At 30.9% G+C, this 230,686-nt stretch carries 203 protein-coding genes and 1 tRNA gene (1 of these 204 only partly in view); 123 read left to right on the top strand and 81 right to left on the bottom strand.

Going from position 1 to position 230,686, the window contains the following annotated elements; genetic code table 11:
• Positions 1–188 precede the first annotated feature (188 nt).
• Entirely contained in the window at positions 189–455 is a 267-nt protein-coding gene (locus tag GYM72_RS06105; protein ID WP_220263787.1) for a hypothetical protein, read from the bottom strand.
• Between the two features lie 470 nt (positions 456–925).
• Here GYM72_RS06105 and GYM72_RS06100 point away from each other — a divergent pair, with 470 nt between their 5' ends.
• Positions 926–1,273 carry a hypothetical protein gene (locus tag GYM72_RS06100; RefSeq protein ID WP_160543339.1) on the top strand — a complete coding sequence of 116 codons (348 nt, stop codon included), beginning with the start codon at positions 926–928 and terminating at the stop codon, positions 1,271–1,273.
• Positions 1,274–1,339: 66 nt separating this feature from the next.
• On the opposite strand, the gene GYM72_RS06095 is transcribed toward GYM72_RS06100, so the two are convergent.
• The 4 genes from GYM72_RS06095 to GYM72_RS06080 all read right to left on the bottom strand — a co-directional run bounded on the left by GYM72_RS06095 (position 1,340) and on the right by GYM72_RS06080 (position 3,833).
• Positions 1,340–2,017, bottom strand: a complete 678-nt coding sequence (locus tag GYM72_RS06095; protein WP_160563936.1) for an OmpA family protein — start codon at positions 2,015–2,017, stop codon at positions 1,340–1,342.
• 31 nt (positions 2,018–2,048) lie between these two features.
• Positions 2,049–2,525, bottom strand: a complete 477-nt coding sequence (locus GYM72_RS06090; RefSeq protein WP_220263786.1) for a lipocalin family protein — start codon at positions 2,523–2,525, stop codon at positions 2,049–2,051.
• A gap of 58 nt (positions 2,526–2,583) precedes the next feature.
• Positions 2,584–3,057, bottom strand: a complete 474-nt coding sequence (locus tag GYM72_RS06085) for a DUF6702 family protein (RefSeq protein WP_146105600.1) — start codon at positions 3,055–3,057, stop codon at positions 2,584–2,586.
• 62 nt (positions 3,058–3,119) lie between these two features.
• A complete protein-coding gene (locus GYM72_RS06080) occupies positions 3,120–3,833 on the bottom strand; it encodes a TIGR00730 family Rossman fold protein (RefSeq protein ID WP_160557261.1) in 714 nt (237 codons plus the stop codon).
• A gap of 264 nt (positions 3,834–4,097) precedes the next feature.
• Here GYM72_RS06080 and pdxS point away from each other — a divergent pair, with 264 nt between their 5' ends.
• The 10 genes from pdxS (at position 4,098) to GYM72_RS06030 (ending at position 12,419) form a co-directional block, all read left to right on the top strand.
• Complete coding sequence (pdxS, locus tag GYM72_RS06075; RefSeq protein ID WP_160543342.1) at positions 4,098–4,973, top strand: pyridoxal 5'-phosphate synthase lyase subunit PdxS; 876 nt, start codon at positions 4,098–4,100, stop codon at positions 4,971–4,973.
• An 88-nt stretch (positions 4,974–5,061) separates the two neighbouring features.
• The gene (gene pdxT / locus GYM72_RS06070; protein WP_220263785.1) at positions 5,062–5,631 is read left to right on the top strand and encodes a pyridoxal 5'-phosphate synthase glutaminase subunit PdxT; all 570 of its coding nucleotides are present in this window, start codon (positions 5,062–5,064) and stop codon (positions 5,629–5,631) included.
• 125 nt (positions 5,632–5,756) lie between these two features.
• Entirely contained in the window at positions 5,757–6,578 is an 822-nt protein-coding gene (locus GYM72_RS06065; RefSeq protein ID WP_220263784.1) for an AraC family transcriptional regulator, read from the top strand.
• 112 nt (positions 6,579–6,690) lie between these two features.
• Positions 6,691–7,425, top strand: coding sequence for an SDR family oxidoreductase (locus GYM72_RS06060; RefSeq protein WP_220263783.1), 735 nt, complete (start codon positions 6,691–6,693; stop codon positions 7,423–7,425).
• 282 nt (positions 7,426–7,707) lie between these two features.
• Complete coding sequence (locus tag GYM72_RS06055) at positions 7,708–8,145, top strand: cupin domain-containing protein (RefSeq protein ID WP_220263782.1); 438 nt, start codon at positions 7,708–7,710, stop codon at positions 8,143–8,145.
• A gap of 37 nt (positions 8,146–8,182) precedes the next feature.
• Positions 8,183–9,040 (top strand): aldo/keto reductase, encoded by an 858-nt coding sequence (locus GYM72_RS06050; protein WP_160563924.1) that lies wholly within the window; start codon positions 8,183–8,185, stop codon positions 9,038–9,040.
• Between the two features lie 35 nt (positions 9,041–9,075).
• Entirely contained in the window at positions 9,076–9,834 is a 759-nt protein-coding gene (locus GYM72_RS06045) for a carboxymuconolactone decarboxylase family protein (RefSeq protein WP_220263781.1), read from the top strand.
• A gap of 555 nt (positions 9,835–10,389) precedes the next feature.
• Positions 10,390–11,361, top strand: a complete 972-nt coding sequence (locus GYM72_RS06040) for a Gfo/Idh/MocA family protein (protein WP_220263780.1) — start codon at positions 10,390–10,392, stop codon at positions 11,359–11,361.
• A 96-nt stretch (positions 11,362–11,457) separates the two neighbouring features.
• Complete coding sequence (locus GYM72_RS06035; RefSeq protein WP_166006014.1) at positions 11,458–11,760, top strand: CD225/dispanin family protein; 303 nt, start codon at positions 11,458–11,460, stop codon at positions 11,758–11,760.
• Positions 11,761–11,822: 62 nt separating this feature from the next.
• A complete protein-coding gene (locus tag GYM72_RS06030) occupies positions 11,823–12,419 on the top strand; it encodes a hypothetical protein (protein WP_220263779.1) in 597 nt (198 codons plus the stop codon).
• Between the two features lies 1 nt (position 12,420).
• Here GYM72_RS06030 and GYM72_RS06025 read toward each other — a convergent pair whose 3' ends face one another.
• The 6 genes from GYM72_RS06025 to GYM72_RS06000 form a co-directional block, all read right to left on the bottom strand.
• Positions 12,421–12,912 carry a dihydrofolate reductase gene (locus GYM72_RS06025; RefSeq protein ID WP_220263778.1) on the bottom strand — a complete coding sequence of 164 codons (492 nt, stop codon included), beginning with the start codon at positions 12,910–12,912 and terminating at the stop codon, positions 12,421–12,423.
• Positions 12,913–13,003: 91 nt separating this feature from the next.
• Positions 13,004–15,478, bottom strand: coding sequence for a M1 family metallopeptidase (locus GYM72_RS06020; RefSeq protein ID WP_220263777.1), 2,475 nt, complete (start codon positions 15,476–15,478; stop codon positions 13,004–13,006).
• 351 nt (positions 15,479–15,829) lie between these two features.
• Positions 15,830–16,123: a DUF721 domain-containing protein gene (locus GYM72_RS06015; protein ID WP_160563912.1), complete on the bottom strand. Its 294-nt coding sequence runs from the start codon at positions 16,121–16,123 to the stop codon at positions 15,830–15,832.
• Positions 16,124–16,149: 26 nt separating this feature from the next.
• Positions 16,150–17,229, bottom strand: coding sequence for a DNA replication/repair protein RecF (locus GYM72_RS06010; protein WP_220263776.1), 1,080 nt, complete (start codon positions 17,227–17,229; stop codon positions 16,150–16,152).
• Positions 17,230–17,236: 7 nt separating this feature from the next.
• Complete coding sequence (locus GYM72_RS06005; protein ID WP_220264960.1) at positions 17,237–19,687, bottom strand: thiamine pyrophosphate-dependent enzyme; 2,451 nt, start codon at positions 19,685–19,687, stop codon at positions 17,237–17,239.
• Between the two features lie 403 nt (positions 19,688–20,090).
• Positions 20,091–20,519 carry a hypothetical protein gene (locus GYM72_RS06000; protein ID WP_160563908.1) on the bottom strand — a complete coding sequence of 143 codons (429 nt, stop codon included), beginning with the start codon at positions 20,517–20,519 and terminating at the stop codon, positions 20,091–20,093.
• Between the two features lie 429 nt (positions 20,520–20,948).
• Between GYM72_RS06000 and eco the strand changes: the two genes are divergently transcribed.
• A complete protein-coding gene (gene eco / locus GYM72_RS05995; protein WP_220263775.1) occupies positions 20,949–21,458 on the top strand; it encodes a serine protease inhibitor ecotin in 510 nt (169 codons plus the stop codon).
• A gap of 116 nt (positions 21,459–21,574) precedes the next feature.
• On the opposite strand, the gene GYM72_RS05990 is transcribed toward eco, so the two are convergent.
• On the bottom strand, positions 21,575–22,876 hold the full coding sequence (locus GYM72_RS05990; protein WP_220263774.1) for a hypothetical protein: 1,302 nt from the start codon (positions 22,874–22,876) through the stop codon (positions 21,575–21,577).
• A gap of 494 nt (positions 22,877–23,370) precedes the next feature.
• On the opposite strand from GYM72_RS05990, the gene GYM72_RS05985 reads away from it, so the two are divergent.
• From GYM72_RS05985 to purB, 6 genes are all read left to right on the top strand, one after another.
• The gene (locus GYM72_RS05985; protein ID WP_220263773.1) at positions 23,371–24,657 is read left to right on the top strand and encodes a TolC family protein; all 1,287 of its coding nucleotides are present in this window, start codon (positions 23,371–23,373) and stop codon (positions 24,655–24,657) included.
• A gap of 5 nt (positions 24,658–24,662) precedes the next feature.
• Complete coding sequence (locus GYM72_RS05980; protein ID WP_220263772.1) at positions 24,663–25,745, top strand: efflux RND transporter periplasmic adaptor subunit; 1,083 nt, start codon at positions 24,663–24,665, stop codon at positions 25,743–25,745.
• A gap of 6 nt (positions 25,746–25,751) precedes the next feature.
• Positions 25,752–28,850, top strand: a complete 3,099-nt coding sequence (locus tag GYM72_RS05975) for an efflux RND transporter permease subunit (RefSeq protein ID WP_220263771.1) — start codon at positions 25,752–25,754, stop codon at positions 28,848–28,850.
• 31 nt (positions 28,851–28,881) lie between these two features.
• A complete protein-coding gene (locus tag GYM72_RS05970; RefSeq protein WP_160557280.1) occupies positions 28,882–29,571 on the top strand; it encodes a response regulator transcription factor in 690 nt (229 codons plus the stop codon).
• Positions 29,571–30,935: a HAMP domain-containing sensor histidine kinase gene (locus GYM72_RS05965; protein ID WP_160563898.1), complete on the top strand. Its 1,365-nt coding sequence runs from the start codon at positions 29,571–29,573 to the stop codon at positions 30,933–30,935. Before GYM72_RS05970 ends, GYM72_RS05965 begins: the two co-directional genes overlap by 1 nt.
• A gap of 265 nt (positions 30,936–31,200) precedes the next feature.
• Positions 31,201–32,628: an adenylosuccinate lyase gene (gene purB, locus GYM72_RS05960; protein ID WP_220263770.1), complete on the top strand. Its 1,428-nt coding sequence runs from the start codon at positions 31,201–31,203 to the stop codon at positions 32,626–32,628.
• 162 nt (positions 32,629–32,790) lie between these two features.
• Here purB and GYM72_RS05955 read toward each other — a convergent pair whose 3' ends face one another.
• From GYM72_RS05955 to thiL, 5 genes are all read right to left on the bottom strand, one after another.
• Entirely contained in the window at positions 32,791–33,438 is a 648-nt protein-coding gene (locus tag GYM72_RS05955; RefSeq protein ID WP_220263769.1) for an HD domain-containing protein, read from the bottom strand.
• Between the two features lie 210 nt (positions 33,439–33,648).
• Entirely contained in the window at positions 33,649–34,602 is a 954-nt protein-coding gene (locus tag GYM72_RS05950; RefSeq protein ID WP_160557284.1) for an acetyl-CoA carboxylase carboxyltransferase subunit alpha, read from the bottom strand.
• A 108-nt stretch (positions 34,603–34,710) separates the two neighbouring features.
• Entirely contained in the window at positions 34,711–35,229 is a 519-nt protein-coding gene (rimM, locus tag GYM72_RS05945) for a ribosome maturation factor RimM (RefSeq protein WP_160543366.1), read from the bottom strand.
• An 8-nt stretch (positions 35,230–35,237) separates the two neighbouring features.
• Positions 35,238–35,795, bottom strand: a complete 558-nt coding sequence (locus GYM72_RS05940) for a 30S ribosomal protein S16 (RefSeq protein WP_105297868.1) — start codon at positions 35,793–35,795, stop codon at positions 35,238–35,240.
• Between the two features lie 106 nt (positions 35,796–35,901).
• Positions 35,902–36,957 carry a thiamine-phosphate kinase gene (gene thiL, locus GYM72_RS05935; RefSeq protein ID WP_160543367.1) on the bottom strand — a complete coding sequence of 352 codons (1,056 nt, stop codon included), beginning with the start codon at positions 36,955–36,957 and terminating at the stop codon, positions 35,902–35,904.
• A 607-nt stretch (positions 36,958–37,564) separates the two neighbouring features.
• Between thiL and GYM72_RS05930 the strand changes: the two genes are divergently transcribed.
• The 13 genes from GYM72_RS05930 to GYM72_RS05870 all read left to right on the top strand — a co-directional run bounded on the left by GYM72_RS05930 (position 37,565) and on the right by GYM72_RS05870 (position 56,554).
• Positions 37,565–41,812, top strand: a complete 4,248-nt coding sequence (locus GYM72_RS05930) for a PAAR-like protein (RefSeq protein WP_220263768.1) — start codon at positions 37,565–37,567, stop codon at positions 41,810–41,812.
• A gap of 9 nt (positions 41,813–41,821) precedes the next feature.
• Positions 41,822–43,087, top strand: coding sequence for a hypothetical protein (locus GYM72_RS05925; protein ID WP_220263767.1), 1,266 nt, complete (start codon positions 41,822–41,824; stop codon positions 43,085–43,087).
• A gap of 193 nt (positions 43,088–43,280) precedes the next feature.
• Positions 43,281–44,498 carry a peptidoglycan amidohydrolase family protein gene (locus tag GYM72_RS05920; protein ID WP_220263766.1) on the top strand — a complete coding sequence of 406 codons (1,218 nt, stop codon included), beginning with the start codon at positions 43,281–43,283 and terminating at the stop codon, positions 44,496–44,498.
• A 17-nt stretch (positions 44,499–44,515) separates the two neighbouring features.
• On the top strand, positions 44,516–45,793 hold the full coding sequence (locus GYM72_RS05915; protein WP_220263765.1) for a hypothetical protein: 1,278 nt from the start codon (positions 44,516–44,518) through the stop codon (positions 45,791–45,793).
• Positions 45,794–45,858: 65 nt separating this feature from the next.
• Positions 45,859–47,013, top strand: a complete 1,155-nt coding sequence (locus tag GYM72_RS05910) for a hypothetical protein (protein ID WP_220263764.1) — start codon at positions 45,859–45,861, stop codon at positions 47,011–47,013.
• 15 nt (positions 47,014–47,028) lie between these two features.
• The gene (locus GYM72_RS05905) at positions 47,029–48,291 is read left to right on the top strand and encodes a hypothetical protein (protein WP_220263763.1); all 1,263 of its coding nucleotides are present in this window, start codon (positions 47,029–47,031) and stop codon (positions 48,289–48,291) included.
• Positions 48,292–48,634: 343 nt separating this feature from the next.
• On the top strand, positions 48,635–49,693 hold the full coding sequence (locus GYM72_RS05900; protein ID WP_220263762.1) for a peptidoglycan amidohydrolase family protein: 1,059 nt from the start codon (positions 48,635–48,637) through the stop codon (positions 49,691–49,693).
• A 17-nt stretch (positions 49,694–49,710) separates the two neighbouring features.
• Positions 49,711–50,976: a hypothetical protein gene (locus GYM72_RS05895; protein ID WP_220263761.1), complete on the top strand. Its 1,266-nt coding sequence runs from the start codon at positions 49,711–49,713 to the stop codon at positions 50,974–50,976.
• 66 nt (positions 50,977–51,042) lie between these two features.
• Positions 51,043–52,281, top strand: coding sequence for a hypothetical protein (locus GYM72_RS05890; RefSeq protein WP_220263760.1), 1,239 nt, complete (start codon positions 51,043–51,045; stop codon positions 52,279–52,281).
• 7 nt (positions 52,282–52,288) lie between these two features.
• On the top strand, positions 52,289–53,551 hold the full coding sequence (locus GYM72_RS05885) for a hypothetical protein (protein WP_220263759.1): 1,263 nt from the start codon (positions 52,289–52,291) through the stop codon (positions 53,549–53,551).
• A 125-nt stretch (positions 53,552–53,676) separates the two neighbouring features.
• Complete coding sequence (locus GYM72_RS05880; RefSeq protein WP_220263758.1) at positions 53,677–54,831, top strand: hypothetical protein; 1,155 nt, start codon at positions 53,677–53,679, stop codon at positions 54,829–54,831.
• Positions 54,832–54,841: 10 nt separating this feature from the next.
• A complete protein-coding gene (locus GYM72_RS05875) occupies positions 54,842–56,143 on the top strand; it encodes a hypothetical protein (RefSeq protein ID WP_220263757.1) in 1,302 nt (433 codons plus the stop codon).
• A 99-nt stretch (positions 56,144–56,242) separates the two neighbouring features.
• A complete protein-coding gene (locus GYM72_RS05870) occupies positions 56,243–56,554 on the top strand; it encodes a hypothetical protein (protein ID WP_220263756.1) in 312 nt (103 codons plus the stop codon).
• 353 nt (positions 56,555–56,907) lie between these two features.
• Here GYM72_RS05870 and GYM72_RS05865 read toward each other — a convergent pair whose 3' ends face one another.
• Positions 56,908–57,348 (bottom strand): hypothetical protein, encoded by a 441-nt coding sequence (locus tag GYM72_RS05865; RefSeq protein ID WP_220263755.1) that lies wholly within the window; start codon positions 57,346–57,348, stop codon positions 56,908–56,910.
• A gap of 102 nt (positions 57,349–57,450) precedes the next feature.
• Between GYM72_RS05865 and greA the strand changes: the two genes are divergently transcribed.
• From greA to GYM72_RS05845, 4 genes are all read left to right on the top strand, one after another.
• On the top strand, positions 57,451–57,921 hold the full coding sequence (greA, locus tag GYM72_RS05860) for a transcription elongation factor GreA (protein ID WP_220233277.1): 471 nt from the start codon (positions 57,451–57,453) through the stop codon (positions 57,919–57,921).
• Between the two features lie 19 nt (positions 57,922–57,940).
• On the top strand, positions 57,941–58,330 hold the full coding sequence (locus tag GYM72_RS05855) for an HIT family protein (protein WP_160564843.1): 390 nt from the start codon (positions 57,941–57,943) through the stop codon (positions 58,328–58,330).
• Between the two features lie 67 nt (positions 58,331–58,397).
• Positions 58,398–59,057: an ATP-dependent Clp endopeptidase proteolytic subunit ClpP gene (clpP, locus tag GYM72_RS05850; protein WP_105297863.1), complete on the top strand. Its 660-nt coding sequence runs from the start codon at positions 58,398–58,400 to the stop codon at positions 59,055–59,057.
• Between the two features lie 109 nt (positions 59,058–59,166).
• The gene (locus GYM72_RS05845) at positions 59,167–62,070 is read left to right on the top strand and encodes a DUF5686 family protein (protein ID WP_220263754.1); all 2,904 of its coding nucleotides are present in this window, start codon (positions 59,167–59,169) and stop codon (positions 62,068–62,070) included.
• Positions 62,071–62,141: 71 nt separating this feature from the next.
• On the opposite strand, the gene GYM72_RS05840 is transcribed toward GYM72_RS05845, so the two are convergent.
• Positions 62,142–62,756 (bottom strand): NUDIX hydrolase, encoded by a 615-nt coding sequence (locus GYM72_RS05840; RefSeq protein WP_160564847.1) that lies wholly within the window; start codon positions 62,754–62,756, stop codon positions 62,142–62,144.
• Between the two features lie 29 nt (positions 62,757–62,785).
• On the opposite strand from GYM72_RS05840, the gene GYM72_RS05835 reads away from it, so the two are divergent.
• Complete coding sequence (locus tag GYM72_RS05835) at positions 62,786–63,178, top strand: SRPBCC family protein (protein ID WP_220263753.1); 393 nt, start codon at positions 62,786–62,788, stop codon at positions 63,176–63,178.
• A 70-nt stretch (positions 63,179–63,248) separates the two neighbouring features.
• Here GYM72_RS05835 and GYM72_RS05830 read toward each other — a convergent pair whose 3' ends face one another.
• The 3 genes from GYM72_RS05830 to GYM72_RS05820 all read right to left on the bottom strand — a co-directional run bounded on the left by GYM72_RS05830 (position 63,249) and on the right by GYM72_RS05820 (position 67,717).
• On the bottom strand, positions 63,249–64,943 hold the full coding sequence (locus GYM72_RS05830; RefSeq protein ID WP_220263752.1) for a S8 family peptidase: 1,695 nt from the start codon (positions 64,941–64,943) through the stop codon (positions 63,249–63,251).
• A gap of 14 nt (positions 64,944–64,957) precedes the next feature.
• A complete protein-coding gene (locus tag GYM72_RS05825) occupies positions 64,958–65,557 on the bottom strand; it encodes a WbqC family protein (protein ID WP_220263751.1) in 600 nt (199 codons plus the stop codon).
• Between the two features lie 120 nt (positions 65,558–65,677).
• Positions 65,678–67,717, bottom strand: a complete 2,040-nt coding sequence (locus GYM72_RS05820) for a TonB-dependent siderophore receptor (protein WP_220263750.1) — start codon at positions 67,715–67,717, stop codon at positions 65,678–65,680.
• A gap of 124 nt (positions 67,718–67,841) precedes the next feature.
• Between GYM72_RS05820 and GYM72_RS05815 the strand changes: the two genes are divergently transcribed.
• Both GYM72_RS05815 and GYM72_RS05810 read left to right on the top strand, forming a co-directional pair.
• The gene (locus tag GYM72_RS05815) at positions 67,842–68,507 is read left to right on the top strand and encodes a metal-dependent transcriptional regulator (protein ID WP_220263749.1); all 666 of its coding nucleotides are present in this window, start codon (positions 67,842–67,844) and stop codon (positions 68,505–68,507) included.
• Between the two features lie 86 nt (positions 68,508–68,593).
• Complete coding sequence (locus tag GYM72_RS05810; protein WP_220263748.1) at positions 68,594–69,850, top strand: DUF763 domain-containing protein; 1,257 nt, start codon at positions 68,594–68,596, stop codon at positions 69,848–69,850.
• Between the two features lie 14 nt (positions 69,851–69,864).
• Here GYM72_RS05810 and GYM72_RS05805 read toward each other — a convergent pair whose 3' ends face one another.
• The gene (locus tag GYM72_RS05805) at positions 69,865–70,872 is read right to left on the bottom strand and encodes a chorismate-binding protein (RefSeq protein WP_220263747.1); all 1,008 of its coding nucleotides are present in this window, start codon (positions 70,870–70,872) and stop codon (positions 69,865–69,867) included.
• Positions 70,872–71,309 carry a hotdog fold thioesterase gene (locus tag GYM72_RS05800; protein ID WP_220263746.1) on the bottom strand — a complete coding sequence of 146 codons (438 nt, stop codon included), beginning with the start codon at positions 71,307–71,309 and terminating at the stop codon, positions 70,872–70,874. The genes GYM72_RS05805 and GYM72_RS05800 overlap by 1 nt, the downstream gene beginning before the upstream one ends.
• Before the next feature lie 163 nt (positions 71,310–71,472).
• Here GYM72_RS05800 and GYM72_RS05795 point away from each other — a divergent pair, with 163 nt between their 5' ends.
• The gene (locus GYM72_RS05795; protein ID WP_220263745.1) at positions 71,473–73,458 is read left to right on the top strand and encodes a heavy metal translocating P-type ATPase; all 1,986 of its coding nucleotides are present in this window, start codon (positions 71,473–71,475) and stop codon (positions 73,456–73,458) included.
• A 137-nt stretch (positions 73,459–73,595) separates the two neighbouring features.
• Here GYM72_RS05795 and GYM72_RS05790 read toward each other — a convergent pair whose 3' ends face one another.
• The gene (locus GYM72_RS05790) at positions 73,596–74,594 is read right to left on the bottom strand and encodes a tyrosine-protein phosphatase (RefSeq protein WP_160556804.1); all 999 of its coding nucleotides are present in this window, start codon (positions 74,592–74,594) and stop codon (positions 73,596–73,598) included.
• A 294-nt stretch (positions 74,595–74,888) separates the two neighbouring features.
• On the opposite strand from GYM72_RS05790, the gene pnuC reads away from it, so the two are divergent.
• Together pnuC and GYM72_RS05780 are read left to right on the top strand one after the other, a co-directional pair.
• Positions 74,889–75,506, top strand: a complete 618-nt coding sequence (pnuC, locus tag GYM72_RS05785) for a nicotinamide riboside transporter PnuC (RefSeq protein WP_160556803.1) — start codon at positions 74,889–74,891, stop codon at positions 75,504–75,506.
• Between the two features lie 11 nt (positions 75,507–75,517).
• Positions 75,518–75,757 (top strand): GlsB/YeaQ/YmgE family stress response membrane protein, encoded by a 240-nt coding sequence (locus GYM72_RS05780; protein ID WP_160556802.1) that lies wholly within the window; start codon positions 75,518–75,520, stop codon positions 75,755–75,757.
• A 46-nt stretch (positions 75,758–75,803) separates the two neighbouring features.
• On the opposite strand, the gene GYM72_RS05775 is transcribed toward GYM72_RS05780, so the two are convergent.
• The 7 genes from GYM72_RS05775 to GYM72_RS05745 all read right to left on the bottom strand — a co-directional run bounded on the left by GYM72_RS05775 (position 75,804) and on the right by GYM72_RS05745 (position 84,362).
• Positions 75,804–76,406 (bottom strand): superoxide dismutase, encoded by a 603-nt coding sequence (locus tag GYM72_RS05775; protein ID WP_160556801.1) that lies wholly within the window; start codon positions 76,404–76,406, stop codon positions 75,804–75,806.
• Between the two features lie 167 nt (positions 76,407–76,573).
• Positions 76,574–79,171 (bottom strand): DNA gyrase/topoisomerase IV subunit A, encoded by a 2,598-nt coding sequence (locus GYM72_RS05770; RefSeq protein WP_220263744.1) that lies wholly within the window; start codon positions 79,169–79,171, stop codon positions 76,574–76,576.
• A 42-nt stretch (positions 79,172–79,213) separates the two neighbouring features.
• On the bottom strand, positions 79,214–79,699 hold the full coding sequence (locus GYM72_RS05765) for a hypothetical protein (RefSeq protein ID WP_160556799.1): 486 nt from the start codon (positions 79,697–79,699) through the stop codon (positions 79,214–79,216).
• Positions 79,700–79,753: 54 nt separating this feature from the next.
• Positions 79,754–81,592, bottom strand: a complete 1,839-nt coding sequence (locus tag GYM72_RS05760; protein WP_220263743.1) for a DNA topoisomerase IV subunit B — start codon at positions 81,590–81,592, stop codon at positions 79,754–79,756.
• A 130-nt stretch (positions 81,593–81,722) separates the two neighbouring features.
• Complete coding sequence (locus GYM72_RS05755; RefSeq protein ID WP_160564870.1) at positions 81,723–82,415, bottom strand: hypothetical protein; 693 nt, start codon at positions 82,413–82,415, stop codon at positions 81,723–81,725.
• Positions 82,405–82,905 (bottom strand): RNA polymerase sigma factor, encoded by a 501-nt coding sequence (locus GYM72_RS05750; RefSeq protein ID WP_105297843.1) that lies wholly within the window; start codon positions 82,903–82,905, stop codon positions 82,405–82,407. Before GYM72_RS05750 ends, GYM72_RS05755 begins: the two co-directional genes overlap by 11 nt.
• A gap of 68 nt (positions 82,906–82,973) precedes the next feature.
• Positions 82,974–84,362, bottom strand: a complete 1,389-nt coding sequence (locus tag GYM72_RS05745) for an FAD-binding oxidoreductase (RefSeq protein ID WP_220263742.1) — start codon at positions 84,360–84,362, stop codon at positions 82,974–82,976.
• Positions 84,363–84,455: 93 nt separating this feature from the next.
• On the opposite strand from GYM72_RS05745, the gene GYM72_RS05740 reads away from it, so the two are divergent.
• Together GYM72_RS05740 and GYM72_RS05735 are read left to right on the top strand one after the other, a co-directional pair.
• The gene (locus GYM72_RS05740; protein WP_220263741.1) at positions 84,456–85,445 is read left to right on the top strand and encodes an iron ABC transporter permease; all 990 of its coding nucleotides are present in this window, start codon (positions 84,456–84,458) and stop codon (positions 85,443–85,445) included.
• Positions 85,446–85,449: 4 nt separating this feature from the next.
• Positions 85,450–86,439: an ABC transporter ATP-binding protein gene (locus GYM72_RS05735; RefSeq protein ID WP_220263740.1), complete on the top strand. Its 990-nt coding sequence runs from the start codon at positions 85,450–85,452 to the stop codon at positions 86,437–86,439.
• A 13-nt stretch (positions 86,440–86,452) separates the two neighbouring features.
• Here the strand turns inward: GYM72_RS05735 and GYM72_RS05730 are convergent, their stop codons facing one another.
• Both GYM72_RS05730 and GYM72_RS05725 read right to left on the bottom strand, forming a co-directional pair.
• The gene (locus GYM72_RS05730) at positions 86,453–87,988 is read right to left on the bottom strand and encodes an anaerobic C4-dicarboxylate transporter (RefSeq protein ID WP_220263739.1); all 1,536 of its coding nucleotides are present in this window, start codon (positions 87,986–87,988) and stop codon (positions 86,453–86,455) included.
• A gap of 179 nt (positions 87,989–88,167) precedes the next feature.
• Complete coding sequence (locus GYM72_RS05725) at positions 88,168–89,343, bottom strand: MalY/PatB family protein (protein WP_220263738.1); 1,176 nt, start codon at positions 89,341–89,343, stop codon at positions 88,168–88,170.
• 256 nt (positions 89,344–89,599) lie between these two features.
• On the opposite strand from GYM72_RS05725, the gene GYM72_RS05720 reads away from it, so the two are divergent.
• The gene (locus tag GYM72_RS05720; RefSeq protein WP_220263737.1) at positions 89,600–90,022 is read left to right on the top strand and encodes a DUF4359 domain-containing protein; all 423 of its coding nucleotides are present in this window, start codon (positions 89,600–89,602) and stop codon (positions 90,020–90,022) included.
• A gap of 164 nt (positions 90,023–90,186) precedes the next feature.
• On the opposite strand, the gene surE is transcribed toward GYM72_RS05720, so the two are convergent.
• The gene (surE, locus tag GYM72_RS05715) at positions 90,187–90,963 is read right to left on the bottom strand and encodes a 5'/3'-nucleotidase SurE (RefSeq protein ID WP_220263736.1); all 777 of its coding nucleotides are present in this window, start codon (positions 90,961–90,963) and stop codon (positions 90,187–90,189) included.
• A gap of 108 nt (positions 90,964–91,071) precedes the next feature.
• On the opposite strand from surE, the gene GYM72_RS05710 reads away from it, so the two are divergent.
• From GYM72_RS05710 to GYM72_RS05680, 7 genes are all read left to right on the top strand, one after another.
• A complete protein-coding gene (locus GYM72_RS05710) occupies positions 91,072–93,216 on the top strand; it encodes a carboxy terminal-processing peptidase (protein ID WP_220263735.1) in 2,145 nt (714 codons plus the stop codon).
• 106 nt (positions 93,217–93,322) lie between these two features.
• Positions 93,323–95,380 (top strand): polyphosphate kinase 1, encoded by a 2,058-nt coding sequence (ppk1, locus tag GYM72_RS05705; protein WP_220263734.1) that lies wholly within the window; start codon positions 93,323–93,325, stop codon positions 95,378–95,380.
• Positions 95,377–96,276, top strand: a complete 900-nt coding sequence (locus GYM72_RS05700) for an exopolyphosphatase (RefSeq protein ID WP_220263733.1) — start codon at positions 95,377–95,379, stop codon at positions 96,274–96,276. The genes ppk1 and GYM72_RS05700 overlap by 4 nt, the downstream gene beginning before the upstream one ends.
• Positions 96,277–96,614: 338 nt before the next feature.
• Complete coding sequence (locus GYM72_RS05695) at positions 96,615–97,400, top strand: polysaccharide biosynthesis/export family protein (protein ID WP_220263732.1); 786 nt, start codon at positions 96,615–96,617, stop codon at positions 97,398–97,400.
• Positions 97,401–97,422: 22 nt separating this feature from the next.
• A complete protein-coding gene (locus GYM72_RS05690) occupies positions 97,423–99,831 on the top strand; it encodes a GumC family protein (RefSeq protein ID WP_220263731.1) in 2,409 nt (802 codons plus the stop codon).
• Between the two features lie 106 nt (positions 99,832–99,937).
• Positions 99,938–101,488, top strand: coding sequence for a lipopolysaccharide biosynthesis protein (locus GYM72_RS05685; RefSeq protein WP_220263730.1), 1,551 nt, complete (start codon positions 99,938–99,940; stop codon positions 101,486–101,488).
• A 13-nt stretch (positions 101,489–101,501) separates the two neighbouring features.
• Positions 101,502–102,827 (top strand): sugar transferase, encoded by a 1,326-nt coding sequence (locus GYM72_RS05680; protein ID WP_220263729.1) that lies wholly within the window; start codon positions 101,502–101,504, stop codon positions 102,825–102,827.
• 66 nt (positions 102,828–102,893) lie between these two features.
• Here the strand turns inward: GYM72_RS05680 and GYM72_RS05675 are convergent, their stop codons facing one another.
• Together GYM72_RS05675 and rseP are read right to left on the bottom strand one after the other, a co-directional pair.
• On the bottom strand, positions 102,894–104,120 hold the full coding sequence (locus GYM72_RS05675; RefSeq protein ID WP_220263728.1) for an OmpA family protein: 1,227 nt from the start codon (positions 104,118–104,120) through the stop codon (positions 102,894–102,896).
• Positions 104,121–104,420: 300 nt separating this feature from the next.
• The gene (gene rseP, locus GYM72_RS05670; RefSeq protein ID WP_220263727.1) at positions 104,421–105,749 is read right to left on the bottom strand and encodes an RIP metalloprotease RseP; all 1,329 of its coding nucleotides are present in this window, start codon (positions 105,747–105,749) and stop codon (positions 104,421–104,423) included.
• A 110-nt stretch (positions 105,750–105,859) separates the two neighbouring features.
• On the opposite strand from rseP, the gene GYM72_RS05665 reads away from it, so the two are divergent.
• The 4 genes from GYM72_RS05665 to obgE all read left to right on the top strand — a co-directional run bounded on the left by GYM72_RS05665 (position 105,860) and on the right by obgE (position 108,623).
• Positions 105,860–106,318 carry a universal stress protein gene (locus GYM72_RS05665; protein ID WP_166006058.1) on the top strand — a complete coding sequence of 153 codons (459 nt, stop codon included), beginning with the start codon at positions 105,860–105,862 and terminating at the stop codon, positions 106,316–106,318.
• A 103-nt stretch (positions 106,319–106,421) separates the two neighbouring features.
• Positions 106,422–106,964, top strand: a complete 543-nt coding sequence (hpt, locus tag GYM72_RS05660; protein WP_160564895.1) for a hypoxanthine phosphoribosyltransferase — start codon at positions 106,422–106,424, stop codon at positions 106,962–106,964.
• A 14-nt stretch (positions 106,965–106,978) separates the two neighbouring features.
• Positions 106,979–107,557, top strand: a complete 579-nt coding sequence (locus GYM72_RS05655) for an adenylate kinase (RefSeq protein WP_160543157.1) — start codon at positions 106,979–106,981, stop codon at positions 107,555–107,557.
• Between the two features lie 79 nt (positions 107,558–107,636).
• The gene (gene obgE / locus GYM72_RS05650) at positions 107,637–108,623 is read left to right on the top strand and encodes a GTPase ObgE (RefSeq protein WP_220263726.1); all 987 of its coding nucleotides are present in this window, start codon (positions 107,637–107,639) and stop codon (positions 108,621–108,623) included.
• 109 nt (positions 108,624–108,732) lie between these two features.
• On the opposite strand, the gene GYM72_RS05645 is transcribed toward obgE, so the two are convergent.
• On the bottom strand, positions 108,733–110,283 hold the full coding sequence (locus tag GYM72_RS05645; protein ID WP_220263725.1) for a Do family serine endopeptidase: 1,551 nt from the start codon (positions 110,281–110,283) through the stop codon (positions 108,733–108,735).
• A 230-nt stretch (positions 110,284–110,513) separates the two neighbouring features.
• Here GYM72_RS05645 and pdxY point away from each other — a divergent pair, with 230 nt between their 5' ends.
• Positions 110,514–111,374: a pyridoxal kinase PdxY gene (pdxY, locus tag GYM72_RS05640; RefSeq protein WP_220263724.1), complete on the top strand. Its 861-nt coding sequence runs from the start codon at positions 110,514–110,516 to the stop codon at positions 111,372–111,374.
• A 121-nt stretch (positions 111,375–111,495) separates the two neighbouring features.
• On the opposite strand, the gene GYM72_RS05635 is transcribed toward pdxY, so the two are convergent.
• Positions 111,496–111,945, bottom strand: coding sequence for a MarR family winged helix-turn-helix transcriptional regulator (locus tag GYM72_RS05635; protein WP_220263723.1), 450 nt, complete (start codon positions 111,943–111,945; stop codon positions 111,496–111,498).
• 147 nt (positions 111,946–112,092) lie between these two features.
• The gene (locus tag GYM72_RS05630; RefSeq protein WP_160543152.1) at positions 112,093–112,305 is read right to left on the bottom strand and encodes a heavy-metal-associated domain-containing protein; all 213 of its coding nucleotides are present in this window, start codon (positions 112,303–112,305) and stop codon (positions 112,093–112,095) included.
• 259 nt (positions 112,306–112,564) lie between these two features.
• Between GYM72_RS05630 and GYM72_RS05625 the strand changes: the two genes are divergently transcribed.
• Both GYM72_RS05625 and GYM72_RS05620 read left to right on the top strand, forming a co-directional pair.
• Entirely contained in the window at positions 112,565–113,383 is an 819-nt protein-coding gene (locus GYM72_RS05625; protein WP_220263722.1) for an AraC family transcriptional regulator, read from the top strand.
• 50 nt (positions 113,384–113,433) lie between these two features.
• Positions 113,434–114,279, top strand: coding sequence for a carboxymuconolactone decarboxylase family protein (locus GYM72_RS05620; RefSeq protein ID WP_255571449.1), 846 nt, complete (start codon positions 113,434–113,436; stop codon positions 114,277–114,279).
• A 333-nt stretch (positions 114,280–114,612) separates the two neighbouring features.
• On the opposite strand, the gene GYM72_RS05615 is transcribed toward GYM72_RS05620, so the two are convergent.
• A complete protein-coding gene (locus GYM72_RS05615; protein ID WP_220263721.1) occupies positions 114,613–119,661 on the bottom strand; it encodes a T9SS type B sorting domain-containing protein in 5,049 nt (1,682 codons plus the stop codon).
• 411 nt (positions 119,662–120,072) lie between these two features.
• Between GYM72_RS05615 and GYM72_RS05610 the strand changes: the two genes are divergently transcribed.
• Positions 120,073–121,272, top strand: coding sequence for a DegT/DnrJ/EryC1/StrS aminotransferase family protein (locus tag GYM72_RS05610; protein ID WP_220263720.1), 1,200 nt, complete (start codon positions 120,073–120,075; stop codon positions 121,270–121,272).
• Positions 121,273–121,357: 85 nt separating this feature from the next.
• Here GYM72_RS05610 and GYM72_RS05605 read toward each other — a convergent pair whose 3' ends face one another.
• The gene (locus GYM72_RS05605; protein ID WP_220263719.1) at positions 121,358–121,672 is read right to left on the bottom strand and encodes a hypothetical protein; all 315 of its coding nucleotides are present in this window, start codon (positions 121,670–121,672) and stop codon (positions 121,358–121,360) included.
• Between the two features lie 3 nt (positions 121,673–121,675).
• Positions 121,676–122,671, bottom strand: coding sequence for a cation diffusion facilitator family transporter (locus GYM72_RS05600; RefSeq protein WP_220233236.1), 996 nt, complete (start codon positions 122,669–122,671; stop codon positions 121,676–121,678).
• Positions 122,672–122,917: 246 nt separating this feature from the next.
• On the opposite strand from GYM72_RS05600, the gene GYM72_RS05595 reads away from it, so the two are divergent.
• Both GYM72_RS05595 and GYM72_RS05590 read left to right on the top strand, forming a co-directional pair.
• Positions 122,918–124,264, top strand: coding sequence for an MATE family efflux transporter (locus tag GYM72_RS05595; protein WP_160556771.1), 1,347 nt, complete (start codon positions 122,918–122,920; stop codon positions 124,262–124,264).
• Positions 124,261–124,548 (top strand): hypothetical protein, encoded by a 288-nt coding sequence (locus GYM72_RS05590; protein WP_160543145.1) that lies wholly within the window; start codon positions 124,261–124,263, stop codon positions 124,546–124,548. The genes GYM72_RS05595 and GYM72_RS05590 overlap by 4 nt, the downstream gene beginning before the upstream one ends.
• Here the strand turns inward: GYM72_RS05590 and GYM72_RS05585 are convergent.
• Entirely contained in the window at positions 124,497–124,850 is a 354-nt protein-coding gene (locus GYM72_RS05585; RefSeq protein WP_220263718.1) for a hypothetical protein, read from the bottom strand. The genes GYM72_RS05590 and GYM72_RS05585 overlap by 52 nt on opposite strands.
• A gap of 793 nt (positions 124,851–125,643) precedes the next feature.
• On the opposite strand from GYM72_RS05585, the gene GYM72_RS09985 reads away from it, so the two are divergent.
• Genes GYM72_RS09985 through GYM72_RS05570 form a run of 4 tightly spaced genes read left to right on the top strand, consistent with a single transcriptional unit; the run spans position 125,644 to position 131,445 of the window.
• Positions 125,644–125,877 (top strand): type I restriction enzyme HsdR N-terminal domain-containing protein, encoded by a 234-nt coding sequence (locus tag GYM72_RS09985; protein ID WP_370626001.1) that lies wholly within the window; start codon positions 125,644–125,646, stop codon positions 125,875–125,877.
• Positions 125,844–127,994, top strand: coding sequence for an N-6 DNA methylase (locus tag GYM72_RS05580; protein ID WP_370626056.1), 2,151 nt, complete (start codon positions 125,844–125,846; stop codon positions 127,992–127,994). Before GYM72_RS09985 ends, GYM72_RS05580 begins: the two co-directional genes overlap by 34 nt.
• Complete coding sequence (locus GYM72_RS05575) at positions 127,984–129,321, top strand: restriction endonuclease subunit S (protein WP_220263717.1); 1,338 nt, start codon at positions 127,984–127,986, stop codon at positions 129,319–129,321. The genes GYM72_RS05580 and GYM72_RS05575 overlap by 11 nt, the downstream gene beginning before the upstream one ends.
• Positions 129,322–129,336: 15 nt before the next feature.
• Positions 129,337–131,445, top strand: a complete 2,109-nt coding sequence (locus GYM72_RS05570; protein ID WP_220263716.1) for a DUF4357 domain-containing protein — start codon at positions 129,337–129,339, stop codon at positions 131,443–131,445.
• Between the two features lie 28 nt (positions 131,446–131,473).
• Here GYM72_RS05570 and GYM72_RS05565 read toward each other — a convergent pair whose 3' ends face one another.
• Positions 131,474–131,665 (bottom strand): hypothetical protein, encoded by a 192-nt coding sequence (locus tag GYM72_RS05565; protein WP_220263715.1) that lies wholly within the window; start codon positions 131,663–131,665, stop codon positions 131,474–131,476.
• Positions 131,666–131,810: 145 nt separating this feature from the next.
• On the opposite strand from GYM72_RS05565, the gene GYM72_RS05560 reads away from it, so the two are divergent.
• Positions 131,811–132,218, top strand: a complete 408-nt coding sequence (locus tag GYM72_RS05560; protein ID WP_220263714.1) for a helix-turn-helix domain-containing protein — start codon at positions 131,811–131,813, stop codon at positions 132,216–132,218.
• 29 nt (positions 132,219–132,247) lie between these two features.
• Here the strand turns inward: GYM72_RS05560 and GYM72_RS05555 are convergent, their stop codons facing one another.
• Positions 132,248–132,430, bottom strand: a complete 183-nt coding sequence (locus GYM72_RS05555) for a hypothetical protein (RefSeq protein ID WP_220263713.1) — start codon at positions 132,428–132,430, stop codon at positions 132,248–132,250.
• A 401-nt stretch (positions 132,431–132,831) separates the two neighbouring features.
• On the opposite strand from GYM72_RS05555, the gene GYM72_RS05550 reads away from it, so the two are divergent.
• The 5 genes from GYM72_RS05550 (at position 132,832) to GYM72_RS09910 (ending at position 134,526) form a co-directional block, all read left to right on the top strand.
• Positions 132,832–133,218 carry a hypothetical protein gene (locus GYM72_RS05550; protein WP_166003981.1) on the top strand — a complete coding sequence of 129 codons (387 nt, stop codon included), beginning with the start codon at positions 132,832–132,834 and terminating at the stop codon, positions 133,216–133,218.
• A gap of 152 nt (positions 133,219–133,370) precedes the next feature.
• Positions 133,371–133,526: a YjzC family protein gene (locus GYM72_RS05545; RefSeq protein ID WP_166003980.1), complete on the top strand. Its 156-nt coding sequence runs from the start codon at positions 133,371–133,373 to the stop codon at positions 133,524–133,526.
• 85 nt (positions 133,527–133,611) lie between these two features.
• Positions 133,612–133,839: a hypothetical protein gene (locus GYM72_RS05540; RefSeq protein ID WP_166003978.1), complete on the top strand. Its 228-nt coding sequence runs from the start codon at positions 133,612–133,614 to the stop codon at positions 133,837–133,839.
• A gap of 58 nt (positions 133,840–133,897) precedes the next feature.
• On the top strand, positions 133,898–134,392 hold the full coding sequence (locus tag GYM72_RS05535; protein ID WP_220263712.1) for a hypothetical protein: 495 nt from the start codon (positions 133,898–133,900) through the stop codon (positions 134,390–134,392).
• A gap of 5 nt (positions 134,393–134,397) precedes the next feature.
• Positions 134,398–134,526 carry a hypothetical protein gene (locus tag GYM72_RS09910; protein WP_255490400.1) on the top strand — a complete coding sequence of 43 codons (129 nt, stop codon included), beginning with the start codon at positions 134,398–134,400 and terminating at the stop codon, positions 134,524–134,526.
• Positions 134,527–134,835: 309 nt separating this feature from the next.
• Here the strand turns inward: GYM72_RS09910 and GYM72_RS05530 are convergent.
• From GYM72_RS05530 to GYM72_RS05510, 5 genes are all read right to left on the bottom strand, one after another.
• Positions 134,836–134,911 (bottom strand) — tRNA-Met (locus GYM72_RS05530).
• Positions 134,912–135,307: 396 nt separating this feature from the next.
• Positions 135,308–135,988: a hypothetical protein gene (locus tag GYM72_RS05525; RefSeq protein ID WP_220263711.1), complete on the bottom strand. Its 681-nt coding sequence runs from the start codon at positions 135,986–135,988 to the stop codon at positions 135,308–135,310.
• 93 nt (positions 135,989–136,081) lie between these two features.
• Positions 136,082–137,098, bottom strand: a complete 1,017-nt coding sequence (gene lpxK / locus GYM72_RS05520) for a tetraacyldisaccharide 4'-kinase (RefSeq protein ID WP_220263710.1) — start codon at positions 137,096–137,098, stop codon at positions 136,082–136,084.
• Between the two features lie 28 nt (positions 137,099–137,126).
• Complete coding sequence (murB, locus tag GYM72_RS05515) at positions 137,127–138,152, bottom strand: UDP-N-acetylmuramate dehydrogenase (RefSeq protein ID WP_220263709.1); 1,026 nt, start codon at positions 138,150–138,152, stop codon at positions 137,127–137,129.
• Positions 138,149–139,348, bottom strand: a complete 1,200-nt coding sequence (locus tag GYM72_RS05510) for a pyridoxal phosphate-dependent aminotransferase (RefSeq protein ID WP_220263708.1) — start codon at positions 139,346–139,348, stop codon at positions 138,149–138,151. Before GYM72_RS05510 ends, murB begins: the two co-directional genes overlap by 4 nt.
• 234 nt (positions 139,349–139,582) lie before the next feature.
• Here GYM72_RS05510 and GYM72_RS05505 point away from each other — a divergent pair, with 234 nt between their 5' ends.
• From GYM72_RS05505 to GYM72_RS05495, 3 genes are all read left to right on the top strand, one after another.
• Complete coding sequence (locus GYM72_RS05505; protein WP_220263707.1) at positions 139,583–139,864, top strand: YtxH domain-containing protein; 282 nt, start codon at positions 139,583–139,585, stop codon at positions 139,862–139,864.
• A 69-nt stretch (positions 139,865–139,933) separates the two neighbouring features.
• On the top strand, positions 139,934–140,272 hold the full coding sequence (locus GYM72_RS05500) for a phage holin family protein (protein ID WP_160543133.1): 339 nt from the start codon (positions 139,934–139,936) through the stop codon (positions 140,270–140,272).
• On the top strand, positions 140,259–140,654 hold the full coding sequence (locus tag GYM72_RS05495) for a hypothetical protein (protein WP_220263706.1): 396 nt from the start codon (positions 140,259–140,261) through the stop codon (positions 140,652–140,654). The genes GYM72_RS05500 and GYM72_RS05495 overlap by 14 nt, the downstream gene beginning before the upstream one ends.
• A 105-nt stretch (positions 140,655–140,759) precedes the next feature.
• Here the strand turns inward: GYM72_RS05495 and GYM72_RS05490 are convergent, their stop codons facing one another.
• From GYM72_RS05490 to GYM72_RS05470, 5 genes are all read right to left on the bottom strand, one after another.
• Positions 140,760–141,032 (bottom strand): HU family DNA-binding protein, encoded by a 273-nt coding sequence (locus GYM72_RS05490; protein WP_160543131.1) that lies wholly within the window; start codon positions 141,030–141,032, stop codon positions 140,760–140,762.
• Positions 141,033–141,185: 153 nt separating this feature from the next.
• A complete protein-coding gene (locus GYM72_RS05485) occupies positions 141,186–142,241 on the bottom strand; it encodes a diphosphomevalonate/mevalonate 3,5-bisphosphate decarboxylase family protein (protein ID WP_220263705.1) in 1,056 nt (351 codons plus the stop codon).
• Entirely contained in the window at positions 142,234–143,247 is a 1,014-nt protein-coding gene (locus GYM72_RS05480; RefSeq protein ID WP_220263704.1) for an SDR family oxidoreductase, read from the bottom strand. The genes GYM72_RS05485 and GYM72_RS05480 overlap by 8 nt, the downstream gene beginning before the upstream one ends.
• Before the next feature lie 235 nt (positions 143,248–143,482).
• Positions 143,483–144,487: an acyltransferase family protein gene (locus GYM72_RS05475; protein ID WP_220263703.1), complete on the bottom strand. Its 1,005-nt coding sequence runs from the start codon at positions 144,485–144,487 to the stop codon at positions 143,483–143,485.
• Between the two features lie 248 nt (positions 144,488–144,735).
• Positions 144,736–145,296, bottom strand: coding sequence for an AraC family transcriptional regulator (locus GYM72_RS05470; protein WP_166006077.1), 561 nt, complete (start codon positions 145,294–145,296; stop codon positions 144,736–144,738).
• 131 nt (positions 145,297–145,427) lie between these two features.
• Between GYM72_RS05470 and rpe the strand changes: the two genes are divergently transcribed.
• The 7 genes from rpe to murC all read left to right on the top strand — a co-directional run bounded on the left by rpe (position 145,428) and on the right by murC (position 155,289).
• Positions 145,428–146,081 carry a ribulose-phosphate 3-epimerase gene (rpe, locus tag GYM72_RS05465; RefSeq protein ID WP_220263702.1) on the top strand — a complete coding sequence of 218 codons (654 nt, stop codon included), beginning with the start codon at positions 145,428–145,430 and terminating at the stop codon, positions 146,079–146,081.
• 17 nt (positions 146,082–146,098) lie between these two features.
• Positions 146,099–146,977 (top strand): diacylglycerol kinase family protein, encoded by an 879-nt coding sequence (locus tag GYM72_RS05460; RefSeq protein WP_160556755.1) that lies wholly within the window; start codon positions 146,099–146,101, stop codon positions 146,975–146,977.
• 316 nt (positions 146,978–147,293) lie between these two features.
• The gene (locus GYM72_RS05455; RefSeq protein ID WP_220263701.1) at positions 147,294–150,056 is read left to right on the top strand and encodes a 2-oxoglutarate dehydrogenase E1 component; all 2,763 of its coding nucleotides are present in this window, start codon (positions 147,294–147,296) and stop codon (positions 150,054–150,056) included.
• A 28-nt stretch (positions 150,057–150,084) separates the two neighbouring features.
• Positions 150,085–151,305: a 2-oxoglutarate dehydrogenase complex dihydrolipoyllysine-residue succinyltransferase gene (gene odhB, locus GYM72_RS05450; RefSeq protein WP_220263700.1), complete on the top strand. Its 1,221-nt coding sequence runs from the start codon at positions 150,085–150,087 to the stop codon at positions 151,303–151,305.
• Between the two features lie 97 nt (positions 151,306–151,402).
• Entirely contained in the window at positions 151,403–152,713 is a 1,311-nt protein-coding gene (locus GYM72_RS05445) for a S28 family serine protease (RefSeq protein WP_220263699.1), read from the top strand.
• 318 nt (positions 152,714–153,031) lie between these two features.
• Entirely contained in the window at positions 153,032–153,856 is an 825-nt protein-coding gene (locus GYM72_RS05440; RefSeq protein WP_160543121.1) for a 1-acyl-sn-glycerol-3-phosphate acyltransferase, read from the top strand.
• An 86-nt stretch (positions 153,857–153,942) separates the two neighbouring features.
• A complete protein-coding gene (gene murC / locus GYM72_RS05435) occupies positions 153,943–155,289 on the top strand; it encodes a UDP-N-acetylmuramate--L-alanine ligase (RefSeq protein WP_220263698.1) in 1,347 nt (448 codons plus the stop codon).
• A 63-nt stretch (positions 155,290–155,352) separates the two neighbouring features.
• Here murC and GYM72_RS05430 read toward each other — a convergent pair whose 3' ends face one another.
• From GYM72_RS05430 to GYM72_RS05395, 8 genes are all read right to left on the bottom strand, one after another.
• On the bottom strand, positions 155,353–155,874 hold the full coding sequence (locus GYM72_RS05430) for an NAD(P)H-dependent oxidoreductase (RefSeq protein WP_160543119.1): 522 nt from the start codon (positions 155,872–155,874) through the stop codon (positions 155,353–155,355).
• 304 nt (positions 155,875–156,178) lie between these two features.
• Entirely contained in the window at positions 156,179–157,831 is a 1,653-nt protein-coding gene (gene recN / locus GYM72_RS05425) for a DNA repair protein RecN (protein WP_220263697.1), read from the bottom strand.
• A gap of 6 nt (positions 157,832–157,837) precedes the next feature.
• Entirely contained in the window at positions 157,838–158,746 is a 909-nt protein-coding gene (locus tag GYM72_RS05420; protein ID WP_220263696.1) for a DUF4835 family protein, read from the bottom strand.
• A gap of 3 nt (positions 158,747–158,749) precedes the next feature.
• On the bottom strand, positions 158,750–159,958 hold the full coding sequence (gene coaBC / locus GYM72_RS05415) for a bifunctional phosphopantothenoylcysteine decarboxylase/phosphopantothenate--cysteine ligase CoaBC (RefSeq protein WP_220263695.1): 1,209 nt from the start codon (positions 159,956–159,958) through the stop codon (positions 158,750–158,752).
• 15 nt (positions 159,959–159,973) lie between these two features.
• The gene (locus tag GYM72_RS05410) at positions 159,974–160,291 is read right to left on the bottom strand and encodes a DNA-directed RNA polymerase subunit omega (RefSeq protein WP_160543115.1); all 318 of its coding nucleotides are present in this window, start codon (positions 160,289–160,291) and stop codon (positions 159,974–159,976) included.
• Positions 160,292–160,312: 21 nt separating this feature from the next.
• The gene (locus GYM72_RS05405) at positions 160,313–161,194 is read right to left on the bottom strand and encodes an outer membrane protein assembly factor BamD (RefSeq protein ID WP_105297779.1); all 882 of its coding nucleotides are present in this window, start codon (positions 161,192–161,194) and stop codon (positions 160,313–160,315) included.
• Positions 161,195–161,314: 120 nt separating this feature from the next.
• Positions 161,315–162,202, bottom strand: a complete 888-nt coding sequence (gene dapA / locus GYM72_RS05400) for a 4-hydroxy-tetrahydrodipicolinate synthase (protein WP_220263694.1) — start codon at positions 162,200–162,202, stop codon at positions 161,315–161,317.
• Between the two features lie 114 nt (positions 162,203–162,316).
• Positions 162,317–163,351, bottom strand: a complete 1,035-nt coding sequence (locus GYM72_RS05395) for an acyl-CoA reductase (RefSeq protein ID WP_220263693.1) — start codon at positions 163,349–163,351, stop codon at positions 162,317–162,319.
• A 65-nt stretch (positions 163,352–163,416) separates the two neighbouring features.
• On the opposite strand from GYM72_RS05395, the gene GYM72_RS05390 reads away from it, so the two are divergent.
• From GYM72_RS05390 to GYM72_RS05375, 4 genes are all read left to right on the top strand, one after another.
• A complete protein-coding gene (locus tag GYM72_RS05390; RefSeq protein WP_220263692.1) occupies positions 163,417–163,767 on the top strand; it encodes a 4Fe-4S dicluster domain-containing protein in 351 nt (116 codons plus the stop codon).
• 61 nt (positions 163,768–163,828) lie between these two features.
• Complete coding sequence (serC, locus tag GYM72_RS05385) at positions 163,829–164,893, top strand: 3-phosphoserine/phosphohydroxythreonine transaminase (protein ID WP_220263691.1); 1,065 nt, start codon at positions 163,829–163,831, stop codon at positions 164,891–164,893.
• Positions 164,894–164,915: 22 nt separating this feature from the next.
• Positions 164,916–165,869 (top strand): D-2-hydroxyacid dehydrogenase, encoded by a 954-nt coding sequence (locus GYM72_RS05380; protein WP_220263690.1) that lies wholly within the window; start codon positions 164,916–164,918, stop codon positions 165,867–165,869.
• Between the two features lie 63 nt (positions 165,870–165,932).
• The gene (locus GYM72_RS05375) at positions 165,933–167,183 is read left to right on the top strand and encodes a DUF1015 domain-containing protein (protein ID WP_220263689.1); all 1,251 of its coding nucleotides are present in this window, start codon (positions 165,933–165,935) and stop codon (positions 167,181–167,183) included.
• Positions 167,184–167,257: 74 nt separating this feature from the next.
• On the opposite strand, the gene GYM72_RS05370 is transcribed toward GYM72_RS05375, so the two are convergent.
• The 3 genes from GYM72_RS05370 to GYM72_RS05360 form a co-directional block, all read right to left on the bottom strand.
• A complete protein-coding gene (locus GYM72_RS05370) occupies positions 167,258–167,878 on the bottom strand; it encodes a DUF4230 domain-containing protein (protein ID WP_220263688.1) in 621 nt (206 codons plus the stop codon).
• A gap of 133 nt (positions 167,879–168,011) precedes the next feature.
• On the bottom strand, positions 168,012–168,569 hold the full coding sequence (locus GYM72_RS05365) for a hypothetical protein (RefSeq protein WP_220263687.1): 558 nt from the start codon (positions 168,567–168,569) through the stop codon (positions 168,012–168,014).
• Positions 168,570–168,843: 274 nt separating this feature from the next.
• Positions 168,844–170,388 (bottom strand): bifunctional response regulator/alkaline phosphatase family protein, encoded by a 1,545-nt coding sequence (locus GYM72_RS05360; RefSeq protein WP_220263686.1) that lies wholly within the window; start codon positions 170,386–170,388, stop codon positions 168,844–168,846.
• Between the two features lie 57 nt (positions 170,389–170,445).
• Here GYM72_RS05360 and GYM72_RS05355 point away from each other — a divergent pair, with 57 nt between their 5' ends.
• From GYM72_RS05355 to prmC, 11 genes are all read left to right on the top strand, one after another.
• Positions 170,446–171,675 carry an HD domain-containing protein gene (locus GYM72_RS05355; protein WP_220263685.1) on the top strand — a complete coding sequence of 410 codons (1,230 nt, stop codon included), beginning with the start codon at positions 170,446–170,448 and terminating at the stop codon, positions 171,673–171,675.
• 41 nt (positions 171,676–171,716) lie between these two features.
• Entirely contained in the window at positions 171,717–172,736 is a 1,020-nt protein-coding gene (gene lpxD / locus GYM72_RS05350) for a UDP-3-O-(3-hydroxymyristoyl)glucosamine N-acyltransferase (RefSeq protein ID WP_220263684.1), read from the top strand.
• A gap of 25 nt (positions 172,737–172,761) precedes the next feature.
• Positions 172,762–174,165 (top strand): bifunctional UDP-3-O-[3-hydroxymyristoyl] N-acetylglucosamine deacetylase/3-hydroxyacyl-ACP dehydratase, encoded by a 1,404-nt coding sequence (locus GYM72_RS05345; RefSeq protein ID WP_220263683.1) that lies wholly within the window; start codon positions 172,762–172,764, stop codon positions 174,163–174,165.
• A 4-nt stretch (positions 174,166–174,169) separates the two neighbouring features.
• Positions 174,170–174,958 carry an acyl-ACP--UDP-N-acetylglucosamine O-acyltransferase gene (lpxA, locus tag GYM72_RS05340; protein ID WP_105297766.1) on the top strand — a complete coding sequence of 263 codons (789 nt, stop codon included), beginning with the start codon at positions 174,170–174,172 and terminating at the stop codon, positions 174,956–174,958.
• A 33-nt stretch (positions 174,959–174,991) separates the two neighbouring features.
• Positions 174,992–175,561, top strand: coding sequence for an elongation factor P (gene efp / locus GYM72_RS05335; RefSeq protein ID WP_220263682.1), 570 nt, complete (start codon positions 174,992–174,994; stop codon positions 175,559–175,561).
• A 49-nt stretch (positions 175,562–175,610) separates the two neighbouring features.
• Entirely contained in the window at positions 175,611–176,522 is a 912-nt protein-coding gene (locus GYM72_RS05330) for a UDP-3-O-(3-hydroxymyristoyl)glucosamine N-acyltransferase (protein WP_105297764.1), read from the top strand.
• 35 nt (positions 176,523–176,557) lie between these two features.
• The gene (sucD, locus tag GYM72_RS05325; RefSeq protein WP_220233205.1) at positions 176,558–177,430 is read left to right on the top strand and encodes a succinate--CoA ligase subunit alpha; all 873 of its coding nucleotides are present in this window, start codon (positions 176,558–176,560) and stop codon (positions 177,428–177,430) included.
• A gap of 40 nt (positions 177,431–177,470) precedes the next feature.
• Positions 177,471–178,052: a porin family protein gene (locus GYM72_RS05320; protein WP_160543102.1), complete on the top strand. Its 582-nt coding sequence runs from the start codon at positions 177,471–177,473 to the stop codon at positions 178,050–178,052.
• Positions 178,053–178,582: 530 nt separating this feature from the next.
• Complete coding sequence (locus GYM72_RS05315) at positions 178,583–178,804, top strand: DUF2795 domain-containing protein (protein WP_055424695.1); 222 nt, start codon at positions 178,583–178,585, stop codon at positions 178,802–178,804.
• A gap of 97 nt (positions 178,805–178,901) precedes the next feature.
• On the top strand, positions 178,902–182,234 hold the full coding sequence (secA, locus tag GYM72_RS05310; protein WP_220263681.1) for a preprotein translocase subunit SecA: 3,333 nt from the start codon (positions 178,902–178,904) through the stop codon (positions 182,232–182,234).
• Between the two features lie 94 nt (positions 182,235–182,328).
• Positions 182,329–183,198 (top strand): peptide chain release factor N(5)-glutamine methyltransferase, encoded by an 870-nt coding sequence (gene prmC, locus GYM72_RS05305; protein WP_220263680.1) that lies wholly within the window; start codon positions 182,329–182,331, stop codon positions 183,196–183,198.
• A gap of 77 nt (positions 183,199–183,275) precedes the next feature.
• Here prmC and GYM72_RS05300 read toward each other — a convergent pair whose 3' ends face one another.
• The 4 genes from GYM72_RS05300 to GYM72_RS05285 all read right to left on the bottom strand — a co-directional run bounded on the left by GYM72_RS05300 (position 183,276) and on the right by GYM72_RS05285 (position 186,888).
• A complete protein-coding gene (locus GYM72_RS05300) occupies positions 183,276–183,695 on the bottom strand; it encodes a hypothetical protein (RefSeq protein WP_220263679.1) in 420 nt (139 codons plus the stop codon).
• Between the two features lie 970 nt (positions 183,696–184,665).
• Positions 184,666–184,998 carry a hypothetical protein gene (locus tag GYM72_RS05295; RefSeq protein WP_220263678.1) on the bottom strand — a complete coding sequence of 111 codons (333 nt, stop codon included), beginning with the start codon at positions 184,996–184,998 and terminating at the stop codon, positions 184,666–184,668.
• A gap of 354 nt (positions 184,999–185,352) precedes the next feature.
• On the bottom strand, positions 185,353–185,907 hold the full coding sequence (locus tag GYM72_RS05290; RefSeq protein WP_220215186.1) for a hypothetical protein: 555 nt from the start codon (positions 185,905–185,907) through the stop codon (positions 185,353–185,355).
• Positions 185,908–185,910: 3 nt separating this feature from the next.
• Positions 185,911–186,888, bottom strand: coding sequence for an RHS repeat-associated core domain-containing protein (locus tag GYM72_RS05285; protein WP_220263677.1), 978 nt, complete (start codon positions 186,886–186,888; stop codon positions 185,911–185,913).
• A gap of 317 nt (positions 186,889–187,205) precedes the next feature.
• On the opposite strand from GYM72_RS05285, the gene GYM72_RS05280 reads away from it, so the two are divergent.
• Entirely contained in the window at positions 187,206–187,523 is a 318-nt protein-coding gene (locus tag GYM72_RS05280) for a hypothetical protein (protein WP_220263676.1), read from the top strand.
• Positions 187,524–187,570: 47 nt separating this feature from the next.
• On the opposite strand, the gene GYM72_RS05275 is transcribed toward GYM72_RS05280, so the two are convergent.
• The 4 genes from GYM72_RS05275 to GYM72_RS05260 are packed head-to-tail and all read right to left on the bottom strand — an operon-like array spanning position 187,571 to position 195,647.
• Entirely contained in the window at positions 187,571–187,870 is a 300-nt protein-coding gene (locus GYM72_RS05275; protein WP_220263675.1) for a hypothetical protein, read from the bottom strand.
• A complete protein-coding gene (locus GYM72_RS05270) occupies positions 187,870–192,147 on the bottom strand; it encodes a DUF6531 domain-containing protein (protein ID WP_220263674.1) in 4,278 nt (1,425 codons plus the stop codon). The genes GYM72_RS05275 and GYM72_RS05270 overlap by 1 nt, the downstream gene beginning before the upstream one ends.
• A 19-nt stretch (positions 192,148–192,166) precedes the next feature.
• On the bottom strand, positions 192,167–193,486 hold the full coding sequence (locus GYM72_RS05265) for a hypothetical protein (protein WP_220263673.1): 1,320 nt from the start codon (positions 193,484–193,486) through the stop codon (positions 192,167–192,169).
• Between the two features lie 22 nt (positions 193,487–193,508).
• Positions 193,509–195,647 (bottom strand): type VI secretion system Vgr family protein, encoded by a 2,139-nt coding sequence (locus GYM72_RS05260; RefSeq protein WP_220263672.1) that lies wholly within the window; start codon positions 195,645–195,647, stop codon positions 193,509–193,511.
• 513 nt (positions 195,648–196,160) lie between these two features.
• Between GYM72_RS05260 and bshC the strand changes: the two genes are divergently transcribed.
• The 9 genes from bshC (at position 196,161) to GYM72_RS05215 (ending at position 208,367) form a co-directional block, all read left to right on the top strand.
• Positions 196,161–197,759, top strand: coding sequence for a bacillithiol biosynthesis cysteine-adding enzyme BshC (gene bshC, locus GYM72_RS05255; protein ID WP_220263671.1), 1,599 nt, complete (start codon positions 196,161–196,163; stop codon positions 197,757–197,759).
• A 36-nt stretch (positions 197,760–197,795) separates the two neighbouring features.
• Positions 197,796–199,529: a LysM peptidoglycan-binding domain-containing protein gene (locus GYM72_RS05250; RefSeq protein ID WP_220263670.1), complete on the top strand. Its 1,734-nt coding sequence runs from the start codon at positions 197,796–197,798 to the stop codon at positions 199,527–199,529.
• Between the two features lie 56 nt (positions 199,530–199,585).
• Positions 199,586–200,473, top strand: a complete 888-nt coding sequence (gene fabD / locus GYM72_RS05245) for an ACP S-malonyltransferase (protein WP_220263669.1) — start codon at positions 199,586–199,588, stop codon at positions 200,471–200,473.
• Positions 200,474–200,843: 370 nt separating this feature from the next.
• Positions 200,844–201,539: an ABC transporter ATP-binding protein gene (locus tag GYM72_RS05240; RefSeq protein ID WP_105297756.1), complete on the top strand. Its 696-nt coding sequence runs from the start codon at positions 200,844–200,846 to the stop codon at positions 201,537–201,539.
• A 10-nt stretch (positions 201,540–201,549) separates the two neighbouring features.
• Entirely contained in the window at positions 201,550–202,779 is a 1,230-nt protein-coding gene (locus GYM72_RS05235) for an ABC transporter permease (protein ID WP_220263668.1), read from the top strand.
• A gap of 31 nt (positions 202,780–202,810) precedes the next feature.
• Entirely contained in the window at positions 202,811–204,061 is a 1,251-nt protein-coding gene (locus tag GYM72_RS05230) for an ABC transporter permease (protein ID WP_160556719.1), read from the top strand.
• Positions 204,062–204,254: 193 nt separating this feature from the next.
• The gene (locus tag GYM72_RS05225; protein ID WP_220263667.1) at positions 204,255–206,879 is read left to right on the top strand and encodes a valine--tRNA ligase; all 2,625 of its coding nucleotides are present in this window, start codon (positions 204,255–204,257) and stop codon (positions 206,877–206,879) included.
• Positions 206,880–206,997: 118 nt separating this feature from the next.
• The gene (locus GYM72_RS05220; protein WP_220263666.1) at positions 206,998–207,891 is read left to right on the top strand and encodes a hypothetical protein; all 894 of its coding nucleotides are present in this window, start codon (positions 206,998–207,000) and stop codon (positions 207,889–207,891) included.
• Positions 207,892–208,229: 338 nt separating this feature from the next.
• Positions 208,230–208,367 (top strand): hypothetical protein, encoded by a 138-nt coding sequence (locus tag GYM72_RS05215; protein ID WP_220263665.1) that lies wholly within the window; start codon positions 208,230–208,232, stop codon positions 208,365–208,367.
• A 472-nt stretch (positions 208,368–208,839) separates the two neighbouring features.
• Here GYM72_RS05215 and hemN read toward each other — a convergent pair whose 3' ends face one another.
• The 5 genes from hemN to GYM72_RS05190 all read right to left on the bottom strand — a co-directional run bounded on the left by hemN (position 208,840) and on the right by GYM72_RS05190 (position 214,749).
• A complete protein-coding gene (gene hemN, locus GYM72_RS05210; RefSeq protein WP_220263664.1) occupies positions 208,840–210,204 on the bottom strand; it encodes an oxygen-independent coproporphyrinogen III oxidase in 1,365 nt (454 codons plus the stop codon).
• Between the two features lie 235 nt (positions 210,205–210,439).
• Positions 210,440–211,258, bottom strand: coding sequence for a 3-deoxy-8-phosphooctulonate synthase (gene kdsA, locus GYM72_RS05205; protein WP_105297749.1), 819 nt, complete (start codon positions 211,256–211,258; stop codon positions 210,440–210,442).
• 34 nt (positions 211,259–211,292) lie between these two features.
• Complete coding sequence (locus tag GYM72_RS05200) at positions 211,293–212,663, bottom strand: hypothetical protein (RefSeq protein ID WP_220263663.1); 1,371 nt, start codon at positions 212,661–212,663, stop codon at positions 211,293–211,295.
• Positions 212,664–212,682: 19 nt separating this feature from the next.
• The gene (locus GYM72_RS05195; protein ID WP_220263662.1) at positions 212,683–213,726 is read right to left on the bottom strand and encodes an RluA family pseudouridine synthase; all 1,044 of its coding nucleotides are present in this window, start codon (positions 213,724–213,726) and stop codon (positions 212,683–212,685) included.
• A 27-nt stretch (positions 213,727–213,753) separates the two neighbouring features.
• Positions 213,754–214,749, bottom strand: coding sequence for a PASTA domain-containing protein (locus GYM72_RS05190; RefSeq protein ID WP_220263661.1), 996 nt, complete (start codon positions 214,747–214,749; stop codon positions 213,754–213,756).
• 137 nt (positions 214,750–214,886) lie between these two features.
• Here GYM72_RS05190 and GYM72_RS05185 point away from each other — a divergent pair, with 137 nt between their 5' ends.
• The 9 genes from GYM72_RS05185 (at position 214,887) to GYM72_RS05145 (ending at position 223,196) form a co-directional block, all read left to right on the top strand.
• Positions 214,887–215,867 carry a D-alanine--D-alanine ligase gene (locus GYM72_RS05185; RefSeq protein ID WP_220264958.1) on the top strand — a complete coding sequence of 327 codons (981 nt, stop codon included), beginning with the start codon at positions 214,887–214,889 and terminating at the stop codon, positions 215,865–215,867.
• 2 nt (positions 215,868–215,869) lie between these two features.
• Entirely contained in the window at positions 215,870–216,331 is a 462-nt protein-coding gene (gene coaD, locus GYM72_RS05180) for a pantetheine-phosphate adenylyltransferase (protein ID WP_105297745.1), read from the top strand.
• Positions 216,332–216,541: 210 nt separating this feature from the next.
• On the top strand, positions 216,542–217,357 hold the full coding sequence (locus GYM72_RS05175; RefSeq protein WP_160543221.1) for a MotA/TolQ/ExbB proton channel family protein: 816 nt from the start codon (positions 216,542–216,544) through the stop codon (positions 217,355–217,357).
• A gap of 81 nt (positions 217,358–217,438) precedes the next feature.
• Complete coding sequence (locus GYM72_RS05170; RefSeq protein WP_105297743.1) at positions 217,439–218,050, top strand: biopolymer transporter ExbD; 612 nt, start codon at positions 217,439–217,441, stop codon at positions 218,048–218,050.
• 36 nt (positions 218,051–218,086) lie between these two features.
• The gene (locus tag GYM72_RS05165) at positions 218,087–218,623 is read left to right on the top strand and encodes a biopolymer transporter ExbD (protein ID WP_160543222.1); all 537 of its coding nucleotides are present in this window, start codon (positions 218,087–218,089) and stop codon (positions 218,621–218,623) included.
• A 15-nt stretch (positions 218,624–218,638) separates the two neighbouring features.
• Entirely contained in the window at positions 218,639–219,481 is an 843-nt protein-coding gene (locus GYM72_RS05160) for an energy transducer TonB (protein ID WP_160543223.1), read from the top strand.
• Positions 219,482–219,673: 192 nt separating this feature from the next.
• Positions 219,674–220,360 carry a succinate dehydrogenase cytochrome b subunit gene (locus GYM72_RS05155; RefSeq protein ID WP_160543224.1) on the top strand — a complete coding sequence of 229 codons (687 nt, stop codon included), beginning with the start codon at positions 219,674–219,676 and terminating at the stop codon, positions 220,358–220,360.
• Between the two features lie 22 nt (positions 220,361–220,382).
• Positions 220,383–222,398, top strand: a complete 2,016-nt coding sequence (locus GYM72_RS05150) for a fumarate reductase/succinate dehydrogenase flavoprotein subunit (RefSeq protein WP_220263660.1) — start codon at positions 220,383–220,385, stop codon at positions 222,396–222,398.
• A gap of 21 nt (positions 222,399–222,419) precedes the next feature.
• A complete protein-coding gene (locus tag GYM72_RS05145) occupies positions 222,420–223,196 on the top strand; it encodes a succinate dehydrogenase/fumarate reductase iron-sulfur subunit (RefSeq protein ID WP_105297739.1) in 777 nt (258 codons plus the stop codon).
• Positions 223,197–223,436: 240 nt separating this feature from the next.
• Here the strand turns inward: GYM72_RS05145 and GYM72_RS05140 are convergent, their stop codons facing one another.
• On the bottom strand, positions 223,437–224,561 hold the full coding sequence (locus GYM72_RS05140; RefSeq protein ID WP_220263659.1) for a GNAT family N-acetyltransferase: 1,125 nt from the start codon (positions 224,559–224,561) through the stop codon (positions 223,437–223,439).
• A gap of 126 nt (positions 224,562–224,687) precedes the next feature.
• Between GYM72_RS05140 and GYM72_RS05135 the strand changes: the two genes are divergently transcribed.
• From GYM72_RS05135 to epsC, 8 genes are all read left to right on the top strand, one after another.
• Positions 224,688–225,392: a zinc metallopeptidase gene (locus GYM72_RS05135; RefSeq protein ID WP_220263658.1), complete on the top strand. Its 705-nt coding sequence runs from the start codon at positions 224,688–224,690 to the stop codon at positions 225,390–225,392.
• Positions 225,393–225,416: 24 nt separating this feature from the next.
• Positions 225,417–226,466: a 3-dehydroquinate synthase gene (gene aroB, locus GYM72_RS05130; RefSeq protein ID WP_220263657.1), complete on the top strand. Its 1,050-nt coding sequence runs from the start codon at positions 225,417–225,419 to the stop codon at positions 226,464–226,466.
• Between the two features lie 166 nt (positions 226,467–226,632).
• Positions 226,633–226,974, top strand: a complete 342-nt coding sequence (gene rpsF / locus GYM72_RS05125) for a 30S ribosomal protein S6 (RefSeq protein WP_105297735.1) — start codon at positions 226,633–226,635, stop codon at positions 226,972–226,974.
• Positions 226,975–226,977: 3 nt separating this feature from the next.
• Positions 226,978–227,283, top strand: coding sequence for a 30S ribosomal protein S18 (gene rpsR, locus GYM72_RS05120; protein WP_055425972.1), 306 nt, complete (start codon positions 226,978–226,980; stop codon positions 227,281–227,283).
• A gap of 20 nt (positions 227,284–227,303) precedes the next feature.
• Positions 227,304–227,768 (top strand): 50S ribosomal protein L9, encoded by a 465-nt coding sequence (gene rplI, locus GYM72_RS05115; protein WP_105297734.1) that lies wholly within the window; start codon positions 227,304–227,306, stop codon positions 227,766–227,768.
• A 125-nt stretch (positions 227,769–227,893) separates the two neighbouring features.
• Entirely contained in the window at positions 227,894–228,994 is a 1,101-nt protein-coding gene (locus GYM72_RS05110; RefSeq protein WP_220263656.1) for a Nif3-like dinuclear metal center hexameric protein, read from the top strand.
• A 307-nt stretch (positions 228,995–229,301) separates the two neighbouring features.
• Entirely contained in the window at positions 229,302–230,078 is a 777-nt protein-coding gene (locus GYM72_RS05105; RefSeq protein ID WP_105298147.1) for a zinc ribbon domain-containing protein, read from the top strand.
• 321 nt (positions 230,079–230,399) lie between these two features.
• Positions 230,400–230,686 carry the 5' portion of a serine O-acetyltransferase EpsC gene (epsC, locus tag GYM72_RS05100; RefSeq protein ID WP_160543229.1) on the top strand. Its footprint extends 535 nt past the window's final position, so the window shows 287 of its 822 coding nt (coding positions 1–287); its start codon is at positions 230,400–230,402; its stop codon lies beyond the right edge, outside the window.

Genomic DNA, 230,686 nt, shown 5'->3' with positions numbered 1-230,686 from the left:
ATCTCTATACTTGTAAAAATACTATTGAATATTTTTTATACTTTATAACTAACTTGAACTTTTATTTAAACCTTTACCATAATTTCGCTTATAACAATAAAAAATTTACATTCAAATCCTAAAATCAGAAATCTATATAAAACTTATTATTTTAATAATGCAATATATTTTCCATTCATAATAATTTATTATTTTTCAAGTATTTTATTTATAGCATTTCTTTTCTCTATATTAGTTAAATATTCCTGCATCAATTTATACAAATCATATTTTCCTAAAGATCCTCCATTTAAATTTAAAACTTCAGTAAATATTAAAACAGCATTATTAATATCATTGATATCTAAAAACTCAAAATCTCTAGAAAATTTTTGGTCTTTGAATTTTTTAAATCCTTTATTATAGATTTTATTTAATATATCAATTAATTGACAATGGTTATTAAAATTATTCATAATTTACTATATTTTTTTGTTATTTATTTATTTTTATTTTTTCAATATGTTGTAGAATATTATTCTTTTTCAATTACATTTATTAATATAACTTTATATTGAATTATTTTATTATTTATACTGATTTTTAAACAATTTATAGACGAATATTTTATTTTAAAATATTAAAATTATATAATTAAATACAAAGACGAGTAAATCATTTATTAATAATGTTCTATTAAAAAATTATTGGAATTATTAAGAAATAGTAAGTATTAGCTTATATTTATTAATAGAATTCATATATCCAAAAAAGAGTTATTTATTATATTTAAAGGAATTGTTTATACTTAATCTAAGAATTGATTAAAAAAGAATTATTAAACAATAACACTTTTGCTATTGAATCTTTAATTAATTTAAAGAATATATTAAATATATAAATACATTTTATTATAAATTTACGTGAATAAAAATTTGACTTGAAAATGAACGAGGCCCAACTTTGGAGTAAAATTGAACAATTTTTCAAAGAGAAGTTTGCACATGAGGATATTCCCGATTTAAATACGATGATATTTTTAATTGGTTTGCAAGAATTAGGATTAGGATATAAAAAGTATAAAAAAGACGAAAAAATGAACCTGATACATATAGCCGTATGCAGGTTATTGGAACCTTTCGGATATTATAAACTCGATGGATATGATAAAGACAATTGGCCGCATTATAAATTAATTGAAAAGCTGCCCGATTTAAAGCCCAATGAGCAAACTTTGCTTATGAAAAAAGCGATCATCCAATATTTCATGGATGAACAATTACTGGATATTTAAAATAAAAAAAGACAAACTTTCGTCTGTCTTTCTATTCAAAATTATATAAAGTATAAAATATATTAATTAGTTGGATTCAGCTTTTGCATCTCGAATCATTTTTTCGTTGGCAGTAATAGAAAATTCAACTCTTCTATTTAAAGCTCTACCGGCTTCAGTGCTGTTATCTCCAATTGGATCCGCTTTACCAAAACCTTTAATAGTAAATCGGCTGGAGCTGATACCGTTACTGGATAAATAATTAGCAACACTTTTTGCTCTGTTTTCAGATAAATTTAAATTATATTGATCTGCACCTTTTGCGTCAGTATATCCGAAAATACCAATATTAGTATCCGGGTATTGTTTAAAAACAGATACTATTTTATCTAAATTTTGTTGAGCAGTTGGAGTTAAAGTAGCTTTATCAAAATCAAAACGAATAGCATTTTCATTAAGTACAACTTTAATTCCTTCCCCTACACGTTCAACAGAAGCACCCGGTACACTTTCCTGTATTTGACGTGCTTGTTGATCCATTTTGTGTCCAATTAAACCTCCGGTGGTTCCACCCACGGCAGCACCGATAACGGCTCCTAAAGCAGCATTGTTTTTATTACCTACATTATTTCCAATTACAGCACCTAAAACACCTCCTGCAACAGCTCCTAATCCGGCACCTTTTTGGGTATCGTTGGTGTTACAAGACATTAGAATACTAACAGATAATAAGATTAAAGTTAATCTTTTAAATATTGATTTCATAATTATAATTATATAGTGTATTTCAAGTTATTTATTTTAATTTACCGGATGATAATTTACTGAAATGATAAGTAATAGTAACCCCGCTGATAACTTGACTTAATTTAAATTCATTTTCAGAAAGAATTTCATATAAATACGTAGTTCCTGTAGTTACTTTTCTTGCTTTATCACCTTCATTAAGCAATTTTAAAACAAGCATGTTTTGCTTATCGATATACCAAGTAAAGTTTTGAGTTAAAGCCGGACAAGTATTGCCACCTTGCAAAGTAAAATTACCTCTGTTATTATTAGCGATAAAGTACCACACACTGTTTTTTAAACATTGAGCATCATATTCATCAAAAGCTTTAACCTTTACCATGTTTTCAGAATATGAAACGCGGTCAAGATTCCATGTACCTCTTACATCTCTTTGAGAAGATCTGTCAAGAGCAACAGAATTTGAAGAAGAGCAAGAATAAAAAATAAACATGCTCATAATTCCTAAAATTATTAATTTTTTCATAAAAAGAAATTTATTTTAATTTATAATTATCATTTAAAAACGTAGTTAAATCAAACGATTAAAACGTTAACTTTCCGCTTTCAGAACCTTTTTTACACACTAAAGATTTCTTTTGGCCATTGACGATAAAATTTATAAAATTCTGCTGATCAGGAAATTTATCCAATAACAAAGAATTCTTTATAGTGATTGATGAAACCGAATTGATACCCGATACCTCATAATAAATCCAAACTACATTTCCATCCGGATTTTTAGAAGAAAAAGTAAAATTCACAGGAGTATCATCTATACTTATTTTAACGTTATTTTGAAGATATTTATTAAGTGCAATATCAAAATCGTTGGAATTTACTTTTTTACCAATGGTTTGTTCAATATGTTCAAGGTTAACTTTTGAAGAAACTTTTAATGTTTTGCTGCTGGAAACATATTCCACTTTAGTTATCGAAGTAAAAAAATCCGAAGAATAAAAATTATAGAAACCTAAACATATAAAAGATAAAACAAAAAAAAGAATAAACTTTTTCATTATGGGTTGAATTATATTATCGCTCATTCTGCAACTGCAAACAAATTTAATGCCAAATAGTTTTAAAAATTTTGTTTAATACTGTATTTGTTATAAAAAGCATGAATGTGTCCTACAGCTTCATCAGCAGTATCAACAAGTCGGAACAAACTAAAATCAATTTCCTTAATATAATTATCTTCAAGCATAGACTTTCGCATCCATTCCAATAATCCGGTCCAATAGTCCGTACCAACCAATACAATCGGGAATTTACTTGTTTTTTTTGTTTGAATTAAAGTTAACGCTTCAAACAGCTCATCCATAGTACCCAAACCTCCGGGCATAACAATAAAACCTTGCGAATATTTGAGAAACATAACTTTCCTGACAAAAAAATAATTGAAATTCATACTTAATTTATGATCAACATACGGATTACTTCCTGTTTCAAAAGGTAATTCAATATTTAAACCAATTGATTTTCCTCCCGCAGCCTGTGCTCCTTTATTTCCCGCTTCCATAATTCCGGGTCCTCCTCCCGTAATAATACCAAAACCTATTTTAGTAAGCTTATAAGAAATTTCTTCCGTTAATTGGTAATATTTATTATCAGGATTAGTTCGAGCAGAACCGAATATGGATACACAAGGGCCTATTTTAGTCATTGTTTCAAAACCATTGGTAAACTCAGCCATAAGTTTAAAAAGCATCCAACTGTCTCGCGTTTTTATTTCATTCCAATTTTTTTGATTAAAATTCTGAGCTATAAACTCTTTATTTTCTGAATTATGCATTTTTTAATATTTTAATAACATGTACAGCAAAATTACTGTTTATTACGATTTCTGCGTCATAAAATTGTTAATCATTTTATTAAAATTTTACTATTTTCACGAGGAAGTATCATTTTTTTTAGCAAAATATTTGAGATTTTTTAAAATAAGAAAATAATATATCAATTTCTTGAAAAAAAAGGGTAGAAAATAAAAAAGGAAACTTAGGGAATGTAACCGTATATTATGCTATTTTTGTACGTATAATTAAGATAAAATTTGAGTATGGAAAACAACAGATACGAATTAAATAAAAATTTAGCGCAAATGCTTAAAGGAGGAGTCATTATGGATGTTTCCACTCCGGAACAAGCAGAAATAGCTGAAGCAGCAGGAGCTGTTGCAGTAATGGCCTTGGAGAGGATTCCTGCAGATATACGCGCTGTAGGAGGTGTTTCTCGGATGAGTGATCCCAAAATGATTAAAGGAATACAATCGGCAGTAAGTATACCGGTTATGGCTAAAATCAGAATAGGACATTTTGTAGAAGCACAAATACTGGAAGCCTTAGAAATCGATTATATTGATGAAAGTGAAGTTTTAACACCCGCCGATGATACCTATCATGTAAATAAAACCAAATTTAAAGTTCCTTTTGTATGCGGGGCTAAGAATTTAGGTGAAGCCCTGCGAAGAATCCAAGAAGGGGCATCCATGATTCGCTCCAAAGGCGAACCGGGAACCGGTGATGTAGTTCAAGCCGTAAGACATTTACGCGCAATGAATGAAGCCATACGTAAGATACAAGGTATGCAGGAAGATGAGCTTTTCAACGAGGCAAAGGAGCTTCGAGTACCTTATGAATTAGTAAAATACGTACACGAAAACGGAAAATTACCGGTAGTGAATTTTGCAGCCGGAGGTGTGGCAACTCCTGCCGATGCGGCATTAATGATGCAATTGGGAGCAGAAGGAGTTTTTGTAGGATCAGGTATTTTCAAATCCGGTGATCCGATAAAGAGAGCTCAGGCCATTGTTAAAGCAGTTACTAATTTTAACGATCCAACTATTTTATTGGAAGTATCTGAAGACTTAGGAGAAGCGATGGTTGGAATAAATGAAGCAGAAATTGAATTACTAATGGCAGAAAGAGGAAAATAATTTTTTTATAAAAAAACAAACGAATATAAGGTCATTTGGAGAGTGTAAACTTTCCAAATGACTTTTTTAATTCTAAATATAGAGTATTATGAAAATAGGGGTATTAGCAGTACAAGGAGCATTTATAGAGCATATTTGGAAACTACGAGAACTAAAGGTAGAAACCTTTGAAATAAGGCAGAAAAAAGACATGGATGAATCTATGGATGGATTAATCATTCCGGGAGGAGAGAGTACGGCCATAGGTAAACTTTTGAGAGATTTAAACTTACTCGATATAATCAGAAACAAAATACAAACAGGATTACCGGTATTCGGAACGTGTGCCGGATTAATTTTACTGGCTAAACGGGTGGAAGAAGGTACAGTACATCTGGGAGTTATGGATATTACTGCAAAAAGAAATGCATATGGCCGTCAGTTGGGCAGCTTTTCAATTGAAGAAAATTTTGAAGGAATCGGTACTATTCCCATGACATTTATACGAGCGCCCTATATAACCGAAGTAGGAGAAAATGTTAAAATTTTATCCCGTGTGAACGGTCACATAGTTGCAGCTCAAGAAAAAAACATGCTAGTTACATCTTTTCATCCGGAATTAACGGATTCTGTTAAAGTTCATCACTATTTTATAGAAGAATTATGTAACAAGAAATGATAAATTAATCTTATTTATCTTATGGCTTAAGATTGATCAATAATTGTATGAATTAAATTAAGATAACTAATAACTAAAACATAAGAAAATTCTTAACTTGTCTGTCTTAAAATGAATATCCAACTATGGACACTTCGAAAACTATAAATTATTCAGGAATTTTTCTAACCTATTATGCCAATAACAATACCAGTTGTGTACATTCTGCTCAAGACCACTGTTTGATCTATATATATTCAGGGAAATTAATCATTGAAGAAAAAGGAAAAAAAGAAAAAGTATTAAAAGCAGGAACTTGTGCATTTGTACGGAGAAATCATAATATAAAAATGACTAAATTTTATTCCGGCGATCAGCAATATAAAGGAATAACCATGACGTTGAAACGTTCATTTTTAAGAGATTTTTATTATAAAAAGGTAAGTAAAGAGAAACCCGAAGAGGTTAGTCTCCCCAAAGAAAATATTTTTACTTTACCTTTACGTCCTGAAATTGTAAGTCTTTTTCAATCCTTAAATCCCTATTTCGATACAAAGCTACAACCTTCTGATGAAATCATTAAATTAAAAGAACAAGAAGCCGTACTAGCATTGTTAAACATCAATAAGAATTTTTATTCAATACTTTTCGATTTTACAGAACCTTGGAAAATCGACATTCTAGATTTTCTCAATGAAAATTATATGTATGACCTTTCCATGAATGAAATAGCTGCTTATACCGGAAGAAGTTTAGCAACTTTCAAACGAGACTTTGCAAAAATCAGCGATATACCTCCCCAAAAATGGTTAATACGTAAACGACTCGAAGTTGCCTTTGAAATGCTCAAAGACAGAAAAAAGTGGAAAGTAAAAGATGTTTGTTGGGAAGTAGGTTTTAAAAACATATCTCATTTTTATACAGCTTTTAAAAAATTATACGGATTTTCTCCTTCGGAAGAACTGTGACCGTTCCTCAGAACAAAAAAAATTGATCTTCCCGACAAAAGCCCAATATTGAACTGGCATTAACTTTGTTTATAAATGACTATAAACTTAAAAAATCTTAATTTAAAAAGTTATGAAAGAAAAAGTAATAGTTGTGATGGGTGCTTCCAGTGGAATTGGTGAAGCTACCGTAAGGAAAATTGCTGAAAGGGGAGCTAAATTGGTTATTTCTGCCAGAAGAGAAGAAAAATTAAAAGCAATTAAAGATTCTCTTCCAAATGCTCAAATTAAGTATAAAGTAGCCGATGTTGCCAAATTCGAGGAAGTAAAAGCGGTAGTAGATTTAGCTATAAGCAAGTATGGAAAAATAGATGTTATCTACAATAATGCCGGAACCATGCCTTCATCCTATCTTATAGATTGTAAACTTCAAGATTGGCATGATATGCTGCATGTAAATGTATTGGGCGTTTTACATGGAATAGCCGCGGTTCTTCCTCATTTTGTAAAACAAAAATCTGGTCATATCATCACTACCGATTCCGTTGCAGGACATTATGTATATCCGGGATCTGTAGTATATTGTGCTACCAAATCAGCCATCCGTGCAGTAATGGAGGGACTACGACAAGAGCAGAGAGAAAATAACATAAAATCTTCCATGGTTTCTCCGGGTGCTGTTCGTACAGACCTATACAAAACAATGAAAGATGAAAAATTATTAGAAGATCAACGTAAAATGCAGGATACAGAGGGTTACGGTTTGAATCCGGAAGATATAGCAGAAGCAGTAGTTTATGCGATAAATACTCCACAACATGTATCTGTAAGTGAAGTTATTGTTCGTCCTACTAAGCAATCTCTCTAATTTATTGTAATAAAAAATTTCAGAGAAAATATAAAAATTTAATTTTTTAAACTATTTATCCGACAAAAGATTCTAGTTTATTGCAAATTTTATAAAATTTAAATAAAAATTATTTTTTAGTTAATCATTTGTCGGATAATTAGTTCTATATAAAAGAATTATAGTAGTTCATTATCCAAATTAAAACTTACTAATTTCTACACGCTAAATGGAGTACGAGCATGTTTGATTTTCAGCGAATAAGCCAATAAATTAATATTTAAAAAAATAACTAGTTAACAAATGAATAATTCAGAAATACCTAAAATCAGTGAATTTCCAATTGGAAATGAAAATAAAGAATATGAACAATATTTTTCCGGAAAATCATGGCTGCAACCTCTTACCAACCATAAGGAATTAAATGTTCCCTTATTCAACGTTACATTTGAACCCGGTTGTAGAAACAATTGGCATACGCACTCCGGGGGACAGATACTAATTGCTGTAGGTGGGGTTGGATTATATCAGGAAGAAGGCAAAAAAGCCATACGAATGAAACCGGGAGATGTTATTGAAATAGACTCTAATGTTAAGCATTGGCACGGTGCAGCACCTAATGAATGGTTTTCTCATTTAGCTATTACCTGTAATCCTCAAACCAATGAAAATACTTGGTTGGAGCCGGTATCAGACGAAGACTATTATACGGCCTCTGAACAAGCAATTAATCTGAAATAAATAACAACTTTATATATAAATAAAAAATCATATTCAAATGGATTATATTAAATTAAACAACGGAAATGAAATGCCAATCTTAGGGTTTGGAGTTTATCAAATACCCCCTCAAGATTGCGAACGAGTGGTGTCAGAAGCCATAGAGGTGGGGTATCGCTCCATAGATACAGCACAAGCCTATTATAACGAGGAAGAAGTGGGTAAGGCGGTAAAATCAAGTAATATAGATCGCTCTAAATTTTTTATAACCACAAAAATTTGGGTTTCAAATGCAGGATATGAAAGAGCTAAAAAATCATTTGAAGAATCATTGAAAAAATTGCAAACCGAATATGTGGACCTTTTGTTAATACATCAACCTTTTGGAGATTATTACGGTACGTATCGAGCCCTGGAAGAAATGTACAAATCGGGAAAAGCAAAAGCTATCGGAGTGAGTAATTTTTATCCGGATAGATTGGTAGACCTTTGCGAACATGTAGAAATAAAACCGGCAGTAAATCAGGTTGAAACCCATATTTTCAATCAACAGAAAATAGCTAAAGAAGTAATGAAAGAATACGGCACTCAAATTGAATCCTGGGGTCCGTTCGCAGAAGGAAAAAATAATTTCTTTACGAATGAAACTTTAGTTTCTATAAGTAAAAAATACAATAAAACACCCGCTCAAATTGCACTCAGATTTTTAATACAACAACAGGTAATTGTAATTCCAAAATCTACACATAAAGAACGCATGATTGAAAATTTTAATGTTTTTGATTTTAAACTTTCAGAGGAAGATATCCATTCGTTAGAATCGTTAGATCAAGAAAAATCCTTGTTCTTTTCACATAACGACCATGAAACCGTACGATTTATTTTAGATTTTAAAAAGAAACATCATCTATCCTAAGATGTTAAGGCAATTGATAAGTAAAAATCAATCATATGAATAGAACAGAGATTTGTAAAGATAACTTTAAAAAGCTGTTTAAAGGAAATGCCTTAAATGGAGAAGGTAATGATCCCGAAATGATGGAAATTCTTCAAAAATTCATTTTTGGTCAAGTTTTTACGGTTGGAAAATTAAGTATAAAAACCCGAGAATTGATAACTTGTGTAGTTCTTGCCTCGTTGCAGCAATTGCCTCAATTAAAATCTCATGTACATGCCGCATTGAACGTTCAGGTAACACCGATAGAATTAAGAGAAGCTATTTATCAATGTGCTCCGATTATTGGTTTTCCAAAAACTCTAAATGCTATTGCTAGTATGAATGAAGCTTTTACCGAAAATAATATCTCTCTCCCTTTAGAAAAACAAAGTACCGTACAAGAGGAAACCAGATTCGAAGAAGGACAAAAAATTCAGATTCCTCTATATGGAAATCATATAAAAGAGTTAATGTCTGCTTTGCCAGATGGTATGGGTGAAGAGGTTGCCAAATTTCTTACTGAAGTTTATTTTGGAGATTTTTATACAAGAAAAGGACTTGACCTTGCCATACGTGAGTTATTAAGTTATTGCGTGTTAGTTTCACTGGGAGCGGAAGATCAACTTACTTCTCATTACTTTGCAAATCTTAAACAAGGCAATAATAAAGAACTGATTGTAGCAGCTATCATTCAGACATTGCCTTATATTGGATTTCCACTTGCAATTAATGCATTGAAAATCATCAGGGATTTGCCTGAGAAATGGCAATAATATCTTTTTTAAAGATCTTTAAAAGCTTATTAAAAACGATTAAATAAAATTGATTTTCCGGCATTTTTGCTTACATCTTAGAAAGGTTATAGTCAATCAATAGGAATTAATAGTTAAAATGCCGAATAACGTTCAATAAAGATAAATTAAGTTGCATGATGAATCTATTAATATAATCGCCTGTTTTCTCCCCTGTTTTTTCATAAAAAATTATTTCCGATTTTTTTAGATAATTAGTCTTTGATTTACAAATAATGGTCGATTCTATCATTAAAATACACTACATTTGTTAAGTAAATATGATAAAGATTACAATTACAGCTAAGTTTTCTTAACTAAAAACTTTAAAATAATTGTAGTTGTTCCATCATTTGATTTTCCAATAGGAAACTAAAAAAAAGAATAGATTGTTGAAACTAAACAACAACGATGTATCAATTTTACTATTGTAAATTAATATGACGGATTCTTACCTATCATCTGATGAATTGATTTAATAAGTTATCCGTAAATAATGTTGGAAAAAAGAAATAGATAATTTAATACGAAGATATTATGCTAAAAGCAGGTTTAGTCGGAGCCGGACATTTAGGAAAAATACATTTAAGATTATTACAGCAGTCTGAAAAATATAATCTGATCGGTTTCTATGATACAGATGAAGAAAACGGGAAAAAATTAGAGAAAGAATTTGGTTATAAATTTTTCACAAATTTTGATGAATTATTACATCAGATTGATTTATTGGATATAGTAACCCCAACCTTTGCACATTTTGAATATGCTAAAAAAGCCATACAAGCAGGTAAGCATTTTTTTATTGAAAAACCTATCGCAGGGACATTACAAGAAGCAGATGAAATAATTCGGTTATCCCAAGAACATAACGTACAGGGGCAAGTTGGACACGTGGAACGTTTTAATCCAGCTTTCACAGCGGCTAAACCCTATATAGTAAATCCCATGTTTTTGGAGATACATCGCTTGGCAGAGTTTAATCCGAGGGGTACAGATGTTCCGGTAGTATTAGACTTAATGATCCATGACTTAGATATTGTTTTATCCATAGTTGAATCAAAAGTAAAAGAGATTCATGCCAGCGGAGTTGCTGTGGTCAGTAATACACCGGATATTGCCAATGCTCGGATTGAATTTGAAAATGGTTGTGTAGCCAATGTTACAACCAGCAGAATTTCCATGAAAAATATGAGGAAAAGTAGGTTTTTCCAGAAAGATGCCTACATTTCAATAGATTTTTTAGAGAAAAAATCCGAAATCATAAGAATCAAGGAAGTACCGGAAAAAATACAACCTTTTGATATGATTATTGAAAATGCTGAAGGCGAAAAAAAACAAATTATATTTCAATATCCTGAAATTGAAAGCAATAATTCTATTTTGGATGAATTAGAATCTTTAGCCGATTCCATTGAAAATAAACAACCGATCAAGGTAACTTTAATGCAAGGTAGAGAGGCTTTACGAGTAGCTTTGGAAGTGATGAGACAAATAGAAGGTAAAAAATAGAATTAGAATTAATTTGAATGAAAAAATTTTGGGCATAGAAAAGGGAGAATTAAATTTTTTTTACACGATTATTCTATATGCCAAAATTAATAGGTTATGAGTAATGAAACCATAGACCAAGAAGAGGATGAAGTTTTAAAAGAGGATGCTCCGGATAACTATCTGGCATTTGCTATTATTTGTACTGTAGCTTGTTTTGCCCCGGTGGGTATATTTGCCTTATTTTATTCTTTACGAGTTAATCAATATTGGGAACAAAAAATGTATGATAAAGCAAGACGATCATCCATAATTACACGCATTCTTTGTATTTGGACAATTATTGCGGGTATAGTCTTTTGGCTCGGTATCTTATCGGGGGCTATTTATAATATCTTTGGACAAAAATTCCAACATTGACATAAGCTAACTGTGAAATGCATGATTTTTGATTGATTATTCATTTTATTGTTAAAATCAGTATGAATACCACGTATATTAATTTAAAAAATTTATTATGGAAAGCTGCTTTCCTTTTTATAATAAGTTTGAGTTTTACGGCTTGTGGAGATAAAGCAAGCTTATCAGAAGATGTCGCTTTAAATTCAATTGAAGCCTATTTAAAATCCAATCCCATTTATGAAACAGTGGAGATTAACATAGGTGAAGTAAAATTTAGTCTTAAAAAAGATAAAAACGATCTTAAGGCCTATAAAGAATTAGAAGAGAAAGGATATGTAAACCTGAATTTGGTTAAACAAAAAAAGAAATTTCTCAGTAAAGACAGTGTTTTTACCTATGAAGTGAAGCTTACCGAAAAAGCTCGTCCTTTTGTGCTAAAACAAAAAAAAGAAACAGTTGAAGTAAAGTCTTTGGAATATCAATTAGGAGACAAAGAACAAGCTCGAATCGAATTGACCGGTAAAAAAACAGCTAAAGCTGTACTTACCCTTAAAAAGGTAGTTAATGACTTTTCCATATTGGGATATGATAAAAATCCTCATACCGATTTTATAGTGAAAACGTTTAATTTAAATTATAAAAAAGATAAAGGTTGGATAGTTACTAAAAGTAAATAACTTATATTTTCCTTTGGTAAGTTACAAAGCGGAAATCATACAGGTGTTTATCATCTTTTGGATGAAATTCATCAAAAGTTTTATTCCATTCTGAAAAATCTATATCAGGAAAATAAGTATCGGCCTTATCTATTTGTGTATGTACTAACGTAAGTTTTAACGTATCGGCATATTTTAAAGCTTGTGAATAGATCGTTCCTCCTCCAATAATATACGGATTGGAATCTTTACTACGTGCAGCTTCGATGGCTTCAGGTAAAGAAGAAAACAAATATACGTTATCCGGAACCTGGTAATCTGCTTTAGAAGATATTACCATATTTTGACGATTGGGAAGAGGCCGTCCTAACGATTCAAAAGTCTTCCTACCCATAAGGATCACATGATTTTGTGTGAGTGATTTAAATCTTTTTAAATCCAAGGGAAGATGCCAAAGTAATTGATTGTTATTTCCTATCGCGTTATTTTCATCTAGAGCTGCAATAATTGTCATGTAAATGGATGTTAAATGAAATTTAAATATATAAAAAAAAGAGTAAAGGTGAAATCTTTACTCTTTTTTCATGCAACTTTAAAATGGTTGTTTATTTCATTTTATTCAATCCATTGGTAATATAGTTTACTTGATCTTTAAGACTTTTATTAAGGGGTGATGCATTCGAAGCCTGTTGTTTCATTTGTAAAGAACCTTGCATAATTTGAAGCATCACTTCACCAAAGCTGTATTTTTTAGCTTGCGGGTAAATTTTTAAAATAGAATCAACAATAGTTTGTGTTTCATTAGGATAATCTCCCATCATAATAGTTTGCAGACCTTCAAAATAAGTGTCTGCTTCATCTTGAGACTCAGCCGAAAGCAGAAGATTCAGGAAATTTTTTGAAATAACGGATAATTTAGAATTATCTTTTGTTACAATTGCTGTTTTAGCAATAGCTATGGATAAATCACTGCCCGGGTTTTTGTCATCTATTTTAGAAACCAACTCAGATGCCGCATTTTTATCCACTTTTAAAACTCCAAGTATGGAGGCCGCTTTTACACTGTAGGAGGGACTATTAAAAGATTTTATAAATAAGTCCTTATATTTTGAAGCATCAATTGTTGCTAACTGTTTAATAGCTTTAACCTGAACCAATGTCTTTGCATCTGAAGTTGCAATTTTTTCCAGTACTGATGCCGACTTTTGCTTAACCGTTGGATTAGTCTCATCCAATTTTGAAATAGCAAATGTTCGCAATCCTTCAAATTTATCAGAAGAAGCCGCTTTCAATAATGTTTCCAACGCTTCAGCATTTGAAGTTTGAGCATCCGCTAATTTACTTACAGCTTCTTTTCTTGAACTGTATTCTGGAGCATATTTATATTGAATTATATATTGTTCAGTAGTTTTATCGTCATTCAATTCGCAAAGTAGAATTTTATCAGGATTTATATTTACCAATTGAGGTTTAGATTTATAAGGAAGCTCAAAAGAATTAGTTTCGGCAGCTTTTGCCCAAACATGATGCCTGGTAGGTTTCCCGTTTTCATAAACATCAATATCCAAAGGAAACTGAAATTTCGGTTCTTGACTTTGAGTTAAAGTTACAGTTACAGTTTTTTTAGCTTCATTGTACGCATAGGCTGCTTTTAATTTAGGATGTCCATTGCCAAAAAACCATTGGTTGAAAAACCAGTTAAGATCTTTTCCGCTAACTTCTTCCCATGCCAAACGGAGTTGATGGGCTTCGGTTGCCTTGTATTCATTGTTTTTAAGATATAAGCTCATACCGGCAAAAAATGCATCATCGCCCAAATAATTTCTCAGCATATGTAAAATTAATCCTCCTTTGTTATAACTTACGGCATCCATCATATCTTCTCGATCTTTATATTTAAAGCGAATTAAATCCTTGTCAAAATTTTCACCACCATACATATACCCGTCTCTTTCATTATCCCTGTGTTCTTCCGCATAATCTTTTCCGTATTTATGTTCCAGCCATAAATATTCCGAATAATTCGCAAAGGATTCATTTACCGGAAGGTTAGACCAACTTTCCGTAGTAGCCAAATCTCCAAACCAATGATGAAATAATTCGTGGGCGATAACCGGTTCCCAGATGTTTTTATCCACAAGCTGTCCGGGTTTTTGTAAGGCACTTTCCTCATGAAGTGTACAAGTGGTATTTTCCATGGCACCGCTTATATAATCTCTTGCCACCATTTGACTGTATTTTTCCCACGGATACGGATATTGTAACAGGGTTGAAAAATATTCAATCATCGAAGGAGTATCTCCAAAAATTTGCTTTGCATAGGGCTCATATTCCTTATCTACATAATAGTCTACCGGTATATTTTTCCATTTGTCTTTAACAATAGAAAATTCTCCAATACCCATAAAAAATAAATAAGGGGCATGTTTTTTATCAAATTTCCAATAATCGGTACGAGTACCGTCATTATTTTTGGTTTGATTTTTTAAAGTTCCATTGGATAAAGTCACGTATTTATCAGGAACCGTAATATATATTTCTTCTGAAGTTTTCTGATTGGGTTTATCTATAGTCGGAAACCAACAGCTGTTGGATTCAGTTTCACCTTGTGTCCAAATTTGTGTGGGCTTGTCTTTGTTTTCTCCTCGCGGATTAATAAAATACAGACCTCTGGCATCTTGAATTGCTTCACTTCCTTTTTGTTTAATAGAACCGGGAATGGCTACGTATTTAATGTAAACCGTGTAATTTTCATTTTTAGTGTAACTTTTGTCTAATTTTATTTTTAACTGATCGTTAGTATACGTATACTTTAACGCTTTAGTTCCATTTAAAGTTAGCGAGGAAATTTCCATACCCTTTGCATCTAAAGTCAAAGAGTCGGTAGGGTAGAAGTGAGGTTTTAAAGTTATCCATGCTTCACCGAATAGCTTTTCGTTGGGAATGTCAAAACCCACTTTAAGCTTAGTATGAACTAAATCATTAACCATAGTAGCAGAAGGATGATACGCTGAATAATCCTGAGCTCTAGTATAACCAATGGTTAGAATGGAAATCAGAATAATAATGCCTTTTTTCATTAAAATTTATTTAAATTAATTATATATTAAGAAAACATACAGTATTTTTATTCGAACCCTATGTTTCTATCCCATTAAAGGAGTTTTATAAGTATGATAAAAAATACTATCGGCTAATTTAACTAATTATCTTAATAAGTTAAGTTAAGAAAGTATTAATACTTATCAATTAAGTACGTTGGTAAAATTTTATATGTTCTTAAAAAAAGTGAAGGTTGGAACTTTAAGATTTTCTACAATAACTACTAACCACTTGTTAATTTTTAAATAAAGATCCCTTATAATCTTACTTCTAAAAAATTAAAAAGTTTGTGTAGATGCTTGTTATAGTTGAAAAATAAGATAAAAAGACTAGATAAATTTAATTTTAGTAAAAAAAGTTTGTGAACAATCTTTAGTTAGTTCAGAAAGAATTTTGTTTTGACTGTAATTTAATTCATGACGTAAAGCAGACGAGTCCAGTTGTATGTATAAAGTTTCATTGTCTATAAAAATTCGTTGAGTATGCTTAGCGATAGGGTTACCCATCATCGTTCTCCATTTTTCTTCCATTTCAAGAATAAGAAGTTTTTCTTCCATTCCTAATTTTTTTATGAGGTTTTTAATGGCAGAATTGCTCGTTTGCTCTTTTCTTCTAAGACTCATATATATAGGATTGTTGGTTAGAAAAATTACAGTTCAAAAATCAGATAATCCGAGCTGATTTGTCGGACTATTTTTTCCGTTCGGTCTTTATGCGTATCGGAAAGAAATATTTGTCCAAATTGTTCTTCATGAGCCAATTTTACCAATTGCGCCACTCGATGATCATCCAATTTATCGAATATGTCATCCATTAATAAAACCGGACTTTTAGACGAATATTCTTTGATAGTTTTTAATTGTGCTAATTTTAATGCAACTAAAAAAGATTTTTGCTGCCCTTGAGATCCAAATTTTTTTATAGGGTATTGAAACAATTTAAAAATGAGGTCATCTTTGTGTATCCCTCGAGTAGTATAAGCAGCAGCTCGATCTTTGTCTAAATTTTCTTTTAAGAGATTGCTAAGTTCTTTTTGTTCTAAATCCGATATATAGTCAATGGTTACATCCTCTTCACCTTGGGAAAGTGCAGAGTAAAAACTACAAAATTTAGGCACATAAGACGAGATAAATTCTTTTCTGATTTGATGTATTTTTGTTCCGTGTTCAATCATTTCGGAATCATACATTTCTAAGCTGATAGCATCAAAATAATTGTTCGTTGAAAACAATTTCAATAAAGCATTTCTTTGGGCTAGAGCTTTTTGATACCTAAGAATCAGATGGAGATAATCAGGGTTAATTTGACTGATCATTCCATCCATAAATTTTCGTCTAAACTCACTGCCTTCACTAATTAAGTTTCGATCATAGGGGGAAATCATCACACAAGGATATTTACCAATATGATCGGAAAGCTTTTCGTACGTCTTAGAATTCCTTTTAATAACTTTTTTTTGTCCCGCTTGAACTACAATCCTGATCGAATCTTCTGTTTTTTCATCCGAAAAATTGCCCTCCACCGAAAAAAAGTTTTCATGAAAACGTATATTGTTTTGATCAGAATAATTTAAGTAACTTTTAGTCAATGAAAGATAATGAATTGCGTCTAATACATTCGTTTTTCCAACTCCGTTATTTCCTACAAAACAATTTATTTTTTCGGAAAAAGTGAAATTTTTTTCAGAAAAGTTTTTAAAATTAAATAATCTAAGATTTTTAAGATACATGTACGGGTTAACTTATTTTCGGATATTCGGTGGGATTTACTTCATGCATAACCTCATATATTTTTTCAACCACATCATCCACAGAAGGTTTTGAAAAATAATCTCCGTCAGAACCGTAAGCCGGTCGATGATCCTTAGCCGTGATAGTTTTAGGAGCTGAGTCCAAATATTGAAAACCGTTTTGTTCTTCAATTATTTTTTGCAAAATATACGAACTTGCCCCTCCGGAAACGTCTTCATCAGCAATAACCAAACGGTTGGTTTTTTTAAGACTTTCCACAATTTCATGACTTAGGTCAAACGGTATTAAAGATTGAATATCAATAATTTCAATATCTATGCCTAATGTCTGTAATTCTTTGGCAGCTTCTGAAACAATTTTCCATGTTGCTCCATAAGTCACCACAGTGATATCTTTACCTTCTCGGGTAATTTCAATCTTTCCGACCGGAGTTGTAAATTCACCTAAATTAATCGGCAAGTTTTCTTTCAGTCGGTAACCGTTTAAACATTCAATAATCAGGCACGGTTCATCAGCTTGTAGCATGGTGTTGTAAAATCCGGCTGCCTGCACAAAATTTCTGGGAACCAAAACATAAATACCCCGTATATAATTAATGATTCCGCCCATAGGAGATCCCGAATGCCAAATGCCTTCTAATCTGTGTCCTCGAGTACGGATAATTAACGGAGCTTTTTGCCTTCCTTTCGTACGATAACTTAAAGAAGCCAGATCATCGCTTAAAGTTTGAATACCATACAACACATAATCCAGATATTGAATTTCAGCAATAGGACGCAGTCCTCTCATAGCCATTCCCAATCCTTGACCTATAATGGTACTTTCTCGTATTCCGGTATCGGATATTCGGTAGGATCCGTATTTATCTTGCAATCCTTCAAATCCTTGATTCACATCGCCAATCTTTCCTACATCTTCACCAAAGGCTATTATTTCAGGATATTTTTCAAAAAGTTTATCAAAATTGTCTCTAATTACTATTCTTCCATCCACTGATTCCGGATTTTCACCATAAACAGGGGCAATATACGGAACATGAAGTGCTGAATATCGGGTATCTGTATATAATTTGGAATTGTAATTAAGGCTTTCATTATCAGAAATTTGACTATACCAAGTAAGCAAATTCGTTTTGGCCTGTGTATTTTCTTCTCTGACAATTCGAAGAACTTTACGTATAAAATGGAAAATATCTTTTTTATAAGGAAGAGACAGCTGTTGAAAGTTTTCTTTTTTCAAATTTATAAAAGCCTTTTTAACACTTTCATCAGCTAGGGCAGAGATTAAAGAAACCGTTTGATTACTTAGAGCATCCATATCTGCACGGAATTTATTCCATTCATTTTTTTGATGTTCCTTAACCAATTGTTTAATTTCTTTTTCTAAACTCAATAATTCTTCTTCGGTTGCAACTTGTATTTTTTGATTGTTCGTTTGGTCGTACGCTTCATAATCAATGATCCATTCTCTGAATTTCTTAATACAATCGTGTTCTTTTTCCCATTCCAAACGTTCGGCAGATTTATATCTTTCATGAGACCCCGAACTGGAATGTCCTTGAGGTTGAGTAAGTTCACTTACATGTATAATAACGGGGATATGTTTTTCACGGGCTATTTTTTCTGCAAGCGCATAGGCTTCAATTAATTCGGCATAATCCCATCCTCGCGCCGTAATGATTTCACATCCTCTGGAATTTTTTTCCTTGGTTCTTTTAAATCCTTCCAAAAGCTCAGAAAAATCGTCTTTGGCTCTCTGTTTAGACGATTCAACGGAGATGCCATAACCGTCATCCCAGATGGAAAGAACCATAGGGATTTGCAAAGCACAAGCAGCATTTAATGCTTCCCAAAAATGTCCTTCTGATGTACTCGCATCCCCGATAGTACCAAAGGCTATTTCATTGCCTTGATGGGAAAATTGTATTTTATCTTCAAGTCCGGGACAATTTCTGTAAATTTTGGAAGCGTAAGCTAATCCGAATAAACGTGGAATTTGCCCGGCTGTGGGAGATAAATCTGCAGCATTATTTTTTTGTTCCGTAAGAACTTTCCAATTACCTTCTTCATCAATTAAATGAGTAGCATAGTGACAATTCATCATTCTTCCGCCTGATTCCGGTTCTCTTTGGTCATCGGTATCAGCATATAATTGTGCAAAATAATTTTCAATAGTAATTTCACCTACTGCAAATGCTAGGGTTTGATCGCGATAATACCCGGAACGAAAATCTCCATTTTTAAAAACTTTAGACATGGCTAGTTGCGGAAGTTCTTTTCCGTCTCCTAAAATGGCAAATTTTGCTTTTCCCGAAAGAACTTCCTTTCTTGCCAATAAACTGGAATAACGGCTGATTAAGCACAATCTATAATCATTTAATACTTCTTTTTTAAATTCCTGGAAGCTTAAATTAGCATCTGAGATAGTAGAATTTATATCTTTAATCACTCCTATAAATATTTTTAGCAGAAACAAAGTTACAGATTTTATTCGAACATAAACCTATTGAAAAAAGCAATGTATTTAAAAGTTTAAGTTATAAAATTACTTGCCTTTTAACAGATATAATTTCAAGTATTTATAAAATTAAATGGAATGAAATGGTTTTATTTTAGGGTCATGGAGAGATTTCATTACATACATATTTTCGAAAAATAGCTATCTATCAAAGCATTTTAAATAAAAAAATAGCTATCAAATAAAATAAAACACTTAATCAATGTAAAGTTAAATTTTTGTAGCCTAAGTATATAATTTTCAATCGAAATAGATAGCGGATTAAAATATTTAATATAATTGTTAAATATTAGGAAGAATAGTTAGTCATTTATAAATATAATTATTCGTTGACTTGAACTGATTTTTGATAAGGAGTTACAAGAAAGTATAAATTAGAAGCAATCCAACCGATCCAAAATAAATAACCACCTAAATGAAAACGTTCTTTCATGATTTTATGTTCATAAACCGTAGAAAAATCATGATATGTATAGGCAAGTCCTAAACAACCGAGTAATAAAAATAAAAAAAAGAAAAGCCGAGAGACCGTCAAATGGCATATACGCTTGATGAGGTATTGAACAAGCATTAGTATGAATAAAATACTAAAAACTAGAAGAGCGGTTTTCCACCATATTTTTAATATTTTATATTCACCTCGAAATAAATTAATTCCCATTCGACCAATCCAAGACATTTTAGACATTAATATGCCAATCGAAACGGATACTATCGCTTCGAAAAGTACTAATAAAGATAATCTTTTCATTACATAAAATTTTATAAAGAGGAAATATAATTTAAATCCAACAAAGTAAAAATACTAAGAAATCATGAAATAATAAAGCAGATATATTGAAGGAATCTAAAAATTTAAAGAGGTTTTAAAATGATTGAATTTTAATATAACAGAAATATAAATATCTAATTTTGAGAAAGCAACCTAAAATTTACTATTTAATAAATTTATTAAATTTAATATAACAATGTTTTCTAAAAACTTAACTTAAAATTGTAGATTGAAATAGTATTTGAAGCTACATTTTTTTATTTTATATACGATTGAATACTATTTTATATAAGTATAAAGTGCTTAAATTTTAATTAGATAATATATAAAAAAAAAATTTAAATTTTTTATGGAAAAATAGTAAGAAAAACATCTATAAGAATAAATCAAAAATTGAAAAGTAATATAATGAAAACAATTAAAAAATTTTTAACAGGAATTATTTTAGGCAGTATTTTAGTATCTTTTACTCAATTAAGTGGAGAATCAATGCATCAAAAAGAAGTAAAAAATGATCCCGGAAAAGAATTAGTAAATTTTCCAGAGGCAAAACCAGGCATGATACGTCATGTGATTATTTTAGATAAGAAAAATAATGAAGAATTTTATAAAGTAGAACTTATTCCCGGAAAAATAATGAAAGTAGATTGCAATAAACATACTTTACTGGGAAAAATAGAAGAAAAAGAGTTAGAGGGTTGGGGATATAGCTTTTACGAGTTTTCTTCAGAAGGAAAGACTATTTCTACACGAATGGCTTGTCCACAGATAGTAAAAAAAGAAAAATTTATCTCTTCTGAATCAATCATTATTACATATAACAGTAAACTTCCCCTAGTGATCTATACTCCCCAAGGGTATGTAATCAAATACAAAATTTGGGAAGCCGGAAAAGAAAAAACTGCTTCAGTGAAATAATTAATAGGGTTAAAAAAAGGGAATTCTTTTCAATTTGAAAAGAATTCCCTACTATATAAAAGTTTAACTTTTAAATATCTTTAGTAAAAAAATATTAGTAATTCAACATATACGATTTAATATAATCTTTGAATTGAAATATAAAATCTTCTTAGGTTATCTGAATAATCAATAGTATTCATATTATCTATAAATCCAAAAAAATAAACTTTATACCATTTATCATCCAGAGAAACATCTACGGTTATTATCTCAGTCTGATCATATGAAGGCTTATTATTAATATCATTTGCATTAGCCATGACATTATTATCACCCACATTACACCAAATACCATCATCTAAACTTACAAACCCTCCATTGGCAGGTAAAATCAAGTTAGCATCACCTTTATACGTTGCACTAGCTCTAGCTCCATACCATAATTTAACAGGGGAAGTAGTAATGTTTACTAATCTGGGATTATAGGAAATCCCCGCTGGTGAATTTGCCCCATTTAATAAATAAGCATCTAATCTTAGTTTACCTCCTAAAATGGGTAGATCTTTAACGTATTGGCTTAACCAATACTCTTTACTATTACCACTCCAAAAACTAGTTGATGAATCACCAAAACCGGCATCAATATACGGAGATCGATAGTAAACATGTTCCCCGGGTGCAATCCCTATACCCGCACCAATTGCAGCTTCACAGTTTTTCGAGGCTACGGTAATCGGAAATGTTGTTATCTGAGGACTTGAAACCGATGGAGTTCCTTCTACCACATAACGTAAAGCACCGTTTCCAACATTAAATTGTCCGGCATCAAGTGTTGCTGTAAGACCGTTTACAGGTCCGATTTTTTGAGCAGGATAGGTTCCACCGTCACCACCGGTATAAGGTACCGTCATAATACCACTATACGTTTGGCCGGCAGTATAAAAACTTGGAATTGCCATAACTGCATTACAGGTCAAATTTTGAATTGTTCCCGGAATAATGGGACGACCATCTAATGTCTTCCATTGATTTCCATTCCAAAAAACATATCCATTAAAAACGAAGTTGGGATTATTTCCCAAATTATATACTAATAATCCTACAGCGGGATCCGTAATTGTGAGAGTGTCTATATTTGATGTTAAAGATACACGTGGGCCTAAAAAACCTTTTTTACTGCCGGAATTAAGTCCGTCTACATTTAGTTCCAAGATGGAAGAAGCATCGGGAGAAGTGGTACCAACACCCACACTACCATCTGAAGTAACAATAAAATCGTTCGCATCTTGAAACGGGGTAGAGGAACCAGTGTCTGGATTATCTTTCGCACCATCAACATGAAAGATTCCTTGTGGATTATTAGTATTTACGCCAACTTGGCTTAATGCTAGTATGGGAATTGATAACATCCCTAAAAAAATAAATTTAGTTTTCATAAATAAGATTCATTTAATGATTTGTGTTTTTATTAATATGTATTTAAAAGGTATTTAAAAGTATATTAAGTATTTAATTAAATAATTTCAAGCTTTAAAATTTTTTCGATAGTATGTTGTCAAAAACGCTTACATAAGTTTTTTAGTGAAAGTAGTATCTCTGTGTTATAATAATATTGAATACAAATGTAAATATTTATTTTATATTTATCATTATAATTTTAATAATTATATAATTTTTTGAAATAATTGATGGTTATTATAATTTACTATATTTCTATAGTCGAAATTCACACCCTTTCTATTTATAAAATAGTATGACCTATAGATTATGATATATACCTCTAATTAGATTATAAAATATACTATTTGAAGATGTACAGTTTTTCTAATATAATTCTAATGTCTCTTTAATATAAAAATAACGCAGGTCAAATTTCAATCTAATATTTGGTAAATAAATTTGTCTTAAGACAAAAAATAATGCTTATATAATGCGTAAATACGTTTTTTTACTGGTTTGTACCTTCCTTACAAGTCTGGTTTTTGCACAAAAAGCAGAAGTAATTCAATTAACCAAGGAACAAGCAGAAGGTTTGTTTCTCAAACAAAATTTACAGTTGTTGGCAGAAAAAATGAATATAGATGCTGCCGAAGCTGCTGTTGTACAAGCAAAACTATGGGACAATCCTAACTTTTCGTTAGGTGATGTTAATTTATGGAGTACGAAATCTCAACGAGAACAAGAGCAAATTCCGGCACTCTTTGGAAAGTTTGCTAAAAATACAGAGTTTACGATGGAACTTAGCCAAATGGTTAAAACAGCTAGAAAAAGAGGTAAACTAATAAATAGAGAAAAGGTTTCGAAAGAAATCGCTGTTCAGGAGTTTGAGGAGACATTACGGGGCTTAAAACTAGAAGTACGAAAATCGCTGCAAGAACTCATCTATTTACAATCCTATCAAAAAATATTAAATCACCAGCAAGAAGCGCTTTTAAAGCTTATTGCGGCTTATAAAAATCAAGTTGCCGAAGGAAATATAGCAAAAAAAGATTTAATTCGTTTGCAATCCTCGCAACTAGAGCTTAGTGGAGAAATATATGAGGTTAAAAATAATTATAACGAACAGCAGAAAATTATAAAATCTTTATTGAATATTCCTCCCCTGAATACGGTTGAAATACTCGAAGGAGACAATGAAGTAAAAAATCCGGATGATATCTTATTACCAAAAATTTTAGAAGAAGCATCTGAAAGCAGACCTGATATTAAAATTGCTAACCTTCAAATTGATTATTTTGATAAAGATTTATTATATGAAAAAGCACAAAAAGTACCCGATTTAACCTTTGCTGTCAATTATGATCGTATAAGTGCCCCATGGAAAGATTTTATAGGGTTCGGCGTAAGCTTTGATTTACCCTTTTTCAATAGAAATCAAGGAAATATAAAGTTAGCCCAAGTTAACAAAGAGCAAAGCAAATATCAAGCAAAACAAGTAGTAACTACCGCACAGCATGAAATTACTGAAGCTTATACTAACTATTCCGACACCTACCACCTGTTTAAAGATATACAAAAAGAAAATATTTCCGAAGATTTGGACTATATGTTAGATGCTTATACCAGAAACCTGATGAAAAGAAACATAAGCATGTTGGAATTTATAGATTTCATGGATGCCTATAAAACCAATAAAGAAACCCTATTAAATACCCAAAAAAATCTTAATACACAATTTGAAGAGTTACAATATACTGTTGGAAAAGAAATAAGATAAATCCCATGAAAAAAAATATATACATACTTTCCGTTCTGGCACTTGCCCTATCCTGCACCCATGTAAAAGATAACCAATCAAAAACTCAGGAAGAAGCTGCAATAAACCGGTCGTTTTTTAAACATGTAAAAACCATAAAAGCGGAATTAAAGCCACAAGAAGAAGAGTTAACACTTACAGGTAAAGTAGAATATGATCCGGATAAGATCGTTAATTATGTTCCATTAATTAATGGGGTGGTAACAAAAACCTATTTTTCATTAGGAGACCAAGTAAAACAAGGACAAGTATTGGCAAATGTTCGAAGTTTAGAAGTAAACTCTTTACATTCCGAAAAATCCGGGTTACAATCTGAATTGGAAGTCGCTAGAAGAGAACTAAAAAGTGCGGAATCCATGTATAAAGACAACATGCTATCCGAAAGCGAATTGGTTGAAGCAAGAGCTAAAGTAAAACAAGCTGAGGCCTCTTTAGCAAGGGTACATACGGATATGTCTGTGGTAGGATCCAATGGAAGCGGCAATTCTTCCATCGTTTCTCCTATGACCGGGTATATTATAAACAAAAATATAACATCAGGCAGTACCATATCTCCGGATGCTGAGCCTATATTTACGGTTGCAGACCTAAGTAAAGTATGGGTGATAGCCAATGTATACGCGAGTAATTTACAATTTGTAAAAGTAGGAATGCCCGTAGAAATGAGTTCTTTATCCTATCCGGGTGAAATATTTCACGGAACCATACAATCCATTTCTCAAGTTTTTGATTCTGAAGAAAGAGTTTTGAAAGCAAGAATAGTTATGGAAAATGCAGATTTGAAATTTAAGCCCGAAATGTCCATGACCATCAAACTAAAAAACAATACAGAAAATACCCATGTGTCAATTCCGGTAAACGCACTCATTTTCGATGACGATAAATACTATGTAATCGTTGAAGAATCCAAAGAAAAATTCAAAGTTAAAGAAGTTCAACTTCAAGGTCACAACGAAGAAACCGCATATATCCTATCCGGTCTTTCCGAAGGAGAAAATGTTGTAGTTAACAATCAATTACTAATTTATTCAGCTTTAAAAAACAAATAACAAAACATGCATAAGTTTGTTGAAAAATGTATTGCCTTTTCATTAAGGAATCACATACTAATACTATTTCTTAGCGTACTCTTATTTATCGGCGGAATTGTATGTTATCTAAACACACCTATTGAGGCCTATCCCGACGTAACTAACACAAGAGTACGAATTATAACCCAATGGCCGGGAAGAAGTGCAGAAGAAATTGAAAAATTTGTTACACTTCCTATAATGAAGGAAATGAATACCATTCCCAGAAAAACGGAGGTACGTTCTACTTCTCTTTTTGGTCTTTCGGTGGTAACCGTAATTTTTGAAGATGGAGTAGATGATTTCTTTGCTCAGCAATATGCTTCAAATCGTATGCAGGATATGGATCTTCCGGAAGGAGCCGATCCATCGATAGAACCGCCTTCCGGTGCTACCGGTGAAATATACCGTTATACTATTAAAAGTGATCTTCCTGTTCGCGAAATATCTGCTCTTAACGAATGGGTAGTAGAGCGTGAGCTCTTATCAGTTCCCGGAGTAGCCAGTATTGTAAGTTTCGGTGGAGAAGAAAAATGCTATGAAATAAAAGTAAATCCTACAGAATTAGCTAATTACGGACTTTCGCCTTTGGAGGTTTACGAAGCTATTTCAAAAAGTAATATAAATGTAGGAGGAGATGTCATACAAAAAGGAAGTCAAGCCTATGTAGTACGCGGAGTTGGCTTACTGGACAATATCAAAGACATTGAAAATATACTTATTGAAGTAAAAGGGAGCACTCCTATACGAGTAAAACAAGTTGCCAACGTTTCTGTTTCTTCAAAACCACGTTTGGGACAAGTAGGGTTAGATGATAGAGATGATGTTGTACAGGGAATTGTGGTAATGCTGAGAGGACAAAATCCGGGAGACGTGATTAAAAATTTAAAAGTTAAAATAGCCGATTTAAATGATCGTATATTACCAGAAAACGTAAAAATCGTACCTTTTTTAGATCGAACAACCTTAGTAGATGCTACTGTCCATACCGTAATGAAAAACCTGATCGAGGGTATTGTGTTGGTTTCCATTGTAGTATTTATTTTCCTGTTTAACTGGAGAACCACCTTGATTGTGGCTACGGTTATCCCGCTTTCTTTCTTATTTGCCATTATTATGCTTCGAATACAAGGACTTCCGGCGAACCTTATTTCAATGGGAGCGCTAGACTTTGGATTGTTGCTCGAGGGAACATTGGTTATCGTTGAAATCATATTTGTCTCGATGGTAAAGAGAACGGAAGAGTTGGGAGGAGAACGATTTATAAAATCGTCTAAAGGGGGATTAATTAAAAAAAGTGCCGGAGGAGTTGCTTCTCACATATTTTTTGCTCAGATTATTTTGGTCGTTGCCTTATTTCCTATCTTTTCATTTCAAAAAGTGGAAGGTAAAATGTTTTCCCCGTTGGCATTTACTTTAGGATATGCATTAATGGGATCATTAATTTTATCTCTTACCTATGTGCCGGTTATGTGTAAAATTTTGCTTACCAAACCGGTTAAAGAAAAATCAAATGCAATCAGCAGATTCTTTTCCTCCCATTTATATAAAATTTTTCTATTTGCATCCCGACATCGTAAAGGAAGTATTATAACCTTCTTTATACTGTTAGTGCTTTGCATCGCAAGATTTAGTTTTTGGGGTACGGAATTTATACCTAGTATGAACGAAGGAGCAATATATATACGTGCTACCTTACCCAACAGTATTAATTTGGACGAATCAGTAAAAATCACTCAACAAATGAAAAAGAAGTTGAGGAGTTTTGATGAAGTACAATTTGTCTTGTCACAGACTGGACGTCCGAATGACGGAACAGATCCAACCGGGTTTTTTAACATAGAATTCCATGCCCAGTTGAAGCCGGAAAATCAATGGAAGAAAAAAGTTAAAAAAGAAGAGCTTATCCGAGAAATGAAAGATTCTTTAGACATTTATCCTGGAACAGTTTTCGGCTTTAGCCAACCCATACAAGATAATGTAGAAGAATATGTAGCAGGAGTAAAAAGTTCCTTAGTAATTAAAATATACGGAGATGATCTACAAAAGTTGGAACAAATGGCAGATCATGCAGCTTCTATCATACAAAAAGTGAAAGGAGTAGAAGATGTGAATGTGTTCCGAAGTATCGGTTTACCTGAATTACAAATCCGTTTATCCGAAGATCGTATGGCCCGTTATGCGGTGTCCATGGCAGATGCTCAAGCAGTAGTGGAAATGGCAATAGGAGGTAAAGCTGCCACCCAGTTTTATGAAGGCGAAAAAATATTTGATGTCAGAGTACGATTTCAAAAAGAATTCAGAGATAATGAAGATAAGATCGGGGAAATTTTAATACCAACCATGGATGGAAAACATGTTCCGTTAAAAGAAATTGCCGATATCAAATTTGTAACCGGTCCGACGTTTATCTATCGAGATGGAAGCAGCAGGTACATCGGAGTTGGGTTTAGTGTTCGCGACCGTGATTTAGGTTCTACTATCAAAGAAGCCCAAGAAAAAGTAAATAAAGAGGTCAAACTAGGTCGAGGAAATCGCATGGTTTGGGCAGGAGAATTTGAAAGCCAACAAAGAGCAACACAACGATTGATGATTATTGTTCCTTGCGCCTTATTGTTGATCTTATTTTTACTCTATATGAATTTCAGAACCATCAAAGACACTTTAATTGCAGCAAGTGCCATGCCTTATGCCTTTATTGGTGGTTTTATTTCCCTGTGGATAACCGGTACCACTTTTGGAATTTCTGCAGGAATAGGATTTATTATACTCTTTGGAATTACCGCTATTGACAGCATTTTGTTGATTGCTTTGATGAAGAAAAAGATGAATTCAACCGGAAATTTAAGATTAGCCATAGATAGTGCAGTTAAAAGCAGGATACGTCCGGTGCTGATGATAGCCCTTATGGGATCGATGGGATTATTACCGGCCGCCATGTCCAATGGAATGGGTTCTGAAGTTCAAAAGCCTTTGGCAATTATGATTGTAGGGGGTATAATCACCTGTATGCTTTTATCATTTACTATTTTACCGCAAGTTTTTTATTTTGCTTACCGCAAGAAAAGAAAAATTAAATCATAAAATAGTAACTTTATAAAGCAAAAAGTAAAATATGGAGTTGTTATTGGTTGAAGATAATAAAAAAATCAGTGAGTTCATGATCAAAGGATTAGAAGAAAGCGGTTTTTCAGTCACTTTGGTTGAGAACGGTGTGGATGCGAGAAGTCGTTTAAATGATACCAATTGGAATATGATCTTATTGGATATTATGCTTCCTGATATTGACGGAATGGAGTTGTTGCAGTATATCCGCTATAAAAAAATAACCACTCCTGTTTTAGTAATCAGTGCTTTAGGAGATCCCGATGATAAAGTAAAAGCCCTTAGTTACGGTGCAGATGATTATCTGACCAAGCCTTTTCATTTTAAAGAATTGGTAGCACGAATTCATGCATTGGACAGAAGAAGGAAAATGAATTATGATTCTTCTTCCAATGTATTGGTATGCGGAGATTTAAAAATGTATTTGGATGAGCATAAAATTCTAAGAGGAGATACAGAAATAGTTCTAACCCATCTTGAATTTAAATTATTAAAATTCTTAATGGAAAATAAAAATAAAGTTGTTTCAAGAACCCAAATTCTAACCAGTGTTTGGGGAATTAACCATGATATAAACACCAATATAGTAGAAGTATATATTTCTTATTTACGAAATAAAATTGATGGCGAGTTTGAAACAAAAATCATAGAAACCATAAAAGGAAGGGGATATCGTATTAAATCTTTATTAGCTGAATAATGAAAATACAGACAAGATTAAGTTTACTAAGCTCCGGTTTTTGGGGAATTGTCTTTATTGCCGTAGCGCTTCTGATATTCAGCTTCTACAAAAGGAGCATTGAAAACTCCGTTTACAGGAATTTACAAAAGACCGCTCAAATTATCGGCTATTACTTTTTTGAAGAAGATGAAATAAGCGCAAAAGAATTTCAAAAAATAAAAAAGCAATACGAAAAAATAAACAATCCCTACTTTGAAATTTACGACGATCTGAATCAATTAAAATATGGAAATATACAAGATGTTCCCGAATCGGTAATTAATGAAATACGCTATCAAAAGAAATTGTCCTTTACCACCGATAACTTTTTATGTTATGGAATGTATTATAATGACAACGAAGGTAATTTCGTAATCATTGCTAAGGAAAATAAACAGGATGTGTATCAATACATCAATCCCCTTATAGGAATATTAGTATCCGCCTTTATTTTCGGGTTATTGGCTACCATATTGCTAAACCGTTGGATAGCCCATATAGCCTATCGTCCCATAAGAGAAGCCATTAACCAAGTAAAACAAATGACTCCGGGCGATTCCATGGAATTGAAGACGAGCCGAAATACAGTTAAAGACGAATTGTACGATCTTACTGAAACCTTTAATGAATTGCTAAAAAAAATTTCCGATTCAATTAAAATACAACAAAATTTTGTGAGCTATGTTTCTCACGAATTCAAAACACCTTTGGCGGCAATTCAAGGAAATTTGGAGGTATTTTCCATGAAAAACCGTTCACACGAAGAATATCAAGCCTTATCCCAAACATTGATGGAGGAAATAGAACGGCTTCAAGAAATATTAGATATTTTGCTCATTGTTTCCGATTTGCGAAAAAATACAGACATATCAGAACAAATACGTATTGACGAACTCATATTTGAAATTATTAAACGGGTTTCAGATAAATATTCCGACTGCAGTGAGATCATAGATTATACTTTAGATGTTACTTCGGAAAATATAGAGTTGCTTTACATTAATATAGATAAAACGCAATTATTTATAGCCTTATTCAATTTAATTGAAAATGCCGTTAAATTCTCACAAAGAAAATTAGTACGCATTCAACTGTATGAACGTGAAGGAAAATTACATCTTTTGATACAAGATCATGGGATTGGAATTCCCAAAATGCAATTAAGCCAAATAAGTCGTCCGTTTTATCGAGCCCCAAATGCTGAAAAAGTATCTGGATCGGGGATAGGGCTTTCCATTGCCCTTCGTATTTTAGAAAAAAACCATATAGAATATACCATAGAATCCGAAGAAAATAAAGGAACTAAAATTACCTTAACTTTTTTCGGCATGAATCAGGAGTAAATTTACACTCATATTTGTTTTAGCTGTTTATTGTTAAGTAAAATTAGTATCAATTAAATACTAATTCACTTAGCTGGAAAAGGTGAATTTTAAGTAATTCACCTTTTCATTTTTTAACAATAGAATCTTTCCAAAAAAGATATTTTTAATAATTACAAAAAACAATGTGAGTTAGTAAACTTTTATAATTTAAAATTTTTAAAGGAGCATCTTAATTAAATCCTTATTTTTGAGCTGATTTAATCCATATAACCAAGAAGATAAAATGAATACGTATCAAAATCCGTTGGAAAGCCGCTATTGCAGTGATGAAATGTTGTACAATTTTTCTCCTGAAAAAAAATTTACTACTTGGAGAAAATTATGGTTAGCCCTGGCAGAAATACAAAAAGAGCTTGGTTTAGATATTTCGGATGAGCAAATAAAAGAGCTTAGAGAGCAAGTATCGAAAATAGATTTTAAGAAAGCAGACGAATACGAAAAAAAATTTCGTCATGATGTTATGGCCCATGTACATGCATATGGAGATGCAGCACCGGCAGCACGTCCCATTATTCATTTAGGGGCAACTTCTGCCTTTGTAGGGGATAATACGGATCTTATCCAAATACGTGACGGTTTCGAACTGGTGAAGAAAAAATTGATTAATGTTATTAAAGGATTGAATTCGTTTGCACTCAAGTATAAAGACCATCCTACCTTAGGGTTTACTCATTTTCAACCGGCACAATTAACAACGATTGGTAAACGAGCTACTCTTTGGCTGCAATCGGTTTTATTAGATTTGGAAGATTTAGAATATCGTTTGGAAACGTTGCGCTTCAGAGGAGTTAAAGGTACTACCGGAACGGCTGCCAGTTTTAAAGAATTGTTTGACGGGGACTTTTCAAAAGTCAAGGAATTGGACCGGAAATTATCAGAACGTTTCGGCTTTAAAAAAGTTTTTAAAGTAAGTGGACAAACTTATGACCGAAAGATAGATGCTCAGGCACTAGAAGTACTTTCCAATATTGCACAATCTGCACACAAGTTTACGAATGATTTGCGCTTGTTGCAAAGCTTAAAAGAAATAGAAGAACCGTTTGAAAAGAATCAGATAGGTTCCAGCGCCATGGCTTATAAGCGTAATCCGATGCGATCTGAAAGAATTGCCTCATTAGCTAAATTCGTAATCTCTTTAGCAACTTCTCCTGCAATGGTTGCGTCCACTCAATGGTTTGAAAGAACATTAGACGATTCCGCAAATAAAAGATTGAGCATACCTCAGGCATTTTTAGCCATAGATGCTATCTTATTAATCTGGAATAATATTTTGGACGGATTGGTCGTATATCCTAAAATGATTGAAAAGCATATTAATGAAGAACTGCCCTTTATGGCAACCGAATACATCATTATGGAAGGAGTTAAAAACGGAGGAGACCGACAGGAACTTCATGAAATCATTCGTCAACATTCTATGGAAGCAGCCAAAAAAGTAAAAATGGAAGGAAAGCCTAATGATTTAATCGAACGAATTATCAAAGATGAAAAAATAAATATAGACAAAGAAAAATTGATGAAATTGATTAATCCATCCAATTTCATCGGATTTGCTCCGGAACAAACAGAAGAGTTTTTAGATCAGGAAGTAAATCCTATTTTACTAAAATATGAACATCTAATGGGAATAAATTCCGATCTTAGAGTCTAAAAATATATATACTGAAATAACCACTGTGGCAGTTCTGATTGTTTAAACTAATTTAAACTAAACATAAACTAAATATTTATTCGATTTGCCGATTATATGGCAAAGTAACGATCTTCGTGCCCGGTGGTTTTCAGTATAGAGTTTATTTTTAATTCGGTTTTTTTATCTAGGGTATCCGATTTCTTTATAAAATTCTTCCAAAAATTTCAGCATAAATAAATGCCTTTCTTCAGCCATTTCTTTAGCAATATTGGTATTCATCAAATCTTTCAGCTTCAATAGCTTTTCATAAAAATGATTGATCGTACACGAAGTGCTTTTTTGATAGCAAGCACTTTCCGTATATTCGGTCGGTTTTTCGCTCGGATCAAACAATTCTCGACCTTTGGTGCCTCCATAAGCAAATGCTCGAGCTATTCCTACAGCACCTATCGCATCCAATCGATCGGCATCCTGAACAATTTTTGCTTCAAGTGAAGTAGGAGGGGGATTATGTCCGCCCTTATACGAAACTTCGTTAATAATCTTAATGATATCTTCAATGAAACTTTTCGGATATGATAAAGAAGACAGTAATGGAAATACGAGTTCTTCAGTACGATCCGTTCCATTATGGAGTTTATAATCTCCGACATCGTGAAGCCAGGCTGCCAATAAAACTTTAGAATGATCAGCCTTTTCGTGAAGGAGAATATTTTGGGCGTTGGTTACTACTCGCTCAATATGCCAATAATCATGTCCACTTTTATCCGAAGAATGTTTATTTTTTATATAATCCCGAATGATTGATATTGCTTGGTCTAATTCCATGCTTAAATATAGAATTTTAATAAGAATTATAGGTAAATATAAGTTCAATAATTTAAAAACCCTTTTATTATATTAAAGGGGTATAAAGATATTGAATAGGACTTTTCAACTTCAATTGAAAGTATTGAAATGAAAAATAAAAAAGAAAAAGCCCCTTTATAAAAAACAGGGGCTTATATTATATTTAATATGGTAAATGTAAGTAGATAACTATTCGCTATATACACCCATATTTATAAATTTATTTTGTCTGTGTTCCACCAACTCATCAGGAGACATTTTAGAAAGCTCATTATAGGCCTCTAAAACTTGATTTTTTAAAGACATAAAGGCTCCTTCCGGGTTGTAATGAGCGCCGCCAAGCGGCTCCTTAATTATTCCGTCAATAATGCCTAATTCCAAAGAATTTTTAGGAGTTAAACGAAGATTTTCGGCAGCAACTTCTTTGTATTCCCAGCTTCTGAATAAGATTGAGGAACAACTTTCCGGAGAAATTACGGAATACCAAGTATTTTCCATCATGTAAACCTTATTTCCTACACCGATTCCCAACGCACCGCCACTGGCACCTTCACCAATAACTACGCAAATAATCGGAACTTTAATTTGGCACATCTGAGCGATATTATACGCGATGGCTTCTCCTTGTCCTCTTTCTTCGGCATCAAGTCCAGGATAGGCTCCCGGAGTGTCTATTAAGGTTAGAATAGGAATGTTAAATTTTTCAGCAACCCTCATCAAACGTAACGCTTTTCGGTAGCCGTCAGGATTGGGCATACCAAAACGACGGTATTGTCTTTCTTTGGTATTTTTACCTTTTTGTTGACCGATAATCATAAAAGTTTTACCGTCAATTCTTCCCAATCCTCCAATCATGGCTTTGTCATCGCCATAGTTGCGGTCTCCGTGTAATTCAATAAATGTATTATCAGTGATGGCACTGCAATAGTCTAACGAATAAGGACGAGAGGGATGTCTGGATAATTGTACGGTTTGCCAAGGGGTAAGGTTATCGTATATTTGATGTTTGGTTTGTTCGATTTTCTTTTCGATTTCTTTGCAAGTAGAATTGATATCTACTCCACTTTCATTACCAAGCTCGATCCATTTTTTAAGCTGGTCTTCTAATTCTTTTATAGGCAATTCAAAATCTAAATATTCCATTTTATGAGTATTAGTGACTAAATATACTAACTTTTAAATAAATCAAATTAAATTCTCATTTTTGAAACTACTTAGAAATGGTATTTTCAAAAATAAATTTCCAATGAATTATAAATCCAAAATTCCTTCAGGTAAAGTCATTGAAATGTAATGATCATTTCTGTTTACTTCAATAATCCAATCATTAATAATAGGAATGTAAATAAATTTATCATTTTTCGATAGTTTTATAATAAAAAGAGCTTGTGCGCTGTTATCGTTTATTTCAGTAATTTCTCCAATCTTTTGTAGGTTTTCGTCCACTAAAGAAAAGTGTATAACTTCATGATAATAAAATTGTTTTCCTTTTAATTTAGGTAATGTATTTAAAGGAAGGTACAGCTGCGTTCCTATTAAGTCTTGTGAATTGATAGAAGTATCTTCAAATTTTACACGTAATGAATCTTTATTATAGAGTTGACATTCATTTAGAAAAAAAGGAACCGGCATTTCATTGATATTAATAAATACCGATTCCAAATTATTGTAAGCCTCCGGTTCATCTGTGTCTAGCTTAACAATCAGATGACCTTTCAGACCATGAGTTTTAGTGATTGTGCCTAGGTAGTAACAATCTTCCAATTGCATGAATCTAATTAGGCTTTAGGTTCTTCATTAGTTTCAGCCTGAGCATCAGTAGCTGCTTCATCTTCTGCGATGATTGCTTCTACTACTTCTTCTGCATCATTAGCTTCTGCTTCTTCTGCTTTTTGTTGAGCAGCGATACGGCTTTCATTTACTTTTCTTTCAGCTTCAAGCTTTTCTTTTTTCGCTTGTTGCTTAGAAGAAGCCAATTTGTCTTTTTTCGCTTGAATAGCTTTTTCTTTGTCTTCCAACCAAGCTTGGAATTTTTTCTCTGCTTCTTCAGCCGAAAAAGCTCCTTTTTTAACCCCTCCGTTCAAATGCTTTTTTAATAAAGCACCTTTGTAAGAAAGGATAGATTTTGCTGTATCTGATGGTTGAGCTCCTTTTTCTAACCAGCTCACTGCTCTGTCAACATTTAATTCAATGGTTGCAGGGTTGGTGGTAGGAACGTAAATTCCTAATTTTTCGATGTTTTTACCATCTCTTTTAGCTCTAGAATCTGCTACAACAATGTGAAAAACCGGTTTTCCTTTTTTACCGTGTCTTTGTAATCTAATTTTTACTGCCATAATTTTTTATTTTGGGATCCCGTCCCGTTATTAGTTAAGTTTGCAAATATACTACTTGTTTTACTATTGCTGCAAATTTTTGCGTACAAATTATCGTTTTATACTCTTAGTTTTTCTTGGAAAAATGAGCATCCCAGCCTTGAGCATTCAACGGAATGCGCTGTGTATTTCCTTTAGTTATCAAAACATTTTCAACCGTTTCGGTAGCATGACCGATAATGGTGAAGTTAGGATTATGTTTGATCTTATCATGATCTTCAATAGGGATGGTAAATAAAATTTCATAATCTTCTCCCCCGTTTAGTACCCCTGTTACGGGATTGATACCGAATTCTTCTGCCGTAGTAATTACCTGGCTGTCCATCGGGATTTTTTCTTCATAAATGGAGAAGCCAACGTTACTTTGTTGAGAAAGATGAATGATTTCAGAGGCCAACCCGTCGGAAATATCAATCATAGAAGTAGGATGTACGTCCATTTCTTTAAGTAAGGCTTTAATTTCCGTACGTGCTTCAGGTTTTAATTGCCTTTCCAAAATATAAGTATACCCCGATAAATCCGGTTGAAGGTTTGGGTTAACTTTAAAAACAGAATTTTCACGTTCCAATACTTGTAATCCGAAGTAAGCACCGCCTAAATCACCGCTGACAACCAAAAGGTCATTGGGTTTTGCTCCTTTTCGGTAGACAATCTCGTCTTTATGAGCATATCCCACGGTAGAAATATTTATTACCAATCCCAGGTTGGATGAAGTGGTATCTCCTCCGACTAAATCTATAGAATAGTGTTTACACGCCAGGTGAATTCCGGTATATATTTCTTCCAATGCTTCTACCGGAAAACGATTAGAAACGGCTATGGAAATCAGTATTTGTTCCGGAACGGCGTTCATGGCAACCAAATCGCTGAGTCCGATAACTACTGACTTATAACCTAGATGTTTTAAAGGGGTATAAGCCAAATTGAAATGAATATTTTCCAATAGCATATCGGTAGAAACTAACACCTTTTTATCTTTTGGATCCAACACGGCGGCATCGTCTCCAACTCCTTGTAGAGTAGAGGGATGTTTAGGTTTGAAATTTTGAGTAAGATGTTCGATCAGTCCAAATTCACCATATTCTGAAATTGAAGTTTTATATGGGTTCTTATTATCAAGCATACTGCGGATATCTATTAATTTATTTTGAATTCGATTTTCGAATTTACGGCTTTTTCGGGTATATGCCTTATTATTTGTATTGCGATCCGTAATTTTTTCGATTTTTTGCTAAATAGTAGGAGTGTAATTAAAATATTTTACAAGGATTGAATAATATAAAGTTTTTTTTTAGAAAAAAAAATCCATACAGATTCAAAGAGTAATTTTTAAGGCTTTTACCCATAACAAAAACAACACTCCAACACTGTAATTGCATAAACTACAAACAGATAGCCCATACATATTTTCAAAGAAACCCTGAAACCAACCCATAACTTTGTTCAGACAACCCAACAGCATCTTTGTGATGATCAACAAGTTAAAGTAAAAATAACCGTAAAAGTTATAAATTCTGATAAAAAAATCTTTATCTTAGCCGAATAATTTTCACAAAGCCTAACTTATGAATATAACGTCTCGTTGTTTCGTGTATAGTTTATTTAGTGTAAATAGGAATCTAATTCTTATGGAATTTTTCCGCTTGTAAACCCGTAAAAATAAAAAAGTAAAGAGAATTTTTTTTAATTCCTTTACTCCCACTAACTCAACCTTAAAAAAAACTAACTCCATGCCCGATAAAAAACCCGATCATTTAGCCTTAGTAGTAGAAGGAGCTTGCGTAAGCTGCAACCGAGGAAGCCTTCCCGAATGTATTTTAAAAGTAAAGCATAAGGACGATGACAAGTACCTGGCCAACCAAAAGAAAATAGCCACCTGGCTGGAAGATGACCAAGACCATATGAATTTTGGATTGTGTAACCGAAGCAGTCCCCAGCCGGCCTGCACCCCTCAAATTTCATGGAAAGATTATTATCAAAACGCCGAATTCGGCAAACAAAAACCACTGACGGAAGCTTCCTACGGGGAGTGTAAGTATAAGGGGAAAATCACCATTAAAAACCACGGCCAAAAGGTCAAGCTATCGGCTAAAATTTTTAAAAAACACCTCAGGGAATCGTATGATATTTTTATGATAAGTCCGAAGGTTGCGGCTTCATTAGGAAATACCATTCCCTCGGTAAGCAAAATAGATTTGGTTTCTTCTAGCGTTCCCAAGCAAACAATCCCCTCCCACCGAGAAGTGTGCTTTGAAATAGGCGGAGCGGTTAAAACAATCACCCTTCAGGCTACGGTAAGGGAAAAAGACGATGCCAGTCTGGTCAATTGGGCCTACTACAAAGAAGATACTCAAAAAGACCGAATAAAAACTTATCTGGAATACGGAAGCACACACCAAGTAAACCTGGAAGAGTTACCTGAAGGCAAGACCACCATCTTCGGATACGGAAAGGTTCCCATAGGAGATTCTACCAAAATAATCATCCATCGCAAAGCAAACAAACTCGAGGAAATTGTTGTCAACGCAAAGCAGGTTTCCAAAGAGAAAATCGTGGAACTTCCCAAAAATACCCCCGCCTATTTTACCCCTCGCTATACCTTTCCCGATTCGCTAAAAACCAAGTTCTTTATATTGCAAGGCATGCGATGGCGCATCAAAGATTTGAACGGGACGATCTTATATACGAATGCTCCGGGATTTTCTGCCGATCATAAAAACAGCCCTTTGGGAGCGCAAATTCTCTCGGGAAGCCTGATGGCTTCTTTTCGCAACAGCGGCTCTTATGTTATAGAGTTGGAAGACCATAATTATGTTCCGATGGGAATGTTGCCTAATCGGCGCATGTTGACCGTAAAAATAAAAAACCGATCGGCAGAAAATATAGTAAACCTGGGAAGCGACAAGATACGAAAAGACGGCATTTTTCATCTGAAAGTCTCGAAAATCAAGTATAATTACGAAGGAATGATCGGATTAGGGAATCGGGTTTTTTGGATTGTTCAAAAAGACGGGGGGAAAGTCATACGGTTAGGACTTAAAGAAGAGTTAAAGATCAGTGTTGCAGCGCTTATCGAAGAATTCAAAAAACAAGGGCAGCCTGTAACCGACCTTTACGGGATTTATAAATTTCGAGCCTTCGGGGAAGATAAAGACTCGGCAGCTGTTTTGGGAAAAGGTCCGGATACGGCATGGATTGAAGTGGGCAAGAACCGTTTGGAAAGCATCAGCGGTCCTGAAAAAATACCCGTGGGAGCAGAAGCTGTCTATAAGATCCAACCCTTGATGCCTCTGCAAGCGGGAGAAACGCCGCAATGGACCCTTCCGCATTCTGTCGAGTTGAAATGGAGTCTGTCCTCCGACCGTCAACAAGCGGTTTTACGAATGGACAGGAAAGAAAAAGTTACTTTTTCGGCCCAACTGCAGGGAGAGGAAGTAAGTCGCCGTTCGGCAGAAAAAACCGTACAAGCGGAAGAGGTTTTTCTGGAAAGAGCCTTGTGGTGTTACAAAAACGGAACCAGAAGGACCGAGACGGGCTGGGAGGAAGAAAATTATTTCTACCTTAGTTTAAAAGGATTGGACAGCGTTGGAATCAAAGTAACGATTTGGGCAGAACATCCCAACTTTGAACCGTTGGAAACCTTCCGCCGACAAGAATGTTTGATAAAAGAACTGGATGCCGCCTTGGATGAAAAAGGAAGTTGTCAACTTTCCTTTATTGTGGACCGGGAAAGTAAAGAAAAGATACAAACCATCAATCCCGACCCTAAAGTACAGACCCAACTTTTTTTTACGGTGGAATTTACCTCAAAAGAACCGTTGGATCTTTCTCGCATATCCTTGATTCATACGGCAGACGGTCAAGAGGTGGAAACGGTGCATATAGACGGGAAAACGTTATATTTGGTATTGGATCGCAGAGAATATTTGAAAGTCCCTGCTCCTGCGCGCATTACTTCTTTGTGTTTTTCTAATGAGGCAGCGGATGATGTTCAGATAAAGACTACTGAGTACGGCATAAAGCATACGGTTTGGGTACATACCGTGGGTATGGCTAAGGAAAAACTGACGGTGATTGTGTATAAAAAATTGGGGGCGGATGATTGGGCGGATTCTTATAACGAAAAGCAAAAGTCCTTTATGGTGGCAACACAGGCAAAGAGATATGAGGCAGAAGTGGTGGGGACCGACGGCTTACTGTCGCTGGATTTTACCCCGGAGAGGGACTCGAACGTTCCGAGCCCTCAGGTGTTCTATATCGCCGTTTTTAAGGAGGAAAAGGATGCAAACGATGCAACGGTTTGGGTGGAATTGGAATCTCAGCTGAAGACGGTAAACAGGGATTCGTATGAAAAGGTTTTTAATGAGGAGTATTCGCAGGTGGGCATTGCCATGCCCACTTTGGAGGAAGGGCAAACTCCTACCGCGGAACAATTAAAAAAGGTGGAATCTGGTTTTTTCCATTTTTTTAATCCGCTCTATGTTTCTGATCTGGGAAATCTTGAAGATTTATCTTCTGTTTCTTTGGTTACTGTGGCCAGGGGGAAGAATTTGATGAAAAAACGTAATTGTTATTGTCATCGAGATTTTACCGAAGAAGAAATGGAACAATTGCTGATCCATATGAACGGGAATACGAAACTGTGGACCGACGGATTGATTAATGACAACAGCGTAAAAAGTTTAACTAGGGAATTAAACCAAATGTTTCGCAGATATGGTATTAATACTTGCATACAAAAAATTACTTTTTTGGCTCAAGTAAATGCAGAGACGGGATTTTTTAAATTATCGCAAGAAAAACCGAGTAAATATAAATCCAGTACTTCCTTTTATAAAGGGAGAGGATTGATTCAACTTACCGGTAATTTAAATAAGGATAAAACTGCTTACGATGATCCCGGACCTTATAAAAAATATGGAAAATATTTAGCAGACAATGGGTATCTGAAAAAAGAAGAGGAAGGAATATTTATCAACGATCCTGATTTGATATCCAAAGATCTACATTATGCCATAGACAGTGCCGGTTGGGAATGGGAGGTTTTTAAAAGGGTTTCAACATGGAAATATGATTCAAGAGATTCTAATCAAATAAAAGAAGTTAAAGCATGGAAAAGGGAGCGTTTTAGTAAAGGATTAGATCAAAGTTTAAACCGATTGGCTTTGGTTATGGAAGAAAGCGGAGAAGAGGAAAATTATTTTTGGCTGCAGTCTAAAATACTTAACGGATATTCGCCCGGTCATAAAGATAAACCTGATCCGCATGGTTGGGAAAAACGCAAAGAAGGGCTTAGAAAGTTAAAAACGTGGTTTAAATACGATAAGGCTGTTTGTAGAGGAGAGAAAGAGTTGGAGTTTATAAACACTAAAGGGAGAGCGCCGTGGATGGAACTTGCAGAAAATATAGCTAAAGAAATGAAAGGTTGTAAAGAAGGTAAAGAGCCCATGTACTCAAATGCTAAAAAGTATTTACAATATTGTGGACTTAAGACTAAACCCACAGATGGGGAAAAGGGTCCTTGGTGTGCCGCCTTTATGAATTGGGTAATAGGACAGACTATAAATCCTAAGACAAATATGCCATATAACCATGCAAAATCAGCAGCCTCTTTAGCTCCTACAAAAGATGCAACAAAAAATAATTATAAGCAAATATCTGAACCTATTTATGGTTGTTTGGTTGTATACAAACATTCCAATGGCTCTAATGGGCATACGGGATTTTTAATGGGCAAAACGAAAGATGGAAGATATATTTTATTAGGTGGAAATCAAGATGATACAATACGTTTTGATGCTTATGGAGAATATACAAGCAAAAGTAAAATAAAAAAATTATATGGATTTTATGTTCCTAAAGACTATGAGATAAAAGATCAAGATAAATTAACGGATAACGATATATATGAAAGTGCAGACGCATTAAATATAAAATTTGGAATTATAGCAGAACCATCAACAGGAAAAACAAATTAATTATAACTTATGAAAAAACAGATAATAAATATACTATTTCTACTGGGAAATATTTTAACTATTTCTTGTCAGGAAACCCCGAAAAACGAAACCGTACAAAAAAACAAAAAAGAAATTCAATCTATTGATACCCTTACTTTAAAAAAATCGGATACTATGTTGAATATAGAAGAAATTAAAAAGCATATAGAATTACAAAAAAGATTAGAAACAGCTGAGTTAGAGTTTGATGACCCTTATGAATATACCGAAAAAGACTTAGAATTAGCCTTAAAAGTTATACATATAGGATTACTGAACAATGGTTTTAAAGATATAACAGATAATGATTTCAAATTAAAGATGCAAAAAATATTTAATTATGAAAGGAAATATAGTGATAAATGTGCTTATAATTGGTATTATTTAAATGATAATAATTATAATTATATATTATATGGATTATCATATAAATTGGATAATGAAATACTAACAGCTGAACGACTTAAATTTGGATCTTTTATAGAAATAGGAAACTATTTTTTTAGCAAAGATTATCATTTTGTGACAATTATACCGTATCTAAAAGATTTAATCCAAATTAATCCCGATAATTCGTATAAAATAAAATTACCACAAGAATTAATCTCCCGAAACAAATACTTATTTACTGACGATAAAAGCCAGTTTCCATGGCTGGTTACGCAAGATGAGTTCTTTATGCGTAGTTTGGTAACAGACTTTGGATATACGGAAGATAAAAAACTATTGAAGTGGGCACTAGAAAATACCCATCTTCCACTCTTTTATACCTATGCTAAAGACAATGATTTGGAGGAATTGGGGAAATTATTATGGACTAAAGATTGTAATGGAGAAATACGAGTTCATCAAAATACCTTAGATCTTCTAAAAGAAATGTCAACACCGGATGAAAATTTATATATTATGTATGTAGCTGAATATCTTACAAATTTAGAACACCTAAATGCTAACAAAGAATTAAGTGATGCACAAAAAGCCAAAATAGCAGCTCATTTGATGTATTGGGGAGAACAATATAAATACGATAAACACTATGATTATAATCAAATGTTTATGGGGCATTTTTGGCATTATAAGGATGATGGAACTTATGAAAAGGAATTTAAAAAGAACAATTATTACGGTTTATCCAAATTTAAAGAGTGGTATGAAGCAGCAAAAAAAGAAGAAAATCTATTTTTAGATGATGAGTCTATACCCGATTCCCCACAACCATTAGATTATGAATTTAAAGCGAGACCAATAAAATAATAATCCCTTTTTAAATAAACTTTAAAATAAAGACAACTTTAACTAAGACACTTGTGCTCGAAAAGCACATTTTTTTGCACAATCTCGGGAAGAATCAGGCTTAGATTTAAAAGGAGCCTTAGAAGGTGAAAGTTTAAATTATGCTGCGCAAGATTTACCCAAACATTTTAAAGCTTTTCGGGCCAATCCGGCCTTGAATGAAAAAAGCCCTCCTAATGAATTAGCCTATCAATATGGAAGGACGGCTCAGCACCCGGCCAATCAAAGAAAAATAGCAGAAATAGCTTACGGCAATCGTAAGGAATTAGGAAATAAAGGAGGAGAAGACGGCTGGAGATTTAAAGGTCGGGGATTGCTTCAGATAACCGGAAGAGAAAATTACGGTAAAATTCAAAAGCAAATAGATCAACAAGCGCCCGATAGTGGTTTTAATGTATTTACCTCCGCAATTAATGAAAAAGGCTATACCCCGTATCAGGCAGCCCTAACGGGAATGGCCGACTGGTATAAAGATAAAATGTATTTGCAGGCAGATGAAACTGGGAATCTTTCCGATGATAAGGTAGTGGATCTGATAATAAATATATTAAATAATAATACAGACTCACGTCCTAAAAGAAAAGTATGGTACAGAGGAGGAAAAGAAGGGAAATTATCCGTAGCCGTTGAAAACTCAACTAAAGTCCTATTTAAGGTAGCAGAATGTGAAAGGGTAGACAAGCCGTTAGACTATATTGATGGCGATTTAAAGATACAACAGGGAATAGACTGGTTATTAACCAAAGCCATAAGCCAGGAAGAAGCAAAAGCAGGAAAACCGTATAAAGTAAGATATGCCAACGATCAAAACCGAGTAGAAGAATCGGGAGAAAATACGATGGATTGTTCGGAATTAGTGTGCCGATATTTACAAAAAATAGAATGGAGTAAAAAGGTAATGGCAGGAAATACAAGGATACTGCACGACTTTGGGGAAACCTATTCGGAATATTTACTGAAACATGATGATATAAATTACAAACCTCAAAAGGGAGATATATTTATATGGAAAAATAAAAGCGGAGGAATGGGTCATACCGGAGTAATTATCGATTACGAAGAAAAAAAGATAAAAAAGAAAAATGAAGAAGGAAAAGATGTTGAAGAAACCCTGGAAATAGTTACCACCATTGAGGCGATCAGTTCTTCTAAAACACCCTATGGGATGGATAAAACTTTAGATATGAAGGGAGTTATTAAACTCAAATGGTTAAGAAATTCTTACCATTTAATCGGTCATCCTCTAAAAAATGGTAAAGGGCATGAGGTCTCACCTTGCCGTTTTTATACTCCTAAAGTTCATTTTAGTAAGGCAGATAAAAAAATACGGTGGAAAGATCAAGGGTACACCTTTGAAATAAATAAAAAATAATAAAAAAATAAAGAATTATGAGAAAGATATTAATCTCATGTATACAAGTATTGGTTTTATTTTCTTGTCAAGGCCAAGAAAATAAAACGGCAATACAACTTAATAATGAAAATAAAGAAGCAACAACAAAACCTATTGAAAAATCGACAGAAAATAAGCCCGTTATGAATAATGATATAGATTTAAAAAAAATAGCCGAGCATATTGAACTACAAAAACGGGTTTTTGTCATGGATCATATTCCGGATAATGAGTATGTTGCCACCCGGGAAGATTTAGACTTACAACAACCCTTAATTGAAAAAACGCTGTTTAACAGCGGATATAAATTTCCGGAGTATGTCGAATTCAGAGAACGTGTAAAATATCTTTTTGGAGTAGACTTGGATAAAAGTACAGAAACAATAATTACTTTATATGGTGATGAACCTCTTTATTATAAAGATAAAAATTTTACAGATAAAGAAATAAAATATATACTTTCCCAAACAACGAATCTAACCTTTGATAAGTATAAATATTCTTTTGCCAGGTTTGGCAGGAATTTATTTATAGACAAGGAAAGAAAAATAATAACCCCCATGGTTTTTTTGGAGGATTTAATAAAAATAAATAGTATCGATAAAAAGGAGTATTCGGTTAAACAAAATTTATCGATAGTAAGTTTAAATAAATATTTAATGTATGGAGATAAAGCCGGTTTGATATATTTACTTTCAAGGGAAAAAGAAATGGCCCATGACTTATTATTAAAGTTTAATTATGATAAGGAAGATAAAATTAATAAAAGTGTTATGGATAGCTTGTATTCTAAAAATAAAAAATTCAATACTACCTATGAATTTGGTGACAATTTAGTTGATTTAATTTTAATATCGAACTACCAAACGGATAATAAATTATATATCAGAGAAGGAATATTAAAAACGATAGAACATATAACTAATGAAAATGAAGGCACTTATGCAATAAGTTTAATTGACAGCACATTGGATTTATTAAGAGAATTAGATAAAAGTGATTTAACTAAAGCGCAAAAAGGATATAGTTATAAAATAATAGGGTATTTAGCCAATACCTGTGATCCGCTATTTAGGAAATATCATTTATCAAAAACAGTAAAATGGCGCAGGGGAAATATCTTAGGTGCATATCACGCCTCATTAGGAGAAGATTTGGAGCCTTGGTATGATTTAAAAAACACCTTTATAGAAAACAATTACTATAATTTACCCCATTTAGAAGAAATGGTAGCTTATGCGGAAGAATTTACTGATAAGGAGACTCCGGAATAATTCAAGCAAGGTACACGTAAAGGCTCAGATATAATATAAATACTTGCATACAAAAGATTACTTTTTTGGCTCAAGTAAATGCAGAGACAGGATTTTTTAAATTATCGCAAGAAAAACCGAGTAAATATAAATCCGGTACTTCCTTTTATAAAGGGAGAGGATTGATTCAACTTACCGGTAATTTAAATAAGGATGGAACCGCTTATAGTGTTCCCGGACCTTATGAAAAGTATGGAAAATATTTAGCAGACAATGGTTATCTGAAAAAAGAAGAGGAAGGAATATTTATCAGCGATCCTGATTTGATATCCAAAGATCTACATTATGCCATAGACAGTGCCGGTTGGGAATGGTGTATTGAAAAAAAGGCACTTTCATATATAAGAGATTATGGTGATAAAGAAAAAAATGAGTACGCTAAATGGAAACGAGATACATTTCCAAAAGGAGTGGGAAAATCATTAAATGATATTGCATTAGCCTATGAAGAAACTATAGAGGAAGAAAAATACTTTTGGTTTCAATCTAAGATATTAAATGGGTATCCGCTTACACATAAAGATAAACCCGATCCGCATGGTTGGGAAAAGCGTAAAGAAGGACTTAGAAAGTTAAAAACATGGTTTAAATACGATAAGGCTGTTTGTAGAGGAGAGAAAGAAATCAACTATAATAAAATATTAGATAATCCAATGCTTAATTATGTAAAAGTAGCTGGAAGCTTTATAGGAATAGAAGAAGGTAATAATTCAATAATAGCAAACTTTTTTACTGAAATAGGACATAAGGGATATACAGATAAAACTGCCTGGTGTGCAGCTTTTGTTAATTATTGCTTGAAAATAGGTAATCCAGAAATACCAAGAAAAGATGCTTTAAATGCTGTTTCTTTTTCATATTCTGGTTATGAGGAAGTAGATATACCATTTTATGGATCTTTTATGGTTTGGGCTAAAAATGGAACCTTTTATAAAGTTGGAAGCCAAGGTCACGTTGCTATAGTAGTAGGTAAAGTAGAAAATGCTTACGCACAATTAGGAGGAAATCAGGCAAAACCAGGAAAACAAGAAGGAACTACTGTGAATGTAGTTTTAAGACAAAGAGATCCAAAAGTAAAATATTTCCATCCAAAACAAGTTCCAAAAATAGAATTGGGAGAACCATTATTTACTCCAGCAACTAAAACAGCTGGTAAAGAATCATTGAATTCAACAAGATAATTAAAAAGTAAAATTATGAGAAAAATAACAAACTATTTGTTTAGTCTAATTTTAAGCATACAAGGATGTTCACAAAATAAGCAAAGTCAAACAAATATTAATATAGAAAATGATAATATGGTAAAAGAAACGTTAATATCTCAATTAAAGGATGGTGATAGTACCCCATTAGGTGATGAATATGAATCCCACAATTATTCTCAAAAAGATTTAGATGCCACAATTAATATAATAAATAAAATTTTAGTATCTCAAGGCTATACATTTCCAACACAACTTGAATTTAACCATAAAATTAAATTAATATTAAATAGGATAATAGATAACAAGTCAGATAAAAAATATTTATATGTAGATTTATATGATAAATGTAATAGAGATGAAGTTTATAGTAGAAATCCTATTTACAATGGTATTTTTATAGTAAAAAATAATTATTTCATTACTAGTCTATATGCAATACCAGAACTTATAGATTATCAAAAAGAATATCCTGAAACAAAATCAATTGAAGATAAAAAAATTATAAAATCAGATTCATATTGGACCAAGGAATTAGAAATTCCTCATTGGAAAGATATAAAAAATTTATCCCAACGAAGGTATTTTAATAAACAGCGTTTAATTTCTCGTAACAAATACATCCTTACTGACGATAAAAGCCAATTTCCATGGTTGGTTACGCATGATAAATCTTTTATGCGTAGTTTGGTAACAGACTTTGGTTATACCGAGGATAAAAGACTATTGAAATGGGTGATTGAAAATACGGATTTACCACTATTTTCAAAGTTTGCCGAAACAAAACATTTGAAAGAATTGGGAAAATTATTATGGACTAAAGATTGTAATGGAGAAATACGAGTTCATCAAAATACCTTAGATCTTCTAAAAGAAATGTCTACTCCAAATGAAAATTTATATATTATGTATGTGGCTGAATATCTCACAAATATAGAACACCTAAATGCTAACAAAGAATTAAATGATGCACAAATAGCAAAAATAGCAGCCTATCTATTAACTTGGGGAGAACAATATAAATACGATAAACATTACGATTATAATCAAATGTTTATGGGGTATTTTTGGAATTTTATGGATGATGGAACTTATGATAAGGAATTTAAAAAGAATAATTATTATGGTTTACCCAAATTTAAAGAGTGGTATGAAGCAGCGAAAAAAGAAGAAAATATATTTGAAGGTTATGAAAATTATTTAAATGATGAACCACAACCATTAGATTATGAATTTAAAGCGAGACCAATAAAATAATTATTTTTTAAATAAAATTTAAAATAAAGACAACTTTAACTAAGACACTTGTGCTCGAAAAGCACATTTTTTTGCACAATCTCGGGAAGAATCGGGCTTAGATTTAAAAGGAGCCCTAGAAGGAGAAAGTTTAAATTATGCTGCGCAAGATTTACCCAAACATTTCATTAACTTCAGCAGCACAGGAAAATTAGAGGGGCCTCCTAATGAATTAGCCTATCAATATGGAAGGACGGCTCAGCACCCGGCCAATCAAAGAAAAATAGCAGAAATAGCTTACGGCAATCGTAAGGAATTAGGAAATAAAGGAGGAGAAGACGGTTGGAGATTTAAAGGTCGGGGATTGCTTCAGATAACCGGAAGAGAAAATTACGGTAAAATTCAAGAGCAAATAGATCAACAAGCGCCCGAAAGTGGTTTTAATGTATTTACCTCGGCAATTAATGAAAAAGGCTATACCCCGTATCAAGCTGCCCTAACCGGAATGGCCGACTGGTATAAAGATAAAATGTATTTGGAAGCAGATAAGACCGGTCAATCCTCCGATGATGCGGTAGTGGATATGATAATAAATATATTAAATAATAATACAAACTCACGCCCTAAAAGAAAAGTATGGTACAGAGGAGGAAAAGAAGGGAAATTATCCGTAGCCGTTGAAAACTCAACCAAGGTCCTATTTAAAGTAGCAGAATGTGAAAAGGTAGACAAGCCGTTAGACTATATTGATGGCGATTTAAAGATACAACAGGGAATAGACTGGTTATTAACCAAAGCCATAAGCCAGGAAGAAGCAGACGCAGGAAAATCGTATAAAGTAAGATATGCCAACGATCAAAACCGAGTAGAAGAATCGGGAGAAAATACGATGGATTGTTCGGAATTAGTGTGCCGATATTTACAAAAAATAGAATGGAGTAAAAAGGTAATGGCAGGAAATACAAGGATACTGCACGACTTTGGGGAAACCTATTCGGAATATTTACTGAAACATGATGATATAAATTACAAACCTCAAAAAGGAGATATATTTATATGGAAAAATAAAAGCGGAGGAATGGGCCATACCGGAGTAATTATCGATTATGAAGAAAAAAAGATAAAAAAGAAAAATGAAGAAGGAAAAGAAGTTGAAGAAACCCTGGAAATAGTCACCACCATTGAAGCAATCAGTTCTTCTGAAACTCCTTATGGGATGAGTTCGAAATTATTTATGAAAGGGGTTATTAAACTCAAATGGTTAAGAAATTCTTACCATTTAATCGGTCATCCTCTAAAAAATGGTAAAGGGCATGAGGTCTCACCTTGCCGTTTTTATACTCCTAAAGTTCATTTTAGTAAGGCAGATAAAAAAATACGGTGGAAAGATCAAGGGTACACCTTTGAAATAAATAAAAAATAATAAAAAAATAAAGAATTATGAGAAAGATATTGGTCTCATGTATACAAGTATTGGTTTTATTTTCTTGTCAAGGCCAAGAAAATAAAACGGCAATACAAATTAATAATGAAAATAAAGAAACAACAACAAAACCTATTGAAAAACCGACAGAAAATAAGCCCGTTATGAATAATGAAATAGATTTAAAAAAAATAGCCGAGCATATTGAACTACAAAAACGGGTTTTTGTCATGGATCATATTCCGGATAATGAGTATGTTGCCACCCGGGAAGATTTAGACTTGCAACAACCCTTAATTGAAAAAATGCTGTTAAACAGCGGATATAAATTTCCGGAGTATGCCGAATTCAAAGAACGTGTAAAATATCTTTTTGGAATCGATCTGGATAAAAGTAAAGAAACGATAGTTACCTTATATCCACTTCGTTTTGCCAATCATAGGGGGGTAGCTTATACGGATGAGGAGATAAAAGGTAATGTCAGTAAAACCATGACTTTTGATCAGTATAAATACACGTTTGCATACTATGAATGGAACTTATTTATTGATAAAGAAAGAAAAATAATAACCCCCATGGTTTTTTTGGAGGATTTAATAAAAATAAATAGTATCGATAAAAAAGAGTATGCGATTAAACAAAACTTGAAAGTAATAACCTTAAATAAATACTTAATGTATGGAGATAAAGCCGGTTTGATATATTTACTTTCAAGGGAAAAAGAATTGGCCCATGACTTATTATTAAATTTCAATTATGATAAGGAAGATAAAATTAATAAAAGTGTTTTAGATAGTTTGTATAATCGATGTAATCCAAGAAGTTATGAGTTTGGGCAAGAGGTTAGAAGTTTAATTTTTGTAGATAATTTTAAAACGGATGATAAATTATATATCAGAGAAGGAATATTAAAAACGATAGAACATATAACTAATGAGAATGAAGGCACCTATGCGATAGAATTAATTGACAGCACATTATATCTATTAAGAGAATTAGATAAAAGTGATTTAACAAAAGCGCAAAAAGGATATAGTTATAAAAAAATAGGGTATTTAGCCAATACCTGTGATCCGCTATTTAGGAAATATCATTTATCAAGAACTGTAAGGTGGGGAAACGGAAATATCTTAGGTGCATATCACGCCTCATTAATAGATGATTTGGAACCTTGGTATGATTTAAAAAACACCTTTATAGAAAACAACTACTATAATTTACCCCATTTAGAAGAAATGGTAGAATATGCAGAAGAATTTACTGATAAGGAGACTCCGGAATAATTTAAGCAAGGTACACGTAAAGGTTCAGATATAATATAAATATTGGTATTCAAAAAGATTACTTTTTTGGCTCAAGTAAATGCAGAGACGGGATTTTTTAAATTATCGCAAGAAAAACAGAGTAAATATAAATCCGGTACTTCCTTTTATAAAGGGAGAGGATTGATACAACTTACCGGTAATTTAAATAAGGATGGAACTGCTTACGATGATCCCGGACCTTATGAAGATTATGGAAAATATTTAGCAGACCATGGTTATCTGGAAAAAGGAAAGGAAGGAATATTTATCACCAATCCTGATTTGATATCCAAAGATCTACATTATGCCATAGACATTGCCGGTTGGGAATGGGAGGTTTTTAAAAGGGTTTCAAAATGGGAAGATAAAGACTATGATTCGGCTAAAATAAGAGAAGTTAAGGCATGGAAAAGGGAGCGTTTTAGTAAAGGATTAGATCAAAGTTTAAACCGATTGGCTTTGGTTATGGAAGAAAGCGGAGAAGAGGAAAATTATTTTTGGTTGCAGTCTAAAATACTTAACGGTTATTCGCCAGGTCATAAAGATAAACCCGATCCGCATGGTTGGGAAAAACGCAAAGAAGGACTTAGAAAGTTAAAAACATGGTTTAAGTACGATAAGGCTGTTTGCAAAGGAGAGAAAGAGTTGGAATTTATAAGCGCCAAAGGCAGGGCGCCATGGATGGAAACCGCTATTCAAGAGATAATTAACTACGGCGGTAAACATGAGGAAAAAATTGATAAAAGAATAAGAGAATATCACAAAGCAGGAGGAACTTCAGGTAGTGATAGTGGAGTACCTTGGTGTGCCTCATTTGTATCCTGGTGCTTGGAGAATTCAACGCCTAAATTTAAATCACCTCATTCTGCCAGTTCGAGTATGTTTTTCAATCACAACACATTAGAACCTTGTGAGGCGTTCTTTGGTGCCATAGCCGTATTTTCAGATTGTTATTCAAATGGAAAAATGAAAGGATCAGGACATATAACCTTAGTATATGGAAGATTATTAGATAAAAACACCTATATTGGTTTAGGGGGAAATCAAGGAAACATGATAACCCTTTCACCTAATTATAAATTTGATGGTAGCACATTCTATTCTTATACCGAAAAAGGAGTAAAAATATATAAAAAACTTAGAGGTTTTTTTAAGCCTAAAGGATACGTTATTAAAGAAGAAGATAAATTGAATAAAAATGATGAATATGCCACTATCAATGAAGCAAATAAAAAATTAAACCAAAAAACTCAAGATACCAGTAAAGGAGAAAGTTCAAGATAAAAAATATATGAAAACCAAATTATTGTTAATAAACACAATCACCCTTTTTGCAATAATGAATTGTCAAGAAAAAAAAGAAGTGAGTCTGACAAACAAAAATATAGAGGAAAAAAAAATGGAAACATCTAAAATAAAAGACGTACTGATAAAACAAATTAAAGAAGGTGCTAGTCCAGAATATTGGGGGGAAACATATGGAAAGGAAGATTTAGATGCTTTAGTACAAATTGAAGACACTATTTTAAAAAACAATGGATATAAAACCCCTGAAATAGATGTTTTTAATCAAAAAATAAAAAAGATTTTTGGAAGGATAATCGACAATCAATCAGAAAATTCATATTTAAAAATAGACAGATATTATAAATGCAATAAGGATTTAGAATATTATCCAACCTATATGGGGTTTAATTATATATATGTAGCAAAAAAATATAATTTTATTACACAGTTTGAACCTCTTCCAGTAGTATTAGATTATCAGAAAATATATCCTGAAGTATTAAAATATGAAGAAAATTCATATATGATTGATACTGCCGATGGTGAAATAGAGGTATTGATGTGGAAAGATGTAAATAATTTATTGCAAAAAAGAAATTTCAATAAACAGCGTTTAATCTCCCGAAACAAATACTTATTTACTGACGATAAAAGCCAGTTTCCATGGTTGGTTACGCAAGATGAATTTTTTATGCGCAGTTTAGTAACAGACTTTGGTTATACGGAAGATAAAAAACTATTACAATGGGCACTAGAAAATACCCATCTTCCATTTTTTTATACTTATGCTAAAGACGATGATTTGGAGGAGTTGGGAAAATTATTATGGACTAAAGATTGTAATGGAGAAATACGAGTTCATCAAAATACCTTAGATATTCTAAAAGAAATGTCTACACCGGATGAAAATTTATATATTATGTATGTAGCTGAATATCTTACAAATTTAGAACACCTAAATGCTAACAAAGAATTAAGTGATGCGCAAAAAGCAAAAATAGCTGCTCATTTGATGTATTGGGGAGAGCAATATAAATACGATAAATACTATGATTATAATCAAATGTTTATGGGGCATTTTTGGCATTATATGGATGATGGCACATATGATAAGGAATTTAAAAAGAATAATTATTACGGTTTACCCAAATTTAAAGAATGGTATGAAGCAGCAAAAAAAGAAAAAGATTTATTTTTAGATGATCAGACTATACCCGATTCACCACAACCTTTAGATTATGAATTTAAAGCAGAACCAATAAAATAATAATCCCTTTTTAAATAAAATTTAAAATAAAGATAAATTTAACTTAGACACTTGTGCTCGAAAAGCACATTTTTTTGCACAATCTCGAGAAGAATCAGGCTTAGATTTGAAAGGAGCCTTAGAAGGTGAAAGTTTATATATCGTGCATTTATAATTCCAGTAAATCTAAGTATAAAGAAAGAGGTTTCCATCAGTTAATAGGAAAACAAGATGATATCGGATTATATAATGAACCCGGACCTTATGAAAAATATGCGGAATTTGTAGGAAATAAAAAAATAGTAGAACAACCGGATATAGTTTGTACCCAAATTCACTATGCTATAGATAGCGCAGGGTGGTTTTGGACTAATAAAGAAAGCGGAAAAACTGTACCTAATTGGTCTTCATCGTCCCAAAAAGAATATGTAAAATTCCGTGCAGAGCATTTTTCAAAAGCATTAGGTAAACCTTTAAATGAAGTATCTCATTTAGTGGAAGAAGATGAAAAATATTATTGGCTTCAAGCTAAGTTACTTAATGGATATCCAAAAGGACAAAAACTTGAAACAAATCCTATAGGATGGAACATTCGGGAAAAAGCATTTAAAATACTCAAAAATGAGGTTTTTGAGTTTGATAAACTTTGCAAAGGAGATAAAGAACTAGAATTTAGTATAAAAGTAAGAGCCCCGTGGATGGATACAGTCGTTAATGAAGCAAAAGTTTATGGAGGAAAGAAACAATCATTAATTCAAGAAAGAGTATCATTATATCACAGAAAAGGAGCTAACTACAATGGTGTCAAAGACGCATGGTGTTCATCTTTTGCCTGTTGGTGTCTAGAAAACACCACACCACCATTTCAAACACCACATTCAGCAGCCTCCTCAACATTTATTAATCACAAGACTGTAGAAAGATGTGAAGCTTTCTTTGGTGCAATCGCTACTTTTTCAGATTGTGATAAAAATGGCAATATAGAAAGTACAGGGCATGTTACTTTTGTTTATGGAAAATTGCCAGGCTCTAAAATATATGCTGTATTAGGAGGAAATCAAAATAATATGATAAAAGTATCAATTTACGATTGTAGTGGTAATGTATTTTATAGCCATTATAGTGTAAAAAGAAAAAAACATGTATATAAAAAATTTAGAGGTTTCTTTAAACCAAAAAATTATGTTATTAAGTCTGAAGAACTATTAACAGATTCAGATAATTATAATACGGTTGATGATGCAAATAAAAAAATCGGATTAGGTTTAATTAAAACTTCAACTGGTGAAAAAGATGATTAAAAAAATTAAAATGAAATACAAAATATTGTTTATCGGTTTATTTTTCTCTTCCTTATCATTATATAATTGTCAAGATAAAGAAAATAAATCATTTTTTGAAAAAAAGCAAATTAATATGAATATAGAAAATATATTTCCAATATTGGTAAAACAAATTGAAGCTGGAAATGATCAAAAATATAGTTGTTATAGCGAATATGGTAAAGAAGATTTAGACGCTTTAATATCTATTGAAGATACCTTATTAAAAAACAATGGGTATAAAATTCCTAAAAAAGAGATTTTTAATGATAAAATAAAAAATATTTTTGGAAGAATTATCGATAATAATTCTGAAAATCAATATTTAAAAATTGATACAAATGAAGAATTAATATGTAATAAAGAGTTAAAGTTTTACCCCTATTCAGTAGATGCACAATATCTATATGTTGATAAAAAACATTATTTTATTACTTATTTTTACGCTCTACCTCAAATTTTAGATTATATTAAGTTATATCCTGATATTAAAATATATGAGGAAGAAGATATAATAATAAAAGATGAAATTGAAAAAGTTCAGGTAAAAGCTTCTCAGTGGAAAGATGATAATGATTTACATAAAAATAGAAATTTTAATAAGCAATTATTAATTTCTAGAAACAAATATTTATTTAATGATGATAAAAGCCATTTTCCATGGCTGGTTACCCATGATGAATATTTTATGGAATCTTTAGTAACCGTTTTCGGCTATACAGAGGATAAAAGATTACTAGAATGGGCTTTTAAAAAACAAGGCTTTAAATATGTGAAATATCCATCAGATAAAATCTTGGAAAATTTCGGGAAATTTTTATGGACAAAACAATGTAATGGTGAAATTAAAATTCATGATACAACATTAAACCTAATAAAAGAATTATTAGTACCTTCTTCCCAATCAGGAAATGAAGTTAATATATTGTATTTAGCAGAATATATAAATTATTTGTCTAATGAAGATAAAGATATTCCTCTTGATTTTTCGCAAAAAGCAAAACTAATAGCCACATTATTAGCCTTTGGAGAACAATATAAGTATAACAAAGAATATGGTTATAATCAAATGTTTTTAGGTAAGTTCATACATTATCAAGATATCGAAAAAAAATATAAAAAAGAATTTGAGAAAAACAATTACTACAACATACCTAATCTAAAAAAATGGTTTTTAGAAGCAGAGCAGGAAAAAGATATGTTTGAAAATGATCAAACCTTATCAGATGATCCTCAACCTATGGATTATCTATACAAAGCTACATATAAGAAAGGGCCTTTTTCAAAATAGTTTAAAAAATTTAATATTCTCCAGTATAAATTAAAGGATGAATATAAAATTTAAAAGAAAAAAGGTTGTTATTGTCATCGAGATTTTACCGAAGAAGAAATGGAACAATTGCTGATCCATATGAACGGGAATACGAAACTGTGGACCGATGGATTGATTAATGACAACAGCGTGAAAAGCTTGACTAGGGAATTAAACCAAATGTTTCGCAGGTATGGAATTAATTCTTGCATACAAAAGATAACTTTCTTGGCTCAAGTAAATGCAGAGACGGGATTTTTTAAATTATCGCAAGAAAAACCGAGTAAATATAAATCCGGTACTTCCTTTTATAAAGGGAGAGGATTGATACAACTTACAGGTGATTTATACGAGAAAGAAGAAACCTCTAATTGGTTTAGAAAAGCTTAATTGAAAAAAAATTCATAACTAAATGAAAAATTAGTAACATTAAATTCTTACTATGAAATAATTTATAATCAATAAAATTTGAAAACAATTCACAACAAGCTTCTGATTACTATCAAAAAATAAAATTTATATTATATTAATATAGTATCAGAATATAAGAATCATTATCTTAAATTTATTTATAATTTATACCTTCAGTATCCTTACATTATTAGTATAATTGAAAAAAAGGCGTGAATAAGTAGTTAAATAAATTTGAAAACAATTCACAGCTGCTCAGGCAATGCATTAATTTTTATATACTATACAAGTATATTATTATAACTGAAAAGTATTAAAAATATTATATAAAATTAATACGATATTATAACCGTATTTCCAACCAATTGCGTAGGATAAATTTTAGGTGCTCGGTCAGCTATTTCTAACGGTTGACCGGAGGTTAGAGACCATTTTGCTCCATCTTCAGGACAATAGATATAAAAATCGTCCTTTACTTCCAATTGGGTATTAGGACCAGGGCAAATATGCGGTGCATTTCTGTCGTATGCTAAAAACTTATTAGCATCTATTCTAACCAATATTAAGCCCTTAGTACCTGTTAAAGGACCCGCTTCAATATAAGCATAACCATTAATACCGGATAATTTTTGGAACTGAGGTAAATTAAGATCGGCTGAATAACTTATAGAAGAATTAGGAAAACAACTAATTGTTTTATTTCCATTTTCGCATTGGATGAAGAAGAATAACTGTGAAATTAATAATATATAAAGAATTAATTTTTTAATCATAATAAATTTGCTAAATTTGCATACGGATAATCCGACCGTGAAGAGTCGGGTTATTTTTTTTATGTTTATAAATTACAACGCAAAATTACAAAAAATAGTATCATGAATTATGTAACGAAAGAAGGTCTAGATAAATTACGTAAGGAACTTGATCAATTGGAACAAGTTGAAAGACCTAAAATCACACAGCAAATTGCTGAAGCTAGGGATAAGGGTGATTTATCTGAAAATGCGGAATACGATGCGGCTAAAGAAGCACAAGGTCTGCTTGAAATGCGTATAGCTAAGCTTAAAGATATAATTTCTAATTCTAAAATAATAGATCAATCGCAAGTTGATACTTCTAAAGTAGCTATATTATGTTCTGTTAAAATAAAGAATACTGCCAATGGACAGGAGATGAAGTATACCTTGGTTCCGGATACGGAAACCGATTTAAAAACCGGAAAAATATCTGTTAATACACCCATTGCTAAAGGACTTTTAGGAAAGGAAGTTGGAGAAACTGCCGAAATAAATTTACCGAACGGTAATCGAATTAATTTTGAGATTTTAGAAATTTCATTAGATTAATAAGCTAAATTTACAACCTATGGCAAGTATATTTTCAAAAATCGTAGCAGGAGAAATTCCCTGTTATAAAGTTGCAGAAAGCGAAAAACACCTTGCTTTTTTAGATGCATTTCCGGTAGTTATAGGACATGTCTTAGTAATTCCTAAAAAAGAAACCGATAAACTGTTTGATTTGCCCAAAGAAGAATATGATGAATTAATGGATTTTACCTATAGGGTTGCTCAGGCAGTAGGGAAAGCTATTCCATGTTTACGGGTAGGAATGTCTGTACAAGGATTGGAAGTTCCCCATGTTCATGTTCATCTGATCCCATTAAACGCTATCGGAGATATGAATTTTGGTAACAAATTGACACTGAGTTCGGAAGAATTTACTGAAATTGCTGACAAAATAAAGTCTTATCTATAGGGACTCTTGTTTGGTATAGTTTTAGTGAGAAAATTAAGTAAAAAATTTTAGAAAAAGATTAATAAAAATGGATTTAGGAAAAGAGTTCCATAAATATGCAGTAAAACACCAGGGAATTAATAGTCTGGCGGTAGATCAATACGTAAATTCAATGACTCCATATATTACTGAAGAACGAAAATTAAATGTAGCACAAATGGATGTGTTCTCTCGGTTGATGATGGATAGAATTATATTCCTGGGAACTGGTATAGACGATCAAATAGCCAATATTGTAACTGCTCAATTATTGTTCTTGGAAAGTACAGATGCCAATAAAGATATTCAAATATATATTAATTCTCCCGGAGGAGGAGTGTATGCCGGACTAGGTATATACGATACCATGCAAATTATTAAGCCCGATGTGGCTACTATTTGTACCGGTATGGCTGCTTCTATGGGAGCCGTATTATTGACTGCCGGTGCTGCCGGAAAAAGATCAGCATTAAAACATTCTCGAATTATGATTCATCAGCCATTGGGAGGAGCTCAAGGGCAAGCCTCCGATATGGAAATTACATTAAAGGAGATCTTGAAGCTGAAAAAAGAATTATATGAAATTTTGGCAGAGCATTCCGGTCAACCTTTTGAAAAAATTGAGAAGGATTCAGATAGGGACTATTGGATGATTGCTTCAGAAGCTAAAGAATATGGACTTATTGATGAAGTTCTTGAAAAACGGTAAAGCTTTGTTTTGTTGAGAACCACATACATATAATATAATATTTATACTAAGACTTTCGTTTGTTCGATATCTACAAACGAAAGTTTTTTGTTTTTTTAAATAACGTTCAATGAGTAATAAATTACTTTTTTTGTTTGCATTTTTATTTAGTTTATCTTATAATGCACAAATCAAAATTACGGGGGTAATTATAAATCAGGACACCCAGCGTCCTATTGAAGGAGCAAAAATATCTTTTCCTGAAGCTCCCGAAATTTCAACCCTTTCAAATAATATTGGATATTTTTCACTCGAATCTAAAAATAACTTTGATTCTATCGTTGTTCAGATTGTAAATTATAAGAAAAAGTCATTTCCTGTCAATAAAAAACAAAACTTAAATTTAATTATTAAATTCTCTGAAAAAGATAAGATTGGTACATCCTCAATTCCTCCATCAATTATCAATCAAACTAAAATTGATACGGATAGTATATCACCATCTTCAAACCAGCAAGTTAATTACGTTAGAGTTTCCGGTCAATTGTTAGATGAAGATACAGAGAAGCCAATTCCGGATGCTGATATTTTTCTTAAAAATACTCAGGTTTACGCCATTACAGACAGTGACGGTAATTTTGAATTACAATCCAATAAATTCATTGACACGTTACAAATTATTACAGATAAATACCCGACAAAATATATACCTTTACAAAGGGGAGATAATCTAGGCTTAATTGTAAATCTCAAATTAAAGAGCAAAAATAGTAGCCAATCAACCGATAAAGGAACCGTAAGCAAAGAAAAGGAAATAGACGAGGTAGTAGTTACCGGCTTTCCGAAAAAGCGTTTACCTAAAAAAGAAAATCCAGCATACCGCATACTGCGTGAATTATGGAAGAGAAGAAGAACCAACGGTTTGACTAATTTTAAGAATTATCAATATAAAGAATATGAGAAAATCGAATTTGATTTAAATAATGTTGATAGCGCTTTTATAAGTAAAAAAATCTTTAAAAAATTAAACATTTCAGCCAAAGACATAGATACATTAGATATCTCAGGAAAAACGTACATTCCCGTTTTTCTTAACGAATCCCTTTCCGATATAGTTGGACAAAATACGCCTTCCAAACGGGAAAAATCCTTTTTAAGAGGAAATAAAGCTTCCGGAATTCCTAATAATGATATTGTAGCCAATACGGTTAAAAATTTGTATAAAGATGTTAACATATACGATAATGTGTTAAACTTTTTTAATAAAGGATTCACCAGTCCGGTAGCTACTATTGGATTTTCCGTATACGATTATTTATTAGCTGATACGGTTTCCGTAGATGGAGTTGATTGTTATTATATTAAATACAGACCTCGAAGAGAAAATGAGCTTACTTTTAAAGGAGATTTATATATTACTAAAGATACCTATGCAGTAAAGCAAGTAACCTTACAATCCACTTCGGGTATTAATGTAAACTTCGTTAAAGACATATATATGGAATTGAATTATGACAATGTCAATGATTCAATTTTTATTCCATTACGAAACTACACGGTTCTGGATATGTCTCTAATAACTAAAAAAGAAGGAGGAAAAGGTATGTTTGCAAAACGTACCATAACTTATAATGATTATAAATTCGATGAGCCGCAAGGTACTGTTGAAAAACTCTTAGATCAACAATGGGAACCTATTTCTGAAGGAGCTTACAATAGGAAAGATGATTTTTGGGCAGACAATCGTCCGGATCGTCTCAATGAAGATGATAAAAAGGCATATGAAATGGTAGACAAGGTATCTAAAACCCGCTTATTTAGAAATATTGTAGATGCCGTACAAATTCTTTCTTCAGGTTATGTCAATGTGGGTAATGCCATTGATATTGGAAATCTGTATCAAACACTAGGATATAACGATGTTGAAGGAACCAGAATTCGTTTAGGAGCCAGGACATTTTTCTCTCCCAATGATATGTGGAGAGTGGAAGGATATACGGCATACGGATTTAAAGACGATCAATTTAAATACGGTTTTGAAGGGCGCTTGATGTTAAACAAATACAATCGTTTTACGATAGGTGCGGGAACAAAAAGGGATATAACTCAGTTAGGGACTTCGCTTACAGAAAATGAGGGAATTATGACCCGTTCTTTTGCGTCATCTTCCATCATATCCCGAGGAAGTAATGAATATTTGAGTTCTGTCAATCAAACCAATGCATTTTTATCTATTGAACCGTGGAAAAATGTACAATTGCGATTAGATGGAACTTATCAATACATAAAATCGGCGAATCCTTTCAAATTTAATATCGGGTATTACAACAAAAAAGGAGATATTAAAAACGATTTGTATGATTCTCATTTAACATTTAGTATTCAAGCGAGACCGGGAGCTAAATATTCTCGTTTTGGATTAGACAGATATGAGCATACGACTTTATCTCCAACCTTAATTTTAAAATATATAAAAGGATTCAATGGAGTATTGGATGGTGATTTTAACTATGATAAAATACAATTTTTATACAATCATCCGATCCTTTGGGGACCGATTGGTAAATCGAATGTTACTTTTGAATTCGGTAAATCGTTTAATAAATTGCCCTTATCCTTGTTAGGAATTATACCGGGTAACCAGTCTTACGGTATCGTAAATAATACCTTTGCATTGCTGGATTATTATGATTTCGTAACAGATATTTATACGGCATTGCATGTTGAACATCACTTCAACGGAAGGATATTTTCCTATATTCCTTTATTGAAAAAATTACAATTAAGAGAAGTAGCGATTTTCAGAGGTGTTTGGGGAGATATATCCGAAGGCTCCAAGAATATGAATGCTTCTAATATCAGATATGTAGCGCCTAATAAAGATATCTATTATGAATATGGATTTGGTATCGAAAATATAGGGTTTGGAAATTTAAGAATCTTTAGAGTAGATTTTAACTGGAGAGGGAATTACTTACATATGCCGGATGTTAATAAATTCGGAGTTAAATTTGGAATGCAATTTACATTCTAAAAATCATACGATTTAAAAAGAAAAAAAAGGAGTAATTATAGTACTCCTTTTTTTATTGAATTTTATATTAATTATTTTTTAATTCGAGAATTAGTTAAAACATAAGTGCCGACTAATTCCCTGATATTTACATAGGTTTTCTTCATAAGTTTAGGGATATCCTTTTTTCTAATCCATTGGGCTTTATCAATTCCTTCATTTTTTTGAGGTTTAGGTTTTTCATTTCCATCATACTTCATTTCAAACCATTGAACTATTTTTAAAAAGTATTTTTTTTCAGATTGATACACATGATAAGTTGTCGTTAGGTATTTTTTTAATTTTAGATTAGAAATAGAACATTCTTCTTCTACTTCCCGTTTGGCAGCTTTTTTAAAAGTTTCATTTTCTTCCACATGACCTTTCGGTAAATCCCAATAACTGTTTCTTTTAATAAATATATAACTGTCTTTACTATTATTAACTAATCCTCCCGCTGCATACACTGGTGTAGCTATTTTTTGTAATTTTTTCCAAACTTTTTTGGTTTCAGATGAGTAAACATGAATGGAATTTACTTTCGTATGGTACAAAATATCCAGAGCGTATACCAAAGTTTTCGAATTTTCGTATGGAAGGTTAATGACACCTTTTCTCTTATTTTTACCAAGGGTAAGAAATCTTTCGTTTACAGAAATTTTGTACATTTGTGTTTGTTTTTACCAAAATTACAAAAATGAATATTAAAGGAGAAAAAATACTGGTTAATAAATCGGCAGAAGATATTTACACGTTAGCATCTCAGCCTTCTGAATTTAAAAAGTTCATGCCTGAAACCATTGATAAGTTTGAGGCAGATGAAGATGGATTTGTTTTTGCATTAAAAGGAATGCCTGAAATTGCCTTGAAAATGAAAGAAAGAATTCCTTATTCAAAAATTGTATTAAGTTCGGCTAAAGAAACTTTGAATTTTGACCTAAGTTTATTGATAGATCAGGTTACAGATAGTTCAAGTGAAGTTCAATTTACTTTCGATGGTAAATTTAATATGTTTATTTCTGCCATGGTTGAAAAACCTTTAAAAAATTTAATTAAAGCTTTAACGGAAGGAATTACTAAAATTTCATAATGTTAAATTTGAAACATAAAAAAAGCTATTTTATTTAAAAATAGCTTTTTTTATATAAAGAATATTCAACTTATTTTTTTCCTTTTTTTCTTCCTTTTTCAGGGTTGAAATTATCATACGCATATTTCACGGCTCTAAAAACATCTACAACACCACCGGTCGCTGAAAGTTGATCAAAAGTTGTTTTAATCATAGGACTGTTTTCACTCTCGCCACCTGCTGTTACTTCTATAGTAGATTTATTTGCTGTTATGAATAATATATTTTTCACTTGTTCAGCAGTTAACTGAGGAAAATAAGACCATAAAAGGGCAGCACATCCCGCAACAACCGGAGAAGCCATACTGGTACCTTGTAAAAATTTATATTTTCCTTTGGTAACGGTAGAGTAAATTTCTAATCCGGGTGCAAAAATATCAACTTTTTCTTTTCCGTAGTTAGAAAAAGACGCCTTCAATGCATTATTATATCGAGTACTGGCTCCTACGGTAATCCAATTGTTTACAAAAGATTTATGCTCATTATCCTTAAAATTGGTTGGATAATTATACTCAGTATCTACATTTTTATTATCATTACCGGCAGCATGAACCATTAATACACCCTTTTTTTCCGCGTATTTCATAGCTTCCCATACTCTCTCTTTATTAGGAGAAAAAGGCTTACCAAAACTCATATTGATGACTTTAGCGCCATTATCAACTGCATAATATATGGCATTGGCAATATCTTTATCTCTTTCATCACCATCCGGAACGGCTCGAACTACTAAGATTTTTGCAACATCCCCGGCTATACCGTCCATACCTATATTATTATTTCTAACTGCTGCAATTATACCGGAAACATGAGTTCCATGTAATGCATCCGGGCCTTCCACTTCATTGTTACCGTAATGTTTTTCCTTAATATCTGTATAATCATCACCTACAATGTAGCGAGGATCATAACTTTTATTAAGCATGTAATCTACTTTACCGGAATAATACTTAACTGCTTCACCCATTTCACTATCTGCCAACATATTGATTTGAGTTGCATTTTTTCCTTCCAAATCGCTATTATTTGCAATCATCTGAAGGAAAGCTTGTTTATATTGAGGAACAGTAAAAGTTGCCTCATTTACATTTTCAAGAGTCAAAGGTTTGTCACCCAGAGCATTTTGTAATTCAGTGGTCATTTGTCTTATCAAAGCTTTTTGCTCATCAATATTAGATAGGGCATCTTTAGCTTCACCTAAATCTTTATCATATATAAATTTAGCTCTTTGATATTCTTTGAATTCGTTCGGATACTTTTCCCGATTTTTTTCATTCGTTTTCAGATCACCGGTTTCGAATAGTTTTTCATATAAAGAAACAATACGGGTTGATTCCATAGTATCGTGGTCTACATCTTTTCCATCTTTTCCACCGATAAAATCCCATCCATGAACATCGTCAGCATATCCATTACCGTCGTCATCTTTACCGTTATTAGCGATTTCTTTTGGATTATTCCAAATATTATTTTTCAAATCCGGATGATCAATTTGTACACCACTATCAATTACTCCAACGATAATAGGAGAGGGCTTGAGTCCTTTAGACTTTAAAAATTCAATAGCATCATTAGTCCCTACACCATAAATACCGGTTTTTTCATAACTTTGATGATACCAATTTTTTAAAGCAAGGGAATCAACTGCCGGAACGTTATTTTGAGCAAATGCATTGGCAGTAAAGAATGCAAAAGCGAAGCTTAGGCTTAATAGTTTTATCTTCATTTAAAATTATTTATTTATTCGACATTAGTAAGGTAATTAGCAGATTTCGGGCCAAGATTGCATATAAGATCTAGTATGGAAAGATCATTCATAAACTCGAAACGGTCTGAAAATACCTGAATATATTTTTTATTTTTATAAGGACTTTCTTTTTTAGCATTGAATGCTTCTCGCGCATCGGTAAACGGAGGGTTTTTTACATATTCATCCGTGAGTTCGTAAGAACATTCCAACTTTAGGATAGAACATGCCCATTCTATTGTGTTTAGATTTAAATCTAATAAAAAGGTTTCTTTTTTTTCCAATAATTGGATTAGCTTATCTTCGTAATATTCAAAGTAAGGAGAACTTTGATATGCTGATTGCAATGATTTACTATGTAATTTTTGCCATGAAGACGCATAGGAAATCTTAATATCTTTTATAATTCTGGCTCCTGAATGTTCGATAGGAACAATAAGAGGCAATTTTCCATTAGCTCCTTGAACAATGCAACGATTACGATAAGTTTGTTTAGGAAAATTTTCCCACTGTTCCAAATAGATCTTTTCCGAATGGAACCATTTTTCAAAATAAGAAACAGGAGGAAAATAAAAACAAGGTAAGACGATCATAGTTATTTTTTATGAAAGTGCTAATTTACCATAAAAATAAATATGATCTTCTTATTTTAACAAAATATGTAAGCGATCTATTTTATATGAAATTTACTTTTTTTCTGTCTTTAAAATTAATTAGAAAAAATTATATCGTATACCCATAAATCCTCTTAATTTTTGCAAGGACGCATAATTATAAGAAGTATCAAAAGTGTACCCGTTAGGATTGGTAATCGGATTATCAACCTCTTTATTGAATGGGTCAAAAGGACGCATGATCGGGTTTTTGGGTGTAAAATTAAATAGGTTTTTAATTCCTCCGTAAATTTCCATTCCATTGTGGAATTTCTTGGTTACTTGTATATTTGCAATGCAATACCACGGGGAATATTCACTTCTAAAATCATTGGGCTCGATAGGCAACCTCATTTTTCCGTTCCATTGTCCGGAAAAGTCCAATATATAATTTTTAGGAAATGTGTAAGTCATAACAAATGTTCCGGACCATTTAGGTGCATAAAGCTGATCTGTTCTAAGATAAGAACCCTTGTCATCTTTTTCTTTGGTGTAAACATCCATATAAGTAACACCCGCCATAATTTTAAAAGGAATTAAAAAAGACCATTCCGTATTTAAAGATATACCTTGCGAAACAGCATGTCCGTCTAAGTTATCATAAATGATTTTAGTAGGATCGGAATCGAAGTCACCAATAATTTTATTAGTGAAATAAGAATAAAAACCGGTGATATCCAGATTTACATTAAGATCATCGAACATCATTTTTTTAACATAGTTCAAATTTCCGTTAAATGAACGTTCAGGCTTTAAAGAATTCAAGATGACTACATCTCTGGCTCCCGTAAGAGCAGAATGATCTTCCGTAAAGATATTTACAACTCTAAAACCGGTTCCAAAACTGGCTCGGAAGGTATTCGTATAATTGGGTGAAAACTTATAGGCAATTCTGGGAGAATGTACATTTCCATGATGTTTATCGTTATCGTATCTATACCCAAGTAAAAGTTTATTTTTAGTATTTATAGACCATTCATCTTGTAAAAATAATCCCGGTAACGGAGTTTCTGAAGGTCTGTTTTTGAAGCCGTCAGGAGAAGCGGTTGCAGGTGTATTGTCATCGTAGTAAGTATATCTAAAAGAAGCTCCTGCTAAAAAGTTATGATTTTTTATGGTTTTATCCCAATAACTTTGGATAAAAGCTACTTGTTGAGTTGCCATATACGGAGTATTCCCATACCATGAGTTTTGATCATGCCAATTATATGAAAATTGGGTGTATATTTTTTCATGTAGAGGTAATTGGTAAAGTCCGATCACTTCGGCACGTTTCGTATATATACTTTCTCCGTAAACCTCGTCACTTCCTCGATATTTTTTACTCCAGTTCATTTCTCCACCCCAGCGATCTTCATTGACCCATCGCAGCCCTAAACTGGCAACTCTGTTTTCTTTTCGTTTAAAACTCCATTTATTAAAAACCGATATTCTGTTTTGTAAAGTTAAATCGGTAAATCCGTCGTGATTGGCATCGATAGGATTATCATAATAAAAATGATTGATACCCAGTAAACTGGTTACTTTTTTACCGGCTTTAAATTTAAAGGATAAATCCGTACTTAATTCTCCCCAGCTTGTACTGAAAATATCCGCTGCAAATTTGGGTGCTTTTTGTGGGTTTTTAGTTATTACGTTTATAATTCCACCCATAGCTTCTGAGCCGTATAAAGAAGAGGCGGGACCTTTAACTACCTCAATTCTTTCTACCAAACTATTGGGAATCCCACTTAAACCATAAACAGTAGCTAATCCGCTAACGATAGGCATCCCGTCAATTAATATCATAGTATAAGGACCTTCCATACCGTTTATGTGAATATCTCCCGTATTACAAACGCTGCAATTTATTTGAGGTTTAACTCCGTTAATCATTCCAACGGCATCGAAAAGACTGGGAGTAGGATTTTTTTTGAATAGTTTTGGTGTAATAATTTCAACAGGCACCGGGCTGTCAGATTTTCTAACTTCCTTCAAGGTTCCTGTCACGACAATATCGTCAATCGATTTTTCTTTAGAGTTTTTAATCGAATCTTTAACTTCTTGGGAATATAGTGTGCAAAGGGATAATGCAAAAAGTACAGTCAATCCTCTTTTCATAATTATTAATTTTAGACTAGCAAATATATAAAATTAGATTAGTCTAACAAATTTATTTTACGATTGTATTTTTGAAAAATAAATTATTTGATCTTGAAAAATTAATATTTTAATATATTTGTAAATGTTCTCATCTATAGAAGAAAATTATCTAAAAGCCTTATATAATCTGTCTGACGAAAAGGGAGAAGTATCTACTTTGGCGTTAAGCCAATCCTTAGATATCAAAATGCCTACTGTGAACAGCATGATGAAAAAATTCTTGAAAAAAGGATTGGTATACTATCAGAGCTATAAACCTTTAAAACTGACAGAAAAAGGTAAAAAAGAAGCCGCTTTAATTCTTAGGAAACACCGCCTAACAGAAATGTATTTGGTTGAAAAAATGGGATTTAGTTGGGAAGATGTTCATGAAGTAGCCGAACAAATCGAACATATACATTCAGAAAAATTTTTCAATAAAATGGACGAATTGTTAGATTATCCTAAGTTCGATCCTCACGGTTCACCTATACCGGATAAACAAGGAAATATTGAAGGGGGACGCTTTAAAAAGTTAAACGAATACCAGATTGGAGAAATCGTGGAATTATCCGCTATCATTCACAGTTCTAAAGAATTTTTAAAATATTTAAATTCTAAAAATTTCAATTTAGGAATTAAATTTCAGATTAAATCAGTCGAAGAGTTTGACGGAAGTGTAACCGTTCAAATTGTAGGTCAAAATAGAACAGAAGTTTTAAGTAATATGATTGCTGAAAAACTTTTAGTCAAAAATTGTTTAAATTAAAGTTACCGCGCAATTTCTATCATTTAATTATAAGGTAAAAGTGCAGTAAATGAGTTAATTTATTTAATTTTTACTATATTTACTATATGAAGAAGGGATATGCAGATTTACCTTTACACTATGGAACAGTTCCCGCCTGGTTAGCTAAAAGAATGGCTTTATTAGGTGGAGCGATTGTAGAGGCTATAGTTCAAGAATACGGAAGAAAAACTTTCTTACAAAAATTAAGTGACCCGTTTTGGTTTCAGTCTTTAGGATGTGTTTTAGGAATGGATTGGCATTCTTCAGGAATAACCACTTCCGTTATGAATGCTTTGAAAAAAGCAATAAATCAAAGATCCTCGGAACTTGGTATTTATGTATGCGGGGGCAGGGGGAAATCTTCGCGAAATACTCCAACGGAATTACTTCATATTGCCGATAAAACCGGTTTAGATGGAAATGAACTCATTACTAAGAGCAGATTGGTAGCTAAAGTTGATAATTGTGCGGTTCAAGATGGTTTCCAAATATATTTACATTCTTTTGTAGTTACTACAGATGGTGATTGGACAGTTGTGCAGCAAGGAATGAATATCAACGATAAACTGGCAAGAAGGTATCATTGGCTGTCTTCTTCAGTTCAATCCTTTACGGAAACTCCCCATACTTTTATTTATGGTAAAAACAAAGGAGAAATCCTTAATCTGACCGATAAAGATGCTTCTACAACCAAACAGGGAATTTTGGAACTAACTAAGGAAAATCCGGATCGTTTAATGAAAGAAATATCCCTTATACTGCCTACTCATCATGAGGTACGCGAAAAAGACGTCAATTTGAAAAGATTGGGTGCTGCTTTGGTACTTGCTCATGAAACAGATGTTCAAGATGTGGAATCTCTGTTGCTTTTGAATGGAGTAGGACCCAGAACGCTTCAATCGTTGACCTTAGTTAGTGAGGTAATACATGGCACTCCTTCCAGATTTTCAGATCCCGCCCGTTTTTCTTTTGCACACGGAGGAAAAGACGGACATCCTTTTCCTGTAACCACTCGAGTATATGATGAAACCATTGAAGTTTTTGATAAAGCATTGCAACGATCTAAATTAGGAGAAACCGATAAATTGGAAGCATTGAAAAATCTTTCCAAAGTATCTATGGAAATTGAAATGAATTTTAAACCCAGTGAAAATTTTCATGAATGGATTGAAAATGAACGGAAAAATTCTTGGAAATACGGTGGTAAAACTATCTATGGAGACGCCGTTGAAAACAGCAGTCTTATAAAAAAAACCGTCAAGAAAACTAATAAATCTGTAACTAAAAAAATAGATAAAAACCAACTCAGCCTGTTTGATTAAGCATAAGAAGGTATTTAAAGACTTTCACCAATAAATTTAGCCTTTAATTCTGTTTCCGTCCATTCTTTTTGCGGATTACTTTGCGCTGTAATACCACCACCTACATAAAGTAAAGCTCCATTAGCATATAGTTTAGCACATCGTAAATTAACGAAATACTTTTTAAATTTCTGAGTTTCCAAACCTATATATCCTGCATAAAAATCACGATTATATCCTTCATTCTTTAAAATATAATTTCTACTTTTATTTAACGGAATTCCACAAACGGCAGGTGTAGGATGCAAATCTGCTATCAATTGAGATAATTGATCAGAAGTATTTAATTCTGCTGAAAGATAGGTTACCAAATGTTTAACAAGCCCTAAATGAAGTGTTTCAGGACCTTTTATCGTTAAATTCGAAGTATAGGCTTTAATTTTTTCACAAATATAATCTGTGACATATTTTTGCTCTTCTATTTCTTTGCTTTCCCAATGAACCGAATCAATATCCGGTAATGTTCCGGCAAGTGCCATCGTTGTAAATAAAGAATTTTCAAAAGAACCTAAGATTTCAGGAGTAGCCCCCATCCAAATTTCATTTTGATTCCAATAGCTTACCTGGCAAAAGGAGGATGGATATTTTTCGCATAAAAACAAAAACGATTTGAAAGGATTGATCTTATCCTTATCGATCCATTTTTCGCGAGAAATTACAATTTTATCTGTTTGTTTTTGTTGAATATAATGAATGGTCCGTTGAAGAAGATTTAAATATTCATGTTCTGAAATAACCTTTGTATTTTCATTGTTAGGTAGAGGAAATATAAGGTCATTCGATGGTAATAAATCATTTACCTCAGTAAATGTTGAAAAATGGAATGTATATTTCTTTGAATTATCAAAAGATTGAAAAGAATATTCATATAAGCCGCCCTCTTCCTTTTTGATTAAAAATATTTTACTGTCTTTAGGAAGTCGAATAAAAGCAAAAGGAATATTTTTTTTAATGCAATCTTTAACTATTTCAGAAAGTACCATTATTCAAAATTATTTTTAGGAACAATGCGGTTAGTCATGGTAACATAACAATTTTTAAAAGTATTTCCCTCATCATCCGTACAAAAAATATTAATTTCAACTACATGGGATGTGTTACCTTTGTTGATAAATTGGGCTGTAGCTGAAATTTTTCCGTTTTTAACAGATTTTAAATGATAGCCGTTTACTTGCGTTCCGAAAACATAATAATTTGAAGGATCAACCGTGGTAATAGATAAAACCGAACCTACAGTTTCAGCAAGAGCTAATGAAGCTCCACCATGTAAAAATCCTATCGGTTGGTGTACCCGGGAATTTATTTCCATTTCTGCAGTTAGTGTATCTCCTGTAAAATCAGTGTATACGATCCCTAAGGTATGCATTAGTGTATTTGGTGAAGATTCATTTAGCTTGGCTAAAAGTTCTGCCTTATCCATTTTTTATTATTTACGTTTCATGCAAATTTATAAAAAATTAAACTCAAGGATTGGGCGAGAGGAAATAATACCGATTCTAATTTTTTTACTATTTCTTTCTTTGCAATTTAATTGCAACATAGAGGAATTATTTTTGTTATATAATTAAAAAATACAGATAGTTATGTCTTCTTATAAACCCGGTTGTGCCTGTAATGACAACGATAGAAAAAATATTACTAATCAAGGAGATCATGAATCTTCTCATGGACATACCCATGATCACGAACTAGATTTCAACATAAATATTTTTCAATTATTTTTACCGGCCATCATAAGTTCTATCCTTTTAGCTCTCGCTCTCATTTTAGATTATTCTAAAACTTCATTTTTCAATTCTTGGATTAGATTGGGAGCATATATACTAGCTTATTTGCCTGTAGGGTATCCTGTATTTAAAGAAATGTTGGAAGAATTTAAGCATAAGGATTTTTTCAATGAGCTATCGTTAATGTTTTTAGCTTCGGTAGGTGCTTTTTATATAGGAGAATATCCGGAAGCGGTTGCAGTTATGTTATTTTATTCCATTGGAGAGAACTTCCAATCTTTGGCAGTAGCTAAAGCTAAAAGAAATATTAATGCTTTATTAGATCAAAGACCCGATGAAGCGACAATTATTGAAAATCAAACTACTAAAGTCGTAAAAGCTAAAGAGGTTCAAGTAGGCGAAATTATACAACTGAAACCGGGAGATAAAGTAGCATTGGATGGAGAATTGCTTTCTTCAACGGCTACGTTCAATACCTCTGCGTTAACCGGGGAAAGTACTCCGCAAAGTAAAGAAAAAGGGGAGACCATTTTAGCAGGAATGATAAATCTCAATACTTCATCACTTGTAAAAGTAACTACTCCTTACTCAGACAGTAAACTATCTAAAATATTGGATTTAGTTCAAAATGCTACCGGTCAAAAAGCGAAAACAGAATTGTTTATCAGAAAATTTGCGAAGATTTATACTCCTGCGGTTTTCTTTATTGCCTTGCTGGTGTTTATATTACCATATTTTTTTGTTGCAAACTATGAATATGAAACTTGGTTATATCGATCCTTAATATTTTTAGTTATATCCTGTCCATGCGCTTTGGTAATCTCAATACCTTTAGGATATTTCGGAGGCATAGGTTTAGCTTCAAGAAACGGAATTTTGGTTAAAGGTTCCAACTTTTTGGATATTTTGGCAGAAGTCAAACAAATTGTATTTGATAAAACAGGAACTTTAACCTTAGGAAATTTTTCTGTTCAAAATGTACATGTTGAGCAAGGTTTTGATCGGACTCAATTATTACAATGGGTTAATATAGCTGAATCTCATAGTAATCATCCGATTGCCACCGCAATTCAAGCTTATGTAAATCAAAAACCTGAGGTAACAAAAATTACTTCCATGGAAGATATTCCGGGAAAAGGGATTAAAGTGGAAATAGAAGATAATGAATTGTTAGTAGGTAATTTTAAATTAATGGATGCCTATTCTATTTCTTATCCGGATACTTGTAAAGAAATCATAAATACTGTAGTTTTAATTGCAGTAAATAATAAGTTCGCCGGATATTTGGAAATTGCAGATCAAATTAAATCAGGAGCTCAACAAGATATTAAAAAAATACATGATTTAGGCATCGGGGCAACTATTCTTAGCGGTGATAAAAATACAATCGTACAAAAAGTTGCCCGGGAATTAGGTATAGATCATGCCTATGGTGAACTTTTACCGGAAGATAAGGTAAGTAAAATGAAGGAAATAAAATCAACAGTGATTGGTAAAGTAGCTTTTGTAGGTGATGGATTTAATGATGCACCGGTGATCGCTTTAAGTGATGTTGGTATAGCCATGGGAGGTTTAGGCAGTGATGCGACGATCGAAGTAGCCGATGTCATAATTCAAGACGATCAGACCTCTAAAATTCCTTTAGCTGTTAAAATAGGTAAAGCCACGAAACATGTTGTATGGCAAAATGTGATATTAGCTTTTGGTATTAAAATTATTGTAATGATTTTAGGAATTTTTGGTGATATTCATCTATTGGAAGCTGTATTTGCCGATGTGGGAGTAGCCCTTTTAGCTATATTAAATGCCGTTCGTCTACAAAAAGCCAACCTAAATAAATAGAATTTCTCTACCATTTGTACGAATAAATTTTAATACATTCTTTATTAAAACAGGTAAGTAAATTAGGTACTTATCTGTTTAAAATTCGATATATGTTGATTGAAGATTATTTTTTGATTCTAATGTTTAAACAGATATTAATACAATAAATTATTTTTCAATTTATCAATATTTAAATGCATTCGGTTAATCAAAAAATTTTGAATGGATCCATACTCATTTTCTATTTCGTTTAATGCGCTCTCTAAATAATCCGGTATGACCGTATATAAATATTTGTTGGATGGATTTTGTTCAATCAACGGATGGTATTTATCCGCCAGATAATCATTGGATGCTAAATAATCTTTTAAAATAATATCTTTAGGAATATCTAGAGCATATAGCAACAATGCGGTAGCCAATCCGGTGCGATCTTTCCCTGCTGAACAATGAAAAAGGAGCGGTAATTTTTCTTGATCTTGTATATAGGTAAAAAATTCTTCGTATGCGTTTAAATATTTATCTTCTGTAACTAAAAGTTTGTATAAATGCTTCATAGCATTTATTACATCATTTTTGCTCGTATGAATACTTTTAGCATATGCTTTTAAACGACCGGGTTCAATACATAAATAGTAATGATTTTTAACTTCTGCAGGAATTTTGTCCGGTAAGGCTTTATATTCTTCTTCGCATCTGAAATCAACCAGAGTAATTATAGGAATACTGGATAAATATAGTAAATCATTATGGGTTAAATTATATAAATCGTCTGTTCTAAATAATTTCCCCCATTTAATTCGTTTTCCGTCTTTAGACTCTAAACCTCCTAAATCTCTAAAATTATATCCTCCTTCCATCGGAAGGTGTGTTTCCGCAAGTATAGCCGATCCTTCGGAAGTCTCTAATTTAAAATAACTTCTTTTGGATGGTAATATATATAAAGGATAAGTTCCGTAATCTTTACCTTGCGCGATCGGTTTTTTAGTATCAATAGTTTGAACTGAATCGCCTGAATATAATTTCCATTCTCCCGAAATATTTATATTTAAATAAGCTGATTTTGTATGCTTTTCTCGTATAATTTTACATCTTTTTAGAATGTCAATAGGGTTATCTGAATTTTCTTTTTCTTTAGTCATACCTGCTATCATACTAATTTTTGGATTATATTACTTATTAAAAACTTAAATCACATCAAATTTATTGCCATAAAAATTATTGAAATAATCTATATTTTAATTATTTGTAAAAGAATACTAATTAAAGTAGGTCTTTTTAATATCTTTGTAGGTAAAATAATAATATACTATACGAAATCAGGAATACTACGTTTTAATCAATCGGATTGATTTTAAAATTTATATTAAAATCATGACTTTCTAAGAAAATAAAATATCTACATATAATGTATGTTTAAGTACTAATAAATAAATATAGGTGTAACTATGGTTTCAATACATGAATGGTGGACAATTTTAAAGCAACAATTTTATCAAATTTCTTTGTTAGAAGCCATAGGAGTAGCTTTTGGTATAGCGGAAGCTTTATTCGCAAAATATAATAAGGTTTGGTTGTATCCTTGCGGCTTACTTAATATACTCATAACCATGTATATTTATTGGGATTTTCGTTTATATGCGGAAATTTTATTGCAAGGATATTATTTTGTGATGAGTATATATGGATGGTTTTTATGGACAAATAAAACTAATAATAGTAGTACGGTAAGTTTATGTACTGTCAACGATAGATTAATCGCATGTTGCATTGTGATATTTTCATGGATTCTTTTATATTTTTTCTTAACGAATTACACTAATTCAGATGTTCCTGTATGGGACTCATTGGTGAGCGCATTTGCTTGGGCCGGTATGTGGCTATTAGCAAAAAGAAAACTGGATAATTGGATTTTTTTAAATATTAGTAATTTTATAGCCGTTCCATTATTACTTCATAAAGGACTTTTATTATATTCTCTTTTAACTATATTTTTATTTATCATCGCAATTTTTGGATATTTAGATTGGAAAAAAATTATTAATTCACAAAAGTTAAAAAATTAGAACATAAAATAATGTGGACATTACTTATAGGGATTTCATCCGGTTTTTTAGCAGGGACTTTAATTAAAGGTCGAGGTTTTGGATGTTTTGGAAATTTAATGGTTGGTATTTTAGGTAGTTTTTTAGGAAATTGGCTATTTAGACATCTTCAAATACCGGTTAATGAAAATGATAAAACTCTCCTATTGGCTATGTCCACTATTGGCGCTATTTTCCTTTTAGCATTGGTGTCAATCTTCACTAAAAGATAAAAAGCCATCTAATTTAGACGGCTTTTTATTAAATCTTTATACTGATTTATTTACTTGATTCAAATAATTCAGAAACTTTATCCCAGTTTATCACGTTAAAGAAAGCACTGATGTAGTCTGCTCTTCTGTTTTGATAGTTAAGATAGTAAGCATGCTCCCAAACATCCAACCCTAGAATAGGAGTTCCTGATGCACCTACTCCCGGCATTAAAGGATTGTCTTGATTTGCCGTTGAGCCAATACTTAATTTTCCATTATTGGATAACAACCAAGCCCATCCGGATCCGAATCTGCCGGCTGCTGCTTTTGAAAATTCATCTTTGAAAGCATCAAAAGATCCAAAAGATTCGTTGATTGCTGCAGCTAAATTTCCTTCCGGTTTACCTTTACCATTAGGGGTTAACCATTCCCAAAATAAACAATGGTTCAAATAACCACCACCATTATTTCTTATAGGGGTTTTATCAAAACCTTTAATTATAATTTGTTCAATAGGTAAATTTTCAAGTTCTGTACCGGCGATTGCATTATTTAAATTTGTAGTATAAGTACCATGATGTTTCGTATAATGGATTTCCATGGTTTTTGCATCGATATAAGGCTCTAGCGCATTGTATGCATACGGTAATTTTGGTAATTCAAATGCCATATTCTTTTTTTAATTAAAAATTAAACTTAACTTAAATTTATTAAACAAATCTAGTGAATTTAAGAGTAAGTATGCGGTAAAGGCATTAAATTATTTAATAAAGATATTTGAAATTAATATGTAAACAAATATTTACTGTTTTTTTGAAATAAAAAATATTCAGATTATTAGAAAAGATTTATCTGTTCACCATCTGTCCCGGAGTTCGGATCTTGAGAATCTTTAGGTTCAGTTGGGGCTTCTTCAGTTTCAGCATCGGCATTTGCTTCATTTTCCTGTTCGTAAGGTTCTTCTGTAATGGTTATCTTTTTTATTTTTTCTTTAGAAATTTGATTTCCTTGTGCCTTAATTCCTTTAATAGCTATAAAGTCTTCTAAATTAATAGTTTCCGGACTTTTATCTTTTCCAAAATTGATTTCAGCAATTAATTTCCATCCGGTTCCAACCCATTCTATAAAAGATCTTGGATTTTCTGAGATAAAAAATATTTGCGGATTCAAGGTATCATCTAATAAGAAACGTTTAATATAATAAATGGATTTATCTCCGTCGTAATATATACAACATACCGGTTTTTCCGGATTCCATTTTTCTAGTACTAAAAATTCATCATCAAAATGATTTAACAGATCAAAAGTATGAAGTTTAGCAATACCGTTAGAAGAAATGGTAACAATTTTATCGGCTCCTTTAAAAGCGCCTAAATATTTACCGCGGCCTTCAACGTTTAAACGTTGTACCGATTCATCAAACCATATTTTTCTAGGGGCTAAAGTAGAAATACCTGATTCTTTTAATTCAATTTTCTTTATATAATTTTTTGATACCAAATTTCCTTTAGAGCTTCTTCCTTTAATGGCTAATTCCGAAAAATCTATATCAAACTTTAATTTTTTAAGTCTTTGGCTGGGTTTAAGGAAAATGGTAACTGATTCCGCTTCACCATTAGGATTCGCAGTAAAATATTGGACTTCTGAACCTTTAGCGGTAGAGGCTAAATTGTATTCTTTATCTCTGGTTATGGAGGTAACCGGAAATCTTTTCATATACCAAGGACCTAGTTTACCTTCACGATAAATCATATTGTAAATAGTACGGGTATCATTTTTTTTCCAAATTCCTACATGGATGATGTTTTTTCCTACAAAAGTTTTAGCATCTGCTTTAGTAACCAACATTACCCCGTCTTTTCTAAACACAATTATATCATCTATATCCGAACAGTCAAAAAGGTATTCATCCTTTTTAAGGGAATATCCAATAAATCCTTCTTCACGATTGACATAGAATTTAATATTTGCAACTGCAACTTTTGCTGCGTCGATTGTATCAAAAGTTCGAATTTCGGTTTTCCTTTCTTTATTTTTCCCGTATTTTTTCTTTATATTGGTAAAGTATTCAATTGCATATTGTATTAAATGATCTAAATGGTGTTTTACTTCTTTTATTTTTCCATCTAATGCTGCAATATTTTCCTCTGCTTTATCCAGGTCAAATCGGGTAATTCTTTTAATGCGTATTTCAGTTAACTTATTAATATCGTCTTCGGAAACTTCTCTAATCAAATGGCCGGTAAAAGGTTTTAATCCGACATCGATAGTTGAGATCACATCTTCCCACTTATCAAGTTCTTCGATTTGATGGTAGATCCTGTTTTCGATAAATATTTTTTCTAACGAAGCAAAATGCCATTGTTCCTGCAATTCGCCGAGTTCAATCTCTAATTCTTGTTTAAGAAGATTTACAGTATGATTGGTATTTCTTCTTAATATTTCAGAAACACTTAAAAATTCAGGTTTATCTACATTGATGACACATGCATTCGGAGAAATTGATATTTCGCAATCTGTGAATGCATATAAAGCATCAATCATCTTGTCCGGAGAGACATCGTTAGGTAAGTGTATTAAAATTTCAACTTCAGAAGCGGTATTATCTTCAACTTTTTTTATTTTAATTTTTCCCTTCTCATTGGCTTTAAGGATACTGTCTATAAGAGAACCTGTATTAGTTCCATACGGAATTTCATTTATTAAAAGAAGTCCTTTTTCCGGATTTGAAATTCTGGCTCGAGCTCTTATTTTTCCTCCGCGTTCTCCGTCATTATAATTCGCAACGTCAATTAAACCGCCTGTTTGGAAATCAGGATATAAGGTAAATGGTTTTCCTTTTAATATCGCAATTGAAGCATCGATTAATTCTAAAAAATTATGTGGTAAAATCTTAGTAGATAATCCCACAGCAATACCTTCCACTCCTTGAGATAAAAGTAAGGGAAATTTTATAGGAAGGTTTTCAGGCTCTTTATTCCGTCCATCATAAGATGGTTTCCAAACCGTGGTTTTAGGATTAAAGACAACTTCCAAAGCAAAAGGAGTTAGTCTGGATTCAATATAACGGGCAGCAGCTGCTCCGTCTCCTGTATATATATTACCCCAGTTTCCTTGGGTATCAATTAATAGTTCTTTTTGTCCTATTTGAACGATAGCATCGGTAATAGCAGCGTCTCCATGGGGGTGGTATTTCATGGTATTTCCCACCACATTGGCAACTTTATTATATCGGCCATCTTCCAATTCCCTCATTGAGTGAAGGATTCTTTTTTGAACGGGTTTTAAACCGTCGAAGATGGATGGAATAGCCCTTTCAAGAATGACATAAGAAGCATAATCTAAAAACCAATTCTGGTACATACCAGATATTTTTTGAATAGTTTCAGTGTTTTGATTATTTTTATTTACGTTTTCTTGATTGTCTTCGTTCATTATTAGTTTAAAAGTGTCTTTATATACTTATTTTATAAACTTTTATTGATAAATTTCTTTTTTGTTTTCGCTGATTACCTTATTAAGTGAAATTCGTATATCTCTAATTTGTCTAGAATTTAAATATGAAATATCGAAATTCACTTTAGATTGTCCTGAACTTACTCGTTTACTGGATATGTAAATTTCTAAAACTTTTTTAAATAAAGGCTTGTTTTTTATAACAAATTTAACAAGTTTTCTTTTAGGAAAGTCAGATAATGATTCTCTAACCAAAAATGCAATCGGAAGAGATTTCTCATTTTGAAATATTAAAGTCTCTCCCTCACTGTCATACCTAAAGAAAGGACAACCTAAATAGGCTAAATAAATAAGCAATAATAGACTTATAAATAAAACAAATTCATCACTTCTGCCAAAAGCAGGTACATTTAAATAGATAAATACAAAACTAGTAAAAAAAACTATCAATATTACAATATTTATTATAGCAATTTTACTTTTGGTTTTTGGATTTTGAAATTTCATAAAAAAGCAGTTTTTGGATTATTCATCTTATATAGTTTTTTTTAATTTCAATTATTAAAAAGTATCTATTACTAAATTGTTAATTATAAATTCTTGCCTGGTTTGTGTATTTTTTCCCATGTAAAAGTCCAATAGTTCTTCAATAGAAGTATTTTTACTTAACATTACGGGTTCTAATTTTATATCTTTGCCGATAAAATTTTTAAACTCGTCAGGTGATATTTCTCCCAACCCTTTAAAACGAGTTATTTCGGGATTTTTTCCTAACTCTTGGATTGCTTTAATTCGCTCTTCATCTGTATAACAATACCGTGTTTCTTTTTTATTTCTAACCCTGAATAAAGGAGTTTGGAGAATATATAAATGTCCGTTCTTTATTAAATCAGGGAAAAATTGTAAGAAAAAAGTTATCATAAGCAAACGGATGTGCATTCCGTCAACGTCGGCATCAGTTGCGATAACTACATTATTATAACGTAAATCTTCTAAGCTTATTTCAATATTTAAAGCAGATTGAAGTAAATTAAATTCTTCGTTCTCATAAACTATTTTTTTGGTCAATCCATAGCTGTTCAATGGTTTTCCACGAAGGCTGAATACCGCTTGGGTCTCCACGTCTCTACTTTTAGTTATGGATCCGGAGGCTGAATCACCTTCCGTAATAAATATAGTAGATTCTAATTTTCTTTGAGACTTCTGATCATTGTAATGTTGACGACAATCTCTTAATTTTTTATTGTGTAAACTTACTTTTTTTGCTCTTTCTCTTGCCAGTTTTTGAATGCCGGAAAGTTCTTTCCTTTCTTTTTCAGATATTATAATTTTTCTTTGAAGAGCATCTGCCGCCTCCGGATTTTTATGTAAAAAATTATCTAAATGTTTTTTAAGAAAATCATTCATAAAAGTTCGAATCGTGGGTAAATCGGGGCCCATTTCACTACTTCCCAATTTAGTTTTAGTTTGCGATTCAAAAACCGGTTCAATAATTTTAATTGAAACCGCAGCTATTATTGATTTTCTAATATCAGATGCATCGTAGTTTTTATTATAAAATTCGCGTATGGTTTTCACGAAGGCTTCTTTAAAAGCATTGAGATGTGTTCCTCCTTGTGTGGTATGTTGACCGTTTACAAAGGAAAAATAAGCTTCTGATTGAGAACGTTCGCTGTGAGTGAAAGCTACTTCAATATCTTCATCTTTTAAATGGATGATAGGATAAATCGTTTCTCCTTCAATATTATCTTGAAGTAAGTCTTGCAATCCATTTTCAGAATAGTATTCTTCTCCATTAAAGAAAATTTTCAGTCCGGGATTAAGATAGACATAGTTTTTAAGCATTTTGTCTATATATTCTTTCCTGAACTTGAAGTTTCCGAATATGGAAGAATCAGGTTCAAAAGAAATTTCGGTACCTTTTCTTTCTTTGGATTCTGTTTCAGGGCTTTCGTATGTCAGTACACCTTTTGAAAATTCAGCATATCGTGAAACTCCGTCACGTACGGATTTAACCTTAAAGTAGGAGGATAATGCATTTACGGCTTTTGTACCCACTCCATTCAATCCAACGGATTTTTTAAAGGCTCTGGAATCATATTTTCCTCCCGTGTTCATTTTAGAAACGGCATCAACCATTTTTCCTAAAGGAATACCTCTTCCGTAATCTCGTATTTTTATGATGGTATTATCAAGGGAAAGATCAATTTTTTTTCCTGCTCCCATAACATATTCATCGATGGAATTATCGATTATTTCTTTTAAGAGAATATAGATACCATCATCCGGGGAAGATCCGTCACCTAATTTTCCAATATACATTCCCGGACGGATACGAATATGCTCCTGCCATTCGAGAGTTTTTATATTATCCTCGGTATATTGAGTACTTTGATTCATCTTCTTCCAACTAAATATGTGCAAAAATACGATTTTTCATTTATAAAAAAAATCATACACAAATAGTATATTGTATATGATTTTGTAATAGGGTAGACTATTAGTCTATCTCTTGTGTTTTTAAAATAAATTATTGATTGTCTTTTTCCAATTTTTTAATTTCGTTCAAATTTTTCTTTAATTTTTTGAGTAATATTCCATAAATTAATAAATAGTAGGCAATAATTATTAAAAATAAAATTATGCAAATGATAATAAAAACAAATATATTTTCAGGATAAGAGAAATTAAGTCTTATTTGATCAATATTTAAAATATCTGTTGAATTGAATCCTCGTCCCAATCTTTTTCCGTACATAAATTCATAAAAGCCGGTTAAAATAAGTATCAATACACCCAGCAAAATATTAATGCAAATGAACCAATTAACGCTTTTTCTAAATCTTAGTATATTATTGATTAAATCTTTGGTCGAATACAGGAGATCAATTTTTTTATAGCATCTGTAAAAATAAAATATAAATCCAATGGAAGTTATGAGATTAAAATAGATGAGCAATCTGCTAATGTGATAGTTACGAATGTAAACTTTGAGAGCTTCTCCTCCCAAATTGGGCATAATAAGGTTCATATCCGCTGCTGTAAACAGGAGAGAGGTCATTAAAATTATAAATTCAATAACACTTATGATTACAATGTATTTTACATTATTACGCGATTTTTTATTAAGCATCAATATTAATTCTGCCTGAGAATATTGATTGGTCTCACTTTGCTTCTGCCAAGATTTTTTTAGACTGTCTATATCCAATTCATTCTTCATTTTTGTTCATTATTTCTTTTAATTTGGTTTTCACGCGATTCATCTTTACTCGTGCATTAACTTCTGTAATACCCAAAGTCTCGGAAATTTCTCTGTAAGATAAATCTTCTAAATATAGCAACACTAACGCTCGTTCTATTTCAGAAAGTTTTTTAATAGCCTCATAAAGCTTGTTGATTTGTTCTTGTTTTTCACTAAAATCATCATTTTCAGATATTTTATATAAGGTGTTATCAATTTCTTGGGTATTGATGGTTTTAGTTGATTTTCTAAAAAGGGTAATAGCCGTGTTTAGTGCAACTCTGTACATCCATGTAGTGAATTTAGAATTTCCTTGAAAACTTTTATAGGATTTCCAAAGTTGTAAAAGAATTTCTTGAAATAAATCTTGAGAATCTTCTTCATTGTTTGTATAAATTCGGCAAACTTTATGAATGATTCCCTGATTTTTTTCAATTAATTTAGAAAATTCTAATTCGATTTTTTTCACAGATTTAGTTATTAAATTATAAGTAATTACATTAAAAATTTTGTTACATAAATAGAATTTGGATTATTCTAATCGGGGATTAATTTTCCAGGATTCATAATATTTTTAGGGTCAAGGGTTTTTTTTATGTTTTTTTGGATTTGCAAATTAGCCTTTGAAAAAACTATAGGCAAGAATGTTTTTTGAAGCAATCCAATGCCATGTTCTCCTGAAATTGTTCCCCCAAGAGAATGGATATACTCAAATAATTCAAAAAGCATGGCACGAATAACAGGATTATTATACGAATTTTTATATTTCGGATGATTGAATCTAATGTGTAGATTTCCATCTCCTGCGTGACCATAACAAACTACTTTACATCCATTTTTTTTCGCTAATTGATGAGCGAATTTTATCAAATTAGGTAATTCAGCTCTTGGTACAACCGTATCTTCTTCAATAGTATACCCGTTTGATTTTACAATTTCAGCAACTTTTCTTCTTAATTCCCATAAACGGTTTTTATCTGTTTCATTATCGGCAAAGTAAATTTCTTCTGTCGGAAACGATTCAACAACCGCTATGGTTTTTTCAAGTAATGGTAATAATTCTTCTTGAGAATTTCCGTCGAAATTTATTAATAAATGAGCTTGTACATTTTCTTGTAAAATAATAGAGTTTTCATCTAAATGCAATAAGGTTTGTTCCAAAGCATTTCTTTCCATAAGTTCAAGTGAACAGGGTAGTAAACCGCTTTTAAAAATTTCCGTTACAGCCTTTGCCGAATCCTCTAAATTGTGGAAAGGAATAAGCAGAGTAATATCAGTTTTGGGTTTTGTAAGAACTTTCAAAACGGCTTTGGTAACTATACCTAACGTACCTTCGCTGCCTATAAACAATTGGGTTAAATTATATCCGGTTGAATTTTTAAGCGTATTAGCACCTGTCCATATAATTTCTCCATTGGGGAGAACTACTTCTAAATTCAATACAGAAGCAGAAGTGACTCCGTATTTCACCGCTCGTAATCCTCCTGCATTGGTAGCAATATTTCCTCCTATATAGGAACTGCCCCAACTCGAAGGATCAGGACCATAAAATAAACCGTACGGTTCTAAGGCTTGTTGAAGTTGATAATTGATAACTCCTGCTTCAACAACAGCCTGGTAGTTCTGAATATCGATTTTAATAATTTTATTAAGTCTTTCCATGGATAAAATAATTCCTCCATGTATAGGTAAAGCTCCTCCCATTAGTCCGGTACCCCCGGATCTAGTTGTAATAGGTATCGTCTTTTCATTGCAGAATTTAACTATTTGAGAAATTTCTTCCGAATTTTCAGGTTTAACAACCAACAAAGGTTTAAAACTTAAATTTTCGGTATGATCATAAGAATAAAATTCAAGACTTTGTTCATCGTAGAAACAATGTTCAGGTCCTAATAATTCAACAAAAAAATCAATATATTCAGGCATAAAGTTAAAATTCAATGCAAAAATACTAATTTGATAACAGAATTTACTAGATTATTCACTACAAATGGTCGAGTAGTTTTTATATTTGTATTTATGTTTTCAAAAAGATTTATACTTCTTATAATTTTACTTTTTTTAAGTTGTATATTCTTATTTCTTATTAATTTATTGACCGGATTTGAAAATATTTCTTTATACGATCTTTTTTTTACTCAAGAAGAAACTAAAAAGTTAATTATTTCGTATCGATTTTACAGGGCGGTAGCTGTAGTATTAGCAGGGATATCATTACCCGTTAGTGGATTTTTACTTCAAGAACTTTTTAAAAATCCTTTAGCAGAACCTTCTGTCTTAGGAATTACATCTGCTTCAGCTTTAGCTGTAGCATTGCTTATTTTTTTAGGTGGAGTACTATTTTTTCTTCAATATCAATGGCTAGAAGGTTGGTTACTTATCATAAGTGCGTTTACGGGTGCCTTGTTTACTTCACTCCTGTTATTGTTTATATCCAAAGAAATTAAGAATATTTCCACATTTATTATTATTGGTTTCCTTTTATCCTCTTTTTGTGGGTCATTAATCAGTACTTTACAATTTTACTCACAGTCTGAAACTCTGAAACAATACGTATATTGGTCTTTTGGTTCATTTGAAGGATTATCCGGAAATCAAATTTCAGTTTATACAATTTGCACGATACTGGGACTACTTCCGGCTTTTATGTCGGTAAAAAAATTAATAGGTTATCTCATGGGAGAAGAGTATGCAAAGGTTTTAGGAGTGAATATGGCGAAGCTTAAAATTAATATTCTGATAGCCGTCTGCTTACTCACGGGAAGTACAACCGCTATGCTTGGGCCGATTGTATTTGTAGGTATTATTATTCCGCATTTTTGCAGACAAATTTGGAATCCTTCCGCACTTTGGGTACAAATTAATTTAAATATTTTAATTGGCAGCGGATTTATGTTATTGGTAAGTCTTATTATGATTTATACGCAATTACCTGTAAATATACTTTCCTCTTTGATTGGTGTACCAACAATATTATTTATAATTTTAAAAGACAGATTTAAAAATTAATCCTTTGGAAACAAACAGTAATTCTATACTTGAATTTCATAATCTATCCATAGGTTATCAAACGCCAATTCTCTCGGGGATAAATGCTACAGTTAAAAAAGGAGAAATTATACTTTTGACTGGAAAAAACGGGAGTGGAAAGACTACCTTATTAAAATCAATTTATGGTGAACTTCCTCTGCTTGAGGGCTCAATAAAAATTGAGGGTAAAAATATTTCTGAAATCTTACCCCTAGAAACAGGAAAATATCTTGCGATAGTTCTTTCTCAAAACCCTGTTAGCCCCTCTCTACGGGTTTTTGATTTAGTGGCTTTAGGTAGATATCCTTATAAAAAATGGTATCAGAGTCTTGCAAAAAAAGAGATTGAAGCGATTGACGATATACTGCACCTGTTGAATCTTAGCCAATATAGAGAATATAATATAACTAAACTTTCGGATGGTAATCTTCAAAAGGTGATGATTGCCAGAGCTTTAGTTCAAAATTGTCCAATATTAATTTTAGATGAACCTACCTCACATTTAGATATAGCTAATAAATTAGAAATTATGAAAATAATTAAAATGTATGCCCACGATCAGGGTAAATCTATTTTATTTACTTCTCATGATTTATCCTTAGGCCTTGCCGTAGCAGACCGATTATGGTTTATAAAAGATAATTTGTTACATACAGGTTTTACAGAAGATATTGCTAACAGATATAACATATGTGATTATTTTGTAAACGATACGATACGTTTTGATTATCAAGCCAATGAATATAATTTTTTCAATTCTGATACTTCTAAATCAGTACGAGTATATTTCAATTCTCAATCTGCATACTGGTTAAAAAAAGCTTTGGTAAAAAATAATTTTGTTATTTCCGATCAAGCATCCATCCAGATTTTAGAAAAAGATTCCGTATTTTATCTTATTGATAAGAATCAAAATGAATATAGTTTTACATCCATAGAAAATCTTATCAATTTCCTGAAATTGAAAAAATAGTTAAGCAATTAATTTAATTAACTACGTAATAGGATAAAAATAGAGCAATGGCTGTAGCTGAAATTACACCGATTAAACCCGGTATCATAAAACTATGGTTAAGAATATATTTTCCGATATGGGTTGTTCCTGTTCTATCAAAATTTATGGTCGCTAAATCCGATGGATAAAAAGCAAAAAAGAAGTAAGCATAAGATGCAGGAATACATCCGATTAAAATGGATACAGGTATATGTAGCATAAATCCAATGGGCATCATAACCAATATTGTGGCTGCTTGACTTTTTAAAAACATAGACACACAGAACATGGCTATGGCAAATGTCCAGGGACGTTCTTTCACCATATCACTTATTAAAGATAATAAGTAGGATTCATTATTTTTTATTACGGTTTCACTCATCCAAGCTATACCAAAAATCATAATTACAGCAATCATTCCCGCATTAAAAACCTTAGTATCCGATATAGATTTAGCTTTAACTCCAGTTATTAAGACTATAATAGCACCAACTCCTAACATAATAAATTGCAATACGCTGGTCATTGGAATAGTTTTACCGTTATTTTTTGGTAAAATTGAATCCGGGAATAAAGCAATTAAGATAATAAATAGGATACCAATAAAGAATAAGCTTAATGATATTTTAGCATCTTTTGAAGGTTTAGTACTTTCAGATCTTTCTAAATCACCTACTATATAAGCTTTCATATCAGGATCTTCCATTTTCTTTAAAAATGCAGGATCTTTATCGAGATCTTTTCCTCTATTTAAACTCCAAGTTGCAGCCAACATCACACCTAAAAAACAAGAAGGAGCGGTAACTAATAAAATGTCAATTAAGTTTATGGTAACTCCGGCTTTATAGGCTACACCGATCATAGCTGCTGTTGCTGCTGCTATAGGACTGGCTGTAATTCCCATTTGACTGGCTATGGAAGCTACCGCCATAGGTCGTTCGGGTCTAATTTTTTGTTTAAAAGATACATCGTAAATAACCGGTAATAAAGGATATACAGCATGACCGGTTCCTACAAGCATGGTTAAAAAGAAAGTGGATAATGGAGCTAAATAGACAATATATTTTGGATTTTTACGTAAAATTCTTTCCGCAAAACTCACCAACATACCGAGTGCACCGGTGGCCTCTAAGGTTGAAGAAGCAGTAACTACGGCAAGTATTATAAGCATTACATCAATGGGAGGTAATCCGGGAGAATCCCTGAATAATAAAACTAATATGGCCACTCCAAATCCCCCTAATAAACCTAAGGAAACTCCTCCTTTTTTTATACCAAAATAAATAACGATTAATAATAACCCTAATTGTGTGATAAATTTTAAAGGGGCGTTATTTTCATTCGTTGCATTCGAATTAGAAATGGTTTCTTTTTTAGTTTCCTCTGATTTTATTTCATTTGAATTCGCAGAAGTTTTTTGATTTACCTGAGCTGTTGAGGCAGTTGCAAGTAAACTTACATTCTGAGATTTAACAAATATTGGCGTGAATAAGATGAAAGTTAACAATATAATATAAATGTTTTTCATATAATTCCTTTTTCAAGGATAAAACTAGATAATTTATCATTTTTTATTTATATGATTTTTAACATGTATATGTATAATATAATCTAACGTGCTGATAATGTGGTCGAAAAGCGAAAAGTTAACTATTAATTTATTTTAATTATAAATAAGTTAATGATTAGTTAAAATAATAAACCTAATTATAATTTTCTGACAGCATCCGATAATTGCTTTAAAGCAACTTCAAGTACAGATCGAGGACATCCGACGTTCATCCTCATAAATCCAGTACCTTCCTTACCAAACATGGCGCCATCATTTAATGCTAAACGAGCTTTGTCTATAAAAAACGAATTTAATTCTTTTTGAGATAATTTTAATTCTCTGCAATCCAGCCATATAAGAAAAGATGCTTCCGGTATGATTACTTTGATTTTTGAACAGTTTGATTTTAGGAATTGGTCTACATATTTAGTATTTTCTTCGATATACTTTTTTAATTGATTCATCCAATCTTCCCCTTTTTCATAGGCAATTTGTATGGCCAGATAGGCAAATATACTTCCTTGATTCAATTCATTGCTAACCAAATATTTATGATAACGCTCTCTTAAATTTTTGTTTTTAATAATGGAGTAGGAGGTAACCAAACCTGCTATATTGAACGTTTTTGAAGGGGCACTAAGGGTAATGCTGTTTAATTCTGCTTCTTCTGAAACTGTTGCAAAAGGAACATGCTTATTTCCAAATAGTACCAGGTCAGAGTGTATCTCATCCGAGATAACCAGTACTTTATTTTTATAGCAAATTTCAGCAAGTTTTTTCAACTCATTTTGACTCCAAACTCTGCCTCCGGGATTGTGGGGATTTGAGAGTAATAAAATTTTACATTTGGTAGTCATTAATTTTTCCAAACCCTCAAAATCCATTCTGTATTGATCTCCTTCTAAAAGTAAGGGGTTGGTTACCACTTCTCTGTCATGTAATTGGGTTATAATACGAAAAGGATGATAAACGGGCGGTTGAATTATAATTTGGTCTCCTTTTTCTGAAAAGACATCTATAGCAAAAGCAATTCCTTTGACTACTCCAGGTAAATAACTAATCTCTTCTTTGCTTACTTTCCATTGATGTTGTCTCCATTGCCAATTACAGATTGATTGATAGTATTCATTGGAAACATAAGGATATCCAAAAATTCCGTTCTTTGACCTTTCAACCATAGCATCAACAAGTTCCTTTGGAGATTGAAAATCCATATCTGCAACCCAAAGAGGGATAAGATCATCTCTTCCAAATCTTTCTTTAAGAACTCCAAATTTAAGTGAATCTGTATTTTTTCTATCTATGATTTGATCAAAATTATAATTGCCCATTTCCGAATAATATTTACACAAAAATATGAGTTTTTTTAGATGGATAATGTGATTTTTATATAAAATTTTATATTACTGTTTTTGTTATTCAGAACAATATAATAGTTTTATTTAAACTTAAATTATAAGATAAGTTCCGATATTTAATATTAATTTATTTCATGTAATTAGATAAAACATAAGGTTAAATGAAGTAGAATATAAATATTTCTATAAAATTTTTATTTTATCTTTGCAACTTTTAATTTGAAGAAATATGAAATTAAGGTATTTATTTATTTTTATCATTATACTATTGGCTGGTAGTCTTTTTTTTACTAATCCGGACAAAGAAATGCACCAAGCATTTATTAAAGATAAATTAACATCCATTATGAATCAGAAAGTGGAGGATGAACTAAATGAAAACAAAGATCCTAATCTTAATTTTTTAGCTGAATTTAGTAAGAATATAATTCCCGTCATTAGTGATAAGATCGTTACTTACATGATGGACACTCATATAAGAAGAGAAAATTATTATCTGTTTTCAACCATTGAAATCTTATATCATGATAAATGGAAAACTATTGGATTAGGAATATTCGATAAAATGTTCTTATTTCCTAAAGTAGAGGAAGAAATTCAAAAATTTGATATCAAGAAAGAATTTAATAAACTATCGCAAAATAATCCTTAATATCAATATAATTTTAAATTGTTTAAGAGAAAAGCTTTATGTGGAAGCTATTTTTTATTATTCAATATAGCAAAAAGAATTATCCCCAAAATTGCAAAAATACATATACCAATAACAACCAACATTTGAAATATTTCCTTTTTAAAGTTTATTTATAAATTATGTTATTTTATTTCAAAATTCCATTGTTTAATTTTTTCCATAAAATGGTAAGCAGTTAAATCAAATTGAACGGGAACTATACTTATAAAATTATTTTCTAATGCCCATTCGTCCGTGTCATCTCCCTTATCTGAATTACACCATTTACCCGTCATCCAATAGTAAGTTTTGCCCTTAGGATCAATTCGACGGTCAAACTCTTCATCCCAATGAGCATTTGCCTGTCTGCAAATTTTAATTCCTTGAATATCTTTTTCTTCGGCTTCAGGAATATTCACGTTGAGAACGACCCCTTCGGGTAATCCATACTTTAAAATATTTTCACATATAGATTTTATATGTTTTCTGGCTGCTTTGAAATTTGCAGTATAAGAAAATTCGCATAGAGAAAAACCAACGGAAGGAATTCCTTCAATACCTCCTTCAATGGCAGCAGACATCGTTCCGGAATAAATTACATTAATTGAGGAATTGGAACCGTGATTAATTCCTGAGACACAAATATCCGGTTTTCGGGGTAATAATTGATCAATGGCTAATTTCACACAATCCACAGGAGTACCGCTACAAGCCCATTCTCTGCGGGTATCATTTTCAATATACATTTTTTCTGCACGAATAGTAGAATGAATGGTTACTGCATGTCCCATTCCACTTTGAGGCTTATCCGGAGCAACAACATATACTTCACCGATTTCATTCATAATATCAATCAACTCACGTATTCCTGGAGCATTGATTCCGTCGTCATTGGTAACTAATATTAAAGGCTTTTCCATAGGATTTCAATGAAATTTAAAATTTATAACAAAACTAAGATTTTTCCTTGTAAAAATATAGTATCTTTGAATTTATTTTTTAAAATTACAAATAATATACGTAAACCGATGCTTAATTTAAAAAAGACCTGGATATTTTTATCGCTATGTTCAATGAGCCTGTTAGTGTTTTGTTTTAATGCTTCTTCTCATGCCGACAATGAAAGAGAGATAATTAAAAGAGTTAGAGAAACACTACTTTTTACAAGCTATGCGCCTAAAAATTTAGATGTGTCTTATTCAAGGGATGTTTTTAAAAAATATATGGAAGACTTAGATCCGTTTAAAAGATATTTTCTGGATTCTGATATGGATGAGTTTTCTGAATACAGAGATAAAATGAGTGATATGTTTATTAATAATGATGTTTCATTTTATCATTTAACTATCGATAGGTTGTATAAAAGAATTGATGAAACGGAACAATATGTTAATGATATTTTCAGTCAGCCAATTACCTTCTCTAATGATGATTATTTTTATTCTGATGATAAAAAAAGAAAATTCCCAAAAAATAAAGATCAGGCAAAACAGTATTGGAAATCTTACATTAAATATAGAATACTACAGGAAATATTTAATACTCAAAACGTAAAAGATAGCATAAATACTAGTGATTCCATAAAAACGGATTCGATCAGTAAAAAAGTTACTAAAAAAATCGAAAAGCCTAAAACAAAAGAAGAAATAGAAGCAGATGCCGTAAAAAAAGTTAAAGAAAACTTGTCAGAATACTTTAGACAAATAAAATTAAGAAAAAAATCTGATCTATTTTCCATATTTGTCAATGCATACACGGAAGTTTTTGACATTCACACTACCTACTTTTCACCTAAAGATAAAGAAAATTTTAACAGCTCTATAAGCGGTAAAATTATAGGAATTGGTGCAACATTACAAGATGTTAAAGGGTATCCTACGATCAGGGAATTAGTAATTGGTGGTCCGGCTTGGAAATCTAAAGAAATTGAGGCAGGAGATAAAATAATTAAAGTACAACAAGGTAAAAATGGTAATCCGGTGAGTGTAGTAGGAATGCTGTTAGATGATGCCATTAGATTAATAAGAGGTGAAGAAAAAACTACGGTAGTATTAACTTTAGAGAAAAAGGACGGAAGTACCAAAACGGTAACTTTGGTAAGAGAGGAAATTGAAATTCAGGAAACCTTTGTTAGAAGTGCGATTATAACGGATGAAAAAGGTAATAAATTCGGTATATTGTATTTGCCCGAATTTTATGTGAATCTAGAGAGTAACAGTAAAGGCAGAGATTGTTCCGATGATATCAAAAGAGAAATTAATGAATTAAAAAAGCAAGGAATAACCGGTTTAATTATGGACGTAAGAAACAACGGGGGAGGATCATTATCTGAGGTGGTTGATATAACCGGATTATTTGTAGGAAAGGGGCCCGTAGTTCAAGTGAAAGATTCCGGTGGAAAAATAAAAGTATTAGACAGCAAAGAAAAAGATATTGTTTGGGATGGGCCTTTAATTCTTATGACCAATGAACTTTCAGCGTCTGCGTCAGAAATACTGGCCGGAGCTATGCAAGATTATCATAGGGCTGTGGTTGTCGGACCTTCTCAAACATATGGTAAAGGAACGGTACAAACTATCTTTCCTTTAGATCGATTTGGTATGAAAGACGATAAGTTCGGAGCCTTAAAGGTAACTATTCAAAAATTTTATAGGATAAACGGAAGTTCAACTCAGTTGAAAGGGGTAAATTCCGATATAGTTATTCCCGGTATTTTTTCCTATTCTGATATCTTTGAAAAGTCTCAAGAATATGCTTTACCGTGGGATCAGATATCTCCAACAAATTATTCTACCTGGAAAGGTACACCTAAAATAGATTATGAATATCTTAAAGCAAGAAGTGCAGAAAGATTAAAAGGCAGTACCTATGTTTCGTCTATAGAGAAAGCAGGTAAATGGACAAAAGAATTGGAAAAGATTACTAAAATCCCGCTAAAGTATGATAAGTTCATGCAGGAAATGAATAAAAGAAGGGATCAAAGTAAAGTATATGAAAAGGAAACTAATTTTGATGCAAAAATAAAAGTAGAGGCTCCGGCTTACGAGTTAGTCAAGTTTAAAGAAGATACTGTCCTTAAAGCAAAACGGGAAGATTGGTACAAAGGAATGAAAAAAGATTTTAACCTTAGAGAATCTGTCAATGTTTTAAATGATATTATTAATAAAAAATAATTGAACAATAGCAAAAACAATCCATAAAAACTTATGGATTGTTTTTTTTTAACCCATTTGAAAATAGAATAAATTTTTTTAGATTTAATTATAATAAATTTTAGTCATGGATAGATCTAATTTTCGATATATCAATAGGGAAATAAGTTGGCTTAAATTCAACTCTCGAGTACTTCAAGAGGCAATGGATAAGAAAAATCCTTTATTGGAAAGACTTCGTTTTTTAGGAATATATTCTAACAATTTAGATGAATTTTATAAAGTAAGGTATGCTTATATAGCTCGAATGGTTCAATTCAACAGAAAATATAATAATATTGTTGAGAGTCAAGAAGATGTAAATTTATTGGAAGAGATTAATATGACGGTTGCTCATCAGCAAGAAAAATATGATAAATTGTATGAACAAATAATTAAGGAGCTGGCCAAAGAAAAAACCTTATTAGTAGATGATAAGACCTTACCTGAGAGCTTGAAACCTTTCGTTCAAGATTTTTTTGAAAATAAATTAAGTCATAATTTAACTATATTATATTGGAAAGAAGGAGATAAAACGATCAACCTTAGAGATAATGTTTTTTATTTAATAGTAACCATGACTAAAAAAAATGGAAATCAACAATATGCTCTTATTGAAGTTCCTTCGGACAGATTTTCGCGCTTTTTAGTTTTACCTGATATTAATGATAAACATTATGTAATATTTCTTGAAGATATTATTAGATATCATTTAAAAGATATCTTTCAATTTTTTAAATTCGAGACCATCGAGGGGAAATCCATAAAATTAACGAAAGATGCGGATCTATCCATTGATAACGATGTGCAAGTCAGTTATGTAGATAGCATAGCAGTGGCCTTAAAAGAAAGATTAAAAGGATTACCGGTCCGCTTAGTATACGATAAAACTATTGATCCTAAAACGCTCAGGTTTTTAAAGAAAATGTTTGATCTAGATGAATACGATAGTTTAGCGCCCGGAGGAAAATATCATAATAAAAAAGATTTTATGAAATTTCCTACCTTAGGACGGCAAGATCTGGAATATAAAAAAATAGAACCGATTATACCTAAAATTTTAAAAGGAGAAAAAAACTATTTCAAGGCTTTTGCCAAAGAAGATACTTTACTTTATGCTCCGTATTATGATTATTCTGTTTTTTTGAAATTTTTAAGAGGAGCGGCCATCGATCCAAAAGTAAAAAAAATAAAAATAACCATATACAGGGTTGCCAGTGACTCCCAAGTTCTAAGTGCCATACTCAATGCTGCAAGGAATGGAAAAGAAGTAACGGCAGTTTTAGAATTAAGGGCAAGATTTGATGAAGCTCATAATATTAAATGGTCAAAACAATTACAAGATGAAGGTGTAAAGGTAATTTTTGGAGTTCCCGGATTAAAAGTCCATTCAAAAATAGGAATTGTAGAAAGAGAACCTCAACGAGGTGCAGCAACTAAATATGCATTTATTTCAACAGGGAATTTTCATGAAGGTACCGCACGATTGTATACGGATTTCACTCTTTTCACAGCTAATGAAGCAATAGTAAAACAAGTGGATCAAGTATTTGATTTTTTTAATGCCAATTATTTGGTAAAACATTATAAAGATATAGCAGTAAGCCCTTGGGGAATACGTCGAAAAATTATACAGGGTATTGAAAGGGAAATAAATAATAAAAAAAACGGATTACCCGCGCAAATTAATATTAAAGTTAATAGTATATGTGATAAAGAAATCATTGATTATTTATATGAAGCCAGTAAAATGGGAGTGGAAGTTCGAATGGTCGTACGAGGTATATGTTCTATAATCCCTCAAGTTCCCGGTTTAAGTGATCATATTAAAATAATTAGTGTTGTAGATAAATTTTTAGAGCATCCGCGAGTGTATTGGTTTAAGAATGGAGGTGATGACCTCATTTATATTTCATCGGCGGATATTATGGCAAGAAATCTTGATCATAGAGTAGAAGTAGCATGTCCTATTATCAGCGCAAAAAATAAACAGGAGATTATGAAAATTTTCGAACTAGGTTTTAACGATAATGTCAAAGGACGTTTGATACAAGAAGGATTTGAGGAACCCTACCAGAAAAATAGAAAAAAGAAAAACCGTTCTCAAGAAACTATATATCAATATATTAAAGAGTTAAATAAATGATGAATATATTAACCTATGCTGCTATAGATATTGGTTCTAATGCAGTACGACTACTAATAAATACCATTTATGAAACTAAAGAAACTGTAACATTTAATAAGACCAGTTTAGTTCGTGTACCTATAAGACTGGGACAGGATGTTTTTACAGATAAGAAAATATCTAAAAAAACTATGGTGCGGTTAAATGATGCAATGACAGCTTATAGCTTATTGATGAAAGTTTATAATGTGGATGAATATAGGGCATTTGCTACATCTGCTATGCGAGAAGCTTCAAATTCCAAAGATGTTATCAATTATATAAAAGACAAAAGTGGAATTAAAATAGATATCATCTCCGGAGAAGAAGAAGCAAAAATCATTTTTAGTTCGGAACTTAAAAATTTTTTGTATTCCGATAATTATTATTTATTTGTAGATGTTGGAGGGGGGAGTACGGAAATATCCCTATTAAATAAAGGTAAAGTTCTTCATAGTCAATCTTTTCCTATAGGAACCGTTAGATTATTAGATAAAAAGGTAGATGAAAATTATCTAACAAATGTTGTTAAACCCTGGGTGACTAAAATAACAAAAGGGAAATCCGTAGATGTAATAGGATCAGGAGGAAATATAAATTTTGTATTTAAAAATTCAGGAAAAAAAGAAGGTAAATTTCTTTCGACTTCTTATATACATCATCAGTACGAACTATATAAAGGCATTTCTTATGAGGAAAGAATTGAAAAATTTAATATGAAACCGGATAGGGCAGATGTAATTGTTCCTGCATTATTAATATATAATTCGGTTATGAAATTTGCTCATTCCACACGAATTCATGTTCCAAAAATTGGTGCTGCTGATGGAATGATTAATTTAATGTATAATTTTTATAAAAAAACATTAAAATAAAAAAAAACATATTATTTATGTCTTATGTCGATATAAATTACTAAATTTAGATCAATAATATTTTAAAGTAAATATTTGCATATTACTTAAAATTATTTATGAGATATTTTAATAGTATTTTATTTGTTATCATTAAAATTGCATTTTAACTATGTATTTATTTTATTTAATTTTAATAAATTTAATTATTAAATTTTAAATAATTTTTAGATTATAATGTTAAAATATATTATTTTTGCTAATCTTAATTTAGTATTTAAGAATAAAAATATAGTAATTAAAAATATTGTATTTTAAAATATTTTAATAATATATTTGTTTATAAAAATAAAAAACTAATGAAAAAAAATAGTTCTTTTATCATACCACTTTTATTAATTCTTTTATCAGGATTAATATCTTCATGTGTCTCAAAAAAAGATCTATATTATTTTCAAGGTAATGAAGCAGTTTTGGAAGAATTTTATAAGTATACACCAACTTTAAAACCAGATGATTTATTAATAATTACTGTTTCAGCCTTGAATTTGGAGTCTACGCTTCCATTCAATCAACAAAGTCCATATAATGCAAATATTACTGGATCAGAAAGTTTAATTTCAACAAATCCTAGATTGAAAACCTATTTAATAGATGAAAATGGTGAAATTGATTTTCCTGTACTTGGTAAATTAAAGTTAGGAGGATTAACTCGATCTCAAGCTATGGATTTTATAAGAGATAAACTTAGAAAATATATTAAAGATCCATCAGTTAATATTCACATATCCAATTTCAGAATTACAATTTTGGGTGAAGTTACTAATCCAGGAACATATACATTATCCAATGAAAAAATTACAATTCTTGAAGCTATTGGTTTAGCAGGTGATCTTACTATATATGGAAAAAGAAAAGATATTTTAATCATACGAGATAAAGGCGGAAATAAAACTTTTACTACGGTAGATTTAACTTCAAAAGAAATATTCAGATCGCCGGTATATTATTTATCCCAAAATGATGTTATTTATGTTCATCCTAACAATGCAAAAACTAATTCTTCGGCTTATAGCGCAACAAATTCGGTATTTATATCTTTAGCAGGTATAATTATCTCCGTAATTTCAATTCTTACCCGTTAATATATTTGTAAATAGTATGAATATGAATAGATATGACAAAAATATATATTATGAAAAAGAAGATTTTATAAATATTAAAGAATTAATATTTCAATATTTTAAATATTGGAGATGGTTCTTATTCTCCATCATAATAACTACGGCTATTGGAATTTTATTTTTAAAAATTACTCCTAAAAAATATTTGTCAGAAAGCAAAATTATTCTTGAAACAGGAAATAAAGAAAGTTTTCTTATTTCAGAATGGATGGATATGACAGATTTTGCGGATCTATCTCGAAATAAATTAGATGATTGGATTGAGATACTTAAATCGCGTCGTTTAATGATGAAGGTTGTGGACAAATTAGATTTAAATATTAAGTATAAAGAAAAAAAAGGGTTTTTAACCACAGAAATTTATAAAGAAAATTCACCTATTACATTAAAATTTGTTGACGAGAAATTTAAATATTTAGTGGATAGCACCAAAAATTATGAAATAGTTATTAAATCTAGTAAAAACTTTATTTGTAAAGACCTAAAAACTAATAATAAAATTGAAGGTATTTTCGGCAAACCATTGAAATTTAAGTTTGGAGAAATTATTTTTTTTCGCAATCATACATCTAATTCAGAAAAATCCGTATTAGTATCCATTGTACCTCTTATAGATATTACCTTAGAATATATAAATTTATTGGATGTTTATAGTATGTCCAAAAATGGACATGTTATTAATTTAGGTATGAAAAGTAATTTACCTAATAATGCTAATAAAATAATTGATCTATTAATACTTCAGTTTCAAGATGATATAATTGATGATAAAAAAAAGATTGGAAAAAAAACTATTTCATTTATAAATGATAGATTGTCTTTAATATCCAAAGAACTCGGTATAACAGATGGTAGCATGGAAAAATTCAAATCAACAAAAAAAATATTTGATTTTGAAACCGAGGGGAAAAAACAAGTTTTAGAATCTTCTAGAATTGAAGAACAAATAAAGCAACATTCCATACAATTAAGTTTAATAGATTATATGAATAATTTTATTAATTCTAATAAAAATTCATTATTACCCTCAAATATAGGTTTAACAGATAATTCTCTAATAACCATAACAAAACAATATAATGAGCTCGTTCTTGAAAGAGATAAAATGTTAGTGAGTTCAACTAAAGAAAATCCGATAGTTAAAAATTTAAATTCCCAAATCTCTGAACTAAACAATAACATTCGTGTCAGTTTAAGAAATTATAAAAATACTACTAACATTGCAATTGGTAATTTAGAAAAGCAAATAGGACAAGTTTCAAGTAAAATATCAGAATTGCCTTCAAAAGAAAGAGAATTTAAAGATATTTATAGAAAGCAACAAACCATTGAAGCATTATTTTTATTATTACTTCAAAAAAGAGAAGAAACACAAATATATACTGCTTCAACTCCCAATATAGTTAAAATTGTTGATAAAGCTTTTTATAATAAAAATCCTATTTTTCCAAAGCCTTATATAATTATTTTTATATCTGGTATTATAGGTTTTATAATTCCAGTTGTAATATTTTATATAAATTTTTTATTTGATGATAAAATTAAAAATAAAAATGATATTGAAAAAGTAATAACAAATATTCCTATTATAGGATATTTACCTAAATCCGATACAAAAATTGTGGATATTACGAGTATAAACTCTACTTCAGCAGAAGCTTTTAGATTATTGCGTACAAATATAAATTTTTTCCTCCCAGAAATGGATTATAAATCTAAATGTGTATACGTAACTTCGACAATAAGTGGTGAAGGTAAAACATTTGCTTCTTTAAATTTAGCACTTACATTAGCTTTAGCTAATAAAAAAGTTTTAATAATTGAAGCAGATATTCGCAAACCAAAAATTAGAGAAAATTTAGGTATAGAAGGTAATTTAGATGGGGTATCGGATTATTTATCTGGGAATATTAATGATATTGCAACTAATATAATATCAATTAATTCAAGTATTTCAAATATATTTACCTATTTCAAACAACAATCATCTTGCTTAAAAATAGATTTATTTCCTTCAGGTAAAATATCACCTAATCCTTCTGAATTATTAATGAATGGAAGATTTGAAAATATTATTAAATATGGACGTGAGAATTATGATTATATAATTGTTGATACAGCTCCGATAGGTGTAGTGACAGATACGTTGTTGATTAATAAATATTCTGATTTAGTTTTATTTATAATGAGAGTAAATTATTTACAAAAAAATATGTTAGATATATTACATCATACTAAAAAAGAGGGTAAATTTGATATTCACAAAACATCCATACTCATAAATTATGTAGATACAAAAGATGGATATGGATATAATTATACTTACGGCTATAACGACAAAAAATTCACTAAAATTAAACATTTCGTAAAAAAATATATTTTTAAGGCATAAAAATATTATATTTACTGAATTATAAAACTGACTGGAAAATATATAAAAAATTTTAATTTATTTTAAAATATTTTTCACTGCTAACTCCAAAATATATTAATTAAAAATGCATGATGATAATAAACGTATAGCTAAAAATACGCTTTTTTTATATTCACGAATGATATTTTCATTGGTAATAAGTTTTTACACTTCTCGTCTAATTCTAGAGACATTAGGAGTTGAAAATTATGGAATTTATAATATTGTTGCGGGAGTCATAGTTATGTTCGGATTTCTAAATGCGTCGATGAGTGGAGCAACATCTCGATTTCTAACATTTGAACTTGGTAAAGGAACTAAAGAATCTTTGTTTAAAACGTTTACAGCTGCGTTATCTGTTCATTTTATAATTGCTGGTATCATTTTACTTTTGGCGGAAACTGTAGGATTATGGTGGTTGAATAATAAAATTGTTATTAATCAAGATAAATTATTTGCTGCACAGTGGGTATATCAATTTTCGGTTATAAGTGCTATTATTAGTATAATTCTTGTTCCTTTTTATGCAATGATTATAGCACATGAAAAAATGAATATTTCTGCCATTCTTGAAGTTGTCAATAGTTTGCTAAAATTAGGTGTTACTATACTTCTAATTTTTGTTAATTACGACAAATTGATTTTATATTCCTTTTTACTTTTATGTGTTGCGGTTATTATAGCAATATCATATATAATTTGTTGTTTAAGAATTTTAAAAAATTATAAGTATAAACTAGAATGGGATAAAACCATTATTTATCCAATGTTGAATTTTTCTGCATGGGATTTATATGGAAATGTCAGTGTTATTGCTAAAACTCAAGGTGTAAATATGCTACTTAATTCTTTTTTTGGTGTATTTTTAAACGCTGCTTATGGAATAGCGAATCAGGTTCAAGGTGCAATTACAAGCTTCTCAAGTAGTTTTTTATCAGCAGTTCAACCACAAATCGTAAAATATTTTGCATCGGGTGAATTAAATCGAATGAAAAATTTAATGAACAATTCAACAAAACTTGCTTTTATCTTAATTTTTTTATTAGAATTACCCTTCATTTTAGAATGTAATTTTATATTACACATATGGTTAAAAGAAGTTCCAAATTATACATTGATATTTACTCAACTAAATTTAGTATCAAATATAATTTATGTTGTTAGTACTCCAATGCTTTTTGCTATACATGCAACAGGAAGGATAAAAAGTTTAAGTTTTATTTCCGGAACAATATATTTAATGGTTTTACCATTCTCTTATGTCTTCTTTAAAATGGGATTTTCACCTATTATCCCATATATATTAAATGTTATCATGATGATAATTTATTATTTCTCAATAACAATTGTTTTGCAATATTTACTTCCACAACTTTCCTATAAATTTATATCGTTAAAAAATTTATTTTTGTGTTTAATAGCTGTGTGTTTTGGGTCTGTAATACAGATATATTTACATTATTTATTAACAGAAGGTTGGATTAGATTACTATTAGTTTGCTTTTTATCTATACTGTTAATTCCTCTATCAGGTTATTTTATATTATTTGATAAACCTATGAGAATAAAGATATTTAATTTATTAATGAATAAACTTAATTTTATTTTAAAAATATTTGAAAATAAATCTATATAAATCACTTATACCAATGACTAAATTTTTAATTGATATTTTAATAATTATTTATTTATTTTTTTGTTTTTTAAAAATACAATATAAAACAATAGGCGATAAATGGGATATTTTATTATTATTTGAAAACCATTACAAAGCATTGTTGCTATTTATTATAAGTTGGTACTTTATTTCAGAAAAAACTGGATTATATAAATTAAAAAAAAGCAATTTTTTAGAAACAATAAGAAAAGTATTAATACAAGCAATAATATTTACATTTATAGTATTTACTGTTTCAGGATTAAAAAGTAAATATTTATTTAATAATTATATAACATTATTGTATAACATTTCAATATTTATATGCATATCCATACATCATATTATTGCTGATAAATTTCAAAATAAGAAATTTTCAAGGGTTGTATTTATAGATACTAATAACAATACAAACAATTTTATAAAGCAATACTTTCATGGTGAAAAAATGTATAATTATGGAGAATTTGTTAAAGCTCCCCAAGAAAAAAATCAATTTAAATATGATTTCGATAAATTATATTCATTCGTAAAAGATCATAACATAAACACTTTATTTTTTTCATTAAATGGAGAATTATGTAAAGAAGTTGAGGACGCCATTATCAAATTTTCAGAAAGTAAATATTTAATTTATATTATTCCAGATATATCCTATGAGTTTTATAATAATTCAATTATAAGCTATTACGGAACTTTTCCTATATATATTTATAGAAGAAAATCAAATATATTTAATAAAATTTTTAAAAGAATATTTGATGTTGTGTTTTCACTAATTTTTATCACATTTGTTTTAAGTTGGTTAATGCCAATATTAGCCTTGATTATTAAAATTACTTCTAAAGGACCAATTATATATAAACAGGAAAGAATAGGGTTAAATGGCAGACCATTTAAAATAATGAAATTTAGATCAATGTATGTTGATGCGGAGCATAGTGGTCCAAAATTAGCTACAGATTCAGACCCGAGAATAACATCTATAGGTAAAATCATGAGAAAATACCGGATTGATGAATTTCCGCAATTTATTAATGTATTGAAGGGAGAAATGTCAATTGTAGGCCCACGTCCAGAAAGAAAATTTTTTATAGATAAAATAATAAAATTAAATCCTAATTATAAAAAATTACATAAAGTAAAGCCCGGTATAACTTCCATAGGGCAAGTATATTTCGGCTATGCCGAAACAGTTGAAGAAATGTCGCAACGATTAAAATATGATTTATTGTACCTTCAAAATGAAAATTTCTTTTTTGATATAAAAATTATATACTTAACTATAGTTGTCATGATTCAAGGTAAAGGCAAATAAATGTAAGTGATAAGTAAGTAAAGCTAATCATCAGTTACTGATGATTAGCTAAAATAAAATTGAATTCTAATTAGGATGAACAAGTGTCATTATAACTACTCGGTTCCAATCATTATTAGGATAAGGTTGAATTGAATCACCCTTTCCAATTGATATGATACGATCTTTAGATATTCCGTATTGTTTGATTAGTTTGTTTTCAACAGATTTAGCTCGTTTAATAGAAAGTACTTCATTGTATTTTTTTGTTCCTGTTTTGCTGTCACATATACCAACAATTTCAACGATACAATCTTCATTATTTTTAAGGAAATCAGCAATATTATAAATTATAGCCTCTTGTTTAGAATTTATGATACTGCTATTAATTTTAAACTGAATAGGATAAGGATTATTTTTAATTATAACCTCCCTAGAAATTTCAACCTTTGGTGGAACATTTTTAATTTTATCAAGATATTCAGCTAAAAGTTTATTCCCATTATTTAAACTATCTATTTGATTAGTTAATTTATTTACTAATTCATTATTATAAGCATTATCAACAACATGTACCTTATCTGCTTTTTCAAAAATTTGTTTACCACCTAAACCTAAAATAAAACCTAAATTCACAGAACCGATTCCATCCCAATCTTGTTTTTTATAAGATTTTGTCCATCTTTTTGGGTATTTGGAATCGTTAAACTTTGATTGAACAGCTTGGGCAGAAATATCTAAACTTATCGCAAAATTTTTATTAATTCGAAAAGTATTTAACAAACCAAGTAAAATAACCGGAGAATTATTATCGATTGCATTTCTATCAGTTCCTATACCAGCACCTGCATACGATATCAAACTATAGGTTCTAGCGTCTTTATACCCATAAAATAAGCTGGAAAGATCTAACATCGCGTCAGCATGAACTGTTATATAGTAACCACTAAGCATGTGATGTATTAATTTAGGGTCTAGGGTACTTATATCAACCGGATTTCTATTTTCATCAAAAACGGGTATTCCATTTGGATTGAATGTATGTTTTTGACCACCTTGAAACGTCAATCTTGCCCCAACTAGTGGTGAAAACCATTTGCCGACACTTATATGAGACGCCCATGTAAGACGATCAATAAAACTAGCTTCTTTGAATTGTTTACCTCCAAAAAACATTCCGCCACCACCGCCAATATTTATAAACCAATTATCCCAAAAACGATTTGTTAGATACCTCGGATAGGGTTTATCGTCTTGTGAAAATAAAAATGAAGTGCTTACAAAGAAGTAAAGAACTATTATTATCTTTTTCATAAAAATATATTTTTTTTAAATTTAATATTTATATTAATTTTATACAAATATTATATATAAATTTAATAATACGCAAACAATAAAAATAAATAAATTTTATGATTTTAAATATAGGTACAAAAATTAAATGTTTTAATTTATGGGAATGACATGACTTTTAATTTATTTAGAAAATCTTAAAAGTTGATATCGATTTAAAATAAGTAATTATTATAATATTGAAAATAAAAAAGGTTACATACTATGTAACCTTAAAGTTATATTAAATTTTAAAATTGATAATTTTAATACAAATAATGACTATTTATTTATCAAACTTTCAATAATATTCCATATATCGTTTCCAAATACCAAAATCATTAATCCAAGAAGTATAAATATACCCACCATTTGAACCTTTTCCATCGTCTTATCACTTAATTTACGACCGGTAATCATTTCAGCAATGGTAAATAAAGCATGACCTCCGTCTAAACCTGGAATCGGTAATAGATTTAAAAACGCAAGCCATATAGAAAACATAGCGGTAAAACTCCAAAATTGTCCCCAATTCCATTCAGGTGAAAATGCTTTATATAGTCGTAAAGGACCGCTTACTTGTTTATAAGCTTCTGTTTTTGGATTAATAATAAGTTTGAATTGTTTTATTTGAACCAATAACATTTCCCAAGACAATACTGGCGCCCTTTTAAAGGCATCTACAAAATTATATTTTTTATATGCAGTTGCATGTTTTAAATTCGAAGCACTAGGAACAAAACCTAAAATGGCGCTATCAGGAACAAAAAGTTTTTCATTTATATTTTGTCCGTTTCGATATATCCCTAAAGTTACACTGTCATTTTTATGTTTAGAAAGTTCTAATCTAAATTCATCAATATACTTAATAGGTTGCTTGTTGAAACTAGTTATAATATCCCCTATTTTAAGATATTTTGAAGCAAGTGAATTTGGTAAAATCGATTCAACATCGGCAATTATTCTCGGAGAAATAAAGCCTCTGCCTTCCTGTTTTAAAACATCCCTTTTTTCTTCAGGGAGGAGGTTAAATTTAATGATTTTTCCATCGCGCTTAACCGTTACATGATCCCCGAATAAAAGAGAAACAGGTAAATAATTAAAAGTTGGAATCTCTTTATTATCAACTTCTAATATAATATCACCATCTTTAAATCCCAATTTTTTTCCTACATCAGAAAATGCATATCCGTCTTTTAATTGATCCGTATTAATAGTTTGTTCACCCGTAGTCATTAAAATACCGGCATATATAATGATAGCCAATAGGATATTCACAAAAATTCCGGCAAGCATTATAATTAAACGTTGCCAAGCCGGTTTAGAACGAAATTCCCAAGGCTGAGGTGGACTTTTCATTTGCTCAGTATCCATGCTTTCATCAATCATGCCTGCTATTTTAACATACCCCCCTAACGGCAACCAACCAATACCATATTCAGTATCACCTATTTTCTTTTTGAATAAAGAAAACCATGGATCAAAGAATAAATAAAATTTTTCAACCTTTGTCTTAAAATATTTTGCCGCTAAAAAGTGTCCTGCTTCATGAAAGACAACTAAAATAGATAAACATAATAATAACTGGGCAATTTGGATAAATATATGCATATTCAAAATAAAACTTAGTTTGCAAAAGTAAGAAAATTTATTCTATTGAAATTTTATGATAAAAATAAAAATATTCATTAACTTTAAGCTGTATAATAAAAAATTAGGTTATGAAAACAATGATAGTCCCTGTAGATTTTTCAGCAACTACCAAATATATTTTGAAAGAAGCTGTCATCTATGCCAAAGCTACCGGAAGTAAAATGTGCCTTTTACATGTTGCCAGTTTAGATTTAGGTTTTATTATAGGGGATATCGGTTTTCAATATCTTCCGGAATTGGAGGAAGCAGGTATGAAGGAAGAAACCAGACAATTGGTAGAATATGAAAAATCAATAAAAGAACAAGGCATTGAAGTTGAAATTGTTATAAAACAAGGAACTCCTGCAGATATAATTTTGAAAGAAGCAGAATCCAGAAAAGCTAATCTCATCATTATGGGGTCTCATGGAAGAGGTTTACTTATGGAAGCAATCCTTGGCAGTGTTTCAAAAAACGTTATTAATAAATCTAAAGTACCCATTCTTATAGTTCCTCCCAATCAACATCAACATCATCATGAAAATTAATCTTTTATGATGGTTCATTTATCTAACATTAAAAATTATATACTTCAAACTTTGATATTTAGTCAATATCATTATATTTGCGGCATAGTAAAGATAGTTATATATGGAAGAAATTAAGATTCTGGATAAAACTTTTACCCCTTTTATATCTTCGGAAGAAATAGACCATTCCATACAAAGGATGACCAATACTTTGTATGAAGAATACAAAGACACCGTCCCCGTTTTTATAGGGGTGCTCAACGGAGTTATTATGTTTTTCAGTGATTTTTTAAAAAATTATAAAGGCAACTGTGAAATAGGTTTCCTTCAGTTGTCTTCTTACAAAAGCGGAATGCAAAGTTCAGGAACTGTTGATTTAATTACAGATATGACTGTAGACATCACAAACCGAGATATAGTAATACTTGAAGATATTATTGATACCGGTAACACCTTGGAATACCTTTATAAATTACTTGAAGTAAAACCGGTGAAAAGCATTAAAATTGCAACTTTGTTTTTTAAACCTGATGTTTATAAAAAGGATCTAAATATAGATTTAATAGGAATGAATATACCTAATAAATTTGTTATAGGATATGGGTTGGATTATAATGGTTTAGGAAGGAATTTTAAAGACTTATACCAATTAAAAGGAGAATAAACAGAATTTCAAATATGAATATAATTGTTTTATTTGGCCCTCCCGGGAGTGGAAAAGGGACTCAAGCAAAAATTTTAGCAGAAAAGTTTCACTTAGAACACATTTCCACCGGAGACTTATTCAGATATAATATAAAGAATAATACGAAATTAGGTCAAGAGGCTCAAACCTATATAAACCATGGAAAATTAGTGCCGGATGAACTTACAACAGAAATGTTGATAGATGAACTTAAAAGAAATTCAAACAAAAAAGGGTTTATCTTAGATGGATATCCAAGAACTAAAAGCCAAGCAGAAGCCCTTGATGAATTATTGGATTCTATATTTCAAACCCGAGTAGATGTAACGTTAGCCCTTTATGTAGAAGATGAAATTCTAGTTAAAAGAATTTTAAAAAGAAGTGAAGAAAGCGGTCGTTCAGATGATGCAGATGAAAGCATAATTCGTAACAGAATTAAAGAATATTATGAAAAAACAGCCGTTGTTTCCAACTATTATAAAGAACAACATAAACTTGTTGAATTAGATGGAGAGGGAAGTATTGAAGATATAACCGCAGAACTGTCTAAAGAAATAGAAAAGTTTGTATAAAAAATACATGTAACACATACAAATAAAAGGATTATTATGAAAAATGATAATCCTTTTTTTATAAAAAAATAAAAGATATATGCAGTCGAATTTTGTTGATTATGTTAAAATTTTTTGTAAAAGCGGACACGGTGGCGCCGGTTCTGCACACCTTCATAGAGCAAAATATATCCCTAAAGGTGGCCCTGATGGAGGAGATGGAGGAAGAGGGGGACATATAATTTTACGTGGTAATGCTCAACTATGGACCCTTTTGGCTTTAAAATATTCCAAACACAATAAAGCAGAAAATGGTAAACCCGGAGGAAAACAAGAATTAACCGGAGCTAATGGAGCGGATTTGTATATCGAGGTTCCCGTAGGAACTATTGCTAAAGATGAAAGCGGAACTATTGTTGGAGAAATAACTAAAGATAAAGAAGAGATAATTTTACTTGAAGGAGGAAAAGGAGGGTTAGGAAATTCACACTTTAAATCATCAACCAATCAAACACCGCGATATGCTCAACCCGGATTGCCCGGTAAGGAAGGTAATTTTATTTTGGAATTAAAATTATTAGGTGATGTAGGATTAGTTGGTTTTCCAAATGCAGGAAAATCAACATTGTTGTCTGCTTTAACATCTGCAAAACCGAAAATAGCCGATTATGCTTTTACCACCTTAGTACCTAATTTAGGAATCGTTAAATACAGGGATTTTCAATCTTTTGTAATTGCCGATATTCCGGGTATTATTGAAGGAGCATCCGAAGGAAAAGGATTAGGATATAAATTTCTAAGACATATAGAAAGAAATTCAATTTTATTGTTTTTGATTCCGGCTGATGCAAAAGATTATTACCAAGAATATAAAATCCTGTTAAATGAGCTGAATAAATATAATCCGGAATTAAATGATAAAGATCGAGTAATTGCAATTTCAAAATCAGATTTACTGGATAAAGAATTGGAGGATGAAATAAGGAAGACTTTTCCTGAAAATTTCAAATTATTATTTATTTCTGCCGTAACCGGAGAAAATTTAACTCAATTAAAAGACGAACTTTGGAAATTATTACATCAGTAATAATTTATGTATCATAAAAACATTATATAAAAAGAATTGCAACTTTTTAATAAATTTAAAAAGTTGCAATTCAAACTACTAATTAATTATATATCAATAACTACATTTCTTATTCCATTTTAAATCCTCTACGATAGATTCTACCATAAGGATCTACATATCTTACAGAAACCGTTCCTTTATAATTTTTTAATATTTTTTCAATGTCTTTTTCACTATTAACAGGCTTATCGTTTACTTCCATTAAGATATATCCTTCACCAATGCCTGCTAATTTCAATTTTCCGTTAGAATCGATTCTGGTTACAACAATACCGGATTCTAAACCGTAATTAACCTTTTGGTCATCAGTCAATTCTTGAAATTCAGCACCCAACTTTTCGGCGACACTTAAATCGTTCTTCGTTTTAACTGAAGTCCCCCCTTTAGCATCTTTAATTCTAACATTGAAAGATTTATACGAATTATCTCGTATAACGGTAACCTTTACTTGGTCACCCGGTCTTTTTTCACCAATAACTCCCGAAAGAGTAGGGAAGTTCTTAATATTTGTTCCGTCAATTTGCTTGATAATATCTCCTTTTTTCAAGCCGGCATCTTTTGCTCCTCCGTCATTTTGAATATCAGTGATAAGTACACCTTCTTGTGATTTATAGTTGGTTTTATTTTGAGAATTATATTGCTTAACTGCAGAATCATCACTTAAGTCAAGAGCACCAATACCCAAATAACCCCGTTGAACCAAACCGTATTTGCGAATATCTTCCACAACTTTTTTAGCTATGTTAGAAGGAACAGCAAAACTGTACCCTTCAAATGTTCCGGTTCCGGAATGAGAAGCAATTGCTGTATTAATACCAATTAAATCACCGTTGGCGTTTACTAAAGCACCTCCGCTATTCCCGGGATTTACTGCCGCATCGGTTTGAATAAAAGATTCAATAGGACTTCTGGAATTGGAACGCAAAAGATCTAAACTACGACCTTTGGCTGAAATGATACCCGCTGTAACTGTTGAAGTTAATCCAAAGGGATTTCCTACAGCTAATACCCATTCTCCAATTCTCACATTATCGGAATTATAGAAATTTAAAAAGCTTAGCCCTTTTTCATCAATTTTTAACAGAGCAATATCGGAGTTGATATCCGTTCCTACTAAAGTGGCTGTATATGTTTTTTGATTATTAAGTGTAATTTCTATTTTATCAGCTCCATCAATCACATGATTATTGGTAACTATATAACCATCACTAGAAATAATTACTCCCGAACCTAACCCGTTAGGAGAATCTTTTGGAGTTTGTTGTTGTCTTTGTTGCCCTTGAGAATTAAAAGGATCTCCAAAAAAGAAATCAAAAGGATCTAAGGATCTGCGTTGTTGCTGCACATAGGAAGAATAACATTTTACACTCACTACTGCATTCACGGTTTTTTCTGCTGCGATGGTTAAATCGGGAGGATTTAATCCAACTACGCTATTGGTAGAAGCTGAAGTAAAATAAGCTTTTTCGTTATGAGTAGGATTTTTAAATATTTCAAAATCATTTAAATTCGGATTTTTGGATATAGAGGTAACTGCACCTGCAGAAATTAATCCCCCTATCGCACCTACTAAAATATAAGAACCTATTTTTTTAATTTCAAACTTATTTTTTTTCATAGTACAATTTAATTTAAATAAATACTGGATTTTTTTATTTCAAAAGTAATACCAAATTTCAATTATTTTGTTGCTTTAACGGTTTTTAACAAGAAATTAATCTTCTTTTATATGGTTTATTAATTTTTTCACTTTTCATATTGAGAAATGAACATACTAAACAATTCTTTATAAATTACTACTAATTGCCAATAAAGTTTATAAATTTGTAACTAATAATTGTAAAACTAATGAAAAATATTTTATCCATCCAATCTCATGTAGTGTATGGTCACGCAGGAAACAGCGCAGCTGAATTTCCCATGCAGCGTTGCGGCGTTAGAGTATGGTCATTAAATACGGTGCAATTTTCCAATCATACACAATATGGACAATGGACGGGTGAAGTAATGACAGCCAAACATTTATTGGATATTGTTCAAGGAATCGACAACATCCATCAGTTGAAAAAATGCGATGCAGTTTTAAACGGATACATCGGTTCTCCCGAACAAGGAAAATCAATTTTGGAAATAGTTAAAAAGGTTAAAAATGAAAATCCAAATGCCGTTTATTTTTGTGACCCCGTTATGGGACATCCGGAAAAAGGCTGTATTGTAGCTCCCGGAGTGTCGGAATTTTTTAAAAATGAAGCAATGGGAGTAAGTGACATTATGGCACCTAACTTATTAGAGTTGGAAATTTTAACCGATCGAACCATTACTTCGGTTGCGGAAGTAGTTTCTGCAGTTGATGTAATTCACAGTAAAGGGGTAAAAACTGTATTAGTTAAACACTTAAGCAGGGCAGGCTATCGTTCAGATAAATTTGAGATGTTATTGTCTACTTCAGAAGGAAAATGGCATATATCAAGACCTTTAGTAGATTTTGGTGTTCGTCAACCGGTTGGAGTAGGGGATCTTACTTCCGGTTTATTACTGACCCATATGTTAATGGGGAAAAATTGTAAAGAAGTATTAGAACATACGACTGCTGCTGTTTATGCCGTAATGCTGGAAACTCATAGACAAGGAGAGTATGAATTGCAATTGGTAGCAGCACAAGATGAAATCGTAAATCCGACTCAAATGTTTGAAGCTGTAAAATTATAATTGATAGTTAGGGTAAGCTATTATTTAAGACGCATATCTTTTTTACCGCAAATTTTAAATTTTAATAAGCATATTTGTGTAAAGAATAAACCTTTTATATAAAAAAGGTTATAAAGCATTTCTATATATTAGATTCATTTATATTATTCTGGATAATCTTAAGAATAGAAAATAAATCATTAAGTTGTTTTTCAGTTAGTCCTTTTGCAACTTCTTTTGCATATTGCTTTGCTATGTCTTTAGCATTATGTAAAAGTGTAATTCCTTGCTTAGTAATTAATATAATTTTTTTCCGACGATCTTTTTCTGCATTAACTCTGCTTACCAAATTTTTTTTTTCTAAAATATCAATGGATCGGGTGATGGCAGAATTATCTCTGTGTATTTTTTCTGATATTTTCTGCATGGATATTCCTGTAGTATGTTCCGTTAATAAATCTAAAATAATAAATTGTTCGGGAGTAATGTCTAACTTATTGGTAGAAAATTTTTTATTTAATAGATTCCTGTGCAGATTTTCTGTATAACTTAATTGGTAACCGATCGAATTTTCTTTTTCAGAGTTAGTCATTGATATCCGAATTATATTTTATTTATATATAAATTTTTAAAATGCAAAGGTAATTAATATTATTATAGGATTAAAGAACAAAAAGAAGATAACAATAAAAAGAACCCTTAAAAAAATAAAGGTTCTTTTAGCAATTTTATTAAAAAATTAAATTTTCTCAATGGTAAATCCGGCTTTTTTTACTGCATTGACAACTTCTTCTTCCGTAGCACCCGCTAAGTCTACAGTCAAGATTTTATCCGGATTAGCTGTGTCAACTTCCCATTTTGAAATACCTTCTACTTTAGACAAAAACGGGGTTACTGCTTTTACGCAACCTCCACAATCTATATTAGTTTTAAACTTTAATTCATTTTTCATATTTATTGTTCAAATTTATTTGATATCTCAAATGTACTCTATAATTAATGAAAGTAAATTATATAATTATGGAAACTTTTTATATAAAGTATATTCGATACTAATCAATAATACAAATTTTACTGTCAATAAATTATATAATTCCATTATAATAAAAAAGGTAATCATTAGGTTTTCAAACTATTTTTTAAGTTCAGTATCAGAAATTTAAAAAATATATTTCTATTATATCACTCACAATAAATTTTATCTTTGTTATATGTTAAAAGAATATTCAATAGCAAATATCTTAGGGGTACCGAATCATTTCATTTCGTATTTTGTGGGAACATTTGAAGGAACAGAAGATCCGGATATTGAATGGCCTCATCGACATTCCTTCTATTCTCTGGTTTGGTTTACACATGGAAGCGGATTTTATGTTGTCGATTTTCAAGAGTATCCCATAAAGCCCAACCGTATTTTTCTTGTGAATACTAAACAGATACATAATTGGGAATATTCTTCTGACAGCAAAGGATATATTTTGATGGTGGATGCTTGCCTGGGCTTGGAATTGGGTATTAATAATCATAGGACATTTGTAGATATTCCAACTTCATATATACAAATTATGGAAAGCTGTTTTATGAACCTTATTCATGAATTTGGATTTAAAGATGAAGTAGCCGATACAACTATAAAATTAGGAATTCCCTATCTCTATTCCATACTTAACAGATTGTCATTTAAAAAAGAAACAAACTTTCATCATACTCTTTTAGACGATTTAAAAATGGTAATTTTTGAAGAAAATTTTAAAACATCATCCATTGAAGATTACGCTGAAAAATTGAAAGTTACAACTCAAGAATTAAATGAAATTTGTAAACAATACAAAGGCATTTCTTCCAAACAATATATTATAGATATTAAAATTACAGAGGCCAAACGATTATTGCTATTTAGTGAGAATAATGTTAACGAGATAGCTTATAAATTAGGTTTTGAAGATCCCTCTTATTTTTCACGTATTTTCAAAAAGAAAACAGATTTCTCTCCTTCAACCTTTTTGGAAAAGTACCGAAAACAGAAATAAAAGTCCTATCTGTAGAGTGTTGATCTCCGGTATCTTTGCTTAAAAACAAAATGAAAAAATTACTTACCGTATTAGTGGTATTTATATTAACATTAAATAGTTATGCGCAAATGGAAAAATCAGAACGTTACCAAAAAGGTTGGGAAAAATTAAAAGAAATTGATGGAGAAGCCGGAATCAGAACTGTTGAAAGTTTAAAAGATATTTCACCGGAATTAAGTAGATTTATTATTGAATATTCGTTTGGAGAAGTGTATAGTTTAAAAGCACTGGATAATAAATCAAAAGAAATAGCTGCCATCTCATCTCTCATGGCACAGGGAGCCATACCTCAATTAAAAGTCCATTTACATGGAGCCCTACAAGTAGGTTGTTCCATAAATGAAATAAAAGAGGTTATTTTGCAAATGTCGGTATATTGTGGATTTCCAAAATGTATTAATGGAATGAATGCATTTAGAGAGGTCCTTAAAGAAAGAAAAGAAAAAGAAATCAAAGATGAAGAAGGTAAAAAAGCTTCTAAAAATGAGACAGACCGATATAAGTTAGGAGCTGATTATTTAGCTATGTTGAAGAAAGAACAAGAAGATATTTTGAAAAAGTCATATCGAGACATTTCTCCGGAGTTGGTTAATTTTGTTATCGAATATGGATATGGAGATATTTTTTCAAGAGATAATTTAGATAAAAAATATAGACAAATTGCCACCATAGCAGCTTTAGCAACATTGGGAAATGCACAATCTCAATTAAATTTTCATATAAAAGGAGCATTGAATATAGGTTTAACTCCTGATCAAATCAAAGAGGTAATGCTACTTATGACAGTCTATGCAGGATTTCCTGCTTCTATAAACGGAATAAATATTCTTAAAGAAGTTGTTTATAACAAATAAGATACACTTTAACTGCTATATTTTATTAATTACACACACCAAGTCTTAAAAATTTAAATGATAATAGTTTAAATTTTAATCTTAACAACCGCTAAGCCTTCTGATTGTTTAATTCATTCAGAATGGCTTACTTTTAAATTACCAATTCAAAAATTTTTATAATGCCCTCGACTATAAACTTTGTATTCCTTACTCTTCTCAAAAAAATTTATAAGTATTTACGGAGTTAAATCATAAAAAAATACAGACATATAATCGCTGCTCAAAAAATTGAATACGTATATGCCTGTACGTGTTTTAAAGATAAAAATTTATATGAGAACTATTTATTCATTAATCAACGTGATTATTATGGTTTCTTACAACGATCCATCCGGTAAATTGTCTTCCGTCAGCAATATCAATAACATACCAATAGGAAGTAGTAGGTAATGGTCTGCCCAAATAATATCCATTCCATACAAAGCATGAATTAGAACTTTGTGAAAATACAACTTTACCATATCTGTCAAAAATTTTGATATGAGAAGGAAGTGAGTCGAAATTTTCCAAGCCGCATAATCTCCATGCATCATTAAGATTGTCTCCATTGGGAGTTATCACATTATTTATCTTAAATAAAACTCCTTTCTTTTCAGGTGAATAACAACCGTTTGCCAATGATCTTACATAGAAAGTATATATCCCCGGTTTTAGATTATAAAATGTATTATGGGATTGCCAATTTTTATTATCCATAGAATATTCCAAAGGAGCATCCCCTTCGGCAATTACTGTTATATAATCATTACCTTCCTTTAAATCTGTAATTCTCGTTTTAGCATATTCGGTTACATGAGTGGTATAAGTATACTTACAACCGTTTTTACCGGTAATGGTTACCGTATAAATACCTGCTTTATATATGGTTATTGTATGTTTATCATATCCTTTTACTCCGGTATTCCATTCGTAAAAATCCTCAGGATTTTTTGTATCCGCTACTAGTTCAAGAGTTCCATTCGGACATATTTTTAGGTTCTTTTGTAATGTACTTACTGGAACCGGTAAAACCTTAAGATTTATTACACTTAGAGCCGGACAGTAATCGGGAGATGAAACTCGGACGTATACTTGGTCCTTAAAAGGTACAATATTTTTATAATTATATGGATCTACAATAGGATTGGTTTGGTTTTTAGCATCGTTTAAAGTGCTGAAATATTCAAAAGTAGCCTTTGGATCTTTAGTTATGGATGAGTTCATGGTAGTGATATTGAAAAATGTTAATCCATCAAAGTCATCATCACAACTTTCAATTTCCATGGATTGAGTTGATACCTTAATTTTATCTTTTGTGTACAAGGTCACAGTTCTGATTGAACTGCACCCGTATTTATTGGTTGCTTTCAGTACTATTTTTTCATTAAAGCTTTTTACTGTGTATTGATGTATATTTTTGATCTTATTGATGTCTTTAACAGCATCTTCCTGAGAATGATAATAGGAAAATGTATACCCGTCGGGGTTAAATATTACGGTATAGCGAAGATCATCTAAATCTACTTTATATATATCGTCAAAATCTGTATCACAAACTAAATATTTAGCATTTATAAGTTTAGGAAGAGGTTCTAAATTAACTTCTAAATATCTAACCGTATAACAACCGGTAGAAGGATTATCCATCCGTACCCATACATAATCTTTTGCTAAGGTAACAGAATAACGTTCAGGATTTTTTATGAGCGTATGGCTGTCTCTATTATTAGCTCCTTCCTCGGTTTTGTAATAATTAATAGTTAAATTTTGGCCCGAGGTAATTAAAACATCAGATATATAGTTGGTTAAATTAACATATTCTTGCATATCTGATCCCTCATCGCAAATATGTATTTTTTTATTTTGAGCTAACACTTTTTCTGCACTTTTAAAAGTGATTTTTGCAATGGAAAAACATCCTGAAGAATTAGTAATTCTTACATAAATGGTAGTAGGAAATGGTTGAATGACATATTCATTTGTATTGGAAATACTAAATTTATCTGCATACGCATTTTCATATGAAGTATAATATGAGTATTGATAATTTGATCGGGAAGCAGTTACTAAATCTTCTTCATATAAGGTTAAATCGACGATTTCAGTATCATCGGCATTATTATCGCATATTTCAACAATTTTATCTTTAACTACAGGTGAAGATTGTAACGTAAAACCTAATTTTTGAATGATTTGGCATTCTTTACCTGAAGAGATTTTAACATATAGTTGAGTTGAATTTTTTATAATATGTTTTATAATAGTATTGATGTTGTTTAATGCATCTTGTTCATTTAAAAAATAGGAGAAAGTAAAACTTTGCGGATTGGTAACTATATGAGAGTTTAATTCACTTAAAATTACTTCTTCCTCATTATCATTACTAAAGTCACAGATATCCAAGTTATATTTTAAAACAATAGGAAAAGGATTTAACTTTATTTTTAAAGGCTTTATTTCACAACATTTTGATTTTTTGTTGGTAAAACGAACATATAGTGTAGTAGTATTGTATAAGGCGAATGCAGTAGGATCTAAAATTTTTTCATTATTGTTTTGATTTTGAGCTCCTTCTGCCGTTAAATAAAACTCTACGGAAATTTGTTTCGTATCTACTCCGCTTTCTGCAATCACCGGAATTAAATTTACTATTTTGTTATGGCTATTGTCTGTATCACAAACCTCAATAATTTTCAAATCAGGAACTGTTACCGATTCCAATAAACGTATTTCTACAGGAATAATACTTGGACAACTGTTTTCATAATTAGTTCTAACATATACTTTATTATTACTTATACTTATAGGATAGGGTTCTATAGCGGAAATCGGATGTATTTCTTTGAAAGCATCCTGTTCAGATTTGTAGAATTGAACAGAACTGTAATCGGTTAAGCCTAAAAAATTAATTAAATCGTTTAAATAATAATTTTCAATTCCATCATTACCTCTATCGCATAATGAAATTTTTTGTGTTTCAGATACCTCTAAAGATTTTAAAAAGAGATTAATCATATAGAAATATTTGCATCCATCATCAACATTAACTTTGACATAAATGGTTTTGGGTCCGGTGATGATAGTTTCAGTTACCGGATTAATTTCATTGTTATAGTCATCCAATGTTTCATAAAATGCGATTGAAGATGGTGGATATCCGGCAAGAAAAATAGGTCTTAACGTATTAAGGTTAAAATTAACTTTACCTGAATTATTAATATCGCAAACATTATAAGATGGCCTTTTTTCAATTTTATCTCTAATCTCCAATTTTATTTCTCGAATAAAATCGCATTTAATCTTTTTATCATAAAAACGAACATAAATAATTGAAAATGGATAATTAACTTTAAAATTTTCTAAATCAGTAATTAACAGCAAACTATCTTTATCTATAGCTCCTTGCCAGGTAGTGTACATTCCATAAAGATCTATATCGTGTTCTTTTTTCATTAAATAATAATAGTCTAAAAGATTCACCTTTATATCTTGGGAATTATCATCACACACGTATTTAAGTAAGTTTTCTACTAAAGACTTTTTAAAAGTAAAAGTTAACGATGATATAGAAGAGCAATAGCCCGGACTTGAAATGGTTATAAAAATTTTCTCTCCATTGGTCACATAATAATTATTAGGATTTACTATAGGATTTATATTTTGTAAAGCATCAGATTCGGAAGTAAAATAACTAAAAGAAAGATTATCATATCCCGTAATCGAGGCTTCATAGGATCTCAAATTATAAATTTCTCGTCCTTTTAAATCTTCGTTACAAAGTATAATTTCTTGAGGTTTGGAAACAATCGTTTTTTGAAATTTGAAAGTTACAGGAATGATAGAAAAGCAATCTTCAAAGTCTTTATTACTTGCTTTTGCATAAACGGTTACCGCAGAAGAATGCGAAAGGGTACTAATGGGATGATTTCCGTTTAAAGCATTAGTATAGGAATCATAAAAATCAAGGTTCATCCATTCTTCATATCCATTTATTTGATTTGTATAATTGTTTAAATATATTATTTCAGAATTCTGGTCATCATTATTGCAAATAATAATTGGTTCCATTTCTTTTAGGGAAGGTTTTCTTTTCATGTGAATGGTAATCACCGAGGTCGAATAACAATCTTTACCCTTTGAAGCTCGTAAATAAAAGGAGTTTGAATTAGAAGTAATCGGATAGGAATTTAAACCTGTCAAAGGATATTGACCTGAATGGGCATCTTCTATATTCTGATGTAAAGTGGTAATGACATCGGGAGCAGATTCAGAAGCTTCTTTCATCAATTCTTCTAAATTAATAACTTCATTTGGGATTATACCTTCAAAACATTTATTTACCTCTAAGTCTTTCACTTTTGGAAAGTCAGAGGCGAAAATAATTCGGAATTCATCATTTAGGGTAATCGGAGTACAACCGGCATAGGATAGGTTCACAGAATAAGTTGTTGAATTTTTCGGATTAACTTCCGATGAAGGAAGAAGGGTTTGATCGGCATCTTTCCATTCAATTTTAGGAACAGTAGGAGTACCTTGCGGAGCAAATCTCCATGCTTCATGATAGGCTTCCCAGATTCCTGTATTTCTTTGATCGGGTGAAACTCCTTCAGATCCATCAGAATTAGTGATTCCGATAAGTGCTCTTTTTTCATTTCCTATATCACAAGTTAACGGTTTCTCTTTTACATAGACTTCGATAACATTAGTAGTTTCATAAAGTATTATTTGCACGGTCGATTTTGAGTCTTCGCAACCGAAATGATTCATATTATAATAATTTATGATTGTTTTTCGAAAAGGAATCATCCCTGTCGTATACATGGTGATTTTACCGCAATCACGAGTACATCCAAATACATCACTATCATTGGTCATATCATGATATGCCCCGAATATGGTATTATGCATTAAATTAGGATCGGGGATAGATCCTGCAATGGCATAAGGACATTCAGTTCCCGCATATTGGGTATCAAAACAGATGACTCCGTTATCACCTAAAATAATAGAGTTAAAAGTATTACCGTAAAAACAAAAATTAAAAGGGAGTTCTTGTGCGTTGCTCCATTTATCATCACTGTCAATGATAACTTCTTGACCTTCAGAGAATGTTCCCACCGGATTAAAAGGAATAGAGGTTACAGCATAGGAAGACGTGTTTTTTAGTTCCGGATATTCAGCCTTCAGTAAAATTTTATGATTTTCATTGAATTTATAATTACAATCAATAGTAACAGGACTTTTCAGGCCATTATGATCTTTTATCGTCACCGAAGGGGTTGTCATAATTTGGGCAGGAATTGAATTAAAAATTCCTAAGAATAATAAAATGAAAAAACGGTATGGAGCCTGTGTGCTCATGTACTTTTTTAATGTTAATGTTAGTTTAACAAAGTTAACAATTATTAACATTTAATTTTATATAATTATAAATTTTTTTTCAAATAAAATAAATTATTATGAATAAAAATCAATAATGTTTAAATATTTAATAAATTTTATGCAATAAAATTATATAATATATAATTTTATAAAATGAGTTAATATAATAGATTGTTTTTTTTATTTCTAATAGGAAAAATCTAAAAGCTTGATTACTGTTTTTTACCTTTATAAACGGGAGTTCAGTTCCTAAATTTGTAAAAAATCTATATTGAAATAGTTTAGGTATTAACTTTTTTTTATTTGTTTTTATAAAGATTCTTTTCAGTCAATTTGTTACCTTTGTTTAACATTTTTAACAAAAAAAAATAATATAAAAATAGTTTTATTATGCCAGGATATGAGCTTTGGGGTGAAGAAGAAAAAAAACACCTGAACGATGTTATTGAAAGTGGTATTCTTATGCGTTATAACTTTGAATCCGCAAGGAATAATCATTGGAAGGCAAAAGAATTTGAACAGGCCATTCAAAAAAGAATGCATGTAAGCCATGCACAACTTACCAGTAGTGGTACAAGTGCTTTATTAACGGCTTTGAATGCTGCAGGAGTTGGGGCGGGAGATGAAGTGATACTTCCAACCTTTACCTTTGTGGCCAGTTTCGAGGCGGTATTAAGCGTGGGAGCCATTCCTGTTTTGGTTGACATTGACGACACGTTAACCTTAGATCCCAAAGCTGTAGAAAAAGCCATATCTTCCCGAACCAAAGTAATTATGCCCGTACACATGTGTGGAGCTATGGCAGATATTTCCGCATTGAAAGAATTGGCAAAAAAAAATAAATTATTACTAATCGAAGATGCATGTCAAGCATTTGGAGGTACTTATAGAGGTAAATATTTGGGAACTATAGGAGATTTAGGATGCTTTTCATTTGACTTTGTTAAAACCGTAACTTGTGGAGAAGGAGGAGCTGTAGTAACCAATAAGGATGAGTACTATGTACATGCCGATCAATATACGGATCACGGACATGATCATATCGGAAATAATAGAGGTGCGGAAAATCATCCGTATTTAGGATTAAATTACAGAATTTCTGAGTTACATGCCGCTGTAGGTCTTGCTCAATTTGAAAAATTAGATCAAATACTTTCCATACAACGTAAAAATAAAAAAGTATTGAAAGATGCGTTGAGGGAAGTAGAGGGTGTTAATTACAGACGAGTACCGGATGAAGCGGGAGATAATGCTTCTTTTTTAAGTATATTTTTACCTAGCCAAGAATTAGCAAAAAAAGTATCGCTTGAATTAAGCACTAAAGGTATTGGCAATGCTTATTGGTATGATAACAATTGGCATTATATCAGAAAATGGGATCATTTGAAATTACTGAAATCGTTAGCCCCTCTTTATAAAGAGCACAAAGAATTGTTACCAAATTATGCCAATGCAGATTATTCTCAATCAGATGAAATTATCAGCAAAACAGTAACTATTCCTATTTCCTTATTGTGGAATGATGAAGAATTAGCTAAAAAAGCAGAAATTATAAATTCTGCCGTTTCAAGCATTTTAACTAAAAAATAAAATTAGAATATATTTTTATAAATAGAAAAGCTGCTTTCTAATTAGGAAGCAGCTTTTTATTTTAGTGTAATTTTAATTGTTAGATCTATTGAGAAAATTCATTCGTTAAAGCTTTGCTTCTATAAAAGCCCAAGATAATAAAAATAACACCAAAGAAAACTATTTTAAATAAGGAGAAAGAATAATTTTTCCACATTAAGTTGATCCAATTTGAAAAAGGAATTTCCCCTGAGAATAAGAATTTAGAAGTATAATGATTATCTACAAAACAATGAAGTATAAAATCTACCAACACCATTACGAGAGAAAATACTAAAGTAAAGATAATGATATATCCAATTTTTCCTAAAGACTTAAAAATAGTTTCTTCAATACGTAAATAATTTTTTTTCTTATTCATATTTTATTTATCTAATTTATGGCGTTTGTCAATCTCAATAATTTCTTTTGTCCACAAAACCTCCTTATCAAAAAGATATTTACGATACGGACAATTGGTTTTTGTACAAATTTTGCATGAAATAGATTCACAGCAATCATCAACGTGAACAAACATTTCAAAACTGTTGCCAAAGTTATCAATAATTATCTTTTTAAGCGCATCTAATTCTTTATGAGCTTCCCTTACATTAAAATACCAGGGCAAGGTTAAATGACAGTCCAGATGTAAGCTGCTTCCGTATTTTATAAACCGTACATTATGAATATCAATCCAATTTGGATTTCTGTTCTTATTTAAAGTTTCAACTAATTGAACGATCAATTCTTCATCGGCTTCATCCATAATTCCCGCATAGGATTTACGAATAATTTTAACCCCGGTAAAAATAATAATTAAAGCAAAAATCAGGGCTATCACGCTATCCATCCAATATATTTTAAAAAAATACATGACAAAAAGACCCAGTACAAGTCCTAAGGTGGAATACGTATCTGATTTTAAATGCTCTCCTCCCGAAATTAAAGCCAAAGATTTATTTTTTTTACCTTTCTTAATGGCGGCAACTCCCATAATATAGTTCACCAGTCCGGTCACGGCAATTAAAAGAATTCCAAAGTCCAGTTTTCGTATTTCATGAACGTTGAAAATATTAAGTACCGATTCATAAATAATTAGCACACCGGCTACGGTAATAAGACTTCCTTCAATCCCGGCCGAAATAAATTCAATTTTACCGTGTCCGTAGGGATGGTCTCTGTCTTTGGGTTTGGAAGATAGGTAAAGGCTGTATAATGAAAATAATCCGGCAGCAACATTAATAATACTTTCCAACGTATCGGTTAAAATCGCTATGGAATGGGTAAGCTGCCATGCAATAACTTTAATAATAAATAAAGCCGTTCCGACAATAACCACAATTTTCTGAAAAAAATAATTTTCTTTTGCAGGGGTATTCATGTATTAGTGTATTACATTTATAATGGCGAATGCCTGGCAGTGCAAAGGTACATCTTTTGTTTGATTAATACTGATATTATTCTTGAAAATTTAAAAGTTGACTTCTATATAATACAAAATGCCATTGATACAATAGATTTTATTCTATAAAATGAAAATATTTTGGATTTTTAGTATAAAGATTCAGAAAGTCCGGTAATTGAATTTCTGTTAATTCACTATCTTTGCAGGCTCTAATAAAATCAAATGGATTTAAAAGGACATTTTAAAGCAAATATTAAATTAGCATTACCTGTTGTAATTACTCAATTGGGACAAGTTTCCGTGAATTTTATTGATATTATTATTATAGCAAACTTAGGAGAAAGAGCCGTAGCCTCATCCTCATTGGCAACCAGTTTGTTTTTCATTTTCTTGGTTTTCTTGTTAGGGTTTTCCTATTCCATGTCGCCTCTTATATCTTCATCTGTTGCCAATGGAAACACAGACCGAGTGAAAAAAATATTCACTCACGGAATGGTTTTGAATGTATCTTTGGCCTTAGGGGTCATTCTTTTACTTGAGTTGTGCTCACCTTTGATGTACAAAGCAGGACAAGATGTATCCGTAATTCCCGACGCAATTACTTTTCTTAATATAAGCGCATGGAGTTTATTGCCTCTAATGATTTTTCAATCTTACAGACAATTTTCTGAAGGTATTTCCATGACTATTTTAGTTACCATCGCAACCATCATATCTAATATTGTAAATGTAATCTTGAATTTCGGATTGATATACGGATATTGGGGATTGCCGGAAATGGGATTGCAAGGTTCTGCAACGGCAACTTTAATAGCGCGTATTTTAATGATGTGTATTATTATAGTGGTTTTATATACTAACAAAAAATCATTATTTTATTTAAAAGGGGTAAAATGGAAAAATTTTCAAGCGGCCTATTTTCGTAAGCTTATTTCCATAGGGTTGCCTTCTTCATTACAGTCTTTATTTGAAATAAGTTCGTTTGCCCTTGCTGCATTTATTGCAGGAATGCACAGTTATTTAGATACTTCTGCCCATTCGGTAACATCCAATTTGGCTTCTATAACCTTTCAAGTATGTACCGGTTTTGGTGTGGCAGCAACCGTTAGAGTAGCCGGATATTATGGAGTAAAGAATATGGCGGATCTAAAAAAGGCAGGGATGGCAAATATTTATTTGGTTGTCGGTTTTATGACGATATGCGGTATACTTTTTATCATTTTTAAAGATCAACTTCCGTTAATATTTTTTGATAAAAGTAAAACCGAAGTTATTGCTATTGCTTCACGATTGGTGATTTTAACAGCCCTATTCCAAATTTTTGACGGTATACAAGTGGTGAGCTTAGGCTGTTTACGTGCCATGAGAGATGTGAAAATTCCGACCCTTATTTGTTTTATAGCGTATATTATCTTAGCTATTCCCATAGGATACTATTTATGCATTCAACAAAAATTGGGAGCTGTGGGAACCTGGATCGGTTTGTGTATCGGGTTAGGATTTGCTGCCGTTATGTTGTTATGGCGTTTTCATATTCTTACGAAAGATAAAAAGAAATTTAACCATTGATTTTACTTTATTTAGAAAATAGTTCTAAATTACTTTCTATTAAAAGGGAAGAGGCTTTACCTGCATTAAAATCGCAAGTACTGGAAATTTTTTCTAAAATAAATTCGATTGAAAATGCTGTTTTGGGTTTGTTTGTTGATGCTTCAATGGAGATTAGAATTCAATCGTACAACAAATATATTTGGAAAGTTGAGGTCATGGATTTGCTTAATTATAAAATGTTTTTGTATTATTATTCAACCCAAAGGGTGCAACAACTAATCCAAGATATTTTTAAAGTATAATTGCGTATTCCAATTTCGTTAGTCTTCGACAAATACCTATCTAAAAATTCAAATTCAAGATGTGGAAGAAGTTTTTTTATTAATTCCAAAAGGTTATAAATATCAATCCGTATTTCTTCTTCTTCCTTTGAACCTTGATTTTCCAAAGAAAACAAATGCGTTTGACAAATATTTAGTATTGAAAGAATAGTAAACCCTAAATGTTTATAACTTCCGATACTTGCATATTCACAGTGTTTAGCATGATCTTTCTTTAAATCATCAATCAAATCTTGTATGTGTTTATAAGGCTTGTGTTTCATATTTTAATTATATTTATACAAGCAAAGTAACGATACCTAGATAAGATAAATAATTATAAAATGTTAATTCGCACAACAACCGAAGAATATCTTATTTAATTCGTATAATTTTATATTTTTGTAAACAGATAAAACGAAACGGACCGGCAAACAAAAATTTGAAATTAAGTAAGCAGTTATAAAGTAACTAAAATCAGGAATAAATATAATTTATACTTTTTCACCTTCATTTTTCCTGAATAGTTTATTTCAAATAGAAAAACTACTTTATTAACCTATTGATAAGCCTTATACTCAATATCGCACCAGCGTATGTAGAATTAAATGTTATGACAAAGGAAAACAAATTGGTTTAGAAGATAATATTTCACGTTTTGAACTCATATACATAAAAACGGAATCCTTAAACTTGTTAGGCAATTCATATTGAATATATCTTGCCGATAAATAAAAGCTTAATAAATTAAAAGATTTATTAATGAGGTTTTGAAGCCAAATTTTGTTTCATGACTATTCTCTGAATTTAGATAACTTTTCCATTACTTAACTAAATAAGCTTTTACAATATCAAAATATTAATTTTGGAGTATTACCACCTAAGAAAGAAAGTATGATAAAATGGTATTAAATTGCTATATTGAGAACTATTATAGGTATTACTCAAAAAATAGATCTTTTGCTAGATTAATACTATTGAAATTAGGTGAATATTTAATTACTGAAGCTTTTCATAAGATAAAATATTAATATTATGTACTTTTAAAAAGTTAAATTTGCATAATATTTAATATACATGAGTTTGGAAATACAAATAAAAGATAAGAAAATTTATGCCCCTTTGTTGAGAAAATGGTTAGTATCCAAACCTGAAGAGAAAGTAAGACAAGAATACATTTGTCGTTTAGTTAACAGCTATGGTTTTTCCTTAGCTCAAATGAAACAGGAAATAAAAGTATACAACTCTCAAAGAGGTAAGGGGGGGCAAAGGCTGATATTGTTGTTTGGAAAAACGAAAAAGATAAATTAGAAAATTTTTGTCCGATTATTGTGATAGAATGTAAAGCTGAACACATTACCATACAAGAAGAAGATTATTTTCTTGGTTATAATTATGCTTCTTGGGCGGGAGCTGAATTTTTTGTTACAACCAATCTTAAAGAAACTCGTATTTTTAAATTTAAACAAGGAACGATTCATAAAAAGTTAGTAGAAATTATTGATATTCCGAAAGCTGAAATTATTAATAATAAAAAAGAAGTTCAAAAACTCTTAAACCAAACTAAGGCATTTGCTCGTGACGATTTTACTAAACTATTATTTAAATGTCATAACATTATACGCAATAATGACAAATTATCTCCGGAAGCTGCATTTGATGAAATAAGTAAAATTCTTTTTATAAAAATTCGCTATGAAAAAAATAATTCAGGAGCGCAAATATTTTCTTTAGATGTATTTAAAAAAGATAAAGAAATTTACGACCGCTATAAATCTAATGACGATAAAGATTTTTATCAGGTATTGTTTGAAAAAATTAAAGAAGATTTTAAAGATGATGATTTATTTGATCCTAGTGAAACATTAAAAATAAGAGAAAACAGTTTTGAAGCTATTGTGGAAGAATTACAAATTTATAATCTCTCTGCCACTTCAGACGACGTAAAAGGAATTGCTTTTGAAAAATTCTTAGGTAAAACTTTCAGAGGAGAATTAGGTCAGTTTTTTACCCCACGTACGGTGGTGGATTTTATGGTAGAAATATTAGATCCAATGGAAGGAGAAGTGATTTGCGATCCTTGTTGCGGTTCGGGTGGGTTTCTCATAAAAGCTTTTGAATATGTACGTGCAAAAATAGAAGAAGATATTCACAATGTAAAACTGAAGATAAAAAAGACCTTTTATGATGAGAAATATGAAAAAATGTCTAAAAAAAACCAAGAAAAAGTAGATGAAAAAGTAAATGATCTCTTCAATAAACTCAATACAGAATTAGATATAAACAACCCAAAGAGCAGACTACGAGTATTGAGTTACGATTGCATTTATGGTACAGATGCCAATCCTAGAATGAGCCGTACCGCAAAAATGAATATGATTATGCACGGTGACGGACACGGAGGTGTGCACCATAACGATGGATTATTGAATGTAAACGGCATTTTTGATAACCGTTTTGACCTTATTTTAACGAATCCTCCTTTTGGATCGAGAGTTGAAAAATCTCTTAAAATAACCGAAGCTGATAAATATATAAACCAAACCCGTATCACAAAATATAAACAACGATATGGAAAAGCCTATGATGAGGCTATGGAACAGATAAGCAAAAACATAGGTAAGCCTTTATTAAGTTTATACGATACTGGATCCCTAAGTACGCTAACTGAAGTTTTATTTATAGAACGGTGTTTAAATTTATTGAAACCCGGGGGACGAATGGGGATAGTTCTTCCCGAAGGAGTTTTAAATAATGCGAATTTGCAAAAGGTACGAGATTATGTAGAAGGAAAAGCAAAAATTTTACTTATTACCTCCATTCCGCAAGATGTCTTTATAGCGAGTGGGGCTACTGTAAAGCCCAGTTTACTATTTTTTAAAAAATTTACCGAAAAAGAAGCCAAAGAATTTGAAGTTATAACTGTAAAGGCAACGAAAAAAGTAAACCAAAAATATAAATCTCGGGAAAATAAAGAAAAAGCTATAGTTAGTGATCTTGAAGTCATATATAAACAAATAGCTGCCAAAATTAAAGCTAAAAGCACAGCAAAAGAAGGGTTAGAAAAACTAAAGGAACAGGAAAATGAAATTAAAGAAAAACTTAAACAGGCAAAAATTACGCTTAAAAATAATTTGAAACAGATAGATATAACGAAGGAAAAGGAAATAAAGAGTCTAATAAAAGAAGAATTTGATTATATTTTCCCTATTTCTGAAGTAGAAAAAGCAGGAATAAGTACTACCGGAGCCGAAATAGAAAATGAACTACCTAAAGTATGTAACGAATTTACGAACTATAGAAAAGAAAGTCATTTGTGGAGCTCACCTATTCGCATTGTTAATTATGAAATTGAAAAAGACCAAATTTACCGTGTACCTGTATTAGAAGGTGTAACCCAAGAACCGGAAGTTTTTTATGGAAAGTAAAAATTTCACCTACAAATATTTAAAATTTGTTTCATTTTCTGGATTAGAATTATGGGATACAAAACGTTATAACTCTAAAAAGGTAAATTCATCTTTCGATTTAAAACAATTATATAATTGTATTATAGAACAAAGCACAAAATATAAAATTTTTGAAGAAAAAGAGACAGAGTTCAAAATTTTAGGAGTAAATAATAAGGAAGGTATCTTCGATGCATATATACTTAAAGGTAAAGATATTAATCAGCCATATAAAAAAATGCAATCAGGTTGGATCGCTTATAATCCTTACCGAATTAATGTAGGCTCAATTGGTATAAAGTTAAATGAACATAAATACGAATATATAAGTCCAGCTTATGTTGTTTTTAGTTGTAAAGAAAATTTATTACCGGAATATCTTTTTATGATTTTTAAAACAGAATTGTTTAATAACATTATAAAAGAAAGTACAACAGGTTCTGTTAGGCAAAATTTAACCTTCGATTCATTAAAAAAATTACAAATCCCTTTACCTTCTTTGGAAGAACAAAACCGACTGGTTGAAAATTATGCTAATAAAATAAAAGTAGCGGAAGAACTAGAACAAGAAGCCGGGCAGTTGGAACATGAAATTGAAAATTATTTGTTGGAAGAATTGGGGGTTGAAAAACAAATGGAAGAAAAAAAACAACCAGGAAAATTAATTTTTTTTCATTTAAAAAAAGTTGATCGTTGGGATGTTTGGAATAAAAAAAATATTAATTCCAGCAATATATTTCTTAATAAGATTTTAGATGATGTTATTATAGGAAAACCTATGTATGGGGCAAATGTGAAAGGGGTCAAAATTAAATCCGATACAAGATATATTCGAATAACGGATATAAATGAAAATGGTGATTTAAACAATGACTTTATTTATCCTGAGGTTACAGAGGAAAAGTACTTGTTGGAAAATAATGATTTTTTAATAGCTCGATCAGGTAATACTGTAGGAAAAACTTTTTTATATAAAAAAGAACATGGTAAAGCAATATTTGCAGGATATTTAGTTAAATATAAATTAAATAATAAAGTTATTTTACCCGAATATTTATTGATATTTTCAAAATCTAAAATTTTTAAAGATTGGGTTTTAGCAAATCAAAGAATATCGGGACAACCTAATATTAATGGACAGGAATTTTTAAAATCACCTATAATAATTCCTCCCTTAGAAAAACAAAAAGAAATAGTAGCATATATTACCAACCTAAAAAATAAAATAAAAAAACTACATATATTAGCTAAAAAAAATAGGGAAGAAGCTATAAAAGAATTTGAACAGGAAATATTTAATTCTTAGATCTTTATTAAAACCATGAAAATTAAACACCTTAAAATAGACGGATATAAAAACTTACAAAATATAAAGCTTGTACATAATTCTGATTTTATCTCTTTAATCGGAAATAACGGAAGCGGTAAAAGCAACCTTTTAGAAGCTATAAGTATTATTTTTAGGAATTTATACACCTTGCAAAAAGATATAGATTTTGCTTTCTATTTGGAATATGAAACAACTCAAAAAGATATAATACAAATCGAAAAAAAAGATAAAATAAAAAATACGAATATATCTTTTTTAATTAACGGAAAATCTGATATAAATATAAGACCTTATCTTCCAAAAAAAGTAATAGCTATATACAGTGGAGAAGAAAAGCGTTTATGGAAGAAATGTTATCAGCCATTTTTTGATAAATATATATCTGATGTAAATAAGTCTCATAATGAGGGAATTAATTTAACTTCCTATCTTCCTCCTATGTTATATATAAATAAATATTTTTGGGATGTATGTTTGTTATGTTTAGCACTCTCTGATTTAGATGACAATCAGAATTTTTTAAAAGATACACTTAATATTGAAAAAATTAATTCTATAACTTTTGAATTTGATCCTAATATAAAAAATTATAAAGATAACTTAACTCTTGAATTCATCAATATAATAAAAAATAAATCACACTATACATTTGAAGAATTTAAACAACTTGTTAAACAAGAAGAAACAAAGAATAACAATATATATTACTTTTCTGATGATATTTTTAAATATTTGTACACAGCCCAAATTACCGGTGTAGTAAAAACAACTACCTTAATTTTTAATGAGAATCTTACTATTGAAAACTTAAGTGAGGGAGAAAAAAAATTATTACTCATAAAGGCTTCTTTAGAATTTGCAGCACAAGAAGACAGTTTGTTTTTATTAGATGAGCCCGATGCACATATACATGTTAATAATAAAAGTAAAATTATAGATTCTTTTAAAAATTATAAAGACAATAGGCAAATTATAATAACTACACATTCGCCTACTATTACCCAGTGCATAGAGGACAAAAGTTTATTTATGATGAATGAAGGAAAATTTATCCCCAAAGACCAGCAAGGTATAATCCATCATTTAACGGCTGAGTTTTGGGAACCGTATCAACAAACCAATTTTTTAGGAAGTAATAAAGATATAATTTTATTAGTAGAAGGAAAACACGATAAAGTACATATACAAAATGCCTTTTCTAAATTGAAGGATGAGTATCCCAGCCTTTCATTTGATATTTTCTCAATTAACAGCGAAAGTAAAATAAAACCTTTAATGGTAGGATTGTATGAAGCCGGAACCTTTACCAATAAAAAATATATTGCCATATATGATAACGATAAAGCCGGACAAGAGTCCATAAATAAAGGTGGCTTTGATAAAGAAGAACAAAATTTAGGCTACAGAAAGTTAACTAAAAATAAAGTGGAACATCATAATTTTTTTGCTCTACTTTTACCTAAACCCGAGGGATTTACATCAAATTGCACTATTGAAAATATGTTTGATTCTGAAAAGTATAAAGAGGCATATACAAAAGCTTTACAGGATAACTCAAATTATTTTTTTAACCAATCTATTGAAGATATTCATAACGAAATAAAAGAAAAATCAAAAAATAATTTAGCAGAATCATCCAAAGACTTTTCTAAAGATGATTTTAAAAACTTTAGAGCCTTATTTGATTTAATTTTAACAATAAAAAATTCACAATCGACTGATAGTAAAGTAGCAAAAAATATAAAGTCTGATAATGTAGAAAAAAATAAGGATCATGTGCTTTACCATATAGCTAAAAATACTTTTGGAGTGACTGCCACGGCAAAATATATCAATAACAAAGAAATGCTTGTTCTTAAAGATTCTCAAGCGCGGAAGGATTGTGTAGCGTCTGCTATTACAACGATGCAAATAAGAAATAAATTGATCGAAGATCAGGTATTAGAATTAAGAAATGATAAATATATTTTTACACAAGACTATAAGTTTACTTCCCCTAGTACAGCAGCTAAAGTAATTTTAGGTAGATCTATTAATGGATGGGAAAAATGGGTAAATGAAAAAGGAGAACTGTTAGATAAGTTACGAATAACGAATTAATCTTTAACTCTTATTTCATAAACTCATATTAAGAATGGGGGAGAAAGTTTTTAGCTGTTTCCAAAGAAAACAAATGTGTTTGACAACTATTTAGCATTGAAAGAATAGTAAACCCTAAATGTTTATAACTTCCGATATCTGTATATTCATTGTGTTTAGCGTGATCTTTTTTTAATTCATTGATTAAATCTTGTATATGTATATAGGGCTTTTGTTTCATATTTTAATTATATTTATACAAGCAAAGTAACGACACCTAGATAAGATAAATAATTATAAAATGTTAATTCGCACAACAACCGAAGAATATCTTATTTAATTCGTATAATTTTATATTTTTGTAAACAGGTAAAACGAAACAAACCATGAATGCTGATATTAGCTCTAAAAAAGTACATCACGGAAGAAATATAAAGAGATTGCGCGAAATGTTAGGCGTTAAACAAGATGCTTTAGCCGTTGAATTACATATAACACAAGCAGGAGTATCTAAATTGGAAGCCAAAGAAGAAATTGAAAAAGAAACTCTTGAAAAAATCGCTCAAATTCTTAAAATTCCCGTAGAGGCGATTGAAAATTTCAATGATGAAGGCGCTTTGAATTTTATTGCAAATACATTTGAAAGTTTTCATTATAAATGCACATTTAATCCTATTGAAAAAATCATTGAACTGTATACCGAAAAAGAAGATCTATTTAGAGAAAAACAAGAGCTCTATGAACGCATGATTCAAGAAAAAAATGAGTTGATTGAGAGATTATTGAATAAATAGTTTGTAATTCTATGGATTAAAACTAATTTTTAGAGGTTTACTGCATTAAAATGGTTGAGAATTTCTTTTTTTTCATTATACTTCAATGGGGTAACCGCCGTTAACCATTTATAATCCCATTTTTCCTGAATAAGAATGATATTTCTATTTTCTTCAATATAAATATCCGTTCTATCCGTATATTTTACATAATTCATAAGTTTTTTATTCATAATTATACAAATTAAAATAAATTAAACTTTCAGTTATTATTTTATATTTTATTAACTCGTTAGAATTGATTAAATATGAAAATATAAAGCTATTCTTTAAATTTATTATACATAAAAAATAGAGTAATAAATTTAGTTTCAAGTAGAATGTGATCTTAGATGATTTAAAGCAAGTAAAATCATATTATTATTTAATTACAAGGAAATAATAAAAGTTGTTAATCAGAAATTTAATTACAACAAACAAATTAACAAACAAATAAATTATTAAGAGTAATAATAATAAATATATGAGAACATATTGTATCTTATTCTTAATTAAATATTTTTAAGCAAATTTTTATAAAAAACTATATAAAATAAATTCAAAAATAATTATATTTGTTAAAAATAATTACATAATGTTAGACTTGAATTTTATTATACCAAGAGAAGGGGAGGGGTCAACTAAATTAACAGTTCATAAATCTGGTAAATTAGGTTTTTCAAAATCAGCAATTGAATTAATGAATGTGGATGAATATAGGTATTGTAAATTTGCGTTTAATGAAGGTATAGAAAACGATGAAAATATCTACATGGTATTAAATAAAGAATCAGATGAGTTTTCATTTAGTATAAGTAAAGCGGGTGAATATTATTACATAAAAGCTAAAAACTTTTTATCAGATTTGAAGATTGATTATACAGACGATTCAAAAACGTATATATTTGATATATATAAAATGGATCATGAAGAATTAATTATTTATAAATTAAAGAAAAGAATTATTAAAAAGAAAAAATAAAAGCCAAGTAGTCACAGGAAAGGACTACAAGGCTCTTAAATTGTTAAGATGTTATTAACATCTTGTTTAAAGTTCAACACAAAGTTAATAAATATTTTAATATTTAAGTTATTTTAAAGTCTTTCCATATTGTTTAATGTAAATTTTTGATTATGTATAAAACAGGTCAAAAATGTCCAGAAAGTGGAGTATATAAATGTTCTGAGCATCCGGATAATACAATTCCACTTTCAAAGGGTGAAACTTTTCCACCTTGTAGTAAAGGTAGAGGACATTCAGCAAATTGGATATTAGTTCGCAAAGCGTAACTAATAAAAAAAAGTATTGGTGAATAATAGTAGCCAATACTCTATTAATTAGATTTTTAACTACAACTTAAAAAACTTAAATAATATGGCGTATTATATTAACAGAAATGGTAATTCAGGAGTTAGAGCCTATGAAATAGGTGATAATTTTATTATTGTACATTTTTCAAATTTAGCTGTTTATGAATATAATTATCAAGTTACAGGCATTGAAAATGTGGAACAGATGAAACAATTAGCTATTAATGGTGAAGGATTAAACAGTTTTATTAATAGAAATGTTAAATTCAAATATTCAAGAAAATTAAGATGATAATTAATGAGGCTATTAAAGAAAATAGCCTCATTACTAAATTTATAATTTTCAATTTATGCGTAATAGAATATGGTCTGAATTGACACAATCTAAACACAATATAGAATTTATATGTTTATATATTGAATATCAAAACAATAAGATCAAGTTTTTCAATATCTTTACTTTAATTTTTTCATCAGCAGGAGTGATGGGGTGGAAATTTTGGGATTATATGCCTTTTATTTCTTGTATTATTATTTCGTTAGTTTCATTGTTAAAGTTAATAAAACCTCATTTTATACCTACTGAAAAGGAAATAATCAATATAGATAAAATTCATGAATTTTATGAGGATTATTATAATAAATTAGAAAAATTATGGTATAATTTAGAAAACAATATTATAAATGAACAAGAAGCTACAGATAAATTTTATAAAATAAAACGTACTGAGTTAGTTATTAATCCTATTATAAATAATGTTTTAAAAAATAAACCAAAAAAAATAATCGATAAAGCAAAAGAAAATTCTGATTCATATTTTAATCAAACTTTCATTAACAATTAATTATTATGGCAAAAAAAAGTAGATCAGCACGAACAGATTTATCTAAAGACGAAAACAGAAAACAACCTAATAATAATTCAATGCCTCGTTATAAAAATCCCCCACCAATACCTCCTAGTAAAAATAAAAAATAAACAATATTAATCTATTTGTGGGATATATTAACTAATCAATAATAATATTGATAAATTTAAGCTATATTTTGCAATTATATACTTTTTTTTAAAATGAGCATTGTGATCTAATGAATCAAATTAATAAATATAGTGTTGATTTTTTAAGATTTTTTAGGACAATAAAGCTATTTATAAATAATAATTTTTTAGTTTTTATTGATAAATGATTTTAAAACTAATAAATTATAATTTTTTTTTTAATTGAATTTGCTAATAATTAACTAAATAAAAAAAAGAGAATCAATATTCTTGATTCTCTTTTAAACTTGGTAGCGGGAACAGGACTCGAACCTGTGGCCTTCGGGTTATGAGCCCGACGAGCTACCTACTGCTCCATCCCGCGGTGTTTGTGAGTGCAAATATACAACAAATTTGTTACAATGCAAGTTTTATTTGAAAATTTTCAGGTAAAAAGTGAATTTTTTACAATTAAAATAGAATTTATCTTGATAAAAAAGATAGTCCGCATCAAAAATAGCTGAGTTATAAGTAACTCTATCAACCCTTTATACACATAAGAATTGAAAATGTCAGATAACTTATTTAAAAAAGATTTAGTAGAAAAGATTGAAAAATTTATAATTACGTTTAGTATTAACCAATAATGAACGAAGAAGGCATTTAATTTTTAAGACTTTACAATTAAAATCAAAACGTTTGTAAATAAATTAAACAAGAATATAAATTTAAAAATTCTCGATTTTATATTTTATAAATAAAAAAAGAAACAGTATTTATTCTACAAGGACTTTTGCAAAGCCTCAAACTCATCCCATCGATCTTTTGCTGCCAGTTCAGCCAGTTGCGGCCAATGGCTAGGATTGTGTATACGATAAGAAGCACCTTCATAAAGCTCAAGAATATTTTTCAATGAATCTAGTGATTGTTGAGAAAGTTGTTCCCAAGTATAAATGCCGCTTTCATTTAAAAAGAATTCAATACGTTCACCAATACCTTCAATAATTTTTAAATCATCTTTTTTAATGGGCGTATTTTCTTTATTTTCTTCATCAACAATACCGTTTTCAGAAGCAGAGAGGGGAGAGGTGTTTTCAAGCGTCTCTATGGGTCTTCTTCTGATTTTTCCACCGGTATATAAAACCTTCATGGTTTCAATTTTATCAATATGCGTGGCAATTTCGTTTTTTAATTGCTCATTTTCTTTTTCAATATCCGTAAAATATTTTTCCTCTTTTTTACCGAACAATAAACCTATAAAATAAAAAAGAAAAGCTGTGATCAATAAAGGTACGAATACCACAGAAACAGCTTTAAAAAAAGCCTTAGTATTCGGGTCATTACTGCTTAAATTTAATTTGCTTAAATCCAGATTTTCAATCCATATATACCAATAACTTGCCCCTAAAATCCATATTATTCCCGTAATAAGAAAAACCCAAAATAATATCTTTTTATTCATGTAAAGGTAATTTAATGTTAAAATTTTGTGATAAAGATAAGGAAATCCATTCAAATATAGATAAATATCTATTTCAAAGATGAGTACCTCTCTTTATCCTGCGAATTTCGTTAGTAATTTTTTAAACTCTTCAGGTCTGTCTAATTTAATATTAATAGGAAGATAAAAAAGAATATCTTGCAGTTGTTGAAAATGTTTTAACCGCATAAAGTCTTTTTCAGTAGTTAAAATGACTGCTTTACCATCTAATTTTTGATAAGCTTTTTCAATTTCCACAATATCCGCTTCCGAAAAATTATGATGATCTTTAAATTGTAAATGAGTAACCGATGAAAATTTACTTTCCGCAAATTCCAATATATCCTGATATTTAGCTATTCCTGTTACTAATAGGATCTGATAAGAAAGTAGATCATCAATAGGTAAAGTTAAAGTAGAATTGATCACCTGTTTTTCGTATATAATGGTTGAAAAAAACAAAGATTGATAGGGTTGTAATTTTAATTTTCGTTCAATGGTCTTTTTATTTTCTTCATCTAAATTTTCGGGACATTTGGTAACAACAACTATTTGTGCCCTTCTAGCACCATATCTGCCTTCACGTAAACGTCCAACAGGTAAAATATGATCTTCATAATAGGGATGACTGTAATCTGTTAAAAGAATATTCAATCCCGCCTTTACATACCGATGTTGAAAAGCATCATCTAAAATAAAAAGATCAGGATTAAAATCCTTAATTAAATTGTCGATTCCATGGGCTCTTTTTTCGTCTACTCCTACAATTATTTTGTTTTTAAAACGTAAAAAAAATTGCATGGGTTCATCACCAATATCTTCATAACTGGTAGTATAATTTGCAAAATGGAAACCTTTGGATTTCCTTCCATAGCCTCGGCTCAATACGCCAATAAGATGAGTATCTTTCAACAATCCGATTAAATATATAACGAAAGGTGATTTACCCGTTCCTCCAACGCTTAAATTTCCTACCGTGATAATCGGTTTTTTATAACTTTTTGAATGTAAAAGTCCCCAATCAAAAAATTTATTTCTAATATAAGTAACCAGCCAATACAGACCGGCAAAGGGATAAAGGAATATCTTCATATTTTAATAAGGAAGCAAAAATATAAATTTATAAGATGATATTTACTTCTCGTTCTAATTGAATGTTAAAAATTTTATTAACATCTTCAATTATAGAGTTTGATAGTGATAAAATTTCTTCTCCGTCGGCATTATGCAGATTAACTAACACCAACGGTTGTTTTTCGTGCACACCCACGTTTCCGATTTTTTGGCCTTTCCAACCGGCTTTTTCAATTAACCAAGCAGCAGGAATCTTAACCCAAGTATCGGAAATGGTATAAAAAGGTATATTTGGGTAATTTTCTTGAATTTTTGTTAATTGATCAATCGTTATAATCGGATTTTTAAAAAAGCTTCCTGCATTTCCCAAAAGTGCGGGATCAGGAAGTTTACGTTTACGGGTAGCTATAATTTGATTTCTTACGTCCAGCAAAGAGGGTTCAGAAATATTATTTTTTATAAGTTCTTCTTTTATATCTCCATATGAGAGTTTAAGTTTATGTTTTTTAGTGGTTAATCGAAAAGTAACTTCAATAATGGCATATTTATTTTTTCCTTCATTCTTAAAAAAAGATTCTCTATATCCGAATTTACAATCTTCAGAAGAAAAAATCTCTATTTCACGGGATTTTAGATTAAGAGCTTTCAGTTGATAAAAAGAATCTTTCATTTCAACTCCATAAGCTCCGATATTCTGTATAGGAGAGGTTCCAACATTTCCGGGAATAAAAGATAAATTTTCCAATCCTCCGTAATTTTTAGCTACACAATAGCTCACAAAAGAATCCCAGTTTTCTCCGGCCATAGCAGATACGAATACATGATTCTCATCATTACCCGGCCTTTCTTGAATTCCCTTTAAATTAACTTGTATAACTAAACCGTTAAAAGCTCTTGTAAATAAAATATTGCTTCCTCCTCCTATAAATAATACAGGTAAATTTTGATTCTCAGAAAAATTTAAAGCCTCGTTGAGCTCTTCGATTGTAAATATTTCCGTAAAAAAATTACAAAGCGCAGGTACTTGAAAAGTCGTAAATTTTTTGATATCCTTATTCTCCTGAACTATCATTGAAGTGAATTATATTTTTCTAAACCTTTTTTGATAATTTTTATGGATTGGGCAATGTCATCTTTATTGATTACATAAGCAAGTCTAACCTGTTTTTTGCCATGTTCTTGGTTGGAGTAAAAACCTTGTGCAGGGGTAAGCATAACCGTACCGTTTTCATACTCAAAGTCTTTTAACATCCATAAACAAAAATCCTCAGCATTATCAACCGGCAATTCTACAGTGCAATAAAAAGATCCTTTGGGATTGGGACAAATTACCCCCGGGATATCATTAAGTAATTTTACCAATAGGTCCCGTCTTTCCGAATATTCTTTTCTTACGTTTTCAATGTACGACAGAGGTTGTTTATGTGCGGCATTGGCAATAATCTGTCCAATTAAAGATGGACTCAAACGAGCTTGGGCGAATTTTAAGGCTATTTCCAAAAATTTTGTATTTCTGGTAACTAAAAAACCGCAACGGATTCCACAAAGGCTGTAACGTTTGGATTCGGAATCTACAACAATCACATTGTCTTTAAGTTCAGGAAAATTTAATACGGAATGGAACGTTAATCCATCGTATACATATTCTCTGTATACCTCATCGGATATAAGAAATATATCGTGTTTAATTGCAATATCTGCCAATTTTTGCAATTCCTCTCTTGAATAAAGGTAACCGGTGGGATTACTTGGATTGGTAATGAGAATTGCACGGGTTTTGGGTGTAATTACTTCTTCGAATTTTTCAATATCGGGTAATGAAAATCCGGTGTCAATAGTTGAAACAATGGGAACTATAGTAACACCAATAGATTCTGCAAAACTGTAATAATTTGCATAAAACGGCTCAGGAACGATAATTTCATCTCCATGGTCGCATAAGCAACTTAAAGAAAATGAAAGAGCTTCAGACCCCCCGTTGGTAATAATAAAATTGTCTCTGGTTAAGTCATTGAATCCTAACGAGTGATAATAATCTTTTAGGGTTTCTCTATAATCAAATTTTCCTTCAGAAGGAGTATACGCATAAATATCAATATCAATATTTTTTAAAACATCAATGGAAGTTTGCGGGGATTTGATATCCGGCTGTCCGATATTCAAATGGTATACATGCAACCCTTTTTCCTTTGCTTTAACTGCATAAGGAGCTAGTTTCCTTATAGGAGACTCAGGCATATTTAAACCTCGTGAAGAGAACTTTGGCATAATTTTTTATGTTGTTTTGGAAATTACAAATTTATTGAGTAAATTTGTTTAAGGCAACAAAATTAAAAATAAGTTTTAAATTTTTAATTATTATAGTTTAAGCATATTATATAAATAGTAAATTTATTTAAATGTTTAGCTAAATAATTGACAATCTTAGTTGTTTTTTCTTGTCTTAAGTAAAGTGTGAAAATTCTAAAAATAACATTATAATAATATTTAATAGTAATTAGTATGGGAAATAAAAATGCTCAAAATGTTTTAACCGGTATGGTATTAGGAGCTGTTGCCGGATTTCTTGCCGGTGTGTTAATTGCTCCTGATAAAGGTAAAAACACCCGTAAAAAAATAAAAAGAAAAGCAGAAGATTTAGGGGAAAGTCTAAGGGATTCTTATCATAAATATAAAGATGAATTGAAGGAGGGGTATGATAAGTACAAAAAAGAGTTTAACAGAAAAAAAGATGAGACAATTGATCATCTCGCGGAGGAATACGATGAGTTGACCAAAAAATAATTACTGAAAATTTAAAAGAGTCTGTTTTAATGACTCTTTTTTAATTTTATCACTATATTTTAATAACTTATGTTAGGTTTTGTAAAAAAATATATCAATAATAGAATCGAACTTCTTAAATTGGAATTGACTGAGACTATTTCCGGTTTGTTGAGCATAGTAATTTTCATTATTATTGTTTTCAGCTTAGGAATGATGTTCTTATTTTTAGCCAGTATTGCTTTGGGAGTAATGCTTGGAACTCATTTTAATAATATGGGATTAGGCATTTTAATTATTTCTTGTATCTATCTCATCATTTTTATGATTCTTCTTTCCAATTATTCGAAAATCAAAAAATTTATTGAGAGGAAAATTATTGAATTACATTTAAATGTAAAAGAAAATGAACTTAATGACAAAAACTAACGGAAGATATACGTACGAAGATTTTTTATTACGTAAACGTGTATTAAAAGAGGAGATTTCTGATATGGAGAATAAACTCTCCCTAAGTCATTTACCTGAAACCTTAGGTTTAGTTAATGATAATGTAGGAAACAAAGCATTAAACTTTGCTTCTAATTCAAATCTCTTAAAGATGCTAATTAATTTTGGAATAGGTTTCGGAACTGAAAAAGTAATTTCAAGGTTTGTAAATAAGAAATCTTTATCAGGAAAATTGATCATGTTGGCTTCTTCTTATGTTGTTCCTATGGTCATTTCTAGAGGTAGGAATATTTTATCATCTATACGTAACAGAAATGAAGTTAAAGCTCTGAGGAATATTAATGAAGATGACGAAATTTAGAAAGTAGTATTTTTTTAGATATATATCAAATCCATTACAAAATAAATAAAAAGGCTGTTATCATAACAGCCTTTAATTTTTTTAAACTTAATTAATTTAGTTTATCTAGTTAACTGCAGAGGATAATTCTGCACCTGCTTTAAATTTAGCAACTTTCTTAGCAGGAATTTTAATTTTAGCTTTTGTCTGAGGATTAATTCCTTCTCTTGCACTTCTTTTAGAAACAGAAAAAGTTCCAAAACCTACAAGAGTAACTTTGTCTCCTTTTTTTAATGCTTTGGTTACATTATTCAAAAATGAATCTAAAGCTTTTTTTGCTGCTGCTTTAGTAATATCAGCATCAGCTGCAATTGCATCAATTAATTCTGATTTGTTCATGATGATTTAATTTTAATAAGGTTATTTATCTTAATTTAACAAAGGTAATATTTTGTTTGATATAAACAAGCAAATTCCCTCTTTTTTTCGTTCTAACAAAGAAGACTTTACATTTTTTTGTTAAGAATTAAATTGTTTTTTTATACCTTATGTTTAAAATAAAACTCTATCTAATATTAAATTTCCATTTTCAGTATATTTAATAAGATCATTTTTTATAAAACTGGTAATCAGACCTTTTTCTCTTTCAGGATAAAGCAAATGTATATTAGCTCCGGCATCCAAAGTAAAATATAATTGAGCGTTAGAATCGTGTCTGAATTTCCAAATTTTATCAATGATCGCCAAAGTGTTAGGCTTAATTAAAATATAGGGCGGGGTAGAAGTCATCATCATGGCATGAAGTGTCAATGCTTCATGTTCAACTATTTTACCAAATTGTTCCCAATCTCCGGATTGAATCAAATCGCAAACTTCAGATAAATTTTTATTTGCTTCTTGGAAACGTGTGGATGCATAGGGATGTCCTTTCATTAAACTATGGCCAACGGAGCTGCTCACTTGTTTAGATCCTTCATGGACCAATAAAATGGTATCTTGAATTTCTTTAAATATAGGAGCTATTTCATAGGGAAAAGGAATAGCATATAAATCGGAAGTGGAAGGTATATTTGGGCTTTTACCCCATATAGCCAATCCCTTGTAAATTGATCTGCATGCACTTCCGGAACCTAATCTAGCCAAAAAAGAAGCTTTTCTTAATGTAAACTCTTCAGAATTTTTCTCTCCCAATAATTCGCTCATATTCATAAGACATAAGGCCAAAGCACCAAATCCGGATGCAGATGAAGCAATTCCACTACTGTGAGGAAAAGAGTTTTTGGTATGTATGGAATAGGAGTATTGGTCGATAAATGGTAAATACTTTTTTATAGATTGAAAATAGGTATGAATTTTTGCTGCGAAACTTTCTTGAATTTGGTCTTCAAGATATACTTTTACCGAAAAGGTGTCAGTTTTTTGAAATTGGATTGAAGTTTCGGTAAAACTTTCGGTAAGTGTGTAACTTATGGATGGATTGGCAGGTAATTGTGTGTTATATTTACCCCAATATTTAACTAATGCTATGTTTGAACTGCATTTAGCGTTTACTTCTCCATTTTCTATATTTTTATACGTTTCAGATGGAATAAAATTTTCCTCAGTCATTATTTAATTTTTTATATTGTAGATAATTTTTAGCGTGAAATTTTAATGAATCTTGAATAGGTATGAATGCATAGGACAATAATTTTTTTATCTTGTCGTTGGAATAGGTGTTTTGAGAAGTCAATGCTAAGTAAACAGGCTTACTTATCGTTTTCTTACCGGGTAAAAATCGAGACAATACGGATATCCTTTTTAATAATGAATTAGATATTTTAATGGGAGGTTTCCTGTTCAATTCTTTTCTTAACAGGCACATGAGGTTTTTATTCGATATGTTGTCTGCAGTTAAAATAAATTTTTCATTACTTATTGAAGGATCATCCATAAGTCGTATACAAATATCGGCGACATCCGAAGCATCAATACATCCGGTAATCCCCGAAGTATAATAAGCTCGATCTGCATATGCCTGATCGTAGAGTAATCCATTGCCTCTTTTCCAATTTCCGGAACCTAATACGATACCCGGATATACAACTAAAACATTTAATCCTTCTTGAGAACCTCTCCACACTTCCATTTCAGCTCCGTATTTCGAGCAAGCATAGGAAGAATGATTGAATTTAAAATTCCACTCAGCATTTTCATTAATTGAAGAATCCTCAAAGTTGGAGTCTAAGGTGGCAATTGAACTTATATAACAAAATTTATCTATTTTATGACTAATAGATAAATTAACCATATTTTGAGTTCCTTCAATATTTATCTTGCGTAATTCTTTTTTATCTTTTTCATCAAAACTAACCTTTCCGGCAACATGATATACTTTTGTTACACCTATAAAAGCTTCTTCCAGGGAAATAATATCAAGAATATCCCCTTTAATCCATTGTAAAGAATCATATAATTTGTTAAATCTTTCCGGTTCGTATAATTTAAACAAGTTGAAAACTTCTTGTTTAGAATCTTCCGATCTATATAAAGCTTTAACTTGCTCACTTTTTTCGGCTAACTTTAATAAAAGATAGCTTCCTACTAAGCCCGTACCTCCTGTAACTAATATCATAATGGATTGCTAAATTACAGCTTTTTAATTTTATATATTAGTGAAATTAGCTTAAGTTTTGAAAATATAAAGTAGTTAGTTTCAATAAAAAAATAAGCTTATTATTTATCAAATTAAATAATATACAAGTAAATTGCTTATTAAAAAATTATCTCTAAAAAATTTATATAAAATATGAGTATTTTAAAAAAGGGTGAATAACAAAAAAAATGCCTGTATTAAACAGGCAATTTTTTTATTTTTTTTGAAAAAACATAATTGGACTCATCCAATATTGGACCGGTTTTATTTCCGATAAGTATAAACTTATAAAGCTTATAACCATTGCTAGTGGAAAATCAAAAAGAATCGGGTAGGTAATATCTAAAGGAGGAAGTAAATACATCCTGATACCGGATATTATAAAAATAACACAAGGATGCACCAAAAATATTCCCAACGAATATTTACCTAATTTATAAAATCGATCAGTTGCTAAATTTATTACGCAAGTAATGCTTATCATACTAATTAAATAGAAAGATGCTCTATATAAAAATCCCTGTAAAAGAGTCGGATAAGTACTTTTATAAGATCCTTCCCCAAAAGTAGCCATCACGAAATAAAAAAGGTTTTTAGCAAAGTATAAGCCGGTGAATATGGCTAATAAAATAACAACGGGTATAATAGGATTAACTTTTCTGATCTTATTGAACATTTGTTCATTGCAGTAATAACCTAATACAAAGTACGGAAAGAAGGTAATTACTCTGAAGGCATTTAATTGGATATCTATAAAGCCAAACAGTAAAGGTATAATTAGTGAAAGACTAAACACTAATGGGAATTTTAAATTTAACTTAGCAATATAGTAAACCAGTAATCTCCAAACTAATAGACCAACCACATACCAAAGCCCTCCATAAGGAAGAATGAAAATCGAAATAATTTTTTGAACAATATTAAATTGATCCGCAGGAAGGGTTACTGCTTGTACAGTTATGAAAGGGATGGAATAAGTTAGCTGTGCTGCTAAGTAAGTGAGTCCTAAAGATTTAAATGATTTGGTATATTTATCCCACGTAATGTTTTTTGAAAAATAGCCGGATATAAATATAAAAAGAGGCATGGTAAATGTAGAGAGAAAGCTAACTAAAACTGCTGTTCCTCTATCTTTGTAAAGGTTTTCGGTAGTATGAGCATATACTACAAAACAAACTAATATAAATTTCAAAGAGTCAAAGGTCTTATTCCTGTTCATTGTTAAAAAGCAATTAAATTAACGACGACAAAACTATAAATATAATAGTAAAAGTCCAAATTAATAAGTATATTATAAAAAATTTTATTTCATGTCTAAAATTTTATATGAAATTGAATAAAAATAGATAAATATCATAAATTTAATATCTTATAACCATAAACTTTAATAAATCATTTTATATTTATATACTAAAATAATATAATATTTAAATAAATAAATTAATATATAATAAGAAATGGAAAATATTATATTATTTTATCTATACTTTTTCTTGTTTTTATTTTTTGAGCTTTAAATTGAGAGGGTGTTAGTCCGGTTACTTTTTTAAATTGCGCAGAAAGATGAGCTACACTGCTGTATCCCAGTTTATAAGAGATTTCTGATAAATTCAATTCCTCATAAGACAATAATTCTTTTACGGTTTCAATTTTTTGAAGAATGATATAATGTTCAATGGTAATGCCTTCAGAAGAAGAAAAAAGTTTGCTTAAATAGGAATAGTCTTTGTTTATTTTTTGGGATAAAAATTCAGAATAAGTTATCGATGGTGCTGTATGTTCTCGAATCTGTGAAATTAACAGAGATTTGATCTTTTCAATTATTTTTTGATTAGAATCACTAATAAGCTCGAAGCCCAGCTTTTCTAATTTATCACTAAAAATATGCTCCTTTTCTTTGCTCAATTCCTCATTTAAAATAACCATCCCAAGCCTAACAGTAACCGGCTTAATATGAATTTCTTTTAAAATTTCCTCAACCGCAAAAATACAGCGATCACAAACCATATTTTTAATATATAAATTCATAAATGAAATTTTATACAAATGTAATGCCTAAATTCTTCCTGTAAAGTGATGGATAGTAAGTCGCACTCATTTTTTAGGCTAAATTTCAATATCGATTAGTAAATAGTTTTTTATAAATTTGTATAAAAAAAATGGCACTAATAGCACCTTCCATCCTTTCGGCAAACTTTGGGAATTTAGATAAAGATATAGAAATGATCAATTCGAGCGAAGCCGATTGGTTTCATATAGATATCATGGATGGAGTATTTGTCCCTAATATTTCTTTTGGATTTCCGGTTTTAGAAGCTGTTAATAAAAAAGCTAAAAAAATCAAAGATGCTCATTTAATGATTGTAAGTCCGAGTCAATATTTTCAAACTTTTAAAAATTTAGGTATAGATTATATTACGGTTCATTATGAAGCCTGTATCCATTTACACAGGACAATTCAGGAAATTAAAAATTTAGGTATGAAAGCCGGAGTGGCCTTAAATCCGCATACCAATATAAATTTATTGGATGATACTATCCAAGATTTGGATTTAGTGTTAGTAATGACTGTAAATCCCGGGTTTGGAGGACAAAAATTTATTGAAAACTCATATAAAAAAATAGCTTCTTGTAAAGATTTAATTATTCAAAAAAATTCCCAAGCATTAATACAAGTTGACGGAGGAGTCAGTCTGGAAAATGCTAAAAAGCTAACAGATGTCGGAGCTGATGTTTTGGTTGCCGGAAGTAGCATTTTCAATGCGAAAGATCCCATACAAATGATCAAAGATTTAAAAAATAGTACCAACTAAGTTCATAACCCATTAAAATGAAAGACAAAAAAATTCATTTTATAGTTAATCCTATTTCAGGTAAAGGATTAGGTAAGAAAGTAAAAAATAGGATAGAAGAACTTTTTGCAGACTATGATAAAGAAATCAAAGTAACAAGAAAAAAAGATGATGGATATAAATTTGCATTGCAATCCATTAAAGAAGGAGCCGACATTATTGTAAGTTGTGGAGGTGACGGAACACTTAATGAAGTAGCTACTGCCTTACTTAATAAAGAAATCCCCTTAGCAATCGTTCCTATAGGTTCCGGAAATGGATTGGCCAGACATTTACATATTCCTCTTACTTATGAAGAAGCATTACAATCGTTGAAAACTTCCCAACATACTAGTAAAAAAATTGATTGTGGAAAGATTAATAATATATATTTCTTTAGTAATGCAGGTATAGGCTTTGATGCTCATACTGTGAAAGAATATGCTCATCAAAAGAAAAGACAATTAGCAGGATATGTTAAAAGTGCTATCGCAAGTGTTTTTAAATATAAGCCTATTCAGATTGATATGCATTCAGAAACGAAAAACTTTAAGGGAAAAGCCATGATGCTGAATATCTCTAACAGTAATTGCTTAGGATACGGGTTTTCCATTTCGCCAAAAGCTTCTTTGCAGGACGGTAAATTTGATGTTAATTTGATAGCTGAATGTTCCTGGGGAGCATTTGGTTTAATCGGTATGGGATATTTATTTAATACTAATTTCGGAAGTAAGAAGAAAATATTTTTTAAATCCAATCAATTAGAAATTGAATTTGATGGAAAATATTTACAAATTGATGGAGAATATATACCCACCAATGCTAAAAAACTAACAGTTTCCTTATTACCTCAATCACTTAAAGTTTTAATAGCTTAAATATATAACCTTTAAATTAATATTCTTTAAATCGCTTAAAGTTATTTCTAAAATATAGATAAATTCTAGAAATGTTAAAATTATAGCATAACTAAAATTTGTATGAATAGGATAGTTAATGAGGAATTTATATAGAAAATTAATGTATCAAAGCACATACAAACTAAAAATAAGAATCTTATTTTCAAAAAATAATTGATCACTTACTGTCAATAAATTTATAATATAAAAAATATTTACTTTGAAGATATTATCAAAATCAGTAGATTTGAACCTATACAGTAAATAAAATATACCCGTTAAAGCAAAAAATAAAATGGACCAATTTTCATTTTTAAATGCAATCAATTCAGAATACATAGATGAGTTGTATCAAAAATATTTGAAATTTCCTGATAGCATAGAACCCAGCTGGAGAAGCTTTTTTCAAGGATTTGATTTTGCCCGAAAATCTTACAATGAAACATCTGAATATAATCAATATAGTGAAAAGGACTTTTCAAATGCAAAAGGAATTTCTGAAGATATCATAAGAGAATTTAAGATAATAAATTTAATAAACGGGTATCGAACAAGAGGGCATTTATTTACTAAAACCAATCCGGTCAGGCAAAGAAGAACCTATACCCCCGATTTAAGCATAGAAAATTTCGGACTTAGCAAGTCAGATTTATCCGTACCTGTCAACGGTAAAATTATAGGAATAGAAGGAGAATATACTTTAAAAGAAATAATAGATATACTTAATAAAGAATATTGCAGTTCCATTGGAATTGAATACATATATATTAGAAAACCCGAAGAAATCCGTTGGATTCAAAATTGGATAAAGCAAAATTTTAATCAGCCCCTTTTAGATATAGAAGAAAAGAAAAGAATATTAAAAAAGCTTTCACATGCCGTTGCCTTTGAAAATTTCTTACATACGAAATTTGTCGGACAAAAAAGATTTTCATTAGAAGGAGGAGAAACTTTAATTCCTGCTTTAGATGAAATAATTAACCATTCCTCAGAACTGGGAGTGGAAGAAATCGTTATCGGAATGGCCCATAGAGGAAGATTAAATGTTTTAGCCAATATATTTAATAAATCGTATTCGCAAATATTTAATGAGTTTGAGGGTAAAGATTATTCAGAAACCATTTTTTCAGGAGATGTAAAATATCATTTAGGATCTTGTAATAATTATAAAACTAAAAAAGGTAAAACCGTTAAAATAAGTTTAGCTCCCAACCCGTCGCATTTGGAAACCATTGATGCCATAGTGGAAGGAATTGCGAGAGCAAAAACAGATCACGAATATCAAGAAGATTACGGTAAAGTCATGCCTATACTAATCCATGGAGATGCAGCCATTGCCGCTCAAGGAATCGTATATGAAGTAATTCAAATGATGAACTTGGACGGCTATAAAACCGGAGGAACCATTCATATTGTAATCAATAATCAGGTAGGATTTACTACCAACTATTTAGACGCACGTTCCAGCACCTACTGCACAGACATAGCTAAAACGGTTTTATGTCCGGTATTGCATGTAAATGCAGATGATGCAGAAGCAGTTATCCATGCAGTACGATTTGCTTCGGATTACAGGAATACCTTTAATAAAGATGTTTTTATTGACCTTTTAGGTTATAGAAAATATGGACATAATGAGGGCGATGAACCTCGTTTTACACAGCCTCAATTATATAAAATAATTGAAAATCATCCGAATCCCAGAGAAATATATCGAGCAAAACTTGAAAAAGATGATATCATTACGCAAAAAATGGTGGCTGACGATGATGATGAATACAGAAAGTTACTGGATAAAAATTTGGAAGATTCCAAAGAAATGGAACAAGCGACCGTTGAATTATTCATGCAGCAAGAATGGAAAGATTTTGAAAGAGTAGGAGCTGCCGAACTTTTAACACCCATAGATACAACCTTTCCATTGGAAAACTTGCGTACCATAGCGCATCAAATTACGGAAATACCGGAAGGAAAAAACCTCTTTAATAAAACCAAACGTTTATTGAAACAAAGGCGGGATATGATTGATGTTACCCAAACCATAGATTGGGGGATGGCAGAATTATTGGCTTACGGTTCGCTGTTAACGGAAGGACATCATGTCCGATTATCCGGAGAGGATGTTGAACGAGGAACTTTTTCTCACCGTCATGCAGTGATTAAAACGGAAGATACAGAAGAAGAAATCATCTTATTAAACAGCTTGAATACCAAAGCTAAATTCTATGTTTATAATTCCTTGTTGTCAGAATATGGGGTTTTAGGGTTTGAATATGGATATGCCATGACTTCTCCTTTCTCGCTTACAATTTGGGAAGCCCAATTTGGAGATTTTGCCAACGGAGCACAAATTGTAATTGATCAATATATTTCTGCTGCTGAAGATAAATGGAAAATGCAAAACGGATTGGTTATGTTGCTTCCGCATGGTTTTGAAGGACAAGGAGCAGAACATTCTTCGGCAAGGATCGAACGATTCCTATCTCTTTGTGCCAATGGAAATATGTATGTAATAAATGCAACTACTCCGTCGAATTTATTCCATTCTTTAAGACGACAACTGAAAACTGATTATAGGAAACCGTTGATTGTTTTTTCTCCTAAAAGTTTAATAAGACATCCTCAAGTAGTGTCTACCCTGGAAGAATTAGCAGAAGGAGCCTTTGAAGAGGTTATCGATGATTCAAAAGCAACTAAGATAGAAAAAATAACTCGTGTCGTTTTATGTTCAGGAAAATTATTCTATGAATTGGATAAGAAAAGAGAAGAACTAAAAGAGGATCGAGTGGCATTGGTACGTATAGAACAACTCTATCCTTTACATTGGGATAAAATCCAACAAATATTACAAAAATATTCTTTTCAAAAAGAGTTAATTTGGGCACAAGAAGAACCCGAAAATATGGGAGCTTGGTGGTACATACTCAAAGAATTTAGAAAATTCAATATTGAAGGAATTTATACATCCGAAAGCGGTTCTCCTTCACCGGGTTCACACAAACGATACGATAAAATACAAAAAAAATTAATCAATTCTGTGTTTGAAAATATAAAATAAACCATTAAAAAATAAAATATTTGAACTTATGATACTTGAAATGAAAGTTCCCTCTCCCGGGGAATCAATAACAGAAGTAGAAATTTCAACCTGGTTGGTTAAAGAGGGAGATTATGTTGTAAAAGATCAGGCTATTGCGGAAATAGACAGCGATAAAGCTACATTAGACCTTCCGGCAGAAGCTTCCGGTAAAATATCTTTGAAAGCTCAAGAGGGAGATACAGTTCAGGTAGGACATATTATATGTTTAATTGACACGGATGCTGTAAATCCAATTCATGATAAAAAAGAAATAGCAACCAACGAAACAGAAGCAAATGTTTCTACTCATACTACGGAAAATTCTCAAGAAAGACCCGCCGATTCATATGTAAAAGGAACTTGTTCACCGGCAGCCAGAAAAATAGTTAAAGAAAATAATATTTCTCCCGAAGATATTCAAGGAACCGGTAAAAATGGAAGAATAACAAAAAATGATGCGTTACAAGCAGTTCCATCTCTTGGTAATTCTACAGGAAATGGAGTCAGAACGTACCAATCAGTTAAATTATCGGCACTTAGAAGAAAAGTAGCCGAAAGATTGGTAACCGTTAAAAATCAAACCGCCATGTTAACTACTTTTAATGAAGTGGACATGAGTGAAATTTATCGTATAAGGAATGAATATAAAGAGGCATTTAAAAATAAACACAATGTGAATTTAGGATTTATGTCTTTTTTTACCCTTGCTGTTGTAAGAGCATTGCAACTGTTTCCTGATGTTAACTCTATGATTGACGGTGAGAATAAAATAACCTATGATTTTCAAGACATTAGCATAGCTGTGTCCGGACCTAAAGGATTAATGGTTCCTGTCCTTAGAAATGCGGAAACCATGACATTTAGAGGAGTAGAGCACAATATAAAGATCCTTGCGGAAAAAGTGAGAGACGGAAGAATTACCGTGGATGAAATGACCGGAGGAACATTTACCATTACCAATGGAGGAGTTTTTGGTTCTATGTTATCTACCCCGATCATCAATCCACCACAAAGTGCAATTCTTGGAATGCACAACATAATTGAGCGGCCCATCGCAAAAAATAAACAAATTGTTATTGCTCCCATGATGTATGTTGCCCTTTCTTATGATCATAGAATTATCGATGGTAAAGAATCGGTTAGCTTTTTAGTGGCTGTGAAAGAAGCACTTGAAAATCCATTGGAAGTATTGATGAATAATAACATAAATAAAGCATTAGAATTATAAAAATCTATACAACCGCTTATAGCGGTTTTTTTATGAACCAAAAACGTTTTTATACTAAGATTAAATTCATAAAATAAAGCATATATAATATTTTAATATGAAAAGAATACTCTTTGTCTTTACTCTATTATTTTCGTTTCATATTTTATCAGCTCAAGAGTCAGACAGAAAAAAACTGGAAGAATTTCTTTCGAAACAACAAGATATAACCTATGAAAGAATTGAAACTTATAAAGGAGGACCTTTACAATATAAGTTACAAATTAAACAACCTTTAGATTGGTCGGATCCCCATACCGGTTATTTTAATCAACAAGTCATTTTGACCCATACAGGCTTTGACCGGCCTATGCTTATGGAAACGCAAGGGTATGGGATTTATGATGTTAAAAATGAATTGCAGCAAATCTTAAATTCTAACGATTTAAATATTGAACATCGATATTTTGGAACTTCAATACCCGACTCTTCAATATTTAACTGGAAATATTTGACACTTTATAATGCAGCTCATGATTTACACCATATAAACACTATTTTTAAAAAAATATACGGTAAAAAATGGATCAGTACAGGTATAAGCAAAGGAGGACAGTCAACTATATATTATCGATATTTTTTTCCTGAAGATGTAGATGTCTCCGTTCCATATGTGGCTCCGATAAATTATTCTTTGGAAGATTCGCGAATATATAGTTTTTTAAACTCGGTGGGATCGGAAACTTGCAGAAAGAAAATTAAAGATTTTCAACTGTTTATGCTAAAAAATGAAAAGGAAGCCTTAAAATATGTACAAGCCTATTCTGATATAAAAGGTCTTACCTTTAATTATTTGGGATCCCTAGGCAAAGCTTTTGAATATACAGTATTGGAATATCCTTTTTCATTTTGGCAATGGGGATATTCTTGTGATTCCATTCCTCAATCAAATGAGGTTGCGAAGGGAGTGGATTATCTTATAAAAGCCGTTGATATAAGTTTTTTTAGTGATCAGGAAATTAAGCAATATGCGCCACATTATTATCAAGCAGCCTTAGAAATGGGATATTACGGATATGATATTTCACCATTTAAAAATTATTTAAACTATTTTACTGAAAATCCTTTAGCAACATTTCCTCCTAAAGAAGCAGGAAAAATCACATATAGTCCGAAACTCACCAAAAAATTAGAAAAATGGTTAGATACTCAGGGTACTAATTTTATATATATTTATGGGGAATTGGACACATGGAGCGCTACCAAAGTTATCCCTTCTTTAAAAACTAATTCCTTTAAATTGGAACTTCCCGGAGCAAACCATGCTTCAGCAAGAATCGCAAACATGAATCAAATGATGAGAAATCAGTTGAGCGATTCCTTATATCAGTGGATAGGGATTAGACCTAATTATAGTTTATTAAATTAATTATTTTATATTTTTAAAAAGAAATAACTAATAAATTTATTAAAATATAAATAGAAAACTAAATTTAAATTTTTATTTTATCTTGGAATAGAATTTGTATTTAAATGATTTAATTGTAGCATATTTCTTTTTTTTAATAAAAATAGAGATAAATACTGGGTTAATTAAAAATACTTTCGTTTTAATTAATATTTAATTAACAAGAATTCTATATATAAATTATAATTTTGTGTAATCATTAATTTACTAATAATACGGATTGAATTAATTATAAATTTAAAAGTAATAAATTTACAATTTTAAAACCTGGGTGTAAAAATGGAAAAAGGAAAGAAGAAGAATAGAATATTTAGAGATGCGTTTGGCCATTGGTTTATCTTAAAAAGATTTCTTATATTCACCTTTGGGGTTATATCATATAATAGATTCAACGGATTTAATAAATTAAAGCTTAAAGGAACTGAAAACCTGTTAAAGCTTCCTGATACCAATGTATTGTTCGTATCCAATCATCAAACCTATTTTGCGGATGTATTTGCTATGTATCATGTATTTTGTGCCGTAAAGCACGGATATATTGACACCATTAAAAATCCTGTTTATCTTTTAGATCCGAAAGTAGATTTATATTATGTAGCGGCAAAAGAAACCATGAATAAGGGATTATTAGCCAAATTATTTTCTTTAGCAGGAGCAATTACTGTTAAAAGAACTTGGAGAGATGCAGGAAAAGATGTCAATCGAAAAGTTGATATGAATGAAATAGATAATATTTTGCAAGCCTTGGATAGCGGATGGGTAGTTACCTTTCCACAAGGTACGGTAACTCCTTGGTCACCCGGTCGAAGAGGAGCGGCAAAAATTATCAAAAAAAATAAACCCATTGTAATACCTGTTGTAATCGATGGATTCAGAAGAGCTTTTGATCGTAAAGGCTTACTCGTTAAAAAAAGGGGAGTTGAACCCAAAATGACATTTAAAGCTCCTTTAGACATCGATTATGAGAACGAAGATTCAAATGAAATTTTAGCTAAAATCATGATAGCTATAGAACAAGATCCAAGTTTTTTAAAAGTTAAATCGGTAGAGGAACTGGAAGCAGAAAGGGAAGAAGAAAAGACCCGATCATTTTTTGAACTATAATTTATTACAGAGATAAAAAAAGGCAGTCGTATTTAGCTGTCTTTTTTAGTTTAAAAAAGTATCTTTGTTCTGAAAAATATCGGTAAATGAAAATACATTTTATAGCGATAGGTGGAAGTGCCATGCATAATTTGGCTTTGGCCTTGGCTCAAAAAGGCTACACTGTTACAGGTTCTGATGATGCAATTTTTGAACCTTCCCTCTCAAGATTAAAAAAACAAGGCATAGCACCCAATTCATTGGGGTGGTTTCCCGACAAGATTACTTCGGATATAGATGCAGTAATTTTGGGAATGCATGCTCATTCAGATAATCCCGAACTTCAAAAAGCAAAAGAATTAAATTTAAAAATTTATTCATATCCTGAATTTCTATACGAACAATCTAAAAATAAAACCCGAGTAGTTATCGCAGGTTCTCACGGTAAAACCACGATAACCTCCATGGTTCTTCATGTACTTAAGTATCATCTGGTAGATGTTGATTATATGGTTGGTGCTCAATTGGAAGGATTTGATACCATGGTGAAGCTCACAGATACTAATGAATTTATGATTTTAGAAGGGGATGAGTATTTATCTTCACCGATCGATTTACGTTCAAAATTTCTTTTGTATCAGCCTAATATAGCTTTACTCAGTGGGATCGCCTGGGATCATATCAATGTATTTCCAACTTTTGAGTCTTATAAGCAACCCTTTCTATCTTTTGTAAATACGATAAGTCAAGGAGGTGCCTTAATTTATAATGAAGAAGATAAAGAAGTTGTAGAGGTAGTAGAACAATCGAGTAACTATCTGAAAAAGTTTCCCTATCATACACCCAATTATGTAATTAAAGATGAAAAAGTATATCTTCAAACTTCTGAAGGAGAATTACAATTGTCGTTATTTGGTAGACATAATCTTTTGAATTTAGAAGGTGCACGATTGGTTTGTAATCAAATAGGTATACAAAATGAAGCGTTTTATGAAGCAATACTATCATTTAAAGGTGCTTCACGAAGATTGGAAAAAATATACGAAACAAATGAATATATAGTATATAAAGATTTTGCACATGCACCTTCTAAAGTAATGGCAACGGTCAAAGCGGTTAAAGAAAATTTTTCCAATAAACGACTGATAGCTTGTTTAGAACTCCATACATATAGTTCACTAAACCCAGAATTTTTAAAACAATACAAAAACACATTGGACAAAGCTGATGAGGCAATTGTTTTTTATAGTGAAGATGCTTTAAAAATCAAAAGAATGGAACCAATTTCAAAAGAACTGATTATAAATTCTTTTGAAAAAAATAATTTACAAGTCTTTACAGATCCTGTTATATTAGAGAACTATTTAAAAGAAATCGATAAAAATAACAGTATTTTTTTAATGATGAGCTCCGGAAATTACGGCGGAATAAATTTGGACTCAATTTTTAAATAAAAACAAAATATACTAAATCATAAAAATCTTTCTTTTCGGAAAGATTTTTTTATGCGATGAATTTTATAAGCCCTTTATAAAGGATATATATTCGTCTATGCTTTTATCCAAAGTACCATTATCAGCTGCATAATAAGAATTATATAACATATAATACCCCCTAAAATTCGAACTAACATAGGCTGCCGTAAGTTTAATAGGCAAAATTAAATCTTCCAAATTCAGATTTTTATTATCTTTAAGATCGTCTTCACTTATACCGGCAGACAATGCTAATGCTATTTTTTTATCTTTTAATTTATCCCCTTTAGATCCATAGGCCCAGCCATAAGTAAATACCTCATCGATCCATCGTTTTATTAAACCGGGTACATTAAACCAATATATTGGATATTGTAAAATTAAGTTTTCATGGTTTTCAATTAACTTTTGTTCTTTTTGAACATCAATTTTGTAATCCGGATATTCATAGCAAAGATTATGAACTGTAAAATCTTTCGGATATTTTTTTAATTCTTCGGACCATCTTTTATGAATTATCGATTGATTTAAATTGGGGTGACCATTAATAATTAATGTTTTCATCTTTTCTAATTTGATTATAGTTTTTATAAATTATATATTGTAATCATTGTAAATATATTAATTTATAATCAAATTTAGTATAATTATGAGTCAATATTTGCTAAAAAATAAATAGTTGAATAATTTAGATTTCAATAATTATGAGTACTTAACCAATATAAATAAATGTAATATGAAAAATAAAGAAGTATAAATGATTATACTTAGAATAGTGTATATTTTAAACTTTTGAATAAAAAAGGGAATCAGACTATATTTTTAGTAAGTAAGGATTAATTCAAAATGTGACTAAAAAAACTTGAAATTATTTCAATAACTCAATAGCTTGTTTTCTTGCATTTTCTGTAATATCAGAACCGCTTATTAACTGAGCAATTTCCTCAATCCTTTCCTCATGATTCAGTAAACGTATTTGAGTTTGAGTTTCCCCCGATTTTTCCGTTTTTTCGACCTTAAATTGACTGTTTCCTTTTGCTGCGACTTGAGGCAAATGAGTAATGGCAATTAATTGCATGGTTGAAGCCATTTGCTGCATTAATTTTCCCATTTCATTAGCAATTCGTCCTGAAACCCCCGTATCAATTTCATCAAGAATTAAAGTAGGCAATGCTTCTTTCTCAGACATAATTTTTTTTATCGCTAACATTACGCGTGATCGTTCACCTCCCGATATGGCTTTAGCTATAGGCTGTAAGGACATGCCGGCATTAGCGGAAAATAAAATATTGACGATATCTGTACCGTTTGCAGTAAATTGATCTGTTTTTTGTATGGAAATTTCAATTTTAGATTTTTCCATTCCTAAATGTGAAAGTATAGTGAGTATTTTTTTTTCTAATTCAGGAACATGTGTCTTTCTTTTAGTATGAAGATCCTGAGACCATTTAGTAAGTTCTGAAGAAAGTGTTTTTATAGTATCTTGACAGGCTTGGATTTGATTTTCCAAATTCATCAAATCAGAGGTATCTTTAGATAAAGAATCTCTAATTTGTTTTAATTCCTCTATAGTGGTTACTTTATGCTTCGCATATAAAGAATGAATTAAATCAACTTTTTGAGTAAGATCTTCATAACGCAGCGGATTGAAGTCTAATCTTTCAAGGAAAAAGTCGGATTCTGCTGATATATCTTGTAATTCCAACTTAACGCTGCTGATTCTTTCAGATAATTTCATTAAATCCCCTGAATATTGCGAGCCTTTATCCATGCGCGAAGATACTTCTCGTAATTGATTTAAAATCCCTATCTCATCATTATCTAAGATTTGTTTGACTTCAGTTAAGATTTGAGCTAAATATTCAGAATTTTTCAACAAATTCAGCTCATTTTCCATATCAACAAAATTGATGGAATCTAATTGAGCAGTATTTAACTCTTCTAATAAATAGTTTTTATAATCAACTTCTTCATTACCTAAAAGTAATTTATCCTTTAACGAGGTAAGCCTCGAATTTTCAAATACGTATTTTTGATAAACTTTTTGATACTCTTTCAAATCTAAAGTTGCACCGGAATAAGTATCCAATATATGTAATTGATATTTATCATTCATCAGATCCGAAGTATCAAATTGAGAATGAATATCAATAAGTTTTTCAGTTAGCGAATGTAATACAGATAGGGTAACCGGAGTATCATTAATAAAAGCTCTAGATTTACCTGAAGGTAAAATTTCTCTTCTAATAATAGTAATAGGATCGAAATCCAATTCATTTTGAATAAAAAAGTCAGAAAATAGTTCGCGATCAAGAGTGAATTCCGCTTCAACAAAGCATTTTTCATCAGCATTTTTCAAAGATTTGTAATCTGCCCGCTCGCCTAAAACTAATTTTAATGCTCCCAGAATTATGGATTTACCGGCACCGGTTTCGCCTGTAACAGTTATCATACCGGAAGGAAAGTCAATATCCAGGATATCTATCAACGCATAATTACGAATTGATAAATGAGATAGCATAAATTTCTAATTTTTAATTTTATTCCAGTATTCGTTACTGTTGATTGGATTGATTTTTTGTAACAGAGTTTTCAATTCTGAAATGTTCATTGAAGTAACCGGAGTTCCGCCAGAAAATATATTGGCTATTTCTTCACGTTTTGCAGTTAAGAAAAGATCTAAAGGATAAAACTGATAATTGGAAGAATATTCATTTAATTTCATTAAATAAGTAGCAATGTGAGTTTTAGCTTGTAATTCATTAGAAGACATTACATCTAATCCTAAACGATGATAATTATAAGAAATATTTCTTAACATTTTTGCTTTATCATTTATTAGATAGGAAATAAGAGATCCTCGGGTTCTAGGACCGTCAAAAGTATTCCACCCGTTGTATCCTTGATTAATGGAATTATCTGCAATTTTTTGAGCTTTATCAAAATATTCATTTCCTCCGTATAGTGAAAATGTGTCTGCGTCAAATCCTAAGATCATATAAATATAATAGGCTATAACATCAGTTAAATTTTTTCCGCTGAATCTGGTTTCATTAAATACTAAATTTTCGGATTCTAGATAATTAAAGGTAAAATCGGTGTCTTGATAATTTAACACCGGTGTGATATATGAAGAATTATAAACCGGTCTGCTGGATTGAATTAATAAGGTAGCTTTAAATTTATCTGTTGAAATTCGTTCCTCAATAATAATTCCGAACGAACATTTAATACGTTCCTGCACAGATAATTTTTTACCCTGAACCCAATCCGTATTGTTGATAAATTCTTTTAAATCTTTTTTCAAGGTAGTAAAAACTTGATTGTTTGATCCTTGAACTTTACTGTAATCAATATTTACATCAGCAAATAATTGTTGGCAAGTAGCAAACAAAGGTAAAAACAGCAATAGAGTAATTAAAGATATATGTTTCATAAATCAGGTTTTAATTCTTTCATGAATAGATTTTAAAATATTTTCAGCAACTTTTTCTTTGGTTTGAAGATCAAAATACTCTATATCTCCCTTGTTATCTAAAATAGTTATTTTATTGGTATCGTAAGAAAATCCTGCGCCTTTATCCTGTAAAGAATTTAAAACAATCATATTTAAATTCTTTTTGTTCAATTTAGTAAGAGCATTTTCTTCTTCATTATTCGTTTCAAGAGCAAATCCCACTAAAAATTGGTTACTTTTGGTTTTACCTAACTCTAAAAGTATATCTTTATTTTTTAATAAGGGTAAAGAAAATGATTCTTCATTTTTCTTAATTTTCGTTTTAGATACAGTTTCAGGTCTATAATCGGCTACTGCTGCGGCCATAATAACAATATCTGTACTCTGATAATGTTCTGTTACTTTTTGATACATTTCTTCAGAAGACATAACATCTATTCTTTTAATAGAAGAATAATGAGAGAGTTTTTGACAGGTAGGACCGGATACTAAGGTAACTTCAGCCCCTAATTTTTCGGCTGCTTTAGCTATTTCAAAACCCATTTTACCTGAAGAATGATTGCCTATAAAACGTACCGGATCAATAGGTTCATAGGTAGGACCGGCAGTAATCAATAGTTTCTTTTTATAAAAAATTAACTCTTTTCGTATATAATTTTCAATAAAGTTTAAAATTTCTTCCGGCTCTGCCATTCTTCCTTCACCTTCCAATCCACTGGCAAGTTCGCCCTTATTTGGAGGTATTAAAATATCTCCTTTTTGTTGAAGTTTCTTAATGTTTTCCTGATTGTATGGATTTTTATACATATCCAAATCCATTGCAGGAGCAAAAAAAACTGTGTTTTTTGCTGACAAATAAGTTGCTAAAGCTAGATTATCAGCTTCGGCACTAGCCATTTTAGACAATGTATTGGAGGTAGCAGGTGCTACCACCAAATAATCGGCATGTAAAGCTAAATCTACATGGTTGTTCCATTCTCCGGTGTTTCCTTCAAAAAATTGAGTATATACCGGTTTTTTGGAAAGAGTCGATAAAGTTAAGGGAGTAATAAAATTATGAGCCTTAGGGGTCATAATTACCTGCACTTCACAACCTCTTTTCATGAAGAGCCTTACAAGGGAAGCAGTTTTATAAGCAGCTATGCCACCTGTAATAATTAAAACGATCTTTTTCCCTTCTAAAACCGACATTTGAAAAAATGGATATTAGGCGTCTGTTTTTCTAAAATAAACTTCGTTATCTAACCATTCTTGAATGGCAATTAACGTTGGTTTAGGTAATCTTTCGTAATATTTAGAAACTTCGATTTGTTCTCTGTTTTCGAATACTTCATCTAGAGAATCGCTATTAGAAGCAAATTCATCTAATTTTTGGTTTAAATCATTTTTAATAAAGGTATTGATTTGTTCAGCTCTTTTACCTATGATTACTATGGCTTCATAAATGTTACCTACTTTACTTTCAATTTGTTGTCTGTTGAAAGTAATGGTTGTGTTGGGTGCATTTAATTCTTTTAAATTCATATTTTGATGGTGTATAATTAGTTAACTTATTTTATTTTTTCGCTCTTTTTCTGCTGATTTTAGTTTATCTTCCGATTGATCTTTTGCTTCATTAATGCTTTTTTCTTTGTTCTGATACACTATTCTGGCATTTTCCAATCGATTATTCAATCTTTTAGCTTCGTCTAAATATTCAGATTTTGGAAATAATTTGCAAAAGTTGTTATATGAATTAACCGCATCATTAATCCGTTCATTTTGCAATCTATGGATGGAATTAACTGCTAATTCAGTTTTTGCTCTTAAAGAATAAATTAAGATATCTTCACGCAATTTAGTATCCGGAAAATCGCTTAATACATTATCAAAAGAAATAATAGCGGCTTTATATTCTGTTACTTTATATAAAGTTTTAGCATTTTCAAAGGCTTTCTTTTCCAACTTTCTTGTCAAATCGTCCATCATTCGGTTGCATTCTGCAATCTTATCCGAGTTTGGATACGTATCAATATAGAGTTGTAATTCTTTTAACGCATCACGAGTATTCGTTTGATCCAAATTATAATCAGGAGAGTCTGCATAATAACAATAAGCAGCCATAAATGCAGCTTCATCTGCTCTTGAATCTTTAGGATACGACATTACAAAATTTTTAAACTGATGAGCCGCAAGTCTGTAGTTTTTATCCAGGTAATTCAAATAAGCTGTTCGATAAGAAACTTCAGGAGCTTCATCTGTTCCTACTATAAATTTGTTTGCATACTCGTATAAGCTAATGGCTTGAGAATATTTTTTTCTTTGTTCATATTCTTCAGCAACCTTTAATATCAAGTCTTTATCAGTACTTTTCAAAGCTTGATTTAATCTTCTCTCACAACTAATTAAAAGGAGAAATGACAAACCTAGTAGAGGTATTTTTTTCATCTAACTACAAAATTACATCTTTTTATAATTTAAAACAAATAAATAACATTTATTGATATAAATGATACCTAAAAGTAAACAGCTAATAAATAGGTTAATAAACCCTTATTGCAATAAAATTTAAGCTAAGATGGATAGGTTTTCTAATTCTTTTTCTATTTTTTCAATGAGATTAGAAGACGCAGGAGTCAATGGTAAACGCGTATAGGGTTTACAAATTCCTTTAAGAGATAATAATGCTTTTATACCGGAAGGGTTGCCTTCAGCAAAGATAAGTTCAAACAGTTTTTTAATTTTATAATGAATTTTATAAGCATCATCGACTTTCCTTTCTAATGCCAGTTGCATCATTTGAGAAACTTCATGGGGAAGAGCTTGACCTAAAACAGATATTACTCCTAAACCACCTGCTAATACCATAGGTAAAGCCAATTCATCATCTCCGGAAATCACCATAAAATCAGATGGTTTATCTTTAATAATTTGTGTGGACTGTAAAAAGTTCGGGCTTGCTTCTTTAATTCCTAAAATATTTGGGCAGTCTTGAGCTAATCGTAGGGTTGTTCCAGCTTCAATGTTAGAGCCGGTTCTCCCGGGAACATTATATAGTAGTATAGGTTTGTTGCTGTTTTCTGCTATGCTTTTATAGTGAAGGTAAATTCCTTCTTGGGAAGGTTTATTGTAATAAGGAGAAACGGAAAGTATTGCCGTAAAATCTTCCAGATCGGTTGTACGAACTTGATGTAATATATCTGCCGTATTATTTCCACCTATACCCAAAACCAAAGGTAATCTCTTGTTGTTACTCTTTTTTACGCAATCAATTACCTGTTTTTTTTCTTCTGAGTTTAAAGTAGCATTTTCGGCAGTAGTACCCAAAATTACTAGGTAGTTGGTACCGCCTTCAATATTGTAATTTACTAATTTTTCTAAGGATGGAAAATCAACCGTCCCATCTTCGCAAAAAGGTGTAATCAAAGCCACACCTAATCCTTGTAATGATTTCATAAGAGTAACAATTTTGTCTTTATACTATAAAAAGTAAAAATACTATTTATTATTGAAATATGTAAAAAAATGAATGATAGATATAGCTATTTTATGGCCTTAAATATAAGCATCTTACAAATTCGATAAGAAGTTTAAAGTATCAACACCATCTGCATAATCATCTATTTTAGGATTTTGAGCCTGTCCGGGAGCTACTGTTTTAAATTGATGATAAGGTTGGGCACTCACTACGCATTGTAGAGAATCTGCATGCTGAGAGATAAATTTTTCAAGTTCTGAGTCATCCGAATACGTACTGTAATATAGAGTGCCTATAGGACTAAATAAATTCCGAGATTCTTTCAATAGTATAAAGTTATTATCCCAAAACAGTTCTTGATTCATTAGATAAATCGCTTTATTATAATCGTAATTATTCGAATATTTGGTATGATTAATACAATCTTGATAGGAAATAAAAACTTCGAAGAGTTTATTAATATCATAATTTTCAGGAATGAAAAGTTGAGTAACACTTCTGCATCCTAAACCAAAATAAGAAAATACATCATCAGCCAGGCCGTGCAAATCTTCTTTCGATTCATTCCCATTAAGTATAGCGATTGAAGTTCTATTTTTACGTATTATATGCGGTATATCTTTAAAAAAATATTCAAAATATCTGGCAGTATTGGTAGTTCCGGTAGTAATAACCGCATCACAAGGAGGAAGTTTATCTACCCATTCAAATTCCAATTCTTCACAAAATTCTTTCCATAAGTTAAGTATAAAAGGGATAAGAACAGAGTCTTTAGATGATAATTTTATTTTTGCCTGATGCCCTGCCAGCAAAGTACTGATACAGTCGTGAAATCCAACCATAGGTATATTACCCGCTAATACCAATCCAACAGTTTTAGATTCTTCGGATTTTATTGTATAGTTAGATAACCATTGGGTTAGTATTTCTTCAGTAAGAACATTATTCCAATAATTTAAAACCGAAAGAATGCTGTTTTCAGTAAACCAAGGGTTTTTTATCTCAGCAAGAGAGATACTATTTTTAAATTCGGAATATGTTGGGGATTCCGCCCGGTTTTTAGTAAGAAATTGATCTAAAATATTTCTTACGGCAGCTAACGACTTTATTCTTTGATTTAAACTCATTTTTACTTATGATAAATGTGAAAAAAATTGTATAATTTTGCACAAAAGTAAATTAAAATTAAATAATGGCTATAAAAATTACGGATGAATGTATAAATTGTGGAGCTTGTGAGCCGGAATGTCCTAATAATGCAATATATGAAGGAGCTGTTGACTGGAAACTGTCTGAAGGAACAGGTTTAACCGGTATGATAGTTACGAAAAGTGGTCTTTCAATTGATGCGGATGCTCCTCAAAAACCTATATCTGACGATATTTATTATATAGTTGCTGACAAATGTACAGAATGCGTAGGGTTTCATGAAGAACCCCAGTGTGCTGCTGTATGTCCTGTCGATTGTTGTGTTCCGGATGATGCTCATGTTGAAAGTAATGAAGAACTACACGCTAAAAAAGATTTTTTACATCCTTCTTAATAGAAGTTGTACGCATTTACTTTATTTCTCAATAAGATAAAAACATTATATTTATTAAATAATGAAAAAATATAACTTTAGTGCAGGACCTTCTACTTTACCGGAAGAAGTTATTCAACAAGCCTCTCAGGCTGTAATGGATTTTAATAATAACGGGATCTCTTTAATTGAAATATCTCATAGAAGTAAAGATTTTATAGCTATCATGGAAGAAGCTAGATCGCTAGCTAAGAAATTAATGAAGTTGGATGATAATCATGAAGTTTTATATTTACAAGGAGGAGCCAGTTTGCAATTTTCTATGGTTCCCTATAATCTGCTTAAGTCGAAAGCGGCTTATGTTGACAGCGGAAATTTTGCATCTATGGCAATTAAAGAAGCAGAAAAAATCGGTAATATAGAGGTTGTTGCTTCATCTAAACAAGATAAATATACCTATATTCCTAAAGATTATGTGGTACCCTCTGATGCTGATTACTTACATATAACCACTAATAATACGGTTTACGGAACAGAAATAAAAACATTTCCTGATACTGATATACCTTTAGTATGTGATATGTCATCGGATATTTTAAGCAGGAACATAGATTATAATAAATTTGCTGTATTGTATGCAGGTGCTCAAAAAAATCTTGGTCCGGCAGGAGTTACCCTGGTTGTTGTGGATAAAAGATTATTGGGAAAAACAGGAAGAAATTTACCTTCTTATTTAGATTATGAAGTTCATATTGCCAAAGAAAGCATGGCTAATACTCCACCCGTTTTTGCAGTGTATACCACCTTATTAAATTTACGCTGGTTGGAGAAACAAGGAGGAACAGAAGGCATTGAGAAAAAAAATAAAGAAAAGGCGGAATTGTTATATAATGAAATCGATCGAAATCCGTTATTTAGAGGTGTTTGTGTGAAAGAAGACAGATCGCCTATGAATGTATGTTTCTTTTTGAACGATGAAGAAAAACATAAAGCCCGATTTGATCAAATGTGGAAAGATGCAAATATTGTAGGTGTGGGGGGATACAGAACGGTAGGAGGATACAGAGCCAGCATTTACAATGCCATGCCTTTAGAGGGGGTGCAAGTGTTAGTTAATGTTATGAAAGAACTTGAAAAAACCGCTTAAAAATTAATTTAAAAGTATTACAATGAAAATATTACCTAACGATGGCATTTCTTTATCTGCGATCGAATTTTTAGAAAAAGAAGGACATGAAGTTTTAAACCATAAAGTTGCTCAAGAACAATTAGCTAACTTTATAAATGATAACAACATTGATGTATTATTAGTTAGAAGTGCTACTCAGGTTCGAAAAGAACTGATAGATCAGTGTCCGTCAATAAAAATTATTGGTAGAGGAGGAGTAGGGATGGACAATATAGATGTACAATATGCCAAAGAAAAAGGAATTCATGTAATTAATACTCCGGCTGCATCTTCCAGATCTGTCGCAGAATTGGTGTTTGCACATATGTTTAGCTTATACAGATATTTGCAAGATTCTAATCGTAACATGCCTTTAGAAGGAGACACGAATTTTGCAGCATTAAAAAAGTCTTATTCAGGAGCTATGGAGCTTGGAGGTAAAACTTTAGGAGTTATCGGTTTCGGACGAATCGGGGTGGAAGTTATCAAAATAGGATTGAGTTTAGGAATGAAAATATTGGTTTCTGATGTAAATGACATCACTAAAACTATTTCATTGGATTTCTTTGACGGTCAACAAGTTCATTTTGAAATATCCACAGTTCCAATGGAAGAAGTCATTAAAAATTCTGATGTTATTTCTGTCCATATTCCTAAACAAAATAAATATATAATTGGCGAAGCAGAACTTAATAAAATGAAGCCTAATGCAATTATTGTGAATGCTTCAAGAGGGGGGATTATCGATGAAGTTGCCTTAATTAATGCCTTAAATGAAGATAAAATATTCGGAGCAGCATTAGATGTTTTTGAAAAAGAACCTAAACCGGAAATCACCTTATTAATGAACCCTAAACTATCTTTATCTCCACATATAGGAGGAAATACCAAAGAAGCTCAAGAAAGGGTAGGTATGGAATTAGCTGATCAAATTATTGAATTAGCAAAAAAATAGTATTGTAAACAATATACATTAAAAATTTTATTTAGTTCTTACATTGTTCTTAAATGGTCTTATATGTTAAGTTTTAAACCTTTTAAAGGAATACATGCTAAAGAGGAAGATATCAAAGATTTTCCCATGTATTCGCCGGATATATATTCTGATGAGCAAATAAGAATGAAACTAAGAGGCAAAACTCCTTCTTATATCGATCTTATTAAACCGATTTTTTTCAAAGGAGAAAGTCCTTTGGAAAATCGTTTAAAAAAGATAAGAAAAAGGTATGAGGATTATGTGAAAGACAATTTGCTTGATCATGATCCTGCCTCATTTTATATTTATGAGCAGAAAAAAAAATCCGGAGAAACCTTTAGAGGAGTTATAGGATTAATCTCTGTGGATGATTTTAAAGGAAAAAATATAAAAGTACCTTCGCCTACTAATGAAACAAAAGTCAATGGATTTACCCAATTTTTAGATACCACCTATTTGCAAACTAATCCAATATTACTTTGTTATGAATCCAATTCCAAAATAGAGATATTAATGGATTTAGAAATGAAAAGTAAACCATTTATCCATTTTGAGGATGAAATGGACGTTTCACATAGGTTATGGAGAATAGATAACCGATTAAAGTTATCACAATTTAAAGACGTTGTTTCTAATTTGCCTTCTTTATATTTAGCCGATGGATATTACCGGTTGATGGGAGCTATAAATCACTCAGACAAGATTAAAGATAAAAGTAAAACTAAAAATTTCTTATTTGACCAAAACCATCAAGTATTATCTTTATTAGTTTCAGGTCAAAACTTAAAAATTATAGAATATAATAGATTAATAAAATCACTAAACGGGTTAACAAAAAAAGATATTTTCTCAAAACTGGAAGAACATTTTACTATTAATTATAAAGGCAAAGAACCCTATTTTCCCTCACATAAACATCATATAAGCATGTACATGGACGGAGAGTTTTTTGGTTTATACATTAAACATGAATTTAGGGGAATGAAGGAAGGATTAGGTACTATTGATACGTATTTATTTAATACCTTTATCTTAGAAAAGATTTTTAATATAAAGGATTCCAAGCAAGAAATGAATTTAGTATCTTATATAAAAGGTTCCAACGGTATTGAAGGGATAAAAAAAATAAAAGAAGAAGTAGATAAGGGTGATTTTACTATAGGATTTGGTTTTTATCCTCCTTCATTTTCCGACTTACAAAAAGTATTGGAATTAGGAGAAAAATTACCCGATAAAATCACCTATATTGAACCTAAATTTCCTACGGGTATGATTATGGTAAACATGAAATAAATATTAATAAATTATTATAATCAAAATTCAGATCCATTGGTAAATGGTAAAATTTTGTAATTATTAAAACAAAATTAATCTTTCATTAATTGTATTTGACCGGCATAAGGGGTGTCATCAATAATTTTCCAATTATTAAGTTTTACCATGTTATACAATTCTGTCAGATTGGAAATCAACTGTTTTTTAGCTAAATATTGTATATTAGATTTTTGAACTTCTTTAGTTATATCTTTTTTCCCTTCTTCCATTACTTCATTAAGTTCAGATTTTGAAAAATCATTTAAAAAACCGGTTTCCATATTATAAATTTCAACATCGGGATATACATGTAATTCGGGATCGGGTATTGACAAAATATGTACTGTTTTATGAGCTGAGTCTACCTCAATTTTCATCTTTTTCATATCATACGTTACTTGAGCCATGGCAGTAATGTACAATACAATATTTTTATTTAGAAAATCAAAATATTTAGGATTAAAATTATTATACTTTTTAGTCTTAAATGAAGAATAATTTTGTTCAATAACAATCATTTTATTCAAACGCTGAATTTCATGATTTATAATTCTGGTTTCAGATTTTACATTTTCTTTACCCGATTGTCTTAAAATAAATATAAATAGTAATAAACCTAAGATTAAAAATACTATGGATATAAAATATTTTTTTAAAAATTTAAGGATTATCATTATATATTTTTTAGTATTAATAATAGTGCATAAATCATGCAAAAAGATAATAAAATAAAAAAGAGTTTAAGGCGTGAATGGAATAATTTTTATGTAGGATTTTTTTTTATTTAAACAATAGTATATTAATATACTATTGTTTAAATTCTTTTCCGGTAAGAATTTTGTATAAATCTAATTCCAGGGATTCATTTGGAGATTCAACTATTCTGCCAATTTCTATATTGCGACGTTTAGGGTTGTGATTGGCTTTATAGAGTATAAAAGTCGGTATACTAACTATATTCTTTTGATTTTGTTCGCCATACAAACTCTCTTTTTTACGATTTAAAGCATAAAGTTTTAATTTTCTTTGAGGATAATTGGTTACATCCAGAATTTTTAAAAATCGAGGAAGTTGCTCATGAGTGTCACTGCACCAAGTACCAAAATATATTTCAATGTTATAAATTTTTATTTTATTTTTTATTTTATTTATAACATTACGATCAGGAACATAAGAATTATATTCGTCCGTATACCATGAACTGAAATCAGATTGTTTCAAAGCATCTCGAGTTATTTGACCAAATAAAATAGTTTCGCCCTCGGAATCAGTTAGTTTTTTATTAACAATCATTTTATCGGATGTTCTACAACTTATAAGTATAGTTAAAATAAATATAAAAATAAGGGATTGTTTTAACTTCATATAAATATAATTTTGGTAAATATACAAATCTCCATCTATTATCTTAAAAAGAATAGTTCAAACATTTAATATATCATTATTCCACAAAATTTAATTTAAGAATATCAATAATATAAAATATATTATTTAAGTATTAAATTATTTATTCTTAAGCATTAAAATAAATAATAAAAGATAATGCTTGCTAGTTTATCGTAAATAATCTAATATATTGTTCTTATGCTATGTGCTGTAAATTCATGCTTTCCCGTTTAGATAGGGTATTAATAAATGTTTATTCCAAAACAGCTATAGGAATTATCATTTCTTCAAGTGAAATTCCACCATGCTGGTAAGTATCCTTATAATAATTAACATAATGATTATAATTTTTAGGATAAGCAAAAAACTTATTTTCTTTAGCAAAAATATATTTTGAATTTAGGTTAACTTTTGGTAAAAAATAATCTTCCGGATCATTCACAGCAAAAACATCTTTTTCATCGTATTGTAAGTTTTTTCCTAATTTATATCTAAGGTTAGTGGATGATTCTTTATCGCCGATTACTTTACTAGGCTTTTTCACATAAATGGTCCCATGATCGGTGGTAATGATCAATTTAAATCCTTCTTCAGCGGCGGATTGAATGATTTTTAATATACTTGAATTTTCAAACCAGGTATAAGTTAAAGATCGGAACGTTTTGTCATCCCTGATTAATTCATTGACAATATTATTATTGGTTTTTGCGTGAGAAAGAATATCTATAAAGTTATAAACGATAGTGATAAAATCAACATTACTACTGTGATGTTTAAATTCATCAGAAATTTTTTTCTCAAATTCTGCATTTAAAATTTTAAAATATTTATTTCTGATATTTTTTAAACCTAAACGCTGAAGCTGAGCAGTTAATAATTCACTCTCATATTGATTTTTATGTTCATCATCATTTTCGCCAATCCAATATTGAGGAAATTTTTTTTCAATCTCTAAAGGTAGTAAACCGGCAAAAAAAGAATTTCTTGCATATTGGGTAGCTGAAGGAAGAATGCTGAAATAGGATTTCTCAGTTATAGAATTATAATACTTAGAAAATAAAGGTTCAATAATTTTCCATTGATCATAACGCAAATTATCAATCATTAGAAGCAAAACCTTTTGATGATTATTAATCACCGGTCTAACGACATCATTGAATGCAGTATGAGTCATAATCGGTTTTTGTTCAGAATGCAACCAATCATGATAATTATTTTCTATGAATTTTGCAAACAAACTGTTTGCTTCATCCTTTTGATTACTTAAAATAGCACTCATTTCAACATCGGAAAGTTTATCAAAACTAATATCCCATTGAATAAGTTTTAAATAAAGTTGTATCCAATCTTCATACGATTGAGCATACATTAAGTCCATTGAAATCTTTCGAAATTCCTGTTGATAATTTTGAACCGTTTTTTTCTCGATTATCTCATCGCTTTTAAGTATTTTCTTTAAACTTATCAATACTTGATTGGGATTAACAGGCTTAAGGATATAATCTGTGATTTTTTCGCCAATGGCTTCTTCCATAATATCTTCAGCTTCATTTTTCGTTACCATAATTACAGGTAAATTCGATTTTATTTCCTTAATCTTTTGTAGAGCTTCTAAACCGCCAATACCGGGCATATTTTCATCAAGCAGAACTGCATCAAAATTGTTTATGGGAATCAGTTCTAAGGCTTCAGCTGCATTGTTGACATAAATAACCTCATATCCTTTGTTTTTTAAAAAAATTATATGAGGTTCCAATAGTTCTATTTCGTCATCAATCCATAATATTTTTTTACCCATGCCTATATAGTTATTTATTTACATTAATTTTGCATTAATGTACAAAAAATATGCCTATTGGAAAAAATAAATAAGAGGAAAATTTTTAATGATCCGGTATTAGGATTTGTTTCCATATCCGATGATTTACTATTTGATATCATTGAACATCCCTATTTTCAGAGGTTACGACGGATATCTCAAACAGGCTTAAGCTATTATGTTTATCCCGGTTCTACACATTCGAGATTCCTACATGCCTTAGGGTGTATCAATTTAATGCAAATTACCCATAAAGTCTTTAAAGATAAAGGCGTTAAAATTTCAAAAGAAGAAGAAAGAGCCTCTTTAATAGCTATATTATTACATGACATAGGACATGGACCCTTTTCTCATGCACTAGAATCAACATTGTTGGAAGGAATACATCACGAAAAACTTTCAATCACTTTTATGAAATTATTAAATGAGGAATTTAATAATGAATTATCATTAGCAATTGATATTTTTTTAAATAAATATCCTCGTAAATTTTTCCATCAATTAATTTCAAGTCAAATAGATTTAGATCGATTGGATTATCTAAAAAGAGATAGTTTCTTCACCGGAGTTTCTGAAGGTAATGTAAATTCAGAAAGGATTATAACTATGATGAATGTAGTTAATGATGAATTGGTAATTGATGGTAAAGGAATCTATTCAATAGAGAAATACTTGACATCAAGAATGTTTATGTATTGGCAGGTATATTTCCATAAAACATCGGTAACTGCCGAAATATATTTAATTGAAGCTTTAAAAAGAGCCAAACAATTGGTGAAAAAAGGTAAAAATGTTCCATCTTCCGATGTTTTGCAATATTTTTTGGAAAAATCCGACTTTGTTGAAATTAACAAAATAGATTTGGAGAAATTTGCTCAGCTTGATGATTCTGATGTAATTTCAGCCTTGAAATTATGGCAGTCTCATGAAGACAAAACATTGAGTTTATTAAGTCAATTCATTATTCAAAGAGAATTACCCTCATCACTTATAATTTCAGAACCTATTTCAAATGAAAAAGTAGAACAAATAAAAAATGAAGTTAAAAAATTATATTCCATAGAAGATGCAGGGTATTTTGTACACCAAAAAGAGTTAAGTGTATTAGCATACAACGATACCAAAGACCCGATCAAATTACTTTTAAAAAATGGGAAAATTTTGGAATTACAAAAAGCAGATAATCAAGTCTTAGTTAAAGATTTAAGAAAGAAAATAACTCGTTATCATTTATGTATACCCAGAGAAATTAGTGGTGTTAAATAAAGATTTTTATAATCATAATAAAATGTTTACATTTGCCAATCATGGAATTTAGCGCTGAACAAGTAGCAAATTTAGTAAATGGGGTTATAAAAGGTAACCCCCAGGAAAAAGTATCTTATATATCTAAAATAGAAGATGGTAAGCCCGGTACCATAACCTTTTTAGGAGGAGAAAAATATCAGGAATATTTAAAAGATACCAAAGCTTCTATTGTTATTATATCAAAAGAACTATTACCGAAGGACATTTCCAATTTACCAACTATTATTGTTGTGGAAAATGCATATTCAGCTTTCAATAAATTATTGACTATTTATAATGAGATGAAAATAAAAAAACAGGGTATTGAAAGTCCTGTATTTATATCTCAATCTGCAAATTTATCGGAAGATGTTTATGTAGGGGCATTTGCTTATATATCAAATCATGTAAAAATAGGTAACAATACTAAAATTTACCCTCATGTATTCATAGGTGAAAATGTTAGTATTGGAGATAATTGTTACTTAGGTCCCGGAGTTAAAATTTATGATGATTGCGTAATAGGAAATAATTGTTCTATTCATGCAGGAACTATAATAGGAGGAGACGGTTTTGGATTTCAGCCAACAAGCGAAGGATACGAAAAAGTACCCCAATTAGGTAATGTTATTATTGAAGATAATGTAGAAGTAGGATCAAATTGTACTATTGACCGAGCCACCATAGGATCAACAATTATCAAAAAAGGAGTTAAATTAGATAATTTAATACAAGTAGCACATAATGTAGTAATTGGAGAGCATACAGTTATAGCAGCTCAAGCAGGTATAGCAGGTTCTTCAAAATTAGGAAAATGGAGTATGATCGGTGGACAGGTAGGAATTTCCGGACATCTAAATGTAGGAAATAGAGTTATAGTTCAAGCACAAAGCGGGATAACTAATGATGTAGAAGATGACCAAAGACTATTCGGTTCTCCAGCAATACAATATTTAAAATATCAAAAAAGTTTTATATACTTTAAAAAACTTCCTGAAATAGTCAATAGATTAGAGAAGTTAGAAAAAGGTAAAAAGTAAATCTTTAACTAGTAATTTATATAAAATGTCAGATAAGCAAAAGACACTTAAACAGGAGTTTACATTAAAAGGAAAAGGTTTGCATACAGGTAAAGAAGTTGTCATGACAATTAAGCCTGCACCTGTAAACACAGGATTTATTTTTGTTAGGGTGGATTTGGAAGGGCAACCTACTATTGAAGCTGATGCAACCTATGTGACTTCTACTGAAAGAGGTACCGTTTTAGAAAAAAAAGGAGTAAAAATACATACTTGTGAACATGTATTAGCTGCATTAACAGGAATGGATTTGGACAATGCATACATTGAGATGGATAGTTCAGAACCTCCTATTATGGATGGCTCATCTAAATTTTTTGTAGAAGCTATTGAAAAAGCCGGTGTAGTTGATCAAGAAGCAAACAGAGAATACTTCACAATAAAAGAAATAATTTCTTACACAGATCCGGAAACAGGTTCAGAGATTACTGCAATACCTTCCGATCACTTTGAAGTAGCAACTATGGTCGATTTTGGTACTAAAGTATTAGGAACACAAAATGCTACCATGAAAAGTATTCAAGATTTTAAATCTGACTTTGCCAATGCCAGGACCTTCAGTTTTCTTCATGAACTGGAAACTTTATTAGACTCCGGATTAATAAAAGGCGGAGATATTAATAATGCCATTGTTTATGTAGATAAAGAACTTTCACCGAACACCCTGGATAAACTAAAAGTTGTATTTAATCAACCGGAAGTTAGTGTAAGACCTAACGGAATATTAGATAACGTGACCTTATACTATCCTAACGAAGCAGCCAGACATAAATTATTAGATGTCATTGGGGATTTAACCTTAGTAGGGGTTCGATTAAAAGCTAAAATCATAGCTACCAAGCCCGGACACCATTGCAATACACAATTCGCAAAAAAATTAAATAAATTATATAAATTATTTAAAAGAAAAAATATACCGGAAATTGATTTGCAAAAAGAACCGGTATACGATATAAAAGATATCATGAGAATGCTTCCCCATCGTCCTCCATTTTTATTGGTGGATAAAATAATGGAAGTTGATGATAAACATATAATCGGAGTTAAAAACGTAACTATCAATGAACCTTTTTTTGTAGGTCACTTTCCTAATGAACCTGTTATGCCGGGAGTATTACAAATTGAAGCTATGGCTCAAACAGGAGGTATTTTTGTGCTCGAAAATGTAGATGATCCTCAAAATTACTCTACCTACTTGATTAAATTAGATAATGTGAAGCACAAAAGAAAGGTTATACCCGGAGATACCTTAATTTTTAAAATTGACTTATTAGAACCTATACGAAGAGGAATTGTACATATGCAAGGATATGGATACTGTAATGGACATATGGTTGTTGAAGCAGAAATGATGGCTCAAGTAGCGAAAACAAAAGAAGAGAAGGAGTAGAAAAATGATTCAACCATTAGCTTTTGTACATTCCGATGCAAAAATTGCAAAGAATGTTGTTATTGAACCATTTTCATCTATTTATAAAGATGTTGAAATTGGAGAAGGAACATGGATAGGCTCTAATGTCATTATTATGGAGGGAGCTCGAATTGGAAAAAATTGTAAAATATTTCCCGGAGCAGTAATTTCAGCAGAACCTCAAGATTTAAAATATAAAGGTGAAAAATCCTTAACGATTATAGGAGATAACACTGTACTGAGAGAATGCGTTACCGTAAGTAGAGGTACTTCAGATAAAATGAAAACAGTTATAGGTGAAAATTGTTTGATAATGGCTTATTCCCATATCGCCCATGATTGCGAAGTTGGGAATAACTGTATATTCTCTAATAATACCACCTTAGCAGGACACATAACTGTAGGAGATTACGTTGTTATGGCAGGAATGACAGCCGTACATCAATTTTGTTCCATCGGTAATCATGCATTTGTAACCGGTGGTTCACTTGTAAGGAAAGATATTCCCCCTTTTGTAAAAGTAGCCAGGGATCCATTGTCCTATGTTGGTATTAATTCTGTAGGACTAAGAAGAAGAGGTTTCAGTTCCGATAAAATTGCGGAAATACAAAACATATATCGAGTTATTTTTCAAAATAAATTGAATATCACACAGGCCTTATCAGTAGTAGAAGCTGAATTTGAGGCCACCCCCGAAAGAGATGAAATCATCCAATTTATACAATCAAGTATGAGAGGTGTAATGAGAGGATTTAACGCTCAAGGATTATAAAAATAGTAGTAAAAAAATTTAAATTATATACATATGGCTGGAATGGGAGATATAAAAAAGGGACTTTGTATCAATTTTAATGATGATATTTATAAAGTAATTGAGTTTTTACATGTTAAACCGGGTAAAGGCCCTGCTTTTGTACGAACTAAATTAAAATCTTTAACATCAGGAAAAGTTGTTGATAATACCTTTTCAGCAGGTAGTAAAATAGAAGATGTAAAAGTTATTACTCGCAAATATCAATATTTATATGATGACGATCATGGTTTTCATTTCATGAACAACGACGATTTTTCTCAAATTTATATAGATAAAAATTTGATTGAAAACGCTCAATTTATGAAAGCAGGAGAGGAGGTTATGATTATCCTGAAAGAAGAAGATGAAACACCATTGTCAGCAGAATTACCGGCAAGTGTTGTCATGGAAGTAATAGAAGCAGAACCCGGCGTTAAAGGAAATACAGCTACCAATAATGCGCTTAAAAATGCAATCATTGAAACCGGAGCTAAGGTTTTAGTGCCCCTATTTATTGAGGCCGGTGAAAAAATAAAAATTAATACAGATGACGGCTCTTATATCGAAAGAGTAAAAGATTAGAAAAGATTAAATATATTCGTATATTTACCTATCATTTTTATTTAATATCATGAAATTTCCAAAATCATTTACACTAAAAAACATTGCATCAATTATAGGATGTGAATATATTGGAAAAGATGACTTTCCAATTTATGGAACTAACGAAATTCACCGCGTAAAAGAAGGAGAAATAGTTTTTGTAGACCATCCCAAATATTATGACAAAGCATTACGCAGCGAAGCAAGTGTAATTTTGATTAATAAAAAGGTTGAATGTCCGAAAAATAAAGCACTCCTTTTATCTGATGATCCTTTCAGAGATTTTAATAAAATCAATGATTATTTTGTAAAATTTACGCCTCAAAATAAGTTAATTTCCGATGACGTTCAAATTGGTACAAACACCGTTATACAACCGGGAGTATACATTGGTAAACATGTAAAAATTGGCAATGATTGTGTAATTTTTCCAAATGTTACCATACATGATTATACTGAAATAGGTAATAATGTCGTTATACAATCAGGAACGGTACTTGGAGGTGATGGCTTTTATTATAAAAATCGCGGAAGTTATTATGATCGATTGAAATCTGTAGGTAATGTTATAATAGAAGATAATGTTGAAATTGGTTCAAATTGTACCATCGACCGAGGGGTTACAGCTTCTACCATTATCGGTGAAGGTTCAAAATTGGATAATCTTATACAAGTGGGACATGATACCGTTATTGGAAGAAAATGTTTAATAGCATCTCAAGTAGGTATTGCCGGTTGTTGTAATATTCAAGATGAAGTGAGCATATGGGGACAAGCAGGATTTGCCTCTTCACTTACCGTGGGAGAAAAAGCTGTGATATTGGCACAATCGGGAGTTTCTAAAAATTTGGAAGCAGGAAAAACTTATTTTGGTTACCCTGCCGAAGAAGCTAAAAAGAAATTAAAAGAAATGGCTACACTCAAAAGATTAGCCAAATAAAAATTGAATTAATTATTCATCTTTAAATTATAGATATGTCTGTTTTGGTTGATAAAAATTCCAAAGTAATTGTTCAAGGATTTACAGGTAAAGAAGGTTCTTTTCATGCAGAACAAATGATTGAATACGGAACCCAAGTGGTTGGAGGAGTAACTCCGGGAAAAGGAGGAACTACCCATTTGGATAGACCTGTTTTCAATACAGTTAAGGAAGCTATCGACCAAACAGGGGCTAATACCTCCATCATATTTGTTCCCCCTGCGTTTGCTTCAGATTCGATAATGGAAGCAGCACAAGCCGGAATAAAAGTTATTATATGCATTACAGAAGGTATTCCCGTTGAAGACATGGTTCAAGTTAAAAATTATCTTAAATCGTACGATTGCACATTAATAGGCCCCAATTGTCCGGGAATTATTTCAGCGGAAGAGGCAAAAGTTGGAATCATGCCCGGTTTTATTTTTAAAAAAGGAAAAGTCGGTATAGTTTCTAAATCAGGTACGCTAACCTATGAAGCTGCTGACCAAGTGGTTAAAGCCGGGTATGGCATTTCAACCGCAATTGGAATTGGTGGAGATCCTATCGTAGGAACATCTATTAAAGATGCCTTGCAACTACTTATCGAAGATAAAGATACAGAATGTATAGTTATGATAGGGGAAATTGGAGGTCAACTGGAAGTAGATGCGGCATTATGGTATAAATCAAATAATATAACCAAGCCTATTGTCGGATTTATTGCAGGAATTACTGCACCTAAAGGAAGAACTATGGGTCATGCCGGGGCTATTGTTGGAGGAGAAAATGATACAGCGCAATCAAAAATGAAAATTTTGGCTGAATGCGGTATCCACGTTGTCAACTCTCCTGCAGATATAGGAAAAACGGTTGGCAAAATATTCGTATAGGTATTTTTTGCACAGCAACAAACCAAAAAATTATATATTTATGAAAAAAAGCGTTCTTTTATTATTATTAATTCCGATTTTGTCTTATTCGCAAGTAAGATTTGGTGTAAGAGGAACACTTCAAAATACAAGTGTTTCCAATATACATAAAGAATCCAGCAGTAGAAATGCAGCATCTATCGGGGTTTTAGCTCAAATTCAATTAGACTATTATAATCGGTTTATTATACAGCCTGAGATATCATATTCCATGCAAGGGGAAAAAGATAAGGTTAAGATGTCAGGAAATCAAACGAAAGCTAAATTTTTTCAAAATTATATAAACATACCGATTTATTTTAGGGCGTATTTATCAGAATCCGAAAGCGAATTTTTTGCAGAAGTTGGACCTCAATTAGGAATATTAATATCCCAAAAAGATAAAGACTTAGAAAAAAAGCGATACGGATCCAACCCTAAAAATCTTGATACATCCATATCAGTAGGGTTAGGATATAGTATTGTAAGAAAATCAGAAATTTTCGTTCGTTATAATTATGGTTTTATGGATATTTATGATAAATTTTACCAAAAACAAAATACATCAGTAATTGCTTTAGGTTTTGCCTATATTTTTGATTAACGAAATATAAATAAAATATATTCATGGGATTAATTTTGTTTAATCCCATTTTTTTATGCTTATAACTCTCTGTGTTTTTAAAATATTTGATCTAAAATACCGACAGCTTTAAGCTTTATCTATGAAAAATTGTCAGTTATAATATATGACATTTGTGACAGAAAATTTTCAGCTATTATTTTTTTTAAATTGCAACATTTATTTTTAAAATATGTATTATTTAAACTAAAGGACACTTTTTATAAAAATAATATTAATATTTTTATTTATAACAGTTCAATAATTTATATTTTAAATACAATAATTATCACTTTTATATATTGTCTGACCTATATAATAGTCAACTTGATAAAAATTATTGACGATAATAATCCAATAAACTAAGTGAACAAATTATCTCAAATACTATAATAATTAGATTATAAATTGAAACTATTTGTATTAAATAGAAATAAAAAATGGGATTAAAAAATTTGGCTTGAAGTTTGATGTGTGGAAGGAAAAATTAATCATAATATAAATTTTACCTTATGTATTGGACCTTAGAATTAGCGTCTTATTTAAGTGATGCGCCGTGGCCCGCCACAAAAGATGAATTAATTGATTATGCCATCAGAACCGGCGCCCCTTTGGAAGTAGTTGAAAATCTACAGGCAATTGAAGATGAGGGCGAGATTTACGATAGCATTGAAGAAATATGGGCGGATTATCCGACTGATGATGATTTCCTCTGGAACGAAGATGAATACTAATTTATAAGCCCTAGCTCGTTTAGGGCTTTACTTTTCATAGTTCATACTAAAAAAGCTTTTTTTTAGTACATTTGTACGTACAAATTAATTACATATAATGAATATATTAAATTCAGTCCTCAAATTATTTATTGGGGATAAACATAAAAAAGATCTTGCACAATTAAATAAATATCTGGACAAAATTAAAAAGGAAGAAGAAAGTATTTCTTCTTTATCTTTTGATGATCTAAGATTTAAAACCATTGAGTTTAAAGAAAAAATATCTCAAGCAACTTTTGATCTTAAAAATAAAATTGCAGAATTAAAAGAACAAACTCAAAATGTTGATAATATAGACGAAAAAGAGCGATTATACAGCGAGATTGAGAAATTTGAGAAGGAATCCTACGAAGTAGAAGAAAGAATATTGGAAGAAATACTTCCTCAAGCGTATGCTTTAATTAAAGAAACAGCCCGACGATTTGCTGAAAACAACACTATTACTGTTACAGCTACCGAGTTTGATAAAACATTGGCTTTAACTAAAGAGTATGTTACCATTGAAGGAGATAAAGCCGTATGGAGAAATTATTGGAATGCGGCGGGTAAAGAAGTAAAATGGGACATGATTCATTATGATGTTCAGTATATAGGGGGAACGGTTTTACATCAAGGAAAAATTGCTGAAATGGCAACCGGTGAGGGAAAAACCTTAGTAGGAACGCTTCCTATGTATTTGAATGCTCTACCGGGACGTGGAGTTCATGTAGTAACAGTTAATGATTATTTAGCAAAACGGGACTCCGCATGGATGGCTCCTTTGTTTGAATTTCATGGATTAAAAGTAGATTGTATAGATAACCATCAACCCAATTCGGAATCTCGAAGACAAGCTTATCTTGCTGATATTACTTACGGAACTAATAATGAATTTGGATTCGATTATTTACGTGACAATATGGCAAATTCTCCAAATGATTTAGTTCAAAGAGAACTTAATTATGCCATTGTCGATGAGGTAGATTCCGTTCTGGTAGATGATGCACGTACGCCATTGATTATATCCGGTCCGGTACCTCAAGGAGATAAACAAGAATATCAGGAATTAAAACCGGTTGTTGAAACCATTTTTATGGCTCAAAAAAATGAAATTTCAAAATTATTTCAGGAAGCAAAACAATTAATAGCTTCAGGAGATAAAAAAGAAGGAGGTTATAAATTATATCAAGTATATAGAGGATTACCTAAACATAAGCCTTTAATTAAATACCTTTCAGAAGAAGGGAACAAAGCTATTTTGTTAAAAGCTGAAGCTTATTTTATATCGGATAATAACCGAATGATGCCTGAGGCAGATAAAGATTTATATTTTTCAATTGATGAAAAAAATAATCAGGTGGAACTTACCGATAAAGGAATTGAATTTTTGTCAAAAGGAAATTCCGATCCTAACTTTTTTGTATTAGAAGATTTAGGAACTGTATTTGCCGATATTGAAAATAAAAACTTATCCAAAGAAGAAGAACATAAAGAAAAAGAAGAATTCTTACGATACTTTGCCATCAAATCCGAACGTATTCATTCTTTAAGTCAGTTGCTTAAGGCATATACTTTGTTTGAGAAAGATGTAGAATATGTTGTAATTGACGGACAAGTTAAGATTGTTGACGAGCAGACCGGACGTATTATGGAAGGGCGTCGTTATTCTGATGGATTGCATCAAGCTTTAGAAGCTAAAGAAAATGTAAAAGTCGAAGCAGCAACACAAACATTTGCTACAATTACTTTACAGAATTACTTCAGAATGTATAATAAATTGGCAGGTATGACCGGTACTGCCGAAACGGAAGCCGGAGAATTTTGGGAAATATATAAATTAGATGTAGTGGTTATTCCTACCAACAAACCTGTAATTAGAAATGACCAACAAGATTTAGTTTATAAAACCAACAGAGAAAAATTCAATGCCGTTTTAAATGAGGTGATACGTTTATCTCAAGAAGATAAAAGACCGGTATTGGTGGGAACTACTTCTGTAGAAATTTCCGAATTATTAAGCAAAGCTTTAAAATTAAGAAAAATACCGCATAATGTATTGAATGCAAAATTACATAAAAAAGAAGCAGACATTGTTGCAGAAGCGGGAAATCCGGGTGTAGTAACTATTGCTACCAATATGGCCGGAAGGGGTACCGACATTAAGTTAACGGATGAAGTTAAAGCCGCAGGAGGGTTAGCTATTATTGGTACGGAAAGACACGATTCTAGACGGGTAGACAGACAGTTAAGAGGTCGTGCCGGTCGTCAGGGAGATCCGGGATCTTCTCAATTCTATGTATCTCTAGAGGATAACTTAATGCGTTTATTCGGTTCTGATCGAATAGCTAAAATGATGGATCGATTAGGGCATAAGGAAGGAGATGTAATTCAACATTCTATGATCACTAACTCCATTGAAAGAGCTCAGAAAAAAGTTGAAGAAAATAACTTTGGAATTCGTAAAAGATTGTTGGAATATGACGATGTAATGAATAAACAAAGGGAAGTAATTTACAGCAGACGTAAAAATGCTCTTTTTGGTGAGAAATTAAGTATCGACATCGCTAACATGATTTATGATACGGCTGCTTTAATAATAAGAGACAATAAACAAGATAAAAACTATAAAAATTTTGAGTTTGAGTTAGCAACAGTGTTTGCTATGGATACTCCTGTAGATGAAGTAGAATTTAACAGATTATCTGAAAAAGAACTTGTTGATAAAGTTTTTGAACAAGCAGAAGCTTATTATAAAGAAAAATTAGAAAATACGGCACAACAGTTGTATCCTATCATATCTAACGTCTTTTTAGCGAGAGGAAACACATTTAAAAATATTTCCGTTCCTTTTACTGACGGCACAAAAGTATTAAATGTAACCACCAATTTAGAAGATGCTTATAACTCTGAAGGAAAAGCTTTATTAAAAGACTTTGAAAAAGGAATTACTTTAGCATTAATAGACGAAAATTGGAAAGAACATTTAAGAGAGATGGATGAATTAAGAAAGTCTGTACAATCAGCCGTTTACGAACAAAAAGACCCGTTGGTTATTTATAAACAAGAATCCTTTGCTTTATTTAGGGATATGTTAGATAAAACCAATAAAGAAATTATATCTTTCTTGTTCAAAGGAGGTTTACCATCTGAACCTGAAGAATCAAAAATAGAACAAGCTCGTGAAGTAAAACAAAAAGTGGTTGAGAGCAGAGAATTTGTTGAAAATGATGATAAACAGACTCAAGAAAAGCCGGTTTCCGAACCATTACGTGTAAACAAGATCGGAAGAAATGAAATGGTACATGTGCGTAATTTGAGAACCGGAGAAGTTAAATCTTTGAAATTTAAACAAGCGCAAAGTCTTATAGAGGAGGGAAGTTGGATATTGGTTGATCAAGAGGATGAATAACCTCTAAAAAATATTAGAAATTTGAGCCGGAATAATAAAAAATTATTATTCCGGTTTTTTATAAAAAAAATTAAAACCTAAATGCATATTTAGCATGAAATCATTAGCAGAAATTAGAAACGAGTTTATTAAAAATCTTTCTTCGCAATATACACTTAAAGAAATAGATATTATTTTTTATGCGTTGGCAGAAACATATTTGCATAAAGATAAAATTACCTTAAAATTAGGATTGGATGAAATGCAAGAAGATTCTCAAATAAAGCCTACACTTTTTCAAACAGCCTTATTTCATTTAATTAGCGGTATGCCTTATCAATATGTGGTAGGTTATACGGAATTTTACGGCTGTAAAATTTCTGTAAATCCCCATGTTTTGATTCCCAGACCGGAAACAGAAGAATTGGTATCTTGGATTTGCAATGACTTTGAAAATAAAAATGAGGAGTTGAATATCATTGATTTATGTTCCGGAAGTGGATGTATTGCTATTGCATTAGCTAAAAACTTAAAAGCAAAAGTATCTGCTCTTGAAATTGACGAAAAGGCTATATATTTGGCCAAAAAAAATGCAGAAAGTAATCAAGTTCAGTTAGATTTTATACAGGCTGATTTACTTAATACGGGGCACCTAATAAAGAATACTCAAAAGTATGATATTATTGTATCCAATCCTCCTTATATCAGAGAATATGAAAAAGAAGTTATGGAGAGTAGGGTAGTCAATTATGAACCATCCAAGGCCTTATTTGTGCCGGACGATGATCCATTGGTTTTTTACAGGAGTATAATAGATTTTTCTCTAAAAAACATGAAGCCACAAGGAAGAGTATATGTTGAAATTAATCAAGATTTAGGAGAAAAAACCAGACAACTGTTTTTGAAATACTTTAATTACGTGGAATTAAAACAAGATATATCCGGTAATTTTAGGATGATTAAGGCTAAAGAAATAGCTTCCTAAACAAGTAATTTTTATGTAATGAATTATTGCTTTAGAAATAAAAAAATTAAATTTTAAGATAAAAAATAAGCTTTATTTTATAGAATAATACTTCCTAAACGAGAAAATTTCAATTTTTTATCGGTAACATAAGTACCTTCTAATTTAATTCCGCTACAGTTTCGGGCGCATATACTGGATTCATTTCCATTTAAAGACCTGCGATAGGTATATATAAAATCATGTGAATTAGGTATATTTATTGAAATTCTTTTATCTTTATAAACGTTTGGTATAAAGGTAATTTTTCCACTTTCAAATGCTTTAGCTAATTCAAATAAATTTAAAAGCGTATGGCTGGTTTCGGAATTATTGCTGTAATGATCATCAAAATAATTTTTATCCTTAGTTGCATCTTTAAATAAGTGATTACTTCTAAAATCAAAGTCAAAAGTACAAGTATATTCCTCTTTGCCAATTTTAATTTTTCTCTCCAATGTATAATCAGAATCTTCCATAATTTTTATATTTTTATAAATATAAGCATATTAATTGAAATATAAGTATATATATTTAAAAATTTATATTTATTATTTTTTATTACGCACTTCTATTATCATCTTGATAACTTGAGTTATCGGTAATACTTGTAATAAAGACTTAATACAAACAGTAATTAATTTTAATTTTTTATCAGGAATTCTCCAAAATAGTAATACAACTACTATAAAGAAAATCATGAACATTAATATATTTAAATTCATTTTTAAAATATTTTTATTATAAATAATTAGATACAATTTTTCTAAAACTGTCTTTTACCAAAGTTAAATTAAAAGGGAGTAGTCATGCTTAAATAGCTTTTCTCTTAAAAGTTCTAATGTATTTAAGTGAACTTTTTCTTGAAAAGATACTTAATAATACTATTTAAATCATTGTTAGATAGTTATATAAATATAATTTCAAAAATATTTTATGTTTTATAAATAACGTGTAACTTTATATGAATCAAATAATATTTTAATCCAAAAGTATATAGTTTTTAATTTCATATAACCTCAAAATCAAATGGGTGTTTGAATTTTTCACACACCTATAATTACTGTTATATAGATTCATATATCAATTTAATGTGTATAAATAGGCTATATTTTTAATGACAAAAAACGGAATAATTATTTATGTCCTTTTGATTGTGTGTTTATAATTAGTAATCAAAGTCTTAAAATAAGGTAAATAGACAATTTGTGTATTTATGCAATAACTTTATAATTTATTTTTATTTTGCGTATGGAATGTTTACAAACCATTAGGTATAATTCGCTTAACTTCTGCAGAATGTAACTTTTGTCGATAACTGATTTTGCCAAGCATATAAGCGAAAAAGGATTTTCAAGTTTGTAGGAAGTCTACGTTAAAAATATTATTACTTTATTCTCATTTTCCCCCCAAAAAACCATGTGGTATTGGGTTTTAAACTAACTTGTCCTAATAAATGTTTGTGTTTTGAAACTGTATTGCATTCTTTTTATCGTTTTCGGAAATGATAAATTGTTGTTGCGGTGCTTTGCTAATAAACTTTATCTTTTGCATTGGGTAATCTTCTAATTGCATTGTCAAAGCTTGTAAAGTTCTGCTAACTTCAATTATTTTCAGTATCAACTTATCACAAAGCGTTCTTTGCAATTTATCGGTTTGGTTGTCGTTGTATAAATCCAAAGTGGTGCGGAATGTAGGATAATTTTGGTACGAAATCCGAAGCGTACAAAATAATCTTTCAACCGACGATAAATCCACTCCGCCCAAAATATTAACGGTCAAAAAATCGCCTTTGTATGTGATAAAATTGGAGTTACTAATGTCTAAGTTTTTCATCTTGTAAAGGATTAAATGACAGACAAAAAACAGTAAAAATCAATGTTGTAAGACTAAAATGGGAAAGAACGAAAAAGAACGGTAAAGGAAAGAAAATCAAAGTGTTATGAAAAAAATGCAAATTGTGGATAACTTTTTTATTTTGGGCGATTTTAAGGGTAGAAAATAGACTAAAAGCCAAATTTTGCGGAGCAATTTTTATAAATGCGTGGCTTTGCCACACCTTTTTTGCCCCCTTTTTCTTCCGCTTTTGGAGCGGAAAGAGATAAAAAAACCGCTTTGAAGAAAGCGGTTAAAGTCTTAAACTTCTTTTAGTTTGATATTGAAATTATGTTCTATTAGTACCTCTTTCATTTTATCTGTAATTGCATATAGATTTTTTTCTTCACTATCACGAGCTATATAAAAATCGGTATTGACGGAACTACTAAAAACAGGAATATCCATAATTTTTTCGCCCTCTGATAACTCATAATATTCTGATTTTTCTTTGTCTATTAGTTGTATGAAATTTAAAATCCTACCTACATAAAAATCATACGAAATATTATCACAGATAACTTTACAGGGAATAAACTCCATATCCTGCCTTAACTTGTCCTGCAATATTTCAACAAATTGTTGAGAAAAAATAGGAACAGGCGAAGAACATTTTAAATAATCAATCTTCTCTATATTATTACTGTTATATCCTTGTTGAGCTGTAAAAACAAGTTTTTTATGTTCAAGGAACTTTCTATCATTAAGCCCCTCAATGAAATAATTATAATATTCCTCATAATCTTTTTCTTTGATGCTCGACAAATCAACAATAGCTAACTCATTTAAAATACTTGTTCTTAATTCATATAACATAATCTAATGACATTTTAATTTACCTGAATCTAACTCGGCTCTTGTCCGGTGTTGTAAATTGTGAATCTCCGTTTGTATTCTCGTTGGACTCCATTTTTCTTTTGTTGCAACCCTTTCAAGAGCATCAAGTCTTTTGCCCATTATATCATTATAATCTGCGTGTACGGAATTGAATCCTTTGTGTAAAGATTTGTTTGGATTAGGGTCTATTCCTTCGGCTACTGGTAAATACTTCATATTTGTAGCATTATTAATATCCAATCCCGATTTTTGGAATAGAGTATGATTCCGTAAACTGTACGGTATTATGTGATGTCTTTGATACCCTTGCTTTGTCGGCATCCAAGACGGAAATCTATCAATAGGAATAGGACTTAAACCGAAAGGGTCTATCAAAGTGTTTGTATCGTGTACATAGGCATAAAAATTCGGGTTATTTCCTTGCAGACCGATGGGGTCTTGGCTTATATAAGTTCCCGTATTACTGTCGTAATACCTAAACCGATTGTAATAAAGCCCGTCTAGTTCCTTATCTTCGTACTGCCCCAGTTGCCTGAACGGAATAAATAACTTATTGTTAAAGATATCTTCCCGTATTCTGCCATAGATGTCAAATTCTACCTGCCAAACCAGCTTACCTTTATCATCATAGGCCTGAGCGGGTCTGCCCAAATAATCCGATACAATCGAGTAGGACTTGCCCTCGCATAACTTAGCTGTGGGTACTAAACTTCCTTCCTCATAAACCCAAGTAGTCAGGTTTTCGATCGGTTCGGGCTGTTCCAACATAAGCATTCCCAGCTCGTCAGAAATAACCTTTGAACGCCGTTCATTCTCATAAAACCACTCATGTAATAATACATTACCATCCCAAAGATAACGATAAATCTTTGTATTTGCAATTTTCGCTGTTCTTCTACCTAACGCGTCGTATTCAAAACGGATCCATTTTCCTTGAGGATTGCGTACTGCTTTTAACATTCCGTTGCCCTGCCATTGGTATTCCCAGTCACCTTGCTGCCATTTGGGAGGGTCAGAATTTTCAAGCGTTCTTTTTTTTCTTATTTTATCGTATTGTTTGAGTTCGGATTTTGAATATCTCCGTATTTCGGCCTTACGATCAAATTCATTTTCTTCTATCCAAAAATTGTTCTTAGAATTTATATTTTCACTTAAGAAAGATGAATTTTTTGGTAGGTTATTGGCAGAATTTTTAAAATTTCTCGGAGTTTTTAAAATAAGATTTCCCTGTTTATCATAAATATAATTCCAATTTTTATCCTTTAGAATCTTACCCGATGCACCACATATTTGATCGGATTTTTGTGGATTGTTTTACAAATTTTATAGAAAAAATCATCCTTCAAACAAAAAGAACTCTAAATTCTCAAGAATTCCTAACTACTTTACCATATCTTAAATATATTCTTGATGATAAGAATTTAGGCTTAATGCTTAACTCTATTTATAATATTGGGCAAACGGCTTTACTGGCAGATCTCTCGTTTCCGAATTACACGGAACATAATAAATGGGATATCTACAACATCCTGCAACTCATTCGCTCCCTTATCCCTGAGGATGAACTGGAATTATTGGATAAGTTGAACTCTTAAAAAAGAAAAGCCAACCTTTAGGGTTGGCTTGGTTTATGTCTTTTATTTTAATCTTCTAACATTTTTAATAAGTCTTCTTTACTTGCTCCATAGGGTGGCTTCCATGATTCTACTTCTTGTTCTATAAACTCATCAAATTCTTCTTCTGATAACTCTTTTTCTAAAATGGAATTCAAAATTTTTCGCGTTTTAGACAATTTGTCTAATATCTTATTTTCTTTAAAGAACAATAATAAAGCTAATGCACATCTTTCTTTATCATCAAAACCAGATGCTATTTTATTGATAATAGGAACTGTACATTCTAGAATATTAGAGCATTCTTTTATTTCCCCTATCTTTTTCATTATTTACAACGTTTAACAAATTTTGCATTAGAATCTTTTAAATCCACATCCCCTTTAATTTTATATTCTTCTACTCCTAAATTATTTTTCCTAAACTCCACACGACCATCATCAATATCAAAATCTATATAATTTCTTCCATGAGAACGATCTATTTTAAAATTATCTGCTGCATCTGCCATACTCAAAGGTTTACCTTTTGCCTTTGTAGCAAATACAGCATTCTGATCCCCTGCTTTAATTGTCATATCTTTTTTAATACCTTCCAATCCTTTGTTACTTGTATAATGTCTCAAACGAATTATATCCAAACCCAGCGGGTCAACCATCGTATTCGAATCACTTACATATGCATAAAAATTCGGGTTGTTTCCTTCAAGTTTTATCGGGTCTTGGCTTATATAAGTTCCTGTATTACTATCGTAATATCGGAACCGATTATAATAAAGCCCCGTTTCAACATCCTCATACTGCCCCAGTTGCCTGAACGGAATAAACGACTTATTGTTAAATAAATTTTCCCGTATTCTGCCATAGATGTCAAACTCAACCTGCCAAAACAGCTCACCTTTCTCATCGTAGGCCTGAGTTGGTCTGCCTAAATAATCCGATACAATCGAGTAGGACTTACCCTCGCATAACTTAGCTGTGGGTACTAAACTTCCTTCCTCATAAACCCAAGTAGTCAGGTTTTCGATCGGTTCGGATTGTTCCAACATAAGCATTCCCAGCTCATCAGAAACAACCTTTGGACGCCGTTCACTCTCATAAAACCACTCATGTAATAATACATTACCATCCCAAAGATAACGATAAATCTTTGTATTTGCAATTTTCGCTGTTCTTCTTCCTAACGCGTCGTATTCAAAACGGATCCATTTCCCCTGAGGATTGCGTACCGCTTGTAACATTCCGTTACCCTGCCATTGGTATTCCCAGTCACCTTGTTGCCATTGTGGAGGGTCAGAATTTTCAAGCGTTCTTTTTTTTCTTATTTTATCGTATTGTTTGAGTTCGGATTTTGAATATCTCCGTATTTCGGCCTTACGGTCAAATTCATTTTCTTCAATCCAAAAATTGTTCTTAGAATTTGTATTTTCACTTAAGAAAGATGAATTTTTTGGTAAGTTATTGGCAGAATTATTAAAATTTCGCGGAGTTTTTAAAATAAGATTTCCCTGTTTATCATAAATATAATTCCAATTTTTATCCTTTAGAATCTTACCCGATGCCCCATATATTTGATCGGATTTTTGTGTATCGGAATACAAATTACCCACCTCATCGGGAAGTTTGTAATCGTAGCTTCCGTCTTGATAACCGGCACTAGCCAAGTTTCCGAAGGAATCATAAGAAAATTCGGTTTTGCCTTGAGTTAAACCGTTTAAGAAATGATTTAGCTGATGCCCTGGACTCCAGCTATATTGACGGTTATAGGTTTCAGTTCTTCCGCTGTGTACCCGGCTGGAAAATATCCTTCCCTGCTCATCATAGGAAGTGGTAAGTTTAATACGTCCGTTAAGCTCTTTTTCTATTTCTTGTCCCAACAAATTACGAGTAATTCGGGCTTTCCATTGAGAACTATTTTGATCTGATACTATATTGGCGGTAAGAGTAAGAAGATTACCGTTTTCATCGAAAGTATTTTGAATATCAGCGCCCAGTGAACTTTTAAGTTGCTTGCGGTTACCGTTATCATCAAAACTACTGATAATATGATGACCTTTATCTTGGGGTAATCCACTGTTATGTATTTCTTTAATAACGCGTCCGGCTTTGTCTCTTAAAAGTTTTACACAATTATCTTGATTTCGGGCTTCTACCAGTTGTCCGTTTTTATTATAGTCAAACGTTTCCCATGTTCCGTCAGAATATTCTTGTTGTATAATTTGTCCTGCAAGGTTGTATTCATATATTGTCCAAGCTCCGCCGCTTTTAATAATTTTAATTACTTTTCCCGCTCGATCTCGTATATAGTCGGCCGCCATACGATCAAAGCTCACTTCACGATTAATATCACCCCTAGAATTTCTAAAAAATTGGTACTTTTCATTTTTTTGATTTCGTATTTCTTTAATGCGTTCCATTTTGTCATAATAGAACTGTACTTTTATTCCGTTTTGCTCTCTCATTAGCAAACTTCCCAGAGGAGTATATTGAAAATTTATTTTTTTATTGCCATCTAGGGCTTCAATAATCTCTTCATAGGCATTATATCGGAAAAAAGTTTCTTGATCATGGGAGCGTATAGAAGTAACTCTTGCAAGTTTATCGTATTTGAAGTGTTGGTTAATACCTTGAGCATTTTTTACACGAGTTACATTCCCTCGAAAATCATAACTCCATTCAGTGGACAGCTTATTTGTATTGGATAAGGAAATAAGGTTATTATGGTTATCATAAGATAAAAAGACAGAATTTCCATTTTTCCGAACTTCGGATAAAAGATTTTTCTCGTTATATTCAAATACCGTTATACTGTCATCCGGCTCTATGATAGCATGTAATAAAGGGCTTTTTTCTTTATATACATAAGATTTTTTTTGTCCTTCGGGCGAAATGGTAAGTGTAAGTCTGTTATTTTGATCATACATAAAAATTTGTTCACTGCCATCCGGATAGGTAATGGCAGTTTGATTGCCATTATCGTCATAACTATAGCCGGTACAATTACCCTCTTCATCTATTTCTCGATATAGTTCCATGAATTCCGTATAATGGAAAAATTTAGAATTTCCCAACGGGTCTTTTATTTGAGTAACCAGTTGGTCAGAAGTATAATAATAATAAGTTTCAGCCCCCTGTGAATCGATAATGCAGTTAAAGCCTTTTTGGGGATAATATTCCATTCGACCTTCTTGTAAACCTCCATCACCCCAAGTATGAATGCATTTGGCGTTATAATCTGTTCCATCATATTCCCAATAAAAGGATTGACCGTTACGGTCTGTTTTCTTAACCATCAAAGTTCCTTTATAGTGAATGTGAGTAGTTTGATTTCGTCCGTCCGTAATTCCGATCATATTACCGATTTGGTCATACTGATATTGCACAAGATCTTCTTCCTTATTTATATCAGCCCTAACCAATACTATTCTAATAATTTTTTCACCATTTCGATAAAGTTTTATCTTTCTGTTAGCTGTATCAATAATTTCTGAAAGAACCCCTCCTGAATAATAAAATTGTAAAGAAAAAGCGGCTGTATTTTGTATTCTACTAATTTTATATTGATATTGAAATATTCTATGTTCGAAAAAATAGGTAATTTGATTGGGGTGAAGGAATAACTCAAAGCCGTTTTTATTTCTTGTTAGGGTCATTTTTTCCTCTCTCAAATAATAATTTTCATTTATCTCAAGAAGAGGAAATTCAATAATTCTACCGTCTTCGGCTCGAACGAGAATTATTTCTTCATCGGGAAATATTTCAACATCCAAATCATAGTTCGAATGGACACCATGCCCTAAAGGACCTGCATAATCAGAATCTGAATACCAAGCTCTTTTCCATTCCAATGGCATAATTCCCGGAATAGTAAAATCAGTTCCTTCATAAACAACTGCCCCGGTAACTAAATTGACCGGTTCGAAACCCAAATGACATAAAAATTTACTTAATTTGTTAGGGCCTTTTTTTGCTTTTAACTTATAATTAAATTTAGTAATTCCAGCTTTGGCTTTATTTAGTCCCTTTCTAATACCCTTTATACCTTTACCTACACCTTTACCAACAACTTTCATAACAGCACCAAAACCAAAACTCATAACTAAACCGCTTATAATTCCACCCCAATCCGGAGGAAAGGGGCCACCCACATTTACTTTAGGTCCAAATGAGATGGGCAGGGAATAGGATGTTGGTGCAAACAATGTTGGTATTAATTTCCAAAATTTTTTCTTTCCCGGTTGTAGTGATAAAGGTATTCCTATATCATTACAAGTCATAAGCATATGTCCTTTAGGACTTAAACGTGTGCTATCTGCAAATACTTTTTTAGATGCGAAAAAATTCATGGATTGATGTCCTATAATTGGAGCCATAATCCAAGGCGGAGTAAAAAGAGGTATATGCTTTATAGTGAGTATAATTCCGTTAGTATCGGAAACCCCTCTTTTTTTTCCTTTTATTTGTACGTTAGTTCCTACAAAAGGCATATAATCCATAGGATCCAATACAATGCCTATGTACGGGTGAAAAGGATTGAAAGGAGGAAAAGCTGTAAAATGTATATCTATTCCTAATACGGGGGTAAAATGATTGTCTGTTAGTAACATTTTTTTAATTTTAATTATTTTACGGTGACATTTGTAAATTTGAATAAGCTTGATGTCTCCATTTTTGCCCAAAAAGATTTTCCATGCGATCACTAATGTTACGATGATCATCTTCGGTGAGTATTGGTGAATTGGAAAGGTAATAGTTTGCAATAAAATTGAATTCGGTTATCTTAATAAATTCATCTTCTTGCTTATATAGTTCCCAAAATATTCCACTTTCCATATATTGATTCATGTCTGATTTCATAAAATTTTTCTCAGCTATAATTATTGCATTTTTACAGCTGCTGATAGCCTCCATAAAGTGTTGGGTTTTCATAGCTTGGTCTGTACTTTTAACGAAATACTCCCAAGCTTTTTTAGGTTTTCCTTCAATACTACAATAAGATGCTTTAAAATTATATAATTGAAATAAAATACCTAAAGATGAGATATCGTTATTTTTTAGTTGTGATTGACAAATAGTTATACCTTTATCTAACAAGGAGTGTATATTTTTATCTTTAAAACTGAATAAAAAACCCGCAAATATAAGATGTGCAGATGCCCATATTCCTTTATCACCTGTTGACTGACCTACATCGAGTAATTTTTTTCCCCAATGATAGATTCCTGATTTATTTTGTGCTGAAGCCTGTTTTCCCATTTCCATCATGCAAACATTAAATTTTACTTGAGGATCTGATGGATTACCACTTTTAATTAATTCTTCATAAGCCCCTTTCATATTTTGACTTTTCACAGGTAAAGAAAAGGAGGAATAATTAGGATTATTGATTACATTAGAATAATAGGAATTTTCTTTATAATCGGTTACTACTACTCCTATGCCTTCCGGTAATTGTTCTGCAAATACTTTAAGCCATTTTGCAAATTCTGTATAATTATGTACTTTTCTAGGAATTAAACCTATCCTTAATTTTTCTTCTTTATTAGGAAGAAATTTTTTGTAACTTATAAGAAGTTCTAACAAAAACTTACCATGAAGAATTTCAGGATCGATTTTTTTAAATTTATCCCTAAATTCTGAAAATTCATTCCAAGGTAAATTAGGGTATTTAATTAAATTTTTTTCATATTCATCAAGCCAATCTTTGGCTAATTGATAAGAAAAATTTTTTTTAGATTCAAAATCAGTTAAAAGTACAACCAGTATTTCATCTATTGATCGGTGTGGGGAAGATTCTAATTTATAAAAGCCATTTATAAGGGGTAAATCGTCCTCATCTTCTAATAAAAAACGTACAACTTTATAATTTTTACCTTGTATTTGATCTTTCCAATTTTGTTGAATTCGATTCAATCGTATGGCGATCGGATTATGTTCGTTATTCATAATTTAGCTTAAAATAAATTTCTTAATTAAGATTGACAGAATCAGATCCTTTAATATTTGATATAGTGGATTCTACATCTATAGTTTGCCCTGATTTAATTTCTACTTGTCCTTTAGCATTTATTGTTACTTTAGGGGCTTTTTTAGCAATAAGGGTTTTACTTATTGTTTTTACAATGTCCGTACCTGTTGTAGTATGGGATTTTGTTTTAGTTTCTATTGTTTTTTCTCCTTCAATTTTTATTTCTTTACCTTTAATAATTATTTTACCGTCTTTATGAAGCTCTATACTGGATTCTCCACTTTGGATTGTAATTTTATCTTTTGAGTCTAAATCCGTATTACCGGCACCATCCATGACTAAGAATGCTGTCCCTTTATCGGCTAAAGTCATGGAGCCTTCTTTATCATTGAAAGTAAGGTTAGATCCAGCTGCCGTTTGCAAACCTTTCATAAAATTACCGGCTCCACCATGTCCGGATTTACCTTCTCCATTAAACATAGCCCCTAAGCTTACCGGCTTTTCTGCATTTCCGTTCTCAAAACTCACGATTACTTCCTCTCCAATTTCAGGCACTACATGCATTCCTTTGCCTTTTCCTGCATATGGGGTAATTGAACGAATCCAGGGTGTCATACCGTTAAAAGGCTTTTGCCAAGGAAACTGTACCCGAATTCGAGACATTCCTTCCGGATCGTTATTATCCATAACCGTAGCCGATTGCTCTTCACACAAAGGAATAGCATCCTCATCCATATATTCAGGAACCATATTGTCCATAGGCACGCCCACCAATTCATTATAATACCCTTCGGTAATGTCTTGAGAATGCGTGATTTCTATAATTTTATATCGTTCCAAAGGAACTTCCCCGTCTTTAAAAAGTCCGCTTTTAGGCATCCAGCCTTTAAGCTTTACAATATCTCCCAACCTTAAATTAGGATTATTGGTCTTAGCTTCTAAAAACAGTACATGCTGACGTCTGAGCTTTTGCCTTTCCACAGCTTGGGTTACCTCAATAGAACCTTTTTCCAATAAAGATTGATTGTATAAGGATAAAGGCACCTTAGCATATATTTTTTCCGAAGCAGTGATAGCATGTTGTTGAAAAGGATTAACAATACTCCATTTAGGAGGAATACTGTCAGAGTCTACCGTATGGTTTTGAGCCCTTTTCGCATCATAACCAACATAGCTGAATTTTTGAGGAACTAATCTCATTTTCAGCTCATAACTGTAGACATCTTTTTCTTCGACCAATTCCACGGTTTTACCTCCCGCTCCTCCAAAGACAATTTGTTGCCCGTTATAATAGAGCCATTCCCCATACCTTGTAGCCAAACGTTTAATAAACTCCCAATCCGATTCACGATACTGTACCGTATAAAGTAGAGGATCTTTTAACATAGGACGTAAGTCCCAGCTGAGCAAATCCGACTGATATTCCGAAGTGGCCTGTTGAATAATAGCATCCAAACTTTGGTTTTCAAAACTTTGGCAATCCAGCCCGTTTTCCAATAAGATAGTAGGAGCATGGCCCTTGATAAAAAGCTTATTATAACCATCCACTTTTTTATTGGAAAGTTCGGTAACAATACCTGAAAAAATATAAGCAGTTTGTCCGTATTGTTTGAGTTGAATAGAAATTTTCTTACCTAAAAGCTCACGAGAATTGGTCATCGGATAAGAGTCCCTGTCACCGAATGCTTCCGCATAACAAGAAATTTCAAAATGGTCATGGTCCGCCATTTTTTGGTTTAGCGTAAGAGTAAAATGACTGTCTCGTAATACTTCGTTACCATCAATAGAAATAGCTGCATAAACAATATGAGAATTTTTAAGTTGAGAAGCTAAATCCCCTCCATATTTAGCAAAAAAATTAGAAGCCATATCTTTAATTTTCTTTTCCAGAGCATCCGGAGGAGTTATACCAAAACAATCGGGAGGTTTAATAGCATCTTCAGGTTTAATGGATATATCACTACTGGCAACTATATTTTTTTTAAGCAAATCAAGCTTATCCGAATGATCGGAAACAGGAGCTGTAAACGAATTAATTTTTTGATTTACCTGATCGGTAATTCCGGAAGAATCAACTATATTTTTAGTCAAATCTTTAGTGTTAAGATTCACCGAATTCTTTTTATCCAAAGGATTCATGGTATTTTGATTTAATTTAGTTAAAAAATAAAACTAATATTTATTTAAAATATGGAGTAAATATACTTAATTTATTTATTTATTTATAATAAAATATTGAAAAATATCTTAAATAATTACTAAAAATAATATATATATATTTATAAAAGCTAATAAAATTAAATAATACAGTCGATTTATGAGTTTTGAATTTTTTATTAATATCTATACTATAAATATTACATAGATGAAATAATAACTTATAATGTAATATATTGGATATGAGGTTTCTAATAGTAAATACGATTCTTTAATTTAAAATCAACATAAACATAGGATTTAATTCTACTAATTAATCTGTATTTCATTAAATATTTTAAATTACTAATTAATATACATTACTATTGTTATTATAACTATTTGGCACAATTATTTTATTTACAGTACATAAGGTTAAAAACTAAATTTTTGTCATTACTATTTAGATACAAAAGAGTAGTTTTTATCTGAAAAAATTTATTGTAAATTTGAATTGTGAAAAATCAGATTAACATTGCCGATATTCCCGGAATTTCTCAATTAATTAAAGATTATGTAACTAAGGAGGAAAAAATCGCATCTCTTTATGGAAGAAATTTATCGCCTGAATCTTTACTTATACAAGCTAGAGAAAAAATTTCCAATTATAAACACAGGGAAAAGTTAGTTGATGAATTGCAAAGACAGTTAAAAAATTTACAATTGTCTGAAAAGCAAACCATCAATCTAAAAAATCTTAGTTTAGCGAATTCAATAACCATCACAACCGGGCATCAACTAAATTTAATGACCGGTCCGTTATATTTCATCTATAAAATTTTACAGGTAATAAAATTATGTGATATGATGAATGAAAGACAAGAGGAATTTAAATTTATTCCAATTTTCTGGATGGCTACGGAAGATCATGATTTTGAGGAAATAAATCATTTTAACTTTAATAGAGAATTTATAAGTTGGAATGAGAAACATCATGATTATGTAGGTGAAATTTCAACCGGTGGATTAAAAACTGTCCTATCCGATTTTTATGAAGAATTGAAATATTATCCTTTTGGAAAGGAATTAAGAAAGATTATTGAAAAATCCTATTATACCGCGGATAATCTTTCAAATGCCACTCGAATTTTAGTTCATGAATTGTTTAAAGAATATGGTCTATTGTTTATAGATGGTAATACACAGACTTTAAAAAAATTGTTTATACCGTTTATTGAAGATGATATCAAGGAAAAAAAATCTTTCCAAATCATTTCAAAAACAATCGAAAAATTAAAATCGAATCATTATAAAATACAAGTAAATCCGAGAAAAATTAATTTTTTTTATCATAAAAATAAAGAAAGAAACCGTATAGATGAAACCAATGGTAAATATTATATTTTAGGAAGCTGTAAAAATTTTAGTGAAATTGAAATACTGGAAGAAATAGATAAACATCCTCAAAATTTCAGTCCCAATGCATTAATGAGACCGGTATATCAGGAAGTCATATTGCCTAACGTTGCTTATGTTGGTGGAAATGCAGAAATTGCATATTGGATGGAACTTAAAGATTATTTTTCTGCACAAAATATTCCCTTTCCTATATTGGTGCCAAGAAATTCCTTTTTATTGATTAATGACAATCAAGAAAAAAGAATGAAAAGACTTTCTTTGAATATCAATCATTTATTTCTTTCTAAAGAACAAACTATTAATACCCTAGTAACTCAAAGTTCATCCTATATATTTGATTTTACAAAGTACGAAAGACGTTTAAAAGAAATTTTCGATGATTTATTAAAAGAATCTGCCAATACAGATCCTAGTTGGGAAAATATGATTATGGCTCAAAAGAAAAAGCAGCTCAATGGGTTGGAAAAAATAAACAAACGTTTTTACAAAGCAAATAGATTAAAGCATAAAGAAATTGTGTACAATTTTGAAAAATTATATGAAGAATTATTTCCTAAAGGTAGTTGGCAGGAAAGGGTCTATAATTTTTCATATTATTATGCCACAATGGGATCTGAATTTTTAGCTCGAATATATAATGAAATCGATGAATTTCAAAATAATGTTACAGTATTTAATTTAGAAAAAGGGAAATAAATAATTTAATTACATTTGCAACAAAGTTATTTAGAAATGAAAAAGCAATTTAATACGCTGCTATTATTATTTATAAGTTCCTTGATGCTTTCGCAACAGCAAAAACATACTGTTATGGCGAAAGAAACGCTTTATGGGTTAAGTAAAAAATACAATGTTTCTATTGATGATTTAAAAAAAGTAAATCCTCAATTAAACAGCCGTACGCTTCAGATAGGGGAAATACTTAATATACCGGATAAAAAAGCTTCTTCTAAAGCGAATGAATATTTAACTTCCAACACTGCTAATAACATACAAAATATAGAAAATTCTAAATATTTAGATTATTTTTATATTACCGTTGAGCCTAAACAAACGTTGTACGGATTAAGTAAAAAGTATAATACAACAATTAAAAGCATAAAAGCTCTCAATCCGGCTATGGATAAGAACGGTCCCAAGATTGGTGAAATTCTAAAAATTCCTGCCAATTCCTCATTGGAAAATTCAAATGCTTATAATTATGTTTATAATGAAGATAAACAGGATCAGGAAGAGTTAAAAATAAATAATTCAGATTCAAAAGAAGAAATCAACATAAAAGATAAAAAAGAGTTACCTTCGGTAAAAGATGATCCAATAGAAACTAATAAAAAAGAAAATATTGAAAATCAGAATGATAAAGAGTCAGATGTCTTAAGTAAAAATAAATTACCTGAAAATGATTTACAGAATGATGCTAAAGATCAATCATCAAGTCAAGCCGATAGTGAATTTAGAAAAGACGGAGTAAATGTGGTTTTATTTTTACCTTTCCATACCGGAGAATCGACCGTTAATGCGGAAAGGCGTATAGCAACCCAATTTTATTCAGGTGTTAAACTTGCACTGGATTCTTTGACCAATAGAGGAAAAAGAGTTCATGTAAAGATATTTGACACAAGTAATGATAATAAATTCAGAGAAATTGTTAATACCTTTGATTTTTCGAATACCAATCTTATAATAGGACCTTTATTTAAATCGAACTTATTGACTCTAGCAGATAAAATTAAAAAAATTCCGATAATTTCTCCATTTTCTTCCAGCGATGACCTAGATAAACACGAAAATTTAATTTTATATAATACAAAAGATCAAATATTAGCTGAGAAAGTAACTGAAGAAATGTTAAAAAAATATTCCAACGAGAAAATATATATAGTATATGATGAGGAACATTTTAAAACGGCTCAATTTATTCAATCATTAATTAAAGATAGAAAAAATAATGCAGAAGTAATTTTAACTAAAAATGCAGAAGATATTAAACCGGATCAGAATTTAGTTACTGAAGAATATAATAAAATTTATGCCCTATTAATTTCAAATCAAGATCCGGTAATAAATAAATATTTGGATACGATCACTAGTTTTGAAACTAATCAAGTACAACCTATTTCTTTATTTTACTCTTCTTTGTTTGATAATAAAAAATACGAAGAAAAACTTATAAATTTCGGATTGTTATATTTAGATACAAATTATGTAAATGAATTTGGTTTTAATGAACAAAAAATGATGAATTTATATAAGAAAAAATATTGTCATATGCCGGATAAATATGCTATTACCGGTTTTGATGTAACCTATGATATTTTAAGTCGTGTTTATGAAAAAGGGAATTTATCTAACACAATTATGAATGCTGAAAGCAAACAAGTCAGCAATAAATATTCTTTTAGAAGAATAAATAAAAATGGAGCTTGGGTTAATCAAGAAGCTAGAATTATTCAATTATTAAAATAACTTAGAACAAACAAAATTACATATAACAATAAAATACTTAATATTAAAAAAAATTAATGAATTCATTAGTATTTCCCGGACAGGGTTCTCAGTTCCCAGGCATGGGAAAAGAAATATATGAGAGCAGAGCTGATATTAAAGAAATGATGAACTCTGCTAATGATATATTAGGGTTTAATATCATTGATATCATGTTTAAGGGAACCGAAGAACAACTAAAACAAACAAAAGTAACACAACCTGCAATTTTTATCTATTCCATCGCTTCTGCTAAAGTTAATGAAAATGCCCGAATTGAAATGGTAGCAGGGCATTCCTTAGGAGAATTTTCTGCATTAGTTGGAAATGGAGTCCTGTCTTTTGATAACGGTTTAAAATTAGTTTACGAAAGAGCCTTGGCGATGCAAGAAGCTTGTGAAGAAAATCCTTCTTCGATGGCAGCGGTTATAGGTTTAGATGATGAGACTGTCGAAAAGGTATGTCAGGAGATTTCCTCTGAAAATAATATTGTAGTTACCGCAAATTATAATTGTCCGGGGCAATTGGTTATATCAGGTCATACAGAGGCAGTTAAACAAGCTTGTGAAACTTTAAAAGAAAAAGGGGCTAAAAGAGCAATTTTGCTGCCTGTTAGCGGGGCTTTCCATTCACCACTTATGAAAAGTGCCGAGAAAAGATTAGAAGAAGTTATTCTTAAAACTAAATTTAATACACCTAGTGTCCCAATATATCAGAATTATACCAGTAAAGCAGTTACCAATATTGAGGAAATAAAAGAAAATCTTATTAAACAATTGACCTCTCCGGTAAACTGGACAAAAATAATTCGTAATATGATACAGGATAATTGTTCGGTATTTACAGAAACCGGTCCCGGAAAGGTTTTACAAGGATTAATTAAAAAAATTGACAGTTCCGTTGAAGTTTCCTCACTTTCCAACTAAAAAAAATTTAATAGAATAAAAAAAAGAGATCTTATATAAGATCTCTTTTTTTATGGCGAATATTTTTTAACGATAAATCTTTAACTTTTTTAAACAAAAAGATTTTAAATCTGTATATAATATCACCATTTAGAATTTATGTTTATAAAAATTTTTAAAAAAGATTAAACAAAAATTCATTAGAGGTTTATACGGATATAATTAATTTGCTTTAGTAAAAGCTAGAATTAAACATTAAATTTAATTTATCGATCATTTTTAGTTTATATAGAATGTTAAACATATATTAAATAAACTGTTTTGATTTTGCGGTAATCTGTAACATTTAGTAGTTAAATTATACAAATTAGTAACTACAATTGCAAACGACATGATTTCATTGAAAAACATACATAAATATTATGACATAGGTCATAATAAATTACATGTATTAAAAGGAATTAATCTGGAAATAGGAGAAGGAGAAATGGTTGCTATTATGGGATCTTCCGGATCAGGTAAATCTACCTTGTTAAATATTCTTGGAATATTGGATTATGCTGACGAAGGAGAATATCTATTGGATGGGGTTAAAATTGAAAAAGATTTAAGCGAATCAAAGGCAGCAGATTACAGAAATAAATTTTTAGGCTTTGTTTTCCAGTCCTTTAACTTGATAAGCTTTAAAAATGCTATGGAAAATGTCGCACTTCCTTTATATTATCAAAAAGTAAAACGTTCTCAAAGAAATTCCAGGGCCATGGAATATTTAAAAAGGGTAGGATTGGATGATAGAGCAGATCATATGCCTAATGAATTGTCGGGTGGACAAAAACAAAGGGTGGCAATTGCTCGCGCATTGGTAACACATCCTAAAGTTATTTTAGCCGATGAACCTACTGGAGCACTTGACAGTCAAACCACTTATGACGTAATAAAATTTTTACAAAAAATTAATAACGAAGGAAAAACTATTTTAATAGTTACACATGAACCCGATGTGGCGAAACAATGCAAAAGGGTAGTTCATTTAAAAGATGGTATAATTGAAAGGGATGAATTTATTAATCAAGAAGTTTTAGTATAATTTATTAACTATGTTTAATATAGATCGCTGGCAGGAAATATTTTATTCCATCAAGCAAAATAAATTAAGAACTTTTCTTTCGGGTTTTACAATATCATTAGGATTATTTATCTTCATTATACTTTTCGGTTTTGGAAATGGTTTAAAAAATGGCTTCTCACAAGCCTTCATATTGGATTCCTCTAGTACAATTAATATTATTCCTGGAAAAGCAACCGAAGCATATTTAGGTTTACAACAAAACAGGGATGTAACTCTTAAAAATGAAGATCTTGAACTCGTAAAAAAAGAATTTGATGAAAATTTAGAGTTTAAAACAGCTACCATCACACAGCCTGAAAATGTTTCTTACAGAACATCCTCAGGAATCTATACAGTTCAAGCAACTTATCCGGATAAGCAATATATTGAAAAAGCCATTATTACATCAGGACGTTTTTTAAATCAATCAGACATTATAAACAAAACTAAATTTGCCGTTATAGGTCGATTGGTAGAAAAAGATCTTTTTAAAAATGAAAAAGCCTTAGGTAAATATATAAATATAGGCGGAATCAATTATAAAGTGGTTGGTATATTCTACGATGAAGGAGGGGATAATGATGAAAGAATAATTTACATCCCTATATCCACTTTACAAAGTCTCAAAAAAAGTACGGATCATGTAAGCCAGATAGATGTGGCTTATCTATCGGATATGAAACCAAGTGTAGCAGTGAAATTAGGAGATGAGATTGAGAGAACTTTACGCTCCAAACTTAAAATTTCACCTACAGATAAAACCGGTTTGGTTATTCGAAACCGAGCCCAAAATATGGAAGATACTTACTCGTTTTTCACAGTGATTTCTTCTTTGGTTATGTTTATAGGATTTGGTACCATAATGGCCGGAATTATCGGTATTAGTAATATTATGGTTTATATTGTAAAAGAAAGGACAAAAGAAATAGGAATTAGAAAAGCCTTAGGAGCAAAACCATTCAGTATTGTATGGCTTATATTGCAAGAATCTATTTTCATTACAGTTATTTCCGGAATATCGGGTGTTATTTTAGGTAGTCTGGCTCTTTATTTTATAGGTAATAACCTTTCCACCTATCTTATAGTAGATCCTTCGGTAAGTAAAGAATTATTAATTTTTGCAACGGTATCCTTAATAACATTTGGTACGGTAGCAGGATTTATTCCGGCAAGAAAAGCTGCAAAAATAAAACCTATAGAAGCCTTAAGTTCAGATTAAACTATTTATTGAAATTTAATATCTTATACAAATGCAAATTTTAGATAGAGAAACATGGGTTGAAATTTACCATACTCTCAGCAAAAATAAGTTGCGTACCATTTTAACAATGATCGGTGTGGCATGGGGAATGTTTTTGTATGTATTTCTTTTAGGAGCTGCTAAAGGCGCTGAAAATGGTTTTTATAAAATATTTGACGGATATGCAACCAACAGTATATTTCTTTGGGGAGGATCTACAGGCGAACCTTATAAAGGATATCCAAGAGGAAGGGACTTAGCCATACATTTGGATGATGTAGAATATTTGAAAAAACAAGTTCCTGAAATTGATTTTGTAGTACCTAGAAATGCTGCGTCTTCAGAACAAAGTGTTATAAACAGAAAAAATAAAAGTAAAAATTTCACCGTATTTGGTGATTTTGCTTCGGTATCCAAAGTACAAAAGAAACAATTGATTACAGGAAGATTACTTAATGAAGAAGATGATGTTCAGAAAAAAAAGGTTGCGATAATCGGTAAAGAGGTGTATGAACAATTATTCAATAATAAAGAAAATGCTATAGGTGAATATATCAAAATTAACGGAATTTATTTTCAAGTAGTAGGAGTTTACAGAAATCCAAATTCTGGATTTTTACAGGAAGATGTCGTATATATTCCTTTCAATACCTATCAGAAAATATACAATCAAGGAAATAAAGTAAATTGGATGGTAATTTCCATTAAACCGCAATTCAATGTTAATGTAGTCGAAGAAAAGATCAAAACAGCTTTAAGAAAAAAATACGATGTAGCTCCTACAGATGAAAAGGCTTTTGGTGCTTGGAATTTTGCTGAAAACTTTAGAAAATTAACCAATTTCTTAAAAGGGTTGCAAATACTTACTTGGTTTGTGGGAGGATTAACCATTCTTGCCGGAGTAGTTGCTATTTCCAATATTTTATTAATAACAGTGAAAGAAAGAACCTTGGAAATAGGTATCCGTAGAGCATTAGGAGCTAAACCGGGTGAGATAAGATCACAAATACTTATGGAAAGTGTGTTTTTAACTGTCTTTTCCGGTCTACTCGGTTTTATATTAGGAGTATTACTTTTAATAGGAATGAGTTCATTTATGGGCGATGCCAATCCTAAATTTCCGTTCTATAATCCAACCGTAAATATTTGGAACGTTTTAGCAGCCTTGTTTTTAATGGTAAGTTTAGGTTTGTTTATTGGACTTATACCGGCCCAAAGAGCAGTACAAATAAAACCGATTGAGGCTTTGCGAACAGAATAATAGTCATATAAATTAGTTTAATTTTGGAAATTATGACTTTATCTAAAAAATCAGATAAGTGATAAGATACAAAAGCAAATGCAATAGGATTTTCAAATTTTGAAAATCCTATTTTTATATCTAGTGATATAATTTTTTTAAAAAATTTTAATAAAATACTACCTTTGTAATCATTCTCAAAAAATAAGAATACATGTCAGAAATTACAGCAAAATATTCTCCTAAAAACGTTGAAGATAAATGGTATAAATTTTGGATGGATAACCACTTTTTTCATTCAGAACCGAATGAGAAAAAACCGTATACTATTGTAATTCCTCCTCCTAATGTAACCGGTGTATTACACATGGGACATATGCTTAATAATACAATTCAGGATGTATTAATAAGACGTGCCCGAATGTTGGGATATAATGCTTGCTGGGTTCCCGGAACAGATCATGCTTCCATAGCCACTGAGGCCAAAGTAGTTAACAAGCTAAAAGAACAGGGAATTAGTAAATTTGACATAGGAAGAGAAAAGTTTTTAGAACATGCATGGGAATGGACTCACACACATGGTGGAATCATATTAGAACAATTAAAAAAATTAGGTTGTTCTTGTGATTGGGATCGTACAAAATTCACCCTTGACGGCGATCTATATAATTCAGTAATTAAATGTTTTGTGGATCTTTATAATAGAGGATATATTTATAAAGGGAACAAGATGATTAATTGGGATCCGGAAGCGAAAACCAATATATCAGATGAAGAAGTAATTTATAAAGAACATAACGGAAAATTATATTTTTTGAGATATAAAGTAGCTCATGAAGACCATTATGTAATCGTAGCTACCACAAGGCCGGAAACTATATTCGGAGACACCGCTCTTTGTATAAATCCTAATGATGAGCGTTATCAATTTTTAAAAGGAAAGAAAGTTATAGTACCGATCTGTAACAGAGAAATACCGGTCATTGAGGATGAATACGTAGATATGGAATTTGGAACGGGAGTTTTAAAAATAACTCCTGCTCATGATGTCAATGATTATAACTTGGGCAAGAAGCACCAATTAGCTACCATTGATATTTTTAATGATAATGCAACACTAAATGATAATGGATTGCATTATAAAGGAAAAGACAGATTCATAGTTCGTAAGGAAATAACTAAAGAGCTTAAAGAAAAAAATCTTCTTGAAAAAGAAGAAAATTATGTAAATAAAGTGGGAACTTCTGAACGAACCGGAGCAGTTATTGAGCCTAAAATATCGGTACAGTGGTTTATGAAAATGAAAGATTTTGCTAAACCGGCTCTTGATGTAATATTAAATGAAGAGCTTAAACTGTATCCGGATAAATTCGTTACTACTTACAAAAATTGGTTGGAAGACATTCATGATTGGAATATCTCACGTCAGCTTTGGTGGGGACATAGAATACCTGCTTATTATTATGGAGAAGGCGAAAATGATTTTGTAATTGCAGAAACAAAAGAAGAAGCTCTAAAGTTAGCTCAAGAAAAAAACTCATCCATCACACCCAAATCCTTACGACAAGAAGAAGACGTATTAGATACCTGGTTTTCTTCCTGGTTATGGCCTATTTCGGTTTTCAACGGAATCAATGAACCGGACAATAAAGAAATTAATTATTATTATCCTACCCAAGATTTAGTTACCGGACCGGATATTATATTTTTCTGGGTTGCCAGAATGGTAATGGCAGGATATGCTTTCAGAAATGAAAAACCTTTTTCTAACGTTTATTTCACCGGAATTGTACGAGATAAATTAAGAAGGAAAATGTCTAAGCAGCTTGGAAATTCTCCGGATCCTTTAAAATTGATTGAAGAATACGGAGCAGATGGTGTACGAGTAGGGGTATTATTAAGTTCGTCTGCCGGAAATGATCTTATGTTTGATGAAGATTTATGTTTACAAGGGAGAAACTTTTCAAATAAAATTTGGAATTCTTTCCGTTTAGTACAATCTTGGAATGTAGATTCATCAAAACCTCAAACCATTGAAAGTAAAGAAGCTATATCTTGGCTAAAAAATAAAATAGCTAAAACAGTTACTTTAATAAATGGAGATTTTGAAAAATATCGAATTTCCGACGCTTTAATGAATATTTATAAACTCATTTGGGACGACTATTGCTCTTGGTATTTAGAAGCTGTTAAACCCCCATTTGGTGAAGATATTGATGAAAAAACTTATATAGAAACAATAGCGATTTTAGAAGACCTGTTAAAATTGCTTCATCCTTTCATGCCATTTATCTCTGAAGAGATTTGGCAAACAATTAAAAAAAGAGAAATACAAGAAAGCCTTATTATCACTTCCACAGTCTCTGAAAACGCATATAATGAATCCATTATATCCAATTTTGAAGTAACCAAAGAAATTATTTCAAGTATTAGAAATTTCCGTTCTGAAAAAGGCCTTTCACCCAAAGAATCGTTAACGCTTATATTTAAATCATCCGATAAATTGGAAAATATTGCTACCATAAAAAAATTAGCTAATATTTCACAAATAAAGAATCAATTGAATGAAAATGAGCCATCTTATACTTTTTTAGTTGGTAAATTGGAATTTGCCATACCTTTTACACAAACAATCGATACGGAAGCAGAAAAAACAAAAATATTGGAAGATATTGCTTATTTAGAAGGATTTTTAAAAAGCGTAAATGCAAAACTGTCTAATGAAAAATTTGTGAATGGAGCTCCTCAAAAAGTAGTCGAAATGGAAAGAAAAAAGCAATCTGATACACTGGAAAAATTAACTATTTTAAAGGAGAGCTTGAAAAAGTTATCAAACTAGCTATTTTTATCAAATTTTAGTTTACAAAAAGAAATAAAACTATTGAAACGTTTCTAAATGATTTATTTGAATTAATAAGTAAGTAGGACTAATCCTATCAATTAAATACTGAGAACGTATGATGAAACTACTTAGCCTTATTTTTTGTTTAGTTTCAATTTTTTTATATAGTCAGGTTGAAAAAAATATATTAGACTTATCCGAATATCCCGAAAAAAATATATTGTCGTCTCAAATCAAGGAAACTTCTGCACTTGAGTTTTATAATGATTTCCTATATACCTGTAACGACAGCGGAGGAGAAGCCGAAATATATAAATTAAGCACCCTGGATGGAAAAATAGTAGAAACGATAAAAATTGAAGGAGTTAAAAATGTTGATTGGGAAGAATTGGCACGTAAAGGAGATACTCTTTTTATTGGTGATTTTGGAAATAATTTAGGAATTCGCAAAGATTTAACTATATATCAAGTAGTTTTGCCTACTAATGCAACAAATTTTAAAGAAAAAACTATAGTCGATCAGTTTCAATTTACGTTCGAAGATCAAAGAGATTATGAAAACAAAGGAAACTTTAAGACAAACTTTGATTGCGAAGGGTTTATTTATTATAAAAATAAGCTTCATTTATTTACTAAACGATGGGGAGATTTTCATACCGCTCATTACGAAATAGATTTAACTTCTGTATCAAAAACTAAAATTGCAAAAAAGATAGAAACTTTTAATACGGAATGTTTAATAACCGGAGCAGACATACACCATGATACATTATATTTGATAGGATATACCAAAGAAGCAGCCTATGTATGGAAATTTTATGATTTTGAAGATCATAATTTTTTTAATGGTAAATCCAAACAAACCTTGATCGGTTTAACCGCTGCTATCGGTCAAACAGAAGGTATTGCCGTAACAGATTCCAAAATATATATAACCGCTGAAGAAATGAATTATTCGCTCTTTCATGTTAACCCCACACTATATATTCTCAACAAAGATGAACTTTAATTTATAAATGATATTTTTTGATCTAAATTTTAATTGGTAGTAGTTTTATTGAACATCATTTTATAATCCATAATTTTATATCTTTTAGATTAAATAGGAGGTTACTAATGCTCAAATTTAGCATCCTTAAAATTATTACTTTATAAAAAAATAAATGTTTCAATCTGCATTTATCCTTGTAATTTTTTTTATTTTATAGTAAAAATAGAATCTGATATTATGCTTAGTGAAAATAAATACCTTTACTTTTGAAGTAAGAGAAGATAAAAAATTAAAAATATATACTTTATTTTTAAAAATTATTTTATCTTTGCTTATAAATCACAAAAATTAATACTATGGCTAAAGAAAAAAAAATAGTAAGGTACAGAGATGCCGAAACTGGACACTACACCACAAAAAAATATGCTGAAGAAAATCCTAAGACTACAGTAAGGGAGACTGATCGGGTTAAGCCCAGAACTAAGCAAAAATAAAATTAATTTAAACTTTATCTTTGTTGTTATCTAAATTAATAAATTATACACATGCACATTTATTAAATAAAAATATTTGTGTTTTCGGTAGTAATAGGGAAAAATCAAATAGCTATTTATTTAATTTATCTGATTATTATTTGAATTTCATTGCATAAATTTTAATGATATAACAATAGATAAAATAAAAATTAGGGATATTCAGATATTATAACCTTTTAATTTTAAAATCCAGTAATAGTACAGTTAAAGCTCACATTTACTAATGTGAGTTATTTTTTGCATATTTTATTTGCTAATTTATAGTATGGAACTAATTATACTTAATAATTAATCTATACAGTATAATGTTGGACTTAAATATGAGCCCTTTAAAAATAAATTTTACGTAATTTAACTATATATTGAATGCTATATATATTTACTTAAAATTCGTAGATAGTAAAATAAATCAAATCAAAAGATTTCAAGATTAAACCGTCATAGAAAATAATTTGGTTTGAGGTGCATTTTTCATCATTCTCAGATCAAAAGCCATACAAATATTACGAATAAACGAACGACCATTTTCTTTTATAACTAAAGAATTTTCCGATAATTCAATAAGACCGTCTGCTTCAAACTCTCGTAATCTTTCGATGATTTCAGGATAATTTTTTTGAATACTTCCATCTTCCCAACGGGTTTCCAACAAACACATTAAATTAAGAATGTGTCTTCTAATAAATAAATCTTCCTCGCTTAAGATATGCCCTCTAAAAACTGGAAGTTCTTGATTATTAACTTTTTGGTAGTATTCTTCTATAGTTTTTACATTTTGAGCAAATGCATACCAATTGTCTGAAATGGAAGATACTCCTAATCCGATCATTACTTGAGTGGAAGAGGAAGTATACCCCATAAAATTTCTATGTATTTTTCTATTTAGCATGGATTGGTACAAAGAATCTGATTTTAAGGAAAAATGATCCATTCCGATTTCAAAATATCCCATATTTTCCAATAACTCTTTACCTTTTTCATACAATTCTCTTTTTTCCTCACCGCTTGGCAAATCTTCATCTTTGAAACCCCTTTGTCCTACACCTTTAATCCACGGAACATGAGCATAAGAATAAAATGCAATTCTGTCGGGTTGCATTACTTCGGTCATCTTGATGGTATGCTTCACTTTATTTAAATTTTGAAAAGGCAGCCCAAAGACTAGATCATGGCTTATACTTTCATATCCTATTTCACGAGCAATATCGGTTACTTTTTTAACGTTTTCAAGGGGTTGAATACGGTGTATCGCTTGTTGTACTTTAGGATCGTAATCTTGAACTCCAAAACTTACTCTTCTAAATCCGAGATTGTATAAGGATTGAAGATGTTCATGGGTGGTATTATTCGGATGTCCTTCAAAACTAAATTCTTTTTCCGAATGAATTTCTGCTTTTGAGAAAATATTTTCTAATAAATACGTTAGATTTTCAGGAGAAAAAAACGAGGGAGTTCCACCTCCTAAATGTAATTCTTTTATAATGGGTTTTTCAGGCAGTAAAGCTAGATACAACTGCCATTCTTTTAAAAGAGTTTCTATATATACTAACTCAACATTATGCTGTTTAGTAATACGCTTATTACACGCACAAAAAGTACATAAACTTTCACAAAAAGGAAGGTGAATATACAAACTAATGCCTTCTCTTTTATTACTTTCTAAAAAAGATTTTTGTAGCGTTTGAATCCATTTTTCACAAGAAAAATTTTTTTCATCCCAATAGGGTACCGTAGGATAACTGGTATATCTGGGACCGGGTACATTATATTTTTGTATAAGAGTATTATTTTGCATATTTCGTTTCGTTACTGCAAATTTATTGATAACAAAATATATGATTTACATAATTCAATTACTTTGAATTATGTATTTATAAATCAAACCAATAAAGTTATTTAAAATTTATTAAGAAGGTAAACCCAGGATAAAAAATTAATTAAAAAAAATGTCAAAAACAATAATAATCAATAAAAGATATGAAATGATTGATTTATATTGAATTAAATTTAAACCATTTTTTACCCAAATACTAACTGATGGCTTTTCTTATTTTTACCAATTTTTCCAACAAGTTTTCCAGTAAATCCAGTTTTAACATATTTGCACCATCGGAAAGAGCAATTTCTGGATTAGGATGAGTTTCAATGAAAATTCCATCAGCACCAACGGCAATACCTGCTTTAGCAATAGTTTCAATCATATCAGGTCTTCCTCCCGTTACACCGGTTGTTTGATTCGGCTGTTGTAACGAATGCGTAACATCTAATATTACAGGAGCATAGTTCCTCATAGTAGGTATTCCTCTGTAATCTACAATTAAATCGTGATATCCAAAAGAAGTTCCTCTATCAATAATTGCATAGTTGGAATTTCCTGAATCTTTTATTTTTTGAGCGGCAAATTGCATGGCTTCTGGAGATAAAAATTGACCTTTTTTTAAGGTAATATACTTTCCGGTTTTTGCAGCCGCAACTAACAAATCGGTTTGTCTAACCAAAAAAGCAGGAATTTGTAATACATCCACATATTTTGCAGCCCATTGAGCATGTTCGTTTTCGTGAATATCGGTAGTGGTGGGTATTGAAAACGTATCACCAACTTTTTTTAATATTTCTAACGATTTTTGTTCTCCAATCGTTGTAAAGCTGTCGACTCTTGATCGATTTGCCTTTTTGAAAGAACCTTTAAAGATATAAGGAATACCTAATTTATCTGTTATTTCAACAATTTTTCCGGCAATATCCATAGCCATTTGCTCACCTTCAATAATACAAGGTCCAGCAATTAAAGTGAAATTGTTAGTAATTGTATTTTTTATTTTAGGAATTGAATATAAGCTGTTTTTCATGAAGAATCTTTTTTACAAATTTACTATATATTTATTACCAATGAAAATTACCTATTAACTGCATACCAAATGTTTGAAATAGAGCTAGGAAATAAATAATATTTAATGTAATTTGATTGCATTTGGTGAGTATAATTAAGAAAAAAGGGTATATAAATAAACATGCTCTTGCAGTTTCACCGGTAGCATATGCACCCGTAACTAACATAGCTAAAAAAGTGAAGATAGCAGAGTAAAATAATTGAACATTAATTTTATTAGAATTTGGAGATAATAGGATATTTAAATACTTTCTATTAGCATTCAATATTACAGCAGCATATCCAAATGATAAAAATAATAAAACCTCTGATATATCCTCTATTCTAGTATTAATATATACTTTAGGTTGGTAAAAACCTCTAAAACCATTTTTGTTTTCTAAATAAGAGGCAATCTGAAAAGTTTTTATGTGATTATAATTTAATAGAAAGTATAATGCAACAAAATATACGAATAATAAAATGCAAGTAATTATTAAAAGTTTTAAAATTAAAGTGCTTTTATTTTTGAAAAGTTGAAAAAAAGAGAATAAGCCGAATGTACCTAATAAGAAGGTTGATCCAAAAGTAAAACTGCTCATAACAGCTAAGCCAACAAAAGTAAGTAATATGGATTTAAATGTAATTTTATTATCTATGGCAGTTTTAATTATTCCCCATAAAGACATAGTAGCAAAAGATAAAATTATACCGTCAACAGAAACTATTGTATAAATATTCACTGAAGGGATGATGGAAAATAATAAAGTTAGAATATTGATACGATATAAATACTCTTTACCTAAAAATAATAAAAGAATTTTTCTTATGAAAATAAATGATAAGGTTGATAATAAGGAAAAACATATTGATAAGAATAAAATATTATTACAAAGAAATAGAATAAAATAATGAAATAAAGTAATAAATGGGGGATGAGTTTTAGTATGGATCAACAAATTGGGTTGATTTTCGTTAAAATGATCAAGCCAATACTTCCAATCATTTATTAAAATTGCATCGGAATAATATTCATATCCTTTAATATAAAAAGATTCAACCATTGCAAGATGAATATTTCCCTGTCCTAAATTTCCGAATAATATTAATAAAGTACAAAAAATGTAACAACTGAATGCATTAAATTTACTAGCATTATAAAAACTATAATATCCAATGCATAAAAAAATTAATAAATATATTGGCCCGGTAATAGTAAAATGAGAAGGGTATAAAACTGAAATTGGGAACAAATATCCTAAACCTGTATAAATACCCGATTGCATAGCCACATAATTTAGTAAAGCCAGAACAATCCAGATAATTATAATTAATAAAAATGTTCTTAAAGGAAAATTTTCTTTAATTTCTTTATATAAATACATTCTAAAAAGTTTATAAAGATTAATTATGGGAAATATAATTTCTCCATTTTTCAATCACCTGTTTCATATCCTCAGGTAATTCAGTTTCAAAAAACATTTCTTTTTTTGTTCTTGGATGAACGAAACCTAAGGTACGAGCATGCAAAGCTTGTCGCGGAAGAACATGAAAGCAATTTTCAACAAATTGTTTATATTTTGTGAAAGTAGTTCCTTTTAGAACAATGTTACCTCCGTATCTTTCATCATTAAAAAGAATATGCCCTAAGTATTTCATATGGGCCCTAATTTGGTGAGTTCTTCCGGTCTCAAGTTGACATTCAACCAATGTTACATAACGGAATCTTTCTAAAACTTTGTAATGGGTTACCGCATGTTTACCATGAGACCCATCAGGGAAAACAGCCATTTGCATACGGTCTTTCAAATCGCGTCCTATATGACCATTTATAGTTCCTTCATCTTCCTCAAAATTACCCCAAACTAATGCATTATACACCCTCTTAGTAGTCTTATTAAAAAATTGCTTAGCTAAATGATTCATCGCAAATTCATTTTTTGCAATTACCAATAATCCCGAAGTATCTTTATCAATCCTGTGAACTAGTCCGGGACGTTTATCTAAGTCTGTTTGAAAATAGGGGAGAGTACCAAAATGGTAAGCCAAAGCATTAACTAGGGTGCCTTCAAAATTTCCAAATCCGGGATGTACCACCATTCCGGCTTTCTTATTAACCACCAATAAATCTTCATCTTCATAGATAATATCTATAGGAATATTTTGGGGAACAATACTCGTATCACGAGGAGGATGTGCTAAAACAATGGAAACGATATCATTAGGCTTAACCTTATAGTTAGATTTTACAGGTATATTATTAACTAAAACATTACCGGCAAGAGCAGCCTTTTGAATTTTATTTCTTGTAGAATTTTCTATTAAATTTACAAGATATTTATCAATACGTACGGAACCTTGACCTTTATCTACAGTGATTTTAAAATGTTCATATAATTCATCCGCATCATTATTCTGATCAGTATCTAATAAATCTTTTTTCTCCATAAAAATTATAAATCTGTTCTAACTATACTATTCCAATATTAATCTTTTAGGTTTTTTCGAAGTATTATCTTCAGGAAGTTGAATGGGGTGAGACGAATTCTCGTGAGTGTTAGAATTATTATTAGTAGTTTCGTTAGAAGAAGGAATGTTTTGATGATTTATATCAGGTTTAATAAAATCATGAGAATAATCAACAGCGTTCAAAGAATCGGAATATTTATGAATGTTAAATGTTTGATCCAATTCTTTAATTTTTTCACGTAAGCTACTCAAAGGCTTGTTACTAAGATATAAATCTATGGGTTGGCCTTGATCATAAACAAGTAAAGGAGCAGGCACTTGATAATAAACATGATTATTTTCTGTTTTGGCAGGATCATCATAGGTTATATTACCAATAGAAAACAGGTTTTCTGTAATCAGTTTTTTAGCTGTTTCTTCGTTTAAACCAATAAAATTAGGTACGGAAACATTTTTAGCAAGACTTTTTGCCAATACAATAGTTAAAGGAGAAAAACGGGGTAACGTTAAACCCGGTTGTACTTCTTTACCTTTATATAATAATTTTAGAACCGTATTTGTTGCCAAACTTGGTTCATAAATCGTATCGGTAACTTTTAATCCGACTAAGTCTAATTGGCTGAAAGCTAAATATTTATATTTTCCGATAACATTAGGTACCGTTACAGGTTTCCATGTTTTGGCATTGGCTCGAATAAATATTCTTCTACCTTTTTTAACATGCGAACCTATTAGAGGATATATATCTAAAATTTGATATGATTTATATTTAGGATCATACTTAGAAGTATCAATCTCATATTCCAAGTCATTATCTTCAAGCTTAACTACTGCTTGATCCAGAGTTAAATTATTTAAATTAGGAACTTCCACTTGAACACCGTGATTTGTGTAAGCATTCAACCATAGAAAGGTTCCTTGTAAAAGTCCAAAAAATATTACTATAGCTAGAATAATGCTGACCCAAAATTGCCAAGATCCTAACAGTTTTAAGAATTTCATACTTACATTTTACAAAGCAAATATATAAATAATAAAAATATTATGGTTTATTAGTTAAAAATATGTTTAATTTTGTACGTTCTAACTCTAAATAACAATAAATAATTAATTACTATTATAATAATTGAAATTTTATGATGACAGTCGGAATTGTAATGGGAGGCTATTCTGAAGAAAGTAACGTTTCTTTAAAAAGCGGTGATTATTTTTATTCTCAAATAAATAAATCAAAATATACTGTCTTTAAAATAACCATTTTAAAAGACGGATGGAATGTCATTATAAATGATCAATCATATCCTATAAATAAAGGAGATTTTAGTTTTCAGTTAAATGAAAAAAAAATCCATTTTGATGTGTTGTTAAATACAATACATGGAAATCCGGGTGAAAACGGATTGATGCAAGCATATTGGGAATTGCTGAATATTCCCTATTCAGGATCCTCTTTTTATAATTCTGCATTAACATTTAACAAAAGAGATACTTTATCTGTGCTTAAAAAATTTAATGTATCGGTAGCCAACTCAGTTTATTTAAATCAAGGAGATCATATAGATGTTGATTCTATTATTGAAGAGGTAGGTTTGCCTTGTTTTGTTAAACCCAATCAGTCGGGATCGAGTTTAGGAGTATCAAAAGTGAAAAAAAAGGATGATTTTTTAACAGCCTTAAATTTTGCATTTAAAGAAGATAAAGCCGTATTGATAGAAAGTTATTTAGAAGGCAGAGAAGTTCAAGTAGGAGTATTTAAAAATCAAGGAGAAGTGGTTGTAGTAAATACAACCGAAATAATTTCAAAAAATGAATTTTTTGATTACGAAGCCAAATATTTGGGAGCATCAGAAGAAATAACTCCCGCTCCTATTTCAGAAGAAGAAGATAAACGAATAAGAGAGGCTGCGGCCCATATATACAGATCTTTAGATATGACCGGGTTTTCAAGATTAGATTTCATAATAGTTAATGGAACACCCTATTTCTTAGAAATTAATACAACTCCCGGATGCTCACCGGCCAGTATATTTCCACAACAAGTTAAACAAGCAGGTCTAGATTTTTCGGAATTATTAGACAACGAAATTTCAATGGCATTACAAAGATTTGAAAATAAATAAACATGGAAAGAGTAGCAGTATTTCCTGGTTCTTTTGATCCAATTACCTTAGGACATTCAAATATAATTGAAAGAGCTGTCCCATTATTTGATAAAATTATTGTTGCCATAGGAAATAATTCCAATAAACAATATATGTTTCCCTTAGAAAAAAGAATGGAATGGATACGTGAGACAGTTAAAATATTTCCTAATGTAGAAGTTGACTCTTTTGATGGGCTTACGATTGATTATTGTGCAAAAAGAAAAGCTCCTTATATTATTAGAGGTCTTAGAAATCCAGCAGATTTTGAGTTTGAAAAAGCAATAGCACATACCAATCGCACATTGGCAAAAAAATCTGTAGAAACCGTATTCTTTTTAACATCATCCGGAAAATCTTTCATAAGTTCAAGCATTGTAAGAGAAATAATGAGATATAACGGAGATTATGAAATATTAGTGCCAAAAGCAGTTAGAATATAAATTTATTATTAAAATAATATATAACAAAGAACGGCTGCTAAGATTTTTTGTGAAATCAATATTCTTAAAATAAATAAAGTTCGATTAATGAAGGAGGAATGTTAATAATATCTAGTAAAACTTAGATAAAAATTATTGCTTAGTTAATTTTTTTGTATTTATTTTACGTGATATTTTTACGAATAGTTAAAAAATTAATTTATATATCAGATGGAAAAACAACAATTAACCCAAACAAATTCAAAGACTAGAGTAGGAGGATTAAATCCTTTTATTACGATCATTATTTTAATAGCTATAGGAGAATGCATTTATCACTTTGTACTAGGTGCACCTTCAAATTTTAAAGGTGATACGACCGATAGCGACCCTAAAACGTTTATGGGTATTATCCATAAAGGGGGTGTGATTGTTCCTTTTTTGATTTCCTTTTTACTTATGGTTATCGTATTTTCAATTGAAAGATTTTTTATCATTGGAAAAGCGGAAGGAACAGACAGCTTAACAAAATTTGTAAATGATATCCGTGTATTATTAGATAAAAACGATATCAATAATGCCATTTCATTATGTGATAAACAAAAAGGTTCTATAGGAAATGTAGTAAAAGAAGGGTTAATTTCATATAGAGCATTAGCTAATGATACAACTTTAGATAAAGAACAAAAATTAGTTTCATTAAACAAAACATTAGAAGAAGCTACCTCATTGGAAATGCCAATGCTTGAGAAAAATATGACTATTTTAGCAACAATAGCATCAATCGGTACATTAGTTGCCTTAATGGGAACCGTAATCGGTATGATCAAAGCATTCTTTGCATTAGGTGAAGGAGGTGGGTCTCCGGATGCAGCTGCTTTATCAGTAGGTATATCTGAAGCCTTAGTAAATACTGCATTAGGTATTGGTACTTCAGCACTTGCTATAATTGCTTATAACTATTTTACATCAAGAATAGATACTTTAACTTTCAAAATTGATGAAATAGGTTTAAGTATTCAACAGTCTTTTTCTGCTCACCATTAATTAAGTTTCTAATTTTCTTTAAAGAGTAAAGAAAATTAAAAAGATAAGATTAAAAATTATTTTAAAAACTTAAAAAATAATATGGCAAGAGTTAAACCAAAAAGACACGGGATACACATAGATATGACGCCAATGAGTGATTTGGCGTGGTTGCTGTTAACGTTCTTTATCTTGACAACACAATTTAAGCCTAAAGAAACGGTAACCATTGATCCGCCTTCATCTATATCTCAAATTAAAGTCAGAGATCATGGAATGATGAAGATATCTATAACTTCAGATGGAAAATACTATTTCTCAATGGATGAGGAAAAATACAAAGTTCAATTGCTCGATGCAATGGGAAAGAAGTATGGCATCAATTTTACGGATAGAGAAAAAAGCGAATTTAAAAAATTAACGGATTTCGGGGTATCAATAACCGGTCTTAAGCAATATTTAAATATTCCGGAAGGACAAAGAGAATCTGTAAAAGTTCAGGGAATACCTGCAGACAGTGCAAAACCTGAAATTACCGATTGGGTTTTTGAAGCTAGAGAAATAGCTAAGAAAAATGGCGATTCATTAGACTTAGGGATCAAAGGTGATGTTAATACGCAATATCCTGTATTTAAAAATCTTTTATCTAGATTACAGGAGAAGAATATGAATAAATTTCAATTAATTACGTCAGCCGAAAGTAAACCGGAATAATGTAATTAAATTAACCCATTAACGAAAAAGAAAAATATGTCAGCAGGCGTAGATACAAGTAATAGTGGAAAAGGGGATGGAAAGGTAAGGGCTAAAAAAATGAACCTTAATGTGGATATGGCACCGATGTGTGATTTAGGTTTCCTTTTAATTACATTTTTCATGTTTACAACCACATTCAGTAAACCCAATATCATGCATTTAAACATGCCACCAAAGGTTGAAATCCCCCCTTCTAATATTCCTGAAATTAAAACAAAGAATTCGTTAACTATAATTTTAGGAAAAGACGATAAAATATATTGGCATCAACAGGAACAACAGGATTTAAATGCTTCCACTCTGATGGAATCCGACTATTCAAAAGAAGGAATACGTAAAGAAATATTACGAGCTCAGAAACAAGCAGATCAAAATAAATTCACTGTGATTATAAAACCTACCGATGATTCAAGTTATAAGAACTTGGTGGATATATTAGATGAAATGGAAATTACTAATTCTGATCGATACGGAATTAAAGAGCTTTCTTCAAAAGAAAAAGCAGTATATAAAGAAAAAGTTAATAACTAACGAAAAATTAAAAGAATGGCAGAAAATAATATGAAGTCCTTAGACGACATAGTTTTTGAACATAAAAATAAAGACTATGGAGCCTATTGGATAAGAAATACAGAAAGAAAATATCTGACAAGAGCATTTATTATAGGAACGGCTATCTTTATTGCATTCGTTTTGTTATTATATTTTTATAACAGATGGCAAGCCAACAGCGGAGAAGTCCAAAAGGCGGTAAATATTGAATTAACGGATATACAAACTCCTGAAGAGGAAAAAGAAGAAATCTTTGAACCTAAAGATGAACCGCCACCGCCACCACCCGTGCAGCAAGATGAAGTAGCTCAAGTAAAAATGGTTATCCCTGAACCTAAAAAGGTTGTGGTTAAAGAAGAAACCGTTCCTAAAGTTCAAGATACCAAAGACAAGGCAATTGGATTAGAAGATAAAGAGGGGAAAAATACAACAGATGCAGCCATATCTCATGGACCTAAAAATGATGTACCTCCGGCACCACCACCGCCAATCCCTCCTGCAGATCCTAACAAAGTATTTACTCAAGTAGATCAAGAAGCAGAATTTAAAGGAGGAGGATTGAAAGAAGTAAGTAAATTTATTGCCCGTTATATGGAATATACAGATCGAGCAATAGATAATGGAACTGAAGGGAAAATAACCGTACGTTTCGTGGTAGAAAAAGACGGTAGCGTAACCGATGTTCAGGTTGCCGGTAAAAAATTGGGTGACGGGTTAGATGAAGTAGCTATTGCAGCTATTAAGAAAACCAGTAAAATGTGGACTCCGGCCAAAGTAAATAATCAACCGGTAAGATCTTATTTTAGAGTACCCGTAGCATTCAGATTGCCACAATAATTTTATAATTATTTACAATAATAGTAAAACTATCTCTTTCTAAAAGAGATAGTTTTTTTTTTATATACAATTATATACGAATGAAATAAATTATTTAGATGCATTCTAAAAGAACGAAAGGTGATATAAGTCATAACACACAGGGTTAGACGTTTTTTAAATTTGTATTCCAAAATTAAACATTAAAGTATTATGACAAGATTTTACTCTTCCTCCATAGGAAGAAAGTTTATGATGGCTTTAACAGGCTTTTTTCTCATGATTTTTTTACTGGTGCATTTAGGAATAAATTTAACTCTATTTGCAGGTAATACAGATAATGAAGGAAAATTATTGCCTAAAGAAGAAGTGATTTTTAATCAGGCGTCACATTTTATGGCAACTAATCCCTTAATCCAGATTATGCAATATGTACTGGCTTTTGGCTTTATCTATCACATCTTCTTAGGTATTATATTAACCTCCAGAAATCAAAAAGCAAGAGGAAAAGAACGTTATGCCGTAAATCAGTTTTCAGCAAACACTCCTTTTAATTCAAGAACTATGATTTATACAGGGTTGTTAATTTTAATATTTTTATTATTACACCTTTATAATTATTTTGTTCCCATTAAATTCGGTACGGTAGGAGATGATTATTTATTAGTGACAGAATTATTTAAAAGTCCGGTATATACCTTAATATACGTCTTGGCTTTTATATTTTTAGGATTGCATTTAAGTCATGGATTTGCATCTTCTTTCCAGTCAGTTGGATTTAATCATAAAATTTATACTCCTGTTATTAAAATACTGGGAAAAGCATATTTTATATTTATCGCAGTTGGATTTGCCGCAATTGCAATTTATTTTTACTTCAAAGGCAATGGTTTAATTTAAATTATTTTAAGAAAATACTATTATGGGTATAAAATTAGAATCAAAAATACCGGAAGGAGATATCCATGAAAAATGGAAAAATCATAAAGATCATATGCGTTTGGTTGCGCCCAATAACCGAGGAAAAATAGATATAATTGTAATAGGTACAGGATTAGCGGGAGGTGCAGCAGCAGCATCGTTAGCAGAGATGGGGTATAATGTAAAAGCTTTCTGTTATCAAGATTCCCCGCGACGTGCGCACTCCATTGCAGCTCAAGGAGGGATCAATGCAGCTAAAAATTATCAAAATGATGGCGACAGCGTTTACAGATTATTTTATGATACAATTAAAGGAGGAGATTATAGAGCGAGAGAAGCAAACGTATACAGACTAGCTGAAGTTTCCAATTCAATCATAGACCAGTGTGTGGCACAAGGAGTACCTTTTGCAAGAGAATACGGAGGACTATTAGATAACCGATCATTCGGGGGTACACAGGTACAAAGAACCTTTTATGCAGCAGGACAAACCGGACAGCAACTATTACTAGGTGCTTATTCCGCAATGAACAGACAAATAGGTAAAGGGCGTTTACAAATGTTTAATAGACATGAAATGCTTGATCTGGTAGTGGTTGATGGAAAAGCTAGAGGAATTATAGCCAGAGATCTGGTTACCGGAGAAATACAAAGACACTCTGCTCATGCGGTTGTTATAGGTTCAGGAGGATACGGAAATGTATTTTTCTTATCAACCAACGCGATGGGATCGAATGGAACAGCAGTTTGGAAAATACATAAAAAAGGGGCAGCCTTTGGTAATCCTTGTTTTACACAAATTCACCCGACTTGTATTCCGGTTCATGGAGATCAACAATCCAAATTAACCCTAATGTCAGAATCTTTAAGAAATGACGGGCGAATTTGGGTACCTAAAAAAATTGAAGATTCACAAGCTATACGTGCAGGAAAATTGAAACCTACTGAAATAGCTGAAGAAGACAGGGATTACTATTTGGAAAGAAGATATCCGGCTTTTGGAAATTTAGTTCCAAGAGATGTGGCTTCACGTGCAGCAAAAGAACGATGTGATGCAGGATACGGAATCGAAAATAATGCTACCGGAGAAGGAGTTTATTTGGATTTTTCTTCATCTTTTGTAAAATACGGTAAAGAAAAAGCAAATGAGCTGGATATTCACAATCCATCACAAGAAGAAATTATTAAATTAGGAAAAAAAGTAGTTGAAGAAAAATATGGAAACTTATTTACCATGTATGAAAAAATTACGGGTGATAATCCATACGAAACTCCAATGAAAATATATCCTGCAGTTCACTATACTATGGGAGGAATTTGGGTTGATTATAACCTAATGAGTACCATTCCGGGATGTTTTGTAACCGGTGAAGCTAATTTCTCTGATCATGGAGCTAACCGCTTAGGAGCGTCAGCCTTAATGCAAGGGTTAGCCGATGGGTATTTTGTTTTGCCGTATACTATTGCTGACTATTTGGCCGATGATATACGTACCGGGCCGATATCAACAGACTTACCGGAATTCGTAGAAGCTGAAAAACAAGTCAAAGATAGAATTCATCATTTTCTAACCAATAAAGGGACTAAAACCGTTGATTATTTTCATAAAAAATTAGGTCGTGTCATGTGGAACAAAGTAGGTATGGCTCGGGATGAAAAAGGATTAAAAGAAGCAATCTCTGAAATAGAAGAAATCAGAAAAGAATTTTGGAGAGATGTTAAAGTACCGGGTTCCGATAATACGATTAATATGGAACTTGAAAAAGCGGGTAGAGTGGCAGATTTCCTAGAATTAGGTCAATTAATGGCCATGGATGCATTGAATAGAAATGAATCATGCGGAGGACATTTCCGAATTGAATACCAAACAGAAGACGGTGAAACGCTGCGTAATGATGAAGAATATTCTTATGTAGCCGTTTGGGAGTATAATGGTGAAGATTTAAATAAAGAAATTCTGCATAAGGAAGATCTAAATTACAAATACATTAAAATAGCAGCAAGAAATTATAAATAACCTGTAAATAAAAATAAAAAAATGGCAGGAAAATTATTAAACCTAACACTAAAAGTTTGGAAACAAGCAGGTAGGGGACAAAAAGGAAAATTTGAAGAATATAAATTAGAAGGAGTATCTACTGAAAGTTCATTTTTAGAAATGTTAGATATGCTAAATGAGCAATTAGTAGAACAAGATAAAGAACCCGTTGCATTCGATCATGATTGTCGTGAAGGAATATGCGGAATGTGTTCACTATATATAAATGGAAGGGCTCATGGTCCGGATCGAGGAATAACCACTTGTCAATTACACATGAGAATGTTTAATGATGGAGACACTATTGTTATTGAACCTTGGAGATCAGCAGCTTTTCCTGTAATTAAGGATCTAATTGTTGATAGAACTGCATTTGACAGAATTCAACATGCCGGAGGATTTGTTTCTGTGAATACTTCAGGAAATACAATTGATGCTAATGCGATACCAATTGAAAAAGAAAAAGCAGATAAAGCATTTGCTGCAGCCGCTTGCATTGGTTGTGGAGCTTGTGTGGCTACTTGTAAAAATGGATCAGCCATGTTGTTTGTTTCTGCTAAAGTTTCTCAATATGCATTATTACCTCAAGGTAAAATAGAAGCTACCCGCAGGGTATTAAATATGGTTAGAAAAATGGATGAAGAAGGATTTGGTAACTGCACCAATACAGGAGCTTGTGAGGTTGAATGTCCTAAAGGAATTTCTCTTGAAAATATAGCCAGAATGAACAGAGAATTTCTACATGCCAGTATTGTAAATGATATTAAGGCAGAATAATTGTCAAATATTTTTAAGTATAATTTACAGTTCGAAGCGTACGTTTCGAACTGTTTTTTTATTTTATAATCTCATCTACTATATTAACATTGTGTATCAGTATTACTAATACGAAAACTATTTATCCCAAAAAAATTAAAGATATTTTACAAGCTTAATTGATCCGTAAACGTTAATAATCTTTCATAATTATTATAATTCAGAATTACCTTTGGTAAAATTTCAAATGAATTCAAAATATTATATTTCCTTATAATAAGTTTTTCTTTTTTTATGATTAATAGGATTATAATCCTTCCATAATAATTGAATACTTTTATTATCTGCTAATTCAGGATTAGTTTCCAAATATTTAACTCCTTTATTGTTAAATAAATCAAAGAATTCTTTCAAAACAATGGCAGTAATTCCTTTCTTTTGATAATCGGGATGGATGCCTATCAAATAAAAATTAGCCCATTCATTATTTTTGGAAGCTCTTAGTAAATGATACCATCCGAATGGAAATAATTTCCCTTTCGCTTTTTGTAAGGCTACGGAATAGGAAGGCATGGTTATGGCAAAACCCACTAAATTATTACTTTCATCTGCAATACAGATTACATAATCCTTGTTTATAAATGGAATGTATTTTTCCTTATAATATTGTATTTGCTTATCCGAAAAAGGAACATAAGTAGGTAAAATCTTGTAGGTATCTTCTAACAATTTAAAAATTTCATCCGCTCGCTCAATTAATTCATCTTTCGTTTTAAACTGTAAAGATTTTAGTTTATATTTTTGCTTTAATAAGTCGGAGAACCGAATAACTTTATCCGGTAATTCTTTAACAACTTCAATGTAAAATTCAACCCATTCATTAGCTTCAGTAAAACCTAATTTTTTAAAATGATCATGATAATAAGGAAAATTATAAATACCAATCATAGTAGCTAATTTATCATATCCTTTACTTAAAAATCCCGCCTTATCAAGATTAGTAAAACCAACCGGTCCTTCAACTCGTTGAATACCCTTTTCCTCAGCCATTTCATAAGCTTTATCTAAAAGTCTTTTGGTAACTTCAAGATCATCTATAACATCAAACCAACCGAATCGTAGTTTCTTTATACCGGAAAATTTTTCCTCATTTTTATTGATAATCAAAGCAATTCTTCCAACGATTTCATTATCCCTGTAGGCAAGAAATTTTTTACATGTTGAAAATTCAAAAACAGGATTTTTAGTTTCGTCGAAAATTGCCATTTCTTCGGAAATTAGCGCCGGTACATAATAAGGATTATTCTTATAGAGTTTAGTTGGAAATGTTACAAAATTTTTTAAATCTGATTTCGTGATAACCTCGTTAATACTAATTTTGTTCATGTACTGTTAGATTTACAAGTCTTTTTGGTTTTACAACTAAAAAGTTATAATTTTAGCAAATATACTTAGTATAAATTAATTTTAAAATTTACAAGAATAATAAGTCTATAAAGAATTTAAACAATTATGGTAAACGATCCCATTTATTTATTAATAACAGCAATTATTTTCATAGTAAGTACGATTGTCCAAGGACAATTAAAATCAAAATTTGAAAAATACTCCAAAACAAGGTTATCTAATGGGTTGAGCGGAAAAGAAATTGCAGAAAAGATGTTACGAGATAATGGAATAACCGATATTAAAGTTACATCAACTCCCGGAATGTTAACAGATCATTACAATCCGGTAAATAAAACCGTTAATTTATCTGAAGGTGTTTATAACCAGCGGTCTACAGCCGCAGCAGCGGTTGCTGCTCATGAATGCGGACATGCCGTACAGCATGCCGTTGGATATTCCATGTTACAATTACGTTCCCAATTAGTTCCCATAGTTAGTATTAGTTCTAAATTTCTACAATGGGTGTTATTAGCAGGGTTAGCTATTATGGTGTTTTCAGGAAATACGATTGTATTAGGAGTTGGAATAGGTTTATTTGCCATAACTACCCTTTTTGCATTTATCACCTTACCAGTAGAATATGATGCCAGTAACAGAGCATTAAAATGGTTAGAAAATAATCATGTCGTTCAACCCGGTGAATATGATGAATGTAAAGATGCTTTGAAATGGGCAGCAAGAACTTATTTAGTATCAGCTGCCGGATCTTTAGCTCAATTAATTTATTTTGTCATGATATTTTTAGGAAATAATCGAAGAAATGACTAACTAATAAGCCAATCATAACGAGTTATGAATTTTATAAATCCTATATATTACGGAGTTGAAGGAATCAAAGAAATCAATAAGTATATTCAAAGCTATCAACCTTCCAAAATAGTTTTTTTGGTGGATGAAAATACGCATGAGGTATGCTACCCAAAAATTATTACTGAAATTGAAAGTTCTGCTGAAATTGAAATTTTGGAAATTGATTCAGGAGAACATAATAAAAATTTATATATATGTATAAATTTATGGGAGGCTTTAACAGAACTCAAAATAGATAGAAAAGCCTTACTGATAAATGTTGGAGGGGGAGTACTAACGGATATGGGAGGATTTGTAGCAAACTGTTACAAGAGAGGAATTCCTTTCATAAATATTCCAACCACACTTTTAGCAATGGTGGATGCCTCCATTGGAGGAAAAACGGGCGTTGATTTAGGCAGTCATAAAAATCAAATAGGTAACTTTGTTTTACCTCAATTAGTCCATGTAGATGTTGGTTTTCTTACTACGCTTCCTACCGAGCAAATTTTAAGCGGTTTTGCAGAAATTATTAAGCACGGACTAATTGCAGATAAAAAATACTGGGAAGAAATAATTCGCTTAGATGATAGAAATCCCGATTATTTAGAACCATTGATAAAGACCAGTATTGAAATAAAAAAGAATGTAGTTTCAAATGATTTTACCGAATCAGGATTAAGGAAAATATTAAATTTTGGTCATACCGTAGGTCATGCAGTAGAAAGTTTCTTTTTAGAAAATAATACCCCTATTTTGCATGGAGAAGGGGTAGCCATGGGAATGATTGTAGAAAGTTATATTTCCATGAAAAAAGGCTTTCTTTCTTATCCCGAATACGAAGAGATTAAGCTATATATTTCTTCCTTGTATACTAAATTAATTCTGAAGAAAGACTATTTTGATGATATTTTTTCATTCATGCAAAACGATAAAAAAAATGTGAATAGGGAAATTAAATTTGTTTTATTGGAAAAAATAGGACAAGCAGTTTATGATATTTCTGTGGAAAAAGAACTTATTAAAGAGGCAATTTATTTATATATAGAGTAAGAAGGTTGAATATGGTTTAATTAACCAATTGAGAAAAATATAATGAAATTAGCTAACTCTAATAGGTATCACTTTTTTCAATCTATATATGTAGATTTCATTTTGCAAAACCAATAAAAATCTATATATTTGCACTTCGAAAAAAATAATTAAAAAATTTTGATCTATGAATCATTACGAAACTGTTTTCATTTTAACTCCCGTTCTGTCTGATTCTCAGGTAGAGGAAGCAGTTAAATCATTTGAGGCTTTACTCAAAGAAAACAATGCAACTATTGTAAACCAGGAAAACTGGGGATTAAAAAAATTAGCATATCCAATTCAACTTAAAAGAAATGGATTTTACAATCTGATTGAGTTTCAAGCTCCCGGAGAAATTGTTAATACATTAGAATTAGCATTCAAGAGAGATGAAAGAGTATTAAGATTCTTAACTGTGAAATTAGACAAGCACGGGGTAGAATGGGCTAGAAAAAGAGAAGAAAAAGTTAAATCATTAAAAAAATAAGACATGGCAATTGATGAATTAGCAAAACAGGCAGCAGGAGGAAATGTCAGTGAAGTAAAATTCTTAAGTCAATTAGATATTGAGACTAAGACAGAAAAAAAATATTGCCGTTTTAAAAAATACGGTATAAAATACGTTGATTATAAAGATCCTGATTTCTTATTGAAATTTGTGAATGAGCAAGGTAAAATCCTTCCAAGAAGACTTACCGGAACATCTTTAAAATTTCAAAGAAAAGTATCTCAAGCAATTAAAAGAGCAAGACATTTAGCATTATTGCCATATGTTGGAGATCAATTAAAACCTTAATTTAAAGAAAAAAAGAGATCATGGAAGTAATTCTTAAACAAGACGTTGAAAATTTAGGACTAGAGTTTGACGTGGTTAGCGTAAAACCGGGTTATGCTCGTAACTTTTTAATACCTAAAGGATTTGCTTTATTAGCAACTCCTAAAAATAAAGCAGCATTAGAAGCTACTTTAAAAGAAAGAGAAGCAGAAGAAGCAGCTCAAGTTAAAGCAGCTAACGATATCGTTGCAAAATTAAAAGAAGTAGTAGTTTCTATTCCTGCAAAAGTAGGTGCCGGAGATAAATTGTTCGGTTCTATTAACAATTCAGACTTAGCAGAAGCATTAGCAAAAGCCGGAGTTAATGTAGATAAAAAATACATTAAAATTCCTGGAAATACTATTAAAAGACTAGGAAAATATACAGCAAAAATTCGTTTACACAGAACCGTTGAATATGACTATTCCTTTGATGTAGTTTCCGATGGAGTTGCTGCAGAAGAATAATATAATTTGTAAAAAGTAAATACAATACAAAAAACTGTCAGTTTAACTGACAGTTTTTTTATTGCTTAAATTCTTGGCTTATTTTATTTCTTATCTTATCTTTGATAAGAAAAATTATTTAAAATATGAAAGTAGCAGATGTTGCAGAACTTTTAAAACAACTGGCGCCTGAGTCCAATGCAGAAAACTTTGATAATGTTGGTTTATTAGTTGGAGACCTTCAAGCTGAAATATCAAGCATTTTAATAACCCTGGATTGTTTAGATGAAGTAGTAGACGAAGCAATTCAAAAAAATTGCAATATGATTGTTACCTTTCATCCCATAATTTTTTCGGGTATGAAATCAATTACCGGTAAAAATTACGTTGAAAAAGCAGTTATTAAAGCCATCAAAAATGATATAGCAATCTATGCCATTCATACGAATTTAGATATAGCTAAAGAAGGTGTTAATTATGAAATATGTAAGCGTTTGCATATTAAAAACAGTAAACCGTTAATTCCTAAAATTAAAAGCATTAAAAAGCTGCAAACATTTGTTCCTTTGACGCATTTTACCCAAGTACAACATGCATTATTTAAAGCCGGGGCAGGAGAAGTAGGGAATTATAAAAATTGCAGTTTTAGAGTTGAAGGAACTGGCACATTTTTACCAACAGAAAATTCTAATCCTTTTATTGGCAAAAAAAACGTAATTGAAGAAGTACAAGAGGTATTGATTAGTGTAATATTTGAGGATTTTAAACAAGCAACCGTTTTAGAAGCATTACGAAGATCTCATCCTTACGAAGAAATTGCTTATGAAATTTTCACTTTAGATAATGTAAATCAAGAATTAGGTATGGGTAGAATAGGAGAATTGGAAACCTCATTATCTCAAGAACAATTCTTATCATTTCTTAAAGAAAATTTGCCTACCTCATGTATTCGCCATACCAATTTAAAAAATAAACAAGTCAAAAAGGTAGCAGTTCTAGGGGGAGCAGGTAGCTTTGCAATAAAAAATGCGTTAAATGCCGGAGCAGATGTTTTTGTGACGGCAGATATAAAATATCATGAATTTTTCCAAGCAGAAGGAAAAATTCTTCTGGCAGATATCGGACATTATGAAAGCGAGCAGTTCACTAAAAATTTATTGCATAATTATTTACGTGAAAAATTAAATAATATCGATATTTTACTCTCTGAAATAAATACAAATCCGATAAACTATTACTTTAAATAGTCAAATTTTATAACTCCTTTTTTATAAAATTGTGACAATTAATTTAGATCAATCATAAAATATGGTATTACAGGATTAATCAACTATACTGTAAATAATAGAAGTTAAAAGATTATTATTTTTCCTTAAGCATATTTTTAATATAAAGTAACTATATTAAATAATAAATTAATAATTTAACTAACCAATGAATGTTCGTTAAGCAAATACCTCATGCTATTGAAACATATTATAAAATTTAGTAACTTTGTAAACTTTAATAAGATATAAACATAAATTCCAAAAAATAATTATAATCAACCCTATGATAAAGAAAAAAGCAGATAATACTACTGTTGAAGAAAAGTTGAGAGCATTATATGATTTACAAATCATAGATTCCCGCCTGGATGAATTGAGAAACTTAAGAGGAGAATTACCTATTGAAGTGGAAGATTTAGAAAACGATATAGCTGGATTGGAGAAACGAATAGGGAAAATGGAAGATGAAGTAGTTCATCTGAATAATGAGATTAAAGTAAAAAATGAATTAAATAAAAATTCAGAAGCTCAAATAAAAAAATATAAAGTACAGCAAGATAATGTACGTAACAATCGTGAATTTGAAGCATTAACAAAAGAAATTGAGTATCAAGAATTGGAAATTCAATTACAAAATAAAAAAATAAAAGAAATTAATGCTAAAATTGAGTTTAAAAAAACTCAGATAGAAGAACAACGTACCAAATTATCTAATTTCCAAGAACATCTTAAATTTAAAAATTCCGAATTGTCCAATTTGATAAAAGAAACTGAAAAAGAAGAAAATTTCTTATTGGAAAAATCGGAAGAATTTGCTTCTAAAATTGATGAAAGATTATTAAATAGCTATCGTCGTATTAGAAAAAGTTCTAAAAATGGTTTAGCTATAACCAGCATTGATCGTGGTGCTGTGGTAGGATCATTCTTTACCGTTCCTCCTCAAAAACAAGTTGAAATTGCTTCCAGAAAAAAAATTATTTTGGATGAACACAGCGGAAAGATTCTTGTAGATGAATATTTAGCAGGAGAAGAACAACAAAAAATGAAAGATTTATTAAAATAAGATACTAATATCTTTTAAATAAAAAGGCCTATTTCAATTGAAATAGGCCTTTTTTTATTTTAGATAAAGTTTTAATTGAAAGAGATTAAAATGTAAAGAAAATAATATTTAAACATAAAATAATAAATATTTAAACATTAATTCTTATTTTATATTTTATTTATAAAATATATTGGTCTACTATTTGACAATAATTAAATATTATAAAAAAAATAAAATAGGTTTTAAAATATTTTTATAGATTTGTTTATCGCAATAATAGGATAGCAAAGATTTATTTAAGGTTCTCTTTCATAAATCAACTATAATCCAAAAATAGTCATGAAAAAGAAAATAAATGAACTTATTGATCGATTAGAACTTCATCCAATCTGTTTGCCTATAAATAAAAAAGAATTAGAGCAGGTAGTAAAAATACTATTTTCCAAAATGTTTCCGGTCTGTGAGAGAAAAAATCGACGTAAAATAGAGCAAGAGCTTACATCCGTTTATAATATCTTATTGGAAAATATTTCCAAAATTATTAATACTAAGGCCGCAGAATCAATAGTAAATACTTTTTTTGATAAAATTCCTTCGATTCAGGAAGCACTATATAAGGATGCAAA

Origin of the sequence: Apibacter sp. ESL0404, assembly GCF_019469245.1 — a bacterium.
Lineage (GTDB): Bacteria > Bacteroidota > Bacteroidia > Flavobacteriales > Weeksellaceae > Apibacter.
This window is presented reverse-complemented; position numbering and strand designations above follow the sequence as displayed.

Coding starts and splice junctions, on each gene's coding strand:
- GYM72_RS06095 (WP_160563936.1), bottom strand. CDS start 2,017: ATGAAATCAATATTTAAAAGATTAACTTTAATCTTATTATCTGTTAGT.
- GYM72_RS05820 (WP_220263750.1), bottom strand. CDS start 67,717: ATGAAAAGAGGATTGACTGTACTTTTTGCATTATCCCTTTGCACACTA.
- GYM72_RS05170 (WP_105297743.1), top strand. CDS start 217,439: ATGGCAAGAGTTAAACCAAAAAGACACGGGATACACATAGATATGACG.
- GYM72_RS05555 (WP_220263713.1), bottom strand. CDS start 132,430: ATGAATAAAAAACTTATGAATTATGTAAAATATACGGATAGAACGGAT.
- coaD (WP_105297745.1), top strand. CDS start 215,870: ATGGAAAGAGTAGCAGTATTTCCTGGTTCTTTTGATCCAATTACCTTA.
- GYM72_RS05970 (WP_160557280.1), top strand. CDS start 28,882: ATGGAGTTGTTATTGGTTGAAGATAATAAAAAAATCAGTGAGTTCATG.
- GYM72_RS09985 (WP_370626001.1), top strand. CDS start 125,644: ATGAGTTTGGAAATACAAATAAAAGATAAGAAAATTTATGCCCCTTTG.
- surE (WP_220263736.1), bottom strand. CDS start 90,963: ATGGAAAAGCCTTTAATATTAGTTACCAATGACGACGGAATCAATGCT.
- GYM72_RS05280 (WP_220263676.1), top strand. CDS start 187,206: ATGCACCACATATTTGATCGGATTTTTGTGGATTGTTTTACAAATTTT.
- GYM72_RS05700 (WP_220263733.1), top strand. CDS start 95,377: ATGATGAATATATTAACCTATGCTGCTATAGATATTGGTTCTAATGCA.
- murB (WP_220263709.1), bottom strand. CDS start 138,152: ATGATAGTTCAGGAGAATAAGGATATCAAAAAATTTACGACTTTTCAA.
- lpxD (WP_220263684.1), top strand. CDS start 171,717: ATGGAATTTAGCGCTGAACAAGTAGCAAATTTAGTAAATGGGGTTATA.
- GYM72_RS05540 (WP_166003978.1), top strand. CDS start 133,612: ATGGCGTATTATATTAACAGAAATGGTAATTCAGGAGTTAGAGCCTAT.
- GYM72_RS05330 (WP_105297764.1), top strand. CDS start 175,611: ATGAAATTTCCAAAATCATTTACACTAAAAAACATTGCATCAATTATA.
- GYM72_RS05770 (WP_220263744.1), bottom strand. CDS start 79,171: ATGAACGAAGACAATCAAGAAAACGTAAATAAAAATAATCAAAACACT.
- GYM72_RS05360 (WP_220263686.1), bottom strand. CDS start 170,388: ATGGGTAAAAAAATATTATGGATTGATGACGAAATAGAACTATTGGAA.
- GYM72_RS05865 (WP_220263755.1), bottom strand. CDS start 57,348: ATGATTAAAAAATTAATTCTTTATATATTATTAATTTCACAGTTATTC.
- GYM72_RS06050 (WP_160563924.1), top strand. CDS start 8,183: ATGGATTATATTAAATTAAACAACGGAAATGAAATGCCAATCTTAGGG.
- GYM72_RS05810 (WP_220263748.1), top strand. CDS start 68,594: ATGAAGAAGGGATATGCAGATTTACCTTTACACTATGGAACAGTTCCC.
- GYM72_RS05430 (WP_160543119.1), bottom strand. CDS start 155,874: ATGAAAACATTAATTATTAATGGTCACCCCAATTTAAATCAATCGATA.
- GYM72_RS05320 (WP_160543102.1), top strand. CDS start 177,471: ATGAAAAAAAGCGTTCTTTTATTATTATTAATTCCGATTTTGTCTTAT.
- GYM72_RS05915 (WP_220263765.1), top strand. CDS start 44,516: ATGAGAAAGATATTAATCTCATGTATACAAGTATTGGTTTTATTTTCT.
- GYM72_RS05980 (WP_220263772.1), top strand. CDS start 24,663: ATGAAAAAAAATATATACATACTTTCCGTTCTGGCACTTGCCCTATCC.
- GYM72_RS05615 (WP_220263721.1), bottom strand. CDS start 119,661: ATGAGCACACAGGCTCCATACCGTTTTTTCATTTTATTATTCTTAGGA.
- murC (WP_220263698.1), top strand. CDS start 153,943: ATGAAAATACATTTTATAGCGATAGGTGGAAGTGCCATGCATAATTTG.
- GYM72_RS05220 (WP_220263666.1), top strand. CDS start 206,998: ATGATGAAACTACTTAGCCTTATTTTTTGTTTAGTTTCAATTTTTTTA.
- GYM72_RS05560 (WP_220263714.1), top strand. CDS start 131,811: ATGAATGCTGATATTAGCTCTAAAAAAGTACATCACGGAAGAAATATA.
- GYM72_RS05135 (WP_220263658.1), top strand. CDS start 224,688: ATGGTAAACGATCCCATTTATTTATTAATAACAGCAATTATTTTCATA.
- serC (WP_220263691.1), top strand. CDS start 163,829: ATGAAAAAATATAACTTTAGTGCAGGACCTTCTACTTTACCGGAAGAA.
- rplI (WP_105297734.1), top strand. CDS start 227,304: ATGGAAGTAATTCTTAAACAAGACGTTGAAAATTTAGGACTAGAGTTT.
- GYM72_RS05250 (WP_220263670.1), top strand. CDS start 197,796: ATGAAAAAGCAATTTAATACGCTGCTATTATTATTTATAAGTTCCTTG.
- GYM72_RS05725 (WP_220263738.1), bottom strand. CDS start 89,343: ATGGGCAATTATAATTTTGATCAAATCATAGATAGAAAAAATACAGAT.
- secA (WP_220263681.1), top strand. CDS start 178,902: ATGAATATATTAAATTCAGTCCTCAAATTATTTATTGGGGATAAACAT.
- GYM72_RS05150 (WP_220263660.1), top strand. CDS start 220,383: ATGGGTATAAAATTAGAATCAAAAATACCGGAAGGAGATATCCATGAA.
- GYM72_RS05680 (WP_220263729.1), top strand. CDS start 101,502: ATGACTAAATTTTTAATTGATATTTTAATAATTATTTATTTATTTTTT.
- GYM72_RS06105 (WP_220263787.1), bottom strand. CDS start 455: ATGAATAATTTTAATAACCATTGTCAATTAATTGATATATTAAATAAA.
- GYM72_RS06035 (WP_166006014.1), top strand. CDS start 11,458: ATGAGTAATGAAACCATAGACCAAGAAGAGGATGAAGTTTTAAAAGAG.
- GYM72_RS05370 (WP_220263688.1), bottom strand. CDS start 167,878: ATGATAATCCTTAAATTTTTAAAAAAATATTTTATATCCATAGTATTT.
- GYM72_RS05365 (WP_220263687.1), bottom strand. CDS start 168,569: ATGAAGTTAAAACAATCCCTTATTTTTATATTTATTTTAACTATACTT.
- GYM72_RS05655 (WP_160543157.1), top strand. CDS start 106,979: ATGAATATAATTGTTTTATTTGGCCCTCCCGGGAGTGGAAAAGGGACT.
- GYM72_RS05630 (WP_160543152.1), bottom strand. CDS start 112,305: ATGAAAAATGAATTAAAGTTTAAAACTAATATAGATTGTGGAGGTTGC.
- GYM72_RS05480 (WP_220263704.1), bottom strand. CDS start 143,247: ATGATATTAGTTACAGGAGGTACGGGCTTAGTAGGAAGCTATCTTTTA.
- GYM72_RS06100 (WP_160543339.1), top strand. CDS start 926: ATGAACGAGGCCCAACTTTGGAGTAAAATTGAACAATTTTTCAAAGAG.
- efp (WP_220263682.1), top strand. CDS start 174,992: ATGGCTGGAATGGGAGATATAAAAAAGGGACTTTGTATCAATTTTAAT.
- recN (WP_220263697.1), bottom strand. CDS start 157,831: ATGCTATCTCATTTATCAATTCGTAATTATGCGTTGATAGATATCCTG.
- GYM72_RS06055 (WP_220263782.1), top strand. CDS start 7,708: ATGAATAATTCAGAAATACCTAAAATCAGTGAATTTCCAATTGGAAAT.
- GYM72_RS05215 (WP_220263665.1), top strand. CDS start 208,230: ATGGCTAAAGAAAAAAAAATAGTAAGGTACAGAGATGCCGAAACTGGA.
- GYM72_RS05200 (WP_220263663.1), bottom strand. CDS start 212,663: ATGTATTTATATAAAGAAATTAAAGAAAATTTTCCTTTAAGAACATTT.
- GYM72_RS05975 (WP_220263771.1), top strand. CDS start 25,752: ATGCATAAGTTTGTTGAAAAATGTATTGCCTTTTCATTAAGGAATCAC.
- GYM72_RS05835 (WP_220263753.1), top strand. CDS start 62,786: ATGAATATTAAAGGAGAAAAAATACTGGTTAATAAATCGGCAGAAGAT.
- purB (WP_220263770.1), top strand. CDS start 31,201: ATGAATACGTATCAAAATCCGTTGGAAAGCCGCTATTGCAGTGATGAA.
- coaBC (WP_220263695.1), bottom strand. CDS start 159,958: ATGTCGGTTTTAGAAGGGAAAAAGATCGTTTTAATTATTACAGGTGGC.
- GYM72_RS05780 (WP_160556802.1), top strand. CDS start 75,518: ATGTGGACATTACTTATAGGGATTTCATCCGGTTTTTTAGCAGGGACT.
- eco (WP_220263775.1), top strand. CDS start 20,949: ATGAAAACAATTAAAAAATTTTTAACAGGAATTATTTTAGGCAGTATT.
- prmC (WP_220263680.1), top strand. CDS start 182,329: ATGAAATCATTAGCAGAAATTAGAAACGAGTTTATTAAAAATCTTTCT.
- GYM72_RS05775 (WP_160556801.1), bottom strand. CDS start 76,406: ATGGCATTTGAATTACCAAAATTACCGTATGCATACAATGCGCTAGAG.
- GYM72_RS06000 (WP_160563908.1), bottom strand. CDS start 20,519: ATGAAAAGATTATCTTTATTAGTACTTTTCGAAGCGATAGTATCCGTT.
- GYM72_RS06025 (WP_220263778.1), bottom strand. CDS start 12,912: ATGACAATTATTGCAGCTCTAGATGAAAATAACGCGATAGGAAATAAC.
- GYM72_RS05930 (WP_220263768.1), top strand. CDS start 37,565: ATGCCCGATAAAAAACCCGATCATTTAGCCTTAGTAGTAGAAGGAGCT.
- GYM72_RS05575 (WP_220263717.1), top strand. CDS start 127,984: ATGGAAAGTAAAAATTTCACCTACAAATATTTAAAATTTGTTTCATTT.
- GYM72_RS05145 (WP_105297739.1), top strand. CDS start 222,420: ATGGCAGGAAAATTATTAAACCTAACACTAAAAGTTTGGAAACAAGCA.
- GYM72_RS05840 (WP_160564847.1), bottom strand. CDS start 62,756: ATGTACAAAATTTCTGTAAACGAAAGATTTCTTACCCTTGGTAAAAAT.
- GYM72_RS05155 (WP_160543224.1), top strand. CDS start 219,674: ATGACAAGATTTTACTCTTCCTCCATAGGAAGAAAGTTTATGATGGCT.
- GYM72_RS05595 (WP_160556771.1), top strand. CDS start 122,918: ATGGATTTAAAAGGACATTTTAAAGCAAATATTAAATTAGCATTACCT.
- GYM72_RS06085 (WP_146105600.1), bottom strand. CDS start 3,057: ATGAAAAAGTTTATTCTTTTTTTTGTTTTATCTTTTATATGTTTAGGT.
- GYM72_RS05795 (WP_220263745.1), top strand. CDS start 71,473: ATGTCTTCTTATAAACCCGGTTGTGCCTGTAATGACAACGATAGAAAA.
- clpP (WP_105297863.1), top strand. CDS start 58,398: ATGGATTTAGGAAAAGAGTTCCATAAATATGCAGTAAAACACCAGGGA.
- GYM72_RS05225 (WP_220263667.1), top strand. CDS start 204,255: ATGTCAGAAATTACAGCAAAATATTCTCCTAAAAACGTTGAAGATAAA.
- GYM72_RS05745 (WP_220263742.1), bottom strand. CDS start 84,362: ATGCCTGAATATATTGATTTTTTTGTTGAATTATTAGGACCTGAACAT.
- GYM72_RS06020 (WP_220263777.1), bottom strand. CDS start 15,478: ATGAAAAAAGGCATTATTATTCTGATTTCCATTCTAACCATTGGTTAT.
- GYM72_RS05570 (WP_220263716.1), top strand. CDS start 129,337: ATGAAAATTAAACACCTTAAAATAGACGGATATAAAAACTTACAAAAT.
- GYM72_RS05720 (WP_220263737.1), top strand. CDS start 89,600: ATGAAATTAAGGTATTTATTTATTTTTATCATTATACTATTGGCTGGT.
- GYM72_RS05645 (WP_220263725.1), bottom strand. CDS start 110,283: ATGAAAAAAAATAAGTTTGAAATTAAAAAAATAGGTTCTTATATTTTA.
- GYM72_RS05760 (WP_220263743.1), bottom strand. CDS start 81,592: ATGAATCAAAGTACTCAATATACCGAGGATAATATAAAAACTCTCGAA.
- GYM72_RS05855 (WP_160564843.1), top strand. CDS start 57,941: ATGGCAAGTATATTTTCAAAAATCGTAGCAGGAGAAATTCCCTGTTAT.
- GYM72_RS05495 (WP_220263706.1), top strand. CDS start 140,259: ATGACAAAAACTAACGGAAGATATACGTACGAAGATTTTTTATTACGT.
- odhB (WP_220263700.1), top strand. CDS start 150,085: ATGATACTTGAAATGAAAGTTCCCTCTCCCGGGGAATCAATAACAGAA.
- GYM72_RS05375 (WP_220263689.1), top strand. CDS start 165,933: ATGTTAAGTTTTAAACCTTTTAAAGGAATACATGCTAAAGAGGAAGAT.
- GYM72_RS05965 (WP_160563898.1), top strand. CDS start 29,571: ATGAAAATACAGACAAGATTAAGTTTACTAAGCTCCGGTTTTTGGGGA.
- GYM72_RS05285 (WP_220263677.1), bottom strand. CDS start 186,888: ATGTTAAAAGCAGTACGCAATCCTCAAGGAAAATGGATCCGTTTTGAA.
- GYM72_RS05955 (WP_220263769.1), bottom strand. CDS start 33,438: ATGGAATTAGACCAAGCAATATCAATCATTCGGGATTATATAAAAAAT.
- ppk1 (WP_220263734.1), top strand. CDS start 93,323: ATGGATAGATCTAATTTTCGATATATCAATAGGGAAATAAGTTGGCTT.
- GYM72_RS05765 (WP_160556799.1), bottom strand. CDS start 79,699: ATGAAATTTCAAAATCCAAAAACCAAAAGTAAAATTGCTATAATAAAT.
- dapA (WP_220263694.1), bottom strand. CDS start 162,202: ATGAAATCATTACAAGGATTAGGTGTGGCTTTGATTACACCTTTTTGC.
- pdxY (WP_220263724.1), top strand. CDS start 110,514: ATGAAAAATATTTTATCCATCCAATCTCATGTAGTGTATGGTCACGCA.
- GYM72_RS05185 (WP_220264958.1), top strand. CDS start 214,887: ATGACAGTCGGAATTGTAATGGGAGGCTATTCTGAAGAAAGTAACGTT.
- GYM72_RS05160 (WP_160543223.1), top strand. CDS start 218,639: ATGGCAGAAAATAATATGAAGTCCTTAGACGACATAGTTTTTGAACAT.
- GYM72_RS05635 (WP_220263723.1), bottom strand. CDS start 111,945: ATGACTAACTCTGAAAAAGAAAATTCGATCGGTTACCAATTAAGTTAT.
- fabD (WP_220263669.1), top strand. CDS start 199,586: ATGAATTCATTAGTATTTCCCGGACAGGGTTCTCAGTTCCCAGGCATG.
- GYM72_RS05275 (WP_220263675.1), bottom strand. CDS start 187,870: ATGAAAAAGATAGGGGAAATAAAAGAATGCTCTAATATTCTAGAATGT.
- GYM72_RS05165 (WP_160543222.1), top strand. CDS start 218,087: ATGTCAGCAGGCGTAGATACAAGTAATAGTGGAAAAGGGGATGGAAAG.
- rpsF (WP_105297735.1), top strand. CDS start 226,633: ATGAATCATTACGAAACTGTTTTCATTTTAACTCCCGTTCTGTCTGAT.
- GYM72_RS09910 (WP_255490400.1), top strand. CDS start 134,398: ATGGCAAAAAAAAGTAGATCAGCACGAACAGATTTATCTAAAGACGAA.
- GYM72_RS05600 (WP_220233236.1), bottom strand. CDS start 122,671: ATGAATACCCCTGCAAAAGAAAATTATTTTTTTCAGAAAATTGTGGTT.
- GYM72_RS05710 (WP_220263735.1), top strand. CDS start 91,072: ATGCTTAATTTAAAAAAGACCTGGATATTTTTATCGCTATGTTCAATG.
- GYM72_RS05805 (WP_220263747.1), bottom strand. CDS start 70,872: ATGGTACTTTCTGAAATAGTTAAAGATTGCATTAAAAAAAATATTCCT.
- GYM72_RS05110 (WP_220263656.1), top strand. CDS start 227,894: ATGAAAGTAGCAGATGTTGCAGAACTTTTAAAACAACTGGCGCCTGAG.
- hpt (WP_160564895.1), top strand. CDS start 106,422: ATGGAAGAAATTAAGATTCTGGATAAAACTTTTACCCCTTTTATATCT.
- obgE (WP_220263726.1), top strand. CDS start 107,637: ATGCAGTCGAATTTTGTTGATTATGTTAAAATTTTTTGTAAAAGCGGA.
- lpxA (WP_105297766.1), top strand. CDS start 174,170: ATGATTCAACCATTAGCTTTTGTACATTCCGATGCAAAAATTGCAAAG.
- GYM72_RS05665 (WP_166006058.1), top strand. CDS start 105,860: ATGAAAACAATGATAGTCCCTGTAGATTTTTCAGCAACTACCAAATAT.
- GYM72_RS05235 (WP_220263668.1), top strand. CDS start 201,550: ATGTTTAATATAGATCGCTGGCAGGAAATATTTTATTCCATCAAGCAA.
- GYM72_RS05140 (WP_220263659.1), bottom strand. CDS start 224,561: ATGAACAAAATTAGTATTAACGAGGTTATCACGAAATCAGATTTAAAA.
- aroB (WP_220263657.1), top strand. CDS start 225,417: ATGAATTTTATAAATCCTATATATTACGGAGTTGAAGGAATCAAAGAA.
- GYM72_RS05830 (WP_220263752.1), bottom strand. CDS start 64,943: ATGAAGATAAAACTATTAAGCCTAAGCTTCGCTTTTGCATTCTTTACT.
- GYM72_RS05550 (WP_166003981.1), top strand. CDS start 132,832: ATGTTAGACTTGAATTTTATTATACCAAGAGAAGGGGAGGGGTCAACT.
- sucD (WP_220233205.1), top strand. CDS start 176,558: ATGTCTGTTTTGGTTGATAAAAATTCCAAAGTAATTGTTCAAGGATTT.
- GYM72_RS05460 (WP_160556755.1), top strand. CDS start 146,099: ATGAAAGACAAAAAAATTCATTTTATAGTTAATCCTATTTCAGGTAAA.
- GYM72_RS06015 (WP_160563912.1), bottom strand. CDS start 16,123: ATGAGTCTTAGAAGAAAAGAGCAAACGAGCAATTCTGCCATTAAAAAC.
- GYM72_RS05545 (WP_166003980.1), top strand. CDS start 133,371: ATGTATAAAACAGGTCAAAAATGTCCAGAAAGTGGAGTATATAAATGT.
- GYM72_RS05870 (WP_220263756.1), top strand. CDS start 56,243: ATGGAACAATTGCTGATCCATATGAACGGGAATACGAAACTGTGGACC.
- GYM72_RS05485 (WP_220263705.1), bottom strand. CDS start 142,241: ATGACTGAGGAAAATTTTATTCCATCTGAAACGTATAAAAATATAGAA.
- greA (WP_220233277.1), top strand. CDS start 57,451: ATGAATTATGTAACGAAAGAAGGTCTAGATAAATTACGTAAGGAACTT.
- GYM72_RS05925 (WP_220263767.1), top strand. CDS start 41,822: ATGAAAAAACAGATAATAAATATACTATTTCTACTGGGAAATATTTTA.
- GYM72_RS05730 (WP_220263739.1), bottom strand. CDS start 87,988: ATGAAAAACATTTATATTATATTGTTAACTTTCATCTTATTCACGCCA.
- GYM72_RS05990 (WP_220263774.1), bottom strand. CDS start 22,876: ATGAAAACTAAATTTATTTTTTTAGGGATGTTATCAATTCCCATACTA.
- GYM72_RS05345 (WP_220263683.1), top strand. CDS start 172,762: ATGTCAGATAAGCAAAAGACACTTAAACAGGAGTTTACATTAAAAGGA.
- GYM72_RS05260 (WP_220263672.1), bottom strand. CDS start 195,647: ATGAATCCTTTGGATAAAAAGAATTCGGTGAATCTTAACACTAAAGAT.
- GYM72_RS05510 (WP_220263708.1), bottom strand. CDS start 139,348: ATGCCAAAGTTCTCTTCACGAGGTTTAAATATGCCTGAGTCTCCTATA.
- GYM72_RS05895 (WP_220263761.1), top strand. CDS start 49,711: ATGAGAAAGATATTGGTCTCATGTATACAAGTATTGGTTTTATTTTCT.
- rpsR (WP_055425972.1), top strand. CDS start 226,978: ATGGCAATTGATGAATTAGCAAAACAGGCAGCAGGAGGAAATGTCAGT.
- GYM72_RS05315 (WP_055424695.1), top strand. CDS start 178,583: ATGTATTGGACCTTAGAATTAGCGTCTTATTTAAGTGATGCGCCGTGG.
- GYM72_RS05605 (WP_220263719.1), bottom strand. CDS start 121,672: ATGAATAAGAAAAAAAATTATTTACGTATTGAAGAAACTATTTTTAAG.
- pdxS (WP_160543342.1), top strand. CDS start 4,098: ATGGAAAACAACAGATACGAATTAAATAAAAATTTAGCGCAAATGCTT.
- GYM72_RS06040 (WP_220263780.1), top strand. CDS start 10,390: ATGCTAAAAGCAGGTTTAGTCGGAGCCGGACATTTAGGAAAAATACAT.
- GYM72_RS05620 (WP_255571449.1), top strand. CDS start 113,434: ATGAAAAAATTACTTACCGTATTAGTGGTATTTATATTAACATTAAAT.
- GYM72_RS05390 (WP_220263692.1), top strand. CDS start 163,417: ATGGCTATAAAAATTACGGATGAATGTATAAATTGTGGAGCTTGTGAG.
- kdsA (WP_105297749.1), bottom strand. CDS start 211,258: ATGAAAAACAGCTTATATTCAATTCCTAAAATAAAAAATACAATTACT.
- GYM72_RS05505 (WP_220263707.1), top strand. CDS start 139,583: ATGGGAAATAAAAATGCTCAAAATGTTTTAACCGGTATGGTATTAGGA.
- GYM72_RS05950 (WP_160557284.1), bottom strand. CDS start 34,602: ATGGAATATTTAGATTTTGAATTGCCTATAAAAGAATTAGAAGACCAG.
- GYM72_RS05815 (WP_220263749.1), top strand. CDS start 67,842: ATGTTCTCATCTATAGAAGAAAATTATCTAAAAGCCTTATATAATCTG.
- GYM72_RS05875 (WP_220263757.1), top strand. CDS start 54,842: ATGAAATACAAAATATTGTTTATCGGTTTATTTTTCTCTTCCTTATCA.
- thiL (WP_160543367.1), bottom strand. CDS start 36,957: ATGCTTGATAATAAGAACCCATATAAAACTTCAATTTCAGAATATGGT.
- GYM72_RS05410 (WP_160543115.1), bottom strand. CDS start 160,291: ATGAATTTAAAAGAATTAAATGCACCCAACACAACCATTACTTTCAAC.
- GYM72_RS05625 (WP_220263722.1), top strand. CDS start 112,565: ATGTTAAAAGAATATTCAATAGCAAATATCTTAGGGGTACCGAATCAT.
- GYM72_RS05500 (WP_160543133.1), top strand. CDS start 139,934: ATGTTAGGTTTTGTAAAAAAATATATCAATAATAGAATCGAACTTCTT.
- GYM72_RS05455 (WP_220263701.1), top strand. CDS start 147,294: ATGGACCAATTTTCATTTTTAAATGCAATCAATTCAGAATACATAGAT.
- GYM72_RS05395 (WP_220263693.1), bottom strand. CDS start 163,351: ATGAGTTTAAATCAAAGAATAAAGTCGTTAGCTGCCGTAAGAAATATT.
- GYM72_RS05690 (WP_220263731.1), top strand. CDS start 97,423: ATGAATAGATATGACAAAAATATATATTATGAAAAAGAAGATTTTATA.
- GYM72_RS05825 (WP_220263751.1), bottom strand. CDS start 65,557: ATGATCGTCTTACCTTGTTTTTATTTTCCTCCTGTTTCTTATTTTGAA.
- GYM72_RS05475 (WP_220263703.1), bottom strand. CDS start 144,487: ATGAACAGGAATAAGACCTTTGACTCTTTGAAATTTATATTAGTTTGT.
- GYM72_RS05240 (WP_105297756.1), top strand. CDS start 200,844: ATGATTTCATTGAAAAACATACATAAATATTATGACATAGGTCATAAT.
- GYM72_RS05905 (WP_220263763.1), top strand. CDS start 47,029: ATGAGAAAAATAACAAACTATTTGTTTAGTCTAATTTTAAGCATACAA.
- GYM72_RS05585 (WP_220263718.1), bottom strand. CDS start 124,850: ATGAAACACAAGCCTTATAAACACATACAAGATTTGATTGATGATTTA.
- GYM72_RS05265 (WP_220263673.1), bottom strand. CDS start 193,486: ATGAATAACGAACATAATCCGATCGCCATACGATTGAATCGAATTCAA.
- GYM72_RS05985 (WP_220263773.1), top strand. CDS start 23,371: ATGCGTAAATACGTTTTTTTACTGGTTTGTACCTTCCTTACAAGTCTG.
- GYM72_RS05470 (WP_166006077.1), bottom strand. CDS start 145,296: ATGAATTTATATATTAAAAATATGGTTTGTGATCGCTGTATTTTTGCG.
- GYM72_RS06010 (WP_220263776.1), bottom strand. CDS start 17,229: ATGTATCTTAAAAATCTTAGATTATTTAATTTTAAAAACTTTTCTGAA.
- rimM (WP_160543366.1), bottom strand. CDS start 35,229: ATGCAATTGGAAGATTGTTACTACCTAGGCACAATCACTAAAACTCAT.
- GYM72_RS06030 (WP_220263779.1), top strand. CDS start 11,823: ATGAATACCACGTATATTAATTTAAAAAATTTATTATGGAAAGCTGCT.
- GYM72_RS05490 (WP_160543131.1), bottom strand. CDS start 141,032: ATGAACAAATCAGAATTAATTGATGCAATTGCAGCTGATGCTGATATT.
- GYM72_RS05695 (WP_220263732.1), top strand. CDS start 96,615: ATGAAAAAAAATAGTTCTTTTATCATACCACTTTTATTAATTCTTTTA.
- GYM72_RS05755 (WP_160564870.1), bottom strand. CDS start 82,415: ATGAAGAATGAATTGGATATAGACAGTCTAAAAAAATCTTGGCAGAAG.
- GYM72_RS05270 (WP_220263674.1), bottom strand. CDS start 192,147: ATGTTACTAACAGACAATCATTTTACCCCCGTATTAGGAATAGATATA.
- GYM72_RS05525 (WP_220263711.1), bottom strand. CDS start 135,988: ATGAATAAAAAGATATTATTTTGGGTTTTTCTTATTACGGGAATAATA.
- GYM72_RS05800 (WP_220263746.1), bottom strand. CDS start 71,309: ATGGATAAGGCAGAACTTTTAGCCAAGCTAAATGAATCTTCACCAAAT.
- GYM72_RS05610 (WP_220263720.1), top strand. CDS start 120,073: ATGCCAGGATATGAGCTTTGGGGTGAAGAAGAAAAAAAACACCTGAAC.
- hemN (WP_220263664.1), bottom strand. CDS start 210,204: ATGCAAAATAATACTCTTATACAAAAATATAATGTACCCGGTCCCAGA.
- GYM72_RS05300 (WP_220263679.1), bottom strand. CDS start 183,695: ATGGAAGATTCTGATTATACATTGGAGAGAAAAATTAAAATTGGCAAA.
- GYM72_RS06060 (WP_220263783.1), top strand. CDS start 6,691: ATGAAAGAAAAAGTAATAGTTGTGATGGGTGCTTCCAGTGGAATTGGT.
- GYM72_RS05230 (WP_160556719.1), top strand. CDS start 202,811: ATGCAAATTTTAGATAGAGAAACATGGGTTGAAATTTACCATACTCTC.
- GYM72_RS05175 (WP_160543221.1), top strand. CDS start 216,542: ATGGAAAAACAACAATTAACCCAAACAAATTCAAAGACTAGAGTAGGA.
- GYM72_RS05740 (WP_220263741.1), top strand. CDS start 84,456: ATGTTTTCAAAAAGATTTATACTTCTTATAATTTTACTTTTTTTAAGT.
- GYM72_RS05290 (WP_220215186.1), bottom strand. CDS start 185,907: ATGTTATATGAATTAAGAACAAGTATTTTAAATGAGTTAGCTATTGTT.
- GYM72_RS05190 (WP_220263661.1), bottom strand. CDS start 214,749: ATGAAATTCTTAAAACTGTTAGGATCTTGGCAATTTTGGGTCAGCATT.
- rseP (WP_220263727.1), bottom strand. CDS start 105,749: ATGCATATATTTATCCAAATTGCCCAGTTATTATTATGTTTATCTATT.
- GYM72_RS05845 (WP_220263754.1), top strand. CDS start 59,167: ATGAGTAATAAATTACTTTTTTTGTTTGCATTTTTATTTAGTTTATCT.
- GYM72_RS06065 (WP_220263784.1), top strand. CDS start 5,757: ATGGACACTTCGAAAACTATAAATTATTCAGGAATTTTTCTAACCTAT.
- GYM72_RS05685 (WP_220263730.1), top strand. CDS start 99,938: ATGCATGATGATAATAAACGTATAGCTAAAAATACGCTTTTTTTATAT.
- pnuC (WP_160556803.1), top strand. CDS start 74,889: ATGGTTTCAATACATGAATGGTGGACAATTTTAAAGCAACAATTTTAT.
- pdxT (WP_220263785.1), top strand. CDS start 5,062: ATGAAAATAGGGGTATTAGCAGTACAAGGAGCATTTATAGAGCATATT.
- GYM72_RS05790 (WP_160556804.1), bottom strand. CDS start 74,594: ATGATAGCAGGTATGACTAAAGAAAAAGAAAATTCAGATAACCCTATT.
- lpxK (WP_220263710.1), bottom strand. CDS start 137,098: ATGAAGATATTCCTTTATCCCTTTGCCGGTCTGTATTGGCTGGTTACT.
- GYM72_RS05675 (WP_220263728.1), bottom strand. CDS start 104,120: ATGAAAAAGATAATAATAGTTCTTTACTTCTTTGTAAGCACTTCATTT.
- GYM72_RS06080 (WP_160557261.1), bottom strand. CDS start 3,833: ATGCATAATTCAGAAAATAAAGAGTTTATAGCTCAGAATTTTAATCAA.
- GYM72_RS05535 (WP_220263712.1), top strand. CDS start 133,898: ATGCGTAATAGAATATGGTCTGAATTGACACAATCTAAACACAATATA.
- GYM72_RS05565 (WP_220263715.1), bottom strand. CDS start 131,665: ATGAAACAAAAGCCCTATATACATATACAAGATTTAATCAATGAATTA.
- GYM72_RS05940 (WP_105297868.1), bottom strand. CDS start 35,795: ATGGCAGTAAAAATTAGATTACAAAGACACGGTAAAAAAGGAAAACCG.
- GYM72_RS05405 (WP_105297779.1), bottom strand. CDS start 161,194: ATGAAAAAAATACCTCTACTAGGTTTGTCATTTCTCCTTTTAATTAGT.
- rpe (WP_220263702.1), top strand. CDS start 145,428: ATGGCACTAATAGCACCTTCCATCCTTTCGGCAAACTTTGGGAATTTA.
- GYM72_RS05445 (WP_220263699.1), top strand. CDS start 151,403: ATGAAAAGAATACTCTTTGTCTTTACTCTATTATTTTCGTTTCATATT.
- GYM72_RS05380 (WP_220263690.1), top strand. CDS start 164,916: ATGAAAATATTACCTAACGATGGCATTTCTTTATCTGCGATCGAATTT.
- GYM72_RS05440 (WP_160543121.1), top strand. CDS start 153,032: ATGGAAAAAGGAAAGAAGAAGAATAGAATATTTAGAGATGCGTTTGGC.
- GYM72_RS05195 (WP_220263662.1), bottom strand. CDS start 213,726: ATGGAGAAAAAAGATTTATTAGATACTGATCAGAATAATGATGCGGAT.
- GYM72_RS06090 (WP_220263786.1), bottom strand. CDS start 2,525: ATGAAAAAATTAATAATTTTAGGAATTATGAGCATGTTTATTTTTTAT.
- GYM72_RS05420 (WP_220263696.1), bottom strand. CDS start 158,746: ATGAAACATATATCTTTAATTACTCTATTGCTGTTTTTACCTTTGTTT.
- GYM72_RS05885 (WP_220263759.1), top strand. CDS start 52,289: ATGAAAACCAAATTATTGTTAATAAACACAATCACCCTTTTTGCAATA.
- GYM72_RS06045 (WP_220263781.1), top strand. CDS start 9,076: ATGAATAGAACAGAGATTTGTAAAGATAACTTTAAAAAGCTGTTTAAA.